The sequence below is a fragment of the Pseudomonas fluorescens HK44 genome (assembly GCF_000217955.3).
Lineage (GTDB): Bacteria > Pseudomonadota > Gammaproteobacteria > Pseudomonadales > Pseudomonadaceae > Aquipseudomonas > Aquipseudomonas fluorescens_AQ.
This window is the reverse complement of sequence record NZ_AFOY02000019.1, coordinates 1-230,686: the sequence shown is the minus strand read 5'-3', so window position 1 is coordinate 230,686 and position 230,686 is coordinate 1. Positions and strand designations below refer to the sequence as shown.

General features: G+C 58.9%; 207 protein-coding genes and 6 pseudogenes (1 of these 213 cut by a window edge). 100 read left to right on the top strand and 113 right to left on the bottom strand.

The genetic code is table 11. From position 1 onward, the window contains the following. Nucleotides 1-492, bottom strand: partial view of an AlgP family protein gene (locus HK44_RS23550; protein ID WP_019694217.1) — the 5' portion only. 477 nt of this gene lie to the left of the window's left edge; 492 of the gene's 969 nt are visible here — the first part of the coding sequence; it begins with the start codon at nucleotides 490-492; its stop codon lies beyond the left edge, outside the window. A gap of 192 nt (nucleotides 493-684) precedes the next feature. On the opposite strand from HK44_RS23550, the gene HK44_RS23545 reads away from it, so the two are divergent. Continuing rightward, the gene (locus HK44_RS23545) at nucleotides 685-1,350 is read left to right on the top strand and encodes an FKBP-type peptidyl-prolyl cis-trans isomerase (RefSeq protein ID WP_019694218.1); all 666 of its coding nucleotides are present in this window, start codon (nucleotides 685-687) and stop codon (nucleotides 1,348-1,350) included. A 69-nt stretch (nucleotides 1,351-1,419) separates the two neighbouring features. Here the strand turns inward: HK44_RS23545 and HK44_RS23540 are convergent, their stop codons facing one another. The 8 genes and pseudogenes from HK44_RS23540 to HK44_RS30700 all read right to left on the bottom strand — a co-directional run. Continuing rightward, a complete protein-coding gene (locus HK44_RS23540; RefSeq protein WP_019694219.1) occupies nucleotides 1,420-1,878 on the bottom strand; it encodes an Rsd/AlgQ family anti-sigma factor in 459 nt (152 codons plus the stop codon). 175 nt (nucleotides 1,879-2,053) lie between these two features. Further along, nucleotides 2,054-2,605 (bottom strand): disulfide bond formation protein B, encoded by a 552-nt coding sequence (locus HK44_RS23535; RefSeq protein WP_019694221.1) that lies wholly within the window; start codon nucleotides 2,603-2,605, stop codon nucleotides 2,054-2,056. Between the two features lie 230 nt (nucleotides 2,606-2,835). Then, entirely contained in the window at nucleotides 2,836-4,074 is a 1,239-nt protein-coding gene (locus tag HK44_RS23530; protein WP_019694222.1) for a heme biosynthesis protein HemY, read from the bottom strand. Further along, entirely contained in the window at nucleotides 4,071-5,195 is a 1,125-nt protein-coding gene (locus HK44_RS23525) for a uroporphyrinogen-III C-methyltransferase (RefSeq protein ID WP_019694223.1), read from the bottom strand. The genes HK44_RS23530 and HK44_RS23525 overlap by 4 nt, the downstream gene beginning before the upstream one ends. Nucleotides 5,196-5,211: 16 nt before the next feature. Continuing rightward, nucleotides 5,212-5,976 (bottom strand): uroporphyrinogen-III synthase, encoded by a 765-nt coding sequence (locus HK44_RS23520; RefSeq protein ID WP_019694224.1) that lies wholly within the window; start codon nucleotides 5,974-5,976, stop codon nucleotides 5,212-5,214. Further along, nucleotides 5,973-6,914 carry a hydroxymethylbilane synthase gene (gene hemC / locus HK44_RS23515; RefSeq protein WP_019694225.1) on the bottom strand — a complete coding sequence of 314 codons (942 nt, stop codon included), beginning with the start codon at nucleotides 6,912-6,914 and terminating at the stop codon, nucleotides 5,973-5,975. The genes HK44_RS23520 and hemC overlap by 4 nt, the downstream gene beginning before the upstream one ends. Nucleotides 6,915-7,052: 138 nt before the next feature. Continuing rightward, nucleotides 7,053-7,796, bottom strand: coding sequence for a LytR/AlgR family response regulator transcription factor (locus HK44_RS23510; RefSeq protein WP_019694226.1), 744 nt, complete (start codon nucleotides 7,794-7,796; stop codon nucleotides 7,053-7,055). Further along, nucleotides 7,793-8,041: pseudogene (locus tag HK44_RS30700) on the bottom strand (sensor histidine kinase); the annotation flags it as partial. The gene HK44_RS23510 and the pseudogene HK44_RS30700, both read right to left, overlap by 4 nt. Before the next feature lie 255 nt (nucleotides 8,042-8,296). Here HK44_RS30700 and argH point away from each other — a divergent pair. Next, the gene (argH, locus tag HK44_RS23505) at nucleotides 8,297-9,691 is read left to right on the top strand and encodes an argininosuccinate lyase (RefSeq protein ID WP_019694227.1); all 1,395 of its coding nucleotides are present in this window, start codon (nucleotides 8,297-8,299) and stop codon (nucleotides 9,689-9,691) included. 112 nt (nucleotides 9,692-9,803) lie between these two features. Here argH and HK44_RS23500 read toward each other — a convergent pair whose 3' ends face one another. Next, nucleotides 9,804-10,463 (bottom strand): glutathione S-transferase family protein, encoded by a 660-nt coding sequence (locus HK44_RS23500; protein WP_019694228.1) that lies wholly within the window; start codon nucleotides 10,461-10,463, stop codon nucleotides 9,804-9,806. Nucleotides 10,464-10,589: 126 nt separating this feature from the next. On the opposite strand from HK44_RS23500, the gene HK44_RS23495 reads away from it, so the two are divergent. From HK44_RS23495 to HK44_RS23485, 3 genes are all read left to right on the top strand, one after another. Continuing rightward, complete coding sequence (locus HK44_RS23495) at nucleotides 10,590-10,874, top strand: hypothetical protein (protein WP_019694229.1); 285 nt, start codon at nucleotides 10,590-10,592, stop codon at nucleotides 10,872-10,874. Nucleotides 10,875-11,161: 287 nt separating this feature from the next. Further along, nucleotides 11,162-11,407, top strand: coding sequence for a TIGR02647 family protein (locus HK44_RS23490; RefSeq protein WP_019694230.1), 246 nt, complete (start codon nucleotides 11,162-11,164; stop codon nucleotides 11,405-11,407). Between the two features lie 184 nt (nucleotides 11,408-11,591). Next, complete coding sequence (locus HK44_RS23485; protein WP_019694231.1) at nucleotides 11,592-14,441, top strand: class I adenylate cyclase; 2,850 nt, start codon at nucleotides 11,592-11,594, stop codon at nucleotides 14,439-14,441. 6 nt (nucleotides 14,442-14,447) lie between these two features. Here the strand turns inward: HK44_RS23485 and rnk are convergent, their stop codons facing one another. From rnk to cyaY, 3 genes are all read right to left on the bottom strand, one after another. Continuing rightward, entirely contained in the window at nucleotides 14,448-14,858 is a 411-nt protein-coding gene (gene rnk / locus HK44_RS23480; protein WP_019694232.1) for a nucleoside diphosphate kinase regulator, read from the bottom strand. A 294-nt stretch (nucleotides 14,859-15,152) separates the two neighbouring features. Then, a complete protein-coding gene (locus tag HK44_RS23475; RefSeq protein ID WP_024265146.1) occupies nucleotides 15,153-15,371 on the bottom strand; it encodes a DUF1289 domain-containing protein in 219 nt (72 codons plus the stop codon). 4 nt (nucleotides 15,372-15,375) lie between these two features. Further along, on the bottom strand, nucleotides 15,376-15,708 hold the full coding sequence (gene cyaY / locus HK44_RS23470) for an iron donor protein CyaY (protein ID WP_019694235.1): 333 nt from the start codon (nucleotides 15,706-15,708) through the stop codon (nucleotides 15,376-15,378). A 238-nt stretch (nucleotides 15,709-15,946) separates the two neighbouring features. Between cyaY and lptM the strand changes: the two genes are divergently transcribed. The 6 genes from lptM to HK44_RS23440 are packed head-to-tail and all read left to right on the top strand — an operon-like array spanning nucleotide 15,947 to nucleotide 20,554. Beyond that, on the top strand, nucleotides 15,947-16,120 hold the full coding sequence (gene lptM / locus HK44_RS23465; RefSeq protein WP_019694236.1) for an LPS translocon maturation chaperone LptM: 174 nt from the start codon (nucleotides 15,947-15,949) through the stop codon (nucleotides 16,118-16,120). A 9-nt stretch (nucleotides 16,121-16,129) separates the two neighbouring features. Next, nucleotides 16,130-17,377 carry a diaminopimelate decarboxylase gene (gene lysA / locus HK44_RS23460; protein ID WP_019694237.1) on the top strand — a complete coding sequence of 416 codons (1,248 nt, stop codon included), beginning with the start codon at nucleotides 16,130-16,132 and terminating at the stop codon, nucleotides 17,375-17,377. Nucleotides 17,378-17,381: 4 nt separating this feature from the next. After that, on the top strand, nucleotides 17,382-18,212 hold the full coding sequence (gene dapF / locus HK44_RS23455; protein ID WP_019694238.1) for a diaminopimelate epimerase: 831 nt from the start codon (nucleotides 17,382-17,384) through the stop codon (nucleotides 18,210-18,212). A 13-nt stretch (nucleotides 18,213-18,225) separates the two neighbouring features. After that, nucleotides 18,226-18,951 (top strand): DUF484 family protein, encoded by a 726-nt coding sequence (locus tag HK44_RS23450; RefSeq protein WP_019694239.1) that lies wholly within the window; start codon nucleotides 18,226-18,228, stop codon nucleotides 18,949-18,951. Between the two features lie 2 nt (nucleotides 18,952-18,953). Continuing rightward, nucleotides 18,954-19,853, top strand: coding sequence for a tyrosine recombinase XerC (xerC, locus tag HK44_RS23445; protein ID WP_019694240.1), 900 nt, complete (start codon nucleotides 18,954-18,956; stop codon nucleotides 19,851-19,853). Next, entirely contained in the window at nucleotides 19,850-20,554 is a 705-nt protein-coding gene (locus tag HK44_RS23440) for an HAD family hydrolase (protein ID WP_019694241.1), read from the top strand. The genes xerC and HK44_RS23440 overlap by 4 nt, the downstream gene beginning before the upstream one ends. A gap of 178 nt (nucleotides 20,555-20,732) precedes the next feature. Here the strand turns inward: HK44_RS23440 and sutA are convergent, their stop codons facing one another. The 4 genes from sutA to glnK all read right to left on the bottom strand — a co-directional run bounded on the left by sutA (nucleotide 20,733) and on the right by glnK (nucleotide 23,510). Beyond that, on the bottom strand, nucleotides 20,733-21,059 hold the full coding sequence (gene sutA, locus HK44_RS23435) for a transcriptional regulator SutA (protein ID WP_019694242.1): 327 nt from the start codon (nucleotides 21,057-21,059) through the stop codon (nucleotides 20,733-20,735). Between the two features lie 102 nt (nucleotides 21,060-21,161). Beyond that, nucleotides 21,162-21,587, bottom strand: coding sequence for a secondary thiamine-phosphate synthase enzyme YjbQ (locus tag HK44_RS23430; RefSeq protein WP_019694243.1), 426 nt, complete (start codon nucleotides 21,585-21,587; stop codon nucleotides 21,162-21,164). 213 nt (nucleotides 21,588-21,800) lie between these two features. Continuing rightward, a complete protein-coding gene (locus HK44_RS23425) occupies nucleotides 21,801-23,138 on the bottom strand; it encodes an ammonium transporter (RefSeq protein ID WP_019694244.1) in 1,338 nt (445 codons plus the stop codon). Between the two features lie 33 nt (nucleotides 23,139-23,171). Further along, nucleotides 23,172-23,510, bottom strand: coding sequence for a P-II family nitrogen regulator (gene glnK, locus HK44_RS23420; RefSeq protein WP_002555808.1), 339 nt, complete (start codon nucleotides 23,508-23,510; stop codon nucleotides 23,172-23,174). A 413-nt stretch (nucleotides 23,511-23,923) separates the two neighbouring features. On the opposite strand from glnK, the gene HK44_RS23415 reads away from it, so the two are divergent. Next, nucleotides 23,924-24,184, top strand: a complete 261-nt coding sequence (locus HK44_RS23415) for an accessory factor UbiK family protein (protein ID WP_019694245.1) — start codon at nucleotides 23,924-23,926, stop codon at nucleotides 24,182-24,184. A 383-nt stretch (nucleotides 24,185-24,567) separates the two neighbouring features. After that, nucleotides 24,568-25,094 (top strand): annotated as a pseudogene (locus tag HK44_RS23410) (BRO-N domain-containing protein). Here HK44_RS23410 and HK44_RS23405 read toward each other — a convergent pair. Next, a complete protein-coding gene (locus HK44_RS23405) occupies nucleotides 25,091-25,369 on the bottom strand; it encodes a HigA family addiction module antitoxin (protein ID WP_019694246.1) in 279 nt (92 codons plus the stop codon). The pseudogene HK44_RS23410 and the gene HK44_RS23405 overlap by 4 nt on opposite strands. A gap of 193 nt (nucleotides 25,370-25,562) precedes the next feature. Here HK44_RS23405 and HK44_RS23400 point away from each other — a divergent pair, with 193 nt between their 5' ends. The 3 genes from HK44_RS23400 to HK44_RS23390 all read left to right on the top strand — a co-directional run bounded on the left by HK44_RS23400 (nucleotide 25,563) and on the right by HK44_RS23390 (nucleotide 27,955). Beyond that, nucleotides 25,563-26,099 (top strand): hypothetical protein, encoded by a 537-nt coding sequence (locus HK44_RS23400; protein ID WP_019694247.1) that lies wholly within the window; start codon nucleotides 25,563-25,565, stop codon nucleotides 26,097-26,099. A gap of 34 nt (nucleotides 26,100-26,133) precedes the next feature. Continuing rightward, nucleotides 26,134-26,304 carry a hypothetical protein gene (locus tag HK44_RS23395; protein ID WP_019694248.1) on the top strand — a complete coding sequence of 57 codons (171 nt, stop codon included), beginning with the start codon at nucleotides 26,134-26,136 and terminating at the stop codon, nucleotides 26,302-26,304. A gap of 157 nt (nucleotides 26,305-26,461) precedes the next feature. Then, nucleotides 26,462-27,955 (top strand): YifB family Mg chelatase-like AAA ATPase, encoded by a 1,494-nt coding sequence (locus HK44_RS23390; RefSeq protein WP_024265144.1) that lies wholly within the window; start codon nucleotides 26,462-26,464, stop codon nucleotides 27,953-27,955. A gap of 6 nt (nucleotides 27,956-27,961) precedes the next feature. On the opposite strand, the gene HK44_RS23385 is transcribed toward HK44_RS23390, so the two are convergent. Then, nucleotides 27,962-29,176: an aldose 1-epimerase family protein gene (locus HK44_RS23385; protein WP_019694250.1), complete on the bottom strand. Its 1,215-nt coding sequence runs from the start codon at nucleotides 29,174-29,176 to the stop codon at nucleotides 27,962-27,964. 138 nt (nucleotides 29,177-29,314) lie between these two features. Beyond that, nucleotides 29,315-30,235 carry a LysR substrate-binding domain-containing protein gene (locus tag HK44_RS23380; RefSeq protein WP_019694251.1) on the bottom strand — a complete coding sequence of 307 codons (921 nt, stop codon included), beginning with the start codon at nucleotides 30,233-30,235 and terminating at the stop codon, nucleotides 29,315-29,317. 158 nt (nucleotides 30,236-30,393) lie between these two features. On the opposite strand from HK44_RS23380, the gene HK44_RS23375 reads away from it, so the two are divergent. Next, nucleotides 30,394-31,791, top strand: coding sequence for a NorM family multidrug efflux MATE transporter (locus HK44_RS23375; RefSeq protein ID WP_024265143.1), 1,398 nt, complete (start codon nucleotides 30,394-30,396; stop codon nucleotides 31,789-31,791). A gap of 134 nt (nucleotides 31,792-31,925) precedes the next feature. On the opposite strand, the gene HK44_RS23370 is transcribed toward HK44_RS23375, so the two are convergent. After that, nucleotides 31,926-33,599 (bottom strand): putative bifunctional diguanylate cyclase/phosphodiesterase, encoded by a 1,674-nt coding sequence (locus tag HK44_RS23370; protein ID WP_019694253.1) that lies wholly within the window; start codon nucleotides 33,597-33,599, stop codon nucleotides 31,926-31,928. 181 nt (nucleotides 33,600-33,780) lie between these two features. Between HK44_RS23370 and rep the strand changes: the two genes are divergently transcribed. Together rep and HK44_RS23360 are read left to right on the top strand one after the other, a co-directional pair. Beyond that, nucleotides 33,781-35,790: a DNA helicase Rep gene (gene rep / locus HK44_RS23365; protein WP_019694254.1), complete on the top strand. Its 2,010-nt coding sequence runs from the start codon at nucleotides 33,781-33,783 to the stop codon at nucleotides 35,788-35,790. A 57-nt stretch (nucleotides 35,791-35,847) separates the two neighbouring features. Next, the gene (locus HK44_RS23360; RefSeq protein ID WP_019694255.1) at nucleotides 35,848-36,420 is read left to right on the top strand and encodes a xanthine phosphoribosyltransferase; all 573 of its coding nucleotides are present in this window, start codon (nucleotides 35,848-35,850) and stop codon (nucleotides 36,418-36,420) included. Between the two features lie 127 nt (nucleotides 36,421-36,547). Here HK44_RS23360 and HK44_RS23355 read toward each other — a convergent pair whose 3' ends face one another. The 6 genes from HK44_RS23355 to dadA form a co-directional block, all read right to left on the bottom strand. Continuing rightward, nucleotides 36,548-38,470: an acetyl-CoA hydrolase/transferase C-terminal domain-containing protein gene (locus HK44_RS23355; protein ID WP_019694256.1), complete on the bottom strand. Its 1,923-nt coding sequence runs from the start codon at nucleotides 38,468-38,470 to the stop codon at nucleotides 36,548-36,550. A 134-nt stretch (nucleotides 38,471-38,604) separates the two neighbouring features. Beyond that, a complete protein-coding gene (locus HK44_RS23350) occupies nucleotides 38,605-39,021 on the bottom strand; it encodes a c-type cytochrome (protein WP_019694257.1) in 417 nt (138 codons plus the stop codon). Between the two features lie 183 nt (nucleotides 39,022-39,204). Beyond that, nucleotides 39,205-39,753: a cupin domain-containing protein gene (locus tag HK44_RS23345; RefSeq protein ID WP_019694258.1), complete on the bottom strand. Its 549-nt coding sequence runs from the start codon at nucleotides 39,751-39,753 to the stop codon at nucleotides 39,205-39,207. Nucleotides 39,754-39,880: 127 nt separating this feature from the next. Next, the gene (gene alr / locus HK44_RS23340) at nucleotides 39,881-40,954 is read right to left on the bottom strand and encodes an alanine racemase (RefSeq protein WP_019694259.1); all 1,074 of its coding nucleotides are present in this window, start codon (nucleotides 40,952-40,954) and stop codon (nucleotides 39,881-39,883) included. A gap of 102 nt (nucleotides 40,955-41,056) precedes the next feature. Beyond that, a complete protein-coding gene (locus HK44_RS23335) occupies nucleotides 41,057-41,410 on the bottom strand; it encodes a RidA family protein (protein WP_019694260.1) in 354 nt (117 codons plus the stop codon). Continuing rightward, nucleotides 41,382-42,686, bottom strand: coding sequence for a D-amino acid dehydrogenase (gene dadA, locus HK44_RS23330; RefSeq protein WP_019694261.1), 1,305 nt, complete (start codon nucleotides 42,684-42,686; stop codon nucleotides 41,382-41,384). Before dadA ends, HK44_RS23335 begins: the two co-directional genes overlap by 29 nt. A 156-nt stretch (nucleotides 42,687-42,842) precedes the next feature. On the opposite strand from dadA, the gene HK44_RS23325 reads away from it, so the two are divergent. After that, nucleotides 42,843-43,331: an Lrp/AsnC ligand binding domain-containing protein gene (locus HK44_RS23325; protein ID WP_003206849.1), complete on the top strand. Its 489-nt coding sequence runs from the start codon at nucleotides 42,843-42,845 to the stop codon at nucleotides 43,329-43,331. Between the two features lie 163 nt (nucleotides 43,332-43,494). Here the strand turns inward: HK44_RS23325 and HK44_RS23320 are convergent, their stop codons facing one another. Beyond that, nucleotides 43,495-43,848 (bottom strand): YkgJ family cysteine cluster protein, encoded by a 354-nt coding sequence (locus HK44_RS23320; protein WP_019694262.1) that lies wholly within the window; start codon nucleotides 43,846-43,848, stop codon nucleotides 43,495-43,497. A 149-nt stretch (nucleotides 43,849-43,997) separates the two neighbouring features. On the opposite strand from HK44_RS23320, the gene HK44_RS23315 reads away from it, so the two are divergent. Continuing rightward, nucleotides 43,998-45,311 (top strand): NAD(P)/FAD-dependent oxidoreductase, encoded by a 1,314-nt coding sequence (locus HK44_RS23315; protein ID WP_019694263.1) that lies wholly within the window; start codon nucleotides 43,998-44,000, stop codon nucleotides 45,309-45,311. 135 nt (nucleotides 45,312-45,446) lie between these two features. Here HK44_RS23315 and HK44_RS23310 read toward each other — a convergent pair whose 3' ends face one another. After that, nucleotides 45,447-45,692: a DUF1127 domain-containing protein gene (locus HK44_RS23310; RefSeq protein WP_019694264.1), complete on the bottom strand. Its 246-nt coding sequence runs from the start codon at nucleotides 45,690-45,692 to the stop codon at nucleotides 45,447-45,449. A 178-nt stretch (nucleotides 45,693-45,870) separates the two neighbouring features. Here HK44_RS23310 and HK44_RS23305 point away from each other — a divergent pair, with 178 nt between their 5' ends. After that, nucleotides 45,871-47,301 (top strand): PLP-dependent aminotransferase family protein, encoded by a 1,431-nt coding sequence (locus HK44_RS23305; protein WP_019694265.1) that lies wholly within the window; start codon nucleotides 45,871-45,873, stop codon nucleotides 47,299-47,301. An 87-nt stretch (nucleotides 47,302-47,388) separates the two neighbouring features. After that, entirely contained in the window at nucleotides 47,389-48,954 is a 1,566-nt protein-coding gene (locus HK44_RS23300) for a phospholipase D family protein (protein WP_019694266.1), read from the top strand. Between the two features lie 72 nt (nucleotides 48,955-49,026). Here the strand turns inward: HK44_RS23300 and HK44_RS23295 are convergent, their stop codons facing one another. Then, on the bottom strand, nucleotides 49,027-50,169 hold the full coding sequence (locus tag HK44_RS23295; protein WP_019694267.1) for an MFS transporter: 1,143 nt from the start codon (nucleotides 50,167-50,169) through the stop codon (nucleotides 49,027-49,029). A gap of 185 nt (nucleotides 50,170-50,354) precedes the next feature. Beyond that, nucleotides 50,355-51,848, bottom strand: a complete 1,494-nt coding sequence (locus HK44_RS23290; protein ID WP_019694268.1) for an aldehyde dehydrogenase — start codon at nucleotides 51,846-51,848, stop codon at nucleotides 50,355-50,357. Nucleotides 51,849-52,075: 227 nt separating this feature from the next. Here HK44_RS23290 and HK44_RS23285 point away from each other — a divergent pair, with 227 nt between their 5' ends. After that, nucleotides 52,076-52,438: a cupin domain-containing protein gene (locus HK44_RS23285; RefSeq protein WP_019694269.1), complete on the top strand. Its 363-nt coding sequence runs from the start codon at nucleotides 52,076-52,078 to the stop codon at nucleotides 52,436-52,438. A 75-nt stretch (nucleotides 52,439-52,513) separates the two neighbouring features. Here HK44_RS23285 and rpmG read toward each other — a convergent pair whose 3' ends face one another. Then, nucleotides 52,514-52,669, bottom strand: coding sequence for a 50S ribosomal protein L33 (gene rpmG / locus HK44_RS23280; protein ID WP_007894709.1), 156 nt, complete (start codon nucleotides 52,667-52,669; stop codon nucleotides 52,514-52,516). An 11-nt stretch (nucleotides 52,670-52,680) separates the two neighbouring features. Next, nucleotides 52,681-52,914 (bottom strand): 50S ribosomal protein L28, encoded by a 234-nt coding sequence (rpmB, locus tag HK44_RS23275; protein WP_007894701.1) that lies wholly within the window; start codon nucleotides 52,912-52,914, stop codon nucleotides 52,681-52,683. A 447-nt stretch (nucleotides 52,915-53,361) separates the two neighbouring features. Between rpmB and HK44_RS23270 the strand changes: the two genes are divergently transcribed. Next, a complete protein-coding gene (locus tag HK44_RS23270; RefSeq protein ID WP_019694270.1) occupies nucleotides 53,362-54,948 on the top strand; it encodes an ABC transporter substrate-binding protein in 1,587 nt (528 codons plus the stop codon). 48 nt (nucleotides 54,949-54,996) lie between these two features. Here the strand turns inward: HK44_RS23270 and radC are convergent, their stop codons facing one another. Further along, nucleotides 54,997-55,671: a RadC family protein gene (gene radC, locus HK44_RS23265; protein WP_019694271.1), complete on the bottom strand. Its 675-nt coding sequence runs from the start codon at nucleotides 55,669-55,671 to the stop codon at nucleotides 54,997-54,999. Nucleotides 55,672-55,804: 133 nt separating this feature from the next. Between radC and coaBC the strand changes: the two genes are divergently transcribed. The 4 genes and pseudogenes from coaBC to argB all read left to right on the top strand — a co-directional run bounded on the left by coaBC (nucleotide 55,805) and on the right by argB (nucleotide 60,115). After that, entirely contained in the window at nucleotides 55,805-57,013 is a 1,209-nt protein-coding gene (coaBC, locus tag HK44_RS23260) for a bifunctional phosphopantothenoylcysteine decarboxylase/phosphopantothenate--cysteine ligase CoaBC (RefSeq protein WP_019694272.1), read from the top strand. 5 nt (nucleotides 57,014-57,018) lie between these two features. Next, complete coding sequence (dut, locus tag HK44_RS23255) at nucleotides 57,019-57,474, top strand: dUTP diphosphatase (protein WP_019694273.1); 456 nt, start codon at nucleotides 57,019-57,021, stop codon at nucleotides 57,472-57,474. 292 nt (nucleotides 57,475-57,766) lie between these two features. After that, nucleotides 57,767-59,170 (top strand): annotated as a pseudogene (locus HK44_RS23250) (phosphomannomutase/phosphoglucomutase); the annotation flags it as partial. Nucleotides 59,171-59,209: 39 nt separating this feature from the next. Further along, complete coding sequence (gene argB, locus HK44_RS23245; RefSeq protein ID WP_019694275.1) at nucleotides 59,210-60,115, top strand: acetylglutamate kinase; 906 nt, start codon at nucleotides 59,210-59,212, stop codon at nucleotides 60,113-60,115. 203 nt (nucleotides 60,116-60,318) lie between these two features. On the opposite strand, the gene pyrE is transcribed toward argB, so the two are convergent. Continuing rightward, the gene (gene pyrE, locus HK44_RS23240) at nucleotides 60,319-60,963 is read right to left on the bottom strand and encodes an orotate phosphoribosyltransferase (protein WP_008030591.1); all 645 of its coding nucleotides are present in this window, start codon (nucleotides 60,961-60,963) and stop codon (nucleotides 60,319-60,321) included. Between the two features lie 81 nt (nucleotides 60,964-61,044). On the opposite strand from pyrE, the gene HK44_RS23235 reads away from it, so the two are divergent. Then, a complete protein-coding gene (locus tag HK44_RS23235; protein WP_003176915.1) occupies nucleotides 61,045-61,824 on the top strand; it encodes an exodeoxyribonuclease III in 780 nt (259 codons plus the stop codon). A gap of 175 nt (nucleotides 61,825-61,999) precedes the next feature. Here HK44_RS23235 and HK44_RS23230 read toward each other — a convergent pair whose 3' ends face one another. Together HK44_RS23230 and rph are read right to left on the bottom strand one after the other, a co-directional pair. Beyond that, nucleotides 62,000-62,368 (bottom strand): DUF4870 domain-containing protein, encoded by a 369-nt coding sequence (locus HK44_RS23230; RefSeq protein WP_019694276.1) that lies wholly within the window; start codon nucleotides 62,366-62,368, stop codon nucleotides 62,000-62,002. Nucleotides 62,369-62,411: 43 nt separating this feature from the next. Next, the gene (rph, locus tag HK44_RS23225; protein WP_019694277.1) at nucleotides 62,412-63,134 is read right to left on the bottom strand and encodes a ribonuclease PH; all 723 of its coding nucleotides are present in this window, start codon (nucleotides 63,132-63,134) and stop codon (nucleotides 62,412-62,414) included. A 270-nt stretch (nucleotides 63,135-63,404) separates the two neighbouring features. Between rph and HK44_RS23220 the strand changes: the two genes are divergently transcribed. The 6 genes from HK44_RS23220 (at nucleotide 63,405) to HK44_RS23195 (ending at nucleotide 68,709) form a co-directional block, all read left to right on the top strand. Then, nucleotides 63,405-64,268 (top strand): YicC/YloC family endoribonuclease, encoded by an 864-nt coding sequence (locus HK44_RS23220; protein WP_019694278.1) that lies wholly within the window; start codon nucleotides 63,405-63,407, stop codon nucleotides 64,266-64,268. A 12-nt stretch (nucleotides 64,269-64,280) separates the two neighbouring features. Continuing rightward, complete coding sequence (gene gmk / locus HK44_RS23215) at nucleotides 64,281-64,901, top strand: guanylate kinase (protein WP_019694279.1); 621 nt, start codon at nucleotides 64,281-64,283, stop codon at nucleotides 64,899-64,901. Nucleotides 64,902-65,069: 168 nt separating this feature from the next. Continuing rightward, nucleotides 65,070-65,333, top strand: a complete 264-nt coding sequence (rpoZ, locus tag HK44_RS23210; RefSeq protein ID WP_003177259.1) for a DNA-directed RNA polymerase subunit omega — start codon at nucleotides 65,070-65,072, stop codon at nucleotides 65,331-65,333. A 57-nt stretch (nucleotides 65,334-65,390) separates the two neighbouring features. Continuing rightward, nucleotides 65,391-67,496 (top strand): bifunctional GTP diphosphokinase/guanosine-3',5'-bis pyrophosphate 3'-pyrophosphohydrolase, encoded by a 2,106-nt coding sequence (gene spoT / locus HK44_RS23205; RefSeq protein ID WP_019694280.1) that lies wholly within the window; start codon nucleotides 65,391-65,393, stop codon nucleotides 67,494-67,496. A 36-nt stretch (nucleotides 67,497-67,532) separates the two neighbouring features. Beyond that, nucleotides 67,533-67,913, top strand: a complete 381-nt coding sequence (locus tag HK44_RS23200) for a RidA family protein (RefSeq protein ID WP_003229509.1) — start codon at nucleotides 67,533-67,535, stop codon at nucleotides 67,911-67,913. Between the two features lie 55 nt (nucleotides 67,914-67,968). Next, on the top strand, nucleotides 67,969-68,709 hold the full coding sequence (locus HK44_RS23195; RefSeq protein WP_019694281.1) for a hypothetical protein: 741 nt from the start codon (nucleotides 67,969-67,971) through the stop codon (nucleotides 68,707-68,709). An 87-nt stretch (nucleotides 68,710-68,796) separates the two neighbouring features. On the opposite strand, the gene HK44_RS23190 is transcribed toward HK44_RS23195, so the two are convergent. Continuing rightward, on the bottom strand, nucleotides 68,797-69,654 hold the full coding sequence (locus HK44_RS23190; protein WP_019694282.1) for an SDR family oxidoreductase: 858 nt from the start codon (nucleotides 69,652-69,654) through the stop codon (nucleotides 68,797-68,799). Nucleotides 69,655-69,841: 187 nt separating this feature from the next. Between HK44_RS23190 and exbB the strand changes: the two genes are divergently transcribed. The 8 genes from exbB (at nucleotide 69,842) to HK44_RS23150 (ending at nucleotide 77,928) form a co-directional block, all read left to right on the top strand. Further along, nucleotides 69,842-70,810, top strand: a complete 969-nt coding sequence (gene exbB, locus HK44_RS23185; RefSeq protein WP_019694283.1) for a tonB-system energizer ExbB — start codon at nucleotides 69,842-69,844, stop codon at nucleotides 70,808-70,810. A gap of 6 nt (nucleotides 70,811-70,816) precedes the next feature. Continuing rightward, nucleotides 70,817-71,245: a TonB system transport protein ExbD gene (exbD, locus tag HK44_RS23180; protein ID WP_019694284.1), complete on the top strand. Its 429-nt coding sequence runs from the start codon at nucleotides 70,817-70,819 to the stop codon at nucleotides 71,243-71,245. Next, on the top strand, nucleotides 71,242-71,991 hold the full coding sequence (locus HK44_RS23175) for an energy transducer TonB family protein (RefSeq protein WP_019694285.1): 750 nt from the start codon (nucleotides 71,242-71,244) through the stop codon (nucleotides 71,989-71,991). The genes exbD and HK44_RS23175 overlap by 4 nt, the downstream gene beginning before the upstream one ends. 299 nt (nucleotides 71,992-72,290) lie before the next feature. Beyond that, complete coding sequence (locus HK44_RS23170) at nucleotides 72,291-73,214, top strand: hydrogen peroxide-inducible genes activator (RefSeq protein ID WP_019694286.1); 924 nt, start codon at nucleotides 72,291-72,293, stop codon at nucleotides 73,212-73,214. A gap of 9 nt (nucleotides 73,215-73,223) precedes the next feature. Beyond that, entirely contained in the window at nucleotides 73,224-75,299 is a 2,076-nt protein-coding gene (gene recG, locus HK44_RS23165) for an ATP-dependent DNA helicase RecG (RefSeq protein ID WP_019694287.1), read from the top strand. Nucleotides 75,300-75,377: 78 nt separating this feature from the next. Beyond that, a complete protein-coding gene (locus HK44_RS23160; protein ID WP_019694288.1) occupies nucleotides 75,378-76,778 on the top strand; it encodes an aminoacyl-tRNA deacylase and HDOD domain-containing protein in 1,401 nt (466 codons plus the stop codon). Nucleotides 76,779-76,909: 131 nt separating this feature from the next. Continuing rightward, a complete protein-coding gene (locus HK44_RS23155) occupies nucleotides 76,910-77,167 on the top strand; it encodes a hypothetical protein (protein ID WP_019694289.1) in 258 nt (85 codons plus the stop codon). Further along, on the top strand, nucleotides 77,164-77,928 hold the full coding sequence (locus HK44_RS23150) for a Fic/DOC family protein (RefSeq protein WP_019694290.1): 765 nt from the start codon (nucleotides 77,164-77,166) through the stop codon (nucleotides 77,926-77,928). Before HK44_RS23155 ends, HK44_RS23150 begins: the two co-directional genes overlap by 4 nt. Before the next feature lie 45 nt (nucleotides 77,929-77,973). On the opposite strand, the gene HK44_RS23145 is transcribed toward HK44_RS23150, so the two are convergent. Continuing rightward, a complete protein-coding gene (locus HK44_RS23145; protein WP_019694291.1) occupies nucleotides 77,974-78,357 on the bottom strand; it encodes an SCP2 sterol-binding domain-containing protein in 384 nt (127 codons plus the stop codon). A 555-nt stretch (nucleotides 78,358-78,912) separates the two neighbouring features. Here HK44_RS23145 and HK44_RS23140 point away from each other — a divergent pair. Next, complete coding sequence (locus tag HK44_RS23140) at nucleotides 78,913-79,302, top strand: DUF6124 family protein (RefSeq protein WP_019694293.1); 390 nt, start codon at nucleotides 78,913-78,915, stop codon at nucleotides 79,300-79,302. A gap of 73 nt (nucleotides 79,303-79,375) precedes the next feature. On the opposite strand, the gene HK44_RS23135 is transcribed toward HK44_RS23140, so the two are convergent. The 3 genes and pseudogenes from HK44_RS23135 to HK44_RS29940 all read right to left on the bottom strand — a co-directional run. Next, the gene (locus HK44_RS23135; RefSeq protein WP_019694294.1) at nucleotides 79,376-79,666 is read right to left on the bottom strand and encodes a hypothetical protein; all 291 of its coding nucleotides are present in this window, start codon (nucleotides 79,664-79,666) and stop codon (nucleotides 79,376-79,378) included. Between the two features lie 109 nt (nucleotides 79,667-79,775). Next, nucleotides 79,776-80,246, bottom strand: a pseudogene (locus HK44_RS23130) (protein kinase domain-containing protein); the annotation flags it as partial. Beyond that, nucleotides 80,215-80,337, bottom strand: a pseudogene (locus tag HK44_RS29940) (hypothetical protein); the annotation flags it as partial. The pseudogenes HK44_RS29940 and HK44_RS23130, both read right to left, overlap by 32 nt. A gap of 8 nt (nucleotides 80,338-80,345) precedes the next feature. Between HK44_RS29940 and HK44_RS23125 the strand changes: the two are divergent. Genes HK44_RS23125 through HK44_RS23115 form a run of 3 tightly spaced genes read left to right on the top strand, consistent with a single transcriptional unit; the run spans nucleotide 80,346 to nucleotide 83,472 of the window. After that, entirely contained in the window at nucleotides 80,346-82,313 is a 1,968-nt protein-coding gene (locus HK44_RS23125) for a T6SS phospholipase effector Tle1-like catalytic domain-containing protein (protein ID WP_019694296.1), read from the top strand. After that, nucleotides 82,306-82,977, top strand: a complete 672-nt coding sequence (locus tag HK44_RS23120; RefSeq protein WP_019694297.1) for a DUF2931 family protein — start codon at nucleotides 82,306-82,308, stop codon at nucleotides 82,975-82,977. The genes HK44_RS23125 and HK44_RS23120 overlap by 8 nt, the downstream gene beginning before the upstream one ends. A 60-nt stretch (nucleotides 82,978-83,037) precedes the next feature. Then, entirely contained in the window at nucleotides 83,038-83,472 is a 435-nt protein-coding gene (locus HK44_RS23115) for a DUF2388 domain-containing protein (RefSeq protein WP_019694298.1), read from the top strand. Between the two features lie 229 nt (nucleotides 83,473-83,701). Here HK44_RS23115 and HK44_RS23110 read toward each other — a convergent pair whose 3' ends face one another. The 3 genes from HK44_RS23110 to HK44_RS23100 form a co-directional block, all read right to left on the bottom strand. Continuing rightward, the gene (locus HK44_RS23110; protein WP_003213368.1) at nucleotides 83,702-83,977 is read right to left on the bottom strand and encodes an HU family DNA-binding protein; all 276 of its coding nucleotides are present in this window, start codon (nucleotides 83,975-83,977) and stop codon (nucleotides 83,702-83,704) included. Between the two features lie 189 nt (nucleotides 83,978-84,166). After that, nucleotides 84,167-85,315 carry an NAD(P)/FAD-dependent oxidoreductase gene (locus tag HK44_RS23105; protein ID WP_019694299.1) on the bottom strand — a complete coding sequence of 383 codons (1,149 nt, stop codon included), beginning with the start codon at nucleotides 85,313-85,315 and terminating at the stop codon, nucleotides 84,167-84,169. Between the two features lie 34 nt (nucleotides 85,316-85,349). Beyond that, nucleotides 85,350-85,520 carry a rubredoxin gene (locus HK44_RS23100; protein ID WP_019694300.1) on the bottom strand — a complete coding sequence of 57 codons (171 nt, stop codon included), beginning with the start codon at nucleotides 85,518-85,520 and terminating at the stop codon, nucleotides 85,350-85,352. Nucleotides 85,521-85,721: 201 nt separating this feature from the next. On the opposite strand from HK44_RS23100, the gene HK44_RS23095 reads away from it, so the two are divergent. Together HK44_RS23095 and ubiA are read left to right on the top strand one after the other, a co-directional pair. Next, entirely contained in the window at nucleotides 85,722-86,285 is a 564-nt protein-coding gene (locus HK44_RS23095; protein ID WP_019694301.1) for a chorismate--pyruvate lyase family protein, read from the top strand. Continuing rightward, a complete protein-coding gene (gene ubiA, locus HK44_RS23090; RefSeq protein WP_019694302.1) occupies nucleotides 86,285-87,175 on the top strand; it encodes a 4-hydroxybenzoate octaprenyltransferase in 891 nt (296 codons plus the stop codon). Before HK44_RS23095 ends, ubiA begins: the two co-directional genes overlap by 1 nt. A gap of 83 nt (nucleotides 87,176-87,258) precedes the next feature. Here the strand turns inward: ubiA and HK44_RS23085 are convergent, their stop codons facing one another. Further along, entirely contained in the window at nucleotides 87,259-87,642 is a 384-nt protein-coding gene (locus HK44_RS23085; RefSeq protein ID WP_019694303.1) for a COG4315 family predicted lipoprotein, read from the bottom strand. A gap of 151 nt (nucleotides 87,643-87,793) precedes the next feature. Here HK44_RS23085 and phoB point away from each other — a divergent pair, with 151 nt between their 5' ends. The 3 genes from phoB (at nucleotide 87,794) to HK44_RS23070 (ending at nucleotide 91,316) form a co-directional block, all read left to right on the top strand. Then, nucleotides 87,794-88,483, top strand: a complete 690-nt coding sequence (phoB, locus tag HK44_RS23080) for a phosphate regulon transcriptional regulator PhoB (RefSeq protein ID WP_003177195.1) — start codon at nucleotides 87,794-87,796, stop codon at nucleotides 88,481-88,483. An 81-nt stretch (nucleotides 88,484-88,564) separates the two neighbouring features. Next, a complete protein-coding gene (phoR, locus tag HK44_RS23075; protein WP_242031593.1) occupies nucleotides 88,565-89,851 on the top strand; it encodes a phosphate regulon sensor histidine kinase PhoR in 1,287 nt (428 codons plus the stop codon). 124 nt (nucleotides 89,852-89,975) lie between these two features. Beyond that, nucleotides 89,976-91,316, top strand: a complete 1,341-nt coding sequence (locus HK44_RS23070; RefSeq protein WP_019694305.1) for a hemolysin family protein — start codon at nucleotides 89,976-89,978, stop codon at nucleotides 91,314-91,316. 173 nt (nucleotides 91,317-91,489) lie between these two features. On the opposite strand, the gene HK44_RS23065 is transcribed toward HK44_RS23070, so the two are convergent. The 8 genes from HK44_RS23065 to HK44_RS23030 all read right to left on the bottom strand — a co-directional run bounded on the left by HK44_RS23065 (nucleotide 91,490) and on the right by HK44_RS23030 (nucleotide 102,250). Beyond that, on the bottom strand, nucleotides 91,490-92,386 hold the full coding sequence (locus HK44_RS23065) for a M23 family metallopeptidase (protein ID WP_019694306.1): 897 nt from the start codon (nucleotides 92,384-92,386) through the stop codon (nucleotides 91,490-91,492). A 206-nt stretch (nucleotides 92,387-92,592) separates the two neighbouring features. Continuing rightward, nucleotides 92,593-93,507, bottom strand: a complete 915-nt coding sequence (locus tag HK44_RS23060) for a response regulator (RefSeq protein ID WP_024265141.1) — start codon at nucleotides 93,505-93,507, stop codon at nucleotides 92,593-92,595. Between the two features lie 164 nt (nucleotides 93,508-93,671). Beyond that, entirely contained in the window at nucleotides 93,672-94,433 is a 762-nt protein-coding gene (gene phoU / locus HK44_RS23055; RefSeq protein WP_019694308.1) for a phosphate signaling complex protein PhoU, read from the bottom strand. Nucleotides 94,434-94,507: 74 nt separating this feature from the next. Beyond that, on the bottom strand, nucleotides 94,508-95,341 hold the full coding sequence (gene pstB, locus HK44_RS23050) for a phosphate ABC transporter ATP-binding protein PstB (protein WP_019694309.1): 834 nt from the start codon (nucleotides 95,339-95,341) through the stop codon (nucleotides 94,508-94,510). A 130-nt stretch (nucleotides 95,342-95,471) separates the two neighbouring features. Next, entirely contained in the window at nucleotides 95,472-97,142 is a 1,671-nt protein-coding gene (gene pstA / locus HK44_RS23045) for a phosphate ABC transporter permease PstA (RefSeq protein WP_019694310.1), read from the bottom strand. Between the two features lie 15 nt (nucleotides 97,143-97,157). Further along, nucleotides 97,158-99,440 (bottom strand): ABC transporter permease subunit, encoded by a 2,283-nt coding sequence (locus tag HK44_RS23040; protein ID WP_019694311.1) that lies wholly within the window; start codon nucleotides 99,438-99,440, stop codon nucleotides 97,158-97,160. 264 nt (nucleotides 99,441-99,704) lie between these two features. After that, nucleotides 99,705-100,709, bottom strand: coding sequence for a phosphate ABC transporter substrate-binding protein PstS (locus HK44_RS23035; protein ID WP_019694312.1), 1,005 nt, complete (start codon nucleotides 100,707-100,709; stop codon nucleotides 99,705-99,707). 242 nt (nucleotides 100,710-100,951) lie between these two features. After that, the gene (locus HK44_RS23030) at nucleotides 100,952-102,250 is read right to left on the bottom strand and encodes an MFS transporter (RefSeq protein ID WP_019694313.1); all 1,299 of its coding nucleotides are present in this window, start codon (nucleotides 102,248-102,250) and stop codon (nucleotides 100,952-100,954) included. A 365-nt stretch (nucleotides 102,251-102,615) separates the two neighbouring features. On the opposite strand from HK44_RS23030, the gene HK44_RS23025 reads away from it, so the two are divergent. Continuing rightward, the gene (locus HK44_RS23025; RefSeq protein WP_019694314.1) at nucleotides 102,616-103,020 is read left to right on the top strand and encodes an acyl-CoA thioesterase; all 405 of its coding nucleotides are present in this window, start codon (nucleotides 102,616-102,618) and stop codon (nucleotides 103,018-103,020) included. A 73-nt stretch (nucleotides 103,021-103,093) separates the two neighbouring features. Continuing rightward, nucleotides 103,094-103,993 carry a D-hexose-6-phosphate mutarotase gene (locus HK44_RS23020; RefSeq protein ID WP_024265140.1) on the top strand — a complete coding sequence of 300 codons (900 nt, stop codon included), beginning with the start codon at nucleotides 103,094-103,096 and terminating at the stop codon, nucleotides 103,991-103,993. A 173-nt stretch (nucleotides 103,994-104,166) separates the two neighbouring features. Here HK44_RS23020 and HK44_RS23015 read toward each other — a convergent pair whose 3' ends face one another. The 4 genes from HK44_RS23015 to purE form a co-directional block, all read right to left on the bottom strand. Next, on the bottom strand, nucleotides 104,167-104,703 hold the full coding sequence (locus tag HK44_RS23015; RefSeq protein WP_019694316.1) for a DUF3299 domain-containing protein: 537 nt from the start codon (nucleotides 104,701-104,703) through the stop codon (nucleotides 104,167-104,169). 87 nt (nucleotides 104,704-104,790) lie between these two features. Further along, nucleotides 104,791-105,039 (bottom strand): GlsB/YeaQ/YmgE family stress response membrane protein, encoded by a 249-nt coding sequence (locus HK44_RS23010; RefSeq protein WP_019694317.1) that lies wholly within the window; start codon nucleotides 105,037-105,039, stop codon nucleotides 104,791-104,793. A gap of 111 nt (nucleotides 105,040-105,150) precedes the next feature. Next, nucleotides 105,151-106,233, bottom strand: coding sequence for a 5-(carboxyamino)imidazole ribonucleotide synthase (locus HK44_RS23005; protein WP_019694318.1), 1,083 nt, complete (start codon nucleotides 106,231-106,233; stop codon nucleotides 105,151-105,153). 11 nt (nucleotides 106,234-106,244) lie between these two features. Continuing rightward, nucleotides 106,245-106,736, bottom strand: a complete 492-nt coding sequence (gene purE / locus HK44_RS23000; RefSeq protein ID WP_019694319.1) for a 5-(carboxyamino)imidazole ribonucleotide mutase — start codon at nucleotides 106,734-106,736, stop codon at nucleotides 106,245-106,247. Nucleotides 106,737-107,215: 479 nt separating this feature from the next. Between purE and HK44_RS22995 the strand changes: the two genes are divergently transcribed. Both HK44_RS22995 and HK44_RS22990 read left to right on the top strand, forming a co-directional pair. Next, entirely contained in the window at nucleotides 107,216-107,923 is a 708-nt protein-coding gene (locus HK44_RS22995) for a reprolysin-like metallopeptidase (protein WP_019694320.1), read from the top strand. 385 nt (nucleotides 107,924-108,308) lie between these two features. Next, nucleotides 108,309-108,983, top strand: coding sequence for a hypothetical protein (locus tag HK44_RS22990; protein WP_019694321.1), 675 nt, complete (start codon nucleotides 108,309-108,311; stop codon nucleotides 108,981-108,983). 42 nt (nucleotides 108,984-109,025) lie between these two features. Here the strand turns inward: HK44_RS22990 and HK44_RS22985 are convergent, their stop codons facing one another. Then, nucleotides 109,026-109,934 carry a LysR substrate-binding domain-containing protein gene (locus HK44_RS22985; protein ID WP_019694322.1) on the bottom strand — a complete coding sequence of 303 codons (909 nt, stop codon included), beginning with the start codon at nucleotides 109,932-109,934 and terminating at the stop codon, nucleotides 109,026-109,028. 180 nt (nucleotides 109,935-110,114) lie between these two features. Between HK44_RS22985 and HK44_RS22980 the strand changes: the two genes are divergently transcribed. The 6 genes from HK44_RS22980 (at nucleotide 110,115) to HK44_RS22955 (ending at nucleotide 118,122) form a co-directional block, all read left to right on the top strand. Continuing rightward, nucleotides 110,115-111,539 carry an aspartate ammonia-lyase gene (locus HK44_RS22980; RefSeq protein WP_019694323.1) on the top strand — a complete coding sequence of 475 codons (1,425 nt, stop codon included), beginning with the start codon at nucleotides 110,115-110,117 and terminating at the stop codon, nucleotides 111,537-111,539. A gap of 493 nt (nucleotides 111,540-112,032) precedes the next feature. Next, nucleotides 112,033-113,484 (top strand): alanine/glycine:cation symporter family protein, encoded by a 1,452-nt coding sequence (locus HK44_RS22975; RefSeq protein ID WP_019694324.1) that lies wholly within the window; start codon nucleotides 112,033-112,035, stop codon nucleotides 113,482-113,484. A 103-nt stretch (nucleotides 113,485-113,587) separates the two neighbouring features. After that, nucleotides 113,588-114,592, top strand: a complete 1,005-nt coding sequence (locus tag HK44_RS22970) for an asparaginase (protein WP_019694325.1) — start codon at nucleotides 113,588-113,590, stop codon at nucleotides 114,590-114,592. Nucleotides 114,593-114,693: 101 nt separating this feature from the next. Next, complete coding sequence (locus tag HK44_RS22965) at nucleotides 114,694-115,686, top strand: AraC family transcriptional regulator (RefSeq protein WP_019694326.1); 993 nt, start codon at nucleotides 114,694-114,696, stop codon at nucleotides 115,684-115,686. Between the two features lie 276 nt (nucleotides 115,687-115,962). Further along, nucleotides 115,963-116,994 carry a histone deacetylase family protein gene (locus HK44_RS22960; RefSeq protein ID WP_019694327.1) on the top strand — a complete coding sequence of 344 codons (1,032 nt, stop codon included), beginning with the start codon at nucleotides 115,963-115,965 and terminating at the stop codon, nucleotides 116,992-116,994. A 3-nt stretch (nucleotides 116,995-116,997) separates the two neighbouring features. After that, nucleotides 116,998-118,122: a polyamine ABC transporter substrate-binding protein gene (locus HK44_RS22955; protein WP_033865629.1), complete on the top strand. Its 1,125-nt coding sequence runs from the start codon at nucleotides 116,998-117,000 to the stop codon at nucleotides 118,120-118,122. Between the two features lie 81 nt (nucleotides 118,123-118,203). Here HK44_RS22955 and HK44_RS22950 read toward each other — a convergent pair whose 3' ends face one another. Then, a complete protein-coding gene (locus HK44_RS22950; protein ID WP_019694329.1) occupies nucleotides 118,204-119,748 on the bottom strand; it encodes a PLP-dependent aminotransferase family protein in 1,545 nt (514 codons plus the stop codon). A gap of 104 nt (nucleotides 119,749-119,852) precedes the next feature. Here HK44_RS22950 and HK44_RS22945 point away from each other — a divergent pair, with 104 nt between their 5' ends. The 3 genes from HK44_RS22945 to HK44_RS22935 are packed head-to-tail and all read left to right on the top strand — an operon-like array spanning nucleotide 119,853 to nucleotide 121,620. Then, nucleotides 119,853-120,482, top strand: coding sequence for an FMN-binding negative transcriptional regulator (locus HK44_RS22945; protein WP_019694330.1), 630 nt, complete (start codon nucleotides 119,853-119,855; stop codon nucleotides 120,480-120,482). Nucleotides 120,483-120,484: 2 nt separating this feature from the next. Next, nucleotides 120,485-120,931 (top strand): GNAT family N-acetyltransferase, encoded by a 447-nt coding sequence (locus tag HK44_RS22940; RefSeq protein WP_019694331.1) that lies wholly within the window; start codon nucleotides 120,485-120,487, stop codon nucleotides 120,929-120,931. 17 nt (nucleotides 120,932-120,948) lie between these two features. Then, the gene (locus HK44_RS22935; protein ID WP_019694332.1) at nucleotides 120,949-121,620 is read left to right on the top strand and encodes a GNAT family N-acetyltransferase; all 672 of its coding nucleotides are present in this window, start codon (nucleotides 120,949-120,951) and stop codon (nucleotides 121,618-121,620) included. Between the two features lie 112 nt (nucleotides 121,621-121,732). Here HK44_RS22935 and oadA read toward each other — a convergent pair whose 3' ends face one another. Together oadA and HK44_RS22925 are read right to left on the bottom strand one after the other, a co-directional pair. Continuing rightward, nucleotides 121,733-123,541 carry a sodium-extruding oxaloacetate decarboxylase subunit alpha gene (oadA, locus tag HK44_RS22930; RefSeq protein ID WP_019694333.1) on the bottom strand — a complete coding sequence of 603 codons (1,809 nt, stop codon included), beginning with the start codon at nucleotides 123,539-123,541 and terminating at the stop codon, nucleotides 121,733-121,735. An 11-nt stretch (nucleotides 123,542-123,552) separates the two neighbouring features. Then, nucleotides 123,553-124,968: an acetyl-CoA carboxylase biotin carboxylase subunit gene (locus HK44_RS22925; RefSeq protein WP_019694334.1), complete on the bottom strand. Its 1,416-nt coding sequence runs from the start codon at nucleotides 124,966-124,968 to the stop codon at nucleotides 123,553-123,555. Between the two features lie 189 nt (nucleotides 124,969-125,157). On the opposite strand from HK44_RS22925, the gene HK44_RS22920 reads away from it, so the two are divergent. Beyond that, nucleotides 125,158-126,120, top strand: coding sequence for a LysR family transcriptional regulator (locus tag HK44_RS22920; RefSeq protein WP_019694335.1), 963 nt, complete (start codon nucleotides 125,158-125,160; stop codon nucleotides 126,118-126,120). Here HK44_RS22920 and HK44_RS22915 read toward each other — a convergent pair. The 3 genes from HK44_RS22915 to HK44_RS22905 form a co-directional block, all read right to left on the bottom strand. After that, nucleotides 126,062-126,271 carry a PA3496 family putative envelope integrity protein gene (locus HK44_RS22915; protein WP_019694336.1) on the bottom strand — a complete coding sequence of 70 codons (210 nt, stop codon included), beginning with the start codon at nucleotides 126,269-126,271 and terminating at the stop codon, nucleotides 126,062-126,064. The genes HK44_RS22920 and HK44_RS22915 overlap by 59 nt on opposite strands. Nucleotides 126,272-126,507: 236 nt before the next feature. Next, nucleotides 126,508-127,374 (bottom strand): transcriptional regulator HexR, encoded by an 867-nt coding sequence (gene hexR / locus HK44_RS22910; RefSeq protein ID WP_007954250.1) that lies wholly within the window; start codon nucleotides 127,372-127,374, stop codon nucleotides 126,508-126,510. Nucleotides 127,375-127,512: 138 nt separating this feature from the next. Further along, on the bottom strand, nucleotides 127,513-130,383 hold the full coding sequence (locus HK44_RS22905; protein WP_024265139.1) for a putative bifunctional diguanylate cyclase/phosphodiesterase: 2,871 nt from the start codon (nucleotides 130,381-130,383) through the stop codon (nucleotides 127,513-127,515). A 261-nt stretch (nucleotides 130,384-130,644) separates the two neighbouring features. Between HK44_RS22905 and uvrD the strand changes: the two genes are divergently transcribed. The 4 genes from uvrD to HK44_RS22885 all read left to right on the top strand — a co-directional run bounded on the left by uvrD (nucleotide 130,645) and on the right by HK44_RS22885 (nucleotide 135,037). After that, nucleotides 130,645-132,828, top strand: coding sequence for a DNA helicase II (uvrD, locus tag HK44_RS22900; protein WP_019694337.1), 2,184 nt, complete (start codon nucleotides 130,645-130,647; stop codon nucleotides 132,826-132,828). Between the two features lie 173 nt (nucleotides 132,829-133,001). Next, nucleotides 133,002-133,442, top strand: a complete 441-nt coding sequence (locus HK44_RS22895) for an EamA family transporter (protein WP_019694338.1) — start codon at nucleotides 133,002-133,004, stop codon at nucleotides 133,440-133,442. A gap of 178 nt (nucleotides 133,443-133,620) precedes the next feature. Further along, nucleotides 133,621-134,493, top strand: a complete 873-nt coding sequence (locus HK44_RS22890; RefSeq protein WP_019694339.1) for a Tim44 domain-containing protein — start codon at nucleotides 133,621-133,623, stop codon at nucleotides 134,491-134,493. A gap of 136 nt (nucleotides 134,494-134,629) precedes the next feature. Beyond that, nucleotides 134,630-135,037: an SMI1/KNR4 family protein gene (locus tag HK44_RS22885; protein ID WP_019694340.1), complete on the top strand. Its 408-nt coding sequence runs from the start codon at nucleotides 134,630-134,632 to the stop codon at nucleotides 135,035-135,037. 21 nt (nucleotides 135,038-135,058) lie between these two features. On the opposite strand, the gene HK44_RS22880 is transcribed toward HK44_RS22885, so the two are convergent. Further along, nucleotides 135,059-136,822 carry a cation:proton antiporter gene (locus tag HK44_RS22880; RefSeq protein ID WP_019694341.1) on the bottom strand — a complete coding sequence of 588 codons (1,764 nt, stop codon included), beginning with the start codon at nucleotides 136,820-136,822 and terminating at the stop codon, nucleotides 135,059-135,061. A gap of 259 nt (nucleotides 136,823-137,081) precedes the next feature. Between HK44_RS22880 and HK44_RS22875 the strand changes: the two genes are divergently transcribed. Continuing rightward, nucleotides 137,082-137,564 (top strand): acyl-CoA thioesterase, encoded by a 483-nt coding sequence (locus tag HK44_RS22875; RefSeq protein ID WP_019694342.1) that lies wholly within the window; start codon nucleotides 137,082-137,084, stop codon nucleotides 137,562-137,564. A 99-nt stretch (nucleotides 137,565-137,663) separates the two neighbouring features. On the opposite strand, the gene pdxY is transcribed toward HK44_RS22875, so the two are convergent. Beyond that, entirely contained in the window at nucleotides 137,664-138,536 is an 873-nt protein-coding gene (gene pdxY / locus HK44_RS22870) for a pyridoxal kinase PdxY (RefSeq protein ID WP_019694343.1), read from the bottom strand. Between the two features lie 115 nt (nucleotides 138,537-138,651). On the opposite strand from pdxY, the gene HK44_RS22865 reads away from it, so the two are divergent. After that, complete coding sequence (locus HK44_RS22865) at nucleotides 138,652-139,050, top strand: DUF3301 domain-containing protein (protein ID WP_019694344.1); 399 nt, start codon at nucleotides 138,652-138,654, stop codon at nucleotides 139,048-139,050. Between the two features lie 13 nt (nucleotides 139,051-139,063). Here the strand turns inward: HK44_RS22865 and HK44_RS22860 are convergent, their stop codons facing one another. Continuing rightward, the gene (locus HK44_RS22860) at nucleotides 139,064-140,035 is read right to left on the bottom strand and encodes a CobW family GTP-binding protein (protein WP_019694345.1); all 972 of its coding nucleotides are present in this window, start codon (nucleotides 140,033-140,035) and stop codon (nucleotides 139,064-139,066) included. 27 nt (nucleotides 140,036-140,062) lie between these two features. Here HK44_RS22860 and HK44_RS22855 point away from each other — a divergent pair, with 27 nt between their 5' ends. Then, nucleotides 140,063-140,419 (top strand): hypothetical protein, encoded by a 357-nt coding sequence (locus HK44_RS22855; RefSeq protein ID WP_019694346.1) that lies wholly within the window; start codon nucleotides 140,063-140,065, stop codon nucleotides 140,417-140,419. Between the two features lie 134 nt (nucleotides 140,420-140,553). Here HK44_RS22855 and zigA read toward each other — a convergent pair whose 3' ends face one another. Then, a complete protein-coding gene (gene zigA / locus HK44_RS22845) occupies nucleotides 140,554-141,762 on the bottom strand; it encodes a zinc metallochaperone GTPase ZigA (protein ID WP_019694348.1) in 1,209 nt (402 codons plus the stop codon). Between the two features lie 137 nt (nucleotides 141,763-141,899). Here zigA and HK44_RS22840 point away from each other — a divergent pair, with 137 nt between their 5' ends. Beyond that, on the top strand, nucleotides 141,900-142,277 hold the full coding sequence (locus HK44_RS22840) for a hypothetical protein (RefSeq protein WP_019694349.1): 378 nt from the start codon (nucleotides 141,900-141,902) through the stop codon (nucleotides 142,275-142,277). Here the strand turns inward: HK44_RS22840 and HK44_RS22835 are convergent. Further along, nucleotides 142,274-143,485: an N-acetylmuramoyl-L-alanine amidase gene (locus HK44_RS22835; protein WP_019694350.1), complete on the bottom strand. Its 1,212-nt coding sequence runs from the start codon at nucleotides 143,483-143,485 to the stop codon at nucleotides 142,274-142,276. The two genes, HK44_RS22840 and HK44_RS22835, sit on opposite strands and share 4 nt — an antisense overlap. Before the next feature lie 86 nt (nucleotides 143,486-143,571). Between HK44_RS22835 and folE2 the strand changes: the two genes are divergently transcribed. From folE2 to HK44_RS22820, 3 genes and pseudogenes are all read left to right on the top strand, one after another. Further along, nucleotides 143,572-144,468 carry a GTP cyclohydrolase FolE2 gene (folE2, locus tag HK44_RS22830; protein ID WP_019694351.1) on the top strand — a complete coding sequence of 299 codons (897 nt, stop codon included), beginning with the start codon at nucleotides 143,572-143,574 and terminating at the stop codon, nucleotides 144,466-144,468. Continuing rightward, nucleotides 144,465-144,901, top strand: a pseudogene (locus tag HK44_RS22825) (ATP-binding cassette domain-containing protein). The gene folE2 and the pseudogene HK44_RS22825 overlap by 4 nt, the downstream one beginning before the upstream one ends. A gap of 25 nt (nucleotides 144,902-144,926) precedes the next feature. Continuing rightward, the gene (locus HK44_RS22820) at nucleotides 144,927-145,229 is read left to right on the top strand and encodes a carbonate dehydratase (protein ID WP_019694352.1); all 303 of its coding nucleotides are present in this window, start codon (nucleotides 144,927-144,929) and stop codon (nucleotides 145,227-145,229) included. Nucleotides 145,230-145,323: 94 nt separating this feature from the next. Here HK44_RS22820 and HK44_RS22815 read toward each other — a convergent pair whose 3' ends face one another. Then, nucleotides 145,324-145,845 (bottom strand): DUF3617 domain-containing protein, encoded by a 522-nt coding sequence (locus HK44_RS22815; protein ID WP_019694353.1) that lies wholly within the window; start codon nucleotides 145,843-145,845, stop codon nucleotides 145,324-145,326. Between the two features lie 131 nt (nucleotides 145,846-145,976). Here HK44_RS22815 and cls point away from each other — a divergent pair, with 131 nt between their 5' ends. Continuing rightward, on the top strand, nucleotides 145,977-147,416 hold the full coding sequence (gene cls / locus HK44_RS22810) for a cardiolipin synthase (RefSeq protein ID WP_019694354.1): 1,440 nt from the start codon (nucleotides 145,977-145,979) through the stop codon (nucleotides 147,414-147,416). Here the strand turns inward: cls and cfaB are convergent. The 6 genes from cfaB to HK44_RS22780 all read right to left on the bottom strand — a co-directional run bounded on the left by cfaB (nucleotide 147,413) and on the right by HK44_RS22780 (nucleotide 155,566). Then, complete coding sequence (gene cfaB / locus HK44_RS22805; protein ID WP_019694355.1) at nucleotides 147,413-148,600, bottom strand: C17 cyclopropane fatty acid synthase CfaB; 1,188 nt, start codon at nucleotides 148,598-148,600, stop codon at nucleotides 147,413-147,415. The two genes, cls and cfaB, sit on opposite strands and share 4 nt — an antisense overlap. Nucleotides 148,601-148,927: 327 nt before the next feature. Next, nucleotides 148,928-150,838: a cation-translocating P-type ATPase gene (locus HK44_RS22800; protein ID WP_019694356.1), complete on the bottom strand. Its 1,911-nt coding sequence runs from the start codon at nucleotides 150,836-150,838 to the stop codon at nucleotides 148,928-148,930. After that, nucleotides 150,835-151,896 (bottom strand): protease modulator HflK, encoded by a 1,062-nt coding sequence (gene hflK / locus HK44_RS22795; protein ID WP_019694357.1) that lies wholly within the window; start codon nucleotides 151,894-151,896, stop codon nucleotides 150,835-150,837. The genes HK44_RS22800 and hflK (HK44_RS22795) overlap by 4 nt, the downstream gene beginning before the upstream one ends. Then, a complete protein-coding gene (gene hflC, locus HK44_RS22790; RefSeq protein WP_019694358.1) occupies nucleotides 151,893-152,942 on the bottom strand; it encodes a protease modulator HflC in 1,050 nt (349 codons plus the stop codon). Before hflC ends, hflK (HK44_RS22795) begins: the two co-directional genes overlap by 4 nt. Beyond that, complete coding sequence (gene hflK, locus HK44_RS22785) at nucleotides 152,939-154,912, bottom strand: protease modulator HflK (protein WP_019694359.1); 1,974 nt, start codon at nucleotides 154,910-154,912, stop codon at nucleotides 152,939-152,941. The genes hflC and hflK (HK44_RS22785) overlap by 4 nt, the downstream gene beginning before the upstream one ends. Nucleotides 154,913-155,092: 180 nt before the next feature. Continuing rightward, complete coding sequence (locus HK44_RS22780) at nucleotides 155,093-155,566, bottom strand: Lrp/AsnC family transcriptional regulator (protein ID WP_019694360.1); 474 nt, start codon at nucleotides 155,564-155,566, stop codon at nucleotides 155,093-155,095. Between the two features lie 144 nt (nucleotides 155,567-155,710). Between HK44_RS22780 and HK44_RS22775 the strand changes: the two genes are divergently transcribed. Next, nucleotides 155,711-156,340: a LysE family translocator gene (locus tag HK44_RS22775; protein ID WP_019694361.1), complete on the top strand. Its 630-nt coding sequence runs from the start codon at nucleotides 155,711-155,713 to the stop codon at nucleotides 156,338-156,340. On the opposite strand, the gene HK44_RS22770 is transcribed toward HK44_RS22775, so the two are convergent. The 7 genes from HK44_RS22770 to HK44_RS22740 all read right to left on the bottom strand — a co-directional run bounded on the left by HK44_RS22770 (nucleotide 156,337) and on the right by HK44_RS22740 (nucleotide 165,675). Further along, the gene (locus HK44_RS22770) at nucleotides 156,337-158,484 is read right to left on the bottom strand and encodes a hypothetical protein (RefSeq protein WP_019694362.1); all 2,148 of its coding nucleotides are present in this window, start codon (nucleotides 158,482-158,484) and stop codon (nucleotides 156,337-156,339) included. The two genes, HK44_RS22775 and HK44_RS22770, sit on opposite strands and share 4 nt — an antisense overlap. Next, nucleotides 158,471-159,670: a DUF3142 domain-containing protein gene (locus HK44_RS22765; protein WP_019694363.1), complete on the bottom strand. Its 1,200-nt coding sequence runs from the start codon at nucleotides 159,668-159,670 to the stop codon at nucleotides 158,471-158,473. The genes HK44_RS22770 and HK44_RS22765 overlap by 14 nt, the downstream gene beginning before the upstream one ends. 116 nt (nucleotides 159,671-159,786) lie before the next feature. Beyond that, nucleotides 159,787-160,995 (bottom strand): acyltransferase family protein, encoded by a 1,209-nt coding sequence (locus tag HK44_RS22760; protein ID WP_019694364.1) that lies wholly within the window; start codon nucleotides 160,993-160,995, stop codon nucleotides 159,787-159,789. A 93-nt stretch (nucleotides 160,996-161,088) separates the two neighbouring features. Next, nucleotides 161,089-161,880 carry a class I SAM-dependent methyltransferase gene (locus tag HK44_RS22755; RefSeq protein ID WP_431357348.1) on the bottom strand — a complete coding sequence of 264 codons (792 nt, stop codon included), beginning with the start codon at nucleotides 161,878-161,880 and terminating at the stop codon, nucleotides 161,089-161,091. A gap of 41 nt (nucleotides 161,881-161,921) precedes the next feature. Next, entirely contained in the window at nucleotides 161,922-162,815 is an 894-nt protein-coding gene (locus HK44_RS22750) for a class I SAM-dependent methyltransferase (protein ID WP_019694366.1), read from the bottom strand. Beyond that, complete coding sequence (locus HK44_RS22745) at nucleotides 162,812-164,116, bottom strand: glycosyltransferase (RefSeq protein ID WP_019694367.1); 1,305 nt, start codon at nucleotides 164,114-164,116, stop codon at nucleotides 162,812-162,814. The genes HK44_RS22750 and HK44_RS22745 overlap by 4 nt, the downstream gene beginning before the upstream one ends. Beyond that, nucleotides 164,110-165,675: a glycosyltransferase gene (locus tag HK44_RS22740; protein WP_024265136.1), complete on the bottom strand. Its 1,566-nt coding sequence runs from the start codon at nucleotides 165,673-165,675 to the stop codon at nucleotides 164,110-164,112. Before HK44_RS22740 ends, HK44_RS22745 begins: the two co-directional genes overlap by 7 nt. A gap of 429 nt (nucleotides 165,676-166,104) precedes the next feature. On the opposite strand from HK44_RS22740, the gene HK44_RS22735 reads away from it, so the two are divergent. Genes HK44_RS22735 through HK44_RS22700 form a run of 8 tightly spaced genes read left to right on the top strand, consistent with a single transcriptional unit; the run spans nucleotide 166,105 to nucleotide 175,093 of the window. After that, a complete protein-coding gene (locus HK44_RS22735; protein WP_019694369.1) occupies nucleotides 166,105-167,019 on the top strand; it encodes a GDP-mannose 4,6-dehydratase in 915 nt (304 codons plus the stop codon). Next, nucleotides 167,016-167,987: a GDP-mannose 4,6-dehydratase gene (gmd, locus tag HK44_RS22730; protein ID WP_019694370.1), complete on the top strand. Its 972-nt coding sequence runs from the start codon at nucleotides 167,016-167,018 to the stop codon at nucleotides 167,985-167,987. The genes HK44_RS22735 and gmd overlap by 4 nt, the downstream gene beginning before the upstream one ends. Nucleotides 167,988-167,990: 3 nt before the next feature. After that, on the top strand, nucleotides 167,991-169,433 hold the full coding sequence (locus HK44_RS22725) for a mannose-1-phosphate guanylyltransferase/mannose-6-phosphate isomerase (protein ID WP_019694371.1): 1,443 nt from the start codon (nucleotides 167,991-167,993) through the stop codon (nucleotides 169,431-169,433). Beyond that, complete coding sequence (locus HK44_RS22720) at nucleotides 169,434-170,231, top strand: ABC transporter permease (RefSeq protein WP_019694372.1); 798 nt, start codon at nucleotides 169,434-169,436, stop codon at nucleotides 170,229-170,231. Then, complete coding sequence (locus tag HK44_RS22715; RefSeq protein ID WP_019694373.1) at nucleotides 170,231-171,484, top strand: ABC transporter ATP-binding protein; 1,254 nt, start codon at nucleotides 170,231-170,233, stop codon at nucleotides 171,482-171,484. The genes HK44_RS22720 and HK44_RS22715 overlap by 1 nt, the downstream gene beginning before the upstream one ends. After that, a complete protein-coding gene (locus HK44_RS22710; protein WP_019694374.1) occupies nucleotides 171,481-172,848 on the top strand; it encodes a glycosyltransferase family 4 protein in 1,368 nt (455 codons plus the stop codon). The genes HK44_RS22715 and HK44_RS22710 overlap by 4 nt, the downstream gene beginning before the upstream one ends. Beyond that, a complete protein-coding gene (locus tag HK44_RS22705; RefSeq protein WP_019694375.1) occupies nucleotides 172,832-173,962 on the top strand; it encodes a glycosyltransferase family 4 protein in 1,131 nt (376 codons plus the stop codon). The genes HK44_RS22710 and HK44_RS22705 overlap by 17 nt, the downstream gene beginning before the upstream one ends. After that, on the top strand, nucleotides 173,963-175,093 hold the full coding sequence (locus tag HK44_RS22700) for a glycosyltransferase family 4 protein (protein WP_019694376.1): 1,131 nt from the start codon (nucleotides 173,963-173,965) through the stop codon (nucleotides 175,091-175,093). Between the two features lie 12 nt (nucleotides 175,094-175,105). Here HK44_RS22700 and HK44_RS22695 read toward each other — a convergent pair whose 3' ends face one another. From HK44_RS22695 to HK44_RS22675, 5 genes are all read right to left on the bottom strand, one after another. After that, on the bottom strand, nucleotides 175,106-177,136 hold the full coding sequence (locus HK44_RS22695) for a pyridoxamine 5'-phosphate oxidase family protein (RefSeq protein ID WP_019694377.1): 2,031 nt from the start codon (nucleotides 177,134-177,136) through the stop codon (nucleotides 175,106-175,108). Nucleotides 177,137-177,200: 64 nt separating this feature from the next. After that, nucleotides 177,201-177,824: a glutathione S-transferase family protein gene (locus HK44_RS22690; protein ID WP_019694378.1), complete on the bottom strand. Its 624-nt coding sequence runs from the start codon at nucleotides 177,822-177,824 to the stop codon at nucleotides 177,201-177,203. A gap of 130 nt (nucleotides 177,825-177,954) precedes the next feature. Then, complete coding sequence (locus HK44_RS22685) at nucleotides 177,955-178,857, bottom strand: LysR family transcriptional regulator (RefSeq protein ID WP_019694379.1); 903 nt, start codon at nucleotides 178,855-178,857, stop codon at nucleotides 177,955-177,957. Nucleotides 178,858-178,900: 43 nt separating this feature from the next. After that, a complete protein-coding gene (locus HK44_RS22680) occupies nucleotides 178,901-180,223 on the bottom strand; it encodes an ABC transporter ATP-binding protein (RefSeq protein ID WP_019694380.1) in 1,323 nt (440 codons plus the stop codon). Nucleotides 180,224-180,237: 14 nt separating this feature from the next. After that, nucleotides 180,238-181,980, bottom strand: coding sequence for an ABC transporter permease (locus HK44_RS22675; protein WP_019694381.1), 1,743 nt, complete (start codon nucleotides 181,978-181,980; stop codon nucleotides 180,238-180,240). Nucleotides 181,981-182,762: 782 nt separating this feature from the next. Between HK44_RS22675 and HK44_RS22670 the strand changes: the two genes are divergently transcribed. Next, nucleotides 182,763-182,948 (top strand): ribbon-helix-helix protein, CopG family, encoded by a 186-nt coding sequence (locus tag HK44_RS22670; RefSeq protein WP_019694382.1) that lies wholly within the window; start codon nucleotides 182,763-182,765, stop codon nucleotides 182,946-182,948. Between the two features lie 64 nt (nucleotides 182,949-183,012). Here the strand turns inward: HK44_RS22670 and HK44_RS22665 are convergent, their stop codons facing one another. Continuing rightward, nucleotides 183,013-184,671: a SulP family inorganic anion transporter gene (locus HK44_RS22665; RefSeq protein WP_019694383.1), complete on the bottom strand. Its 1,659-nt coding sequence runs from the start codon at nucleotides 184,669-184,671 to the stop codon at nucleotides 183,013-183,015. Nucleotides 184,672-184,832: 161 nt separating this feature from the next. Between HK44_RS22665 and HK44_RS22660 the strand changes: the two genes are divergently transcribed. Further along, nucleotides 184,833-185,063 (top strand): hypothetical protein, encoded by a 231-nt coding sequence (locus HK44_RS22660; protein ID WP_024265134.1) that lies wholly within the window; start codon nucleotides 184,833-184,835, stop codon nucleotides 185,061-185,063. Nucleotides 185,064-185,239: 176 nt separating this feature from the next. Here the strand turns inward: HK44_RS22660 and map are convergent, their stop codons facing one another. From map to rpmH, 23 genes are all read right to left on the bottom strand, one after another. After that, complete coding sequence (gene map / locus HK44_RS22655) at nucleotides 185,240-186,031, bottom strand: type I methionyl aminopeptidase (protein ID WP_019694385.1); 792 nt, start codon at nucleotides 186,029-186,031, stop codon at nucleotides 185,240-185,242. Nucleotides 186,032-186,556: 525 nt separating this feature from the next. After that, entirely contained in the window at nucleotides 186,557-186,787 is a 231-nt protein-coding gene (locus HK44_RS22650) for a hypothetical protein (protein ID WP_019694386.1), read from the bottom strand. 310 nt (nucleotides 186,788-187,097) lie between these two features. Further along, complete coding sequence (gene glmS / locus HK44_RS22645) at nucleotides 187,098-188,930, bottom strand: glutamine--fructose-6-phosphate transaminase (isomerizing) (RefSeq protein ID WP_019694387.1); 1,833 nt, start codon at nucleotides 188,928-188,930, stop codon at nucleotides 187,098-187,100. 1 nt (nucleotide 188,931) lies between these two features. Further along, nucleotides 188,932-189,708, bottom strand: coding sequence for a DeoR/GlpR family DNA-binding transcription regulator (locus HK44_RS22640; RefSeq protein WP_019694388.1), 777 nt, complete (start codon nucleotides 189,706-189,708; stop codon nucleotides 188,932-188,934). A 204-nt stretch (nucleotides 189,709-189,912) separates the two neighbouring features. Then, nucleotides 189,913-191,280: a bifunctional UDP-N-acetylglucosamine diphosphorylase/glucosamine-1-phosphate N-acetyltransferase GlmU gene (glmU, locus tag HK44_RS22635; protein ID WP_019694389.1), complete on the bottom strand. Its 1,368-nt coding sequence runs from the start codon at nucleotides 191,278-191,280 to the stop codon at nucleotides 189,913-189,915. A 117-nt stretch (nucleotides 191,281-191,397) separates the two neighbouring features. Then, complete coding sequence (locus HK44_RS22630; RefSeq protein ID WP_019694390.1) at nucleotides 191,398-191,823, bottom strand: F0F1 ATP synthase subunit epsilon; 426 nt, start codon at nucleotides 191,821-191,823, stop codon at nucleotides 191,398-191,400. A gap of 45 nt (nucleotides 191,824-191,868) precedes the next feature. Next, nucleotides 191,869-193,248, bottom strand: coding sequence for a F0F1 ATP synthase subunit beta (gene atpD, locus HK44_RS22625; RefSeq protein ID WP_019694391.1), 1,380 nt, complete (start codon nucleotides 193,246-193,248; stop codon nucleotides 191,869-191,871). A gap of 27 nt (nucleotides 193,249-193,275) precedes the next feature. Beyond that, nucleotides 193,276-194,136, bottom strand: a complete 861-nt coding sequence (atpG, locus tag HK44_RS22620) for a F0F1 ATP synthase subunit gamma (RefSeq protein WP_019694392.1) — start codon at nucleotides 194,134-194,136, stop codon at nucleotides 193,276-193,278. 50 nt (nucleotides 194,137-194,186) lie between these two features. Further along, entirely contained in the window at nucleotides 194,187-195,731 is a 1,545-nt protein-coding gene (atpA, locus tag HK44_RS22615) for a F0F1 ATP synthase subunit alpha (protein WP_019694393.1), read from the bottom strand. Nucleotides 195,732-195,752: 21 nt separating this feature from the next. Then, complete coding sequence (locus HK44_RS22610) at nucleotides 195,753-196,289, bottom strand: F0F1 ATP synthase subunit delta (protein ID WP_007903030.1); 537 nt, start codon at nucleotides 196,287-196,289, stop codon at nucleotides 195,753-195,755. Between the two features lie 12 nt (nucleotides 196,290-196,301). Next, on the bottom strand, nucleotides 196,302-196,772 hold the full coding sequence (locus HK44_RS22605) for a F0F1 ATP synthase subunit B (RefSeq protein WP_019694394.1): 471 nt from the start codon (nucleotides 196,770-196,772) through the stop codon (nucleotides 196,302-196,304). Nucleotides 196,773-196,830: 58 nt separating this feature from the next. Beyond that, a complete protein-coding gene (atpE, locus tag HK44_RS22600) occupies nucleotides 196,831-197,088 on the bottom strand; it encodes a F0F1 ATP synthase subunit C (protein ID WP_019694395.1) in 258 nt (85 codons plus the stop codon). Between the two features lie 133 nt (nucleotides 197,089-197,221). Beyond that, nucleotides 197,222-198,091 (bottom strand): F0F1 ATP synthase subunit A, encoded by an 870-nt coding sequence (gene atpB, locus HK44_RS22595; protein WP_019694396.1) that lies wholly within the window; start codon nucleotides 198,089-198,091, stop codon nucleotides 197,222-197,224. A gap of 16 nt (nucleotides 198,092-198,107) precedes the next feature. Beyond that, a complete protein-coding gene (locus HK44_RS22590) occupies nucleotides 198,108-198,515 on the bottom strand; it encodes a F0F1 ATP synthase subunit I (protein WP_019694397.1) in 408 nt (135 codons plus the stop codon). 148 nt (nucleotides 198,516-198,663) lie between these two features. After that, nucleotides 198,664-199,536, bottom strand: a complete 873-nt coding sequence (locus tag HK44_RS22585) for a ParB/RepB/Spo0J family partition protein (protein ID WP_019694398.1) — start codon at nucleotides 199,534-199,536, stop codon at nucleotides 198,664-198,666. Between the two features lie 9 nt (nucleotides 199,537-199,545). Next, nucleotides 199,546-200,343, bottom strand: coding sequence for a ParA family protein (locus tag HK44_RS22580; RefSeq protein ID WP_019694399.1), 798 nt, complete (start codon nucleotides 200,341-200,343; stop codon nucleotides 199,546-199,548). 18 nt (nucleotides 200,344-200,361) lie between these two features. After that, the gene (gene rsmG, locus HK44_RS22575) at nucleotides 200,362-200,997 is read right to left on the bottom strand and encodes a 16S rRNA (guanine(527)-N(7))-methyltransferase RsmG (RefSeq protein WP_187682504.1); all 636 of its coding nucleotides are present in this window, start codon (nucleotides 200,995-200,997) and stop codon (nucleotides 200,362-200,364) included. Nucleotides 200,998-201,002: 5 nt separating this feature from the next. Continuing rightward, nucleotides 201,003-202,895, bottom strand: a complete 1,893-nt coding sequence (mnmG, locus tag HK44_RS22570) for a tRNA uridine-5-carboxymethylaminomethyl(34) synthesis enzyme MnmG (protein ID WP_019694401.1) — start codon at nucleotides 202,893-202,895, stop codon at nucleotides 201,003-201,005. Nucleotides 202,896-203,499: 604 nt separating this feature from the next. Next, entirely contained in the window at nucleotides 203,500-204,870 is a 1,371-nt protein-coding gene (mnmE, locus tag HK44_RS22565; RefSeq protein ID WP_019694402.1) for a tRNA uridine-5-carboxymethylaminomethyl(34) synthesis GTPase MnmE, read from the bottom strand. Nucleotides 204,871-204,949: 79 nt separating this feature from the next. Next, complete coding sequence (gene yidC / locus HK44_RS22560) at nucleotides 204,950-206,632, bottom strand: membrane protein insertase YidC (RefSeq protein WP_019694403.1); 1,683 nt, start codon at nucleotides 206,630-206,632, stop codon at nucleotides 204,950-204,952. A gap of 2 nt (nucleotides 206,633-206,634) precedes the next feature. Continuing rightward, nucleotides 206,635-206,880: a membrane protein insertion efficiency factor YidD gene (gene yidD / locus HK44_RS22555; RefSeq protein WP_074872215.1), complete on the bottom strand. Its 246-nt coding sequence runs from the start codon at nucleotides 206,878-206,880 to the stop codon at nucleotides 206,635-206,637. Then, on the bottom strand, nucleotides 206,873-207,274 hold the full coding sequence (rnpA, locus tag HK44_RS22550) for a ribonuclease P protein component (protein WP_031319651.1): 402 nt from the start codon (nucleotides 207,272-207,274) through the stop codon (nucleotides 206,873-206,875). The genes yidD and rnpA overlap by 8 nt, the downstream gene beginning before the upstream one ends. 16 nt (nucleotides 207,275-207,290) lie before the next feature. Continuing rightward, nucleotides 207,291-207,425, bottom strand: a complete 135-nt coding sequence (rpmH, locus tag HK44_RS22545; RefSeq protein ID WP_003213577.1) for a 50S ribosomal protein L34 — start codon at nucleotides 207,423-207,425, stop codon at nucleotides 207,291-207,293. A 565-nt stretch (nucleotides 207,426-207,990) separates the two neighbouring features. Here rpmH and dnaA point away from each other — a divergent pair. The 10 genes from dnaA to istA all read left to right on the top strand — a co-directional run bounded on the left by dnaA (nucleotide 207,991) and on the right by istA (nucleotide 230,639). After that, on the top strand, nucleotides 207,991-209,508 hold the full coding sequence (gene dnaA / locus HK44_RS22540; protein WP_019694405.1) for a chromosomal replication initiator protein DnaA: 1,518 nt from the start codon (nucleotides 207,991-207,993) through the stop codon (nucleotides 209,506-209,508). A gap of 39 nt (nucleotides 209,509-209,547) precedes the next feature. Next, the gene (gene dnaN, locus HK44_RS22535) at nucleotides 209,548-210,651 is read left to right on the top strand and encodes a DNA polymerase III subunit beta (protein ID WP_019694406.1); all 1,104 of its coding nucleotides are present in this window, start codon (nucleotides 209,548-209,550) and stop codon (nucleotides 210,649-210,651) included. Nucleotides 210,652-210,671: 20 nt separating this feature from the next. Then, a complete protein-coding gene (gene recF / locus HK44_RS22530; RefSeq protein ID WP_019694407.1) occupies nucleotides 210,672-211,775 on the top strand; it encodes a DNA replication/repair protein RecF in 1,104 nt (367 codons plus the stop codon). 4 nt (nucleotides 211,776-211,779) lie between these two features. Continuing rightward, nucleotides 211,780-214,197: a DNA topoisomerase (ATP-hydrolyzing) subunit B gene (gene gyrB, locus HK44_RS22525; RefSeq protein ID WP_019694408.1), complete on the top strand. Its 2,418-nt coding sequence runs from the start codon at nucleotides 211,780-211,782 to the stop codon at nucleotides 214,195-214,197. A 403-nt stretch (nucleotides 214,198-214,600) separates the two neighbouring features. After that, on the top strand, nucleotides 214,601-217,762 hold the full coding sequence (drmD, locus tag HK44_RS22520; RefSeq protein ID WP_019694409.1) for a DISARM system SNF2-like helicase DrmD: 3,162 nt from the start codon (nucleotides 214,601-214,603) through the stop codon (nucleotides 217,760-217,762). Beyond that, nucleotides 217,759-221,880: an Eco57I restriction-modification methylase domain-containing protein gene (locus HK44_RS22515; RefSeq protein WP_019694410.1), complete on the top strand. Its 4,122-nt coding sequence runs from the start codon at nucleotides 217,759-217,761 to the stop codon at nucleotides 221,878-221,880. The genes drmD and HK44_RS22515 overlap by 4 nt, the downstream gene beginning before the upstream one ends. Nucleotides 221,881-222,020: 140 nt before the next feature. Beyond that, complete coding sequence (locus HK44_RS22510; protein WP_019694411.1) at nucleotides 222,021-224,018, top strand: DUF262 domain-containing protein; 1,998 nt, start codon at nucleotides 222,021-222,023, stop codon at nucleotides 224,016-224,018. Beyond that, the gene (gene drmA / locus HK44_RS22505) at nucleotides 224,015-227,533 is read left to right on the top strand and encodes a DISARM system helicase DrmA (RefSeq protein WP_019694412.1); all 3,519 of its coding nucleotides are present in this window, start codon (nucleotides 224,015-224,017) and stop codon (nucleotides 227,531-227,533) included. The genes HK44_RS22510 and drmA overlap by 4 nt, the downstream gene beginning before the upstream one ends. 10 nt (nucleotides 227,534-227,543) lie before the next feature. Continuing rightward, nucleotides 227,544-229,028 carry a DrmB family protein gene (drmB, locus tag HK44_RS22500; protein WP_024265131.1) on the top strand — a complete coding sequence of 495 codons (1,485 nt, stop codon included), beginning with the start codon at nucleotides 227,544-227,546 and terminating at the stop codon, nucleotides 229,026-229,028. Nucleotides 229,029-229,214: 186 nt separating this feature from the next. Then, nucleotides 229,215-230,639, top strand: coding sequence for an IS21 family transposase (gene istA, locus HK44_RS22495; RefSeq protein ID WP_347250233.1), 1,425 nt, complete (start codon nucleotides 229,215-229,217; stop codon nucleotides 230,637-230,639). The last annotated feature ends 47 nt before the right edge of the window (nucleotides 230,640-230,686 follow it).

Genomic DNA, 230,686 nt, shown 5'->3' with positions numbered 1-230,686 from the left:
AGCTTTCGCTGGAGCCTTGGCCGGTGCCTTGGCAGCTACCGGTTTGGCAGCTGGTTTTTTCGTGGTGCCAGCAGCGACGGCTGGCTTGGCCGAACGCAGGGTCAGCGTTTTGCCAACAGCCTCTTTCACGCGACCAATACCCTGGGCCAGTTTCAGGCTTTCCTGGGCATCGCGCTTGAGCTGCAGAATGTAGCCGCGCGTCTCGGACTGACGCTCTTTGAGCGCATCGAGCAGGTCTTCAAGTTCTTTTACCGCATCTTTGGCCTTGGCTTGTGCCTTGGCTTTGCCGGCCGCCGCAGCGTCCTGCAATTTGGTGCGAGATTTGTGCAGTTTTTCCTGCGCTTTTCCGCGCTGCTTTTCCAGTTTGGCGAGCAGTTTTTCAGCATCAGCCAAGGCTTGGGAACAAGCGTTTTCCAAATGCTCGAGCAAGCTGCCCGAAAGCTGATGGAGTAAGTGCAACGGAGTATTTACAGGCTTCTTATTGGCCGACATGGTTTACCTCCTGGCTGACGTGACTGCGGCTCATACTAGACCTCTGCTGCTACCGCCGCTAGGGCATGTTGACAGTATCGATTGCCGGGCGTTGCACCGATTTGAAAATGTTCTGCACGCACTTAAAAGCAGTTCACCGGTCACGGCATTCTGACTGGCATAATCCTCTGCATCTCAGGCTGGAGAGTGCCCATGTCGCGTTACCTTTTTTTACCCTTGTGCGTGTTTTTTTCAATGGCTCAAGCCGCAGAAAAAGCCACGGAAACTGACGCCCATGATCTCGCCTACAGCCTCGGTGCCAGCTTGGGTGAACGTCTGCGCCTGGAAGCTCCCGATCTGCAAATCCAGGCACTGGTGGAGGGTTTGCAACAAGCCTATCAAGGCAAGCCACTGGCGCTGAAAGATCAGCAAATCGAGCAGATACTGGCCGAGCACGAAGCGCAAATGGCCGAGCAGCCCGCCGTACCGCAAAGCGAAGTTGCCCTGGACAAGGAGCAACGTTTCCTGACGGCCGAGAAGGCAAAACCCGGGGTTCGCGAACTGGCGGATGGCATCCTGCTGACCGAACTGGTCGCGGGCAACGGTGCCAAGGCCGGGCCTAATGGCAAGGTGCAGGTTCGCTACATTGGCAAGCTGCCCGACGGCACAGTGTTCGATCAGAACAGCCAGGCGCAATGGTTCAGTCTCGACAGCGTGATCAGTGGCTGGCGCAGTGCGTTGCAACAGATGCCGGTGGGTGCGAAATGGCGCCTGGTGATTCCATCCGCGCAAGCCTACGGGGCCGATGGCGCGGGGGACCTGATTGCACCGTTCACGCCTCTGGTGTTTGAAATCGAACTGCTCGGCGCGACCGGCTGAGCAATCGCTCAAACGAAAAACGGTGCGCAGTGCGCACCGTTTCAGGGATCGTTTACATCAAGGAGTAGCTCAGGCTTGCTCTGGAGTTTCTTCCTTGTGGGCCGTGTGCAGTACTTCGATCAGGCAATCTTCCAGTTCGAAGCGCTCGTGCAACAGACCTCCGAGCTCCTTGAATTTCTCTGCAACGCACTTGCCTTCATCGCAGAGATCATTGAAAGCCAGCAGCTTCTCGGTGATCACGTCGATGCGCGGGTAAATGGTTTCAGCCAATTCAAGCCCGCGTGCGTCACCGAACGCCTTGGCTTCGCCCGTCAGCTGTTCGTAGATTTCGAAGTGGCCGGCAGAGACGTAGTCGACCAGGACACCACAGAACTCCTGCAACGGCTTGCGGTTTTCGCCCAGAGCTTCAGGCTTGGCGCCGAGAGCATCATAGGCTCGAACCAGTTCGTGACGCTCCTGCAACCAACGATCGATCAGCAGATGCACTCCACCCCAGCGTTCCTGAGCATTCTGACAACTTTCGAGCATGGTGATCTCTCTTCCCTTATGGGTAATGCTGCTCGCACTCGCCGCTGATCTTGAAGATCAAGAGTTGGCCAGGCAGAGCACCATCGAGCAACAATTCCAATGATACGTGCGGGCCAGATTATGCCCGCACGCCAACAGCTTCAAGGTACGCAGGAGATAAAGTTCATACAAGTGTTTAATCATCCACCCTGCCCCGGTGCGACGACACGCCGCTGACCGGTCGCTGATCGGTGTACCAGACCAGCCGCACGATCTGATAAGCCCCGAGAACCGTCACTCCGACAAAAAACAACAGACTCCATTCGGGAATACTCAGGTCGAGCAGCGTCCAGGAAATTTCCGTGCAACCAGCCGCTCTGCTGAATACCTGTTTCACAACACACTGCCAGGGCATGTTGGTGAACAGAACTTCCAGGTCCGAAGAGCACCCCGACACGTATTGAACCGGATCGCTTTGCAATACCACCTGACGCCACGCCGCCACCATTCCTGCCAGGCTGCTGAACAGGCCGAGCAGCCAATAGAATAAACAGGCCAGGCGCTTGGGCCCGTGCAGCGCGGCAATCAGGCAGACAGTCGTGAACAGGGCCAGAAAAAGCCGCTGCACCAGGCACAGCCCGCATGGCTTGAGCCCGACTGAGAATTCCAGATAGTACGAGGCGCCCAAGGCCAGGGCACCCGCGATGAAAGCCATGAAAAACAAGGAGCGTGTGCTGGCCAAAGACATGGCTTATCCGTAACAGAAGAGACAGGCGTTTACGGTAGAGGAAAGCCCTCTGGCCTTTCAAGGCAAGGCAGTGCGGAGACTTCGTCAAAGGTGTAGGGAATTCCCGACAGAATGGACAGGACCAAATGTAGTCCATTGTAAGACGCTGCCTACAACTGGTGTGCCAAGGCGAGATTTCGCGATTTTCAAACGACCGGATCGTCTGCGGGGCGACCCGGCCATTCGGCACCTTATGCGCGCGCAGGCACCGGCAGTGGCGCGGCCAGCAGGCGCTTGTCCAGCAGGCCGAGGCCCTCCTGGAAGAGCTGATTGCTGCGCTCGGTATCACCCAACTGAGCCAGCAGACGGGCGAGTTCGGCACACGCCTCAGGGTTGCGCTGAACCCGCAGACTGCTTTCCAGATAGTCCCGCGCCTTGCCCCACAGGCTGCTTTGCAAACACAACCGTCCCAGGGTCAGCAGCAAGCTTGGGTCCCCAGGATGGTCCTTCAACCAACCCTCGGCCGTGTGCAGTTGCCGCGCCGGGTCGCTGCCTCGCAGCAAGCCATATAGCCGCGCCAGATGGCTGTCATATTTACGCTTGAGCGCCCCGCGCAAAACCTCTTCCGCCTCGACCTCAGCCCCCAATTGTCGCAACTGATCGGCATAGGCAAGCACCAACTGCGGTTCTTGGCGCTGAGCGGACGTCAGCTGTTGCCAGGCGCGATCGAGTGCCTGCAATCCGACCGTGCCGTCTTCCTCCCGGTGAGCTGCCAAGGTGAGGTTTTCACCCCAGGCACGACGCTCCAGTTCCGCCAGCTCGCTGGCCGGCAGCGCCTTGTCCTTGCGCAATTGCGGTAACAGGCGAATAACCGCTGACCAGTCGCCGCGCTGCTGATGCAAACGTTGCAACTGACGCAAGACCTGAACGCTGTGCGGATGACGCTCGTGCATGGCCTGAAGGGTTGTCAGCGCACCGTCGGTATCGCCACGATCGGTCTGCAACTGCGCGTGGCTCAAGGCAATCGCCAACTCGGCCTGAGGCTGGCGTTCCAGCGCACGCTCCAGCAAGCTGTCGCTTTCGTCATAGTGCCCCTGCTCATTCGCCGCTCGTGCAGCCCCCAGGTAGTAGAGCAGCGGCTGGCGTTCGGCTTCAGCGGCGCGATACAAGTGACGCTGAGCGCTGGCCCAACGCCCCTCAGCCAGATCCAGCTGACCGTGCTCGATTGCCACTTGTACGCGACGACTGCGGTTGCGATTCGACCATGGATTGACCACTCCGCTGGAAGTGGCCACCAACTCGATCAGCATCTTGATGCCCCACAGCACCAGCCAGATCACTGCCACCAGTGCAAGGGTCGCCCACAGGCTCGATTCGTAGCGGAAGGTCTTGTAGGCGATCAGCACGTAACCCGAGTGCTGGGCGATGGCCAGCCCCAACCCACCGGCAGCGGCGATGAGCAAAAACATAATCACATAAAGTCGCTTCATGGGCCGGTCACCGGCGTAGTGCCCGCGGCAGGCTTCACCGAGCCTTCGGCACTGACGTTACGCCGCTCCAGGTAGGCCTGCACCGTGCTCAGAGTGGTTGCCAGGTCAGGCGTAATGACCGTTACCGGTTGCTTGCTCAACTCGGCAACCTGTCCGAGCATCACTTTGCTTTGCGGGTTGTCCTGATTGAAGCTGCCCTTGAGCACATCCCGCGCTTCGGCCAGCGCCTGGGTATACACCGGCGCCTGGCCGTTGAGCGCAGCCCATTGCGCTTGCTCAAGCGCCAGGCTCAGCGCCAGACGGACCTGAGTCAGGCTTTGCCCGGCGAGCAATGGACGAATGTTTTTATCGGCGTTGAAGTCGATGCGAATGTAGCGCGAAATCTGATCCCACCATTGCGCCCAGCGACTGGCACCATCGCCATCGGAGGTCAGGGCCGACAGCGAATCGCGCTCATGAAACTCCGGGGCGAGTTCGCTGAGTTCAGCCACCTGATCACGCAAGGCACCCAGTTGCAGGAACAACCCGGTGCGATCCGGTTGCTCGGTACTGCGCAGCGCAGCAAGACTTTTCGCAATCTGCTCGCGGGCGGCGAAAGAGCCCGGATCATTCTGCTCGCGAAGGATTTCATCCGCACCTTGCACCAGTGCCTGAGCGCTGCTGATGTCCTGCAAGGCAGACAGGCGCAAGCTGGCCAGACGCAGCAGGTGCTCGGCCTCGGCCAAACGCCAATCCTTGCGGCTGGCGCCCAGAACCGTTTCCAGACGCTGATTCAAGCGCTGCTGGTCGCCCTGCAACTGGATCACCAGGCGTCGCCGGTCTTCCAGTTCATCGGCAGGCGGTAATTGCTCAAGACGGGTCGTCAGGCGCTGCTCATTGAGCTTGAGGCTTTGCGCCTGATCGTTCAGGGCCTGCAATTGCCCCAGCTGTTGCTGAGTGTTGGCTTGCAGGCTACGCACCTGCCAGACCCCCCAACCGCCAGCGGCAACCCCCGCGGCGCCCAGCAACATCGCCAGGATCACCAACCCGTTGCCACGGCGCGGCTCAGGGCTCTTTACAGATTCAACCGACGCATCGAGCGTTGGCTGGACGTCATCTTTAGGCAAGGCTGTTTCGCTCACGTATCCATCCTTTGCATTAGAGAACGGGCCGGGTTTCCCGCAACGCCGTTAGCAAAGCCGTGGCACTGGCGCCACGACAATCCACAACTGTTTGGGCGCCTGCTGCCAGCGCCATCTCGGCTACCCGAGGGCTTGGAACAAACAAAGGCAACCGCGCCAACTCAGGCCAAGCCCTGCCCGCCAACTGGCGCAGGTGCTCAAATCCCTGCCCACTGCTGACCACTACGCCGTTCAAGCGTTCAGCTTGAATCCGCTCAGGCAATGCCCCCTCGGCATACCGCGGCAAGCCGCGACGGTACAACTCCAGATAATCGACACTAGCACCTTGCTCGCGCAAACGCTCTGCGAGCAGTTCACGTCCACCCTCGCCGCGCATGATCAACACGCGAGCATCGGGCCGGGCGATAGCCTCGCGCAACGGAGTCAGTTCAAGCAATGCTTCGCTGTCATCGCCCGCCACTGGGAAGCTGACGTCCAACCCATGATCCTGGAGGATCTGCGCAGTCGCCGCACCCACGCTGAACCATTTCAAGCACAGTGATTGCGGCCAGTACCGTTCGACCAGATCCACACCGATTCGGGCGGCCGGCTTGCTGACCACGATGACCGCGCAATAGCGATCCATACCTTGAATCACCTTGCGCATTGTCTCAGAGACAGGAGTCGGCTCTATCTCCAAAAGCGGCAAGCTGCTGCTGAAAATCCCCTTTTCGGCAAGAATATCGGTCAGCATCGCCGAATCATCCGCGGGACGCGTCAACAGCAGGCGCCACCCCGTCACTCGTGACCTGCCTCGCCATAGACCGACTTCAAAATGTCGTTGGCGCCCTGGCCAAGAAGGTCTTCGGCAACTTGCACACCCAAGGCTGCGGCTTCGCTGCGTGGTGCACGAGCCTCGGCACGGAGGAGCAGCCCCCCCTTCGGATCGCCCACCAGACCGCGCAGCCAGATCTGCTCGCCTTCGAGCACTGCATAGCAAGCGATCGGCACCTGACAGCCGCCGTTCAAATGCTTGTTCAGCGCACGTTCGGCAGTGACCCGCGTGGCGGTGTCCTGGTGATGCAGAGGGGCAAGCAGGGCATGAATGTCATTGTCGGCGCTACGGCATTCGATACCGACTGCACCCTGGCCACCTGCTGGAAGACTGTCATCGACACTGATCGATGAGCTGATGCGATCTTCAAAACCCAGGCGAATCAAACCGGCTGCCGCGAGGATGATTGCGTCGTACTCACCGGCATCGAGCTTGGCCAGCCGAGTGTTGACGTTGCCGCGCAGAAAGCGGATTTGCAGGTCCGGGCGACGGGTCAGCAGTTGTGCCTGGCGACGCAGGCTGGAGGTGCCGACCACGCTGCCCTGAGGCAACTCGTCGAGGCTTGCATAGGTGTTGGAAACAAAGGCGTCACGCGGGTCTTCGCGTTCGCAGATGCAAAACAGACCGAGGCCTTCGGGGAAGTCCATCGGCACGTCTTTCATCGAATGCACGGCAATGTCGGCTTCGTTTTCGAGCAGCGCGGTTTCCAGCTCTTTGACGAACAGGCCCTTGCCGCCGATTTTCGACAGCGGCGAATCGAGCAGCTTGTCGCCGCGACTGACCATAGGCACCAGCGTCACGACCAGACCCGGGTGGGCTTGTTCCAGACGAGCTTTGACGTATTCGGCCTGCCACAAGGCCAAGGCGCTTTTGCGGGTAGCGATGCGTATTTCGCGAGGGGACATGGATCAATCCGTACTGAATAGATACAGCGGATAATAACAGCTCAGGCAAATCCGCTTTGACTTGTATCAGAAACAGCGCAGCCTCCCTGGCCTCACCTGTCCGGTAAAGGAGAGTGAAATCCGTGCGCGAACGGCGGGCTAAAGCTGTTGCATCATCTTGCGCACACCCGCGACATGACGTCGGCTGACAATCAGCGCATCGCCGTTGAGGCCTTTGAGAAACAGCTGGAAATGCCCGAGTGGCGTGCGCTGCAGCCGTTCGATACGCTCTCGGGCTACCAGTGCATTGCGGTGAATACGTACGAACCGGTCGCCAAATTCGTCTTCGAGGGCTTTCAACGGCTCGTCCAGCAGAACCTCGCCACTTTCATGGCGCAAGGTCACGTATTTGTGGTCGGCGATGAAATAGACCACTTGAGCCAACGGGATCAACTCGATGCCTTTGCGGGTTCGCGCACTGATATGGCTGCGTGGGCCACTGCCGCTTTCTGCCGCCGGCCGAGTCAGCGCCGCGAGTTGGACGCGGTTGGGGCGCTCGGCTTTTTTCAGGGCCTCGAGCAACTGCTCCGAACGCACCGGCTTGACCAGGTAGCCCACCGCGCCTTGCAGGGCGTCCACGGCGAATTCATCCTGGGCCGTACAAAACACCACCGCCGGTGGCGTCTCGCGTTCGCACAACCTTGCAGCGACTTGCAAACCGTCGAGGCCAGGCATGCGGATGTCGAGCAGCACGATATCGGGCTTCAGGCTGTCGATCAGGGTCAATGCCTCATCGCCATTGGTGGCGCTGGGCTCCAGGACACTGTAACCCTCGAGTTCGCCGACCATACGGCTCAGGCGCTCGCGGGCTTGGGGTTCGTCATCAACGATCAGGACATTCATATTGCGCTGGATTCCTGCGTGAGTCTCGCACAAGGATAGCGTAGACAGGTGAAGTGACGTCCGTCACCGCGATCCACGCTAAGACTAGCGCGAGCGCCAAAAAGTGCCGTACGTCGGGTTGCAATATTTATCGGTGCCTGCGCAGTTCCATTCGAAGCCAGCCGCGACGTGGCGTCACCGTAGGGATTGTTGCTACACAATATGAACACCCCCCTCTTCTCTTAATAGTCGGCTTCGACACTGACGTTGCACACTGCGATGAGGCTCGGCACATGATCGACAATTGCGCTGACCCTCACGTCCAACTGTAGACGTTTGCCGCGACGACAGTGCCCATTTGACAAATATCGTTGCGTAAACGCGGCAGCGACTCAATTGAGTATGGTCGGTCATATAAGAAAAAAACGTAGCGACCAGTGTCACCGACAGGATTGGCAACCCTGTTATTATCCACCGCAGGTTTTAACGCCAATTTCCTTCAGCCGATCACGAGCGAATTCATGAGCACTGACAAGACCAATCAGTCCTGGGGCGGCCGCTTCAGTGAACCCGTCGACGCCTTCGTCGCCCGCTTCACCGCCTCCGTCACTTTCGACCAGCGCCTCTATCGTCACGACATCATGGGCTCCGTCGCCCACGCCACCATGCTGGCCAAGGTCGGCGTGCTGACCGATGCCGAGCGCGACAGCATCATCGACGGCCTGAAGACCATCCAGGGCGAAATCGAGGCCGGCACCTTCGACTGGCGCATCGACCTCGAAGACGTGCACATGAACATCGAGGCGCGCCTGACCGACCGCATCGGCGTCACCGGCAAGAAGCTGCACACCGGCCGCAGCCGTAACGACCAGGTGGCAACCGATATCCGCCTGTGGCTGCGTGACGAGATCGACCTGATCCTGGGCGAAATCACCCGCCTGCAAAAAGGTCTGCTGGAACAGGCAGAGCGCGAATCCGGCACCATCATGCCCGGTTTCACTCACCTGCAAACCGCACAACCCGTGACATTCGGTCATCACATGCTGGCCTGGTTCGAAATGCTCAGCCGCGACTACGAGCGCCTGGTCGATTGCCGCAAGCGCACCAACCGCATGCCGCTCGGCAGCGCCGCACTGGCCGGCACCACCTACCCGATCGACCGCGAGCTGACTGCCCAACTGCTGGGTTTCGACGCTGTTGGCGGCAACTCGCTGGACAACGTTTCGGATCGCGACTTCGCCATCGAGTTCTGCTCGGCGGCGAGCATCGCGATGATGCACCTGTCGCGCTTCTCCGAAGAGCTGGTGCTGTGGACCAGCGCGCAATTCCAGTTCATCGATCTGCCTGATCGTTTCTGCACCGGCAGCTCGATCATGCCGCAAAAGAAAAACCCCGACGTCCCGGAACTGGTACGCGGTAAAAGCGGCCGGGTGTTTGGCGCGCTAATGGGCCTGCTGACGTTGATGAAAGGCCAGCCATTGGCCTACAACAAGGACAATCAGGAAGACAAGGAGCCGCTGTTCGACGCCGCCGACACCTTACGCGACTCGCTACGGGCCTTTGCCGACATGATCCCGGCGATCAAGCCAAAGCACGCCATCATGCGTGAAGCGGCGCTGCGCGGATTCTCCACGGCTACCGACCTGGCTGACTACCTGGTGCGCCGCGGCCTACCGTTCCGTGACTGCCACGAAATCGTCGGTCACGCCGTGAAGTACGGCGTGGAAAGCGGCAAGGATCTGGCAGAGATGAGCCTGGAAGAACTGCGCAAGTTCAGCGACCAGATCGAACAGGATGTGTTTGCCGTTCTGACCCTGGAAGGCTCGGTGAATGCCCGTAACCACATCGGCGGTACAGCGCCGGCGCAGGTGAAAGCCGCCGTGGTTCGCGGCCAGGCGTTGCTCGCCAGCCGCTAAGCAAGCAAAAGCATCGCGAGCAGGCTCGCTCCCACACTGGATCGTGTTGAACACGCCAAACCCTGTGGGAGCGAGCCTGCTCACGATGGCTGACTTCAGATCACTACAAGACTTACTTCCTGGAAGCGATCATCGCCAAAAACCCTGGCATCGCCGCTTCCTTGTCTGCCGCAATGCGTTTGGCATGCGGTGTCTGCTCCAATTGCTCAAGCAATGCCTTGGCGGCTGGCAACTCGGCCAGCAAATCCAGATCGAAGAGCTTTTTGCCGACAGCGCAGGCGATGCTGACGCTGTACAGGAAGTACAGATCCGCCACGCTCAAGGTCGCGCCCGCCACATACGGCGCAAACTTGCCGTGACGTCCCAGCGCCGCAAATCCCAGCAGCAGCTCGGTCTTGGCTTTTTCCTTGATCGCTTCCGGCACCGTCATGCCGAAAAAGGCCTCAGGGAAACAGGCGCGAGCCGGCAGTTCGATGTACAGCTCGATTTCCTTGGCCAGCGCCAGAACCTGGGCCCGCTCGAACGGTGTTTTGGGCAGCAGCGCTGGCCCCGATTGTGTGTCTTCGAGGTACTGAAGAATCACGCTGGTCTCGTTGACGAACCCTTGTTCGACACCCAACACCGGAACCTTGCCGCGCGGACTGATAGCCAGCGCCTCAGGGCTTTGACCGGCGTAAAACGCTACTTCCTCAAAGGGCAGGCCCTTCTCCAGCAACGCATGTTTGACCATGTTGTAGTAGTTGCTGACGGAAAATCCATAAAGCTTGAGCATCACATAGCCTCCAGGCCGTGCAGGGGGGTTGGCAGCCACTGTTATAGAACGTCGGGGCAGCTCTCGCCAGCAGCATCACACGGCTGAATGCAGGTAAACTGGCGACCTTTCCTTTTGGAGCCTGCCATGAGCGAGCCTAGCGATATCGACAACGACGAAGAAGAATTCGCCGAAACCACCCTGATCGAAGCCATCGAAAACCAGATCGAAAGCGACAACCCACCAGCAGCCAAGGCGACGTTCAACAAACTGACTCTGGTCGGTTACGAGCGTGAAGAAATCCTGCAATTGATGGCCCACGTTCTGGCCGTTGAAATTGACGCACTCCTCGAAGAAGACCGCGCGTTCAATACCGAGTGGTATGAAGCCGCGTTGCGCGCACTGCCAGAGTTGCCGCCAGAAAAGAACTAAACCCCTATCGCGCGGGCACGGCTCTCATTGTGGCGAGGGAGCTTGCTCCCGCTCGATTGCGCAGCAATCGCAAAACCGCTGGATACGGTGCAACTGGCAAAATGTGGTTGCAGGGTTTAGGGCCGCTTCGCTGCCCAACGGGAGCAAGCTCCCTCGCCACGGGTACTGCGCCTGCAAGCTCGTTCAACTGCCTGCAACGAAAAGCTCTAAGCCAACACTGGACATGCCGCCCGAGTGCGTTCACCTTAGGGGCGCTGTCGTCTATTCCTAGAAAGTCTGGAGTCCTTATGTCGCTTACCCCTGAGCTGGTTGCCGAACTGGAAATCCTTGCACTCTTCAACCTGGACAGTTCCCAGGAGGGTTTGAAAATCCATCAGACCGCTGCCCCGAAAGCCATTGCCGCCGCACAACGCCTGTTCGACAAAGAGTTGATCACCCAGCCCGATGGCGGTTATCTGACCAGCCTGGGCCGTGACGCTGCACAGAATATTCAGACCGTTCTGACCATTTTGTCTGTCCAAGAAACCGCATAATCGCTGCCGTATCGCCCACGGGAACCCCTGCTATGGGATTTCCGCGGGCAGACTGTCGCCAACCGATAGAAATTTGACGCCAGAAACAAAAATTCAGCTTAAAAGTCCTGAGCATCAGGCTGTAAACTGCCCGTCGCCCTGAGACCTTCCCACGTTCGAGCACTGCGAGCCGGTTTGAGCTGACATGACCCGCACCCATGAAATCCGCCCTGATCTGGACGAAGGAATCGATCGCAAGGTTCTCAGCCAGTTGCGTGCGCGCTTTCTGAAGCTCAATGACGGCCGGCTGGCCCGTGCCATGGAAGGGTTGTCACCCCGCCAGCAAGGGGTTTTGACCCTGCTGCCGCTGTTCTTCCACGTCAATCACCCGTTGTTGCCAGGTTACGTCTCGGGCAGCACACCAGCCGGGCTGTCGAATTTCGAACCTGACGCCACGGCGCTCGCCGAAGCGCAACGCCTGACCCGCTCCTTTTCCTACAAGCCCCGACACGGCAATCCGCCGCGGCCGATTCAGGGTTTGTTCCTGATGGGCAGCCTCGGCACGCTCGCCCAGACCGATCAAAGCGATATGGACGTATGGGTTTGCCATGCCCCGGACCTGAGCGAAAGCGAACTCGCCGAACTGCGTAAAAAGTGCCAATTACTTGAAACCTGGGCCGCCAGCCAGGGCGCCGAGGCGCATTTCTTTCTAATCGACCCGCAACGTTTCGTCCGCGGCGAACGCGACACTCAATTGAGCTCCGACGACTGTGGCACCACCCAGCATTACTTGCTGCTCGATGAGTTCTATCGCACCGCCATCTGGCTCGCGGGGCGCACGCCGATCTGGTGGCTGGTGCCGGTGTACGAAGAGGCCGGCTACGACCAGTACACCCATACATTGCTGTCCAAACGCTTTATCCGCGCCGACGAAACCCTCGATCTCGGCCACCTGGCGCAGATTCCGCCTGGCGAATTCATCGGGGCCGGGCTCTGGCAGTTGTTCAAAGGTATCGAGTCACCCTACAAATCGGTGCTCAAACTACTGCTGACCGAGGTCTACGCCAGCGAACACCCGAACGTAAAATGCCTGAGCCTGCGTTTCAAGCAAGCCGTGTTCGCCAACCGCCTCGATCTGGATGAGCTCGACCCATACATCGTGGTCTACCGGCGCATTGAGGAATACCTCACGGCCCGAGGTGAGCCGGAACGGTTGGAGCTGGTCCGACGCGCCTTGTACCTCAAGGTCAATCGCAAGCTGACCGGCAACAGCGGCCAGCGCAGCAAAAGCTGGCAGCGCCTGCTGCTCGAGCGGCTGGCTGAAGAATGGGGCTGGGATCAGCGGCAATTGGCAATGCTCGACAGCCGCAGCCAATGGAAGGTCCGTCAGGTCAGCGCCGAACGCCGGGCCCTGGTGAATGAACTCAACTACAGCTACCGCTTCCTGACCCAGTTCGCCCGCACCGAACAGAGCGTCAGCCTGATCAACAAGCGCGACCTCAATGTACTGGGACGCAGGCTGTATGCCGCCTTCGAACGCAAGGCCGACAAGGTCGAGTTCATCAACCCCGGGATCGCGCCAGACCTGGCCGAAGACACACTGACCCTGGTCCAGTCAGTGAACAAGAAAGAACCCGGACAGACCCACTGGGGTTTGTACAACGGCAACCTGGGTGCGCAGGAATGGGAACATTTCGCGCCGATCAAGTGCAGCCGCGAACTGCTGGAACTCCTGACCTGGTGCCACCGCAACGGCGTGATCGACAGCAGCACCCGCCTGGCCTTACACCCCGGCAGCAGCGACCTGAGCGAGTTCGAGCTGTTCAATCTGCTGGGCAGCCTGCAACAGACTATCGCGCTGCCCCTGACCAGCGTCAGCGAAGAACAACTGCTGCACGCCAGCGTGCCGAGCGAGGTGCTGATTCTGGTGAACGTGGGCGTCGACCCGCTCAAGCACCACCGCGACCTGAACATCCTGATGACCACCGAGCGCACTGACTCGCTGAGCTACGCCGGGGTGCGCGAGAATCTGGTGCTGACCCTCGATCAGGTCACGCTCAACAGCTGGAACGAAGTGCTGGTCAGCCGCTACGACGGTGCCCATGCCCTGCTCGATTGCCTGCGCGATTACCTCAACAACCTGCCGCGCGGCCCCCGGCAACCCCGATTGCGTGTGCGCTGCTTCTGCCATAACCGTGCGCAGTTCATCGCCCAGCGTGTCGAAGAAGTCCTCGACACCGCGCAGAACCTGCTGCTCAGCAAACTCAATCATCGCTACCTGATCCAGGTCCAGCAGCATTACCACGTACTGGAACTGGTGCCCGGCCAGGTCAATCATGTCGCGCTGGCCAGCCTGCCGGCACTGCTCGATTACCTGAACCAGGACCTGACCCGTTACAGCCCGCTGCAACTGGACCCGATGGCGCTGGCGGATCACGACCTGGCGCTGATCCTGCCGATGGGCCAGCCCGACTGCATTCAGGTGTTTTACCGCATCAACGATGCCCACGCCGAGTTGTACGTGCTGGATGAATTCAATGCCCTGTGGCAACAGCCCCAGCCGTATCACGACGAGCAAAGCCTGCTGGTACCACTGCAACGTTTCCTGCAATCGATCCTGTATCGCCGTGACGCGCTGTTGCCGATGGACGCTGCCCAACCGGTGACGGTGCTGGAAACCCTGTACTACCAACTGCAGCCATCGGGCACCAGCCGGGCCCGCCGGGTCGAGCCGCGACCGGCGGCGCAGACACCGGTGAACAAGCCGTTCTACGACGTCCAGGCAATCGTCGGCAAAGCCGTACCGGGGCAAGGCCAGGTCACCTTGTATTGCAATCAGCGAGAGTTTTCCGAGCTGGAACATGGCGACCAGCTATTTGCCATGGTCGCTCAGGAGATCGTCGGGCAGCGTCGCGAGGCGCAACACTATCGCTGCTACATCACCGACCTGGACCTGTCCGGTCTGCTCGGTGATGGTCAGAGTTCCAGCAATCTTTATCTGCGCTACAAGGCAGACCTGGAGCGCGCATTGAACAAGGCGCTCGAACAGGCCTGAGGCGTCTTAGAACTTGCAGTCACCGCCATTCTTTGGCTGCGACTCAACCTCAAGCAGGGTCAGCTTCAAGGTCTTGCCACCCGGTGCCGGCCAGTCGATGTGCTGACCAACCTTCAAACCGAGCAATGCGCTGCCTACCGGCGCGAGAATGGAAATCCGGCCTTCGTCGGCATTGGCGTCCTGTGGGTAAACCAGGGTCAGGTGATAGTCCTTACCGCTGCTTTCTTCACGGCAATGCACACGCGAGTTCATGGTCACGACATCGGCAGGCACTTCATCGTGACCGACCAGCGTATCGGCGCGATCCAGTTCGGTTTGCAGCGCGATAACACCTGGCAGCGAGTCATCCAGGCTGCCGATCAAACGCTCCAGACGTTGCACGTCCAGACGGGTAAGGATGATGGAAGGTGCGGTCATGATTAAGGCAGACTCCTTTTTTCTGCACGACAAAAGCAAAACCCCGCCAGAAATAGGCGGGGTTTTCACGGGCCTCGATGAGTTGAGGCGTATCCGGACACTATCACAGCTCAAAAAATATACAAGCCAGCCATAGACAGGGTACTTCAGACTTGCCGGGGAACCTTGTGGCGAGGGAGCTTGCTCCCGCTGGGGTACGAAGCGGCCCCAAAAAGCTTTACGACTGCTTCGCAGCCGAACGGGGGCAAGCCCCCTCGCCACAATTTGTTGTCAAACCTGAGTCTTGTGTTGTTGTCAGACCTGAGCTTTGCGCTGAGCCGCCTGGGCGCAAATCACCCGGCGTCGATCATCGTCCGCCGAGCGCCATTCGCGGATATCTTCGACGTGGCGAAAACAGCCCAGGCAGACTTTCTGCTCGTCCAGCCGACAAACACTGGTGCACGGCGACGGCACCGCCGCGCTGACGTTGCTGTACAGCGGCTTTGGCGGGCGGGTGGGCGCTGCCTCGCTCACCGGATCACAGCCCTTCGAAATCAAGCTTGGCGCCGGCCTGCTCGCCAACAATGCGCTCAAGCATCTCGCCGAGCTGCTCTTCGCTCTTGTCACACATCCAGCGCTCGCTTTCTTCGTCATAGTCGAAGTGGAAGCCGCCGGAGACTGCCGCCAGCCACAACTGACGCAGCGGTTCCTGGCGACTGAAGATCAACTGACTGCCGCTTTCGAACTTGACGGTGAGCACACCGGCCGAGCTTTCCAGGTCAACATCCAGGCCACTCTCATCGAAAATATCCTCCAGCGTTTGCTGGGTGGCATCGACCAGATCGTGGAAACGGGCTTCAGTCAAACTCATTGCGGGAACCTCAAAAAGTGTCTACTCACGCTCAAGCGCCGCAAGATACGGCCGAGCCCCAGCGATTGCAAAGGATACCGACCAAGCATCCGACAAGAGTAGAAAATATCTGTACGCCTTGCGCCGCTTGATCGCTTGCCCGGGCAAAGGCCCGCCGGACGGGTGGTCCGTCGCATAGGCAAGCTGCCGGGTGGCCGGTATACTCCGGCGCAATTAACGCATTTTCAAGGATTTCGCCATGAAGCGCCTGATCTCTTCCCTTGCTGCGCTCGTCGCGGTTGCCTGCCTTGTCACTGCCTGTGGTCAAAAAGGTCCGCTGTATCTGCCCGATGACAGCAAATCCCCTGAAGAACAGGCGAAGTCGTCGCAGTCCAAAGCACACCAGCACAGCACCAGTACCAGCACTTACTAAGGGAACATCATGGACGCTTTTAACTACCGTGACGGTGAGCTGTTCGCGGAAGGTGTTGCCCTGTCCGCCATCGCCGAACGCTTTGGCACACCGACTTACGTCTACTCCCGCGCGCACATCGAAGCCCAGTACCTGGCGTACGCCGATGCGCTGGCCGGTACGCCGCACCTGGTCTGCTTTGCGGTCAAGGCCAACTCCAACCTGGGTGTACTGAATGTCCTGGCGCGTTTGGGCGCCGGTTTCGACATCGTCTCCCGTGGTGAACTGGAACGTGTTCTGGCCGCTGGTGGCCAGCCCGACAAGATCGTTTTCTCGGGCGTCGGCAAGACCCGTGAAGACATGCGTCGCGCCCTGGAAGTCGGCGTGCACTGCTTCAACGTGGAATCCACCGACGAGCTCGAACGCCTGCAAGTCGTCGCGGCCGAACTCGGTGTTCGCGCGCCGATCTCGCTGCGGGTCAACCCCGACGTCGATGCCGGCACCCACCCGTACATTTCTACCGGTCTCAAAGAAAACAAGTTCGGCATCGCCATTGCCGACGCCGAAGACGTGTACGTCCGTGCTGCCCAACTGCCTAACCTGGAAGTGGTCGGTGTCGATTGCCACATCGGTTCGCAACTGACCACCCTGCCGCCCTTCATCGATGCCCTCGACCGCCTGCTGGCGCTGATCGATCGCCTGAGCGATTGCGGAATCTACCTGCGCCACATCGACCTCGGCGGTGGATTGGGCGTGCGTTATCGCGATGAAGAGCCGCCATTGGCTGCCGACTACATCAAAGCCGTACGCGAGCGCATTGATGGTCGCGACCTGGCGCTGGTGTTCGAGCCGGGCCGCTTCATCGTCGCCAACGCCGGCGTGCTGCTGACTGAGGTCGAGTACCTCAAGCACACCGAACACAAAGACTTCGCCATCGTCGACGCGGCCATGAACGACCTGATCCGCCCTGCGCTGTATCAGGCCTGGATGGACGTCACGGCCGTGCGCCCGCGCGCAACTCCGGCACGCGCCTACGACATCGTCGGGCCAATCTGCGAAACCGGCGACTTCCTCGCCAAGGACCGTCAGTTGGCACTCGAAGAAGGCGACTTGCTGGCCGTGCATTCGGCCGGTGCGTACGGGTTTGTCATGAGCTCCAACTACAACACTCGCGGCCGCGCCGCTGAAGTGCTGGTGGACGGTGATCAGGCAATTGAAGTGCGTCGCCGCGAGACGGTAGCCGAGTTGTTTGCTGGCGAAAGCCTGCTGCCGGAGTAAACCCATGCTGCTGCGTTTTACCAAGATGCATGGCCTGGGCAACGATTTCATGGTCCTCGACCTGGTCAGCCAGCACGCGCACATTCTGCCTAAACATGCCAAGCAATGGGGCGACCGGCACACCGGTGTCGGTTTCGACCAGTTGCTGATCGTCGAAGCGCCGAGCAACCCGGACGTGGATTTCCGTTACCGGATCTTCAACGCCGACGGTTCCGAGGTCGAGCAATGCGGTAATGGTGCGCGCTGCTTCGCACGCTTCGTTCTGGACAAGCGCCTGACCGCCAAGCGGCAGATTCGCGTTGAGACCAAAAGCGGCATTATCGAACTGGATATCCGCAACGACGGCCAGATCAGCGTCAACATGGGCGCACCGCGCCTGGTGCCGGCAGAGATTCCGTTTCAGGCGTCCACTCAGGCCTTGAGTTATCAGGTCGAGGTTGACGGCCAGACCGTCGAACTGGCCGCGGTCTCCATGGGCAACCCCCACGCCGTAGTGCGGGTCAGTGACATCAACAACGCGCCGGTGCATGAGCTGGGACCGAAAATCGAAAACCACCCGCGCTTCCCGGCGCGGGTCAATGTCGGTTTTCTCCAGGTCATCGACCGGAGCCGTGCGCAGTTGCGCGTCTGGGAGCGTGGCACCGGGGAAACCCAGGCCTGCGGGACCGGGGCCTGCGCTGCCGCAGTGGCCGCGATCAGCCAGGGGTGGATGGATTCGCCACTATTGATCGACCTGCCTGGCGGGCGCTTGTCCATTGAATGGGCAGGTCCTGGCCATCCGGTGATGATGACCGGCCCGGCAGTACGCGTATACGAAGGACAAGTGCGTCTTTGAGTGAGCGAAATACATGACTGATCAGCCTCAGGTTCCAGCCCCACAGCCCGACGAATCCCCTTCCGAAAGCCTGGAGGCGGCGGCGATTGCCGCGTACCTGGAGGCTCATCCGGATTTCTTCGTCGAGCACGAAGAACTGCTCCCGGCGCTGCGCATTCCGCACCAGCGCGGCGACACCATCTCGTTGGTCGAACGCCAGATGAAAATTCTGCGCGAACGCAACATCGAGATGCGCCATCGCCTCTCGCAACTGATGGACGTCGCCCGCGACAACGACCGGCTGTTCGACAAAACCCGCCGACTGACGCTCGCCTTGATGGACGCCAGCAGCCTGGACGACGTGGTCATCAGCGTCGAAGACAGCCTGCGCCAGGATTTCCAGGTGCCCTTTGTCAGCCTGATCCTGTTCAGCGACGAGCCCTTGCCGGTCGGCCGCTGGGTGACCAGTGCCGACGCGCAAAAGGCCATCGGCGGCTTGTTGTCGGAAGGCAAAAGCGTCAGCGGCAGCCTGCGCGAACACGAGCTGGACTTCCTGTTTGGTGAAGAACAGCGCAAGCAGATCGGTTCCACGGCGCTGGTCACCATCAGCCATCAAGGCCTGCACGGTGTCCTCGCCATTGCCAGTCGTGATCCGCAGCATTACAAAAGCTCGGTGGGCACGTTGTTCCTCAGCTACATCGCTGAAGTCATGGGCCGCGTATTGCCTCGGGTCAACACTTCGCTACGCTCGGTACGCTGACCATGGAACGACAACTGGACGCCTACTGCGAGCACCTGCGCAGTGAGCGTCAGGTGTCGCCTCACACGCTGGAAGCCTATCGGCGCGACCTGAACAAGGTCCTGGCACACTGCAAAAAAAACGATATCGGCAGCTGGACCGCGCTGGACATCCAACGCCTGCGCAGCCTGATCGCCCGCCTGCACTCGCAAGGACAATCCTCGCGCAGCCTGGCGCGGCTGCTGTCGGCGGTACGCGGGCTCTATCACTACCTGAACCGCGAAGACCTCTGCGACCACGACCCGGCCAACGGCCTGGCGCCCCCCAAGGGCGAGCGCCGCCTGCCGAAAACCCTCGACACCGACCGTGCGCTGCAACTGCTTGACGGCGCTGTGGAAGACGACTTCATGGCTCGCCGCGACCAGGCGATTCTTGAGCTGTTTTACTCGTCCGGTTTACGCCTGTCGGAGCTGACCGGACTCAACCTTGAACAGCTGGACCTGGCGGACGGCCTGGTGCAAGTACTCGGCAAGGGCAGCAAGACCCGGGTGCTGCCTGTTGGCAAGAAGGCCCGCGAAGCCCTCGAATTGTGGTTGCCGCTGCGCGCCATGGCGAACCCGGTGGACGATGCGGTATTCGTCAACCAGAAAGGCCGACGCCTCGGCTCACGGGCCGTTCAGGCGCGGGTCAAAGCCGTCGGCGAGCGCGAACTGGGGCAAAACCTGCACCCGCACATGTTGCGACACTCCTTCGCCAGCCACTTGCTGGAGTCCTCGCAAGACTTGCGCGCGGTGCAGGAATTGCTCGGCCACGCAGACATCAAAACCACGCAGATCTACACCCACCTGGACTTCCAGCACCTGGCCACGGTCTACGACAGCGCCCATCCACGGGCCAAACGCATCAAAGGCGATGAGCAATGACAATCCAACTGATCACCTTCGACCTCGACGACACCCTGTGGGACACCGCCCCGGTGATCGTCAGCGCTGAAGCAGTGCTGCGCCAGTGGCTGGCCGAGCACACGCCGAACCTCGGCGCCCTGCCGGTCGATCATTTGTGGGCGATTCGTGAACGGGTATTGAGCCACGAACCAAGCCTCAAGCACCGCATCAGTGCCCTGCGCCGCCGGGTACTGTTTCACGCACTGGAAGAAGCCGGTTACGCCCATGAGCAGGCCAGCGAGTTGGCCGATCAGGGCTTCGAAGTGTTTTTGCATGCACGGCATCAGCTGGAAATCTTCCCCGAGGTGCAACCGACGCTGGAAATTCTGGCCAATCACTACGCCTTGGGCGTGGTCACCAACGGCAACGCGGATGTGCGCCGGCTAGGGCTGGCGGACTACTTCAAGTTCATCTTGTGCGCAGAGGATATCGGCATCGCCAAACCCGATGCCCGACTGTTCCACGAAGCCTTGAAACGCGGCGATGTAACGGCAAAGGCCGCAGTGCATATCGGCGATCATCCGGGCGATGACATTGCCGGCGCTCAGCAGGCGGGGTTGCGGGCGATCTGGTTCAACCCGGCCGGTAAAGCCTGGGAAGCCGACAAGGCGCCCGATGCCGAGATTCGCAGTTTGACCGAGTTGCCGGCGTTGTTGGCGCGGTGGAATTCAGCTTCGTAGCGTCCTCAAGATTGTCATCGCGGGCAAGCCTTGCTCCTACGGGATTGTCGTCACCTGCTCGAACGACGCAAGTCTGTAGGAGCAAGGCTTGCCCGCGATGCTTTTCGGCCTCTTTTGTTTCACCCATGAAAAAGCCCGCAGCGACGGCGGGCTTTTTCAGCAAGCACGTAGCAGGCGCTTAGATAGGCCGGCTGCCGTACTTGTTATCAGGCTTCTTTGGCGGATCCGCCACCACATTGGCCTCGACTTCCTGAACCTTGCCGCCTTTAGCAAGGAACTCTTCCATCGCGCGCGCCAGAGCATCACGCTCTTTGTTCTTGGCCTCGACACTCGGCAGCTCGTCTACCGACACCGCAGCCTTGGCCTTGCCTTTGGCGGTCGGGACCGGCGTGTCATCACCGCCATCGTCGTCAGCAACGTCTTCCGCCGCTGCTTCCAGGCCTTCTTCGGTCTCGTCTTCGTCGCCTACTTCGAGGTCGTCGTTTTCCAGATCATCGTCGCTCATGTTCTACCTCATGACTTGCGAAAAGCAGATTAGTTATAGCCCAGCTTTGTCGTCTGTCGACGACCGCTGGAAAAAAATCAACATCCACTGGTAACCAGCGGCTTATGCCTCTTCACCGTGCACGGTGGCGAGGACTTTGCGAGCACCGCCATGATCGCGGTGCTCACCCAGATAGACACCTTGCCAGCTACCTAACGCCAATCGGCCTGCCCTTATCGGCAGACTCAACTGACAGCCTAGCAAACTGGCCTTGAAGTGCGCCGGGAGGTCGTCCAGGCCTTCGTCGTTATGCTCATAGCCAGCTGTTCCTTGTGGGATCAGCCGATTGAAAAACCGTTCGAAGTCGCGACGTACCGCCGGATCGGCGTTCTCGTTGATGGTCAACGACGCCGAGGTGTGCTGCAGCCACAAATGCAACAGACCGACCCGACATGCCTGGAGTTCAGGCAGGCCGGCGAGTAACTCGTCCGTTACCAGATGAAAGCCCCGGGGCCGTGCCCGCAGGGTTATCAGAGTCTGTTGCCACATACAGTTCTCCGCACGTTCGGGGCGCATTCTAGCGCGCTCTGGGAAAAAACAAAGGCCCTAATATTCCTTCAATCATGTAAGCCATTGGCCGCAGAAAAACGCCCGTCACAAACACCAGTAAACGTGTACGAAAAAACCTTTCAGCCGTACTTTCAGAGACAAAATCCAGACAAAAAAATGCCCGGCAAGCCGGGCAAATTTTTATGCGCTTGCTTACATGTTGTAGCCGCGCTCGTTGTGAAGTGCCAGATCGATACCCACCGACTCTTCTTCCTCGGTAATGCGCAGTCCCATGACAGCGTCGAGCACCTTGAGGATGACGAACGTAGCGATCGCGGTGTAGATCACCGTGAAACCCACGCCTTTGCACTGAATCCAGACTTGTGCCGCGATGTCGGTCACAGTGCCGAAGCCACCCAGCGACGGAGCCGCGAATACACCCGTGAGGATCGCGCCGAGGATACCGCCGATACCGTGCACGCCGAAGGCGTCGAGGGAGTCGTCGTAACCCATTTTGCGTTTCAGGGTCGTGGCGCAGAAGAAGCACACCACACCCGCTGCCAGACCGATGATCATCGAGCCCATCGGGCCAACGGTGCCCGCAGCCGGAGTGATCGCAACCAGACCGGCAACCACGCCCGAAGCGATACCCAGTGCGCTAGGTTTGCCGTGGGTCAGCCACTCGGCGAACATCCAGCCCAAAGCCGCTGCGGCAGTCGCGATCTGAGTCACCAGCATGGCCATACCGGCAGTGCCGTTGGCGGCTGCGGCAGAACCTGCGTTGAAACCGAACCAGCCAACCCACAACATCGCGGCGCCCATCAGGGTGTAACCGAGGTTGTGCGGAGCCATCGGAGTGGTCGGGAAGCCTTTGCGCTTGCCCAGTACCAGGCACGCCACCAGACCAGCGACACCGGCGTTGATGTGGACCACGGTGCCGCCCGCGAAGTCGAGCACGCCCCAGTCGCCCAACAGCGAACCCGGACCGCTCCAGACCATGTGCGCGATCGGCGCGTAAACCACGGTGAACCAGATGCCCATGAACACCAGCATCGCGGAGAATTTCATCCGCTCGGCGAAGGCACCGACGATCAGCGCCGGGGTGATGATGGCGAAGGTCATCTGATAGGTGACAAACACCGCCTCGGGAAACAGCGCCGTAGGCCCGGTAATACTGGCGGGCGTGATGCCGGCAAGGAACGCCTTGGCGAAGCTGCCGACAAAGGAATTGAGGTTGACGACGTTGACTTCCATACCCGTCGTGTCAAACGCCATGCTGTAGCCATAAAGGAACCACAGGATGGTGACCAGGCCGGTAATGGCGAAGCACTGCATCATCAACGAAAGAACGTTTTTGGAACGAACCATGCCGCCGTAGAACAGCGCAAGGCCTGGAATGGTCATAAACAGCACGAGGGCAGTAGAGGTCAACATCCAGGCGGTATCGCCGGAATTGAGGACTGGAGGAGCCACCGGATCTGCCGCCATGGCCAGGCCGGGCATTACGATGGACAACAGGGCTCCTAGCCCTGCGAATTTACGCAGAGTCATTTTGTTTTCTCCTGGGGCGTTGGGTTTGGTGGCTTAGATTGCGTCGGTATCGGTTTCGCCCGTACGGATGCGAATAGCCTGTTCCAGATTGACCACGAAGATCTTGCCGTCACCAATCTTGCCGGTGTTGGCCGCCTTGGTTATCGCCTCGATAACCCGGTCCAGATCCTTGTCGTCAATGGCGACATCGATCTTCACCTTGGGCAGGAAATCGACCACGTATTCCGCGCCGCGATACAGCTCGGTGTGACCCTTCTGCCGACCGAAGCCTTTGACCTCAGTGACGGTAATGCCCTGCACGCCGATCTCGGACAACGACTCGCGTACGTCGTCCAGTTTGAACGGCTTGATGATGGCAGTGACTAGCTTCATGAAAACTCTCTCCCGAATTGGTGGACTTGCCCCAGGAAAACAAACCCGACTCAAGTCTAAGCGCAGTGCCTGGCTTTGTAACGCATCGTCGGCCCTACTCTCCGACTGACCCCAGTTAACCGCTCCTGACGAAACTCCCCGCTCCGCCTGCCGCACTGCATTCGTCACAGCGACTGCATCAGTGCATGGGTCACAAGGGACTAAGCAGAAAGCTTGCCATCTCGTGAAAAACCACTGATTTCAATCCCTTGGCCGCTGCTGCGGGCGCCAATGCCCAATCGCCACCACCAATACGCACAACAACGGTGCGACAACGCCCGGCAATATGCGCGAAAAGCGTGCGTCTGTGCGCGCGCCATTGACTATAGACACTGCGTGATACACTGCCCGCCATTGTTTCCAGGACATTTCTCATGCTCGCACCCAAAGACTTCCTTGATGCCCTGAGCGGCACCGCCTCCCGCCTGTTCAGCGGCGAAACCCCGCTGCCAAAAAGCGAACTCGAAAGCCAGTTCAAAGCCCTGCTGCAAAGCGGCTTCAGCAAACTGGACCTGGTGAGCCGGGAAGAATTCGACAGCCAGATGGTCGTCCTGGCACGCACCCGGGCACGCCTTGAGAGCCTTGAGGCAAAAGTCGCCGAGCTTGAAGCAAAGCTGAATCCACCGGCTGAATGACCCCACAAATCCCCTGTGGGAGCGAGCTTGCTCGCGATTAGGGTCGGCACGACCCTCCCGCTATTTCTGGATTCAGCTCTACTTCCAGGCTGAGTCCTCCAAAAACACCACTGCTTTCCGATTGCGCCCCAAGCCCCGGTTCCTAAGCTCACCCCAGCTGAATATTCAGCACTGGGTTTGGCGACCTGGAAAGCTTAAGGTGCACGACGACCATCCGATGGTGGACTCTTTTTGTCCGTCGACTCGAGTCATGGCGGCTGTGCGTGGGAGACCTTCGGGTCTGCCGGATTCCTTTTGCTCCGGTTCGCCAACCCGCGTATAGCTGCCACCTAATCGTTTGGCGACGATTACTGGCAGCCCCTTAAGCAAAAGGAGCTGCATCGATAAATAGCAATGACGCCTACCTGATCCCCCACGTCTTCACCCGCCACAAACTCCACCTCCACGCCCTGCTACTGGAAAACCAGCCTTGGTTCAGCGCCCGCGACCTGGGTCGGTTACTTCGACTTTTCCTCGACGAACGCGCGCTACGCAAACTCGATCCTGATCAATACCAAACTGTGACAATGCACATCCACGGCTGCATCGAACATACGCTGCTGATCAGCGAATCCGGCGTCTATGCGCTGCTGGTTTATCACTACTGCCCGAATACCGGAGCCTGCGCGAATGGCTGACCCACGACGTGGTCCCAGCCCTCAGAGATGCCCAACAACCCGCCACCACCGAACGGCCGATACTGAGCCTGCTGAACTGGCCGGAAATGTCGCTGAGCTTGCTGCACTGGAACAACCAGCCGTGGATCCGGTTGCAAGATGTTCCACACATGTTGCCGGAGGGGGAGCGACCACGACGTACAGTCAATGCCCCGTGGTGGAAGCGGGCTTCACGGGTGCTTCAGTCGCTTTAATGACCAAAGGCGCAACCACGCTCAACTTCGGCCTTACGCAGATCGTAAGTCGATTGCAGGCTCAACCAGAACTCGGGCGTGGTTTCCAGGCAGATGGAAAGCTTCTTTGCACGGCCAGGACTGACACCCATGATCTGCATCACGAGGCCAGTTATTACACCCACAGACTCATTCAACCTGCTAGCCAAACCCGCTGCCGAAATGCCCACCAGCTCGAGAAACTCCTCGCTGAGGATTTCGCCGGGGTGCACGGGGCGCATTCCAATACTTTTCATTTCAGCTCCTGAGCTTTCGATCAGCGCTGATCATAAGCAGCACCCTCGATCAAGCAAGAGCGTCCGAGCTCTTTCACCGAAGTCCTTCATCTATCTAGGCCAGGCCCTACAAAAACCAGATCCCGTGCCTGATTTATAAGCTCCACTCCAGTCCATTACGCTTCTTCGCTTCGATCCCGACAGAACACTAGTAATGAGACGAAAAGGAAAAGGCACCGAGCTCCGTAACCAGACGTTCAAGTCCGATGCTCGAAAGCTTGCATATAAGACCTTGTCGAATGACAAGGACGCTCAGGCCGCAGGAATCAACGCGTCAGCGTTGAAGTTTGACCCGATCACCCTGGAGTCGATCGATGCATATCATCTGTGGGGAGAAACAGTCCTGTACCCATGGGATAACATCCCAGACTGGAAGCGCAAAGATGCCAAAGGCCTGGATCTGGCTATTTGGTATGAAGGAGAGCTATGCGGATTGTGCTATGCGACTCCAAGAAAAAGCACCATCTGCATAAAGATTGTCCTATTGCAGGGGCGAACAAGCGATACACACCCTCTTCGCGGATGGGTCGCCCCGATGGCACTACTTGTTACAGAGTTTTACGCGCGGATGCTGGGGTGCTGTGAGATCGAAGTACAAGAGCCTGCCCCCGGCGTCATTCCTTATTATCAAAAACTTGGATTCGATTTTGACAAAACCAACCGTCTTGTCTTTTCACTGGACGGTCAATAAGATCAATCAAAGCATCGAGACACATGAGGTGTCTATGAAACACAAAAAACAAAAGGCCAAGCCATTAATGGTTGCCGAATATCATGCCGAGGCACTCCGCTTAGCTGGCAACGTTTCTGCCAGTCAGCGCCACTTTCTGAAAGTAGCAGCAGCTCATGGCAAAGAGCTGGAGCCTACTGGCCTGCTTGCAGGTATACGAGCCTGAATCCTCCGTCCATAGATTTTTCGTTCTCGCACTCTATACGCCGACACCCGCAACATCCTGCGAAGGTTTCGCTCCTCAGCCGCCGCGCTAAACCACTACGCCGCAACTACCCTTCAAAAACCGCAGGAAGCGGTTCTCGCAAGCTCAAGGAATGATCATGTCTCTGGCCATCGTCCACAGCCGCGCCCAAGTCGGCGTGGAAGCGCCCGCCGTCACCGTAGAAGTCCATCTGGCCAACGGCTTGCCGTCGCTGACGATGGTGGGTTTGCCGGAGGCCGCGGTGAAGGAAAGCAAGGACCGGGTGCGCAGTGCGATCATCAATTCCGGGCTGCAATTTCCGGCGCGGCGTATCACCTTGAATCTTGCCCCGGCCGATTTACCGAAGGACGGCGGGCGATTCGATCTGGCGATCGCTCTGGGGATTCTGGCTGCCAGTGTGCAGGTGCCGACTTTGACGCTGGACGACGTCGAGTGTCTCGGTGAGTTGGCGCTGTCTGGCGCGGTGCGGGCGGTTCGTGGTGTGTTGCCGGCGGCACTCGCGGCGCGCAAGGCCGGACGATCGTTGATGGTGCCACGGGCGAATGCCGAGGAAGCGTGCCTGGCGTCAGGACTGAAGGTTATTGCGGTGGATCATCTGCTGGAGGCGGTCGCGCACTTCAATGGCCACACACCTGTAGATCCGTATGTGTCCAATGGTTTGCTCTACGCCAGCAAACCCTACCCTGATTTAAATGAGGTACAGGGCCAGATTGCGGCCAAGCGTGCATTACTGATTGCTGCTGCGGGGGCTCACAACCTGCTGTTCAGCGGGCCACCGGGGACGGGGAAAACACTGCTGGCGAGTCGATTGCCCGGGCTGCTGCCACCACTGGCCGAGAGTGAAGCGCTGGAAGTCGCGGCGATTCAATCGGTCACCAGTTGTGTGCCGTTGAGCCATTGGCCGCAACGACCGTTCCGTCAGCCACACCATTCGGCATCCGGCCCGGCGCTGGTGGGCGGGGGCTCGAAACCACAACCCGGTGAAATCACCCTCGCCCACCACGGCGTCCTGTTCCTCGATGAGCTGCCGGAGTTTGATCGCAAGGTGCTGGAGGTGCTGAGAGAACCGCTGGAATCAGGATGCATCGTGATTTCCCGAGCCCGTGACCGCGTGCGTTTCCCCGCGCGCTTTCAACTGGTGGCCGCCATGAACCCGTGCCCCTGTGGATATCTTGGCGAGCCGAGCGGCCGCTGTTGCTGCTCACCGGACCAGATCCAGCGTTATCGGAATAAGCTGTCGGGACCACTGCTGGACCGAATTGATCTGCACCTGACGGTTGCTCGCGAGGCCACCGCGTTGAATCCAGCGCTAAAACCCGGCGATGACACCGTAACCGCCGCCGCCCTGGTCGCACAAGCAAGGGAGCGACAATACAAACGCCAAGGCTGTGCCAATGCTTTCCTCGATTTACCCGGCCTGCGCCGACACTGCACGCTGTCCACAACCGACGAACACTGGCTGGAAACCGCGTGCGAGCGATTGACCCTGTCGCTGCGGGCGGCCCATCGGCTGCTCAAGGTGGCGCGCACCCTGGCGGACCTTGAGCAAGTCGATGGCATCACCCGCGAGCATCTGGCTGAAGCGCTGCAGTATCGACCGAGCGCAAACTAGTCGGGGTTATTCCTTGGTGAGATCCACCAACGGCGTTTGCCGCACCTCAGTCTCCCGCGCCCCCTGAATTTCACTCACGCGCTTCAACGCTTTATCCACAGCCGCTTTATCCGCCAGCAAGCTGTAGCTGATCTGGAACTGTTTCTGCTCCTTGGCCGCAATCGTCGGCACCAGGTTCAGTGGCCGCTGATACCGGCGGTTATAGGAAAAACTCGTCCCCGGCTCCAGCCCCGTGACATAGCCCTGGCCTTGGGTATCGGTGTTTTTCCACAGGGAAAACACCGGCAATTGCTTGGTATTGAAGCCAACCGACACCCCGAGGCTGCCCGCCTTGTTGTGCAGCACCGTCAGCGTGTCGCCCTTGGCATCGGCATACGGCACGACGTTGTAAACCGTCTCGTCGTAGTCCTTGGTCGGCGCGCGGTAGGTTTGCCAGTCGGGCAAATCCCCCTTGGCCTTGTCGTTGAACGGTGACACCTGTTTCACCGGCGCCGCGAAGCGAGCGCCCTGCTCCAGGAACGGGGTGCTGAAGTTGCTGTGGTAGAGCGCCTGGTATTCCTTTGGATAGTCGCCGTTGTTGGTCAGGGTGTCGTTGAGGGCGAAGCGCACACTGCCAGGTTCGGTGACCAGTTCGGTCATCACCGAGAAGTCGACTTTCTTGAACGCCTGCTCTTTCAGCTCGCCGCGCAGGCTGATGGCGTAGGGCGGCTTTTCATCGATGTGCAGCGTGACTTTGCTGGCTGGAATGTTCGCGGCGCGGCCGTGCAGGGTCAGCAGTTCGCCGCTGTCCATGCCGGGGTGGCCAACCCATTCATAGCCGCAGCGGGCGACCAGTTCATTGAAGCCTTCGAGCCAGCCCAGTCCGCCACGCCCGTTGAGTTCGATAAAGGACGGATTGACCACGTCCTTGACCGGCGAATCCCAGCCCATGCGCACATGACCTACCGACGCCTGCAGGACGTTCATCCCGCGGGTCGGCACCACCGAGAGTTTCATCGTGCCGTTATCAATGTCGACGATGCTGACGCCCTCTTGCCGACCGCCGTGCAGAGTGCGCAGGGTCACGGAGAACGGTTTGTCGGTTTTCACACCGAGCTGCTGGCTGGTGATTTGCTGGTTCTGGGCAGCCTTGTCAGTGTCGAGCAGCACGTAATCCCAGGCCATGACCTGGGAGGCAGCGGTCATCGCGCCGAGGGTGACGAGCAGTTTGAGCGGGGTCATGAGAGGAGCCTTTCTTGGAGTTGTGCAATTTTTATAGCGCTGATGAAACGATTCAGCAAGCTTAAAAACAGCATATTCACTGCAAGACATCACTCGACCGTCAGCTAACCAGGTCGCCGTAGGGGCGGTTACATCGATTCAGTCGAGGCGCTCGACATCCGGCAACTCCATGGCCTGGACCTCGCCTTGAAGGAAGTCGCTGAGGCGGCGCAAACGTTCACCGCCGGGGCGGGTTTTCGGCCAGACCAGGTAATAATTCAGGCCGCTGGCAACGGCGGTCGGCCACGGCAAGCTCAGCCGTCCCTGAGCCACATCTTCGGCCACCATCAGCAAGTCGCCCATCGATACTCCATAACCCCGGGCAGCAGCGATCATCCCCAACTCCAGCGTGTCGAACACCTGCCCGCCCTTGAGCGACACCTGCTCGGACAGGCCCATGCGCTCCAGCCAGCTGCGCCAGTCACGACGATCGGGAGTCGGGTGAAGCAATTCGGTGCCGACCAGCCGCTCGACATCCCACGGCTGATCATTCAACAGATTCGGTGAGCCGACCGGGATCAGCAGTTCGGGGAACAGATAACTGGCTTCCCAGTCTGGCGGAAAATGCCCGTTGCTCAGCAACACCGCGCAATCGAACGGTTCATGATTGAAGTCCACCGAGTCGACGTCCATCCAGGCGCTGGTCAGTTGCACCTCGTTGCCAGGCTGCAAATGCCGGAAGCGGCTGAGTCGCGCCAGCAGCCAGCGCATGGTCAGGGTTGAAGGGGCTTTCATGCGCAAGACGTCATCTTCGGCGCGCAAGGTATTGCAGGCCCGTTCCAGCGCGCCAAAACCTTCACGCACGCCCGGCAGCAGCAAACGCGCGGCCTCGGTCAGTTGCAGATTGCGTCCGCTGCGCTGAAACAGCCGACAGGCAAAATGCTCCTCCAGCGTACGCACATGGCGACTGACGGCGCTTTGGGTAATCGACAGCTCTTCTGCTGCACGGGTAAACGAACTGTGCCGCGCCGCGGCCTCGAAAGCGCGAAGGGCATACAACGGAGGAAGACGACGAGACATCAGGAAAGCTCCTATAGCGCGACCCCGAAACCTTATCAGAAACTCTCCAGCATGAGTTTTAGTCATACGAGCAATCGTTTTTATCCCTTTGTGCAAACGCTTGCGAGCGCCGAGAATCAACCCTTCCCGATTTGTCAGACTAAATGAGCGTGATGATCATGCGGCATCCAGCACGTACCGAACTCTGGGCCATCCTGCGGCTGGCGGGGCCGTTGATCGCCTCGCAGTTGGCGCACATGCTGATGATCCTCACCGATACCTTGATGATGGCCCGGCTCAGCCCGGAGGCCTTGGCCGGTGGTGGCCTGGGCGCGGCAACCTATTCGTTCGTGTCGATTTTCTGCATCGGCGTGATCGCGGCGGTCGGCACGCTGGTGGCGATCCGGCAGGGCGCCGGCGACATCGAGGGCGCCACGCGGCTGACCCAGGCCGGGCTTTGGCTGGCGTGGTTGATGGCGCTGGTGGCGGGTCTGCTGCTGTGGAACCTCAAACCGGTGCTGCTGCTGTTCGGCCAGACTGAGAGCAACGTGCACGCGGCCGGCCAATTCCTGTTGATTCTGCCGTTTGCCCTGCCCGGCTACCTGAGTTTCATGGCCTTGCGCGGTTTTACCAGCGCCATCGGCCGGACGACGCCGGTGATGGTCATCAGCCTCGCCGGGACCGTGGCCAACTTTCTGCTCAACTATGCGCTGATCACCGGCATGTTCGGCCTGCCGAAAATGGGCTTGATGGGAATTGGTCTGGTCACCGCCATCGTCGCCAACTGCATGGCGCTGGGCCTGGCCTGGCATATTCGCCGGCACCCGGCTTACGACGCATACCCACTGCGCAAAGGCCTGTCACGGCCCAATCGCCAGTACCTGCGCGAGCTGTGGCGTCTGGGCCTGCCGATTGGCGGTACCTACGCCGTGGAGGTCGGCCTGTTTGCGTTTGCCGCGTTGTGCATGGGCACCATGGGCAGTACGCAATTGGCGGCGCATCAGATCGCCCTGCAAATCGTCTCGGTGGCGTTCATGATTCCGGCGGGGCTGTCGTATGCGATCACCATGCGCATCGGCCAGCACTACGGCGCCGGGCAATTGCTCGATGCGCGCTTGGCCGGGCGGGTCGGGATTGCCTTTGGTGGCGCGGCGATGCTCGGGTTTGCCATGGTCTTCTGGCTGCTGCCAAACCAACTGGTGGGGTTGTTCCTGGACCATCACGACCCGGCGTTTCGCGAAGTGATCAACCTTGCGGTGAGTCTGTTGATGGTGGCGGCCTGGTTCGAGCTTTTCGACGGCACGCAAACCATTGCCATGGGCTGTATTCGCGGCCTGAAGGACGCCAATACTACTTTCCTGGTCGGCCTCGCCTGCTATTGGCTGATCGGCGCACCGGCTGCGTGGTGGATGGCTTTCCACCTCCACTGGGGGCCGACCGGCGTCTGGTGGGGGCTGGCGCTGGGCCTGGCCTGCTCGGCCGTGAGCCTGACGCTGGCGTTCGAATGGAAGATGAAGCGGATGATCCGGCGTGAACCGTCGTCACAGCCGGGTTTCGAGATTCCCCAGACAGAATGAACTCCCTGTGGGAGCAGCCGGTCGACGCTCGACTGCTCGCGATGAGGCCATGCAGGCAACATTGATGTCGGCTGATACTCCGCTATCGCGAGCAGGCTCGCTCCCACAAGGGTTCGTGCCAGATGACAGATCGGTTAACTCACGACTTCCAGTATCGCCTGTTGGCTGGAACCGAAGGCCAGATACTCAACCAGCTCGGTCAACGGCAACGGCTTGCTGATCAGGTAACCCTGCACCTGATCACAACCAAAACCGCGCAGCAGCTCAAGCTGTTCAGGAGTTTCAACGCCCTCGGCGACCACTTCCAGATTGAGGTTGTGAGCCAGGTTGATCATCGCGTGGACCAGTTTGCGATTTTCCTCACGCGTCTCCATGCCACCGACAAAGCTTTTGTCGATCTTCAGCAAGGCAATCGGCAGGCTGTTGAGGTGCACGAACGACGAGAAACCGGTGCCGAAGTCGTCCAGGGAGAAACGCACGCCCAGACGCCCCAAAGCATCCATGGTCTGTTTGACCAGATCACTGCGGCGCATCACGGCGGTTTCTGTCAGTTCGAATTCCAGCCACTGCGCTTCGACGCCGCGCTCGGCAATCAGCCGACTCAACGTCGACAGCAGCTGACTGTCCTGAAACTGCCGGAACGACAGGTTGACCGCCATGTGCAACGGCGGCAAACCGCGTTCACGTAACACCTGCATGTCGCGCAAGGCACGGGAAATCACCCAGTACCCCAGCGGCACGATCAAACCGCTCTGCTCCGCCAGCGGCACGAACTCGCTCGGCGGCAGCAGCCCGCGCTCGCCATGGCGCCAGCGCACCAGAGCCTCGAGGCCGACAATTTGCCCGTCGTCGAGGTTCAGCCGCGGCTGGTAATGCAGTTCCAGCTCATCGCGGCGCAAGGCCCGGCGCAGTTCGCTTTCAAGATCGGCAAGGCTGCGCGCATTGCGGTTGATGCGTTCATTGAAGATATGAAAGGTGCAGCCTTGGGTGCTTTTGGCCTGTTGCATGGCGATATGCGCGTGCCACATCAGCGGGTCGGCACCCGCCTGCGCTCGTGCGTGGGCGATGCCCAGGCTGCAACCGATCAACAGGCTTTCACCGTCAACCCAGTAAGGTTCGGCCATGACTTCGGTGATGCGCTCGGCCATCCACTCGGCGCGTTGTGGCGCGCGGCGGGTATCGATGAGCAAGGCGAATTCGTCGCTGCCCAGACGCGCCAGTTGATCACCGGCCTCAAGTTGGCTCTTGAGCCGCGAGACCACTTGCAGGATCAGCCGGTCACCGGCCTGGTGGCCGAGGGCGTCGTTGGCGTGTCGGAAGTTGTCGAGGTCGAGGTGCCCCAGCGCCAGGCCACGGCCGTCATTCTCCGCCAAACGCGCCGCCAGCAGGGTCTGAAACCCCTGGCGGTTGGCAATCCCGGTCAGCGGGTCCTGCTCAGCGAGACGCTGCAGGGTGTTTTCGAGCACGCCACGCTCACGCACATGGCGCAGGCAGCGGCGCAATGTATCCACATCCAGCACATCGCGAACCAGCCAGTCGCTGACGCCGTCCGGTGGGGTGGACGGTTCATGTTCGAGCAACAGCACCGTCGGCAGGCTGCAACGGCCCGGCTCCGGTTGAAGCGCCGGAATGGTCAACAGGACTGCATTGCGGTTGTCAGCAAATAGACTGCTCACCGACTCCCAGGTCGGTGCACTGATCAGTACAGCCGAGCTCCCCATAGGAGCCAGACACTCGCGTAACAACGCTGTCCACGCTGGCTCTTCAGCCAGTAGCAGCAAACGCAAGGGTTCGACAGGCGTAGACAAGCTAGCTCCCTAGACTCTGCAAAAGATGTTGGCGGCGGGCATTTCAGCACGCATCCTGCGGGAAAGTAACAAAACCGGCAAATTTAGATAGCGTGGTACGTCACAAGTCGGAGAGAGGCGGCAGAATCTGTGCATCCTGTTAAAATGCCCGCCCTTTTCGCAAACGACTCCTTTTTCCGTCATGTCCCGACTCAATCCCCGGCAGCAAGAAGCCGTGAGCTACGTCGGCGGCCCTCTTTTGGTGCTCGCCGGTGCTGGCTCCGGCAAGACCAGTGTCATTACCCGTAAAATCGCCCACCTGATCCAGAGCTGTGGCATTCGCGCCCAGTACATCGTCGCCATGACCTTTACCAACAAGGCCGCGCGCGAGATGAAGGAGCGGGTCGGCAGCTTGCTCAAGGGGGGTGAAGGACGCGGTCTGACGGTGTGCACGTTCCACAACCTTGGGCTGAACATCATCCGCAAGGAGCATGTGCGGCTGGGCTACAAACCCGGTTTCTCGATTTTCGACGAGACCGACGTCAAAGCCCTGATGACCGACATTATGCAAAAGGAATACTCGGGCGACGATGGCGTCGACGAGATCAAGAACATGATCGGCGCCTGGAAGAACGATCTGATCCTGCCGCCCGAAGCCCTGGAAAACGCCCGCAACCCCAAGGAGCAGACCGCCGCCATCGTCTATACCCACTACCAGCGCACGCTCAAGGCGTTCAACGCAGTGGACTTCGACGACCTGATCCTGCTGCCTGTGAAGCTGTTCCAGGAACACGCCGACATTCTCGAAAAGTGGCAGAACAAAGTCCGCTACCTGCTGGTGGACGAATACCAGGACACCAACGCCAGCCAGTACCTGCTGGTGAAATTGCTGATCGGCACGCGCAACCAGTTCACCGTGGTCGGCGACGATGACCAGTCGATCTACGCCTGGCGCGGTGCGCGCCCGGAAAACCTGATGCTGCTCAAGGACGACTACCCGTCCTTGAAAGTGGTGATGCTGGAGCAAAACTACCGCTCCACCAGCCGTATCCTGCGCTGCGCCAACGTGCTGATCTCGAACAATCCCCACGAGTTTGAAAAACAGCTGTGGAGCGAGATGGGCCACGGCGACGAGATCCGGGTGATCCGCTGCCGCAACGAAGACGCCGAAGCCGAGCGCGTGGCCGTGGAAATCCTCAGCCTGCACCTGCGCACCGACCGCCCGTACAGCGATTTCGCGATCCTCTACCGCGGTAACTATCAGGCCAAGCTGATCGAGCTGAAGCTGCAACACCACCAGGTTCCTTATCGTCTTTCCGGTGGCAACAGTTTCTTCGGACGCCAGGAAGTCAAAGACCTGATGGCCTACTTCCGCCTGATCGTGAACCCGGATGACGACAACGCCTTCCTGCGGGTGATCAACGTCCCACGCCGGGAAATCGGTTCGACCACGCTGGAAAAACTCGGCAACTACGCGACTGAACGCAAGATCTCGATGTATGCCGCGACCGATGAAATCGGCCTGGGTGAGCACCTGGACAACCGCTTCACCGATCGTCTGGCGCGCTTCAAGCGCTTCATGGACCGCGTGCGCGAGCAGTGTGCCGGCGAAGACCCGATCTCCGCCCTGCGCAGCATGGTCATGGACATCGACTACGAGAACTGGCTGCGTACCAACAGTTCCAGTGACAAGGCCGCCGACTACCGCATGGGTAACGTCTGGTTCCTGATCGAGGCGTTGAAAAACACCCTGGAAAAAGACGAAGACGGCGAAATGACCGTCGAAGACGCAATCGGCAAGCTGGTCTTGCGCGACATGCTTGAACGTCAGCAGGAAGAGGAAGACGGCGCCGAAGGCGTGCAGATGATGACCCTGCACGCCTCCAAGGGCCTGGAATTCCCCTACGTGTTCATCATGGGCATGGAAGAGGAAATCCTCCCGCACCGCTCCAGCATTGAAGCCGACACCATCGAAGAAGAGCGGCGTCTGGCCTACGTCGGGATTACCCGCGCACGCCAGACTCTGGCGTTCACCTTTGCCGCCAAGCGCAAACAGTACGGCGAAATCATCGACTGCTCGCCAAGCCGCTTCCTCGATGAACTGCCGCCGGACGACCTGGCGTGGGAAGGCAACGACGACACCCCGACCGAAGTCAAAGCCGTGCGTGGCAATAGTGCATTGGCGGATATACGCGCGATGTTAAAACGCTAGAATCGGCTACTTTTTAATCTACTTTCGGCGCCCGTAGCGCCAACAGAGGAAGCTGCTGTGGAAGCACTGCACAAGAAGATTCGCGAAGAAGGCATCGTGCTTTCCGACCAGGTCCTGAAAGTCGACGCCTTTCTGAACCACCAGATCGACCCGCAATTGATGAAGCTGATCGGCGACGAATTCGCCACGCTGTTCAAGGATTCGGGGATCACCAAGATCGTCACCATCGAAGCGTCGGGCATTGCTCCGGCGATCATGACCGGTCTGAACCTCGGCGTGCCGGTGATCTTCGCCCGCAAGCACCAGTCCCTGACCCTGACCGAAAACCTGCTGTCGGCGACCGTTTACTCGTTCACCAAGCAGACCGAAAGCACCGTGGCCATCTCTCCACGTCATCTGACCAGCAGCGACCGCGTACTGATCATCGACGACTTCCTGGCCAACGGTAAGGCGTCGCAGGCGCTGATCTCGATCATCAAACAGGCCGGCGCCACCGTGGCAGGTTTGGGTATCGTGATCGAGAAGTCGTTCCAGGGCGGCCGCGCCGAACTGGACGCGCAAGGCTACCGCGTCGAATCCCTGGCGCGGGTTAAATCCCTGGCCGGCGGCGTTGTGACCTTTATCGAATAGCCCCACACCGCATATCCCCTGTGGGAGCGAGCCTGCTCGCGATGACGGAGTGTCAGCTGGCATCAATGTTGACTGACAAGGCCCTATCGCGAGCAGGCTCGCTCCCACAATTGTTCTGTGTGAATGGTTACTTCGCGGTAGCCTTCAGGCCTGCCAGCAGCAACCGCTGATACAAGTCCTCCTTCAAGCCCTCAGGCTTCGTCAGCTGCATCCGCTCCAGATGAACCGGGTACTCCGAGGGTTCCGGCGCATCCAGCGCAGCCTTGCCCAGTTCCAGAATCTCGGTGAGTTTGAACTTGCTCTTGAGCCAGTTCAGCGCCCGCAACAAATCCCGCTCTTCGCTGCTGAAATCACTGCCCAACGGATACTCCGGAAACAACCGAGGATGCCGCGCAGCAATCGCCTGCAAGCGCTGCGGGCTGTTGTCGGTGAAACGCGGATCAAGGCAAAAATCCTTCGGCAACTTGCCGGCCTTCTGCGCCTGTTCGATCAAGCCTGGCTGGAAGCGTGAATCGCTGATGTTGAGCAACGCCTCAATTACCTTGGCGTCGGTCTTGCCACGTAAATCGGCGATGCCGTATTCGGTGATCACAATATCGCGCAAGTGCCGTGGAATCGTGCAGTGGCCGTACGTCCAGACGATGTTCGAGCTCACGTCACCGCCCGACTCACGCCAGCTGCGCAGGATCAGAATCGAGCGCGCCCCCTCCAGCGCATGGCCCTGGACGACAAAGTTGTATTGTCCGCCGACACCGCTGAGCACCCGCCCGTCTTCCAATTGATCAGCGACACCGGCGCCGAGCAGGGTCATGGTGAACGCGCTGTTGATGAAACGCGCATCCCGGCGCTGCAAGCGTTTTAGTTCTTCCTGACCGTACAGTTCGTTGATGTAGCTGATGGCGGTCATGTTGAATTCAGCGAGCTTGCTGTCGGGTAAATCCCGCAACCGCTGATAGAAACTGCGCGGCCCGAGGAAAAATCCCCCGTGTATCGAAATGCCGCCCACTTGAGCCGACTCATCCAGGGTGCCGGCATTGGCTTGTTGTTGCAGGGCAACGCTCGGATAAACCTTGCGCCGCACGATCCCGGCATCGGACAACGCCAGCAGACCGTTGACGAACATCTCGCTGCAACCATAAAGCCCCTTGGCAAAAGGCTCCACGCCGCCTTCTCGGCTGATCAACGGTGCCCAGTAATGCGCGTCAAGGTCCGTCAACAGCGCACGGTAGCCGTCGTTATCTGCCTGCCGTGACAGCAACGCGGCGGTCAGCGCATCGCCCATGGCACCGATGCCGATTTGCAGGGTGCCGCCGTCCCGCACCAGGGTACTGGCGTGCAGGCCGATGAAATGATCCTGAACGCCCACCGGCATGTTCGGCGTGGAAAACAGCGTACTGCCCTCCTCCTCGTCGATCAGCAAATCGAACACGTCACGGTCGACTTCCGAGTCCCCCGGCATGTACGGCAGATCCTGGTGAACCTGGCCGAGCAGCAGAATGGTTTCCCCGGCAACGCGGCGTTTGGCGATCATTGGCAACAGGTCGAGGGTGATGTCCGGGTTGCAGCTCAAGCTCAGTCGATCCGGCTGTTGCGGGTCATGCGCCACCAGTTGCGCCACCAGGTTCAACCCGGCGGCGTTGATGTCCCGGGCGGCGTGGCTGTAGTTGCTGCTGACATAGTCCTGCTGCGCCGATGCGCTGTGCAGCAAGCTGCCGGGCTGCAGGAAGAACTGCTCGATGTGAATGTTCGCCGGGAGGCTGTCGCGGTGCAGGTCGGCGAGAAAATCCAGCTCGGGATAGTCGCCAAACACCCGCTCGACGAAGGGCCCCAGAAAGCGCCGCTGCAAGCCGTCGCCCAATGCCGGACGACCCAGGCTCAACGCGGTGTAGACCGTCAGCTGCCGCTCGGGCAACCGGGCGATGCGCTGATACAGCGCGTTGACGAAGCGGTTGGGTTTGCCCAGCCCCAGCGGCAGGCCAAGGTGTATATGCGCTGGCAAACGTGCGAGCACATCATCGACTGCCTGTTCGATTGATACCGACTGCACCATCAGACCCTCCCGACCTGTCCATGAATTGAGGTCGGTTCGAGCTTGCCGCGTCCTGATCGCGATGACCAGTCTCGAGATCAAATCCCAGGTACAAAAAAGCCGCTCGCAAGCGGCTTTTTCGCTGAAGACGGGGCTTATTTCAGGCCGGACATCTTCTGGATGGCGCCTTCAAGGTCTTTCACTTCGCAGTCGCTGCAGGTGCCTTTTGGTGGCATCGCATTGAGACCTGTCAACGCTACTTTCGCCAGGCCAGCAGCAGTGCCGCCTTCTTTGTCGGCGCGTTTTTTCCAGTCTGCAGCATCACCGATTTTCGGTGCGCCCAGCAGACCCGTGCCGTGGCAAGCATTGCAATGTTTGGCAATGATTTCATCGGGAGTTTTCGCTGCACCGCCGCCTACCGAAGCGGCGACTTCCATCCCCTTGCACTCCTGACCTTGTACACAGACCTGGCCGACAGGCTCAAGGCGTTTGGCGATATCGTCAGTGGTCGACGCTTGAGCGCTGACTGCCCAAAGGGCCAATACGGTTGCTGGTGCGGCCAGCATTTTCATAATTAGATTCACGCGTACACCCTCAATGGTGGCTAGTCACGCCCACGGCCACGGTTTCGCAGGCGGGCGCAAGTATAACGGTTAGCCCGCCACACTGAAACAACCCTAAAGTCCAAGGGGTATTAAGTCGTGGCGAAATACAGCATGGGGCGACTCGCAAAACCTTGCCGGACGCCTCTTTTCCTAGAAATTCGCAGGCGTGGCTGCGCTGATTAGTCGCGCAGGCGCATCAAACGGATTTCGAAAACGGTGCGGTTTGGTGCTTTCGAAATAGTAGCTGTCACCGGCCTCGAGCACGAATGTCTCGAGCCCGACCACCAATTCCAGCCGACCCTCGAGCAGAATTCCGGTTTCCTCGCCCTCGTGGGTGAGCATCTCTTCACCGGTATCGGCGCCTGGCGGGTAGATCTCGTTGAGGAACGCGATAGCACGGCTCGGATGAGCCTTGCCGACCAGTTTCATGGTCACGGCGCCATCGGAGATATCGATCAGTTCATTGGCCTTGTAGACGATCTGCGTCGGTTTTTCCTGAAGAATCTCTTCGGAAAAAAACTCGACCATGGACATGGGGATGCCGCCAAGGACCTTCCTCAGCGAACTGATCGAGGGGCTGACGCTGTTTTTCTCGATCATTGAAATGGTGCTATTGGTAACGCCTGCCCGCTTGGCGAGCTCTCGCTGGGATAGACCTTTCAGTTTACGGATCGATTGCAGTCGTTCACCGACGTCCAATGCATTAGCCTCCCAGGATTCAGATTGTGTGGATAGTGAGCGTTATCATGGCGACAGCGTTCAGTATTTACAACACTTGGGTCTGAATCCCGTTCAGCAAAGCGACTTCCGGTCTCGGCAGCCCGCCTCAGCTCCCGGAATAGAGCCGTGGTACGCGACGCAGGTTGCAGAAGATCTGGTAGGGAATGGTCTCGGCAGCCATGGCAACGTCGCTGGCGAGGATGTTTTTACCCCACAATTCGACGGTAGAACCAAGACCGGCCTGCGGCACATCGGTCAAATCGATGCAGAGCATGTCCATCGATACCCGTCCCAGCAGCTGGCTGCGCTGCCCGGCCACCAACACTGGCGTGCCGGTAGGCGCCTGACGCGGATAACCGTCGGCATAGCCCATGGCAACCACGCCGATGCGCATTGGCTTCTGGGTGATGAACTTCGCCCCATAGCCCACCGGCTCACCGGCCGGCAGTTCGCGCACGCTGATGACTTTCGATTCCAGGGTCATCACAGGTTGCAAGCGTGCCGCCACGGGATTGGCTTCTTCAAAAGGTGTCGCGCCATAGAGCATGATGCCGGGGCGAACCCAATCGCTCGGCACCTGCGGCCAGCCCAGCACCGCCGGCGAGTTACACAAGCTGACCTGTGCCGACAAGCCCAGGCGCGCCGCTTCAAACACCGCAACCTGCTCTGCCGCACTACGGCTATGCAGCTCATCGGCACGCGCAAAGTGACTCATCAGCACGATCTTCGAGACCTTGCCGCTGGCCAGCAAACGCTGATACGCCGCCTGATAATCCGCTGGATGCAGGCCGACCCGGTGCATGCCCGAATCAAGTTTGAGCCAGACCGTGATCGGCTTGCTCAACGCGGCTTTCTCGAGCGCTTCGAGCTGCCACAGCGAATGCACCACACACCAGAAATCATGCTCAACGATCAGCGACAGCTCATCGGCTTCAAAAAAGCCTTCGAGCAGCAGGACCGGCGCACGAATACCGGCGGCGCGCAGTTCCAGGGCTTCTTCGATACAGGCCACGGCGAAACCGTCCGCCTCGGCCTCCAGGGCCTGGGCACAGCGCACCGCGCCATGGCCATAGGCATCGGCCTTGATTACTGCGAGGGCGCGCGCCCCCGAGACTTCACGGGCCAGTTGATAGTTATGACGCAGGGCTTGAAGGTCGATCAGGGCACGGGCAGGACGCATGGCGGCAGACTTCTAGGCGGTCATGAGGAAGAAAAAACCGGCGCTGACTGACGGCGTGAACCGCCAACAGCACCGGGAGAGGGATCATTGCTTAAACAGACCCTAAGGCAGAGCAGCCACTACCGACAGCTCAATCAGTATTTCCGGTTCGCACAGCTTGGCTTCAACCGTCGCACGGGCGGGCGCGACGTTCTTTGGCAACCAAGTGTCCCAGACACTGTTCATGCCCTTGAAATGGGCGTCGATGTCTTTCAGGTAAATCGTCACCGACAGCAATCTGGTCTTGTCGGTCCCGGCCAGATCCAGCAAACGCTCGATGTTGGCGAGGGTTTCACGAGTCTGCTGTTCAATCCCGGCATTCATGTCGTCGCCGACTTGCCCGGCCAGATACACGGTACCGTTGTGGACAACGATCTGGCTCATGCGCTCATTGGTGAGCTGGCGCTGGATTGACATGCTTTTCAGACTCCTTTGGGGTGTTGCCATAACGGGAAATATCGAGGCCTTCGGCACTGATCTGCGGCGTTTTCTTCGCCATCAGGTCAGCCAGCAAGCGGCCGGAGCCACACGCCATGGTCCAGCCGAGTGTGCCGTGACCGGTGTTCAGGAACAGGTTCTTGAACGGCGTGGCGCCAACGATCGGCGTGCCGTCCGGCGTGGTCGGACGCAGACCGGTCCAGAAACTCGCCTCGGCCAGGTCACCGCCCTGAGGATAAAGATCGTTGACGATCATCTCCAGCGTTTCACGTCGACGCGGGTTCAGCGACAGGTCAAAACCGGCTATCTCAGCCATGCCACCGACACGAATCCGGGTGTCGAAACGGGTGATCGCAACCTTGTAGGTCTCGTCGAGAATGGTCGACGTCGGGGCCATCGCCGGATTTGTGATCGGCACGGTCAGCGAGTAGCCCTTGAGCGGGTACACCGGGGCCTTGATGCCCAACGGCTTGAGCAACTTCGGCGAGTAGCTGCCGAGCGCCAATACGTAGCGGTCGGCAGTTTCCAGCTTGCCGTCGATCCACACGCCGTTAATCCGGTCACCGGCGTAGTCGAGGCGCTGAATGTCCTGGTCAAAGCGGAACTCCACGCCCAGTTTCACCGCCATTTCGGCCAGGCGCGTGGTGAAGATCTGGCAGTCACCGGTCTGGTCGTTCGGCAGGCGCAGGGCACCGGCGAGGATATCGGTCACGCTGGCCAGCGCCGGTTCGACGCGGGCAATACCGGCGCGGTCGAGCAGTTCAAAGGGCACGCCGGACTCTTTCAGGACGGCGATGTCTTTTGCCGCGCCATCGAGCTGCGCCTGAGTGCGGAACAGTTGAGTGGTCCCCAGCGTGCGGCCTTCGTAGGCAATGCCGGTTTCAGCACGCAGTTCATCGAGGCAGTCGCGGCTGTACTCGGACAGACGGACCATGCGCTCCTTGTTCACCGCATAACGGCTCGCGGTGCAGTTGCGCAACATCTGCGCCATCCACAGGTATTGGTCGATATCGGCGGTGGCCTTGATCGCCAGCGGTGCGTGGCGTTGCAGCAGCCATTTGATGGCTTTGAGCGGCACGCCCGGTGCAGCCCACGGCGAGGCGTAACCCGGCGAGACTTGCCCTGCGTTGGCGAAACTGGTTTCCATGGCAGCAGCCGGTTGACGATCGACGACCACCACTTCAAACCCGGCCCGAGCCAGATAGTAGGCACTGGCGGTACCGATGACGCCGCTACCCAAGACCAGAACGCGCATTTTAATATCCCTCATCGCGGCTTACCGCTGACGTTTGTTGTTCAAATCACAGATGTGCGCAGTGTAAAAAACATTCGCCAGTGCTTTTCACTATATAAGTGCCTATATTTGGCGACAATTCTCGGCAAAATCGCTTTTTACGGAGGCGCATCCCCTATGCGGACCAATACTCAGACCAAGCGCGAGCTGGACAAGATCGACCGCAATATCCTGCGCATCCTTCAGGCGGACGGGCGAATTTCGTTTACCGAGCTAGGGGAAAAAGTCGGGTTGTCGACCACGCCCTGCACTGAGCGGGTGCGACGCCTGGAGCGCGAAGGGATCATCATGGGCTACAACGCCCGGCTCAACCCGCAGCACCTCAAGGGCAGCCTGCTGGTGTTCGTCGAGATCAGCCTCGACTACAAGTCCGGCGATACCTTCGAAGAGTTCCGACGCGCCGTGCTGAAACTGCCGCACGTGCTGGAATGCCACCTGGTGTCAGGGGATTTCGACTATCTGGTGAAGGCGCGGATTTCCGAGATGGCCTCGTACCGCAAACTGCTGGGCGACATCCTGCTCAAATTGCCCCACGTGCGTGAGTCCAAGAGCTATATCGTGATGGAAGAAGTGAAAGAGAGCCTGAACCTGCCGATTCCGGATTGAGGTCAGACCTGAGGAAATGGTTGCCTGGACGGGCGCCATCGCGAGCAGGCTCGCTCCCACAGTAGATTTTCAGTGGGCACTGTTTTGTGTACGGCAGGACCCCATGTGGGAGCGAGCCTGCTCGCGATTGAAGCGACTCGGTCTACCTGAAGCAACGGGGCTTCTAAACGAGGACTTGCCGGGTGCTGGCCATGTATTCATGGATCTGCTTCTCGACCCGAGGGTGGATCAACTCCACCGGGCGGCGGCCATTGGGGCACGGCAGGGTCTTGGTGGTGCCGAACAGCCGACAGATCAACGGCCGCTCTTCATACACCGTGCAACCATCAGGGCCCAGGTGCACACAGTTCAGTTCATCCATCGCGGCGTCCTGCTCGGCCCTGGTCTTACGCGGCAGGCGCGACATTTCTTCTGGCGAAGTGGTCACCGGGCCACAGCAGTCATGGCAGCCGGGCACGCACTCGAATGAGGGGATTTGCTGGCGAAGAGCGCGGATTTTCTGACTGTTGCAGCTCATCGAAGCGAGTACCGGGAAAGTGAACAGAGTGGGATTTTGCCCTAAAAGCCTCGCGCCAGACAGCATTAGCCGACCAGTGTTGCCCATGCCGAAAGGTCCGGCTTATGCTCCGTAAAATTTACTAAACACACGAAACCCGGATGACGCACATGAACGCCCGCGTTCCGCAACCTGCCCCGAACAACCGGCACACGGCGTCTTACTACGCCGCCAGCAGCCTGCCGCAACCCGACTATCCGGAACTCAAAGGTGAACTGCTGGCGGACGTGTGCGTGGTGGGCGGCGGGTTCTCCGGGCTGAACACCGCCATCGAGCTGGCCGAACTCGGCCTCAGCGTGGTGCTGCTCGAAGCGCGCAAGATCGGCTGGGGCGCCAGTGGGCGCAACGGCGGGCAACTGATTCGCGGCGTGGGTCATGGCCTTGATCAGTTTGCCGAGGTGATCGGCACGGACGGCGTCCGTCAGATGAAACTCATGGGCCTGGAAGCGGTGGAAATTGTCCGGCAACGGATCGAGCATTTTCAGATCGCCTGCGACCTGACCTGGGGTTACTGCGACCTGGCCAACAAACCTCGCGACCTTGAAGGTTTCGCCGAAGACGCGGCCGAGCTGCGCAGCCTCGGCTATCGCCATGAGACCCGACTGCTGCAAGCCCATGAAATGCACAGCGTGGTCGGTTCCGACCGCTACGTCGGTGGCCTGATCGACATGGGCTCCGGGCATCTGCACCCGCTGAATCTGGCCTTGGGCGAAGCCGCTGCGGCGCAGCAACTGGGCGTGAAGCTGTTCGAGCAATCGGCCGTGACCCGCATCGACTATGGCAGCGAGGTCAAGGTCCACATCGCGCAAGGCTCGGTCCGTGCCAGGACCCTGGTGTTGGGCTGCAACGCCTACCTCAACGACCTGAACCCCGAACTCAGCGGCAAAGTGCTGCCCGCCGGCAGTTACATCATCGCCACCGAACCCTTGAGCGCAGCGCAGGCCCACGCATTACTACCGCAGAACATGGCGGTCTGCGATCAGCGAGTGGCGTTGGACTACTACCGGCTCTCGGCGGATCGGCGCTTGCTGTTCGGCGGCGCCTGCCACTATTCCGGTCGCGATCCGGCGAACATCGCCGCGTATATGCGCCCGAAGATGCTCGACGTCTTCCCGCAACTGGCCGGGGTGCAGATCGACTATCAATGGGGCGGGATGATCGGCATCGGCGCCAACCGCCTGCCGCAGATCGGTCGGCTCAAGGACCAGCCGAATGTGTATTACGCCCAGGCCTACTCCGGCCATGGGCTGAACGCCACCCACCTGGCGGGCAAGCTGCTGGCCGAAGCCATCAGCGGTCAGCAAGGTGGGGGGTTCGATCTGTTCGCCAAGGTGCCGCACATTACCTTTCCGGGCGGGAAGTATTTGCGTTCGCCGTTGTTGGCGTTGGGGATGTTGTGGCACCGGATGAAAGAGTTGGTCTGAAAGATTCTTTGCGCCCCTACGGACGCCATCGCGGGCAAACCTTGCTCCTACAGGTCCAGCGTTGATCGCATGACGGATACCATCCCTGTAGGAGCAAGGCTTGCCCGCGATTGGGCCGCGAGAGCGCCAAATAGCTCAAAGCCTCCAAAAGGGTTTAAGCCCCTCCTCCCGCACCTGCTCACGACTCAGCCCCACATCGCGCAACTGCTCGGGCGAAAGCTCAAGCAAGGCCTTGCGCGTGTGCAAACGATGCCAGAACAGCCCCCAGCGACCGAGACCGGACGGGGCATTTCGCATCGTTGCCGCGCGCATGCTCTTTTCCTGCCCTGCCTCCAGTTCCTGACTGTGTAACGTCAGCCGCACATCGCTCAAGCCGTTCATTTTGATTGCTCCTGTTTACTTGGGTCACCAGAGATTCCATGATGCGCGGGCCGGTAAACCCGTTACAGATTCAAAGTGGCTGTATTACCTCCATACAGATTTCCCGTTTTAGCGACTGAATCCTGTATTTTTGCCCCATCTGTACTGGTCCCCTGAATCTCTTCACCGAGGCTGCACCATGACCCTTTACGTCAACCTCGCCGAATTGCTCGGCACGCGCATCGAACAGGGCTTCTACCGTCCGGGTGACCGACTGCCTTCGGTGCGGGCATTGAGTGTCGAGCACGGGGTCAGCCTGAGCACGGTGCAGCAGGCCTATCGGGTACTGGAAGACAGTGGGCTGGCAATGCCGAAGCCGAAATCCGGCTATTTCGTTCCGGCCGGGCGCGAGCTACCGGAGTTGCCCGTCGTTGGCCGCCCGGCTCAGCGCCCGGTGGACATTTCCCAGTGGGATCAGGTGCTGGAGCTGATCCGCGCCGTCCCGCGCAAGGACGTCGTGCAGCTCGGGCGCGGCATGCCGGACATCACTACGCCGACCATGAAGCCCCTGTTGCGCGGACTGGCGCGGATCAGCCGGCGGCAGGACATGCCAGGCCTGTATTACGACAACATCTACGGCACCCTCGAACTGCGTGAACAGATTGCCCGCTTGATGCTCGATTCCGGCTGCCAGTTGAGCGCCAACGACCTGGTGATCACCACCGGTTGCCACGAAGCGCTGTCCACCAGCATTCGCGCGATCTGCGAACCGGGCGACATCGTGGCCGTCGACTCACCAAGCTTTCACGGCGCCATGCAGACCCTCAAAGGGCTGGGCATGAAAGCCCTGGAGATTCCCACCGATCCGCTCACCGGGATCAGCCTCGAGGCGCTGGAACTGGCACTGGAACAGTGGCCGATCAAAGCCATACAGTTGACCCCCAACTGCAACAACCCGTTGGGCTACATCATGCCGGAGGCGCGCAAACGGGCGCTGCTGACCTTGGCACAGCGCTTCGATGTGGCAATCATCGAAGACGATGTGTATGGCGAACTGGCCTACACCTACCCGCGTCCCCGCACGATCAAATCCTTCGACGAAGACGGCCGCGTCCTGCTCTGCAGCTCGTTTTCCAAGACCTTGGCGCCGGGGCTGCGCATCGGTTGGGTCGCGCCGGGCCGGTACCTGGAGCGGGCGCTGCACATGAAATACATCAGCACCGGCTCCACCGCCCCACAGCCACAAATTGCGATTGCCGAATTCCTCAAGGGCGGGCACTTCGAACCGCATTTGCGGCGGATGCGCACGCAATACCAGCGAAATCGCGACCTGATGCTCGACTGGGTCAGCCGCTACTTTCCCGCCGGCACCCGCGCCAGCCGTCCGCAAGGCAGCTTCATGCTGTGGGTTGAACTGCCGGAAGGTTTCGACACACTGAAACTGAATCGTGCGCTGATCGACCAAGGCGTACAGATTGCCGTCGGCAGTATTTTTTCCGCCTCGGGCAAGTACCGCAATTGCCTGCGCATGAACTACTCGGCCAAACCGACACCGCTGATTGAAGAGGCGGTGCGCAAGGTCGGCGCGGCAGCGATCAAGCTACTGGCCGAGCATCACCAGGACATATGACGCCATCAACCGACGCTTGAGCATTCACGGAGCCTTGCCAAATGCCGTGCCATACTCCGGATCCTGCCCATTCGCGGAAACTCCGATTTGCGCCCCAGACAAGCCCTGCTTTTTCTGCCGCTCGTCTCGCTACTGAGCGGCTGCACCTCTCTCACCGTACATCACGAGCCGAGCCAGGCGTTGCCAGCGGCGAACTCTGCGTTCGGACGTTCGATCCAGGCACAGGCGGCGGCGTATCAGGGCCGCTCCGGTTTCCGCCTGCTGCCCAACAGCAGTGAAGCCTTCATGGCGCGTGCCGAGCTGATTCGCAATGCGCAAAGCAGCCTCGACTTGCAGTACTACATCGTCCACGACGGTGTCAGCACACGGTTGCTGGTGGCAGAGCTGCTCAAGGCCGCCGACCGCGGTGTGCGCATACGCATTCTGCTCGACGACACCACCAGCGATGGCCTGGACCAGATCATCGCCACCCTGGCTGCGCATCCGCAGATTCAGATTCGCCTGTTCAACCCGCTGCACCTGGGCCGCAGCACCGGACTGACCCGTACCATGGGGCGGCTGTTCAACCTGTCTTTGCAGCATCGGCGCATGCACAACAAGCTGTGGCTGGCGGACAACAGCGCTGCCATTGTCGGTGGCCGTAATCTGGGCGACGAGTACTTCGATGCCGAGCCTGACCTGAATTTCACCGACATCGACATGCTCGGCATCGGCCCGGTGGCCGAGCAGCTCGGGCACAGTTTCGACCAATACTGGAACAGCGCCCTGAGCAAACCGATTGATGAGTTTATCTCGGGCAAACCCACGGCAAAGGATCTGGCCAACACCCGACTGCGACTGCAAGAGTCGCTGGAAGGCAGCCGCCAACAGAACCATGTGCTGTACCAGCAACTGAAGATTTACCAGACCCATCCACACCTGGATGTCTGGCGGCGCGAATTGATCTGGGCCTGGAACCAGGCATTGTGGGACGCACCGAGCAAGGTGCTGGCCAAGGACGAACCGGACCCGCAATTGCTGCTGACCACCCAACTGACGCCCGAGTTACAAGGCGTCAGTAACGAGCTGATCATGATCTCGGCCTATTTCGTCCCAGGCCAGACAGGGCTGGTCTACCTGACGGGACGCGCGGATGCCGGGGTGTCCGTCAGCTTGCTGACCAATTCCCTGGACGCCACCGACGTGCCGGCCGTACACGGTGGTTACGCGCCTTACCGCAAAGCGTTGCTGGAACATGGCGTGAAGTTGTTCGAGTTGCGCCGTCAACCCGGCGAGCACGGTGGCAGTGGTCCGAACCTGTTCCACAACGCCGCCTCCCGTGGTTCCGACTCCAGCCTGCACAGCAAGGCGATGATCTTTGACCGGCAAAAGGCGTTCATCGGCTCGTTCAATTTCGATCCGCGCTCGGTGCTCTGGAACACTGAAGTCGGGGTGCTGGTGGACAGCCCGGAACTCGCCGAACAGGTTCGCGAACTGGCCCTGCGAGGGATGTCACCGGCCTTGAGTTATGAGGCACGACTGGAGAATGGCCAGGTGGTGTGGGCCACTGAAGACAACGGCCAGCCACACACCCTGACCCGAGAGCCGGGAAGCTGGTGGCGACATTTCAATGCCTGGCTCAGCAAATCGGTGGGACTGGAGCGGATGCTCTAAGAACTGCATGATCCTGCGCCATCACACCGTCCGTAGCCGCTGGCGCAGCCTGCGTTCGGCAGCTGCTACACATTACGCGGGCTGCACCGTGCCAAACGCCCCTTGGCGCATCAACAGAATCACCAGCCCAAACGCCCCCGCCGCCATCAGCAACGGCAAGGCATGCCCGCTGATCCATTGACTGCCGGCACCGGCCGCCAGTGGGCCGATCAGGCATCCGATGCCCCACAGTTGCGCGATGTGAGCATTGGCTCGCACCAGCGCATCGTCACGGTAGCGTTCGCCGATCAGAATCAGCGACAAGGTAAACAAGCCGCCGGCACTGGCGCCAAACAACACCCACAACGGCCAGATCAGCAAGGTCTCGATCAACAGCGGAATCGCCAGGCTCGAGAGCATCAGGATGACTGCGCAACCGGCAAACAACGTACGCCGCGACAGTCGATCCGCCAGCGCCCCAATCGGCAGTTGCAGCAACGCATCGCCAACCACTACGGTGCTGACCATCGCCAGGGCGATTTCAGCGCTGAAGCCCTGGCGCAGGCAATACACCGGCAGCAAGGTCAGGATCATCGCCTCGAAGGCTGCAAACAGCGACACCGCCCAGGCAATCGCCGGCAGGCCACGGCAGAAGCTCAGCAAGTCGCTGAACGTCACGCTGCAGGCTTCGCTGCTCGGCGCGCCGCTACGCCCCAACAGCAACAACGGCGACGTCACCAGCAAACCGACACCCACCCAGAAGCCGAAATCATTGTCGGCGCCCAACGCGCCCAGCAGCAACGGACCGGACAGCTGACTCAGGGCATAACTGCTGCCATACAGCGCCACCAGTCGCCCGCGCCATTGCTCGACCACCAACTGGTTGATCCAGCTCTCGCCTAGGATGAACACGAGGGTCAGGATCACCCCGATCATCAGCCGCAACACGAGCCATATCGGGTAGCTCGGCAACAGCGCCAGCAAGCCGATCGAAAACGCCCCCGCCCACAGGCACAGGCGCATCAGATTGGCTGTGCCGAAACGTGCCGCCAGATGGCTTGAAACCTTGGCCCCCAGCAGCACGCCAATCGCCGGCATCGCCGCCATTACGCCGATTGCAAACGAGCCGTAACCCCAGCTTTCCAGACGCAACGACACCAGCGGCATGCTGACACCCAGGGCCAGGCCGACGCTCAGGACAGAGGCCAATACGGCGAAATAAGTCGCCCAACGCATGTTCCACGCTCCTGTGGATATTTTTATGTACAGCGCAAAGCACTGTGGGAGCGAGCCTGCTCGCGATGACGGCGCAACATTCAACATTGACGTCGACTGTCATACCGCTATCGCGAGCAGGCTCGCTCCCACAGGGGATCAGCGTCGTTCAGGGAGCCTGATTCAAAACAGGCTCCCTGAATGGTTTACAGCTTGATCCAGGTCGCCTTCAGCTCGGTGTACTTGTCGAACGCATGCAGCGACTTGTCACGGCCGTTGCCCGACTGTTTGAAACCACCAAACGGTGCGGTCATGTCGCCGCCATCGTACTGGTTGACCCACACGCTACCGGCACGCAGGGCCTTGGCGGTCAGGTGACCCTTGGAAATATCCGAGGTCCAGACGGCAGCAGCCAGGCCATACGGCGTGTCGTTGGCGATCCGGATCGCTTCATCGACGCTGTCGAAGGTGATGACCGACAGCACCGGGCCAAAGATCTCTTCCTGAGCGATTTTCATGGCGTTGCTCACGCCATCGAAAATCGTCGGTTCAACGTAGGTGCCACCGGTTTCCTGAAGGATCCGCTTACCGCCTGCCACCAGCTTGGCGCCGTCGGTGTGACCGGATTCGATGTAGGACAGCACGGTGTTCATCTGTTGGGTGTCGACCAGTGCGCCGACGTTGGTGGCCGGATCCAGCGGGTTGCCGGGCTTCCAGGCTTTCAGGGCCTCGATCACCAGCGGCAGGAATTTATCCTTGATCGAACGCTCGACCAACAGACGCGAACCGGCGGTGCAGACCTCGCCCTGGTTGAACGCGATGGCACTGGCAGCGGACTCGGCCGCCGCTTGCAGGTCCGGCGCATCGGCAAACACGATGTTCGGGCTCTTGCCACCGGCTTCCAGCCAGACGCGCTTCATATTCGATTCGCCAGAATAAATCATCAGTTGCTTGGCGATCTTGGTCGAACCGGTGAACACCAGCGTGTCGACGTCCATGTGCAAGGCCAACGCCTTGCCGACCGTGTGGCCGTAGCCCGGCAGCACGTTCAGTACGCCTTTCGGGATACCGGCTTCAACGGCCAGCGCTGCGAGGCGGATAGCGGTCAGCGGGGATTTTTCGGATGGCTTGAGGATCACCGAGTTACCGGTGGACAGCGCGGGACCGAGTTTCCAGCACGCCATCATCAGCGGGAAGTTCCACGGCACGATGGCACCCACCACACCCACCGGCTCCCGAGTCACCAGACCCAGTTGGTCATGCGGGGTGGCGGCCACTTCGTCGTAGATCTTGTCGATGGCCTCACCGCTCCAGCTCAGCGCTTGCGCCGCGCCCGGAACGTCGATGTACAGGGAGTCGCTGATCGGCTTGCCCATGTCCAGGGTCTCAAGCAGCGCCAGCTCTTCGGCGTGCTGTTTGAGCAGGCCGGCGAAACGAATCATGGTGGCCTTGCGCTTGGCCGGTGCCAGACGCGACCAGACGCCCGAGTTGAACGTGCTGCGGGCGTTTTCTACGGCGCGCTGGGCGTCGGCGGCATCACAGCTGGCGATCTTGCCCAGCAGACGGCCATCGACAGGGCTGATGCAGTCGAAGGTCTCGCCGGAGACAGCTGCGGTGTATTCGCCATTGATGTAGGCACGGCCTTCGATCTTCAGGTCGCGGGCGCGTTGTTCCCAGTCGGCACGAGTCAGGGTAGTCATACGAGAGTCCTCCTCTTATTGAATACGAGCGCCACGCGATCTACGCAGGCACCTACAGGAATTCTGCCCGGCCAGTCTTCAATTCGGCCCAAGGCAACTGCCACCCTAAACCAGCGGCCCCTCATGTTTCAATATATTTGACATAAAGCCGGTAAACGGCCTTGCGATGTTCATTTTAATAAACATAGACTTTGATTTTCAGGCCGCAATCACGGGGGATTACAGGAATGAGCATCCACAACATCGTCGACTTCAGCCAGGCCACCACACCCGCCGAGCGCTACCGCCCGGACGCCGCAAAAGTCCTCAAGGGTGACCCCGAGCAAGCCGTCTACAACCACTACAGCAGCCCGTGTGGTCAGCTGAACGCGGGCGTGTGGGAAGGTGAAGTCGGGCAATGGACGGTGAACTTCACCGAGCACGAATACTGCGAAATCGTGCAGGGGGTTTCCGTGCTGCGCGACCACGACGGCAATGCCAAGACCCTGCGGGCAGGCGATCGGTTTGTCATTCCGGCCGGTTTCCGCGGCACCTGGGAAGTGCTGGAACCGTGCCGCAAGATCTACGTGGCGTTTGAACAGAAGGCCTGAGGCTTTTCTGACAACCACAACAAAAAAGGCCCGTATCTTGCGATACGGGCCTTTTTCTTAAGAGGGAAAAATCAATTACTTGATTTTGCCTTCTTTGTAGATCACGTGCTTGCGAACAACCGGATCAAATTTCTTGATCTCGATTTTGTCCGGAGTAGTGCGCTTGTTCTTGTCGGTAGTGTAGAAGTGGCCAGTACCGGCGCTCGAAATCAAACGAATCAATTCACGCATGATTAGCTCCCTTAGATCTTGCCAGCTTTGCGGATTTCGGCCAGCACGACAGTAATGCCACGCTTGTCGATGATACGCATGCCTTTGGCAGATACGCGCAGACGCACGAAACGTTTCTCTTCTTCAACCCAGAAGCGGTGATGCTGCAGGTTCGGCAGGAAACGACGACGGGTTTTGTTGTTTGCGTGGGAAATGTTATTCCCAGTCACCGGACCCTTACCGGTAACTTGACAGACTCTCGACATGCCTCAGCCCTCTAAAACCACATGCCCAACCCGGCATGGGTTGGCCGCTTAATCTCTCAGTCATTTGGCGCCAGGCGCCGCGTTTCTTTAGGGGTCTTACCGGCTACACCTACAAACGAAGGAACCGGGCCCCTAGAAAAGAGCGCTGCTTTATACCAGAAAGACTAGAGAGCAACAACAATCGGTGTGCATTGAATTAACAAAACACCTATTTTTCGGGCTCCGAGCGCCTTGGACAAAGGCTGTCGTCGATGGCGACCGCTCGTCGCAGAGAATCGGCCAACAGGTCAATCCAGGGTTTTCCTCGGGCAGCACTCACCGAAAACAATCGCACATAGTCCCCTTAAAATGAAAAAGGGGATAGTCATTTGTAAAAGAGCCCACTAGGGTAAGCCTTTTCCAGACTGCACTCGCAGATGGGCCTTCGATCTGCACAGGAATCCACACATGCGCCTCGCTGCCCTACCGTTGTTGCTCGCCCCACTCTTGCTGAGCCCATTGGCCCAGGCTGCCGCTTTGAGCGTCTGCACCGAGGCCAGCCCGGAAGGGTTCGATGTCGTTCAATACAACTCGCTGACTACCACCAACGCCTCGGCCGACGTGCTGATGAACCGTCTGGTTGATTTCGATACCGCCAGCGGTAAAGTCGTCCCCAGCCTGGCCGACAGCTGGGAAGTGTCGACCGACGGTCTGACTTACATTTTCAAGCTGCACCCGCAGGTGAAATTCCACCACACCGAGTACTTCACCCCTACCCGCGACCTGAATGCCGAAGACGTGAAGTTCAGCTTCGAGCGCATGCTCGACCCGGCCCACCCTTGGCACAAAGTCGCCCAAAGTGGCTTCCCTCACGCTCAATCGATGCAATTGCCTGCGCTGATCAAGAAAATCGACGCGCTGGACCCGCTAACCGTACGCTTTACCCTGGACCACCCCGACTCGACCTTCCTTGTCACCCTGAGCATGGGGTTTGCCTCGATCTACTCGGCCGAGTATGCCGACCAGTTGCTCAAAGCCGGCACGCCCGAGAAGCTCAACAGTCAGCCAATCGGCAGTGGCCCGTTCATCTTCGGGCGCTTCCAGAAAGATGCGTCGATTCGCTACAAGGCCAACCGCGACTACTTTGCCGGCAAACCGGCAGTGGACAGCCTGGTGTTCGCCATCACTCCGGACGCCAACGTGCGCTTGCAAAAACTGCGGCGCAACGAGTGCCAGATCGCCCTGTCGCCCAAACCGCTGGATGTGCAGGCCGCCGCCCAGGACCCGACCCTGAAGATCGAGAGCACGCCGGCGTTCATGACCGCGTTCGTGGCCATCAACAGCCAGCACCCGCCACTGGACAAGCCCGAAGTCCGCCAGGCGATCAACCTCGCCTTCGACAAGGCCAGCTACCTCAAGGCCGTTTTCGAAGACACCGCGCAGGCTGCCAACGGTCCGTACCCGCCCAACACTTGGAGCTACGCCAAAGACCTGCCGGGCTATCCGAAAGACATCGCCAAGGCGCGCGCACTGCTGGCCAAGGTCGGGCTCAAGGAGGGTTTTAAAACCACGATCTGGACCCGGCCTTCCGGCAGCCTGCTCAACCCGAACCCAAGTCTTGGCGCCCAGCTGTTGCAGGCGGACCTGGCCGAAGTCGGGATTCAGGCGGAAATCCGGGTGATTGAATGGGGCGAGCTGATTCGCCGCGCCAAGGCCGGCGAACACGACCTGCTGTTCATGGGCTGGTCCGGCGACAACGGTGACCCGGATAACTTCCTCACGCCACAGTTCTCCTGCGCGGCGGTCCAGTCCGGGACCAACTTCGCCCGCTACTGCGACCCGGGCCTGGACAAAGTCATCAGCGCCGGCAAGACCACGACCGAACAAGGCGTGCGCAGCAAGCTTTACGAACAGGCCCAGGCGCAGATCCAGCAACAGGCGCTGTGGCTGCCACTGGCGCACCCGACCGCCTACGCGCTGACGCGCAAGGATGTTCAGGGCTACCAGGTCAGCCCGTTCGGCCGCCAGGACTATTCCAAAGTCAGTCTCAAGTAATAGCGTCACCGCAAAACCACATAGTTTTACTTGGCTTCGCTACCCCGCTCACATCCACCCATACTCGGCCATCGACAGCGGATCGCCATCGCCGACGATGAAATGGTCGAGTACCCGCACATCGACCAGGTCCAGCGCCTCTTGCAGGCGCCTGGTCAGCGCTCGATCCGCCTGACTCGGCTCGGCACTCCCTGACGGATGGTTGTGGCACAGGATCAACGCCGCGGCGTTGTGCGCCAGTGCACGCTTGACCACCTGACGCGGGTAGACGCTGGCACTGTCGATCGAACCGCGAAACAGTATCTCGAACGCCAGCACCCGATGCCGGGAGTCCAGAAACAGGCAGCCAAACACCTCATGCGGCTCATGGCGCAACATCGCCTTCAGGTAATTGCGCACCTCGATCGGGCTCTTGAGCACCGAGTCGCGACGCAAGCGTTCCGCCAAATGCCGCCGTGCCATCTCCAGTACTGCCTGCAATTGGGCGAACTTTGCCGGCCCCAGTCCAAGCTGACTGCCGAACGTCTGCTGATCGGCCTCCAGCAACGTGCGCAGGCTGCCGAATTGATGCAACAGGTGTCGCGCCAGATCGACCGCGCTTTTACCGGTCACCCCGGTGCGTAGAAAGATGGCCAGCAACTCGGCGTCCGAAAGGCTCGCCGAACCCTGCTCCAGAAGCTTCTCCCGCGGGCGCTCTGCCGCCGGCCAATCGCGAATGCTCATAGCACCTCCATGTGTGTGGGCGCCGCTGTTCCGTTGCGGTCGCTGTGATATCGTAGTCCATCTTTTTTGCGGGCGATTTCACCCTGGGGAGGGGTTTCGCCACGTAGTCATCAATGAATTGAAAGGCAGGCCTATGCAGCGGCTGTATCGGAAACGCATCGTTCTCGGCGTCGGCGGCGGCATTGCCGCCTACAAGAGTGCCGAGCTGGTTCGCCGACTCATCGACCAGGGCGCCGAAGTGCGCGTGGTCATGACCCGTGGCGGCAGCGAGTTCATCACCCCGCTGACCATGCAGGCACTCTCCGGGCACCCGGTCCACCTGGACCTGCTGGACCCGGCGGCCGAAGCTGCGATGGGCCACATCGAGCTGGCCAAATGGGCCGACCTGGTGCTGATCGCGCCGGCCACCGCCGACCTGATCGCGCGCCTGGCCCAAGGCATCGCCAATGACCTGCTGACCACCCTGGTACTGGCCACCGACGCCACCGTCGCGCTGGCCCCGGCGATGAACCAGGCCATGTGGCGCGACCCGGCTACCCAGGCCAACACCCAATTGCTTGAAAGCCGTGGCTTCAAGGTCTTCGGCCCGGCGTCCGGCAGCCAGGCCTGCGGCGACGTCGGCATGGGCCGCATGCTCGAGGCCGACGATCTGGTGCAGTGCGCCGCCGATTGCTTCCAGCGTCAGGCACTGACCGGCAAGCACGTGCTGATCACGGCCGGTCCGACCCAGGAAAACATCGACCCGGTGCGCTACATCACCAACCACAGCTCAGGGAAAATGGGCTTTGCCCTGGCCGAAGCCGCGGTTGAAGCCGGCGCCCGGGTAACCTTGATCACCGGCCCCGTGCACCTGCCGACCCCGGATCGCGTCACCCGGATCGACGTGGTCAGCGCCCGCGACATGCTCGCCGCCTGTGAAGCCGCGATCCCTTGCGACCTGTTCATCGCCTCTGCTGCGGTCGCGGACTATCGCCCGGAAGTCGTCGCCCCACAAAAACTCAAGAAAGACCCTACGAACGGCGACGGCTTGTTGCTACAAATGGTCCGCAACCCAGACATTCTGGCGACCATTGCCACACGCCCCGACCGTCCGTTCAGTGTTGGCTTCGCCGCCGAAACCGAACACCTGCTCGACTACGCTGCACGCAAGCTGAAAGACAAAAACCTCGACCTGATCGTCGCCAACGACGTGGCCAACCCGAGCATTGGCTTCAACAGCGAGGAAAACGCTTGCAGCGTGATCGACCGGGAGTTGCACGCAACGCTCTTCGCCCAGACCAGCAAGGGCAAAATCGCCCGCCAGCTGATCACTTTTATCGCCGAACGTCTGAACCAGGTTTAACTCGCATGCACGCTTTACAAGCCAAGATCCTCGACCCACGCATTGGCCGCGAATTCCCGCTGCCACAGTACGCCACGCCAGGCTCCGCCGGCCTCGACCTGCGGGCGATGCTGGAACAGGACACCGTCATCAAGTCGGGTGAAACCCTGCTGATCCCGACCGGCCTGTCGGTGTACATCGGCGACCCGGGCCTCGCTGCACTGATCCTGCCGCGCTCGGGCCTGGGCCATAAGCACGGCATCGTGCTGGGCAACCTGGTCGGGCTGATCGACTCCGATTACCAGGGCCCGCTAATGGTCTCCTGCTGGAACCGCGGCCAGACCGACTTCAACATCGTGGTGGGTGAGCGTCTTGCGCAACTGGTGCTGGTGCCGGTGGTTCAGGCGCACTTCGAGATGGTGGAAGAGTTCGTCGAGACCCAGCGCGGTACCGGTGGCTTCGGTCATTCCGGCAGCCACTGATACAACAAAGCCCCATGTGGCGAGGGAGCTTGCTCCCGCCGGGCTGCATAGCAGACCCCAAAATTTCGTGGGCGCTACGCACCCAAGCGGGAGCAAGCTCCCTCGCCACAATGTTTATGCAGCCTCACTTGCAAGGTTCACCGCGAAAATCAAGGCATGAGCCGGCTTTCATGAGTGTCATGGCCCTTTCGCACCACGAACTCTCTGTGGAAAACGCCGTCATATCCTTCAGTTTGAGCCTGTCGACACGTTGTTCGCAGGCAGGTTCCGCCACTTTCGAAATGGAGCATTCCCACAGATGAGCACCGCAGCCCGAGTCGCACCCACGTTCCCCGACAGCATTTTTCGCGCCTATGACATTCGTGGCGTCGTCCCGGAAACCCTGACCGCTGAAACCGCTTATTGGATCGGTCGCGCCATCGGCTCCGAAACGCTGGCCATGGATGAGCCGAACATCTCCGTCGGCCGTGACGGTCGCCTGTCTGGCCCGGAATTGGTCGAGCAATTGATTCAGGGCCTGCACGACAGCGGCTGCCACGTCAGCGACGTCGGCCTGGTGCCAACCCCGGCGCTCTATTACGCAGCCAACGTGCTGGCCGGCAAGTCTGGCGTAATGCTCACCGGCAGCCACAACCCGTCGAACTACAACGGCTTCAAAATCGTCATCGCTGGCGACACCCTGGCCAACGAACAGATCCAGGCCCTGCACGAACGCCTTAAAACCAACAACCTGAGCAGCGGCAAGGGCAGCATCACCAAAGTCGAGATCCTTGATCGCTACACCACCGAAATCGTCCAGGACATCAAACTCGCCCGGCGCCTGAAAGTGGTGGTCGACTGCGGCAACGGTGCCGCCGGTGTTATCGCACCTCAACTGATCGAAGCACTGAACTGCGAAGTCATCCCGTTGTTCTGCGAGGTCGACGGCAACTTCCCGAACCACCACCCGGACCCGGGCAAACCCGAGAACCTGATGGACCTGATCGCCAAGGTCAAGGAAACCAAGGCCGACCTGGGCCTGGCTTTCGACGGTGACGGCGACCGCGTCGGCGTGGTGACCAATACCGGCGACATCGTGTTCCCGGACCGCCTGCTGATGCTGTTCGCCAAGGATGTGGTGGCACGCAACCCGGACGCCGAGATCATCTTCGACGTCAAATGCACCCGCCGCCTGACCCCGCTGATCAAGGAATATGGCGGTCGCCCGCTGATGTGGAAAACCGGTCATTCATTGATCAAGAAGAAGATGAAACAAACCGGCGCCCTGCTCGCAGGCGAAATGAGCGGGCATATCTTCTTCAAAGAGCGCTGGTTCGGTTTCGACGACGGTATTTACAGCGCCGCGCGGCTGCTGGAGATCCTCAGCAAGGAAAAATCCAGCGCGCAGGCGCTGTTCGAGACCTTCCCGAACGATATTTCTACGCCAGAAATCAATATCCATGTGACCGAAGAGAGCAAATTCAGCATCATTGATGCACTGCACGACGCCCGTTGGGGCATCGGTGCCGAATTGACCACCATCGACGGTGTGCGAGTCGACTACGCCAAAGGCTGGGGCCTGGTTCGCGCGTCCAACACCACACCGGTGCTGGTCCTGCGTTTCGAGGCCGATAACGACGCCGAACTGCAGCGCATCAAGGACGTGTTCCACACCCAACTGAAACGTGTTGCACCTGACCTCCAACTACCATTTTGATTTTTTGAAGCGCCTTTTATTGAAGTGCCGGAGCCCCGAATGACCATCGAACGCGAAGCCGCCGCCAACACCGCCAAGGTCCTGTCCGAAGCGTTGCCTTATATTCGCCGCTATGTCGGCAAGACCCTGGTGATCAAATACGGCGGCAACGCGATGGAAAGCGAGGAGCTGAAAACCGGCTTTGCCCGCGACATCGTGCTGATGAAGGCCGTGGGCATCAACCCGGTGGTGGTTCACGGTGGCGGCCCGCAAATCGGCGACCTGCTCAAGCGCCTGTCGATCGAGAGCCACTTCATCGACGGCATGCGCGTCACTGATGCGCAGACCATGGACGTAGTGGAAATGGTCCTCGGCGGCCAGGTGAACAAAGACATCGTCAACCTGATCAACCGCCACGGCGGCAGCGCCATCGGCCTGACCGGCAAAGACGCCGAGCTGATTCGTGCGAAGAAGCTCACCGTCACCCGTCAGACACCGGAGATGACCCAGCCGGAAATCATCGACATCGGCCAGGTGGGCGAAGTGGTCGGGATCAACACCGACCTGCTGAACCTGCTGGTCAAGGGCGATTTCATCCCGGTGATCGCGCCCATCGGTGTCGGCGCCAACGGCGAGTCGTACAACATCAACGCCGATCTGGTTGCCGGCAAAGTCGCTGAAGCGCTGAAAGCCGAAAAGCTGATGCTGCTGACCAACATCGCCGGCCTGATGGACAAAACGGGCAAGGTCCTGACCGGCCTGAGCACCCAGCAGGTCGACGAACTGATCGCCGACGGCACCATCTACGGCGGCATGCTGCCGAAGATCCGTTGTGCGCTGGAAGCCGTACAGGGCGGCGTCGGCAGCTCGCTGATCATCGATGGCCGGGTGCCGAACGCGATTCTGCTGGAAATCTTCACCGACACCGGCGTGGGCACCCTGATCAGCAACCGCAAGCGTCCGTAAGCAACACACATAAAAAGACCCCGCTCAGCCTGACTGAGCGGGGTCTTTTTTTGCCCGCGATCTTTGTGGCACCCCACCTTTAGTGGCGAGGGAGCTTGCTCCCGCTTGAGTGCGCAGCACTCACAAAAATCCTTGGGTCTGCTACGCAGCCCAGCGGGAGCAAGCTCCCTCGCCACACAAGCTCGCCCCCATAAGGGTTGTGGTCAGACGCCGAACTGCGCGCGGTAGGCTTCTACCGCCGGCAAATGCTGCTTGAGCTGCGGATCGTCGGCGAGGAATTCCAGCACCTGATTCAGCGAAACGATGCTGATCACCGGAATACCGAAGTCGCGCTCCACTTCCTGAATTGCCGACAGTTCGCCGTTACCGCGCTCCTGACGGTTCAGCGCGATCAGCACGCCGGCGGCCTTGGCACCGTCCTGGGAAGCAATGATCTGCATCACTTCACGGATTGCGGTACCGGCGGTGATCACGTCATCGATGATCAGCACGTCGCCGGTCAGCGGCGCGCCGACCAGGCTGCCGCCTTCGCCGTGAGCCTTGGCTTCCTTGCGGTTGAAGCACCATGGCAGATCGCGGTCATGGTGCTCAGCCAGGGCCACGGCGGTGGTCGCCGCCAAAGGAATGCCTTTGTACGCAGGGCCAAACAGCACGTCGAACGCAATGCCGCTCTCGACGATGGCTGCCGCGTAGAAACGACCCAGTTGCGCCAGCGCAGAACCCGAGTTGAAAAGGCCTGCATTGAAGAAGTAAGGACTGGTACGCCCGGACTTCAGGGTGAACTCACCGAAGCGCAAAACGCCGCGATCGATGGCAAAACGAATGAAGTCGCGCTGATACGCTTGCATGAAAAAACCCCAAATACCACGGATTTAGCTAATTAGGTAGACGCCGTGTATCATACACGCACGCGATTTTTGGGGCCATTTATGCGGATCATCAGTGTGAACGTCAATGGTATTCAGGCTGCAGTCGAGCGTGGTTTGCTCAGTTGGCTGCAGGCACAGAATGCCGACGTCATCTGCCTGCAGGACACCCGCGCCTCCGCCTTTGAACTGGACGATCCAGCCTTCCAACTGGATGGCTACTTCCTTTATGCCTGCGATGCCGAAGTCCCCGCCCAAGGTGGCGTGGCTTTGTACTCGCGGTTGCAACCGAAGGCTGTCATCAGCGGTCTCGGCTTCGAGACAGCCGACCGCTACGGGCGCTACCTGCAAGCCGATTTCGACAAGGTCAGCATCGCGACCTTACTGCTCCCTTCGGGGCAGAACGGCGATGAAGACTTGAACCAGAAGTTCAAGCTAATGGACGATTTCGCCCGTTATCTGGATAAACAGCGACGCAAACGTCGCGAGTACATTTATTGTGGCTCGCTGTACGTGGCGCAACAGAAGCTGGATATCAAGAACTGGCGCGACAGCCAGCAATCCCCGGGCTTCCTGGCGCCAGAGCGCGCCTGGATGGACGAGATTGTCGGCAACATGGGGTATGTCGATGCCCTGCGCGAAGTCAGTCGCGAAGGCGATCAGTACAGCTGGTGGCCAGACAACGAACAGGCCGAGATGCTCAACCTGGGCTGGCGTTTCGACTACCAGCTGCTGACCCCGGGCCTGCGCCGTTTTGTACGCAGCGCTCGCTTGCCACGTCAGCCGCGGTTCTCGCAACACGCGCCGTTGATCGTGGACTACGACTGGACGCTGACGATCTAAGCGTTTTTTCACAGCTGCAAAAAAGCCGACAGAGATGTCGGCTTTTTTATGGGCGCTGATTATTCAATGTGGGAGCGAGCCTGCTCGCGATGACGGTAGACCAGATACCGATGCGATGACTGTCAGACCGCTATCGCGAGCAGGCGCGCTCCCACAAAGGAATCCTCATCGATCATTATTTGATCAACCGCCAGGTGAAGGGGTAGCGATACAGCTGCCCTTCATTGGCTTTTACCCCGGCGATGATTGTCAGCACCAGCGCACCGATGGCCACCAGGCCAAACAGGAAGAAGCCGATCACCACCACCATCAACAGCAGGCAGATGGCCGAAGCAATGGCCACGCTGATCTGAAAGTTCAGCGCTTCCTTGCCCTGATCGTCGATGAACGGGTCCATCTCGCGCTTCAGTTGCCAGAGGATCAGCGGCCCGATCAGCGAACCGAACGGCACCCAAATCCCCAGCAAGGCCGAGAGATGGCAGAACATGGCCCACTGACGAACCTCACGGCTCGGCACTGGCAGCGGAAGTTGCTCATCACTCATGACGCTCTCCTTGCTGGACATCGGAACCAGGGCATTGGGGCAATCAGTCAGCCAATGCAGCTTTTTGCAGATCGAAAATGTCGTTCATGCCTTTTTTCGCCAGCTCCAGCATCGCGTTCAGTTCTTCAGGCTGGAACGGCGCGCCTTCAGCGGTGCCCTGCACTTCAATGAAACCACCGGTGCTGGTCATCACCACGTTCAGGTCGGTCTCGGCAGCCGAGTCTTCCAGGTAGTCCAGATCCAGCACTGGCTCGCCCTGGTACATGCCCACCGACACGGCAGCAATCATCTGCTTGAGCGGGTCACCGCCTTTCAGGCCACCGCGTTTCTTGATCACTTTCAAGGCGTCGACCAGCGCAACCATGGCGCCGGTGATCGAGGCAGTACGCGTACCGCCGTCGGCCTGGATCACGTCGCAGTCGACGTACAGGGTCACGTCGCCCAGCTTGGACATGTCCAGCGCAGCGCGCAGGGAACGACCGATCAGACGCTGGATCTCCAGCGTACGGCCGCCTTGCTTGCCTCGGCTCGCTTCACGCTGGTTACGCTCGCCAGTGGCGCGCGGCAGCATGCCGTATTCGGCGGTCAGCCAGCCTTGGCCCTGCCCCTTGAGGAAGCGCGGCACACCGTTTTCGACGCTGACGGTGCAGATCACCTTGGTATCACCGAACTCGACCAGTACAGATCCCTCGGCGTGTTTGGTGTAGTTGCGGGTAATGCGGATCGAGCGGAGCTGATCGGCAGCGCGACCACTTGGACGTTTCATAGAGGAACACCTGTACGGAGGACGGAAATCTGCCGAGCATTATAGGGCGACCGGGCGCGCCTGGGCACTTCTAAAAAAACCGGGCGACGAGCGAGGGCTCTGAACCGCGCCTTGCGACGACCTGCTGCGCTTTGTCACACGCGCCATTTGGGAGCATCCGCCGCACTGCGCTACAATCCTGCGCCTTTGCAGCCTGTGGGCTTTAATTCATCTAACCAGGTCCGTTGAGCCCGCAGGGTTCGGCGCCGGCCTGAATCGCGAGGTACCTCCATGGTGCACAGCATGACCGCCTTCGCCCGCGTCGAAAAAGCCGGCAGCCAGGGCACCCTGAGCTGGGAGCTGCGTTCGGTCAACAGCCGCTACCTGGAACCGCACCTGCGCCTGCCAGAGTCCTTTCGCGACCTCGAAGGCAACGTGCGCGAAGCACTGCGTCAGGGCCTGTCGCGCGGCAAGCTCGAGTGCACCCTGCGCTTCACCGAAGAAACCGCCGGCAAACCGCTGCAAGTCGACCGCGAACGCGCCGCGCAACTGGTCGCCGCCGCCGAGACCGTCGCCAGCCTGATCAACAACCCTTCAGCCCTCAACCCGCTGGAAGTGCTGGCCTGGCCTGGCGTTCTGGTCGCTGACGCAAGCGACCCGCAAGCGCTCAACGCCGAGGCGCTGACCCTGTTCAATGAAGGCCTCAAGGAGCTCAAGGCTGGCCGCGAGCGCGAAGGTGCGGAGCTGGCCCGACTGATCAACGAACGCCTGACATCCATTGAAGAAGACGTGGTGACCCTGCGCGAACTGGTTCCGCAGATGCTCGCCACCCAGCGTCAGAAGGTGCTCGACCGCTTTGCCGACATGAAGGCCGAGCTCGACCCGCAGCGCCTGGAACAGGAAATGGTCATGCTCGCGCAAAAAAGCGACGTCGCCGAAGAACTGGACCGCCTGAGCACCCACATCATTGAAGTTCGCCGCGTGCTCAAGTCCGGCGGCGCTGCCGGTCGGCGCCTCGACTTCCTGATGCAGGAGCTCAACCGCGAAGCCAATACACTGGGCTCCAAAGCCTTCGACCCGCGCAGCACCCAGGCTGCGGTCAACCTCAAAGTGTTGATCGAGCAGATGCGCGAACAAGTGCAGAACATTGAGTAAGGCTACCCCGACATGACCCACAGCACTGGCACCCTGTACATCATTTCCGCCCCGTCCGGCGCTGGCAAAACCAGCCTGGTCAAGGACCTGATCAACGATCTTCCACAGATCCGCCTTTCGATCTCGCACACCACCCGCGCCATGCGCCAGGGCGAAGTGGACGGGGTGAACTACCACTTTGTCGACCGTACCCAGTTCGTGAAGATGATCGAGCACGGCGACTTCCTGGAGCGCGCCGAAGTGTTCGGCAACCTCTATGGCACTTCGCAAAGCCACCTGCAGCAGACCCTGGATGAAGGCCACGACCTGATCCTGGAAATCGACTGGCAAGGCGCCGAGCAGGTGCGCAAGTTGATGCCGCATGCGCGCTCGATCTTCATTCTGCCGCCCTCCCAGGAGGCCTTGCGCCAACGCCTGCACGGCCGCGGCCAGGACAGCCACGAGATCATTGAAGGCCGGATGCGTGAAGCGGTCAGCGAGATGAGCCACTACGTCGACTACGACTACCTGATCATCAACGATGATTTCAACCAGGCGCTGGAGGACCTGAAAGCGATTTTTCGCGCCAATCAGCTGCATCAGAAACGTCAGCAACAGCGTTTCGGTAAATTGCTTGCCGAATTGCTGGGCTGAATCAGCTCTTCCCAAAACCGCTGCAAGGGCTTTACATTGGTACTTGCAGCGCGCTGAAGGGCTTGGTTAAAAAATCAGCGCTTCCCTAATCGCTGGTGATTTTTTAAACTGTTGAGTCCGCTCGCCCAACCGGGCAGCGCGCATATTGCATTCGCTCCGAGGAATACCATGGCCCGCGTAACCGTTGAAGACTGCCTAGAACACGTGGAAAACCGCTTTGAGCTGGTCATGCTCTCTACCAAGCGTGCCCGTCAACTGGCCACCGGCGGCAAAGAGCCCCTGGTCCAGTGGGAAAACGACAAACCTACCGTTGTGGCCCTGCGTGAAATCGCTGAAGGCCTGATGAGCTACGAGTTCATCGCCAATGCTGAAATCGTCGAAGACGAACCGCTGTTCGCAGCGTTCGAGGACGAGTCCAACGAGGCCGTCTAAGTCCATGCCTGGTCGACGTAGCACGGCGCGGGGTCACAGCCATCGGCAGGAGTCATCATGCCGAGCATAGACGCCCTCGCCGAACGCTTATCGACCTACCTCGGCACCGACCAGGTCAACCTGGTCCGCCGAGCGTACTTCTACGCCGAACAAGCCCACGACGGCCAGCGCCGCCGCAGCGGCGAGGCGTACGTCACGCACCCGTTAGCGGTCGCGAACATTCTTGCCGACATGCACATGGACCATCAGAGTTTGATGGCCGCAATGCTGCATGACGTGATCGAAGACACCGGCATTGCCAAGGAAGCGCTCTCTGCGCAGTTTGGCGAAACCGTGGCCGAACTGGTCGACGGGGTCAGCAAACTGACCCAGATGAACTTCGAGACCAAAGCCGAAGCCCAAGCCGAAAACTTCCAGAAAATGGCCATGGCCATGGCGCGCGACATTCGCGTGATCCTGGTCAAACTGGCCGACCGCCTGCACAACATGCGCACGCTGGAAGTCCTGTCCGGTGAAAAACGCCGGCGGATCGCCAAGGAAACCCTGGAAATCTATGCGCCCATTGCCAACCGGCTGGGTATGCACGCCATCCGCGTAGAATTCGAAGACCTGGGCTTCAAGGCCATGCACCCGATGCGTTCCGCGCGGATCTACCAGGCGGTCAAACGCGCCCGGGGCAACCGCAAGGAAATCGTCAACAAGATCGAAGAATCCCTCAGCCACTGCCTGGCCATCGACGGCATTCAGGGCGAGGTCAGCGGTCGCCAGAAACACCTCTACGGCATCTACACGAAAATGCGCGGCAAGCGCCGGGCCTTCAACGAGATCATGGACGTCTACGCGTTCCGCATCATCGTCGACAAGGTCGATACCTGCTACCGCGTGTTGGGTGCTGTGCATAATTTGTACAAACCGTTGCCGGGTCGCTTCAAGGATTACATCGCGATTCCCAAGGCCAACGGCTATCAGTCGCTGCACACCACGCTCTTCGGCATGCACGGCGTACCGATCGAAATCCAGATCCGCACCCGTGAAATGGAAGAGATGGCCAACAACGGCATCGCTGCCCATTGGCTGTACAAATCCAGCGGCGACGAGCAGCCAAAAGGCACTCACGCCCGCGCCCGCCAGTGGGTCAAGGGCGTGCTGGAAATGCAGCAACGCGCCGGCAACTCGCTGGAATTCATTGAAAGCGTGAAGATCGACCTGTTCCCGGACGAGGTCTACGTGTTCACGCCAAAAGGCCGGATCATGGAGCTGCCAAAAGGCTCCACGGCGGTCGACTTCGCTTATGCGGTGCACACCGACGTCGGCAACAGCTGCATCGCGTGCCGGATCAACCGTCGCCTGGCACCGCTGTCCGAACCGCTGCAAAGCGGCTCGACGGTCGAGATCGTCAGCGCTCCGGGCGCACGGCCGAACCCGGCCTGGCTCAACTTCGTGGTCACCGGCAAGGCCCGCACGCATATTCGTCACGCGCTGAAACTGCAGCGCCGCTCCGAGTCCATCAGCCTCGGCGAACGCCTGCTGAACAAGGTGCTCAACGGCTTCGACAGCTCGCTGGAAAAAGTCCCGGCCGAGCGCATCAAGGCGATGCTCAACGAATACCGCCTCGAACTGATCGAAGACCTGCTCGAAGACATCGGCCTGGGCAATCGCATGGCCTACGTCGTCGCCCGCCGCCTGCTCGGCGAAGGCGAACAGCTGCCAAGCCCGGAAGGTCCGCTGGCGATTCGCGGCACCGAAGGCCTGGTGCTCAGTTACGCCAAGTGCTGCACGCCGATCCCGGGCGACCCGATTGTCGGCCACCTGTCCGCCGGCAAAGGCATGGTCGTGCACCTGGACAACTGCCGCAACATCAGCGAAATCCGCCACAACCCGGAAAAATGCATCCAGCTCTCGTGGGCCAAGGATGTCACCGGCGAATTCAATGTCGAACTGCGCGTCGAGCTGGAACACCAGCGCGGCCTGATTGCCCTGCTGGCCAGCAGCGTCAACGCTGCCGACGGCAACATCGAAAAAATCAGCATGGACGAACGCGACGGTCGTATCAGCGTGGTCCAACTGGTGGTCAGCGTGCACGACCGTGTACACCTGGCCCGCGTGATCAAGAAACTGCGCGCCTTGACCGGGGTGATTCGCATCACCCGCATGCGTGCCTAGCTCGTCCATACAGCCCCCCATTACAAGGAGTCATACATGACCAAGACTGTAATCACCAGCGACAAGGCCCCGGCCGCCATCGGTACTTACTCCCAGGCGATCAAGGCTGGCAACACCGTCTACATGTCCGGCCAGATCCCGCTCGATCCAAAAACCATGGAACTGGTCGAAGGCTTCGAAGCCCAGACCGTCCAGGTGTTCGAGAACCTCAAAGCCGTGGCTGAAGCCGCTGGCGGTTCGTTCAAGGACATCGTCAAACTGAACATCTTCCTCACCGACCTGAGCCACTTTGCCAAGGTCAACGAGATCATGGGCAAATACTTCGACCAGCCTTACCCGGCGCGCGCCGCCATCGGCGTGGCCGCCCTGCCAAAGGGTTCGCAGGTTGAAATGGATGCCATCCTGGTCATCGAGTAATACGCACGGCGCAACCCCTCGGGTTGCGCCGACTTCGTTCTGTAAGGATCTCCTCATGCGCAAAGCGCTAGCTCTCTCGTTGCTCGCGGTGTTTCTCGGTGGCTGTGCCAGCAACCCTGCCGACCGCGACATCAGTGGCACCTGGATCAACCAGTCGGCAATCGATGCTGCGGCCAAGGGCGGCCCGCTGCGCGAAGCACTGCAAGCCTATGGCCCGAACCTGGAGTGGGACGTCAACACCAGGGCCGGCCAGGCGCGATACACAAACGGTTTCGAGAACGTCGAAGGCAAAATGCTCGGCGGGAAATCCGATGCCTGGAAAGTCGAGTTTTATGGCAGCGCTGCCACCGAATTGAAGCGCGACGGCAAACACCTGCAGCAAGTGGCCAACGACAACGAGCCCGAGCAACTGTTTGACCGCGCCAAAGACCTCGCCCCCGAAGGCGCGCCGATCGGCGCCAGCTTCGAGCGTGCGCTGTACTCAGCCTACCTGGGCGGTAGCTGGAAGATCGTCAACGGCCCTGGCGAAGGCAGCACCGTACAGTTCCAGGCCGATGGCGCCGTTCAAGGCCTGCCCGGTGCTGACCGTTACGCGCTGTGCCTGGCGGGCGACTGCGCTTCCATGAGCGGTGGCCACGACACGGTCTGGCTGCAACTGAGCGGCCAGGGCAACCCGTGGATCTTCACCCGCAATGGCAAACAGATGGAGATCTTCCAGGCAGTCAATGGCGCACAGGCGGACGAAGTACCTTCGTTCTCCCCTGGCAATCGCCAATGGACACTGGAAAAACAGTGATCCTGCTCTAGGGTCACCAAAGAACCAATGTGGGAAGAGACGAACGTCGCCCGGCTCTTCCCACAGTTGTTTTGGGGCGCTTGAAAGTCAGCTGCGGCCTTCAAGAATCGCCGCATACCCTTCGCGAAAACTCGGATAGCGCAGTGTCCAGCCCAACGCTTTAGCGCGGGCGTTGCTGCAACGCTTGCTGCCCGTACGGCGCACGCTGGCATCCTCTGACCATTCGGTTACCCCAAGGTACTCGCGCAACCAGCCCACCACGTCCGCCAACGGCGCGGGCGCGTCGTCGACGCCGATATAGCAGTCATCCAGTACGGCACCCTGGTGGTCCGCCTTGAGCAAGAAGGCCAGCAAGCCTGCGGCGTCATGGGCATGAATCCGATTGGCATACAGCGGCGGGTCGATGGCCACGCGATACCCCCCGCGCACCTGCGTCAACAGCCGCTCGCGGCCCGGACCGTAAATCCCGGTCAAGCGCACAACACTGGCAGGGATGCCGCTGTTTAAAGCAACCTGCTCAGCTTCCAGCATCACTCGCCCGGAATAGCTATCCGCTTGAGTCGGCGAAGTTTCATCGACCCATTCCCCATTCTGCTGCCCATAAACACTACTGCTGGAAACGAACAGCAGGTGCTTGGGCGCCTGACCGTAGTCGTTCAGCCATTCCAGCACATGCTGCAAGCCCTGGACATAAGCGGCGCGGTAACCGGCTTCATCGTGATCGGTGGCAGCCGCGCAATACACCAGGTAATCCACCGCACCGACGGGCCAGGTTGCCGGGCACTCTTCATTGAACAAGTCGCCGGCAACGCCAATAACGCCCTCGGGCAAGCGTGAGATGTCACGCCGCAGGCCATGAACCTCCCACCCCGAGGCCAATAGTTGAGTGGCCAGACGGCCGCCGACATCGCCACAACCGGCAATTAAAACAGAAGGCGCGGACATCAAAAATCTCCCATCAGAAAGGTACAGGCTAGCCTTGGCATTGGACGCGCGGCTAGCAATCAAAGAAAAAGAGACTCTATTACTTTTGTTAACAAGAATTACTTGCAATAATGCCAGCCACTTTTGTTCTCGGCCCACGAGGCCTGGAAGGACATTAAACCCTCTTTTTCTCTCAGGTCCGGCCAGCATGACACGTAATTCACTCTCCGCTTCGCCAACCACGCTTGCTCGTCCCTCTCGCGCCCTGAGCGCGGTCGCCGCGCTGCTGTTCAGCCTGCTGCTGACCCCGACCGCTGCCTTCGCCGTCGAGCCGACCGCGCCAGTCGCCGCCGCTCACGCTGATCACGCCGCCCCGGTCGTGCCCCCCCTCGCCTCCGACCCGGCACTGGCCACCGAAGACCCTGGCGCTGACGCTCCCGAAGTTCCCGAAGCCGACAATTCCTTGGGCATGGCCCATGACCTGTCGCCGTGGGGCATGTACCAGAACGCCGACATCATCGTGAAAATCGTGATGATCGGCCTGGCCATCGCCTCGATCATCACCTGGACTATCTGGATCGCCAAGGGCCTTGAGTTGTTGGGTGCCAAGCGTCGTCTGCGCGGTGAAATCGCCAGCCTGAAAAAAGCCACCACCCTTAAAGACGCCAGCGTCAGCGCGGCAAAGGAAGGCACCCTTGCCAACCTGCTGGTCCACGACGCGCTGGAAGAAATGCGCCTGTCGGCCAACAGCCGCGAAAAAGAAGGCATCAAGGAACGCGTCAGCTTCCGCCTCGAGCGTCTGGTGGCTGCCTGCGGCCGCAACATGAGCAGCGGCACCGGCGTGCTGGCCACCATCGGCTCCACCGCGCCGTTCGTTGGTCTGTTCGGCACCGTGTGGGGCATCATGAACAGCTTCATCGGCATCGCGAAAACCCAGACCACCAACCTCGCCGTCGTCGCCCCCGGCATCGCCGAAGCCCTGCTGGCCACTGCGCTGGGCCTGGTGGCCGCGATTCCGGCGGTGGTCATCTACAACGTCTTCGCCCGCTCCATCGCCGGTTACAAGGCCCAGGTGTCCGACGCTTCGGCGCAAGTCCTGCTGCTGGTCAGCCGCGACCTCGACCACCTGCCGGCCGAGCGCACCACCTCGCAACCGCACATGGTCAAAGTAGGGTAATCCGCCATGGGCTTGCATTTAAAGGAAGGCGCGGACGACGATCTCGCCGAGAACCACGAAATCAACGTCACGCCGTTCATCGACGTGATGCTGGTGCTGCTGATCATCTTCATGGTGGCCGCGCCGCTGGCCACCGTGGACATCAAGGTTGACCTCCCCGCCTCGACCGCCAAACCGGCACCACGACCAGAGAAACCGGTGTTCCTCAGCGTCAAGGCCGACCAGCGCCTGTACCTGGGCGAAGACGAAGTCAACGCCGAAACCCTCGGCGCGACCCTCGATACGCGAACCCATGGCAAGAAGGATACAACCATCTTCTTCCAGGCCGACAAAGGCGTGGACTACGGCGACCTGATGCACGTGATGGATGCCCTGCGAGCCGCCGGCTACCTGAAAGTCGGCCTGGTCGGACTTGAGACGGCAGCCAAGCAATGATCACGACGCGCCAAAAGCTGACGCGTTACGGCGCTAGCCTGGCCGTGGTGCTGGGCGTCCATGCGGTCGCGATTGTGCTCGCGCTCAACTGGAAGTCCTCACCGCCGGTCGAGCTGCCACCGATGGCCATGATGGTCGAGTTGGCGCCGCTTCCGGCACCACCGCCACCCGCACCGCCCAAGGTCGTGACGCCACCGCAACCACCGGCCCCGGTCGAAGAACTGCCGTTGCCGAAACTCGCGGAAGCACCAAAACCGACGATCTCGGTGCCCAAGCCAGTCAAACCCAAGCCCAAGCCTCAACCGCCCAAGCCGGTGGAGAAAAAGCCCGAGCCGCCGAAGGAGAAACCGGCCGAGGAAAAACCCAGCGACGCGCCGCCGACCAACGCTGCGACGGAGAAATCCGCGCCACCCGCCCCAGGCCCAACGCCAGCGCAGACTGCGGCCAAGGAAAGTTGGCAAGGCACACTGCTGGCGCACCTGGCCAAGTACAAGAAGTACCCGCCGGCTGCCCAATCGCGTGGCAAAGAAGGTTTGAACCGCCTGCGCTTCGTGGTCGACGCTGAAGGCAACGTGCTGTCCTACGAGCTGGTCGGTCGTTCCGGCAATGCCGATCTGGACCGGGCCACCCTGGAAATGATCCGCCGCGCCCAGCCACTGCCCAAGCCACCGGCCGACATGCTGAGCAACGGCTCGATCGAAATTGTTGCGCCGTTTGTGTACTCCCTGGAAAAACGCCGACACTAAAGGCCGGACACAAAACCCGTGGCGAGGGAGCTTGCTCCCGCTCGGCTGCGAAGCAGTCATAAATCAGCCAGCGCGATATTGCTGGTGAACCGCGATTGCCGATTTTGGGGCCGCTTCGCGACCCAGCGGGAGCAAGCTCCCTCGCCACGGGTACAACACGCAGGCACCGAAAGGTGCCTTTTGCATATTCGCCAGCGCCAAACAGGCATTGCCCAGTGTCGCGCGCAGCTCTCAGTCTGATAACGTGCGTCTATCGATTGCAGCCGGTATGCTTGGCCGCATCATCATGGACGCCCGCTATGACCCTCACCGAATTACGCTACATCGTTACCCTCGCCCAAGAGCAGCACTTCGGCCACGCGGCCGAGCGCTGCCACGTCAGCCAGCCGACCCTGTCGGTGGGCGTGAAAAAACTTGAAGACGAACTCGGTGTGCTGATTTTCGAGCGCAGCAAAAGCGCGGTGCGCCTGACCCCGGTCGGCGAAGGTATCGTCGCCCAGGCCCAGAAAGTCCTTGAACAAGCCCAAGGCATTCGTGAACTGGCCCAGGCCGGCAAAAACCAACTGACCGCCCCGCTGAAAGTCGGTGCGATCTACACTGTTGGCCCCTACCTGTTCCCGCATTTGATTCCACAACTGCACCGGGTCGCCCCGCAGATGCCGTTGTACATCGAAGAAAACTTCACCCACGTGCTGCGTGACAAACTGCGCAACGGCGAGCTGGATGCGATCATCATCGCCCTGCCGTTCAACGACGCCGACGTGCTGACCCTGCAACTCTACGACGAACCGTTCTACGTCCTGATGCCAGCCCAGCACCCGTGGACCGAAAAAGAATCCATCGACGCCAGCCTGCTCAACGACAAGAGCCTGCTGCTGCTCGGCGAAGGTCACTGCTTCCGCGACCAAGTGCTCGAAGCCTGCCCGACCCTGGCCAAGGGCAACGACGGCGCCAAGCACACCACCGTCGAATCCAGCTCGCTGGAAACCATTCGACACATGGTCGCCTCCGGCCTGGGCATCTCGATCCTGCCGCTCTCCGCTGTCGACAGTCACCACTACGCGCCGGGCGTGCTCGAAGTGCGTCCACTGGCGCCGCCAGTGCCGTTCCGCACCGTGGCCATTGCCTGGCGCGCCAGCTTCCCGCGGCCCAAAGCAATTGAAATCCTCGCTGACTCGATCCGCCTGTGCTCGGTGGCCAAGGCGCCAGCGGTTGCGGGTTAAACGTTAGCAATGGCTGAGCTGTCGCAAGTCTCGGTCACGGCACTCAAGGGTGTCGGCGAAGCCATGGCCGAAAAACTCGCCAAGGTCGGCCTGGAAAACCTCCAGGACGTACTGTTCCACCTGCCGCTGCGCTACCAGGATCGCACCCGCGTGGTGCCGATCGGCCATTTGCGGCCGGGTCAGGACGCGGTGATCGAAGGCACCGTCAGCGGCGCCGACGTGGTCATGGGCCGGCGCCGCAGCCTGGTCGTGCGCCTGCAGGACGGCACCGGCGGGCTGAGCCTGCGCTTCTACCATTTCAGCAACGCGCAAAAGGAAGGCCTGAAACGCGGCACCCGCGTGCGTTGCTACGGCGAGGCCCGGCCCGGTGCATCGGGGCTGGAAATCTACCACCCGGAATACCGCGCCATCACCGGTGACGAACCGCCGCCGGTGGATGAAACCCTGACGCCGGTCTACCCGCTCACCGAAGGCCTGACCCAACAGCGGCTGCGCCAACTGTGCATGCAAACCCTGACCTTGCTCGGCCCCAGCAGCTTGCCTGACTGGCTGCCGCAAGAACTGGCGCGGGACTACCAGCTGGCGCCGCTGGCCGACGCGATCCGCTACCTGCATCACCCGCCTGCCGATGCCGATGTCGACGAACTCGCGCTCGGTCATCACTGGGCACAGCACCGTCTGGCCTTCGAAGAACTGCTGACCCATCAGCTGTCACAGCAACGCCTGCGCGAAAGCATGCGCGCGCTGCGGGCGCCGGCCATGCCCAAAGCCACCAGGCTGCCAGCCCAATACCTGGCCAACCTCGGCTTCCCGCCGACCGGCGCGCAGCAACGGGTGGGCAATGAAATCGCCTACGACATGAGCCAGCACGAGCCGATGCTGCGGCTGATTCAGGGCGACGTCGGCGCCGGTAAAACCGTGGTTGCCGCGCTCGCGGCCTTGCAAGCGCTGGAGGCCGGTTATCAAGTCGCGCTGATGGCGCCGACCGAAATCCTCGCCGAACAACACTTCATCACCTTCAAACGCTGGCTCGAACCGCTGGGCCTGGAAGTCGCCTGGCTGGCCGGCAAGCTCAAGGGCAAGAACCGCGTCGCCGCACTGGAACAAATCGCCAGCGGCACGCCGATGGTGGTCGGTACCCACGCCTTGTTCCAGGACGAAGTGCAGTTCAAGAACCTCGCGCTGGTGATCATCGACGAACAGCACCGCTTCGGCGTCCAGCAGCGCTTGGCGCTGCGACAGAAAGGCGTTGGCGGGCGGATGTGCCCGCACCAGTTGATCATGACCGCCACGCCGATTCCGCGCACCCTGGCCATGAGCGCCTACGCCGACCTCGACACCTCGATCCTCGACGAACTGCCGCCCGGCCGAACCCCGGTGAACACCGTGCTGATCACCGACACGCGCCGGGTTGAAGTCATCGAGCGGGTGCGCGCCGCGTGCGCCGAAGGGCGTCAGGCGTACTGGGTATGCACGCTGATCGAGGAGTCGGAAGAGCTCACCTGCCAGGCCGCCGAAACCACCTATGAAGACCTCACCGCCGCCCTCGGCGAACTGCGCGTGGGGTTGATTCACGGGCGCATGAAGCCGGCGGAAAAAGCCGAAGTCATGGCTCATTTCAAGGCGGGTGCGTTGCAGTTGTTGGTGGCGACCACGGTGATCGAAGTCGGCGTCGACGTACCCAACGCCAGCCTGATGATCATCGAAAACCCGGAACGCCTCGGCCTGGCGCAACTGCACCAGTTACGCGGTCGCGTGGGCCGGGGCAGCGCCGCCAGTCACTGCGTGCTGCTCTACCATCCGCCGCTGTCGCAGATCGGTCGTCAACGCCTGGGCATCATGCGTGAAACCAACGACGGCTTCGTGATCGCCGAAAAAGACCTCGAACTGCGCGGCCCCGGCGAGATGCTCGGCACCCGCCAGACCGGCCTGCTGCAATTCAAGGTCGCCGACCTGATGCGCGACGCCGACCTGTTGCCGGCGGTGCGCGATGCGGCTCAGGCGCTGCTGGAACGTTGGCCGCAGCACGTCAGCCCGTTGCTCGACCGCTGGCTACGCCATGGGCAGCAATACGGCCAAGTGTGAGCAGCGTCTCAGTTTCTGGGCGATGGTTTTAAACAAGCTGGTTATACTCCTGCAATTGTTTGAAAACGGACACGCACCATGACCGAAGTTGCCCTCGCACCCGAAGCCCCGCACGCCCCGTCTGTTATCCGGCTGCTGCTCGGCAAACTGGGCATCAGCTACGCCGAAGTGCTCGATCACCCGGGCCTCAACCCCGCCCGCAAGGTGCAAGCGGTGCTGCTCGACGACGCTGTCGGCGCGCTCATGGTGCTGTTCCCGCAGAGCCAGTTGCTGGACCTCAACCGCCTCGCCGAACTCACCGGCCGCCGGCTCACCGCCGTGCCGACCGAACGCCTGGAGCGCATGCTCGGCAAACACAACCTGAGCCTTCTGCCCGGCCTCCCGGCGCTCACCAGCTCGCCATGCCTGTACGAAGAAAGCCTGCTGCGCGAACCGCAGTTGCTGATCAACTCAGGTGAACCGGGCGTGCTGCTGGAAATCACCCGCGAAGACTTCAAAAGCATGCTGACCAAGGCCAGCGCCGCGAACTTCGGCGAAGCCCTGAGCCGCATCCGCCCGAACCTCGACCGCCCCGACGATGACCGCGAGGAAATCACCCAAGCGGTGCAGGCCTTCACGGCGCGCCGCATTCAGCAACGCCTGGAAGCGACCATCGAGATTCCACCGCTGGCCGAAACCGCACAAAAAATCATCAAGCTGCGGGTCGACCCCAACGCCACCATCGACGACATCACCGGCGTCGTCGAAACCGACCCGGCGCTGGCCGCGCAAGTGGTGAGCTGGGCGGCGTCGCCGTACTACGCCTCACCCGGCAAGATTCGTTCAGTGGAAGACGCGATCGTCCGCGTGCTGGGCTTTGATCTGGTGATCAACCTGGCGCTGGGCCTGGCCTTGGGCAAAACCCTGAGCCTGCCCAAGGACCACCCGCAACACACCACGCCGTACTGGCACCAATCGATCTACACCGCCGCCGTCATCGACGGCCTGACCCGCGCGATGCCGCGCGCCCAGCGCCCGGAAGCCGGCCTGACCTACCTCGCCGGCCTGCTGCACAACTTCGGCTACTTGCTGCTGGCCCACGTCTTCCCGCCGCACTTCTCGCTGATCTGCCGGCACCTGGAGGTCAACCCGCACCTGTGCCACAGCTTTGTCGAGCAACACCTGCTGGGCATCAGCCGTGAACAGATCGGCGCGTGGCTGATGCGCTACTGGGACATGCCGGATGAGCTGGCCACCGCGCTGCGCTTCCAGCACGACCCGAGCTACGACGGCGACTACGCCGAATACCCGAACCTCGTCTGCCTGGCCGTGCGCCTGCTGCGCAGCCGTGGCATCGGCTCCGGCCCCGACGAAGAAATCCCCAACGCCCTGCTCGAGCGCCTCAGCCTGACGCGCGACAAAGCCGAAGACGTCGTCAGCAAAGTCCTCGAAGCTGAAGTGCTGCTGCGCGAACTCGCCTCACAGTTCACCCAGCCCTAAAAGCATTCGCGAGCAAGCCCGCTTGTATGTTTAGACTTGAAGGGCTCTTTCCATCGATCTCGGCCTATGCGCCCACGAAGACAAAAAACAAGCGCCCTGCTATGATTTGACGGCAAATAGAGGGCTTTCCGATGACCCAAACAGCCGCTGTCAGTGTTGCAAGTCAAGTCCGCGAGCTTGCAAAAGATCACAAGGTCACTGCTGAACGTGACGGCATGAGTCGTATGGCCGTGACCATTACTCGTTTGGCTGGCGACGTCGTCGAGTTGGATGGCGTCGAACAGTTGCTCGTCAATCTCAAGAAAAAAGGCGTTCTGAGCAAGTCTGAGACCCTGACGCTCCAGGGACGCTACCTTCAGGAGAGGCGTTCCCAGAAACGTAGCGCATGACTTTTGATCCGTTCGGCGATTTCGAAACGGCTGGCTACCTTCAAAATTCCCTACAGCTGAAAGATCCCACTGAAGTAAAAGAGTCAGAGCATTTTTCGTTCGAATTGAGTATCGAAGAGGCTCTTGCCTATTTGTCCAAGAAGAGGCCCATCGATTACAAGACAGTACTCAGAGTTCACGAGATCCTGTTCTCCGGCTTCTATCCTTGGGCAGGGAAAGACCGGAATGAGCTCGTACCTCACCTGGCAGTCTTCAAAGGCTCACACGACGACCCCAGAAGCACCGTCTTCGAGCATCCGAACTCCATCAAGATGTCTGTCGACTATGCGCTTGAGCTGGCAGCAGACAAAAAGCATTTCAGAAACCACCCAGGCGGGGTCATGGGCCAGCTGGCTTTCGCACACCCATTCCTGGACGGCAACGGGCGCACGATTTTATTAGTCTTCATGGAACTCTCCTATCGGGCCAAGTTCGCCATCGACTGGTCAAGGACAAGCAAGGACGACTACCTACGGGCACTCAGCGACGAGATCCGAGAGCCTCGCGAACTGCATCTCGATAACTACCTGAATCCGTTCATAGTCGACATATCCAGCCGTGACGAGTGGCCAGTGACCATCAGTGGCATCAGGGGCCTGGATGGCCTGGACAAGGAAGGCATCACCTACGCGAGCCTGGACAACCCAGAAGTCCAGCAGATCTACAAGACATACAGGGCACAGCCACTCGACACCCAGGAGCCTCCTGAATCGGATGACTGAAGAGGCAAACTTGTTCGCGGAGAATCTCCGCCTACCTGAAAGGCCTCACGCCTTAGGCTTGGCCTTCCTCGGCTTCAAATACTTGGTCAGCCCCTGGAACCACATCACCAGCGCCGGGTTGCCCTTGATCTGAATCGACTTGTCCTGAATCCCGGTCATGAACGCCAACTGCTTGTTCTTCGCCTGCATCGTGGCAAAGCCGTAAGCCGCGTCTTTAAAGGCAATCGCAAACGCCGGCGACCCATACACCCCGGCCTTACTGGTAATGCGCTGATCCTTCACCACAAAGTGCCGCGCCACCTTGCCGTCCAGCGTCTGCAACTGGAACACCAGTTCTTTATCACCCAACTGCTGCTGAAACGCCGGATTGGTCCGACTGGCCTTGCGCATCAGCAAGCCCATCATCCACAGAAGAAAACGAAATTTCATGCTCAAGCCCCACAGGAAAAAATGAACGCTGGCGCAGTGTAGCGGCTTAAACCAAGAACGCCACCGGTGCGCAGCGTTAGAAGAAGATGAAGCGCTTTTTAAGCACGATGACCACCAAGTCACACTTTTCAAAGACCACCACATCCCCCCGTAGCAGCTGCCGAAGGCGGCGTTCGGTCTGGGCCGCATCCGGACGCAGCGGTCGTAAAACCAGACAACCCAATCTCGGCTCTATCCCGGCCCTATTGGCCTCGGACATTTCCTTCAAGTTGTAGCGGTGTTCGGTAACTATCCCGGCCTGTGAGTCAGGGCTAGTCTCACCCTGTCACCAAAAAACGGTGACACGGACGTGCAAGTCCGGTCTAGGTGCACAATCGTAGATGGCTATTCATCGAGCGTTTTTTTATGCTCGCGAATCGTTATGGCGGCTGTGCGTCGGAGACCTTCGGGTCTGCCGGGTTCCTGGACCGGTCTTGCACACCTACGCACAGCTGCCACCTCTTTCGAAGCGCAAGCGAAACGGTGTCAGCTCCTTAGTTCCAGGGAGATACACCAATGTTCAAACAATCACCAAATCCGCCTGAAGACCCAGCAACTTCCCCCTACGAATCCCTCGATTCGAAAAAACTCCACGACGCCGCCGAACGCGCTCTTGACCACCATCTGGGCAAACCCCAGCACAAGATCCACTTGGCCGATGCCCGCAAAGGCCAACTCTTCATCGTCGCCCCAGACGTCGACACCGACAGCCTCCTGGCCAACGCCTCCGAAGACATCGCCTCCATCAAAGCCATCGCTGGCGACCTCGCCTTCGAAATCGAAGGCTCCCGCCGCAACGTCGCCCTGGCCATCTACCGTATGGCCGAAGGCGCACAACTGCTGATCGACCGCGCCATGGACAACCTCGATTCACCGAATCCGGTGGAGTATCGGGTTAAAACGTAGCGCTGAGTCCTGAATTGGAAAAGGGGACAAATTGTCCCCTTTTCCTGAGGCCACGAAATCACGTCAGCAAACACTACACACCAGCGCCCTTTGCCACACACTGCGCATAACCCTTCGCAAACGCAGCGTCAAAGCTCAACGCCAACGGCTCCTCAAGCTCCGCCGAGGTATTGCGCAGTACGTGCGTGGTCACGTTGTACTCGACCCAACCAATGGTCCCCGTGCCATCGGTGTCGTAGTACAACTGAGCCCGAACCCGCTCGGTGAGATAGCCGTAACAACCGCCGTCAGCCGCAGACGCTATCGGCACAAACAACAGAATCCCCGCCACCGTTGCCATAACAAACCTGATAAAGATGCCCATCCACATCATCCTTGTTCAACGCCCGAGCGCCTGAAACCCAAAGTCGACAACGATCAGGAGTCCTCGACCTGTTAGAAGGGTTGAACATTGCTTGCTCCCTGTTCGGTAGTCATCCGTTGCGCCGATGCAGCCAGGAGGAAGTGGCGCTCAAGGCGCCACGCAGTTGTGCAGCGGTGATGGTGCGTGCCGTCGCATCGAAAGCCAGCGCCGTGCGCAGCGCCGGCCAGCAGTGTTTCGGTAGATTTTTCGGTGCATGCAGCTCGCGTTCGAGGTCCCCGTCGCGGGCCTCGGTCGACGGCAAGCGGCGGAACGGGTGTTTGCCGCCCGCCAGTTCATAGATCACGCAGGCCACTGCGAAGAGGTCGGCGCTGGTGGTCAGCGGCGCGCCTTCCAGCAGTTCCGGCGCGGCATAGCCCGGCGTCCAGGCGTTGAAACGGCTGCGGCTCAGATGTGGCAGGCCGGGCAATACGCCCTCCTCGGCCTGACCGAGACCGAAGTCGAACAAGCGCACGCCCTCCTCGCTGAGCATCACGTTGCTCGGTTTCAAATCACCGTGCAGCACGCCGCGACCGTGGGCATACCACTTCGAGATCGAGGTGGCACAGCCTGCGATAAATCTCTTCCTTGCGTTCTCGCACTGCGTGGTTCTGCGGCAACAACTCACAGCAGCTACAACGAGTTGTCGATCGAAGACCGCGCCGGGCAGGAGCTGATCTACCTGCGGGCCCAGCGCGACTTGGAGCAGAAGATCGAAAACGACAGCCGGCTGGAAGTGGGTAACGAGCGCCAGGAAACCATCAAGGGGAACAGCATTACGGTGCTGGGGGCTGAAGAGCACTGCACTGTCATGGCGGATCGCAAGGTTCAGGTTAACGCCAACGACTATCTGCATGTCGCGGGCGACAGCCACACAAGAGTCAATGAAACGCAGGTGATCGAAGCCGGCGAGCAGGTGCACATCAAGGCCGGTACGCACCTTGTGATAGAGGCGGGTGAGAGCCTTTCGGTGAAGGTCGGCGGTCAGCACATCGTGATCAACGCCGACGGTATTTTCAGCAGCACCGCGATTGAGGACGGCGGTTCTCCGGTGTCGGCTATGGCCGCACATGCATTACTGCCGGGGGCAACGGTGGGTTTGTTGGCATCCGTCGCGCCCGCGCTACCTGAAGACGAAGCGTCAGGCGAACTGGAAGAAGAGGAGGAAGAAGTCGAGCTGGAGGGGATTACCTTGCGGATCGGCGTGTTCTTCGATGGCACCGGCAACAACCGGTCCAACAGTGAAATGGTTGCCGGGTGCCATGCACGGGATGTGGGTTTGGAGGCGCTGGCGGGGGACATTCGGCAGTTTTGTCAGGCCCATGGGTATGACGGCAAGGGGGGAGCGCCGGATAACAGTTATGGGAACGACAGCAGTAATGTGGCGAAGCTGTATGAGTTGTACAAGGATGGCAGTGAAATTCAAATTGCTGCTGAAGAAACCATAGGGTTCATCCGCGTTTATCTGGATGGCATCGGTACTAGTAGTGGTGAACAGGATTCAACTTTTTCACAGATGACCGGTTTGGGCGCGCAGGGTGTATTGGCGCGAGTTGGGCAGAGCCCAATGCAGATTCTCAGAAACATTGAACAGTTCGAACTATCGAACCCTGACCGAAAAGTTGAGCACATTGAATTCGACATCTTCGGTTTCAGTCGGGGCGCCGCTGCCGCTCGGCATTTCGCCAACGAAGTATTGAAAGGGGAACAGAGCCTATTGGCCACGCTGCTCCCGGCCAATTCACCACTGTTCGTCGAGGAGTTTGCCTGGCGTGCCAGGACCGACGTATCCATCAACTTCATCGGCATCTTCGACACCGTGGCCGCCGTCGCGAGCGTTTCCAGTGGCGGCATCAGCGTCCACGATGCCAACAATCCCGGGGTCAACCTGTACCTGGCGCCGGACATGGCCAAAAAAGTCGTGCACCTGGTGGCGCGGGACGAGCGCCGCCACAACTTCTCGCTCAACAGTGCAGGTGCTGCCGATATCGTGTTGCCGGGCGTTCATTCTGATCTTGGCGGCGGTTATTTGCCTCGCGCGGCTGAGCGGATTCTGCTCAGCAAGCCATTCCGTAGCACCGAGGATGCTCACGTGTCCCCGATGAAATCCATTGCCTATCGCTGGACCCAAACCGAACTGCATCGCCTTCAGGATCAGCTCAACCTTCATGACCTGCCATTGCAGGTGCAAACCTGGGTGCTGAAGTTTGAACGCACCGTCAAAGGTGACAAGGAAAAGTGGCAGCATGTGTATGCGGCGGTCAGTAGCCAGCGAGAAGTGCGTAATGAACTGGCCCTGATTTACTTGCGCATCATGCGTGAGTTGGGGGCTAGGCACGATGTCCCGCTCAGGGTGATTGACGATGAAGATCAAAAATATGCGTTATCTGTAGAACTGCAACCGATCGCTCAAAAACTGATGGCTTACGCACTGGGTGAGACCCGCCGCGTGGGTTTGAGCCTGGACGAAGAGGCTCTGCTCGTTGGGCGCTATATCCATCTCTCCGCGCACTGGAACGCCGTCAAAGGCTTCAACAACAGCGATCTGGACATCGTGTTCATCAATCGGCCCGCCGAAAATCATAAGCGGGCGGTACATCCCAATGTTTAAGAAAAGCGTTGTGCTGTTGATGGCCGTTTTTTTGGGCGGGTGCGCATTCGGAAAAAGTCGAGCACTCCCTTATGAAACCTGGGATCTCAATTTCTTTGGGCGACCCTACATGGAGGTTTGGATTGAAACGGCGGATGTCGTTGATATCAATGGACACGTGTTCCGCGGCGCAGGTAGCGGAGGAGTGTCTACGGGTTATCCCCGCGCGCTCAGCAAAGGGATACCTGAGAAGTTTCTCGGTAAACCCAAAGGGTGGCCTGAGCATCCGACGGGCAGTGGCCGACGCGTGACCGGAGCGGACCTACCCCATTTGGTCTACGTGCGCTGGCAGTCGCTGGCTGAGCCGCAAACTTATGAGGCGTTCATCAAGATCCCTGAATCGGTTAGAACAGCCATGCTCAAAAGCGAAGAAGCTTATTGCGGCGCGGTTGGTAAATGGAAAACCGATTACCGAAACATTCTGATTATTGGCTTGGCACCTAGCGGTATCGCCAAAGTGTATTTGGGTGGCCCTTGCCTGAAGTCGGCCGAAGTCACCCGCGTACAAGGCACGATCAATCCCGAAGGCCCTTACGGCGGCACCTCCAACGGAAAACATCGACCCCTTTCAGAAGAATCCCAAGCCTACATCGACCAGTTCGGCATTCCCTATGGCTCCTGGTGACCGATGAACTATCACCAGAAACCACGACCGATCAAACTCCCCATGAGGAATTCAATCCCAATGGCTGATAATCATGCCCCACCCGATGACTACAAATGCCCGCCCGTCAAACTGCACAGTCAGGCGCTTGCCTTCGGGTGCTATTGGGTTGCCATATTCACGCTCGTAGCTAGCGCCTCTGTTCGGGCTGAAGGGTGCATCGGTCTTGGCTGCCTGGAAAAGGCTGGCCCCCTTGAATACTCAATGCTGACTGGATTCGGGTTGATCTTTACAACGGCCTGGCCGTTTATTTCGACCTCAGATGCCACTAAAGATGGCCCCTCGAAACACTACACCCAAGCGGTGAAGGACGATGCTGCAGCTTATCTCGCTACCGACGGCGATATCGATGGACCCATGCTTGAATCCGCATGGCGCACGTACTTGGAGCAGCACTCTTATCTTCAGCTAAGCAAGAAAGAGTTTGCCCACATGGTACTAGCTACCTATGGATGAACAACCAAGCTCCTGGCAATTGAAAAGGGTCATCGCATGATCGTTATTGAAGAGTTTTCTGCGCACATGTGAACATCTCCACAAATACACAGCCGATGATCATCTGTAATAAATTTTAGCAACCCAATATATCTAACACTTAATGTATGTATAAAAAATGGGCACCCAACCTGGTTGGCGTGCCCATTTTCAATACGAATCTCCCCGCAATTCAGGGAGTTCGTAGCATTTATGGATTGACGCTGTCTTTCAACGATTTGCCAGGCTTGAACGCAACGGTGTTGCTGGCCTTGATTTTCACTGGCTCACCGGTTTGCGGGTTCTTGCCGGTGCGAGCACCACGGTGACGTTGCAGGAAAGTACCGAAGCCCACCAGGGTGACGCTGTCTTTACGGTGCAGGGCGCCGGTGATTTCTTCGAGAACGGCGTTGAGGACGCGGTTAGCCTGCTCTTTGGTGAGGTCAGCCTTTTCAGCGATGGCTGCGGCGAGTTCTGGTTTACGCATGAGTGAAGCCTCTTTGACGGTTTTTTGTTGTTATGTCCGTGCTGTTCTTCCGGAACAGCGCCCAAGGCGCCGCAGGCTCTACTCTGCGGCAGACAGGAGTGAGGATGGCACGCGCTTACGAGCGACGCCAGTCTCGGGGCGACCTTTGTAGGGGCGAAAGCGCGGTGATTCCGACAGAACGCCCAGTATTTACGCCAGAAGCGCCGGAAGTTCCTTGTTTAGAGCGAGTTTCTCCATCACCGCCGCCCCGGTGAGGGCGTAACCCAGCAGTTTTCCGCTGGCATCACGGCACAGCGCCTTGATGTCGGCGCCCTGCCCTTCGACGGTCCAGACACCCTCAAAACCCCGTGGCGGCGGGGAAACCACCAATGGGCAGACCGGTGTTTTCACGGTAATCGGCATCGCACCATAGCTGACCGCCGTCGGGTTGCCGGCCAGGGTCTGAGCCAGCGCACGCGCACAGCTCATCAGGGGCATCACGTACAGCAAGTTCAGTCCATCGACCTCGGCGCAATCGCCCAAGGCGTAGATATTGGCGTGAGAAGTCTTCAGATGGCGGTCAACGACCACACCGCGATTGATCTGCAAACCGGCAGCGGCCGCCAGATCGATGCGTGGGCGCAGGCCAATGGCTGAAACCACGACGTCGCAGGGGATCACCTGGCCATCGGACAAATGCCCTTCGAGCCCGTCATCGGTACGCTGCAAGCTATTGAGTACCGGACCGAGGTGGAACTGCGCGCCCAGGCTTTCCAGCCCGGCCTGCACGGCTGCGGCTGCCGCCGGGTGAAGCAGCGTCGGCATGACTTGTTCGCACGGCGCGACCAGTTGCACGTCGTAACCACCGAGGATCAGGTCGTTGGCGAACTCACAACCGATCAGGCCAGCACCGAGCAGCAACACTCGACGCTTACCGGCAGCCGCCGCCCGAAAGCGCGCGTAGTCTTCGAGGTCGTTGATCGGGAAGATCGCTTCGGGCGCATCGCCCTGCACCGGCACGCGCACGGTTTCCGCGCCCCAGGCGAGGATCAGGTCGCGATAGGCCACGGCTTCTTCGCCGATCCACAGGCGTTTGTGGCCGGGGTCGATGCCGCTGATGCGCGTGTGGGTCCGCACTTCAGCTTTCAGCTGTTCGGCCATGGCGCCGGGCTCGGCCATGCTCAGGCCATCGGCGTCCTTGTTCTTGCCGAAACCGGTAGAGAGCATCGGTTTGGAGTAAGAGCGTCCGTCATCTGCGGTAATCAACAGCAGCGGTGTTTCGCCATCGAGTTTGCGAAACTCCCGGGCCAGGTTGTAGCCAGCCAGCCCAGTGCCGACGATCACGACAGGTGCGTTCATTCCTTACTCCTCTTCAATTCATGAAAATCTGTGATCAGGCAGCGATTTCGATCATCTCGAAATCCATTTTGCCGACGCCACAGTCCGGACACAGCCAGTCTTCCGGTACGTCCTGCCACAAGGTCCCGGCCGCGATACCGTCATCCGGCCAGCCGTCGGCTTCGTTGTAGATCAGCCCACAGACCACGCATTGCCACTTCTTCATTGCTTGTTTCCTCAGGTTCTCAGGCTTTTGCTGGCGCGAACGGTCGCCCGATAAAGGTCTGCCGTCCGGCTCAAGGCGTTTTGTACTGATCAGGCGGGTTAGATGCAAGCCTGTTCACGGCCATTACCCCGTCTGATCAGTCAATATCACCAACCGACATGGTAAGCTCGCCGCCTCATTTGCTGCCAATACTGACTCACTGTGCCGCACTCAAAACCCCTCGCCCCTGCTCTGTTCTGGCTGCCACAAAGCCAGCTGTCCCCGCTTCCCGACGCGCAAACCCTCGACTGGCTGTTCGATGAGGGCTCGCTCACCCGCCGCCTGACCCGTTTGTCGGATGACAGCTTCAGCGTGACGCCGTTGCTCGAAGGCTGGCAGCCTTTGCGCGCCGATGAATGCGCCGCGCTAGCGTTGCCCGAAGGCAGTGAAGGCTGGGTTCGTGAGGTGTATTTGCGCGGTCATGGCGAAGCCTGGGTGTTTGCCCGTAGTGTGGCGGCACGCAGTTCGTTGCAGGACGGCGGGTTGAATATGGATGAGTTGGGCAGCCGCTCCCTGGGCGAGTTGCTGTTTTGCGATCAGGCGTTCCAGCGCCGCGCCATTGAGGTTTGTCACTATCCTGTCGAGTGGTTGCCCAGCGAATCTCAGGCGCCGCAACTGTGGGGCCGGCGCTCGCGTTTCGACCGGGGGGACTTGAGCGTGCTGGTCGCGGAAATATTCCTGCCAGCCCTGTGGCGCGCTGCCCGCGCGAATACGGAGAACTGCTGATGTACCAAAGCCTGCTCAAATCATTGAATCGCGTGAACCCGCGAGCCTGGGACTTCATCCAGTTGACCCGCATGGACAAGCCCATCGGCATTTACCTGCTGCTGTGGCCAACGTTGTGGGCGCTGTGGATTGCCGGCAAAGGTTCGCCGTCACTGGCCAATATCGCGATTTTCGTCCTTGGCGTGGTGCTGACCCGCGCGGGTGGCTGCGTGATCAATGACTGGGCGGACCGCAAGGTCGACGGTCACGTGAAACGGACCGAACAGCGGCCCTTGGTCAGCGGCAAGATCAGCTCCAAAGAAGCGCTGGTGTTTTTCGCATTGCTGATGGGCGTGAGCTTCCTGCTGGTGCTGTGCACCAACGCAGCCACGGTCTGGCTGTCGTTCGGTGGTCTGGCGCTGGCCGCCACTTACCCGTTCATGAAGCGCTACACCTATTACCCGCAAGTGGTACTGGGCGCGGCGTTCTCCTGGGGCATGCCGATGGCGTTCACCGCCGAAACCGGTGAACTGCCGGCCATCGCCTGGTTGCTGTGGATTGCCAACCTGCTGTGGACAGTGGGCTATGACACCTATTACGCCATGACCGACCGCGACGACGATTTGAAGATTGGCGTGAAATCCACGGCGATTCTGTTTGGCGATGCCGATCGGGTGATCATTCTCACCCTGCAAGGGCTGGCTCTGGGGTGCCTGCTGCTGGCCGGATCGAAATTCGAGCTGGGCGGCTGGTTTCACCTCGGGCTGCTGGCAGCGGCCGCGTGCTTTGCCTGGGAGTTCTGGTACACCCGCGACAGGGACCGACTCAAGTGTTTCCGGGCCTTCCTGCATAACCATTGGGCCGGGTTGGCGATTTTCATCGGGATCGTGCTGGATTACGCGTTGCGTTGACCGGTTTGAAAGATCGCAGCCTCCGGCAGCTCCTGCGGGGCGATGCGTGCAGGAGTTGCCGAAGGCTGCGATCTTTTACCAGGTTACATAGACTTGGCGACGTGCCAGGCACCATCCATCAGCCCTTCACCGGTCTTGTCACCGGCCTTCTTGTCCTTCACAAAGGTGTACAGCGGCTTGCCGTAGTAAGCCCATTGCATCTTGCCGTCGTCACGTTTGATCACTGTCCAGTCGCCCTTGGACTTGTCCATGGCGGTAGCCGCCAGCGGAGGCCAGTTGGCAGCGCATGCGTCATTGCACATGGACTTGCCAGCAGCATCCTTGGCAAAGGTATACAAGGTCATGCCTTTGCTATCGACCAGCATGCCACCCTTCTCCATCGCTGGATCAGCGGCGAAGGCCATTGCCGGTAATGCCAGGGCAGCAGCCAACATCAGGGCTTTAAACGATTGAGCGTAGTGCGTCATGGAAACCTTCCTTTGTGGTTGTCAGGATTCGAACTTAGAGCGTAGTTCAGGATTGCGCTGCTTGCCGCACGGCTAAAATACTGTCACACGACTGCAATAATTCCGTTATCTAATGCGGCGCAAGACAGTTAAATGACAAGAGGATTAAGGCATGGTTGGCAGGAGCATTCTGATCGTCGACGACGAAGCGCCCATTCGCGAAATGATCGCCGTTGCGTTGGAAATGGCCGGCTATGACTGCATGGAGGCCGAAAACTCCCAGCAGGCCCACGCCATTATTGTCGACCGTAAACCGGACCTGATCCTGCTCGACTGGATGCTGCCCGGCACTTCAGGCATCGAGCTGGCCCGACGCCTCAAGCGCGATGAACTGACCGGGGACATCCCGATCATCATGCTCACCGCCAAGGGCGAAGAGGACAACAAGATCCAGGGCCTGGAGGTTGGCGCCGATGACTACATCACCAAGCCGTTTTCGCCACGCGAGCTGGTTGCGCGCCTGAAAGCCGTGCTGCGTCGTGCCGGCCCTACCGACGGCGAAGCGCCGATCGAAGTCGGCGGCCTGCTGCTGGACCCGATCAGCCACCGCGTGACCATCGACGGCAAACCCGCCGAGATGGGCCCGACCGAATACCGCTTGCTGCAGTTTTTCATGACCCATCAGGAACGCGCCTACACCCGCGGGCAATTGCTCGATCAGGTCTGGGGCGGCAATGTGTATGTCGAAGAGCGCACCGTCGACGTGCACATCCGTCGTTTGCGCAAAGCACTCGGCGATGCCTACGAGAATCTGGTACAAACCGTGCGTGGCACCGGCTACCGGTTTTCTACCAAGGCCTGAGCCGGCCCTTACGTGCTCGACACGCTGACAAGGACGCAAGTTTAAGTGAACCAAAACTGGCATGGCACACTGATCCGCCACATGCTGTTACTGGTCACCGGCTGTCTGGTGATCGGCCTGATTACGGGCTACTACGGCTGGAGCCTGGCCGCTGGCCTGGGCATTTACCTGGCCTGGACCCTCAAGCAATTGCTGCGCCTGCACGAGTGGCTGCGCCTGCAAAAGCCTGACGAACCACCACCCGATGGCTACGGCCTGTGGGGTGAAGTGTTCGATAGCATCTATCATCTGCAACGCCGCGATCAGCGCGTGCGCGGACGCCTGCAAGCGGTGATCGACCGGGTTCAGGAGTCCACCGCAGCGTTGAAAGACGCGGTGATCATGCTCGACAGCGACGGCAACCTGGAATGGTGGAACCGCGCCGCCGAAACCCTGCTGGGCCTCAAGACCCCGCAAGACAGCGGTCAGCCGGTGACCAACCTGGTGCGTCATCCGCGCTTCAAGGAATACTTCGAGCAGGACAACTACGCCGAGCCGCTGGAAATCCCTTCGCCGACCAACGACCGGATGCGGATTCAGTTGTACATCACCCGTTACGGCAACAACGAACACCTGATGCTGGTGCGCGACGTCACCCGCATTCATCAGCTTGAACAAATGCGCAAAGACTTCATCGCCAACGTCTCCCACGAACTGCGCACGCCGTTGACGGTGATCTGCGGCTATCTGGAAACCTTGCTCGATAACGTTGAAGAAGTGAATCCGCGCTGGAGCCGTGCGTTGCAGCAAATGCAGCAACAGGGCGGACGCATGCAGACGTTGCTCAATGACTTGCTGCTGTTGGCCAAGCTCGAGGCCACCGATTACCCGTCGGACAACCAGCCGGTGCCGATCGACAGCCTGCTGCAATCGATCAAGAGTGACGCGCAGGCGCTGTCCGGGCAGCGCAACCAGCACATCACCCTGGAAGCCGATCCGTCGATTATGCTCAAGGGCAGTGAAGCCGAGTTGCGCAGTGCGTTCTCGAACCTGGTGTTCAACGCCGTCAAATACACCCCGGACGGTGGCAACATCCGCATCCGCTGGTGGGGTGACGAACAAGGCGCACACCTGAGCGTGCAGGACTCGGGGATCGGCATCGACAATAAACACCTGCCGCGCCTGACCGAGCGCTTCTACCGCGTCGACTCCAGCCGCAACTCCAATACCGGCGGCACCGGGCTGGGCCTGGCCATCGTCAAACACGTTTTGCTACGTCATCGTGCGCGAATGGAGATCAGCAGCGTGCTCGGCCACGGCAGCACGTTCACCTGCCATTTCGCGCCGACACAGGTCACAAAATCGCGGGTCAACTCGCTGACCGACTAGCAGCCGCGACGACTAACCTCTAGGCAATCGCCCTGTCAGCCGCTACATTGGCTGACTTGGGCCTGCCTTTCAGGCTCGGCAATCCCCTTTCTTTTCGAATATACGGAACCCGCAAAACTCCATCATGGACCCTTCCCCTGGCTTGACCCTCGTTTCACTCTTCGCCGATTTCGGCATGATTCTTTTTGCACTGATCCTGGTTTTGCTCAACGGCTTCTTCGTTGCGGCGGAATTTGCCATGGTCAAATTGCGCTCGACCCGGGTCGAGGCCATCGCTGATAAACACGGCTGGCGCGGGCATATCCTGCGCACCGTACACAGCAAGCTCGACGCTTACCTGTCGGCCTGCCAGTTGGGTATCACCCTCGCCTCCCTGGGCCTTGGCTGGGTCGGTGAGCCGGCGTTCGCGCACATTCTCGAGCCGTTGCTGGACGCGGTCGGCGTCAACTCGCCGGAAGTGGTCAAAGGCGTGTCGTTCTTTACCGCCTTCTTCATCATTTCCTACCTGCACATCGTGGTCGGCGAACTGGCCCCCAAATCCTGGGCCATCCGCAAGCCCGAGTTGCTGTCGCTGTGGACGGCGGTGCCGCTGTACCTGTTCTACTGGGCGATGTACCCGGCCATTTACCTGCTTAACGCCAGCGCCAACACGATCCTGCGGATCGCCGGCCAAGGTGAACCTGGCCCTCATCACGAACACCATTACAGCCGTGAAGAACTGAAACTGATCCTGCACTCCAGCCGCGGCCAGGACCCAAGCGACCAAGGCATGCGCGTACTCGCCTCGGCGGTGGAAATGGGCGAACTGGAAGTGGTCGACTGGGCCAACTCCCGGGAAGACCTGGTGACGCTGGAGTTCAACGCCCCCCTCAAGGAAATCCTCGCGCTGTTCCGTCGTCACAAATTCAGCCGTTATCCGGTGTACGACAGCGAACGCCAGGAGTTCGTCGGCCTGCTGCACATCAAGGATCTGCTGCTGGAACTGGCGGCGCTGGACCACATTCCCGAGTCGTTCAACCTGGCCGAGCTGACCCGCCCGCTGGAACGCGTATCGCGGCATATGCCGTTGTCGCAACTGCTGGAGCAGTTCCGCAAGGGCGGCTCGCACTTCGCCGTGGTTGAAGAGGCCGACGGCAACATCATCGGCTACCTGACCATGGAAGACGTGCTGGAGGTGCTGGTCGGCGACATCCAGGACGAACACCGCAAGGCCGAACGCGGGATCCTCGCCTACCAGCCGGGCAAATTGCTGGTACGCGGCGACACACCGCTGTTCAAGGTCGAACGCCTGCTGGGTATCGATCTGGACCACGTCGAAGCCGAAACCCTCGCCGGGCTGGTCTACGAAACCCTGAAACGGGTGCCGGAAGAGGAAGAAGTACTGGAAGTCGAAGGTTTGCGGATCATCATCAAAAAGATGAAAGGCCCGAAGATCATTTTGGCCAAGGTGTTGATGCTCGATTGAACCCTGCGCGAGCCCGCTGTTGTGGCGAGGGAGCTTGCTCCCGCTGGGTCGCGTAGCGGCCCCAAACCCTGCAATCGCACTCGTCCTGACACACCGAGTTGATCTGTTTGGGGACGGCTTCGCCGTCCAACGGGGGCAAGCCCCCTCGCCACAATTGATCGCAGTGACCTGGATTATTGTTTGCCGAGCGCAAAGTTCGGCAAGCTGCCCACCGGTTGATTGAACTGGTACGGAATCGACACCAGCCCCAACCCGCTATTGCGCTGCACCACGAAGTGCAGGTGCGGCCCGCTGCTGTTGCCGGTATTGCCCGATAACCCCAACGCACTGCCGACTGCCACCCGCTGACCTTCGCGCACACACACCGAGCCGCGCTTAAGGTGCAGGTACACGCCCATCGTCCCGTCATCGTGCAACACCCGCACGAAATTGCCCGACGGGTCAGTGCCGCGTCCGCTCTGGTTGTTTTCGGTCTTCACCACCACCCCGCCGCGCGCCGCGATGATCGGTGTGCCTTCAGGCATGGCGATGTCCATGGCATAACGGTTCTTGACCCCAAAATGGCTGTACCGGCCATTGGCGCCTTGCGTCAGGTGGAACGGTCCGCCACGCCACGGCAGCGGATATCGATAGGCCTGCGTGGTATCTGTGGGGTTGCCCAGCGAATAGTTGAACGTCGGGGTATAGGCCAGCGGCTTGCCGGGCGTAATCGCCGTGAGCAGCGCCAGACGCATAGTGCTGCGCGCCGGCAGCACTCGGCGGATCGGCTGTGCCGGCGCACCGCTGACATTCTTCAGCCCGGTGAAACTCAGCTCGACCTCTACCGGCGCATACAAATCGTTGCGCACAAACACACTGTGCGTGTCCCTCTGCTTCTTGATATCCAGAAGTACCTGGCGTTCAAGGTGCTCGTCCATGCGGTCGCGGAACACAAAGATCCGTGCACCATGGGAGGGGCGGTCACTGTAGGAGACCACACCTGTCACGCTGGTGGATTTGTAAATAGTGATGGCCACAGCCGAGGTGGAGGCCATGAACAGACCACAGAAAAACAGCAATCGCGCGAACATGGGCAAGGTTCTGTCGAGGAAGACCTGAAATCAGCCTAGCAGCCAGAATCGACCTGTGTAGTCGGCAGATGTTTCAAATGATCGGTTCAGGAGATCTGCGGTGAATTCGATGACCCCATCGCGAGCAGGCTCGCTCCCACACTGGAATGCGGCTCCCTGTGGAAGCGAGCCTGCTCGCGATGGCGATCTAATCGGCGCTGCTGCGCTTACGCGCCCGGTACGAAATGCTTCTGCGCCGTACCGCGGGCAATCAGGCGGGAGATGTAATCGAGTTTTTGTGCGTCCTGGTCGACAAAACGGAAGGTCAGTTGCAGCCAGTCGCTGTCAGGCTTCGGCTCGTGGGCCACGATGGCGTGCAGGTAGCCGTTCAGGCGGGCGACTTCGGCGTTGTCGCCTTGCTCCAGGTCAAGCACGGCGCCGTCGAGTACTTGTGGCAGGGTGTCGGTGCGTTTAACCACCAACAAGGCTTCCTTGATGCTCAACGCCTTGATCACGCATGGCTGAGTACCACTAGGCAGACGCAGTTGACCTTGACCACGACCACCTGCCGGGGCTGGGGACGCTGCTGGCGCCTTGACCGGTGGGCTGTTGAGCAGACCGCGCGCGGGGGCTGCCGCGGCAGTCGGGGTGGCTGCGGGGGCGACGACAGCCGCCTTGCCGCCCGTGAGCGCGCCGAGGGAGTCGTTGCCGAATGCCGAATTCATCTTGGTGGGCGCGCCGTTCATCAAGGTGTCGAGTTTGCCGACCTTGTTCAGCGCCTGCTTGACCTTGGTCAGCAGCTGCTCGTTGGTGAACGGCTTGCTGACATAGCCGGAAACGCCGGCCTGGATCGCCTGAACCACGTTTTCCTTGTCGCCACGGCTGGTGACCATGATAAACGGCATGGCCTTGAGTGTGTCCTGTTCGCGGCACCAGGTCAGCAATTCGAGGCCAGACATTTCCGGCATTTCCCAGTCGCACAGGACCAGGTCGAATGCTTCGCGCGCCAGCATGGCCTGCGCTTTTTTACCGTTGACCGCGTCTTCGATTCGCATGCCCGGGAAGTAGTTGCGCAGGCACTTCTTCATCAGGTCACGAATGAACGAAGCGTCATCGACCACCAACACACTGACCTTACTCATCAACCACCCCTTAAAAAATCCCGGCAATCATAACGCTTTGCTAATGGCACTTTGCCAAAACCCTTCAGTCACGCCGGGACTTTTTTCGTTCGCGGGTGCTATGAATTGCAAAACCGCAAACAAAAACGCCCGACCACAAGGCCGGGCGTTTTACTTGGGCAATCTTACTTATCGTCAGCGTTGCCCGGAACATTAGCGCTTTCGGCACTTGTGCCTTCAACTTCTTCCTTCATGCGCTTGAGGCCCAGGTGACGGACATCGGTACCGCGCACCAGGTAAATCACCAGCTCGGAAATATTGCGGGCGTGGTCGCCAATCCGCTCCAGCGAACGCAGCACCCAAATAATGCTCAAGACCCGCGTGATCGAACGCGGATCTTCCATCATGTAGGTCGCCAGTTCGCGCAGGGCGGTCTTGTATTCACGGTCGATGACCTTGTCGTACTGGGCCACCGACAGCGCCAGCTCGGCGTCGAAGCGAGCGAAGGCATCCAGTGCGTCGCGAACCATGTTGCGCACCTGGTCGCCGATGTGCCGAACTTCGACGTAACCGCGCGGGGCCTCGCCTTCTTCGCACAGCTGGATGGCACGGCGGGCGATTTTGGTCGCTTCATCGCCGATGCGTTCCAGGTCGATGACCGACTTGGAGATGCTGATGATCAAACGCAAGTCGGACGCGGCCGGCTGGCGACGGGCCAGAATGCGCAGGCATTCTTCGTCGATGTTGCGTTCCATCTGGTTGATCTGGTCGTCGATCTCGCGCACTTGCTGGGCCAGGCCCGAGTCCGCTTCGATCAGTGCAGTGACCGCATCATTGACCTGCTTTTCGACCAGCCCGCCCATGGCCAGGAGGTGGCTGCGCACTTCCTCGAGCTCAGCGTTGAACTGCTGGGAGATGTGGTGGGTAAGGCCTTCTTTGCTAATCATGTTGGCGTCCTTGGAGCGTCCGGTAAGGTGCGGTCTACCGCAGCGATGGTTAAGCGAGCAACGCTAGCGGCATCCTAGCCGTAACGACCGGTGATGTAGTCTTCGGTCTGCTTCTTCGCCGGATTGGTGAACAGGGTATCGGTGTCGCCGAATTCCACCAGTTTGCCCATGTACATGAACGCCGTGTAGTCGGAAACCCGCGCGGCCTGTTGCATGTTGTGGGTCACGATGACGATGGTGAACTTGGATTTCAGTTCGTAGATCAGCTCTTCGACTTTCAGCGTCGAAATCGGGTCGAGTGCCGAGCACGGTTCGTCGAGCAGCAGCACTTCCGGCTCCACCGCGATGGTACGAGCGATCACCAGACGTTGCTGCTGACCACCGGACAAACCCAGTGCCGATTCGTGCAGACGGTCTTTCACTTCATCCCAGAGTGCCGCGCCTTTCAACGCCCATTCGACGGCTTCGTCGAGTACGCGCTTTTTGTTGATGCCCTGAATACGCAGGCCGTAGACCACGTTTTCATAGATGGTTTTCGGGAACGGGTTCGGCTTCTGGAACACCATGCCGACACGACGACGCAGTTCGGCCACGTCTTCGCCCTTGCGGTAGATGTTGTTGCCGTAGAGGTTGATCTCACCTTCGACACGGCAGCCATCGACCAGATCGTTCATCCGGTTGAAGGTGCGCAGCAGCGTTGACTTGCCGCAGCCGGACGGGCCGATGAACGCGGTCACGCGCTGCTTGGGAATGTTCATGCTGACGTCGTACAGCGCTTGCTTGTCGCCGTAGAACAGGCTCAGGCTCGGCACTTCGATGGCCACGGTTTCCTGTGCCAGGTTCAGGCTCTGTTTGTCGCGACCCAGGGCCGACATGTTGATGCCGTGGGTATGTGTTTCGTGCTGCATGGGAAACTCCCTGTGCTAACAAATTCGGTTCGGTTTTTGTGGGAGCGAGCCTGCTCGCGATTCGGGCAACGCGGTTTAAGTCTGAAACCACAGAGATGCCATCGCGAGCAGGCTCGCTCCCACATAAAAATCAGCTGTCCAGCGCTTTGTATTTCTCGCGCAGGTGGTTACGGATCCACACTGCCGACAGGTTGAGCGTGGCGATCACCAGTACCAGCAACAGCGCCGTGGCGTACACCAGCGGCCGTGCGGCTTCGACGTTCGGGCTCTGGAAGCCGACGTCATAAATATGGAAGCCCAAGTGCATGATTTTCTGGTCAAGGTGCAGGTACGGGTAGTTGCCGTCCACCGGTAGCGACGGCGCCAGTTTCACCACACCCACCAGCATCAGCGGCGCCACTTCACCGGCGGCGCGAGCCACGGCGAGGATCATCCCGGTCATCATCGCCGGGCTGGCCATTGGCAGCACGATCTTCCACAAGGTTTCAGCCTTGGTCGCGCCGAGGGCCAACGAGCCTTCACGCACGGTGCGAGGAATCCGCGCCAGACCTTCTTCAGTGGCCACGATCACCACCGGCACCGCCAGCAGCGCCAGGGTCAGCGAGGCCCAGAGCAGGCCCGGCGTACCGAACGTCGGCGCCGGCAAGGCTTCAGGGAAGAACAAACGGTCAACCGAGCCGCCGAGTACGTAAACGAAGAAGCCCAGACCGAACACGCCGTAAACGATCGCCGGAACGCCCGCCAGGTTGTTCACCGCAATGCGGATCAACCGGGTCATCGGCCCCTGGCGTGCATATTCACGCAGGTAGACCGCTGCCAGCACGCCGAACGGGGTGACGATCATCGCCATGATCAGGGTCATCATCACGGTGCCGAAGATCGCCGGGAAGATCCCGCCTTCGGTGTTGGCTTCACGTGGGTCGTCGCTGAGGAACTCCCAGACCTTGTTGAAGTAGAAACCCAGCTTGGTCAGGTAACTCATGGCGTTCGGCTGGTAGGCATGAACCACTTTGCCGATACCGATTTCGACTTCTTTGCCGTTGGCATCGCGAGCGGTCAGGCTGTCGCGGTTGAACTGCGTGTGCAGATCGCTCAGGCGTGCCTCGACGTCTTTATAACGAGCGTTCAGCTCAGCGCGTTCAGTGTCCATGTCGGCTTGCGCGGTCGGATCGAGCTTGCCTTCAAGCTCCAGCTTGCGGCCATGCAGACGAATCCGTTCAAGGCCTGCGTTGATTGCGCCGATGTCGGTTTTTTCGAGGCTTTTGATTTGTGCCGCGAGCTTGTTGACGCGGTCCACCCGCGCTTGCAGCTCCGGCCAGGCCGCTTCGCCTTCAGCGATGACCTTGCCGTCCTGTTTGACGTTGAGCAGGTAGCCGTAGAAGTTACCCCACTCGCGGCGCTCGATGGTCATCAGTTCACGCGGCGTGCTCTGGTCGGTCAGCCACTCGCCGACGATCCAGGTGAAGTCATTGCCGTTGATGTCACGGTTACCGACCTTGATCAGCTCGCGGGTCATGAATTCCGGACCTTGGTCCGGCACTGGCAAACCCGCGGTTTTCAGACGCTCACGCGGCACTTCTTCCTTCTGTACCACTTCGCCGATGACGACATGGTTGGCCTGGCCCGGCACGTTGTAACTGGCGTGCATCAGGTCGGCCGGCCAGAAGTGGCCCAGACCGCGCACGGCAATCACCGCCAGCAAACCAATGGTCATGATGACCGCGATGGACACCGCGCCACCGCTGATCCAGACGCCAGGGGCGCCGCTCTTGAACCATCCTTTCAGGGAGTTCTGTTTCACAGACTTCTACCTTTCTTAAAGCGACGAGTATTTCTTGCGCAGACGCTGACGGATCAGCTCCGCGAGGGTGTTCATGATGAAGGTGAACAACAGCAGCACCAGCGCCGACAGGAACAACACGCGGTAGTGGCTGCCGCCGACTTCCGATTCGGGCATTTCCACCGCCACGTTGGCGGCCAGGGTGCGCAGACCTTCGAACAGGTTCATTTCCATGACCGGGGTGTTGCCGGTGGCCATCAACACGATCATGGTTTCCCCGACCGCACGACCCATGCCGATCATCAGTGCCGAGAAAATGCCCGGGCTGGCGGTCAGGATCACCACGCGGGTCATGGTCTGCCATGGCGTGGCGCCGAGGGCCAGGGAGCCCAGTGTCAGGCCGCGCGGCACGCTGAACACGGCGTCTTCGGCGATCGAGTAGATGTTCGGGATTACCGCAAAACCCATGGCCAGACCGACGACCAGAGCGTTGCGCTGGTCGTAGGTGATGCCCAGGTCGTGGGAGATCCACATGCGCATGTCACCGCCGAAGAACCAGGTTTCCATGTACGGGCTCATGTACAGCGACAACCAGCCCACAAACAGAATCACCGGGATCAGGATCGCGCTTTCCCAGCCGTCCGGCACTTTCAGGCGCACGGATTCGGGCAGGCGACTGAAGATGAAACCGGCTACCAGAATGCCGATCGGCAAGAGCATCAACAGGCTGAAGATGCCCGGCAAGTGCCCTTCCACATACGGTGCGAGGAACAGGCCGGCGAAGAAGCCGAGGATCACCGTCGGCATCGCTTCCATCAATTCGATGACCGGCTTGACCTTGCGGCGCATGCCCGGCGCCATGAAGTACGCGGTGTAGATCGCCGCAGCGACCGCCAGCGGTGCCGCCAGCAGCATCGCGTAGAACGCGGCTTTCAGCGTACCGAAGGTCAGTGGCGAAAGGCTCATCTTGGGTTCGAAGTCGGTGTTGGCCGCGGTCGATTGCCAGACGTATTTAGGCTCGTCGTAGTTTTCGTACCAGACCTTGCTCCACAGCGCGCTCCACGAAACTTCCGGGTGCGGGTTGTCGAGCAGCAGCGGTTGCAGCTTGCCGCCCTGCTCCACAATGATGCGGTTGGCACGCGGCGACAGGCCGAAGAGGCCCGCGCCATCCACCACCTGGTTCACCAGCAAGGTGCGGTGGGCAGTGCTGTGGAACACCCCGAGCTTGCCGGCAGTGTCGAGGGCGACGAAGCCTTTGCGACGCTCTTCGGCGGTGATTTCAACGATCGGCGTGGTGCCCATCTGGAAGGTGCGGATCTGTTTCAGTCGTTGCTCGCCATCGGTATCGCGAGCCATGAACCACTGGGCCAGACCACCCTTGGAGTCGCCGATGATCAGCGAGATACCGCCCACCAGTTGAGTACTGGCGGTCACTTGCGCTTCGCCGTCATCCAGCAGTTTGTAGCGACCGTTGAGGCTCTTGTCGCTCAGGCTGAAGACATCGGCCTGGGCACGGCCGTTGACCACGTACAGCCACTGCTGACGCGGGTCGACGAAGATGTTCTTCACCGGCTCGGTCATTTGCGGCAGTTCAATGCGCTTCTGCTCGTTGGTGACCTCACCGGTCATCATGTTTTCTTCGCTGCTCAGCGACAGCACGTGCAATTGCGAACCGGTAGAGCCGGCGAGCAGCAGGGTCGAATCGGTCGCATTGAGGCTGACGTGCTCCAGGGCACCGCCCTGCTCGTTCAGTGCGATTGGCGTTTCACCGTACGGGAATTCGATGGCCGGCGAGATGGTTTTCTTGCCTTCCGGGTAACTGACTTTATAGGTGTGACGGAACACCAGCGCCTGACCGTTGGACAAGCCCACGACGACCAGCGGATGGCCGGGCTGGTCTTTACCAATGGAGGTTACGCTGGTACCGGCCGGGATCGGCAGGTCGATACGGCGTAGCTCAGCACCACTGTCGACGTCGAAAAACAGCGCCTGGCCCTTGTCGGAAACCCGCATGGCGACCTGGTTCTGTTCTTCGAGGGAGATCATCAGCGGTTTGCCGGCGTCTTGCATCCAGGCCGGGGTGATCGCGTCTTTGGCGGTCAGGTCGGCACCCTGAAACAGTGGCGCAACGACGTAGCCAAGGAAGAAGAAGATCAGCGTGATCGCGCCGAGTACGGCGAGGCCGCCGACGAGGACGTACCAGCGGGTCAGGCGGTCTTTGAGCGCGCGGATGCGGCGCTTGCGTTGGAGCTCAGGCGTATTGAAGTCAATTCGCTTGGGGGGATTGGTAGTCATGGTGGAATTGGCCAGATCATTCATGCGCACACCCTAGCGATCCTGTATGACAGAAAGATGACAATGCAGTGACGCAACAAATCCGCCGCCCGTGTGAACTGGCAGCGGACTGGAAAATTGGGAGGTAGGCTTGCAAGCGGCGTTGTCACCGCAGCAAGCCTCAACCTTTGTAGGAGCTAAGCTTGCTCGCGATTGCGGTTTGTCGGTCACATCTTTGTTGAATGTGCCGACGCCATCGCGGGCAAGCCTTGCTCCTACGGGTCCGGGGCGAACCCCGGACCTACGGTGTTACTTTTTTGCGACTTCAGCGCCGCCTTCTTGCAGACCCAGGTCAGCCAGTGCCTTGGCGGCAACTTTGGCTGGCAGTGGGATGTAACCGTCTTTCACGACAACTTCCTGGCCCTGTTTGGACAGAACCAGTTTCACGAACTCGGCTTCCAGCGGGGCCAGAGGCTTGTTCGGGGCTTTGTTGACGTAAACGTAGAGGAAACGCGACAGCGGGTATTTGCCGTTCAGGGCGTTTTCTTCGCTGTCTGCGATGAAGTCAGTGCTGCCTTTCTTGGCCAGAGCCACAGTCTTCACGCTGGCAGTTTTGTAGCCGATGCCCGAGTAACCGATACCGTTCAGCGAAGAGCTGATCGATTGCACGACCGAAGCCGAGCCTGGTTGTTCGTTGACGTTTGGTTTGTAGTCGCCTTTGCACAGGGCTTCTTCTTTGAAGTAGCCATACGTGCCGGATACCGAGTTACGGCCGAACAGTTGAACCGGCTTGTTGGCCAGGTCGCCTTTCACGCCCAGGTCGCCCCAGGTTTTGACTTCTTCTTTAGCGCCGCACAGACGAGTCGAGGAGAAGATCGCGTCGACCTGTTCCATGGTCAGGTGCTGGATCGGGTTGTCCTTGTGCACGAACACGGCCAGGGCATCCACTGCAACCGGGATAGCGGTTGGCTTGTAGCCGTACTTCTGCTCGAAGGCGGCCAGTTCGGTGTCCTTCATCTTGCGGCTCATCGGGCCCAGGTTAGAGGTGCCTTCAGTCAACGCAGGTGGCGCGGTGGCGGAGCCAGCGGCCTGAATCTGGATGTTTACGTTCGGGTATTCTTTTTTGTAGTTCTCAGCCCACAGGGTCATGAGGTTGGCCAGGGTATCGGAGCCGACGCTGGACAGGTTGCCCGAAACACCAGTGGCTTTCGTATAAGCCGGGATGGCCGGGTCTACACCAGCGGCTACCGCGTTGGCAGTTGCAACGCCAGCAGCGACAAACGTCATTGCCGCCATCAAACGCTTCAGTTTCATGCCTTACTCCTAGCAAATAGGGTGTGTTAAGTCGGGGCCAAGTATCGGCAGGCCGTGTGAACACTCTATGACCTGAATATGACAATTAGATGAAAGGCCAGCATTTGGCGTTTTGAAGGAATACCGCGTCATCGTTCATCGCGAGCAGGCTCGCTCCCACAGGGGGGCTGCGCTAAACACAGAACCAATGTACAAGCGAGCCTGCTCGCGATGAGGCCAGTGCAGTCGATGAAGAAGTCGGCTTAGCGGTTGCTCTTCCAGAGATAACCCCCCACCAGAATCCCGATACTGCAGATGATTGCCACGTAGTAGGCAGGCCCCATCGGGCTTTCCTTGAGCAGCAGGGTCACGACCATCGGGGTCAGGCCGCCGAAGATCGCGTAGGCCAGGTTGTAGGAAAACGACAGGCCGCTGAAGCGCACCACGGCCGGGAACGCCTTGACCATCACGAATGGCACCGCGCCGATGGTGCCGACGAACAGGCCGGTCAGCGCGTACAGCGGGAATAGCCAGTCGGGGTGATTGAACAGGCTGTGGTAGAAGGTCCAGGACGTCGCCAGCAGCGCTGCACTGCCAAACACGAACACCCGGCCAGCGCCGAAGCGATCCGCCAGCGCGCCGCAGATCACACAACCCAGGCTCAGGCACACGATGGCCACGCTATTGGCTTGTAGCGCAGTCGTGGCCGAGAAGTGATAAATGGTTTGCAGCACGGTCGGGGTCATCAAAATGACCACAATGACCCCGGCCGACAGCAGCCAGGTCAGCAGCATCGAGATGGCGATGGCGCCGCGATGGTCACGCAGTACCGCACGCAGCGGCACTTCTTCTGCCAGCGCCTTGCGCAGTTGCAGCTCGGCGAACACCGGCGTTTCGTGCAGCCAACGGCGCAGGTAGACCGAGAACAGGCCAAACACGCCACCGAGCAGGAACGGGATCCGCCAGGCGTAATCAGTCACTTGTTCGGAGGAGTAGATGCTGTTGATTGCGGTGGCGACCAGCGAGCCGAGCAGGATGCCGGCGGTCAGGCCGCACGTCAGCGTGCCGCAGGCGTAGCCAATATGCCGCTGCGGCACGTGTTCTGAAACGAATACCCAGGCCCCCGGCACTTCACCGCCAATCGCCGCGCCCTGGATCACCCGCATCAACAGCAACAGGATCGGCGCCCACATGCCGATCTGCGCGTATGTCGGCAGCAAGCCCATGATCAGTGTCGGTACGGCCATCATGAAAATGCTCAGGGTGAACATTTTCTTGCGCCCCAGCAGGTCGCCGAAGTGCGCCATGACGATGCCGCCCAGTGGCCGCGCCAGGTAACCGGCGGCAAAGATGCCGAAGGTCTGCATCAACCGCAGCCACTCGGGCATATCCGCCGGGAAGAACAACTTGCCGACGACCGTGGCGAAGAACACGAAGATGATGAAATCGTAAAACTCCAGCGCGCCGCCCAAGGCGGACAGCGACAGTGTCTTGTAGTCGTTGCCGGTCAAGGGGCGCGCAGGTTGCGCAGGTGTCGCTATGCTCGATGGCGCGGTGGTCATGGCAGGGCTTCTCTTATAGTCGGATACGCAACCCCAACAACGCTGGCAGGGGCTTGGGCAAGTTCGGCACGATAGCAAATTGTTCGAAAAAGCACAGGAAAGCGGGTATTTGGCAGTCAAAATGAGAACCCCATGGTCGTCTCGGAGTCTACCGACCGATATACTCGCAACCATGCAATACCTTGTAAGGGGTTGCTGTGCGAAAACGTCGTTGGCATTTGTCAGCCGCTTTCGCAGAGTTTCCCTTTAGCACGCCTTATGGAAAACGTGACGAACGTAGTATGTTCGGGGCTGAATCGTTTTTCCCAAGACGGCTATTCACCCGCTACATATTCCAAGAGTCACGGGTCAGAGGCACCCCCGGCATGATAGAGCTCGAACAAGAAGATCCTATTCCGCAAGGCGATCTGGCCCTGCAAATCACCGCGCTTCCCCGCGAAACCAACGGCTTTGGCGATATTTTCGGCGGCTGGCTGGTGTCTCAGATGGATTTGGCCGGTACGGCGATGGCCAGCAAGGTCGCGGGCGGACGCGTCGCCACCGTGGCGATCGATCGCATGGCCTTCCTGGTGCCGGTTGCCGTGGGCGCGCAGCTGTCCTTCTATACTCAGGCAACGGAAATCGGTCGTAGCTCGATCAAGATGATGGTCGAGGTCTGGAGTGACGATCCGCTGTCCAGCGAATGGCGTAAAGTCACCGAGGCGGTGTTTGTGTTCGTCGCCATCGATGGCAGCGGCCGCACCCGCTCGGTTCCGCCCAGAGCTCGTTAAACCGGGCGAGCGTTAAACCCGGCGGCCGTTTTACGGTCCATTGACGTCATTGATCCTGAACGAGATGTGCAACATGCCGACTCCCAACGTTGAAGCCGTGAAACTGGATGAACTGAACTGCTGGCGCATTCGCCACGGTCAGGCCGAATTGCTGGTGGCCCAGCAAGGTGCGCACATCCTCAGCTATCAACTGGCCGGGCAACCGCCGCTGATCTGGCTCAATGATGAGGCGGTGTTCAAAACCGGCAAGAGCATCCGTGCAGGCGTTCCCGTGTGCTGGCCGTGGTTTGGCAATCTGGACCGTAACCCGCCGAGCGTTCAGGCGATGCGCATCAGCGATCAACCCGCTACCGCCCATGGGCTGGTGCGGGCGATGGACTGGGAGCTGGGCGCGATTGAAGCCGAAGGCGAAAGCCTGAAGGTCGAGTTCGTCCTGCCCTACCTCGAAGGTGGCTTGCCGGGTTGGCCGTATACGGTGGATCTGAAACTGAGCATTCGCCTGGATGAGCAGCTGCATATCAACCTGACCAGCCAAAACCAGGGCAGTACCCCCGTCACCATCAGCCAGGCGTTGCACAGCTACTTCGCAGTCAGCGACGTACGCAACGTGCACGTTGAAGGCCTGGACGGGCTGAGCTACATCGAAACCCTGGATAACTGGAAAACCGTCACTCAAACCGGCGACCTGCGTTTTGCCGGGGAGACCGACCGGATCTACCTGAATACACCGGCACAATTGAGTATCGTCGATCCTGCCTGGGAACGGCGTATCGAGCTGACCGGCAGCGGCTCGCGCTCGGCGGTGATCTGGAATCCGTGGATCGCGCGGGCAGCGCAATTCAGTGACATGGCCGACGACGGCTGGCAGCGCATGCTGTGCATCGAAACGGCGAATGTGATGGATGACGTCGTGACCCTGGCACCGGGGGCGAGTCATACGCTGGGTGTGAGCATCGCCAGCAAACCTCTATAAGCAACACTACGATCAACTGTGGCGAGGGAGCTTGCTCCCGCTCGGCCGCGAAGCGGTCGTAAAACCAGGCAATGGGTTCTGCCTGTCAGAACTCGATTGCTGGTGTTGGGACTGCTGCGCAGTCCAGCGGGAGCAAGCTCCCTCGCCACAGGTCTTGTGCAGAACTCCAGACCTTACAGATCCGACTCTTTGACCGCCCGCACTTTCGCCGCATCCAGCGCATACGCCGCATCGGCCAGGTCGTTGTTGACCTTCTCGATCTTCAGCGTGCCGGTAACCCACAGCGGTGTGTAGATATCGTCCAGCTTCAAGCCCTTCGGATAGCGCACCAGCACCAACTGGTTAGGCGGTGGTGGCGGCACGTGGATGCAGGCGCCTGGGTACGGCACCAGGAAGAACAGCGTGCTGCGACCCTTGGCGTCGGTTTCCAGCGGCACGGGATACCCGCCGATGCGGATGTTCTTGTCGTTCATCGACGCCACGGTTTTGGTCGAATACATCACCGCCGGCAAGCCCTTGCTCTGCTTCAAGCCACCTTTGTCGGTAAAGGTGCCGTTGGCTTCGGGCGAGTTGTGGTCGATTTCAGGCATGGCCTCGAGGGCTTTCTGATCCGACTTGGGCATCAGTTCGAGCCAGTCGGTTTCCGGCAGTTCGCCGGCATGAGCCAGGCCAGTGCCCAGCAATAGGAGAGTCAGCAGAAGACGGCGCATGAATGTGCTCGGCAAAGGGGAGTCAGTAAGTCGTCGAGCATTCTAGCCCCCTCCGCCCGTGCGGCAGAGAGGGCTTTGTCGCTTGAGTCAGGTGTTTTTCTTGATCAGACCGTAGATCACCAACAGGATGATCGCACCCACCAGTGCACCGATGAAGCCTGCACCTTGGCCAGCCTGATAGATACCCAGCGCCTGGCCGCCGTACGTGGCCGCCAGCGAACCGCCGATGCCGAGCACAATGGTCATGATCCAGCCCATGCTGTCGTCACCTGGCTTCAGGAAACGAGCCAGCAGGCCAACAATCAATCCGATGAAGATGGTTCCAATAATGTGCATGGCGTTTCCCTCTGAATGAACTGGACTGGATATGCCAAAGCCTAGTCAGACTTTGGCATCCTGCCATCAGAGAACGGCGGCGACCGAAGGTTCCGTCGTTGCCAGATGAAACTATTCGGCGATCAGTGCTTCGACCTTGAGGATCTGCTGCGCAAGCGTCTCCCTGTCGGCGCAACGCAGGTTGGCGTGACCGACCTTGCGGCCGACCTTGAACGCCTTGCCGTAGTGGTGCAAATGGCAATCGGCGATGGCGATGACCTTCTCGACCGGCGGGACAACGCCGATGAAGTTGAGCATCGCGCTCTCGCCGACCTTGGCGGTCGAACCCAACGGCAGGCCGGCAACAGCGCGCAGGTGGTTTTCGAACTGGCTGCACTCGGCACCTTCGGTGGTCCAGTGCCCGGAATTGTGTACGCGCGGGGCAATTTCATTGGCCTTGAGGCCACCGTCGACTTCAAAGAACTCGAACGCCATCACGCCGACGTAATCCAGCTGCTTGAGCACACGGCTGGAGTAATCCTCGGCCAGGGCTTGCAACGGGTGGTCGGTGCTGGCCACGGACAACTTGAGAATGCCGCTGTCGTGGGTGTTGTGGACCAGCGGATAGAACTTCGTTTCGCCATCGCGAGCGCGCACGGCAATCAGCGAAACTTCACCGGTGAACGGCACGAAGCCTTCCAGCAAACAGGCCACGCTACCCAGCTCGGCGAAGGTACCAATCACATCAGCCGGCGTACGCAGGACTTTCTGGCCCTTGCCGTCGTAACCCAGGGTGCGGGTTTTCAGCACGGCGGGCAGGCCGATGGTGGCTACCGCTGCCTCCAGGTCGGCTTGCGAGTGGATATCGGCGAAGGCCGGAGTCGGAATGCCCAGGTCCTTGAACAGGCTCTTTTCGAACCAGCGATCGCGGGCGATGCGCAGCGCTTCGGCACTCGGGTAAACCGGAACGAATTGCGACAGGAAGGCCACGGTTTCCGCCGGGACGCTTTCGAACTCGAAGGTCACCAGATCCACTTCATCGGCCAACTGACGCAGGTGATCCTGATCGCCGTAATCGGCCCGCAGGTGTTCACCCAGCGCGGCTGCACAGGCATCCGGCGCGGGGTCCAGAAAAGCGAAGTTCATTCCCAGCGGCGTACCTGCCAGGGCCAACATGCGACCCAACTGGCCGCCACCGATTACACCGATCTTCATCGTCAACAACCTCAGGCGATGCGTGGGTCTGGATTGTCCAGGACGCTGTCTGTCTGCTCAGCACGGAAGGTTTTCAGCACCGCGTGGAATTGCGGATGCTTGGCGCCCAGGATACTCGCCGAGAGCAGGGCTGCGTTGATCGCGCCGGCCTTGCCGATGGCCAGGGTAGCGACCGGGATGCCCGCAGGCATCTGCACGATCGACAGCAGCGAATCGACACCCGAGAGCATCGACGACTGGACCGGCACGCCCAGCACCGGCAGGTGGGTCTTGGCCGCACACATGCCAGGCAAGTGGGCCGCGCCGCCGGCACCGGCGATAATCACCTCGATGCCACGGGCCTCGGCCTCTTCGGCGTACTGGAACAGCAGGTCCGGGGTGCGGTGGGCAGAGACCACTTTAACCTCATAAGGGATGCCGAGCTTTTCCAGCATATCGGCGGTGTGGCTAAGGGTGGACCAATCGGACTTGGAGCCCATGATCACGCCAACCAGTGCGCTCATCGTCGTGCCTCTTCTCTCTGGGCGCCCTCAGGCGCGTCAAAAAACAACAAGCCACGCAATATGCGTGGCTTGATTGTACGAATTATGGCCAGTCAAACCGGCCGAAGGCCGCGCAGTATACCTCAATGAAGCAGATAAACAGCCCCTTGGCCGACCATCTGTCATAGATCACTAAAAGCCCGGATTACTGACTCGAAAGTCAACCAATAAAGCGCTTAGCCGTGGCAGTCGCGCTGGCCTCTATAGCGCAAAAACCTATAACTATTTTGTGCTCCGAGTTCTTACACCAACAACACTTCAGACACATCAAAGAACAACTTGAAACTTGCCACGCTACGCGGCCAAACTTAACTTACAACCTCAAATAGAAATACCACACAACCTATACACCCCGCATCACCACAACCGTAAACATCGTTGACCCACAGATAAACAACAACCAACCCCTCTCCTGCGGGAAGTACATAAAGGACTATGACGTGAACAAAGGCAAAGCAAGTCAGATCATTGATCATCTGAAAGATGACACAATTGAAGATAATGAGGTGGCGCAAAATGATGCACTGACGCCAGTGCGACACAAACGTTCGCTGGTAAATGATGGGCCACCTGACCGCCCCAAAAAGCCCATTCTTTTACTCGTTTTTATCCACGACGATCTTGATGATCACGATAAAGGCAAGCTCTACGATAACTACTTTTCTTGGCTGGAGACCGAACTTGAAGACATCTCCGGCCGCGCGGTTACGGTTATTTTCAACTCTCAATCCACAACTCCGAAAATGACCAATTACAACTACAGAAATGAAAACGCTGCAGAGGCCCTTCGCGGGTGGGAAAATAAGGTTAAAGAATTGAAATCGAAAGCGGATACAACATTCCCTTTCAATCCTAATCTGGACAAATTTCTGTTACTCACTCGTAGCAAGATGAACAGCAGCGTCGCGGGAATCGCTTTTAATAGAGGTCAGAGCGCAATGGCTACGATCGATTCCTACCTGACGCCTGCTCACGAAATAGGTCATATGTTCGGCGCCACCCATGAAGATTCGGATATCGTCTACAACGGCTGGTGGCATGACACGATTATGAAATATGACCTCAACTCTCCGGTTCGAGGTAATTACTACCATTTCAGCGAAAAGAACCGCGACAATATTCGCAACTATCTCAGTCAATTCGACTGACCTCCGCAAAATAATTTATCCCTGGGTGAGAGGCATTGACTTGTATTTCACCCATCTCAGCAGCAAGACCAGCAGCACCCTCCTTCAGCTTGCGACAGGACGAGCGGTGACCACCTCGAATCCTGCCCTCTTCTGCGGGCAGAAACGACAGGTCACCCGCTGATATAAATCAAGAAGCGTTGGTTATTCACTCGAAGGTCAAACACGTACCGCCTTCCCCAACGGTTCAATAAAAATAACAGTGTCGGAGAAGTAACATTCGAACACTCATGCTCGATATAAAAATAGCACTCAGCAATGCCAAACCTACTTCAGCATCGCTAACCAAAACCTGACATTGCCCTCTTAAAATTTACCGAGAGCGATACCCCTACGAGACAAAGCCATGTACGCATCATTAAAACCAATCATTACTTTTATCCTCGCACTCATGATTAACTTGAGCGCACACGCTGTCGATACTCCAGACAAACTTAACGATGACCCTGCGAATCCCATCCGGCTTTTTGCGATCTTCCACGATGATGTGCCGGCGGCGAAACGAAGCTCGACCTACGCTGATCATATTCGCCCTTTCACCGCTGAATTCGAGAACATTACCGGTCGAAAAATTCAGGTTATTTTTGATCGAAACAGACCTCCTTACACCAACTTCAACTATAAATCCAAAGACCAAAGTAACATGCTTGAAGATTGGAAGAAGCTGGCGTGGGAGTATAAAAAACTACGGCATGACCGCAATGAATTCCCCGTATCAAGCAATGACCGAATACTGTTGATCACCAACGACTTCATTAATGGTGGTCCGGTATTTGGCGGTATTGGTGGTATCGCAAGTGAACCCGGAACGGCGGCTATTGCTTCGCTCGACATCAAACAGGCGATCGGGCATGAACTGGGACATACGTTCAATGCCGTCCATGAAGAAGGCGAAGTGTTTTATAACGGCTGGTGGTGCGAAACGTTCATGTTCGAACCCTTACCCCTTCGATCGAACTGTTTCGTCTTTAGCGAAGGCAACAGAAAACGCATAAAGGACTATGTCGATAGCCGATATTGAAACTTGCCATAGGCGCGAGATGACTCTCGCGCCTATGGCACCTTATGCGCTCGCTGCAGCGCCACCCTCAAGTTTGCGCCACAACAACCGCACATTCGCCTTGCGCACCAGTGCGCAGCGGTACAGGCGAATCTCCAGTGGCACGTGCCATTGCGCGCCGCCACAGACCACCAGCTCACCGCGCGCCAGTTCGGCACGCACGCTGAGCTGCGGCACCCAGGCGATGCCCAGCCCTTCCAGCGCCATGCTTTTCAGGCTGTCGGCCATGGCGGTTTCATAAATGGTGGTGAAACGCAGCGCGCGCTGGCGCAGCAGCATGTTCACCGAACGCCCGAGAAAAGCCCCGGCGCTGTAGGCCAGCAGCGGCACGCTGGCCTCGCCTTCGAGGTCAAACAGCGGTTTGCCGTCGGCATCGGCCGCACAGACCGGGAGCATTTCGGTATCGCCCAGGTGCAGTGACGGGAAAATCTCCGGGTCCATTTGCATGGCCGCATCCGGGTCATAAAACGCCAGCATCAGATCGCAACCGCCTTCGCGCAACGCGTGCACGGCGTCGCCCACGTTGGTCGCCACGAGCCGCGTGGCGATGTTCAGGCCTTCGTTGCGCAGCTGTGCGATCCAGCGCGGAAAGAAACCCAGGGCCAGGGAGTGAGCGGCAGCGACTTGCATCACTTCGCCCTGCCCGCCTTCGAGGTGATGCAAATGCCGCAGCACTTCGCCGAGCTGTTCGACCACCGTACGCGCCGTGACCAGAAACAGCTGCCCCGCCGCCGTCAGTTCGATCGGTGTTCGCGAGCGATTGACCAGAGTCAGCCCCAATGCGGCTTCCAGGCTGCGGATCCGCCGACTGAATGCCGGCTGAGTCACAAAGCGCCGTTCGGCGGCCTGCGAAAAGCTGCGGGTGGCGGCCAGGGCACTAAAGTCCTCCAGCCATTTGCTTTCCAGATTCATCACGTCCTCCCGGACACGCACCAATTTAGGTCACACGTTCGCCGTACACACGGCGTCACACGGGCATTATGCCGAATATGCATAGGGCAGTGCTTAACAGCATTGGCCCAAAATTTCCCACAAGCCTAGCATTCGCAGCGTTCCGGCACAGACCGGGTCCATATCGAGATGATTTCTATCATGTCCTCCGCTGCATCTTTCCGCACCGAAAAAGACCTGCTTGGCGTACTCGAAGTACCGGCTCAAGCGTATTACGGCATCCAGACCCTGCGAGCGGTGAACAACTTCCGTCTCTCCGGCGTTCCGATTTCGCATTACCCGAAGCTGGTTGTGGGTCTGGCAATGGTCAAGCAGGCTGCTGCTGACGCCAACCGCGAGCTGGGTCACCTGAGCGACGCCAAGCACGCTGCCATCAGCGAAGCCTGTGCCCGCCTGATCCGCGGCGATTTCCACGAAGAGTTCGTGGTGGACATGATTCAAGGTGGCGCTGGCACTTCAACCAACATGAATGCCAACGAAGTCATCGCCAACATCGCGCTGGAGGCCATGGGCCACAGCAAGGGCGAATACCAATACCTGCACCCGAACAACGACGTGAACATGGCGCAGTCGACCAACGATGCCTACCCGACGGCCATCCGCCTGGGTCTGCTGTTGGGTCACGACGCCCTGCTCGCCAGCCTCGACAGCCTGATCCAGTCGTTCGCGGCCAAAGGTGAAGAATTCAGCCACGTTCTGAAGATGGGTCGTACCCAGCTGCAAGACGCCGTGCCGATGACCCTTGGCCAGGAATTCCGCGCCTTCGCCACCACCCTGAGCGAAGACCTGGCACGCCTGAAGACACTGGCACCGGAACTGCTGACCGAAGTGAACCTGGGGGGCACCGCGATTGGTACCGGCATCAACGCCGACCCGCGCTACCAGCACCTGGCCGTTGAGCGTCTGGCACTGATCAGCGGTCAACCGCTGGTACCGGCCGCCGACCTGATCGAAGCCACTTCCGACATGGGCGCCTTCGTGCTGTTCTCCGGCATGCTCAAGCGCACCGCGGTCAAGCTGTCGAAGATCTGCAACGACTTGCGTCTGCTGTCCAGCGGCCCACGCACCGGCATCAACGAAATCAACCTGCCAGCGCGTCAGCCAGGCAGCTCGATCATGCCAGGCAAGGTCAACCCGGTTATTCCGGAAGCCGTTAACCAGGTGGCCTTCCAGATCATCGGTAACGACCTGGCACTGACCATCGCCGCCGAAGGCGGCCAGCTGCAACTGAACGTGATGGAGCCATTGATCGCCTTCAAGATCTTCGACTCGATCCGCCTGCTGCAACGCGCCATGGACATGCTGCGCGAGCACTGCATCGTCGGCATCACCGCCAACGAAGCCCGCTGCCGCGAACTGGTCGAGCACTCGATCGGTCTGGTCACCGCGCTGAACCCGTACATCGGCTATGAAAACGCCACCCGCATCGCCCGTATCGCTCTTGAAAGCGGCCGCGGCGTGCTGGAACTGGTGCGCGAAGAAGGCTTGCTCGACGACGCCATGCTCGCCGACATCCTGCGCCCGGAAAACATGATTGCTCCGCGTCTGGTACCACTGAAAGCCTAACGCTGTCGTTACTGCTCACCAGGTCGAGGGACTAGACACCTCTCACCTTTTGAGGGCCTGGAGATCATTCTCCAGGCCCTTTTTTTTAACTCTTTGGCAACAAAGCAGAACCTGTGGGAGCGAGCCTGCTCGCGATGAACGATAACGCGGTTGGCTCTGATGGACCGCAGCGTGTCTGGCATCGCGAGGCAGGCTCGCTCCCCCATGAGCCTGACTCGAAAAGGTCAGGTGTTTTCAAGGCGTCGTTTCATCGTACGCACCACAACCGTGCAGACGGCGCCGCCACTGATAGGTATAGTGCGCGCCCCTTTCGCGTGAGGCGGTCGTCGGGTAACGAGGCCCAAACCCATGCGAAACCCGAACTAATAACAAACCCGCGATATGGAACCGGGACGAACCTCGCCCCACCCGTTGTGCTGCGCGCAGACTGGTGTAACGCGATGTGTCGGACCGCCCAGCATTTGCCTACACAAAAAACAGCGAGGAATACTCCATGCTCGAAGTCATTAACGACTTCCTCTCAGGGAAAGTACTGATCGTGCTCATTGTCGGGCTCGGTAGCTACTTCACGATCCGCTCGCGTTTCGTTCAGCTGCGTCACTTTTTCCACATGTTCTCGGTCTTCCGCGACAGCCTGCGCAGCAGCGCCGGTCAACTCAGCTCCTTCCAGGCACTGATGCTCAGCCTCGCCGGCCGCGTCGGCGCAGGTAACATTGCCGGTGTCGGCATCGCTGTGACCCTTGGCGGCCCAGGCGCGGTGTTCTGGATGTGGGTAACCGCACTGGTCGGCATGTCCAGCAGCTTCTTCGAATGCTCCCTCGGCCAGCTCTACAAGCGCTGCGACTCCGAAGGCCAGTTCCGTGGCGGCCCGTCCTATTACATCCAGCACGGCCTGCAGAAGCGCTGGTTGGGGATGATCATGGCATTCCTGCTGCTGGTCACCTTCGGCTTCGCCTTCAACGGCCTGCAAGCCCATGCCGTGACTCACTCGCTGAACAATGCCTTTGGCCTCGACACCACCTACACCGGTCTCGGTCTGGCCGTGTTGCTGGGCCTGGTGTTCGTCGGCGGGATCAAGCGCATCGCCGCAATCGCTGACCTGCTGGTGCCGGTCAAGACACTGGTCTACATCGCCGTGACCCTCTACGTGATCGTGCTGCAATTCGATCACGTGCCGGGCATGCTGATGACCATCGTCAAAAGTGCCTTTGGTCTGGACCAGGCCTTCGGCGGCCTGATCGGCAGCGCCATCATCATGGGCGTGAAGCGTGGCGTGTTCGCCAACGAAGCGGGCCTGGGCAGTGCACCGAACGTGGCCGCTGTGGCCTCGGTCGAGCACCCGGTCGCACAAGGCGTGGTTCAGGCGTTCAGCGTATTCCTCGACACTTTCGTGATCTGCACCTGCACCGCATTGCTGATTCTGCTGTCGGGTTTCTACACCCCAGGCTTCGAAGGTGACGGCATTGCCCTGACCCAGAACTCCCTGGCGGCGGTCGTCGGCGATTGGGGCCGGATGTTCATCAGCGTCGCGCTGGCGTTGTTCGTATTCACCTCGATCCTCTACAACTACTACCTGGGCGAAAGCAACCTGCGCTTCCTGATCGGTGACAACCGTAAAGCGCTGATGGGCTATCGCGCATTGGTCCTGGTGCTGATCTTCTGGGGTGCTATCGAGAACCTCAGCACGGTGTTCGCATTTGCCGACATCACCATGACCATGCTGGCATTCGTCAACCTGATCGCGCTGTTCCTGCTGTTCAAGGTCGGCATGCGCATCCTGCGTGACTACGATGACCAGCGTGCTGCAGGCATCAAGACGCCAGTGTTCGATTCGAGCAAATTCCCGGACCTGGACCTGGACCTCAACGCCTGGCCAGCCAACCCGCCAGCCGCCGCTCCAAAGGCCGAAGCCGAGCCGCAAGGCGTACCTGCAGCGCAACGCTGATGGGTAAACGACGGGCGCATCCCCTGCGCCCGTCAGCTAAAGTGAACTACATGTGGGAGCGAGCCTGCTCGCTCCCACAGTCATCTCTTGCGGAGACCACCTGATGATTTCCAATTCCTACCCTGCTGCGCAGCACGTCATGGTGCTCTACACCGGTGGCACCATTGGCATGCAAGCCAGCGCCAACGGCCTGGCCCCGGCGTCCGGTTTCGAAGCCCGGATGCGCGACTACCTGCATAGCCAGCCTGACCTGGTGGTGCCGAACTGGCGCTTCCGAGAAATGACCCCGCTGATCGACAGCGCCAACATGACCCCGGCCTACTGGCAGCGCCTGCGCGACGCGGTCATCGAAGCGGTCGACGTCGACGGCTGCGACAGCGTGCTGATCCTGCACGGCACCGACACCCTGGCCTACAGCGCCGCCGCCATGAGTTTTCAATTGCTTGGCCTGAATGCACGAGTGCTGTTCACTGGTTCCATGCTGCCGGCCGGCGTGCCTGACAGCGATGCCTGGGAAAACCTCAGCGGTGCGCTGGTCGCCCTCGGCCAAGGCCTGGCACCGGGCGTGCAGTTGTACTTCCACGGCGAGCTGCTGGACCCGACCCATTGCGCAAAAATTCGCAGCTTCGGCCGGCACCCGTTTGCTCGTCTGCAACGCCAGGGCGGTGGAGCCAAGGCAGTTCCGATTCCTTCGCAACTGAATTACCGCCAACCCAAGCAACTGGCCAAGGTTGGCGTGCTGCCACTGTTCCCCGGCATCGGCGCCGAGCAACTCGACGGTGTACTCAACAGCGGTATTCAGGGGCTGGTGCTGGAATGCTTTGGCAGCGGCACCGGGCCCAGTGACAACCCCGAGTTTCTCGCCAGCCTTGCGCGGGCGTGGGATCAGGGGATCGTGGTGGTCGCGATCACCCAGTGCCATGAAGGCGGGGTTGAGCTGGACGTCTACGAAGCAGGCAGCCGTCTGCGAGGCGTAGGCGTATTGTCCGGCGGCGGCATGACCCGTGAAGCGGCGTTTGGCAAATTGCATGCGTTGCTGGGGGCAGATCTGGATACGGCAGAGGTTCGGCGGTTGGTAGAACTCGACCTTTGCGGCGAACTTAGCTGACACCACACAAAACCTGTGGGAGCGAGCCTGCTCGCTCCCACAGGTTTGTGGCTCGGCACACAACTTGCTCCTTTCCAGCCACCCAAAGGCCGGAATCGCCCATGCTCCACTCCCACCTTACGACCCTCAACGCCGTTTCCCTGGTGCTCAACGCCTTCAAGGCCGACGGGCTTTCAAGTGAGGCGCTGCTGGCCGGCAGCGGCATCAGCGCCGCTGATCTGAGCCGTGCCGACACGCGAATCACCACCAACCAGGAAATGCAGGTCTGCGCCAACGCGGTCGCGCTCAAGCGTGACATCGGCCTGGAACTGGGCCGGCGGATGCACGTTTCGTCCTACGGCATACTCGGTTATGCCCTGCTCACCAGTGACACCTTCGGTGACGCCTTGCGCCTGGCGCTGCGCTATCCGGCGCTGTTGGGAACACTTTTCGAGCTAAGCCTTGAGGAGGATGGCGACCGCATCTGGTTCGCCGCCGCCGATTACCGGGAACATCCGGCGCTGGCGGTGTTCAACGCCGAGTTTTGCCTGGTCTCGCTGAAAGTCATCTGCGACGACCTGCTCGGTCATCCACTGCCGCTGCTGGGTGCCCGTTTCGAACATTCGGCACCGGATTATCAAGCCAGCTACGCGACGCACTTTGATTGCCCCCTGCGCTTCGACGGCACCGATAACGCTTTCGCCTTCGACAAACACTGGCTAGACCAGCCCTTGCCGCTGGCCGACAGCATCACCCATCAGGCCATGGCCGAACGCTGCCGCAAACAGAACACCGAATTCACTGGACGCCAGGCGTGGCTAGGGCGGATCCGCCAACTGCTCGCCGCCCAACTCGACGCCGCGCCAGGCCTTGAAGGCCTGGCCGAACAGATGAACTGCTCGGCGCGGACTCTGCGTCGGCACCTGAAGGATTTGGGGTGCAGCTATCAGGAATTGCTCGACGAACTGCGCTTTGAGCGCGCCAAGCAGATGCTGTACGAAGATCAGCTGCCGATCTACCGCATCGCCGAGGCTTTAGGCTTCAGTGAAACAGCAAGCTTCCGCCATGCGTTTGTACGCTGGAGCGGCGTGGCGCCGAGCCAGTTCAGGCCTTGACGCTCTCCTGTGGCGAGGGAGCTTGCTCCCGCCGGCCGGTCCGCGCTCGGGCACAGCAGTCGTAAAACCGGCAACCGTTATTTAAATGGAGAACGCAGTGTTCCGTTCGGGTCTGCTGCGCAGACCAGCGGGAGCAAGCTCCCTCGCCACAAAGGGGCGAATTTCGGTCATAGGTTTTGGCCATATCTATCCCCTTTTGGCCTTTCCTGCCGTTCTCTGAAACGCCGCACGCCGCAAGACTGTGTTCAACCGAATCAGCCTGCGGAGAACAAGAAAATGCTGACGATCTACTCGGACGATCACCACCTGCACCACGGACGCTGCGAATTGATGGACGGGCAACTGATGCCCTGCTTCGAAATGCCCTCGCGGGCCGACCACGTTCTGGCACGCGTTCAAACCCGCAGCCTGGGGCCGGTGGAAGCGCCGCAGGATTTTGGTCTGGGGCCGATCCAGCGCATCCACAGCGACGACTATCTGACCTTCTTCAAAGGCGCCTGGCAGCGCTGGACCGAGTTCGAACGCGACGGTGATTTGCTGCCATACACCTGGCCGGCGCGTACCCTGCGCACGGTCATCCCGAAAAGCCTGCATGGCCAACTCGGCTATTACAGCTTCGACGGCGGCGCACCGATCACCGCCGGCACCTGGCAAGCAGCGTATAGCGCGGCGCAAGTCGCGCTGACCGCCCAAGCTGCGATTCAACGCGGTGCCCGCAGTGCGTTTGCCCTGTGCCGGCCACCGGGACATCACGCTGCCAGCGACTTGATGGGCGGTTATTGCTACCTCAACAACGCCGCCATCGCCGCCCAGGCATTCCTCGATCAAGGCCACCAGAAAGTCGCGATCCTCGACGTCGACTACCACCACGGCAACGGCACCCAATCAATTTTCTATCAGCGCAGCGATGTGCTGTTCGCCTCGATCCACGGTCACCCGGAAGCTGAATTTCCATTCTTCCTCGGTTACGAAGACGAGCGCGGCGAAGGTGCGGGTGAGGGTTTCAACTTCAACTACCCGCTGCCTGCAGGTTCCGGCTGGGACAGTTGGAGCGCGGCGCTGGAGCAGGCCTGTAAAGAGATCGAACGTTACGGCGCCGATATCGTGGTCGTGTCTCTTGGCGTCGATACCTTCAAGGACGACCCGATCTCCCAGTTCAAGCTCGACAGCCCGGATTACCTGGCGATGGGCGAACGCATCGGCGCCCTCGGCAAGCCGACCCTGTTCGTGATGGAAGGCGGCTACGCGGTAGAAGAAATCGGCATCAATGCCGTGAACGTTCTCGAAGGTTTCAAAAGCGCCCAATGAGGAATTAGAACAACGAACCGACTCAAGCGTTTTATCGCACCGACACTCTTCACCACTGTGCTGTGCGCCACAGTCCTCAGCACTGCTGTGCAGGCTGAAGAGCGCACCTTGCGGGTCTACAACTGGTTCGACTACATCACCCCCAAAGCCCTGGAAGACTTCAAGGCCGAGAACACCAAGGTCAAACTGGTCTACGACATTTTCGACACCAACGAAGCGCTGGAAGCCAAACTGCTCACCGGCAACTCCGGTTACGACGTGGTGGTGCCGTCCAACGTGTTCCTCGCCAAACAGATCGAAGCCGGCGTGTTCCAGCCGCTGGACCGCAGCAAACTGCCGAACTGGAACCACCTTGATCCCAAGCTGATGAAGCTGATCGAAGCCAACGACCCGGGCAACAAATTCGCCGTGCCGTACATGTACGGCACCATCCTGATCGGCTTCAACCCGGACAAGGTCAAAGCCGCGCTGGGCGCCAACGCCCCGGTGGACAGCTGGGATCTGATCTTCAAGGAAGAGAACATCAGTAAACTCAAGCAGTGCGGTGTGGCCCTGCTCGACTCGCCGTCGGAGATTCTGCCGTTGGCCCTGCAGCACCTGGGCCTGGACCCGAACAGCAAAAAGCCGGATGACTACGTCAAGGCTGAAGCGTTGCTGATGAAGATTCGCCCGTACATCACCTACTTCCACTCGTCCAAGTACATGGCCGACATTGCCAACGGTGATATCTGCGTCGCCGTCGGTTACTCCGGCAGCTTCTCTCAGGCCGCCAACCGTGCCAAAGAAGCCAAGAACGGCGTGATCGTCGACATGCGTCTGCCGAAGGAAGGCGCGCCGATCTGGTTCGACATGCTCGCGATCCCGAAAGGGGCGAAAGACCCGGAAGATGCCTACACCTTCATGAACTACCTGTTGCAACCGAAAGTCATCGCGCCGGTCAGCGACTTTGTCGGCTATCCGAACCCGAACAAGGACGCCACGGAAATGGTCGACCCGGCGATCCGCACCAACCCGAACCTGTACCCGACCGAAGCGGCCATGAGCACGCTCTACACCCTGCAACCGCTGCCGCGCGATGCGGAACGGGCGCGGACCCGGGCCTGGACCAAGATCAAGTCCGGCACCTGAAACACTGACGCCGCTGAAACCGAAGACCCGTACGTGTGCGGGTCTTTTTGTGACGGAGACTCAGCCCTTCAGGCATCAACGTCACCAGACCTTTTTCAACCGCCCGAGCGCTGCGCTGATCGCCGCCTCGGGCACCGCCGCGAAACCCAAGACCAACCCGGCACGCTGATCCGACGGAGTGCATGAGTCCGGCAGCCAGTAATTGCTCAGGCCATTGATCTCGACGTCGACGCTGGCAGCTTTTTCGATCAATTCGCGCTCGCGGGCCTGAGTGTCGACTGCCACCGTCAAGTGCAGCCCTGCCGCGACACTTGGCAGGCTGCCAACCCCTGGGATATCCACAGGCCAACCGGCCAACAGCGTGTTGCGACGACTCAAGGCCGCGCGCCGCATACGGCGAATATGCCGCTGAAAATGCCCGGCAGCCATGAACTCGGCCATCACCGCCTGAGTGCTCACCTCGGAATGGCGCACATCCACCGCACGACGCTGGGAAAACGCATCTACCAGCCCCATCGGCAACACCAGATAGCCCAGGCGCAACGCCGGAAACGCGACTTTGCCGAAGGTGCCGACGTAAAGCACCCGCCCCTGTCGATCCAGCGCCGCCAAGGGCGCCAACGGGGCGCCGCTGTAGCGATACTCGCCGTCGTAGTCGTCCTCGATGATCCAGCCGTCAGTGCGCTCAGCCCAGGCGAGCAACTCCAGACGCCGCGCCAGGCTCATGATCACCCCGGTCGGGTACTGATGAGACGGCGTGACATAGGCCAATCGGCAGTCGCTCAACTCAGCCAGTTCGGCACAATTGATGCCGTCGTTGTCCACCGAGACCCCATGCAACCGCGCCCCGGCCACGGCGAAGGCATGCCCGGCCGCGCGATAGCCGGGGTTTTCCACCGCTACCCCATCGCCGGGCTCCACCAGTAGCTGTGCACAAAGGCTAATCCCCTGCTGTGCGCCACTGGTGATCACAATTTGCTCAGCACTGCACTGCATGCCGCGCGAACTGCGCAGATAAGCCGCGATCAATCCGCGCAAGCGCTCGTCACCTTCGGGCGCGCCGTAACACAGTTGCTGTAAATCCGGCTTACGCCAGAAAGCCGCATTCAGCTTGGCCCAGACCTCAAACGGGAACAGGTCAAAGGCCGGTACACCCACCCGAAAAGCCCTCGGCGGGCCACTTGGCGGCCTGGGCAAATGGTGCTTCTCGACCCGCTCCAGAGCACCACTGTGGATAACTTTACTGGATGTAACCACAGGTAAATCCAGCCAATTTGTGGATAAGCCTGTGGACAAGCCTGTTGGTAACCCTGTGGATACTTTTGTGGATAGTTTTTTCGCCGGCAATGCAGTGTCCGGCAATTGCGCCACGTACGTGCCGTCCCCCACCCGCCCTTCGATGAAACCTTCGGCGTAGAGTTGGTCGTAGGCACGGACCACGCTATTGCGCGAAATCGATAACGCCGCAGCCAGATCGCGGCTGGCAGGCAAGCGCGTGCCACTCACCAGCCGACCGTCGAGCACACGCAGGCGTAATGCTTGATAGAGCTGGCGACTCAAGCCCTGACGGCGATCAAGCTCGATACCCGCCGGATTGAACGACAGGGACAGTGGCGGGTTGTTCATGGCAATGGAACCCTGTTAATGGACCTACGAAATTTGCTGTTAATGGCTCTTACAACAGACCAATAGCCTGCCTAGGATACAAGCATTCGCCAAGGAAAATATCCATGTATACCCCCAGCGCATTTGCCATCGAAGACCTTCCCGCCCTGCATCAGCAGATCCTCGACACACGCCTGGCCATCCTCGTCACTCACGGCGAGCAAGGCTTGCAGGCCAGCCATGTGCCGCTGCTGCTCAGCCCCGAACAAGGCCCGAATGGCACCCTTTACGGCCACTTGGCCCGGGCCAATCCACAGTGGCAGGCGTTGGAGGCCGGGGCCGAGGCGTTGGTGATTTTTGCCGGGGCCGATGCTTACGTCAGCCCGTCGTTTTACCCCAGCAAAGCTGAACACGGTAAAGTCGTGCCAACCTGGAACTACGTGGCGGTGCATGCCTATGGCAGCGCCGAGGTGTTCAGCGATGCTCATCACCTGCGCAATCTGGTCAGCGCCCTGACCGATCGCCATGAGCGCGACCGCGCCAAGCCGTGGAAAGTCGACGATGCGCCGGCCCATTACATCGATGGCATGCTCAAGGCCATTGTCGGCTTCGCCCTGCCGATCCAGCGCCTGGAAGGCAAGCGCAAGCTCAGCCAGAACCGCAGTACCGCAGACATCGCCGGCGTGCGCGAAGGGTTGAGCGCCAGCGCCAACCCGCACGACCAGGCCCTCGCCCATTTGATGCCAAAGGAATGATCATGAGTCAGATCGAGATTCGCCGTGTCACCGCCGACGACCACGCCGCCTGGCTGCCGTTGTGGCAAGCCTACCTGCGCTTCTACAACACCGAGTTGCCAGAGGCCGTCAGCCACAGCACCTGGCAACGGTTCCTTGACCCGAGCGAGCCGACTCACGCCGCCCTCGCCTGGGCTGACGGCAAAGCGGTGGGCATGGTGCATTTCATCTATCACCGCTCGAACTGGAGCATCGAAAACGCCTGCTACCTGCAAGATTTGCTGGTGACACCCGAAACCCACGGCACCGGTGTCGGCCGCAAGCTGATCGAATTCGTCTACGCAACGGCCAAGGCCGACGGTTGCTGCAAGGTTCATTGGCTGACCCACGAAACCAACGCCACCGCGATCCAGCTCTACGAGCGCATCGCCGAACGCCCGGGTTTCATCCAGTTTCGCAAAGGCCTTTAAGGTTCAAGGAGAGCAACATGTCGACTTCACTCGCGGACTGGAAAGGTGTCCCGGCGCCAACGGTTCAACTGATCGAAGGACGCTTCATTCGCCTGGAAAAACTCGACCCGGCACGCCACGCCGACGGCTTGTTCAAAACCCTGCAAGGCCCGGGCGCCGACCCGAAACTTTGGGATTACTTGCCTTACGGCCCATTCCCGGAACGCAGCGTCTTCAACGATTGGCTGAATAACCACGCCGCCAACAGCGACCCGTATTTCTTCAGCGTGATCGACCGCGCCACCGGTGAAGTGCAAGGCCTTCTCAGCCTGATGTCGATCGTCCCGGCCCAGGGCCGCATCGAAATCGGCCACGTCACCTTCGGCGCAGCAATGCAGCGCTCACCGAAAAGCACCGAAGCGGTGTACCTGCTGGCCAAGGAATCGTTCGCCCTCGGCTACCGTCGCCTGGAGTGGAAGTGCAACAACGGCAACGCTCGCTCCAAATACGCCGCCGAACGCCTGGGCTTCAGCTTCGAAGGCGTGTTCCGCCAGCACATGGTGGTCAAGGGCCAGAACCGCGACACCGCGTGGTATTCGATTCTGGATTCGGAATGGCCGGCGATTGGGGCAGGGTTTGAGAAGTGGCTGTCGGATGAGAACCAGACAGCGTCCGGGCAGGTGAAAACCCTGGTGGAGTGCCGCGCCTGATTACAGTGATGGGTCAGTGGCGGATGGGCTACTAACGCCCACAAATCCGGGGCGAAAAAAAGGGGAGCACATGCCCCCCCGAGGTAAAAGCGTTGCAGTCGAGGCTGTTAAATCAGCCTTCGATCTCGATCAGGATTTCGCCCGGATTGACTCGGTCGCCCTTGACCACATGGATGGCGGTGACTTTGCCTGCGATGGCCGATTGCACTTCGGTTTCCATCTTCATCGCTTCGGTGATCAGCACTGCCTGGCCGGCTTTCACGGTGTCGCCTTCCTTGACCAGCACATCAACGATGTTGCCCGGCATGGTGGTGCTGATGTGGCCCGGCTCACTGGCTTGCTTGCGCTTGCTGCTGCCGCCGCTGACGAATTCGTTGAGTGGTTCGAACACCACTTCTTCCGGCATGCCGTCGATGGACAGGTAGAAGTGACGCTTGCCTTCGGACTTGACGCCCACTCCGGTGATGTCGACGCGGTAGGTTTCACCGTGAACGTCGATGACGAACTCGGTCGGCACACCTTCGCCGCCCGCCGAGGTCACGCCGCCAGCTTCCGGAATCGGCAACAACACTTCCGGAGTCAGGGTGCCGGCTTCGCGTTCTTCGAGGAACTTGCGGCCGATGTCCGGGAACATCGCATAGGTCAATACGTCTTCTTCAGACTTGGCCAACGCACCGATTTCGCCGCGCAGCCTGGTCATTTCCGGCTTGATCAAATCCGCCGGACGGACATCGATGACTTCTTCGCTGCCGATCGCCTGACGGCGCAGCTGCTCGTTAACAACACCCGGTGCCTTGCCGTAGCCGCCTTGCAGGTAGAGCTTCACTTCGTTGGTGATGGTCTTGTAGCGCTCACCGGCCAACACGTTGAAGAACGCCTGAGTACCGACGATCTGCGACGTCGGGGTCACCAGCGGTGGGAAGCCGAGGTCTTCGCGAACCCGTGGGATTTCGGCCAACACTTCACTCATGCGGTTCAGCGCGCCCTGCTCTTTCAACTGGTTGGCCAGGTTGGAAATCATCCCGCCTGGCACCTGATTGACCTGCACGCGGGTGTCGACGGCGGTGAATTCGCTTTCGAACTGATGGTACTTCTTGCGCACGGCGTAGAAGTACAGACCGATTTCCTGCAGCAGCTCCAGACTCAGGCCGGTGTCGAACTCACTGCCTTTAAGGGCGGCGACCATCGACTCGGTGCCCGGGTGACTGGTGCCCCAGGCGAAACTGGAGATCGCGGTGTCGATATTGTCGGCACCATTTTCGATGCCCTTGAGTTGGCACATCGCGGCCAGGCCGGCGGTATCGTGAGAGTGGATGAACACGGGCAGCGACTGCTCGCTTTTCAGTGCTTTGACCAACTCGCCAGTGGCGTACGGGGTCAGCAGACCGGCCATGTCCTTGATCGCCACGGAGTCGCAACCCATGGATTCCATTTGCTTGGCTTGCGCCACGAACGCCTCGATGGTGTGCACCGGGCTGGTGGTGTAGGCGATGGTGCCCTGGGCGTGTTTGCCGGCGGCTTTCACCGCTTCGATGGCCACCCGCAGGTTACGCACGTCGTTCATCGCATCGAAGATGCGGAACACGTCGATGCCGTTCACGGCCGCCTTGGCGACAAAGGCTTTGACCACGTCGTCGCTATAGTGCCGGTAGCCCAACAGGTTCTGGCCACGCAGGAGCATTTGCAGACGAGTGTTAGGCAGCGCCGCACGCAGTTTGCGCAAACGCTCCCACGGATCTTCTTTCAGGAAACGTACGCAGGCATCGAAGGTCGCGCCGCCCCAGACTTCCAGCGACCAGTAGCCGACTTTGTCGAGCTTGTCGCAGATCGGCAGCATGTCGTCGGTGCGCATGCGGGTCGCAAGCAGCGATTGGTGGGCGTCGCGCAGGATTGTGTCGGTTACGTGGATTTTCTTAGTCATTGGAATATTCCTCACAGGCCTGCGTGGGCGGCGATGGCGGCGGCGATGGCCAGGGCCAGCTCTTCGGGTTTGCGCTTGATCGAGTAGTTGGTCAGCTCAGGGTGGCTTTCAACGAAGCTGGTGTTGAACTGACCGCTACGGAATTCCGGGTTACGCAGGATTTCCTGGTAGTAGGCGGCAGTGGTCTTGACCCCTTGCAGACGCATGTCGTCGAGGGCACGCAAGCCGCGGTCCATTGCCTCTTCCCAGGTCAACGCCCAGACCACCAGTTTCAGGCACATGGAATCGTAGAACGGTGGAATGGTGTAACCGGTGTAGATCGCCGTGTCGGTACGTACGCCGGGACCGCCGGGTGCGTAGTAACGGGTGATCTTGCCGAAGCTCGGCAGGAAGTTGTTTTTCGGGTCTTCGGCGTTGATCCGGAATTGCAGCGCAAAACCGCGGTGCTGGATGTCTTCCTGCTTCACTGACAGCGGCAGGCCGGAGGCAATGCGGATCTGCTCACGGACGATGTCGATACCGGTGATTTCTTCGGTGATGGTGTGTTCCACCTGCACGCGGGTGTTCATCTCCATGAAGTACACCTCGCCCTCGGCGAGCAGGAACTCCACGGTGCCGGCGTTCTCGTAACCCACCGCCTTGGCCGCACGCACCGACAGGTCGCCGATGTAGGCGCGCTGCTCTGGCGTCAGTTGCGGGCTCGGGGCGATCTCGATCAGCTTCTGGTTACGACGCTGGATCGAGCAATCACGCTCGAACAGGTGCACCACGTTGCCGAAGCTGTCGCCGAGGATCTGCGCTTCGATGTGCTTGGGATTGACGATGCATTTTTCGAGGAAGACTTCCGCCGAACCAAAGGCCTTGGTCGCTTCGGAAATCACCCGAGGGAAAGCTTGTTCGAGTTCATCGCGGCTGTTGCAGCGACGAATCCCGCGACCGCCACCACCGGAGGTGGCCTTGAGCATCACCGGGTAACCGATGCGATCGCCTTCGGCCAGGGCTTCGGCGATGTCGGCGACGTTGCCTTCAGTGCCCGGTGTGACCGGCACGCCAGCCTTGATCATGCTGCGGCGGGCTTCGGTCTTGTCGCCCATGCGGCGAATGACTTCTGCCGACGGGCCAATGAATTTGATACCGCGCTCGGCGCAGATATCGGCCAGCTCGGCGTTTTCCGAAAGAAAGCCATAACCTGGGTGCAACGCGTCGCAACCGGTTTCCACCGCGAGGTTCACCAGCTTGCGCGGGTTCAGGTAGCCGGCCAGTGGCTCGGCACCAATGCTGTGGGCTTCATCGGCGCGTTTGACATGCAACGCATGGCGATCGGCGTCGGAATAGATCGCGACCGAACGAATGCCCATCTCGGCGCAGGCACGTACGATTCGTACGGCAATCTCACCACGGTTGGCAATCAGGATCTTTTTTATCACTTGGAGGTTTCCTTGAGCCGGTTGCTACCCACGACCTTGGACTGGGTCGGCGCGTGACTAAATGTTTCAAGCCAGTCGCGTAGTCACACTAGCCCGCTCAAGGGATTAACAAAAATCAATAATTATTGGGTCAGGCATAAGCAAAGACTTATAGTTGAACGACCAGCCTGCGACCAGAGTCCCTAGAAAATGCGTAAGTCTTTGATGCGTATGACATTACGCCAACTTCAGATCTTCAATGAAGTCTGCGATTTGCGTTCCTACAGCCGTGCAGCCGACGAAATGTCGCTCACACAACCGGCCGTCAGCCTACAGATTCGTCAGCTTGAAGAGCTGATTGGTCAGCCTTTGTTCGATTACGTCGGCAAAAAGCTCTACATGACCGAAGCGGCTGAAGCGTTACAGCGCGCCAGTCGGGATATTTTCGGGCGCCTGGAAAACCTCGATATGCAGCTCTCGGACATGCAGGGCTCGTTGCAAGGCCAGCTGAAACTGGCAGTGGAATCCAGCGCCAAGTACTTCGTACCGCACTTGTTTGCCGCCTTCAAGCGCCAGCACCCGGAAGTGAACCTGCAACTGACGGTGGTCAACCGTGGACAGGTCATCCGACGCCTGTCCGATAACCGCGACGACCTGGTGATCATGTCCATGGTGCCGCAGGACATGGGCCTGGAGTTCTTGCCGTTCCTCAACAACCCGATTGTCGCCGTGGCGCCACCGGATCATCCGCTGTGCCACATGGGGCCCCTGCGTTTGCAGGATCTTGAGCCCTACACATTGCTGCTGCGCGAACCCGGCTCCGGGACTCGACTGGCGTGCGAGGAGTATTTCAAAGAGAAACGCGTGCACTTCAACCAGACTCAGGAAGTCTCGTCGGCCGAAGCCCAGCGCGAATGCGTGGTGGCGGGTCTGGGCCTGGCCTTGTTGACGCGCCACGCCCTGAACCTGGAGTTGGCGACCGGCGGGCTCAAAGAGCTGCCGGTCGAAGAGCTGCCGTTGTACCGCAGCTGGTGCCTGGTGCAGGCCAAAGCCAAACGCCTGTCACCGGTAGCGCATGCGTTCCTGGGGTTTGTCCGCAGTGAACGGGTGCAGATCAGCGCGCTGGTTGAGCGTTTCGACGCGAAACTGCCGGTGTTGCCTGCCAGTAGTTGAGCTCCAGATCCGGGTATTCACCGATCTCGGCCAGAAGCTGGCGGTGCTCGCAGCGATCTTCAATCGCGCGGCGAAACGCCATGCGACGCTGGTCTTCTTGCTGACGGCGGGTTTTGACTGCGCTGTTGCGTTCTTCGTAGTGCTGGGCCATTTCGAGTCTCCCAAGGCGAGTACGGGAGTTTCAAGATAGGCGCGGGGGATGACGGTTTGGCGGCGCGGGGATGACAGACAGATGAAAATTTGTTCTGCCTCTGTGGCGAGGGAGCTTGCTCGCGCTGGGTCGCGAAGCGGCCCCAAAGCTTTTACGACTGCTGCGCCCGAACGCGGACCGGTCGGCGGGAGCAAGCTCCCTCGCCACAGCAAGCCCATCACTACACTATCCGCAATTCAATCGTCGAGGGCTTTGACCGACTTGGGCGACAGACGCAGGCTGCGAAGGCTGCGCTTGACGCTCTTGAGGTGGTTGACCAGGCTCGGCCCGCGCGCCATGGCCACGCCCATGGCCAGCACGTCGATCACCACCAGGTGCGCGATACGCGAGGTCAGCGGCGTGTAGATTTCGGTGTCTTCGTGCACATCAATCGCCAGGTTGACGGTCGACAGCTCGGCCAACGGGGTCTGGCTTGGGCACAACGTGATCAGCGAAGCACCGCTTTCACGCACCAGGTTGGCGGTGATCAACAGATCCTTGGAACGGCCGGACTGGGAAATGCAGATCGCCACGTCCGTCGGCTTCAGCGTGACCGCCGACATCGCCTGCATGTGCGGGTCGGAATAGGCTGCTGCGGTCAGCAGCAAACGGAAAAACTTGTGCTGGGCATCCGCTGCAACGGCGCCGGACGCACCAAAGCCATAGAACTCGACGCGCTGAGCCTGGGACATGAGGGTCACAGCCCTCTGCAACTCCAACGGATCAAGCTTCTCGCGAACTTCCATCAGGGTGTGCAGGGTGGTGTCGAAAATTTTCAGGCTGTAGTCGGCGACGGAATCGTCTTCGTGAATCGCGAACTGCCCGAAACTCGCTCCTGCTGCCAGGCTTTGCGCCAGTTTCAGCTTCAAGTCCTGAAAGCCGGAACAACCGATGGCCCGGCAGAAGCGCACGATGGTCGGTTCGCTGATGCCGACACTGTGGGCAAGATCGGCCATGGAACTGTGCATCACAGCCGCAGGATCAAGCAGCACATGATCGGCGACCTTGAGCTCCGACTTGCGTAACAGATGGCGTGACTGGGCGATGTGCTGCAACAGGTTCAAAGGGCAGGACTCATTGTTATTGGCTGACGCCGGGGATGTAGCAATCTTGTAGTTATACTACAAGAATTCGCTTTTTGCCTGTTCAATGCGTAACTCGATGCCCTTGTTTTGGCCGGGCAGGCCCCATGTAGCAGCAGGCTACGCAAATGGGTTGTCGGCACGCAGCAGTTCAGCCACGGCAAATGCCTCCACCGGACGGCTGATCAGGTAACCCTGGACTTCGTCGCATAACTCGGCCTTGAGGAACTCAAGCTGCTCCGGACGCTCGACGCCTTCAGCCACCACCTTGAGCGACAGACCATGCGCCATGGCAATAATTGCCCGGGTGATCGCCGCGTCTTCACTTCCCTCACCCAACCCACGGATAAACGCCTGATCGATCTTCACGTAGTCCACAGGAATGCGCTTGAGGTAGCTCAGCGACGAATACCCCGTGCCAAAGTCGTCGATCGCCAGTTTCACGCCGAGATCACGCAACTGCTGGAAGGTCGCGATGATGTGTTCGACGCTGTCCAGCAATTGGCTTTCCGTCAGTTCCAGTTCGAGGTAGTGCGGCGCCAGACCGGTTTCTTCAAGCACCTGGCGCACCAGGCTGACCAGCTTGCCCTGACGCAGCTGGTGGACCGACAGATTGACCGAAACCCGAATCGGCTCCAGCCCCTGACGCTGCCACTCACACGCTTGCCAGCAGGCCTGGCGTAGCACGAATTCGCCAATGGCCCCGATCAACCCGACCTCCTCTGCCAACCCGATAAAATCCCCCGGCGGCACCCGCCCCATGGTCGGGTGATCCCAGCGCACCAGCGCTTCAGCGGCGTTCAGCCGGCCAGTCGCGAGACAGAGTTTCGGTTGGTAAAACACCTTCAACTGCTTTTCTTCGATGGCCTTGCGCAGTTGGTTCTCCAGCTGCAAGCGCTCAAGGGTGCTGGCCTGCAGGCTGTCGGTGTAGAACTGGAAATTGTTCCCGCCCAGATGCTTGGCATGTTGCATGGCCATGTTTGACTGGCTGACCAGCGCGGAAATTTCCCGTGCGTTGTCCGGCAACATGCTGATGCCCATCGACGCACTGACCACCAGCTCATGACCCTCAACGGTCAGCGGCAAACGCAGCTTGGTCGACAATCGCGTGGCGACCCGCGCCAGGCTCGACAGGTTGCCATACGCATCGAACAGCACCGCGAACTCGTCGCCGGACAAGCGCGCAATGGTGTCCGCCTCCGGCAGCGCATTGACCAGACGCCGAGCCATTTTCTGCAGCATCTGATCGGCGACTTCATGGCCGAGGCTGTCGTTGAGCAATTTGAAGCGGTCCAGGTTGATGTGCAGCAGCGCCAGACTCCGGCCGCCCTGGCGCACCCGTTGATGGGCTTCATGCAGGCGTTCGCGGAACAATGAGCGATTGGCCAGCCCGGTCAGTTCGTCGTAGTGGGTCAGGTAGCGCATGCGCTCTTCGGATTCGCGCCGGGCTGACAGATCGGCGAAAAAGCCCACGATATGACTGACATTTCCCCGAGAATCGCGCACCACATTCAGTTGCAGCCATTGCGGATAGAGCTCACCGTTTTTGCGCGCTTCCACCAACTCGCCCTGCCAACTGCCCTGCTGTTCCAATGCCTGATGGATCACCGAGTAGTGCCGCCGCGCGTCGCGACTGCACGGCAACTCGACGACGTTGCGCCCCAACAAATCTTCAATCTGATACCCGGTGACCCGGCTGAACGCCTGATTGACCGCAATCAAGGCGTAATTCGGGTCGAAAATCACAATACCTTCGCTAGCGGCTTCAAATACCGTCGCGGCCAGTTGCCGCTGCTCTTCAAGCCCTTTGCTGACGCTGATGTCGCGCCGGGTGCCAACCATCCGGACCACCCGCCCATTGGCCCCCCGCTCCACTGCCCGACCGCGGTCTTCGATCCAGACCCAGTGGCCATCGCCGTGGCGCACGCGGTATTCGATTTGATAATCCTCGGTGCGGCCCTTCAAATGCTCGACCAGCGCCCGCCGCAGCGGCGGCAAGTCCTGCGGGTGCAGTCGCGGCCTCAAGTGACTGAGCATCGCCGTGACGAATTCCGGCTCAATGCCGAACAACTCCTTGAGTTGGGTGTGATGCACCTCATCGGTTTGCAGGTTCCAGTCCCAGAGCCCCAGTTCACTGGCCTTCAACGCCAGCGCCAGCCGCGCTTCGCTCTTGCTCAGGGCCTGGTTGGCAGCGTCCAGTTCGCGGCTACGCTGGGCCACCCTGCTTTCGAGACCAACCTGAGCCTCACGCAGCTCTTCTTCGGCGTGGCGACGCTGTTCGATTTCCCGCGCCAATTCCTGATTAAGCTGCTCGCTGCGACTTTGCGCCTGCTGCAAGTGCTCGATCAGTGCCTGATTCTGGAAACGCCGCATCAACCCATGCTGGATCAGCCGGTTGACCTGCCATGCGACCACACTCAGAGAACCCAACAGAATCAGCCCGAGCCAACCCCAGCCCTGCTGCTGTTCATCGCCGCCCCAGAACAAATAACCGATCGCCGGTAACAGACACGGCAAGGTGAACGACAGGAAGGCTGGCAGGCTCACCGCATAGGCGACACTGGCCGAGAGAGTCGCCGCGCCAATCAGGCCGAATACCCAGGCTTGTTGCAGGAAGCTGTCGGTGGGCACCAGGGCAATACCGGCACCGGCCAGCGTCAGGCCGGTCATGGCCGAACCCAGCAGAAACATTCGGCGCCAGACTGGCTGCGCCTGACGGCTGGGCATCGCCGAGTCGAAGGCTGCGACCTGAATCACCCGCAACGCCACCAGCGACAGTAACCAGATCAGCCAGATGCTCACCAGGAAGTAGCGCTGCGGGCTCCAGAGCAACCCGGCGCAGACCAGACCATTGATCAACATGAACAGCGTGGGCAGCAACGAGCCCTGATACAGCAGACGCGTGCGCTCGACCGCCATCTCCATGGCGTACTGTTTGCGGATAACCCGCGGTTCCACAGAAGGGCCCGACAGGCTGGGGCTGAGGGTCATAGGCAATATTCTTATTCTTATAAGGGTGAGCGTGATGAGCCCGAAACGTCGACGGAGCATACACAAGCAATGGCCCGGACCAAACTGTTCCAGGTCATAAAACCGATAAAACAAATGGCCCGTTGCCAGCGCTCAAAACCACAGAAGCGCGGCCCATCAAGGCTTGCAACGAATGACTGACCGGTCGTCCCCAGCGCTTCTTTCATCGGTTAATGCAAAGCTCGGTTTGCCCGGTGTGGCGCAGCGCCCTAGAATGCCCGGATGCGCGATGATCTCTCCCTTCTGCTGAACTCCCTCAACGATGCCCAACGTCAGGCCGTAGCTGCCTCCGTGGGTCGTCAGTTGGTCCTGGCCGGTGCTGGTTCCGGTAAAACCCGTGTGCTGGTGCACCGTATCGCCTGGTTGATCCAGGTCGAGAACGCCTCGCCACACTCGATCCTGTCGGTGACTTTCACCAACAAGGCCGCTGCCGAGATGCGCCATCGCATCGAGCAGCTGATGGGTATCAACCCGGCCGGCATGTGGGTCGGCACCTTCCACGGCCTGGCGCACCGCTTGCTGCGGGCGCACTGGCAGGAAGCCGGCCTGAGCCAGACCTTCCAGATCCTCGACAGCGATGACCAGCAACGTCTGGTCAAGCGGGTGATCCGTGAGCTGGGCCTCGACGAGCAACGCTGGCCGGCGCGTCAGGCCCAGTGGTTCATCAACGGGCAGAAAGACGAAGGCCTGCGCCCGCAACATATTCAAGCCAGCGGCGATCTGTTCCTGGCCACCATGCGCAGCATCTATGAAGCCTATGAGGCCGCGTGCCTGCGCGCTGGCGTCATCGACTTCTCCGAACTGCTGCTGCGCGCCCTCGACCTGTGGCGCGACCATCCGGGTCTTCTGGCGCATTATCAGAAGCGTTTCCGTCATGTGCTGGTGGACGAATTCCAGGACACCAACGCAGTGCAGTACGCCTGGTTGCGTCTGCTGGCCAAGGGCGGCGACAGCCTGATGGTGGTTGGCGACGACGATCAGTCGATCTACGGCTGGCGCGGCGCGAAAATCGAGAACATTCACCAGTATTCGGCCGACTTCCCGGACGCGGAAGTCATTCGACTGGAACAGAACTACCGCTCCACCGCCGGGATCCTCAAGGCCGCCAACGCCTTGATCGCCAACAACACCGGGCGTCTGGGCAAAGAGCTGTGGACCGACGGCGGCGAAGGCGAAGCGATCAACCTATACGCCGCGTTCAACGAACATGACGAAGCACGCTACGTGGTGGAAACCATCGAAAGTGCGCTGAAAACCGGCATGGCGCGCAGCGATATCGCGATTTTGTACCGCTCCAACGCCCAATCGCGGGTTTTGGAAGAAGCTTTACTGCGTGAACGCATTCCGTACCGTATCTATGGTGGCCAACGCTTCTTCGAACGGGCTGAAATCAAGAACGCCATGGCCTACCTGCGGTTGCTCGAAGGTCGTGGCAACGATGCGGCGCTGGAGCGGGTGATCAACGTTCCGGCCCGTGGCATCGGCGAAAAAACCGTTGAAGCGATCCGCGACCACGCTCGTCACAGCGATGTGTCGATGTGGGAAGCCATGCGTCAGCTGGTGGCCAATAAAGGCCTCACCGGTCGCGCAGCCGGCGCCTTGGGTGCGTTCATCGAGCTGATCGAGCACCTGGCGACCACAACCGCCGAAATGCCGCTGCACCTGATGACCCAGACTGTCATCGAGCAGTCCGGCCTGATTGCCTATCACCAAGCGGAGAAAGGCGAAAAAGGCCAGGCGCGGGTAGAAAACCTTGAAGAACTGGTCAGCGCGGCGCGCAACTTCGAAAGTGCCGAGGAAGACGAAGACCTGACGCCGCTGGCCGCGTTCCTCGGCCATGCCTCGCTGGAAGCCGGCGATACTCAGGCCGACGAGCATGAAGACAGCATTCAGCTGATGACCTTGCACAGCGCCAAAGGCCTGGAATTCCCTTACGTGTTCCTGGTGGGCATGGAAGAAGGCCTGTTCCCGCACAAAATGAGCCTGGAAGAGCCCGGCCGCCTTGAAGAGGAACGCCGTCTGGCCTACGTCGGCATTACCCGGGCCATGCAAAACCTGGTGATGACCTACGCCGAAACCCGACGCCTGTACGGCAGCGAAACCTACAACAAGGTTTCACGCTTCGTACGCGAAGTCCCTAAAGGCCTGATTCAGGAAGTGCGACTGTCCAACAGCGTCAGCCGTCCGTTCGGTGGTGGCCAGAAGCAAAATTCGAGCAGCCTGTTCGCCGGCACGGAAATCCCGGAAACCGCGTTCAGCCTCGGTCAGCAAGTGCAGCACGCGATCTTCGGCGAAGGGGTGATCCTCAACTTCGAAGGCGCCGGCGCGCAAGCCCGGGTGCAAGTGAACTTCAGCGAAGGCAGCAAGTGGCTGATGCTCGGCTACGCCAAGCTCGAAGCCATCTAACGGCTATCTGTCTGATAGCTTTCTGTGGGAGCGAGCCTGCTCGCGATGAACGATGACGCGGTGCTCCGATACTCCGCGGTGCCGCCATCGCGAGCAGGCTCGCTCCCACAGAATCTAGCGCTGCATCCAACTGCAGGCTCCCACGGATTGATCTGATAGAAGGCATCATAAACATGGGCTCGGGCTTTTTTTCTTCCTGGACATTCTGGGCCCTGTTATCGGCGGCTTTCGCTGCGCTGACGGCGATTTTCGCCAAAGTCGGCATCGAAAACGTCAATTCCGACTTCGCCACGCTGCTGCGCACAATCGTGGTATTGGTCAGCCTGGCCTTGATTTTGTACGCAACGGGCCAATATCAGTCATTAGGATCAATATCCGCCAAGAGCTACCTGTTCCTGCTGCTGTCCGGCCTGGCAACCGGTGCCTCGTGGATTTGCTACTTCCGTGCGCTGAAACTCGGGCCAGCCTCGCTGGTAGCACCCGTCGACAAACTCAGTGTGGTGCTGGTGGCCGTGCTGGGCGCAGTGTTGCTGGGTGAGCGGCTCGACCTGCGCCAATGGGGTGGAATCGGTCTGATCACGGCAGGCGTGGTGATGTTGGCATTGCGACGTTAAGCAACGTTCCTGCTCAACCAATCCACTTGTCCTACAGACAAAGATACATACGCCTACTTGTACCGACGGAGCTGAACGCAGCCTGTCAGGCAAAAGCCCGTAACACTCTGCCGCTAGCCAGTGTCACTTCACCTGTGCAACATGGCGCGCGTGCCATCCACAAATGGGAATTCCCTTTATGAAACGTTTTCTTAGCATCGCCCTGGCGCTGTGCATCGGCCTGACGATGAGCCTCGACGCCAACGCCAAGCGCTTCGGTGGCGGCAAAAGCGTAGGCGCTGCGCCTACCCACCAGACCAGCCAAATGGCGCCGTCCTCGCCAGGCATGGGGTCTGCTGCCGCGACCGCCGGTGCTGCGGGTGCCGCAGGCGCTGCCGCCAAAGCTGGCGGTGCTTCGCGCTGGCTCGGCCCTCTGGCCGGTATCGCTGCCGGCGGCCTGCTGGCCTCCATGTTCATGGGCGGCGGCTTCCATGGCATGCAGATTTTCGACATCCTGATCATGGCCGTCATCGGGTTCGTGATCTTCCGCTTCATCGCCGCTCGTCGCCGCAAGCAACAGGAGCATATGGCCCCTGCGGGCGCGCCAATGCAGCGCGAAGTGTACGAACAGAAGCCGGCCATGGGTTCGATCTTCGGCGGTTCGGCGGCCCCTGCTGCCGCTCGTCCGGTGATCAACGCTCCGGCCTGGTTCAACGAAGAGCGCTTCGTTGAAGCCGCACGCAACCACTTCCAGTCCCTGCAACAGCACTGGGACGCCAACGAAATGGACAAGATCGCCGAGTTCGTGACCCCGCAAATGCTGGAGTTCCTCAAGCGTGAACGTGCCGATCTGGGTGACGGCTTCCAGTCCACCTATATCGACAACCTCCACGTTCAGCTGGACGGCGTGGATGATCGCGCAGACAAGACCATCGCCACTCTGACCTTCACGGGCGTGTCGAAAAACTCGCGTTTCGACCAAGGCGAAGTGTTCAGCGAAAGCTGGAACATGGAACGTCCGCAAGGCGAAAACCAGCCTTGGCTGGTGGCCGGTATCCGTCAGAACGGTTAATTCCGCCCTCGTTTCGCATGCTGTAATGAAAACCCCGGACTCGTCCGGGGTTTTCTATTTCGCAGTTGCATCTATAGCGAGCTACTGTATAAACCGCCCCAACTAAACCGCGCCATTGAGCAAGAGGATCCCGGACGTGGAAGAAATCATCGAACAACTGCGAGAAGCCAACGAACCGGTACCGGTGCCCTTGGAGCTGCCTGACGAAGACCTGCTGGTGGAAATCGAAGAACAACTGTTCATCGATATCCCGTTCGTCTTCAGAGAATTCCTGCTGACTGTCAGCGACGTCGTTTACGGCAGCCTGGAGCCAGTGACTGTCACCGACCCGCAATCGCACACCTACCTGCCGGACGTTGCCGCCAACGCCTGGGATGCCGGTGTTGATCGCAGCATGATTCCGATCTGCCAGGACGGTGACAACTACTACCTGGTCGAAGAGGACGGCACCGTGGTGCTGTGGCTGGCCGAAGAAGAGCTGTTGGCCGAAGAAACCTGGGAATCGGTGTGGCACTGGGCGCGGGACGTCTGGCTGGAAAGCTGATCTGCCTGACGCTCCGCGGGGTCAATGCCCGGACGAGTCCTTGTGATTGTCCAGGGTTTCCAGCAGGGCGATCTGCATCCGCGTGTGCACGCGGATGAACCAGCGCCAGAGCAGGGCCGCCACTGCGGCGGTCACGACGGCAATCAGCACCAGCAACTTGTTGGTCGGCAAGATACTGGCCGACAAGGCTGCCAGCAGCAGGAAAATCACCAGCAGCGAGAGAATCGGGATCACTTCGGCGATCACCCGACGCACTCGCTGCGTGTGGCGGCCGGCCATTTCCGATTTCACGCCCATTTCCGCCAGCAGCATCGAGAGCGCCTTCAGCTTGCGATAAGCGGCAATCAGGAACGGCAGCGACAGCAGCAATGCCCCGCCCCAGATCAGCGCCTTCTGCCAGCTCGGATCATTGATCCAGACATGCAGATAGCTGGAAATCCGCTCGGCAAAAAAACTCCCCGAAAAGAAGATTGCCACCACCAGCGCCAGATTGACCCCGACCTGCAACAGAATCCGCCGAATCATCGACGCCAGCAGCGCACCCTCGCCCTGCGGTTGAATGCTGCGCAGCCACTCCCCATACATCCCCAACACGCGGCCAAAACGCTGCGGGATAACCGCAGCCAGCTTCAGTGAAAGCGGATCGGCGGCACGGATCAGGTACGGCGTCAGCAAAGTGGTGATGGCCGAAACAGCGACCGCCACCGGATAAAGGAAATCGCTGGTGACCTGCAAGGTCATGCCCAGCGCCGCGATGATGAAAGAGAATTCGCCAATCTGCGACAGGCCCATGCCGACGCGCAGTGAGTTGCGGCCGTCATTGCCGGCGATAAACGCTCCAAGGCCACAAGAGAGCATCTTGCCAAGCACCACAGCGACGGTGATCACTGCAATCGGCCAGGCATACTGAAGAAGAATCTGCGGATCGATCATCAGGCCAATGGCGACAAAAAATATGGCGCTGAACATGTCGCGAACCGGCTCGATCAGGCGTTCAACTTTCATCAGTTGCCGAGATTCAGCCATGATCGCACCGATCAGAAACGCCCCGAGCACCATGCTGTATCCAAGCTTGACCACCAGCAGGCAAAAGCCAAAACACAGGCCAAGCACGGTTATCAGCAGCATTTCGTTGCTGTCGAACTTAGCCACATAAGCCAACAAGCGCGGCACCAGCAGGATGCCGATCACCAGTGCAACGATCATGAACAGCGAGAGTTTGCCGACCGTGGAAAACACCTCGCCAGAGCTCACGGTACCGCTGACGGCGATACTCGAAAGCAAGGCAATGATGCCGATGCCGAGGATGTCTTCGACGATCAACACACCAAAGATCAGTTGGGCAAAGCGCTGGTTCTTCATCTTCAGGTCATTGAGGGCCTTGACGATGATGGTGGTCGAGGAAATCGCCAGGATCGCGCCGAGGAACAGCGAATCCATGGTGCCCCAGTCAAACCAACGGCCGATTTCGTAGCCGATCCAGATCATCAGCACGATTTCCAGGAACGCCGCGATAAACGCCGTGGCACCGACCTTGAACAGCTTGCGCAGGCTGAACTCCAGGCCCAGGCAGAACATCAGGAAAATCACTCCGAGTTCGGCAAGGGTCTTGATGGTTTGCTCGTCGTGGATCAACCCGAATGGCGGGGTGTGCGGGCCAATGATGAAACCGGCAACGATGTAGCCCAGGACGACCGGCTGTTTGAGCCGATGAAAAACAATGGTCACCACACCCGCAACCAGCATGATCACTGCCAGATCCTGAATAAAACTGATGGCATGCATGGCGAGGGCTCCTTGGCGGCTGAGTGTGCTGACGTCGTTGGGCGGTTACCAGATCGGATGAAAGGGCCCTTGAGGTGGGCTTTTGAAGGGTAACACCGCGACTTCGGGCGCAAAGGCGGTGCAATATATAGAAACAGATCGATTCGGGCGTGACGGCCATCATCGGCGTGGCGTCCCGTTAACGGTGGTTTTGAAAAACCAGCCAGGCACCCACAGAGGTGCTCCCGTAATCCCAGCCCTGAACCGTGAGTAGTGTGCTATGGAACCCGGAAACGCCCAGCTGTCGATGACGGTATTGATGACCCCCGACATGGCCAACTTCTCTGGCAATGTCCACGGCGGCACCCTGCTCAAATACCTCGACGAAGTCGCCTATGCCTGCGCCAGCCGTTATGCCGGGCGCTACGTGGTAACCCTGTCGGTGGATCAGGTGATCTTTCGCGAACCGATCCATGTCGGTGAGCTGGTGACCTTTCTGGCCTCGGTCAACTACACCGGCAATACCTCGATGGAGGTCGGCATCAAGGTGGTGACCGAGAACATCCGCGAGCGCTCGGTGCGTCACACCAATAGCTGCTTCTTCACCATGGTCGCGGTCGACGATCAGCGTAAGCCGGCGGCTGTCCCACCGTTGCAACCGCAGAACAGCGAAGATAAACGCCGATACGCCCAAGCCAAACAGCGTCGGCAGATTCGTCAGGAACTGGATCAGCGTTATCGCGAAATCAAGGCTGACGCCTGACACCGCGCAGATCGCAGCCTTCGGCAACTCCTACGCCGATCGGATTGTTTCCGAGTCCTGGAATTGGCGCAGGCTGCAATCTTTTCCGCCGCGACGACGTTACAAACTGATCGCCGTCGCCTCGAACTTCACCCGAGGATGGGCAATACGGTCCTGGGCACGCACCAGTTCCAGCTCATAGCTTGCGCTGGCCTGGGTTTCCAGCAGCACCTCATGCACTGCGGACGCCGCAAACTCAAAGGCCGCGACCAGGCTGTCACCCAACAACACCCGCGCCAGGAACAGGCCCGACGTCAGGTCGCCCACGCCCACCGGCTGACGTGGAAACGCCAGCAATGGACGACGCAGATGCCAACTGCCTTCGGCCGTCACCAGCAACATCTCGAAGCTGTCCGGCAACTTGCCAGGATAGTCCAGATGCTTGACCAGCACCGCCTTCGGGCCACGCGCCAGCAGCGCACGAGCCATCGCCAGGCAATCGAACAATGACTGCGGCTTGCGACCGGAGAAACTGTCCAGTTCCAACTGATTGGGGCACATGAAATCCGCCACCGCCGCCGCTTCATCCAGCAGGAAGTCGCTGACTTCAGCCGGTACGATGCAGCCTTTCTCCACATGCCCCATCACCGGGTCGCACAGGTACAAGGCGCCGGGATTGATCGCCTTGATTCGTGCCACGCCGCTGAGGATCGCCCGCCCTTGAGCGGCACTGCCCAGATAACCGGACAGTACGGCGTCGCAGTTGCCCAGCTCGCCAATCGCCGCAATCCCTTCCACCAGCTCGGGAATCTGCTGCGGCGCCAGCACTTCACCGGCCCACTGGCCGTATTGAGTGTGGTTGGAGAACTGCACGGTGTTAAGCGGCCAGACGTTCACCCCGACCCGCTGCATCGGGAAAACCGCGGCGCTGTTGCCGGCGTGACCGAAAACCACGTGGGACTGGATGGCGAGCAGATGGGGAGTACGTTTCATGCGGGATATCCGTAAACCGATTGAAATTCGAGCCGCGCAGTATGCGACTAATCGCGGCCTGTACGACAGACCAGAGACACAGTTAAGCTGATACTAATTCGTTGGAGCTCTGTTCATGCTGACCCTTGGAAATATCTTTGTGCTGATGCTGCTGGCGACCGGTGCAGCCTGGCTGTGGCACAACCATGGCTTGCGCGAGCGGGCTCTGGAACGGGTCAAGCGGCATTGCGCCAAACTCGACATCGAATTGCTCGACGGCAATGTGGCGTTGAAAAAAATCGGCTTCGTGAAGGACGCCAACGGGCGGCGACGTCTGGCCCGTGTGTATAACTTTGAGTTCACCGTGACTGGCGAAACACGTCACATGGGCACCATCACCCAATTTGGTGCCCACAGTGCGCAGATCGAATTGGCCCCCTACCCGATGCCGCTCGACGAGAAACCTGTGCTGCCCAGCGCCGAGGTGATCGAGCTGAGTCAATGGCGCCAGGACCACAACAAGCTGCGTCACTGAGCCCTGAACCGCGTTAAATCAGGTTCACCCGGCAACTCGCAAGTTTCCTCTGCAGTGATTCGGCATCCTGCGGCTTGTCGAAAATCAGCTCGATGCGCGAGTCCTGACGCCATTCACTGGGTTGCCAGCGCAGCGCAGCGTTATCCAGCGAGTTGGCCGACACCCAACCCTCGGCGCTGTGGAGAATCAGCTTGGCCCGTCGCCAGTCCAGAGCCGCCAGGCAAGCCTGGACCCGAGAAAGTTCGAACGACTGACTCGGGTGCCAACGCCAACCAATGCTCCAGCCACCTTCCTGCTGCTGACTCAGGCAAATCGGCTGCGTCGGATCAGTCCAGACTGCCGGCATCTGTGCCAGACCTTTAGGCACGTTGAAGTTATCCACACCCTCGACCGCCCGACTGCGCACGCCCGGCAAATCACTCAATGCCAGAGCGCCCTGCTGCGTCCAATACAGCGGGCATTCCGGCAACTGCGCGGTGATGCGCTGGCGATCTTCATCGTTCAGGTGCTCGGCCTTGTTCAACAGCAACAGACCCGCGCTCGGTAGCGCTTGCTGTTGCGCCTCTGGCAGTGGTTTTCCGTCGGCCAGTGCTTGAGCGTCGAGCACCAGAACGCTTGGCTGAATCGCCAGCACGCCCTGCCACGGCGCTTCGCTTAATTGCTTGAGCAGTTGCGCCGGGTGTCCCAGCCCCGAGGGTTCGATAAACAAGCGGTCCGGCCGTGATTTGCGCAGCAACCGCCCGAGGCCAATCTGAAACGGCGCGCCATTCACGCAACACAAACAGCCGCCAGCCACTTCTCCCAGTGCGATACCATCGGCGCCCGTGGTCAGCAGCGCAGCGTCGAGACCGATCTGACCAAATTCGTTGATCAGCACCGCCCAGCGCTCGTTCGCCGGCCGCTGCGTCAGCAGATGCTTGATCAGGCTGGTCTTGCCGGCGCCTAACGGTCCGGCGATAACGTGAGTAGGAATGTTCTGCAACATGTTCGGCGGTTTCTTGGGAGGAAAAGAATGCGACTGATCGGCTTGTCGTTGCTGTTAGCCTTCGCTTCGGGCGAGGCGTTGGCCCAGGCCTGCGTGGTTCACAGCCAGGCAGAGCGGCTCGACGTCAAAGTCTGTCAGCAAAACCGCAACATCCCGGAAAAAATGTTCCATGACGGCTTCTGCCAGCCAAATCTCGCGGGGCAGAAGGTCGACGTCGCATTCCTCGATCAATGCCCCAGCGGTGCCTTCGGTGTGTGCAGCAACGCTCAAGTCGCCAATATGCCTTACCGGCAGGATATTCACTATTACGGCGTAGCCACAGACGCGGCGTACCTCAAGCCGTATTGCGAAAGCCAAAGCCAGGGCGCTTGGCTCACGCCTTGATTCAACCGAGCCAGTCGAGGGTCAGGATCAGTCGACGCTCATCCGGTGCGGGTTGCGGCTCGGCCTCGGCTCTGACCAGATTCTTACGATTCATGGCGTCCTCTCTGAGCCACGTTTCAGACTCGGTGCCAACATCAGGCCGCCTCCTCTTCGAGCCATGGACCAAACGGGTCTGCCATCAGGCGCCAACCTTCGACGCCGAGGGACATTTCGCCATCGTTGAGCAAGCAGTTATCGAGGTGTGCGGTGAGTTGGGTAAAGTCGATATTCTGGCCGATGAACACCAGTTCCTGACGGCAATCACCGGTGGCGGCGGTCCAGTTTTCCATGATCGCTGCAGTGCTTTCCTGATCCTGTGGCCACTGTGCTTTCGGCACAAAGCGCCACCAGCGACCGGCAAATCCATGACGCATCAAACCACCGGCCTGGGACCAACTACCGGCGTCCTGGTGCTTGCTGGCCAACCAGAAAAAGCCCTTGGAGCGCAGCAGTTTTCCATTCACCCACGGTCGACTGATGAAGCTGAAAAAGCGCTGCGGATGAAACGGTCGACGTGCCCGATACGCCATTGAAGCAATGCCGTACTCGGTGGTTTCCGCCACATGTTCGCCGCGCAATTCCTGCAGCCAGCCCGGCGCCTGAGAGGCTTTTTCAAAGTCGAAGCGGCCAGTGTTGAGGATTTGTTTCAGCGGCACTTGGCCCATGACCATCGGGATAATGTGCGCCTGGATGTTGAGCCGTTTGAGGATCGCAATCAACTCTTCGCGCTCGGCGCTGCTGATCAGATCGATCTTGCTGATCAGCAACACGTCGGCGAATTCGATCTGCTCGATCAACAAGTCCGTGATCGAACGCTCGTCTTCTTCACCAAGGGTTTCACCCCGCGATGCGAGGCTTTCGGCGGCCTGATAATCGAGCAGAAAGTTCATCCCGTCGACCACGGTGACCATGGTGTCGAGCCGCGCGATATCGGCCAGGCTTTGACCTTCCTCGTCGCGAAAGGTGAACGTTTCCGCCACAGGGAGAGGTTCGGAAATACCGGTGGACTCGATCAGCAGGTAATCAAAGCGACCGTCCCTGGCCAGTTTGCTGACCTCTTCCAGCAGGTCTTCGCGTAGGGTGCAGCAAATGCAGCCGTTGCTCATCTCAACGAGTTTTTCTTCGGCGCGGTTCAAGGTGACATCGCGCTGAACTTCGCTGCCGTCGATGTTGATTTCACTCATGTCATTGACGATCACTGCGACCCGCAGATTCTCGCGGTTGCGCAGTACGTAGTTGAGCAGCGTGCTTTTGCCGGCGCCGAGAAAGCCGGACAGCACGGTAACGGGGAGACGATTGGGCATCAGGTGTTCCTCATCAGGAGTGGCCGGTCAGGTGATTTTTTAATGTTATAGTATAACAACGTAAGAGCACCAATCCCCTCTTGCTCCCAACGACGAAGGGCGCAATGCTTGAGCCTATTCGCACCTCGAGAAAACCCATGCACAACGCCTTGAAATGCACGCTGTTAAGCCTTTCGCTGTTGGTCGCGGCAGACGCCTGCGCGCAGGCATCGAGCTTGGCGAAGTGCACGCACAGCGCCAATCTGCTGGCCTGCGTGGACCCCGACGGCAACGCTTACAGTGTCGCCACGGCGGGCAGTACGACCTACATGCGCGGATTTGAAGTGAGCGGTAAACGCTATTGGGCGCAGACCAGTAGCCGTTATGGCCAACTGACGTTCTTCACCGGCTTGGCGTCGGATGGCGAAGCCTGGGTCGGTTACAGCCGCCGCGTTGGCTGGACCACCCTCAATCGGTTTTCCAGCTCTGGCGGCTCCAGCGGAAAGTTCACCTGTAGCCGACTGACGGGCTGCTAGACCCGCGATTTTTGCTGCGACTGCTGCCAGGCCATGTAGCTGTTCAGCGGCGGATTCTTCTGAAAATAGCGCTGCAAACCTTCAAAAAGACCGTCGGCTACCGCTTTTTGATGCCGCGCCGTCACCAGCCTCTGACTGTCGCGGGCGTTGGAAATGAAGCCGGTTTCGACCAGGATCGACGGCACATCCGGTGACTTCAACACTGCAAATCCAGCCTGTTCCACGCGCTTCTGATGCAACGTGGTAATGCCCGCCAGGCTGCCAAGTACCGTGCTGCCAAGCTGCAAACTGGCGGCGATGGTGGCGTTCATCGACATGTCGAGAATTACCCCGGCGAGCATCGGATCCTTGTCCTTCAAGTTGAGCAGACTGGTCGCCCCCAGCAAGTCCGCGCCGTTTTCCCGTTGCGCCATGAAGCGCGCCGTGGCGGAGGTCGCGCCCCCTTCGGACAATGCGTAAACCGAAGCGCCAGACGCCGTGAGCCGTGGCGCCGCGTCTGCGTGCACCGAGATGAACATATCGGCTTTGTGCGTACGGGCGATCTCCACACGCTTGCGCAGCGGCACGAAGAAGTCGTCGTTGCGCACCAATTTCACATCGAAACCTTTCTCGCGCTTTAAACGCGTGGCCAGCAATTGTGCGATGGACAGCACCACGTCTTTCTCGCGCTCGCCTTTGGCGCCAATTGCACCGGGGTCCTTGCCGCCATGGCCAGGGTCGACCACGACAATGATGTCGCGCTTGGGGTGAGCCTTGTCAGCCGGTGTTTCACGCTGGACCAAAGGTGCCGCGGCAGCGATCTGCACGGGTACGGTGTTGAGCAGGTCGAGCACCAGACGATGGCCCTGCCCGTCCTGCGGTGGCAGTTGAAAACTGTTGAGCCGCACCGGACCGATAAGGTCGAGCACGACCCGCGTATCGCCGTGCCCGAAGTGCCCTGAACGGATCGAACGAATCACCGTGTTGGTGAGCGCTAACTGACTGAAGTCACCGCTGAGCTGCGCGCCGCTCAAGTCGATGATCAGTCGCTCGGGCGCGCTCAACGAGAAGGTTTTGTACTGCACCGGCCCGCTCAGATCGAGTACCAGGCGAAGCTTGTCATCCGTACGCCAGAGCCGTGCATTGCGGATCTGCGTCGCCGACACGCCGAAGGGTAAAACCAGCGTAGCGCTGGCCAATAACAGGTTGAGCAATTGTCGCCTGTGCATCGTGAGAGACCGCTCGAGAAAAAGACATCGTCGACTTTATAGTTATAATATAACATGGCAAACTATTTCCAACGATGGACCTGCTCATGAATGCGCTGACTCTGCCGGATATCGCCGCGCAGGCCTCACGCCAAGCCTTGCCACTCGAATGGGTGGGCATGTGCGGCATTGCTCTTCCTGTTGTATTCGACGGCCAGCGATTGAGCGCGAAAGCCGATGCGGGCGTCAGTCTCGATGATGGCGAAGCGCGTGGCATTCATATGTCGCGGCTGTATCTGGCGCTGGAAAAGCTTGAGCAGGAAAGCCTCACACCGGCGTTATTGCGGCAAGTTCTGCAACGTTTCCTCGACAGCCACCAGGGTTTATCCAATGCCGCTTACCTGCGCATTCACGCTGATTTACTGCTCAAACGCCCAGCCTTAATCAGCCCTTTGGCCGGCTGGAAAAGCTATCCGATCAGCATCGAAGCGCGTTTGGAAAACACAGTGTTCCACGTGGAACTTAAAATTGATGTTCCTTATTCGTCCACGTGCCCCTGTTCAGCCGCACTTTCGAGACAACTTATTCAGCAGCAATTCATCGATGACTTTGCCAACAAGCCGTTGCAGCACGCCGACGTTTTGACTTGGCTTGGATCATCAAAAGGCATCGTCGCGACGCCCCATAGTCAACGCAGCAGTGCGCAATTGCGGCTAAGACTGGATGACTATCTGGACGATCTGCCCTTGATCGCGGCGATCAATGACACCGAAGCCGCGCTCGGCACCGCCGTTCAAACCGCAGTCAAGCGTGCCGACGAACAAGCCTTCGCTCTCGCGAATGGTCAGAACCTGATGTTCTGCGAAGACGCTGCACGACGTTTGAATCTGGCGTTGAAACGCTCTCCCGGCATCAAGGCATTTCAATTGCGCGTGGTTCACGCTGAAAGTCTGCACGCCCATGATGCGGTCGCCGAAAGTCGTTGGAACTGGGAGGCCGCATGATTCGCTGCCAAGGATTACGCTGGGGTGCTCCTGGCCAACCACTGACTCCCGCCCTCGATTTAAATTTTCCCAGCGACAGCCTGACGGCAATCATCAACGCCAATGGCTCGGGCAAAAGCAGCTTGTTGAAAGTCATCGCCGGACTGCAAAAACCGCTGACTGGCAAAGTTGCTCTCGACGTTTCAACCCGGGGTAATTTGTCTTTTATGCCCAACAACAGCACCTCGACCGACAGTTCCCCATCAGCCTGCAAGCGTTGGAAACACATCCACACCTCGCGCACAACGAGGGCCGAACGCTGGTCGTGGTGTGTCATGACCTGGCTGCGGTTCGCCAGCACATTGCTCAAGCATTGCTGATCAAAAATATGGGCTGCGTCCTGGCACCGAGCCATGAACTGATCCTCCAGCAACCATTCACGCAGGTGGCGTAATGCTCGTCGCAGCGAAGAGCACACCATGATCCGCATGAATCCGTCCGGCGATTTGCCGCGGATTGCCGAGTCTGCCTACGTCGATAAAACCGCGATTATCTGCGGCAAGGTTGTGATTGGCGAGAATGTGTTCGTCGGTCCCTATGCGGTGATCCGCGCCGATGAAGTCGACGATTCGGGCAAGCTGGAACCCATCACCATCGGCGCCAAGACCGACTTGTCCCAGTTCCCGTCGATCAGCGTCAGCGCCTCGGAGTTTTCCGAGGACGTGGCGCGAACCAACGTCGATCTGGTGCGCGACTACAAAGCGCTGCAGAACGAGTTTTGAGCACGAACAACAGGATCCGCCGCGGATGAGTGTTGAAGCAGGATTGAAGCGCAGGCTATTGCTGGCAAGAGCAGGGCCTTGCCAGCAAAAGAGATCAGGCGCGAGGTTTGACCGTCCCGCAATCCTGTCCCAGCCACACGGCGCGTGTATCCATGCTGCCCTTTTGCTGAATGCCAGTGGCGTTGAACGTGCCGTTGACCGTGGTGTTGAATTCGCGGTCGCTAAGGAATGTAGCAACCCCGGCGCCCTGGGCTTTCGGGCAGCTGAAGCGGAACTTCCATTGGTTCCCGCTGCGATCGGTGACCTGCTGCGTACAACCCGATTGTGGGTCCTGTAGTGGAATGGTATCGGATTGAACCTGCGCCTGGGTCAGGCACACACGAATCCCTTTACCGCCCATGGTGATGCCTTGTTTCTCCAGCGCGGCCTTTTGTGCCGGCGTCATCTGGCTGCCCAACTGGCTAAGGATCAACTGCAGATCCGGCAGGTTCTGGTCATCGACCTTCATGTTGCTTGAGGTCAATTCCCACAAACCCGGTTGCAGCATCTGCGCCTGAGCGGCCACAGGAAGCGATAAGCCAACAGCCATGGCCAAACCCAGCAAACGTACGTTCATCAAGTAACTCCTAGACAATAGTGGCCGTTAGACGCCGCCAATCTACTTCGGTTGCATGTCTAATTAAATAGCGACATTCATCGTGGAACATGGTCTGTTAAGCATTGAATTGTCAGGAGCACGGTTGCCCCATGGATTTTTTTGGACCCCATCTTTTCGCGTATCTGATCGCGCTCATCCACTCACTGGGCACGATAGCCGCCATACACGCCGTATTGACCGTCAGGACCGCTCAAGGCTCGATTGCCTGGGCCTTGTCACTGGTCTTCATACCTTACCTGACGCTTATCCCTTATCTGGTCTTCGGTCGCAGCACCTTCGACGCTTATATCAAGGGGCGTCGACAGGCCAACGAAGAAATGCACAAGGCCATCGCCGACCTGAACTGGCGTCCGTGGATCGAGGAAGCGCTGACCGCACGCGCCTCTAAGGCCTACGCCTCGTTGCGGGCGATGCCGAAGCTGGGACGGATGCCGTGCCTGGCAAACAATCGGGTGCGCCTGTTGATCAACGGCCAGGCAACCTTTGATGCGATTTTCGAAGCGATCCGCGCCGCCCGCGAAGCCGTGTTGATTCAGTTTTTCATCGTCCATGACGACCAGCTCGGCCGATGCCTGCAAACACTGCTAATGGAAAAATCCGCGGAAGGCGTCGCCATTTACCTGCTCTATGATCGCATCGGCAGCCACTCCCTGCCTCACAGCTATGTTCAACCCTTGCGCGATGCCGGGGTGCAGGTCGAAGCGTTTGCCACACGCAGTGGCTGGCTCAATCGGTTCCAGGTGAACTTCCGTAACCACCGCAAGATTGTCGTGGTCGACGGTGTGCAGGGCTTTGTCGGCGGGCATAACGTCGGCGACGAATACATGGGCAAGAAACCACCGCTGGCACCCTGGCGCGATACGCACATTGCCGTCAACGGCCCCGTGGTTGCGTGCATGCAGGAGTCGTTCGCGGAAGACTGGTTCTGGGCCTCCCGCAAACTGCCACCGCTGATACTGCCTCAGAGCTACCCCGATGACGGCGTGCTCTGCCAACTGCTGGCCAGCGGCCCGGCGGACCCTTACGAAACCTGCTCGCTGTTTTTCGTTGAAGCCATCCACTCCGCGACCGAGCGCGTGTGGATCACCAGCCCGTATTTCATTCCCGATGAAGCGGTGTTTGCCGCGTTACGCCTGGCGGTGCTGCGTGGTGTCGACGTGCGGCTTCTGCTGCCATCGCGACCGGATCACCGGATCGTCTATGCCGCCTCCAGCCTGTACGCCTTCGAAGCCGTACGCGCCGGGGTTCGGGTGTTCCGTTACCAACCGGGCTTCTTGCATCAGAAGGTCGTGCTGATCGACAGCGAGATCACTGCCATCGGCAGTGCGAATCTGGACAACCGTTCGTTCAGGCTCAACTTCGAAGTCATGCTACTGACCGTCGATAGCGAATTCGCCAATGAAGTGGAACACATGCTCAACGACGACTTTGCTCAGGCCCACGAAATCGCCAAAGGCGAAAGCCGGAAGACCCACCGCCTGCAACAGCTTGGCATGCGGGTCGCCCGGCTGATCTCGCCGATCCTTTAAGGGTTGTAGATGTCGTCACGCGTCCACGGGAGCTCATGGCTGCCGTCGGCGTGGGTCTTGACCGCGAGGATCTGGTGCAAGTTGATCCAGCCCCGCGCGAACGCATAGGCGCAGCCTGCCAGGTACAGTCGCCAGATCCGCAACGCCTGCTCAGGCACCTCTTTGGACGCAGCTTCAAGGTTGTCCTCGAGCCGCTCGCTCCAGTGGTCCAGCGTGCGGGCGTAATGCAGACGCAGGCTTTCGACGTCGACGATCTCCAGCCCCGCTTCACTGATCTCGGCCGAAATCATCGACAGGTGCGGTAATTCACCGTTAGGGAATACGTAGCGCTCGATGAAATCACCCGCACCGCGTCCGACCGGCCGGCCATCCGTGTGCTTGGCGGTAATGCCGTGGTTCATCACCAGGCCGCCTTCACGCACCGCACCGAACAATGTCTTGCAGTACTGGGCCAGGTTGGCGTGGCCGACGTGTTCGAACATGCCGACACTCACGACCTTATCGAACCGTCCATCCTGGGGCAGATCGCGGTAATCGAGCAGTTGTAACTCAACCTGATCCTGCAAACCTTCAGCGATCACTCGTTCCCGGGCCAGCGCCAACTGCTCTTTGCTCAGGGTGATGCCAAATACTTTCACCCCGAACTCCCGCGCTGCATAACGCGCCAACCCTCCCCAGCCGCAACCGACATCCAGCAGGTACTCGCCGGGTTGTAGCCGTAGTTTGCGACACAGGTGGCGGAATTTTGCTTGTTGGGCCTGTTCCAGGGTTTCGCTGCCGGTTTCGAAGTAAGCGCAGGAATACGCCATGTCACTGTCGAGCCAGAGCTGATAAAAAGCATTCGAGAGGTCGTAGTGATAGGAGATCGCCGCTGCATCGGTGGCTTTGTCATGGACAGAGCGCACCGGCTGCTTGCCGTCAGCATCATCCAGCAACGCTTGGCTCCACTCATCACATATCCGGATAACGTCGCTGATCTGCCCTTCAAGTTCGAGTTTGCCCTCAACGAAAGCGGCGCCCAGCAGGTCGAGGCTTGGGCGGGTGAATTGAGACACCATTTGTGGGTCCTTGACCACAATCGTGACGCTGGGCGCAGGGCCCAGATTAAATTCATGGCCGTCCCAGAGTCGCAAGCGAAGCGGCAATTGCAGATTCTGTAAGGCCGGTGGCAGTTGCGCGAGCATGAATAGTCCCCCTTGTTTCAGACGTCTGATTTGAGGGTAGACCATTGTGGAAAATTAGCTGGCTATCGATTTAATAGCCTTTTCCTATGAGTCACGACGGGGCAACAAGCTGTCGTAAACCCACTGTTTCAGCCACGTGACGGCCTGAAGAGGTGCGCCCTCTCAACAGTTGACTGTCAATTGTGCGCGCAGTTCGACAACGCTTCAGCCTCCATTGGTCATGTCGTTCAGTTAAGAGATTCAGAACACGACGTATGACCCGTACGTAGCAGCTGGCGAAGCCTGCTGCTACGAGTCGCGTTACGAACTGACCGGCATTAAGGCCCCTCAACCCTCTTCTTTCAACTTCAGCAGCGGCTCCTGGAACCGCAACAAACGCCCGGCATTGCCCAACACCAGCAACGTGCTCAGGTTATGCAGGACCGCCGCAATCATCGCCCCTGCCGCTCCCAGCCAGCCAAACGCGGCGAACGCGACGATCGCCAGCGTCCAGCCCAGACCAATGATCACATTGACCTGCAAGGTCTGCCGGCACTGGCGGCTCAAGCGTACGCAGGTGCCGAGTCGACGCAGATCGCTACCGATCAACACGATGTCGGCCGAGGCCAGGGCGATGTCTGCGCCGCCCGCGCCCATGGCCACTCCGACCACACCAGCCTTGAGCGCCAACGAATCGTTGATGCCATCGCCGACCACCATCGGCCGGAAACCATTGTCGATTTCAGTCAGGACGCGATTGAGTTTGTCTTCCGGCAAGGCTTGCGCCTCGACATCGCTGATACCAACCTCATGGGCCAGGCTGTGGGCGACGCTTTGTCGATCACCGGTCAACAACAACTGCCGGCCAAGGCCCAGTTCGCGCAGTTCTCTCATGGCAAAACGCGCTTCCGGTTTGACGCTGTCCGCCAGCAGCAACCACGCGAGGAAGCGCCCATCCAATGCCAGACCGGCAATCGGCCCGTCATGCTCCGGCACCGTCGAGGTGGCGATGCCCAACTGCGCAAACAACTCGGGTCGACCCAGCGCCGCTTCACCCTGCTCGGTCATCGCCACCACGCCCAGGCCCTGACGTTCACGGATGTCCGACAGCAGCAGGAAATGCTCTTGAGCGACTAACCCGGCCAATGCCCGACTGACCGGGTGGCTGCTGGCCGAGCCGAGGCTGGCGGCCAGCTTCAGCAGCGTGCTGCGGTCCTCGACCGGGCTGTCGATCGACTGCAAACGCAACGTGCCGAACGTCAGGGTGCCGGTCTTGTCGACCACCAGCGACGTCAGGTCCGCCAACTCTTCGAGGAACGCCGAGCTGCGAATCAGAATGCCGTGGCGCGCCGCCACCGCGATCCCGGCAATCGCCGTGGCCGGAGCCGACAGCACCAACGCACACGGGCACGCGGCAACCAATACCGCGAGCATCGCTTGCGCATCATTGGTGACGAACCAGGTCACCGCGGCCAACAGCAACACCAACACCATGTAACTGCCGGCATAGCGTTCCAGCAAACGGGTGATCGGTGGCTTGGAGCGCTCGGCACTTTGCATCAGCGCAATGACTTTGCCGAGGGTCGATTCGTTACCGGTGCGAGTCACTTCCAACCGCAACAAACCATCGAGGTTGATCGCCCCGCCGAACACTTGCGTGCCGACGCTGGCCTCAAGCGGCACCGACTCACCGGTAATCGGTGCGGTGTCCAGGCTCGCTTGGCCGGACAACACCCGCCCATCGGCCGGCACTCGATCGCCTGCGCGCACTTCCACTATGTCTCCGGCCTTCAACGCAGCATTGTCGATTTCGATAATCGAGCCATCGGCCTGAACCTTGCGCGCATGGCTGCGCGTCAGACGCCCCAGCGCGTGGATCGCTTCCTGAGAGCCAATCACGCTGCGCTCTTCCAGTACGTGACCGAAGATCATGATGATCGGCAACAAGGCCGCGGTCAGCAGATCGCCCGTCGCCCAGGCGCCCATCATCGCCAGAGCAATCAGTTGATCGGTGATCCCGTGCAGACTCGGGTAACGCAGGCTGTACCAAGCCGAACGCATGACCGGAACGGCCACCAGCAACGACGCCAGCCCGAGCAATAACTGGCTGACACCGGTTTGCTCCGGCGACAACCAGCGCCAGACCAGCCCCAGGCCGAGCAAGCCCAGAGCGAGCATCGCCAGGGTCAACTGACGTGCGGCGCTGCGTTGTTCAGCCGTGCTCAACATGCTTGGCGCGGCGGCAGTTTGAGTTGTCATTGTTCGGCTCCCTGAATGATCAGGCGGGAATCGTCTTTAGGGTTGACCGTGGTAACCGAGCCGGCCTGACCGAGAATTTTCGGCATACGCTCGCGATAGATCCGCAGGAGCATTTCCGGGTCGCTGCCCTTCTGTTGCGCCTGCGCCAGGCTGAGCACCGTGGCGGTGTCAGCCGACGCTTTGGCCAGGCGCTCGCTGGCTTGAGCGTGAGCCACTTGCAGTGTGCGGTCAGCTTGTTGGGTCGCGGTCTGAGTGAGTTTTTCGGCTTCAGTACGTGCGTTCGCCACGGCTTTATCCGCCTGCTGACTGGCGGTCAGTACCGCGTTGAAAGCATTGACCGCAGGTTCGGGTAGACTCGATTGCACGTCGACCCGGGCAACTTCGATCCCCAGTCCCTGCCCCGTCGCGGCCAGCTCGGCCAAGCGTTGATTGATCCCTTGCACCAGATCACCGCGCAGACGCTCGCGACGTTCGGCGGCCTGATTGTTGTCGGTACCGATCAACTCCGGCCGAGCGACCAGAATAGTGTCCAGGTCTCGTGCAGCCGTCAGCGCCACCGCACTGCGAGTCACCAAACGGTCCAGCGCCGGCAGCACATGTTCACCCTGCAGGACGAAGGCATAAGGCTCGGTCACTTTGTAAAACACCCGAACATCCAGTTGCACCACGCCCGAATCGCCAGTGAGCAAATACCCCGAGCCGGCCAGCGCATCGCTCAACGGCGTCGCGAAACTCGCCACCCGCTCACCTTGCAGCGCAGCATCGGAGCGCAGCAAATTTTCCACCCGCCGCTCAATCACCCGATCCGCCGCCGGCAACAAGATCACCTGCTCGAACGGACGCGGCCACGCCAACAGCAAACCGGCGTTCTGAATGCGATCCAGTGCGCCAAAGTGCAACACCACGGCGCGATTCTGCGGATCAATCTGCCGCACATTGGAGAAAGCCCAGGCCAACGCCGCCAACACCGTGACGGCATAGAGCGCGAGAAATGCCAGACGCCCCGCCTGAATCCACGGGCTGTCGAGTTCATTTGTTCCACGTGGAACCACACTCATGGCTGCGACCCAGACTTGTTATCCAGCGTCGGCGGTCCATCAACCAACACTCGGAATGGCGCAGCATCGGTACGCAGAATCAACTTTGTGCCCGGTTTTACCATCGTGTCCAAGGTGTCCAGCGAGCGCAGCAAGTTGTACAACTGCGGCGACCCCGCGTAAGCCTTGCCGTAGATTTGCGCGGCTTCAACCCGCGATTGGGCCTCGATATCCGCGGCCTTCACCGTGGCGTCGGCCTGGACGATCCGCGCATCGCGCTCGGCAGCTGAACGGATTTGCGCCGCCTCGCGCTTGCCGATGGCCGTGCGTTCAGTGGCGATGGTTTCACGCTCGGCGCGCATACGATCGACGGTGGCGGTCAGGGTCACTGACGGCAGTGTCAGCCGTTCGATACCCACTTGCAGCACACGCACGCCGTAAGTGGTCAGCAGTTGCTGATCGATCTGCTTGCGCAGTTGCGCCTCGAAATCAGCGATATGCACTTGGTTGGCGTCGGTGTTCACCAGGTTGGCCAGGTCGAAGCTGCTGGCGGTGGTTTCCAGCGCGGAGCCGACAAACGTACGAATCTGCCGCGCTGCTTCGTCCGGCTGGTTCTGCACCGCTCGCATGAAGCGCTGCACATTGTCCGGATCACCCTGCACCTGCCACGCGACATAGGCCTGAACGATGATCCGCAAACCATCGCGTGTGCCCACGTCCTGCAAGCCGCTGGAGGTGGTGCGCAGTCGCAGGTCTACCGGGATCGCCGCTTCGAACGGTGTCGGCCAGCGCCAGCCGAGGCCAGGCTCCAGCAGTACCCGCGAAGGATTTCCGAAACGGGTAATCACCGTCGCCTCGCCCGAACGCACTTGCACCAGGCTCGCCGCTGCAATGGCAAACAGCACCAGCAGCGCTGCCCAGCCCATCCGCCGCCACGGGAACGGACCCGCCTCTTGCGGGTCGCCATGGTGATGATGGTGGTGGCCGTGATGATGCCCGCCATGGCCATGGTCGTGGCCGGCGTGGTCGTGATGATCATGCGGCTCGTGGGAATGCGACGGGCTCAATTGGCGGCTCCTGACTGAACGGGTTGACGTGACGGCGAAGTGTCAGTCGGTAAGGTGGCGGGTAACGTGTAGCTGCGTAAGTCGATGGTCGGTGTATTGTTGCCGCCAAGACGATGGTCGAGGACCAGTACTTTAGCGTTGGCTAATCCTTGGCTCAGTTGTGCGAAATATTGCTCCAGCACAAAGGCCCGACCGGCAACGGCGTAGGCTTTGCGCTCGGCAGCGAAACGCAGGTCGGCGGCCTCGGCCGTAGCGTTGACTTCGCGGGCCGTGGCCAGCGCCTGGTCATGGGCGACACTGGCCTGCAATTGCGCCTGATTGGTCTGCTCGGCAGCCGCGCCACGCTCGCGGGAGATCAATGCTTGCGCGCCGATCTGCGCCGCTTGCACGCCGTGATAGGCGTTGGCAGCTCCGGCCGGAGGGTGAATGGCTTCGACGACCGTGGCGAGGATTTCCACGCCGCTGTCGAGTTTCTGCAAATCAGCCTGCACTGCACGACCAATGTCTTCGGCGAGCCCGACCCGATCGGCTCCAAGCAAACCGTCGAGGGTCCGTGAGGCAAAATCGTGCACCAGAATCCGGCTGGCGGTGCTGCGAATCAGCGTCGGTACATCGGCGCTGTTGTAGGTTGCCGCCAACGCAGCCTGATCGCTCAAACCAATGCGGTAGACAAAACGCACATCCATGTTGACGATCTGGAAGCTCTGTTTATCGTTGCTGCTACTGGCAATCACCTGGGACTTGTCATTCACGTGGCTGGCGTCCCACAAGCGGTTGGCAATGGCCGGCGCGGGCCCTTCCGCAGGATCGGCCACCGTCACCGCTGGCGCGTCACCGACGCTGGTCGCCAATTCGTGAACCACACCATTTTCAACACTCAGGACCCGCCCCAACGGCCAAGGCAAACCAGCGTGCAAACCCGGGCCAAACACCTGCACCGGCCTGCCAAAGCGCTCGTAGATCCCCCGCCCTTGCAGCGGTATTTCGTGGATCCCGGTGAGCAGCCAACCTACGAACAGCACCACGGTCAGCACAGGCAAGAAGGCCCGACGCATGTAAGTGAAAGCCCAGATCTGCCGCAGGTCGATGCCAAAGCGGTTATGCAATTCGTGCTGCAACACCAACAAAGGTTGTGGCGGCCAGCGCAACATGTCCGCGACAAAACTGCGCGCAAGCAACGTCGGTTCGAGCAGATCGCGACGCGGACTGAACAACGACAACACCGCACGCAACAACAACTCCGCGGCGACCAGCCCCGGCAGTAGACCGATCAACACCGCCAGGCGCACCGGCCAAACGGCAGTTTCGCTGCTGAACAACAGGCAGAATGCGCCGGTCACCAGACAGATGATCGCCACGCGAGTGAGCTGCGCCAACTGCCCGGCCTCGGGCCATTCAGCGGGATTTTCCTGAGTCAGTTGACGCTCGCACACCAGCAAACCGAACGCCAGCAGCAACGAGATCGCCGCCCCAACGCTGGCCGAAAGGCCCAGCGCAGCGGCGGGTAATGTCAGGTTCCAGTATTGTTCGAGGCTGAACATCGCCAGCAATGACCAACCGGCCAGCCACAACGTCGGCGCGCCGATCTGCGCCAGCAACCTGATCCAGCGCTCACCCGCTCGCGCCAACAGTCGCTCATACCAGCCGAGCGCCTCGGTGGGTCCGGTCTGTTGCGCAGCCAGCACAACCACCGGTTCAACCAGCGCCCGCGACCGCCATTGGGTGATCCACCAGGCCGATTGCAGACCGGCCACCACCACGATCAACGCCGAGGACTGACTGACCAATAGTGGCGGCCAGAGCGATTGCGGTGCAAACAGCCCGATAAAAAACGCCAACAACAATCCTGCTGCTGCGAGACACGCCAGGCCGATGCCCACCCGCTTCAACCGACGTCCGTGAAACACCGCCTGCTGAAAACGCGGCAGTCCTTCCACGTTCGCCCCCTCAGCCTCCAGATCGACTTGCATACCACCTCAGTACTTGCTGTTACGTGAACCAGGCCTGTGGATAAGTCGTCAGGCCGTTGCATTTTTTGCAAATCGTTATGATATAACGATGGTAGTGATTTTTTGGCTCCCCGCCCATCGCCCAACCGGCACAAATGATGAAGCAGAAAGATAAAAGCGTAGCCGGGTTGCGCAAGGGCATCAGCTCGGTAAATGCCCCAGCGGTAATGGCCCTGGGGTTTTCACCGTGTGAATCGCAAAGTTGCTGCGAATATCACTCACACCCGGCAACTTGAGCAGGCTGCCGGTCAGGAAGCGCTCATAACCGCGCAAATCCGGCACCACCACCTGCAGCAGAAAATCCGATTCGCCTGACACCAGAAATGCCGAAATCACCTCGGGCAATGCCGTTACCGCCAGACGAAACGCTTTGGCCTCTTCATCGTTGTGGCGCTCGACCTTGACCCCGACAAACACGGTCAGCCCCAGCCCCACTTCGTCGCGATCCAGGTTGGCTTGATACCCGCGAATCACCCCGGCCTCTTCCAGCATCCGCACCCGGCGCAGACACGGCGAAGCGGACAGGCCGATCTCGTCCGCCAGTTGCACGTTACTCAGGCGACCGTCGCGTTGCAGCGCGGCAAGGATTCTGCGGTCGTAGGCGTCCAGTTTCATGGTTTGGCAGTTCCCGACTGTTTTTATTCATTGATTGGCAGAAGCTGCCAAGTCTAGCTGTTTCCAGGCGCGACTACGCAACCACCTGCCCTGCCCTTCGGCCCTAGACTTTGATCACCGAATCGCTAACGAATGGGGTGCAGCATGGCAGAGCTCTGGATGTTCTTTTTGGCCTTGGCAGTGGTTTACCTGTTGCCCGGCCCGGACATGATTCTTCTGCTGCAAACCGGTGCGAGGCAGGGCAAAGCCGCCGCGCTGGCCACCGCTATTGGCCTGGCGATTGCCCGGGGTTGCCACGTTGCGCTGGCAGCACTGGGCCTGGCGACGCTGTTCAAGGCTGCACCCTGGACCTTTGAAGTGGTGCGCCTGGCCGGCGCGGCCTACCTGCTATGGCTGGGGATTCAATGCTTGCGCTCAAACCTGCTGCCGAACCTGAATGCCAACGGCACAGTCGCTGCGAAGCTGGCGTGGCGCGAGGCGATCCAGCGCGGCTTGCTAACCAACCTGCTCAACCCCAAGGCGCTGCTGTTCTGCTCGGTGCTGTTGCCGCAGTTCATCGACCCGCAGGCAGGGCCGGTGCTAACGCAGTTCGCGACCCTTGGCGTGTTGCTGGTGGTGGCCGGTTTGCTGTTCGACAGCGGTTACGCGCTGATCGGCGCCTGGCTCGGTCGCTGGTTTGCGCGCAGCCCCTCGGCGCAGCGCGTGCAGCAATGGCTGTTTGGCAGTCTGCTGATCGGTTTTGCACTGCGCCTGACGTTCGTTCAGCAGGCTTAACGATGGGCCTTGCGCTTGTGGCGATTGATCAGCCATAGGGCCAATGCCGTGAACACCACCACAGAACCCATCTGCAGCCACTTTTTATAGGGGCGCAAGGTTGAACGCACGGGCTCCAATACCTGAGTCACGTAACGTTTATCGGCGTTCTGAAAGTCGGGATAAGGGCATCGTTGCCCGAAGTTTATCGCCCAATCCACATAAGGCCCTTCTTTGACGTAACGTTGATAGAAGGCCTTTTCCTCCTCAACGCTGGTGCCAAAACCCGCCGCTGCGCACAGGACCGCCGCGAACGCCATACTGCTGTGGGGCAGCAGGTCCGCCGCCTTGCTAGCCAGGCCTGTAGCAACGTAACGGTAGTGGAAACGTTCGTCCGGCTTGGCTGCGCTGGCCTGTTGGCGTTGCACCTCACCTTGGGAGATCAGCGGCCCGACTTTTAGCTCGGTACGCTCAAGGCTGTAGTTACCGTCAAACGTGGCGTAATCCGGAGCCATTTCATAACCAAGAAGCTCCATACCCCAATGACGAGCAGCCATGCCTGCATTGAAATAAGCCGCTGCACGACGAGTGGGCCACCACGCTGATTCCGCCTCCTGGCGCAGCTCTGCGTAATGTTTGGCCTTGGCCTGCAACTCAGGATTATCAAAGTACGCCGGCGCTTCGTCGTAGCGCTCCTCACGCAGCAATCGACGCCCGAGCAAATCGCGCAAACGTGCCGCGATCGGTACCGGCACATAACGCTCGCGCTCCTGCTGGGTCAATGGCGCGGGCGCTGGCACCTGGCGGTCGACAAACTGCTTGAGTTCATCGACCGTCAGCACCCGCTCCGCGACAACAGCCGCGTCCTCCCAATAGAGATCCTGGCTGCGATACAACTGCTCAAAGGCTTGCAGGTAATCACCGCGCTCCAGCGCCAGCAGCGCACTTTCACCGTCGACCCGGCAGCCGGGTTTGAGCGTTTCGTAGTCGCCGCTGGGCGCCCTGCGATCGCCCCAGTTTTCATCCTGCGGGAAGGCTTTGGCTGCCTTGGCATAGGCGCTGGCAGCCGCCGCCTTGTCACCCTCACGCAACGCCATTTTGGCTCGCAGCCACCAGGCCAGGCCGCCGTCACCGGCATGTTCGAGCAAGGCTTTGGTGGTGGCGTAATCACCGATCTGATAATTCAGCGCCGCCAGGCGATCAGCGTTATCCAGGCTGCCAACGGTGCTCTGGACCAGCGACTTGATCATTTTTTGTTCAGTGGGCGGTTGTTCACCGTACGACCAGCCGACATGACTGATCAACGCCGCCGTGACCAATTGCTGCACCGCTTTGCCTTTGAGCACCTCGTTGAGCTGCGCCTCCGGCATCTCGCCCAGCTCATTCATCAACTGCTTGAGCGAGCTGTAACCGACTTGCGAACCTTGCAGGCTCTGGGTCGCGTAAAGCTCGACGGCGGTGTTCCAGTCGCCGGCCAGACGCACCAGCCGCGCTTCTTCGCCGAGGCTGGCAATGCCCAATTCCTGAGGATCGCTGAAGCCCTCGATACTCAACTGACGAGCCTGCACAAAGGCCTGACGAGCCTGTTGCAGACTCTCGCGGCGCCCAGCTTCATCAAGGTCATTGGCTTCCTGGCTGATCGCGAACAAGGCCCGCCCCAGCGAGTAAGCCGCCCAGGTGCTGCGCAACGCCCGCTGGTCGGCCGGCAGTGCCAGCACTTTGCGGAAATACTCTGCCGCCACGGCATGTTCGCCAGCATTGAAGGCCACGGCGCCGGCGGTGTACAGGCTGAGTTCAGGCGGCAGGCTCGCACCCTCGGCTTGCACCTGTTGTGCATTCTGAAGCGTTCGCAGCTGCGCCACCTGCGCACGTTGGGCGTCGCTCAAACCCTTCTGTTCAGCGGTGTTTCGCGCCTGCACATAAAGATCATTGTCAGCGCCGTAAACGTAGTCGACCGTCATCATCTCGGCAGGCTTCAAACCGGCGATGGCTTTGCCGAGGCGGTTCACTTCGAACCGGAAGCTGCCTTCCGGCAATTCACCCAGGGTCTGTACCCGGTCGCCAAGCAAGCGCAGCGGAAAATCAGGCCCGCAAGCCATCGCGCCGCCCAGCGGCAGACAGAGACTTAAAGCGAGCAATTGACGCGGCCAGTTACGGATAGACATGTGAGCGTCCTTGATCAATTTTTGTGCAGCGCGCCCAACCCAGGGGGCGTTCGGCATCCGCCAGTAAACGTCCGTCTTGAAGGCGGGTAAAGCTGAGCTGTCCGGATGTTTGTTTCACGGCATAACCGTTGAGCGCATCAACCGCATCGCATTCAGACACCGCCAGCGTCACGCGCTCGGGCAGACTACCGTCGAGGTTGCCGCGATTACTCACAGTAATGTCGTACAGGCCGTCATGGCTGGAAAGGTTCAGGTCGAGCTGACTGGCCAACCGATCACCCCGCGCCACCGCGCGTAACGTTACCAGGCTCCACGCGCGTCGGTCGCCCTTGAGCGGCAGACGAAACCAGATCAACCCGGCCAGATGGGGCGGTGGCTCGGCGCGCAATTGGCTGACCAGTTTCGATAGCTGTTGCGGATCGGCCAGCAGCTCACGGCGCTGCCCAACGCGCGCTAAAGGCACCTCGCTTTCGACTATCGGCGCCCCGCCGTCCCCCGGCAGCAATGCGATACCGTAGGCTGGCAGCGCCAGGTAGAAGGGTTTTGCAGTGATCCGGCTCCAGCGCCCGGCCCATTGTTTCGCCCGCGCCGGATCAAACAATCCCTGTTCGGGATTGCTCACTGCATGCACCTGCAACACGCTGCTGTCGACCACCGCCAGCAACCCCGGCAGTTCGGGACTGTCGAGCCAGGCCGGCAGCGCTGTGATGCTCAGTTTCAACGTGGCCGGCAACACGTTGCGCAACCCGGCGAGAAACTCGCGGTAGGCCGGCAGGCGCGCCGTGCCGGCATCGTGGTCAATCTCGACGCCGGCCAGCATCAGGCCCTGAGCCTGCCAATCAGCCACTACGCGCTGGATCTGCGTCGTGGCTTCGATTTGATCCTGCGACTTGAGCTGGCCATCGAGTCGAATCACCGCAATCAGTGGGCGACCATCGTTGTTCAACAACACCGGATTGATCCGCGCACGATGCCAGCCAGTCTGTGGATAAGTCTGCAAGGCGAGCACCCGCAACGTCGAAAAGTCCCCGCGCGATTGCGCCAGGGCCTCGTCATGGGCTTCGGTCCATTGCCGCTGCCAAACGTAAAGTTGTTGATCGAGCGGCGGCGAGTCCTGCTGCTGGCAACCGACAAGCAGCGTAGCGGCTAGTACCAGCGTGCAACGGACTAAGAATATCGCAGACATAAAGGAGTGGAACCTGTGGGAGCGGCGGTCCGGCGATCCCACATGGATTGCGCTGAACTGACTGGTATTAGCCACTCAGGACCGTTTTTTCGTTACACGCTGATGTCGAGCCGACCTTACTCTTTCACCGCGCCAGGGAGGATGTCAGGTGTTGACGGGCGAGACGGTTGGGGGGCGGACTCAGTTTCCAGGTGTGCCAGTTTGCGCCGGGCTATTTCCGCACCCCGGCGGCGCAAGGGCGTTTCGATGAAGCGGTAGTTCAACTCAGCGCATACCAGCATGATTGCCACCGCTGTCAGTAGCAGTTCGGTGGTGAAACCCTGAGCCAGCGCAAGTCCTTGTTCCGTGGCAACCCGCGACCATATTTCAGTGCTCAGGTGATAGGCAAACACATGAATCACGTACAGTGCGTACGAGCGCGAGCCCAGCCACTCCAGCACAAGAGAGAGTGGCGAAGGGCTGAACACATAGCCTTTCTGGTAGCTGGCCAGCCAAACGAGAATGACCGACACGATCGCGACCAGGCCGTAGGCAATCGGTGTCGAACTCAATTGCGCGCCCGTGGCGCCGAGCATATAAAACAAGAACAGAGTCACACCCAGACGCTTGAGCAGGCTACTGCGCAGGACGATCGGTTCCATCTGTTTGTAGAGGTCGGTGCGGGTGAACATGCACAGTAAAATGCCCCACATCATGGCGTCCAGGCGGAATGAAAACAGCATGGCCGCAGGGGCAGGGGCGAACATGTTGCGATCAAGACCGAACTGCGCAGCAATCAGCAGCAGCAACACGATGACTCGCCAGCGCTGCGAGGTAACCAACAATAGGAACAGGGGGAAAATGAAATAAAACTGCTCTTCCAGTGCCAGACTCCAGTAAACGGAATTGGGACCCAGCAACACACCATACTGATTCGCCAGGTTGCCGCTGAAGGTGGCAACTGCAGTGAAACTGCGAACGTTGTTGAACCAGGTATCAAACGCGTTGGATTGGTTATAGAAAATCGAAAAGAACAGCGGAATCAGCACCCAGAGCCAAGCTGTAGGCAGCAGTCGGTACGCACGCCGCAGCCAGAAGGTAAAGGTCGCAAGACCGTAGCTACCCTGCTGCCGGTGTTTGTCGAAGTAGTCCAGGTAACTCTTGCTAACAATGTAGCCTGAGATGCAGAAAAATAAATCCACCCCCGATCCCATGGCATACAGATTGAACACTTTGGAAAAAAAGTCTTTGTAGAACGGCAGCAGCATCGACAGGTGCGCGAAGATGGTCAGGCCAATCGCCATGCCGCGCAGGTATTCGATTTCCAGGTTTTTCTTGCTACTCATCGAACGCTCTACATTCATTATTGGTTTTTATCTGCGGCCGCCAGTCAGCTTGATTGACTGGCATTTGGCATTCAGGCGCCTTGCTGCTCAGCGCTAGGCAGACAGCGGCTTGCGGGCAATGATCACCTGACTTTTTGCCACCGCCGCATCCAGCGCCTGCTTGAGCTGCGGACCACGTGGGGAGTCCAGGATCAGCCGCCACATTTCAGCCCAGTGATTGAGCAGTGGATGATCGGCATTGTAGAGATCGACCTTAGTCTCCCAGAACAGCAGCATCCACATTGACCAGTAGAAGCCGAACTGGCTGTGACTGATCACTTCCAGGCCGGCATCACCCACCATCTGCTTGAACTGCTCTTCGCCGATGACCCGGATGTGATTGGGCTTCTGGAAATATTGCTCGGAGGCAATGTCCTTCTGCAGGTGTTCAGAGCTGGGGTGGGGAACACTGAGCAAGTACAAGGCGCCTGGCTTGCCAACCCGCACCAGTTCCGCGAGAAACTGCGCCGGATCGTCCACGTGTTCGATCACTTCGGTGGACACAATGCGCGTGGCAATGGCGTCAGGCAATGGCAGCGGGTTGCAGTCCGTGACATAGCATTCGATGTCACGCGCCGGGGTGTCCTTGAGGCGCTCGCCGGTGGCGGCAATCTTCACGGCGTCGATGTCGGCGACAATGATTTTCGCCCCGCTCATCGCACAATAATGCACGTTGCCGCCATCCCCACAACCGACGTCCAACACCGTGTCCTCAGGGGAAATATCGAACCCGGTAAACAGCTCGTGGGTTTGCTGATTGAACCAGCCACTGAGCATGGCATCTTCCAGGCCCAGCAGGTAGGAGTTGACCTTGGGCGGGGTGGGTGCCGCAACTTCTGCCTGCATCGGAGCGGTTTTTTTGCCCGCCGTAAGTTTTTTCAGAAGGCTCAGCATGAGGTGGCTCCAGTGTGGGGGTCGCTGCTTGTGTAGGGTTTACGGGCAATAATCACTTGGCTTTTGGGCATGAATCCATCCAGCAACTGTTTGATCGCCAGCCCGTCGGGTTGTGTCAGCAAGTCCTGCCAGGTACGTGCCCAACTCTCCATCAACGGCGAGTACGGCGGCGTGATCCGGTCACGCACCGCCCCGCCCAGGTCACGCCCGCTCGCACGTTCGCTGGCCCAGAAAAAGATCATGCCCATGACCCAGAAAAAGCCTGTGGCCTGACGATGCTCGATCACCAGCCCAGCGTCTTCAACCAACGCGGCAAAGCGCTCCGGGGTAAAGATCTGTACATGGTTGGGTGACTGGAAATAGCTGGCCGGTGCGATGCCCTGCTGCAAATGCTCACCCACCGGCGCCGGCACACTCAGCAGGTACAACGCCCCGGGGCGTCCCATGCGCACCAGTTCGGCCATAAACGGCTCGGGCTGATCGATGTGCTCAAGCACTTCCATGCACACGACCTTGCTGGCGCAGCCATCGGCCAGGGGCAGTGGCAAGCTGTTGCTCACCAGCCCCAGGCTCGGCTTGTCCGACTGGGCTTGCACCTGTCGGGCGAGGTCGCGGACCTTGTCGTGTTCGCTGTCGGTGAAGATCACCGACGCGCCCTGACGTACTGCAAACAACGTCGCCACACCTTCACCGCAACCGACGTCCAGCAAGGTGTCGTCCGCCGTGATGGCGAAGCCCTTGAGCAACTCACCGCTGTCACCCAGAAACCAGCCGTCGAGCACGGCGTCGTGCAGACCCACATCCCTGGGCGAAACCGGGCTCGGCACAATCGGTAACGGTTCGGATTTCACCGCAGGAAACAGGCGTTTCATCAATGCGCGGATCATGCCTTGGGGGTTTCCACGGCAGACACCGCACGGGCCTTGAACAGCCGAGCAAAAAAACCTTCAAGGCGTTGTTCAGCGGTTGCCTGGCTGCAGAAGGTTTCGAGACTGGCCACCGCATGGGCGGACATCTGCGCGTAACGCCCGGGATTGTCTTTGGCAACCTCATAGCTAGCCCGATAAGCCCTGCACAACGACGCCCAATTGGTGACGTAACGCAGGGTGCGGAAGGCCCTTCGCGGGTCGTGAGGCCAGGCGGTCAGCTCATCAGTAGTATCGATCAGGAAAGCGTTGTCGACGTCCAGGTAATCGATCATCGCCGTGGTGCGTGGCGCCACTGCCGGTTTGCCGCAGGACATGAACTCCATCAACGGCAGACACTGGCCTTCACCGTAGGATGTGTTCACCACATAACTGGTAGCCTGAACCAGACGCTCGTAGTCCGCATCCGCGAGGTAGCCGTAAATCAGTACGATGCGGCAGCGATAAGACTGGTTTTTGTACAAGTGGTGAAGAATGTCGGTCAGCGCTTCTTCGGCATCATGGTGGGTGAGTTTGAGCACCAGCGTCGCGTCTTCCACCTCGCGGAAGGTCACGCAGAAGGCACTGAGCATGTCTTCCCAGTTCTTGCGCCCGTCACTTGGGTTGAACACCGAGGTGTAGATCACTCCGTCGAGGACTAAATCGTGCTCGCGAGCCGGCGCCTGGAAATCGATCCCCTCGCCGATACGCAAATGCGCAGGACCAAAGGCACGCAGGTCCAGATGCCGACTGTCCGCCAGCAATCCCCTGATCGTCAATCGCACCTGACGGGCCAGCGACTGGCGCTGTAACTGTGCACCCCGCGAGGCAAAACGGTCCCACACCGGCGCGGGTACTGCCACGATCGGATAATCGGCGCCCATCGCCTCGCGCACTGCATTGACGGTGTAGCTGGAATGGGTGATCGCCGCGCCTGACGCCCGCAATACGCTACGCCAGTCATTGCGTGGTTCACCGGCAAATGGCTCGTTGGGAATGGTACTGAACTCCCACGCGAACACCGCCAGGGTCGGACAGGCAAAATCGACCTGCGTGCGATGAGGCGGCGAGAACGACAGGAACACACAGTCTTCCCCACGGGACAGGCAATCGAGGTACAGGGCATCGACTTCGGTCTGCGGGTCGCGGACTTCCACCACCGTCCCCAATCGCTCCAGCACCGGCCGGTATTCCTTGAGCACGAAGTAATAGCTGTACTCCGAGCGCCCAAGGTTCTGGGCGATGGTGTGCTGGTTGGTTTCCGAATGAATGATGATCAGCATGAGGCGTTATCCGTGACAGCCGTTGCCTGCAAGGTCAGCGGTGCCAGCCCGAAAAAATCCGACAGGCGTTGTTGCACCGGGGCGAAAGCGCAGTAGCCGTGCATGCGCTCGATGGCGGCGCGAGACATACGCTGATAATCCTGCGGTTGCTCCTTGGCCATTCGATAGCTGTTTTCGTATGCCGTTTTCAACGAGCCCCAGTCCGGCCGATAACGCAGGGTTCGGTAGATGATGCGACTGTCCTGAGGCCAGATGGTCAGCTCTTCGCTGGACTCGACCACGAACGCCACGCGCTCGTCGATGTAATCCTCCATCGCCGTGTGGTCGGGGGCGATCACCGGTTTGCCACTGGCCATGAACTCCATCAGTGGCAGGCACAGACCCTCGCAGCGTGAAGCGTTGACATAATAGCTGGCGGCTTCGTAGAGCCGGGCGTATTGCGGATCGTCCAGATAACCGTGCATCACCACCACCCGACAGGCGAACGGCGACAGCTGCGCCAACAAGGTCATCAGTTCGGTGTAGTAGGACGACAGATCATTGTGGGTAATCTTCAGCACCAGCGTGGCGTCCTCGGTTTCGCGGAAGGCCCAGCAGAACGCCGAAATCAGTCGATGCCAGTTCTTGCGACCATCCCGGGGGTTGAACACGCTGACGTAGATCACGCCGTCCACCTCGGTTTCGACTTGGGCGGTGGTGTCGGGAAGATCCATCGGGGCAGGCTCAGGCGCCACAACCGACTGCGGGCCGGCGATGGCCGGCAGGAGGTTGGCCAATCGCTCATGGGCTGCGTCCGACAAAAGATCGCGAATCCCCTCCCAGTACCACTGCCTCAGGAAGTGCGTGCGAGGGACCGGCACCGGTTGCGCCTTGCCCAGATCCAGCGCCCACAGGCGCAGGTAATGGCGAGCAATGACCAAGCGGCGCTTTAGCGTCAGCGGTGGCGGCCGTAAGGCCTCCAGTTCCGCCAGTTGCTCGGCGGTCAGCGGCACAGGAATCAGCGCATCGGCAGACAGCTCGAGCGTGCGGCTATCGAAGATGCAGCCCTTGATGTCGAGGGTCGAGCCCGAGTTGACCGGCCTGCTGGTGTGGCGGCTACGAATGGCCGAGAAGTTTTCCCATATTGGTGTCGGCAAGACCAACACCGGGAAGTCTTCGCCCATGGCCCGACGAATCGCCCGGGCGGTGTGACTGGAGAGCGTGATCACCCGCCCCTGGCGCGCGAGCATTTGCGTCCAGTCCTGTCGCGGATCGTTGTCCCACTGCTCATCGGGAATCGAGTCGAACTCCCAGGCCACTACACAGGTCGTCGGGCACTCAAGGTCGTTCGGGGTTTTCTGCGGCGGCGTGAAGGACAGGAACAGGCTGTCCTCACCGGCGGCACGCAATTGTCGATAGAGGGGATCGACCTCGGCGGTGGAAGACACCACATGCACCCGCCCAAGGCTTTCGAGCACCGGGCGATAAGCCTTGAGCACGAAGTAATAGCTGTATTCGGGCCGACCGAGGCTCTGGCTGATGGAGCTGTCATCGACGTCCGAGTAGAGAATGAAATTCATGGCATCCCACGATGAAACCACCGTCTCGGCAGCCTCACTCTATGACGGCAAAGCTACGGACCGGGTTGGCATTTGCCGGCCCTCGTCCATCGTCTTCTTGCCCGTCTGCGTTCTTGTTTTAGTGGTCAGTTTCGCGGAGTTTCAGAACAACCCTGCCGAACCCTGGACGATCGTGACGAGGGGCATTCTAAACACATCCGTTGAGCATTCGTGAACCGCCCCACAAGAATAAATCAGGCTACGCTGACGAGAACTGACCGGTCACGGTGGGACCTGTTGAAATTGCCGAGCAATTGGCACAGATTGGCTGCCAAACAACTACAACAACGACTTCGCATATCAGAAATTTCCGAGAAAGCAGCCCGTGCTTTCCGGTTTACCCAGCAAAGACTGGGCTTGCCGAAGTTTGTTCATTGAGGGGGCCGCTGTTTGAAGAAGCGTCTGTTCGTTACGGGTCTCAGTGGATTCGTAGGACATCACATCCAATCCCGTCTGAACACCTCTGACTCGGGATGGGAATTATCGCCCGTCCCATCCCGTTATGATCTTTGCGAACCCAAGAGCCTCAATGGCCTGTGGCCGCAAATGCCTGATGCCGTGATTCACCTGGCCGGGCAAACCTTTGTCCCCGAAGCCTTTCGTGACCCGGCGAAGACTTTTCAGGTCAACTTGCTGGGTACCCTGAACCTGCTGCAAGCCCTCAAGGCCCGAGGCTTCAACGGCACCTTCCTGTATGTCAGCTCCGGCGATGTCTACGGCCAGGTCAGCGAAAGCGCCTTGCCGATCGACGAGCACCAGCCGCCCTGCCCTCGCAATCCCTATGCCGTGAGCAAACTCTCGGCGGAAATGCTGTGCCTGCAATGGGGCATGACCGAAGGCTGGCCGGTATTGGTCGCGCGCCCCTTTAACCACATCGGTGCCGGGCAGCTGGACAGCTTTGTCATCGCCAGCGCCGCCCGGCAAATTTGCCGGATCAAGCACGGCCTGCAAGCGCCTGAACTGGAGGTGGGTGACATTGACGTGACGCGCGATTTTCTCGATGTCAGCGATGTCGTCTCCGCCTACCTGGCATTACTTGAACGCGGTGCGCCCGGGCAGGTCTACAACATCTGCTCCGGAGTCGAGCAGAGCATCCGCGCCCTGATCAAGCAACTGGCTGATCTGGCCCAGGTCGATATGCAACTGATTCAAGACCCTGCGCGCCTTCGCCGCGCGGAACAGCGTCGCGTCTGTGGCAGCCATGCCAAGCTGCACCAGACCACAGGATGGGCGCCTGAACTTACAACACAACAATCCCTGCGGGCGATCCTGTCCGACTGGGAGTCACGGGTACGACAAGAATGACAAAAAGTGCATTGATCACAGGGGTTACCGGACAAGACGGCGCCTACCTCGCCAAGCTGCTGCTCGACAAGGGCTATAAAGTCCATGGCCTGGTGGCGCGGCGCAGCAGCGACTCGCGCTGGCGTCTGCGCGAAATGGGCGTCGAAGGTGACATCGTCTACCTGGATGGCGACATGGCAGACGCCTGCTCGGTGCAGCGCGCGGTGATCAAGTCGGCTCCCGATGAAGTCTATAACCTGGCAGCGCAAAGCTTTGTCGCCGCGTCCTGGGACCAACCTGTGACCACCGGGATCGTCGACGGGTTAGGCGTGACCCATCTGCTCGAAGCGATCCGTCAATTCAGCCCGCACACCCGTTTCTACCAGGCCTCGACCAGCGAAATGTTTGGTCTGATCCAGGCCGAGCGGCAGGACGAAAACACCCCGTTCTATCCGCGCAGCCCCTACGGTGTGGCCAAGCTCTACGGCCACTGGATCACCGTGAACTATCGCGAAAGCTTCAACCTGCATGCCAGCAGCGGCATCTTGTTCAACCATGAATCACCGCTGCGCGGAATCGAATTCGTGACCCGCAAAGTCACCGACGCCGCCGCCCGTATCAAACAGGGCAAGCAACAGGAATTGCGCCTGGGCAACATCGACGCCAAGCGTGACTGGGGCTTTGCCGGCGACTACGTCGAAGCCATGTGGCTGATGCTGCAACAGGACAAGGCCGATGACTTCGTGGTCGCCACCGGTGTGACCACTACGGTGCGCGAGATGTGCCAGATCGCCTTCGAGCATGTCGGCCTCAATTACCGTGACTTCGTGAAGATCGACCCGGCGTTTTTCCGTCCGGCCGAAGTCGACGTGCTGCTGGGCAATCCGGCCAAGGCGCAACGGTTGTTGGGCTGGAAACCAAAAACAGATTTGCAGACCCTGATCCGCATGATGATGGATGCGGACATGAAGCGCGTCGCCAAGGAGTAGGCCATGCTGATTCCCGTGATTCTTTCAGGGGGGGCCGGAACCCGGCTGTGGCCGGTTTCGCGTGAAGGTCATCCCAAGCCGTTCATGACCTTGCCCGATGGCCAGACGCTGCTGGGCAAGACCTATCAGCGCGCAGCCAGGCTACTCGGCACACACGGCGATATCGTCACGGTGACCAACCGTGACTACTACTTTCAAAGCAAGGATCACTATCAGGACGCCCATTTGGGCCATCACCGCGGCCACTTCGTGCTGGAACCGGTAAGCCGCAACACCGCGCCGGCCATCGCCGCCGCCGCCCTGTCGCTGCAGGCGTTGCACGGCAACGAAGCGATTCTGGTGGTGATGCCGGCTGACCACCTGATCCAGAACGAAGAGGCTTTCAAGACCGCCGTCAGGCATGCCGTGAAACTGGCCGAGGCCGGGTATCTGGTGACCTTCGGTGTGATCCCGACGGCGCCGGAGACCGGTTTCGGTTACATCGAACGTGGTGAACCACTGGACGAGCAAGGCGCGGCCAAGGTCGCACGCTTCGTCGAAAAGCCCGACCTGAAAACCGCCACGCATTACCTGGAAAGCGGCAACTTCCTGTGGAATTCGGGCATGTTCTGCTTCTCGGTCGGCACCTTGCTGGCGGAGTTGCAGCTTCACGCCCCGCAACTGCTGGAACAAGCCGACGCGTGCCTGGCGGCCAGCGCCACGGTCGAGACCGGCGGCTGCCTGCAACAGGAATTGTCGGCAACCCATTTCGCCGAGATGACCGATATCTCTATCGACTATGCCTTGATGGAGCGCTCCGACAAGGTGGTGGTGGTACCCGCCGGTTTCGATTGGAGCGACATCGGTTCATGGGGCGCCGTCAGTGCCCTGGTTGCGGCTGATGCGCAGAACAACCGCGCCAGCGGCGACGCGCTGTTCATCGACAGTCACAACAACTTCGTCCAAAGCGATGGCCGCATGGTCGCGACGGTAGGCGTGGATAACCTGATCATCATCGACACCGCCGACGCCGTGCTCGTAGCCCACGCCGATCGCGCTCAAGACGTGCGCAAGGTGGTCAAACAGCTCAAAGAGAAAGAGCACGAAAGCTATCGCCTGCACCGCACCGTCAGCCGGCCATGGGGCACCTACACCGTGCTGGAGGAAGGTCCGCGCTTCAAGATCAAACGCATCGTGGTCAAACCCGGCGCCAAGCTGTCGCTGCAAATGCACCATCACCGCAACGAACACTGGGTGGTGGTCGAAGGCATGGCCAAGGTCACCAACAACGGTTCGGGGTCACATCTGGTGGCCAAAAACGAGTCCACCTTCATTGCCGCCGGGCACAAGCATCGTCTGGAAAACCCGGGGGTGATCGATCTGGTGATCATTGAAGTGCAAAGCGGTGAGTATCTGGGAGAGGACGATATCGTCCGCTTCGAAGATCAATACGGCAGGACGGTCTGAATGTTGTTGAATTTGTATCGCTCGCTGTGGAGCTACCGGGGGTTCATCCTCGGTAGCGTCAAGCGAGAGTTCCAGTCGCGCTATCGCAACTCGTTGTTCGGTGCCCTGTGGACCGTGCTCAACCCGCTTTCGATGATCGTCGTCTACACCGTGATCTTTTCCCACATCATGCGCGCCCGCTTGCCGGGCGTGGATGACGGCATGGCCTACAGTGTCTACCTCTGCGCCGGATTACTGACCTGGGGACTATTTTCGGAGATCACCTTGCGCAGCCAGAACATGTTTCTGGAAAACGCCAATCTGCTGAAGAAAATCAGCTTCCCGAAAATCTGTTTGCCGGTGATCGTACTGTTCAATGCCGGCATCAACTTCGCGATCATCATCGGACTGTTCCTGGGCTTTCTGCTGATCACCGGGCGCCTGCCAGGCATGGCCTTGCTGGCGCTGCTGCCGCTGTTGGCCTTGCAGATGATCTTTTGCACCGGGCTGGGGATGATTCTTGGCGTGCTGAATGTATTCTTTCGTGATGTCGGGCAGTTCTTCGGCATCTGCCTGCAATTCTGGTTCTGGCTAACGCCGATCGTGTATCCGATCAGTATCCTGCCCGAGTGGGTCCAGCGCCTGCTGCAACTCAATCCCCTGACCGACCTGATCGCCAGTTACCAGAACCTGTTCCTCTATGGCCAATGGCCGGTCTGGAGCTCCCTGCTGCCGATCCTGGTACTCGGTGTGCTGTTCTGCGTGATCGGGCTGCGACTGTTTCGCCAGCGGGTCGGCGAAATGGTGGATGAACTCTGATGGGACACATACGCGTTACGGGCCTGGGCAAGGCTTACAAGCAGTACCCCACCCGCTGGAGCCGACTGGCCGAATGGCTGATCCCGTTCTCACCGATCCGCCATCGCCAGCACTGGGTGCTGCAAGGTGTCGAATTCGAGATTGCCCCCGGAGAAGCGGTGGGCATCGTCGGGGTTAACGGCGCCGGCAAAAGCACCTTGCTGAAGATGATCACCGGGACCACCCAGCCAACCTGTGGACAGATTCAACTCGAAGGCCGGGTGGCCGCGCTACTGGAACTGGGCATGGGCTTTCATGCGGACTTCACCGGTCGGCAGAACGCGGTCATGGCCGGGCAACTGCTGGGCATGCCGATCGAAGAGATCGAAGCCCTGATGCCCGAAATCGAACGCTTCGCGGAAATCGGCGAAGCCATCGATCACCCCGTACGCACCTATTCAAGCGGTATGCAGATGCGTCTGGCCTTCAGCGTGGCTACCGCCCGGCGCCCGGACATCCTGATCGTCGATGAAGCCCTGTCGGTGGGCGACGCCTACTTCCAGCACAAGAGCTTCGACCGTATCCGCAGCTTTCGCAAAGCCGGCACCACGCTGCTGATCGTGTCCCACGACCGTTCGGCCATCCAGTCGATCTGTGATTCGGCGATCCTCCTGGAAAACGGTCGCATGGCCATGCATGGCACGCCCGAAGCCGTCATGGATTACTACAACGCCTTGCTCGCCGAACGGGAAGGCCAGACCGTGCGTCAGGAAATGCTCGCCGGCGGGCAAGTGCAAACCGTTTCCGGCACCGGCGAAGCCGCAATCCTCAGCGTGCGCTTGCTGGATGAGCGCGAACGCGCCATCGACGCCGCCGAAGTCGGTCAGCCGGTGGTACTGGAGGTGCAGGTCGAAGTCCGCCAGGACATCGAACGGCTGGTGCTGGGCTTCATGATCAAGGATCGCCTGGGCCAGGCCATGTACGGGATCAACACCCATCGCCAGGATCAGGCGCTGACCGACCTGCAGGCCTCTGAGCGGGTCATCTATCGCTTTGCCTTCGTCATGGGCCTTGGCAAGGGCAACTATTCCGTGGCCCTGAGCCTGTCTCGGCTGGACTCGCACCTGGACCGAAATTTCGAATGGCGCGACTACGGTCTGGTGTTCCACGTCATCAACAACCGGCATGAAGACTTCGTCGGCTGCTCGTGGCTGGGCGCGAAAACCACCATCACCCGCACAACCGCACAGAGTGTTTCGGAGATCGCGTCATGACTCGCCTGCTGGTGGAATGCACCCATGTGTTCCAACACCCCAAGGTCAATTCGGGCATTCAGCGGGTGGTGCGCAACGTCATCAATCAACTGTCGGAAAACGTCGACGGCGCAGAATGCATTCCCGTCGTGATGCTCAAGGGCAAGCTCTACCGAGTGCTGAAACTGGGCCCTTTGAACACTCCGCTTTTCGAGGGGTTGATGGCATTCGGCGGACGCCTGGAGCGCCTGGCGCATCGCTACTGCCAACTGCACCAACGTCTCGACAAACATTGCACTTCGCGATGGACCCGGCGAGCGTTGTATGTGGCTTACCGCCTCACGGCACTGGCAGTATTCAGCGTTCTGTTGCGCCTGATTGATCAGGTCAACCAGTATCAACTGCCCAAGCGTTGCTCGCCGCTGCAGCATCAACCGGGGGATCAACTGGTGCTGTTGGACTCGTCCTGGCATACCGATTTTTTCCCATTTGCCGAACAACTCAAACGCGAAGGCGTGGGCATCGTTTCGGTGGTCTATGACCTGATTCCCCTGACTCACCCGCAGTTCTACGACACACGGCTGGTGCAGATTTTCAACCAGTGGTTCGACTGGATCAGCCAAACCGCCGACGGTTACGTGGCGATTTCCTCCACGGTACGCGATCAGGTGCGTGAAGAATTGCACCGCCGGGTCGGACCGGCGAAAGCCGAGACATTGTGGTTCGACTATTTCCACCTCGGCTCCGAACTGGACCTGAGCGAAGCCACCGCCGCCGTGGAGCCGCGCCTGGCCCGGTTGTTCACAACGCCGGAACCGGTATTCCTGATGGTCAGCACCATCGAGCCGCGAAAGAACCACGACTATCTGCTCGACGCCTTCGAGCTTGCCTGGACAGCGGGCTCCAAAGCACGACTGTGCATTGCCGGCAGAGTCGGCTGGAAGTGCGATGCCCTGCTCGACCGCGTGCGAAAGCATCCGGAGCTGAACCAACGGTTGTTCATGTTTAACGACCTGAGCGACACCAGTCTCGAACATGCCTACTCCCACGCCAGTGCACTGGTATTTCCGTCCTACGTCGAAGGCTTCGGCCTGCCACTGGTTGAAGCGATGCAGCGCGGTTTGCCGGCGATGGGCAGCGACATTCCGGTGTTCCGCGAGATTGGCGGTGAATTCATGGCCTATTTCGATCTCGCAGCCCCGCAAAGCCTGGCCGATCTGATCAGCCACATGGAAAACACCGGGACCTTCCCGGCCGCGCGCAAGGTGAGCGAATGGCGCTGGCTCGGCTGGCGCGAGGCCAGTGCGCAATTGGTCGAGCGTGTCCTGCGCAACCTGAAGAAGACCCCGGTAGCCGTTGAGAGGCGACATGCAGATTGCCCTTAATGCACGAATTCTGCAGGCACCCCGAACCGGTATCGGCCACTATCTGGCCGAACTGGTCAGCGCCCTGACCCATGAGCCGGACCTGGAACTGTCATTGTTCCACGGCTGGGGCTGGAGTTCGTCGCTGCCGGCGGCAGCAATGCCCGGCTACTCACGGCTGACACCGTTGCTGCGGCAGATCCCCGGCGCCTATCAGGCACGTCGCTGGCTGGAGCAACGACGCTTCGACCGAGGACGCCCGGCGGCCATCGACCTCTACCACGAGCCGAGTCTGTGGCCCTTGGCATTCAAGGGCCCGACCATCATCACCCTGCACGACCTGACCCATTTGCATTACCCGTCGACCCAACCAGCGGCGCGGTTACGGGAGATTGAGCGTCGACTGGGCCAAGGCGTACGACAGGCACGTCTGATCCTGACCGACTCACAGTTTGTCGCCGACGAGGCTCAGCGTTATTTCGGCCTCGGGCCTGAGCGTTTCGTAGTTGCGCCACTAGGGGCCGCAGCGCGTTTTCATCCACGCTCGAACGAGTCCTTGCGCCAAGCGCTGCACCCTCACGGCGTGCAGCCGCAGGGGTACTTTCTGTGTGTCGGTACTCTGGAACCGCGCAAGAACCTGTCGCTGGCATTGCGTGCTCACGCGCAGTTGCCTGAAGCACTGCGTCAGCACTTTCCTTTACTGGTGGTCGGGATGGCCGGGTGGAAAGGTGAGCAACTCGCTGATGAATTACACACGGCGCTGGCAAGCGGTCATGTCCGCCTGCTGGGGTACCTGCCGGATGAACAGGTCGCAGAACTGTTGGCCGGCGCCCGAGCGCTGATTTTTCCGTCAATTTATGAAGGCTTTGGCCTTCCGGTTCTGGAAGCCATGGCCAGCGGTACTCCGGTGATAGTGACCCGACGCTCGGCCATGCCGGAGGTCGCGGGCACCGCGGGCAATTATATTGAGCCAGACGATTTGCACGGATTGTGCGAGGCCATGAGCCGTCTGGCCGACGATCAAGCGCATTGGCAGGCATGCCGAGAAGCAGGGTTGCAACAAGCGAAGCTTTTTTCCTGGGGGCGTTGCGCAGCGATTACAGCGTGCGCCTACCACCAGGCTCTGGGAGGTTGAATGCGCGTACTCCACTTTTTCAAAACATATCTGCCAGATTCAGTCGGCGGTATCGAACAAGTGATCTTTCAATTGTGTGAGAGTGGCGCCCGGCACGGCATCGAAAGCCAGGTTCTGACATTAAGCGCCAATCCGAGCCCGGCAGTCATCCAACTGGGGCAGCATGAGGTTCATCGGGCCAAACTCGATGTGCAGTTCGCTTCCACCGGTTTCTCCTACAGTGTGTTCAAGCAGTTTCGCGAAATGGCAACTGAGGCCGATGTAATCAATTACCACTTTCCGTGGCCATTCATGGACCTGGTGCATTTTTTCAGCGGCATGAACAAACCCTGCGTAGTGACGTATCACTCCGACATTATTCGTCAGAAACACCTGCTCAAACTCTACCAGCCGCTGATGAACCGTTTCCTCACCAGCGCCGACCGGATTGTCGCGGCATCACCGAACTATCTACACACCAGCGACGTTCTTCAGCGTTTTCCGGAAAAAACCCGGGTCATTCCCTATGGCCTGGACAAGTCCGGCTATCCAAAACCCGACACCGAACGCATGGCCCGTTGGCGCGAGCGCCTGGGTGAGCGATTTTTCCTGTTTGTAGGCGTCATGCGCTATTACAAAGGCCTGCACATCCTGCTTGATGCGCTCAAAGACGTCGATTATCCGGTAGTGATCGTCGGTGCCGGGCCTCTGGAAAATGAACTGCACGCCCAGGCCGCAACGCTCGGTCTTCGCAATCTGCATTTCCTCGGGCGTCTGGACGACGAAGACAAAGTCGCGCTGCTGCAATTGAGCTACGCGATTGTCTTTCCATCACACCTGCGCTCCGAAGCGTTTGGTATCTCGCTGCTCGAAGGGGCGATGTACGGCAAACCAATGATCTCCAGCGAAATCGGCACCGGCACCAGTTACATTAATATTCACGGAGAAACCGGGCTGGTGGTGCCTCCGAGTCATCCACAGGCGTTTCGCGAAGCCATGCGCACGCTGTGGGAGAACCCCGTCCAGGCAGCAGAAATGGGCGTGAAGGCTGAAGCGCGTTACCGGCAGCTGTTTACCGCTGACGAAATGGGTCGTAAATGGACCGAGTTGTATCAGGAGCTGCTGGCAGAGAAATCGCTGTCTTATGCGTAGCTCCCACACTGATTACAGATCAAGCACCAGCGGTTGCTGGCCCTGAGCCGGAACCGCACAGCAAATCAGCACTTCCCCCGCACCGGGTAACTCCGCCGGGGGCTGTGGATAATTCACCTGACCGCTGATCAAACGGGTCTTGCAGGTGCCGCAGGAACCGCCGCGACAGCTGAACTCTGGCCGCAAACCCCGACTTTCCGCCAACTCCAGCAAGCTGCCGCCCTCCGGCTGCCAGCGTGCATCGATGGCCGAACGCTGAAACTCTACTGCGACCGAGGTGGTGGCCGCTTGCGGCTGCTCAATGACTACCACCTCCGGATCCGGTTGCCGACGCAGCGTCGAAGGACCAAAGGTTTCGGCGTGAATCCGCTCATCGCGGATGTCCAGACCACGTAAATCGTCGTACAACCCTTGAGTGAAACTGCTCGGACCACACAGGACAAAATCCAGCTGATCGTAGTCTTCCACCAACAGGATGGTTTTAAGCAGTGCGAGGTCGATGCGCCCGGTCAGGTCAAAATCCTCGCCTTCCAGGGCTTCGCGTTCCGGCTGGCTGAGCAGACGTAATACCCGCACCGCGTCATCCGCGCCCTCCAGCAAGCACTCAAGCTCAGCGCGAAATGGCTGATCAGCCAGGCTACGCGAACTCTGGATCAACCAGGTCGGGCGGGTACGCCGTGTGCGCTGGCCCTGGTAAACCACTTCACGGAGCATCGACAACAAAGGCGTGATACCGACGCCGGCCGCCAACAGCACCAGCGGCCGGCGTTCATTGGCGGCCAGCGTGAAATGCCCTTGCGGTGCGCGGGCTTCAATCAGGTCACCGACCCGAATGTGTTCGTGCAAATGTGACGACACCAACCCTTCACGTTTCACGCTGATGCGGAAAAACTCATCGGACGGAGCACTCGACAGACTGTAAGTGCGGATATGCACCTGGCCATCAATCGTGAAACGCACCGGTAAGTGCTGCCCGGCCTGGAACAGCGGTAACCCTGCGCCGTCAGCCGGCTCCAGATAGATCGAGCGAATGCTCCGACTTTCCCGCTCGATCCGGGACACCTGCAATGGCCGCCAACGATCGCCCAATGCCGCTGCCTGCAACCTGGCGGCAGCCTGCTCCCAGGTACCGGTCATCAAACTGGTGGGCGAAACCCCATCGAAGCGCCAGCGCAATGCCAACGCTGCCGGCCGTCGCACGATATGCTGCACGTGCAGCTTCCACAGCCGTTCGGCGCCTTGGAAGGCTTCTACTTGTGGGCCATCGAGGATGATTTCCGTGCGCCCGCTGACCTGCAACAGATCGCCCGTAGTGAAATCGATAAACAGCAACCCGGCCCGCGGATTGAGCAGCAGGTTGCCCAAGGTATTGAAGTGCAGATTGCCGGCGAAATCCGGGATGGTCAGACAGTCGCCCTCGACCTGAACGAAACCCGTCTGGCCGCCACGGTGGGAAACGTCCACAGCCCTTGAGTTATCCACATCCACATAACTGGCGACAAAGAAGGTGTCAGCCCGCCGAATCATCGCCGTGGCGGCGTCATCCAGCGCATTCAGACGCTGTGCGATACGGGTCGACGGATCGGCCAGCGGCACCGATTCGAACTGCCGCAATTGAATGTACTGCGGGCAATTACCGAAAGACTGCTCGACCGAGACGCTCAGGCCTTGCGCCCCAATCGTGACGATCCGGCCGTTGATCCGGTTGCGCCGCCTTGTGTGCAACTCGATCCCCAGCAAACCAATCGCCGCCCCGGCCTGTAATTGCGCCGGGTCATCTGACGAAGGCAGGCTGTCGAGTTGCAACTGAGCAGGTTCAGGGGAATGGGCGAAACCCGGCTGGCCTTCGAGGATGCTCGCCCAAGGGTTACCGTCGGCGTCCACGGCACCGAACACCATAAACGGCAGCTGCCGATAGAACTGCCGATGCTGATCCGGCATTTGCTTGCGGATCACCTTGCGCCCGTGCGCTTCCATACGCTCGGCAACCCCTGCATGAGCCTGCAACTGTTTCTCGCCGGCATGCCAAGGTGAAAGCTCCATCACGGTTCTCCCCTGCGCACCCGGCGCAGTGTGAACGACCCGACATCGCCGGGTCGTAAGCGCTTCAGGCCGTTTGCAAACCGGCCACGGTGCGTGGCATGCCGACAAAACCGGGCAAGGCCTCGATCCGCGCCAGCCAGGCCCGCACATGGGCATAGTCAGCCAGCGACACGTTGCCTTCCGGCGCATGGGCGATGTAGCTGTAGGCGGCAACATCGGCAATGGTCGGTTCATCACCCGCAAGATAGGTCGATTTGCTCAGTTCCTGATCAATCACCTTGAGCAGATTGTGGGAGCGAGCAATCACCTCTTCGGCGTTGTAAGGTGCACCGAACACCGTGATAAGCCGAGCAGTCGCCGGGCCAAAGGCAATCGGCCCGGCCGCCACCGATAACCAGCGCTGAACCCTGGCCGCACCGACCGGGTCGGCAGGCAGCCAGCGGCCCTTGCCGTATTTCTGCGCCAGGTACACCAGAATTGCGTTGGAGTCCGCCAGCACCACACCCTGGTCATCGATCACCGGGACCTGACCAAAGGCATTGAGTGCAAGAAAGTCCGGCTGTTTGTGTGCACCTTTCGCCAGATCGACAAAGATCAGTTCGGTTGGCAGCTCAAGCAACGACAGCATCAGCTCCACACGGTGAGCGTGGCCGGAACGTGGGAAGTTGTAGAGTTTGATGGCGTGCATAGTCGACTCCGCGGCTGGATTGCGCCGTTCAGGAGAGAACGGCGCTAAGTGGCGCTATCTTCCACCTGCCATCCAAACAGCAGAATAACCAGAAAACACAATCGATCATTTCACCCAATGCAATAACACCTCAGGCGCGCAATGCCGGATGTTCACGCAATGCCTTCACCGCATAATCCACGAAACTGCGTACCCGCACCGGCGCCTTGCGCCCGCCCTGGTACACCACATGGATGGGCAACGGCGGCAGTTCGAAGTCTTGCAGGACGATTTCCAGCTCACCGCTGGCGACCTTGCTGGCCACCTGATAGGAAAGAACCCGGGTCAATCCGAGCCCCAGAGCGGCGGCCGTGATTGCCGCCTGATTTGCCGTGACCACCAGACGCGGTTCGGGGCGAATGCTCAACACCTCACCGGCCTCGGTAAAGGGCCAGTTTCGCTGTTGCCCAATGGACGAGGTGGCAACAATCCGCGCTCGGCCCAGATCATTGGGATGCACAGGCCGGCCATGACGCCTCAGATAATCGGGAGACCCGCAGATAACCCGCCGCACCTCGCCCACCTGAATGGCGTGCTGGCTGCTGTCGGGCAGCTCACCGATGCGCACGGCGACGTCGATACCTTCTTCGACCATGCTCACCACCCGGTCGACCAGCAACGCGTTGATACTGATATCGGGAAATTGCTCAAGGTAGCCAACCATCACCGGTGTGACGAACAACTCACCGAACAACACTGGCGCGGTGATCGTCAGCTGCCCACGCGGTTGCGCGTGACTGCCGGCAGCTGACGCCTCGGCTTCCTGAATGTCCGCCAGAATGCGTCGACAGTCTTCCAGATAACGCTGACCGGCCTCGCTCAAATGCAGACTGCGCGTGGTCCGTGTCAGCAGTTGAGTGCCAATACGCGCCTCCAGCGCCGCCACCGCCCGTGTCACACTGGCCGCCGACAACCCCAGACGCCGTGCCGCCGCAGAAAAACCCTGCTCTTGCGCGACGGCGACGAATACCTGCATTTCCTGGAGTCTGTCCATGAGCTACCTGTTGCATCGTCGTGTCCGACCTTGAATAAGCCGGTTACAGACTGCCTTCGACATCCTCCAGACTGAAAGTCTCGGTGTTGTCGTCATAAGAGAATATTTCAGCGTACCGGCCCCAACTGATCACGTTCTCCAGCGTTTCTTCTACCGCGGCGTCACTCAGCGAGTCTCCCAGCTCCTGCTCGAAACGCACACGCGGCGCCCAGTGACCGCGTCGTTCCTGCAACACCTGGCGAATACGGGCGGCCAAGGGCACATACCTGAGCAGATGGTCAGCAAAAATGGTTTTGCGTTCCTGAGTGCCGTACTCATCAAACAGCTTGCCCGCGTCGGTCAGCTTGATGTCGGCGCCCTTGAGCTCGGCAAACCCCAGATGCTCGAGCATCTCCGCCACCGGAAACAGGTCATCGACCTCCAGCAACAGACGCTCGGCGACATTGGAGAGGCTGTCCTGCCCATAATAAGGCTCGGCCGCCAGTGCAGAAATAAGACCCGCCATCAGGTTGGTCGACACGTCAGGCAACGGGCTGCCCAATTGCAGTTCGGCCTTGCCGGTTTTGGCGTCGGCACTGCGCCGGTTGGTCATCAATGCATAGATGTCATCGACCATTTTGCGAAAGGCCGGGTCCAGACGGTTGCGCGGGTGAGCGAACGGCACCTTGATTTGTGCCACGACCCGGCCAGGGTTCGACGACAACACCAACACGCGGTCGCACATCAACACCGCCTCTTCGATGTTGTGGGTCACGATCAGGATCGACTTGATCGGCAACTGACCGCCGCTCCACAGGTCCAGCAAGTCGGTTCTCAGGGTTTCTGCCGTCAGTACATCCAGCGCCGAGAAAGGCTCATCCATCAACAGCAGGGTCGGATTGACCACCAGCGCCCGGGCAAAGCCTACGCGCTGGCGCATGCCGCCCGACAGTTCTCGAGGGTAGGCGTTTTCGAAACCGTCGAGGCCGATCAGGTCGATCGCTGCCAGTGCACGCTTGCGCGCAGCCTTGGGTTCGACCTGCAACGCCTGAAGACCGGCTTCGACGTTTTCCAGAACCGTCAGCCAGGGAAACAGGGCAAAAGTCTGAAAGACCATGGCCACGCCTTCGGCTGGTCCGGTCAACAACGAGCCGTTATAGCGAACCTCGCCTGAGGAGGGCAGGATCAGACCGGCAATGATTCGTAGCAGCGTCGACTTGCCGGAGCCGGAGCGACCCAGCATGCCGACGATTTCACCCTCGCGCAGGGTCAGATCGACATCGCTGAGTACCTGTAACTCGTCCTTGCCCTTGCCGAAGCCTCGACAGACGTTCTTGAGTGCATAAATTTCGGAGTACGCGCCTGTTTTTTCAGTCTGGCTATTCATCAAATCGACACCTGTTAATTCAGACGGAGTTTGTTTTCAGCGATCGCGTACAACGGCCGCCACAGCACGCGGTTGAACGCCACGACAAAGAACGACATCACCACCACGCCCAAAGTGATTTTCGGAAAGTCGCCAGCCGCAGTGGTCTGAGCGATGTAGGCCCCCAAACCGTGAGCGACCACCTTGTCCTGCCCCCAGGAAACGAATTCGGACACGATACTGGCGTTCCACGCCCCGCCCGAGGCGGTAATCGCACCGGTCACGTAATAAGGAAAGATGCCGGGCAGCATGACCTTGCGCCACCACTGCCAGCCGCTAATGCGGAAATTGGTCGCAGCCTCGCGGAAGTCGTTGGGAAAGGCGCTGGCACCAGCGATCACGTTGAACAGGATGTACCACTGCGTGCCCAGCACGATCAGCGGGCTTAACCAGATGTCCGGGTTCAACTGATAACGCAGAATCACGATGACAAATACCGGAAACAACAGGTTCGCCGGGAACGCCGCGAGGAACTGGGCCAGCGGCTGGATTTTCTCCGCCAGATGCGGACGCAAGCCGATCATCACGCCCAGCGGGACCCAGATCAACGAGGCCACCAGTATCAACAGAGCGACCCGCAACAGGGTGATGGTGCCCAGACCGATCACATGCCAGAGCTCGCCCAGCGTCACCTCGCTACCGACATAAATCACGATGTGATACAGCGCGTACAGGGTCATTAGCGCAATCGCCCCGCCCCAGACCCAATCGATAGCCCTTGAAACCGTCGGGCTGGGCGGAACAGCCGACGCGTTGGAGCGTGGCAGGCTCAGGCGCATGTTGGTGATACGCACAATGGCCCTGAGAAAAGGCCGCAACAGGCGCTGAACGACGCGGGTGCGCTGGATCAGATTCAGCACCCACGACTCAGGACTCCCGGCCTGGGAAGCGGTGTCTTCCATGCGGAATTTGTCGGCCCAGGCCACCAGCGGCCGGAACAGGAATTGGTCGTAAATCAGGATGACCGCAATCATCGCCAGAATGACGTAACCCACGGCGTGCATGTCGCGTTGTTCGATGGCCGTCGCCAGATAGGAACCGACGCCCGGCAAGGTGATGGTCTTGTCACCCACGGTGATCGCTTCAGAGGCCACCACGAAGAACCAGCCTCCGGACATGCTCATCATCATGTTCCAGACCAGGCCCGGAATGGCGAACGGCACATCGAGTTTCCAGAATTTTTGCCAGCCGGAAAGCTGCAGGTTGCTGGACACCTCCTCCAGATCCCGAGGCACCGTACGCAGCGACTGATAGAAGCTGAACGTCATGTTCCAGGCCTGGCTGGTGAAAATGGCAAAGATCGCCGCGCACTCCGCGCCCAGTACACGTCCTGGAAACAACAGCAGGAAAAATGTCACGGTAAACGAGATATAACCCAGCACCGGCACCGATTGCAGAATGTCCAGTACTGGCACCAGCAGTTTCTCTGCGCGACGGCTCTTGGCCGCCAACGTCCCGTAAACCAGAGTGAAAATCAGCGCCGCCACCATGGCCGCTAGCATGCGCAACGTGGTGCGGATCGCATATTCGGGCAAGTCGGCCGGGTCCAGCGAAATGACCTGCGTCTGCAACGTCGAGATCGGGGCCCAGGTATCGTGTGCGCCAATCGAGAAAAACAGCAGGAAGCCAATCACCAACGGCATGGCGATCAGGTCCCAGCGATTGGGAAGCAACCGTTGTGCCGTGGCCGGTATGTAATGACGCAATACCCTATTCATGTTCAGCGATTCCAGTAGCGTTCTGGTGGTGATCGTTGACCACCCATCAACAGTTTCTAGAGCGATTGAGCACAGTACAGTTCAACAAGCAGTTGACGCACAGCCAAGTAAACTCTAGCGGGGTAATAAAACGACGGAGGGAGGCCACACAAACGAACGCTACGGGGATGCAGAAATGGTTCAGTGGCTCAGAACACCAAGGTGCCTGAACACATCGTTTACCCTCTGTACCTCACTCGGCATCTCAATGGGCGGCCCGCCGAGAATGGGCAGGATCCATGGCTGGAGTCTCCTGAACGGGAGTGAAAAGGACATTTGGACGGGAAAAGCACGACGTCATCCAGCCAGCAGATTTTGCCAACGGCACGCGTAATCGAAATCGACGCCGACACGCTCCATTTCCGGGGCGGATTGTACGTTTCAAATTGTTACAGAAACATAAACTTGACGTATTTTTTACGCATTTGTGAATGCTCACCATCTCTTTGGCGGGATCAGTGCCAAACCGGGAGAGCCAGATACGAATATCCCCAAGGTTAAGAGTCTTTTGCCAGGGTCTGTTGACGCTTGCAAGGTTCAGTCAAAAGCAATCCAGGCTGAGTGGTGATTGCCCAAAAACGTTGCCACTCCCCCTGCAATGAGTATCATTTCTGGCTGGAGCGTCTCTCCACTTATTGAGCACAGTTGATCCTACGAGCCGTTACGAACCTAAACGATGACAAACAAAGCCTCGGCCATTAGAATTTGATTATCATCGAACGCCTTAGGGTACTGGCAACTCCATGGAAAATAAGACTGCACGACTGACTGTGCTCATTGATCCCGTCAAGAAAAAAGCCCTTGAGGAGCTCTGTGCATCTCAGGACCTGACGCCTTCACAGGTCGTCCGTCAGCTTATTCGAGACTACCTGGAGACACATGGCGTGTCCTACGCGACCAAAAGCAAAATAGCGGCCAATGGTAAGTAGTTCACTCGCCATCGGGCCGGCACGTCGGGAGCCCGTTCATCGCTCTGCCTACTAAAGCTCCAGCTCAGCCGAGGCGTGGCGCCTTGTCGATCTCGAAACCGCCCAATGCGCCACTGAAGTCGGCATGATAATGCTCTGAACCAAGCGCCTGGAGTATTCCCGCTCTATCCAGCTTGCCCAGGACTTTGTCGTTGGCTTCGCACAGTTTTACGACAATGCTGCGCTTGCGTAAGTGCTCAATGACTTCAAGCAGCGTTTGTAAGCCCGTTATGTCCATGAACGGCACTCGCTTTAGACGAATAATCAGTGTCCCCGGATCGGTGTGCGTTTGGGCCAGAACGCGCTCAAAGGTTTCTGCTGCGCCAAAGAAAAGCGGCCCTTCAATGGTGTACACCAAAACGCCAGGCGGCAGACGAACGTGCCCATTGATCCGTAACTCAACCTCAAGCTCTTTTTCGACCATTTGCTGCACTTCGACAGAAGATGCCATCCGACGCATGAATTGCAGCATCGCAAGAATGACACCAATGTTCACTGCGATCGCTAAATCGCTGAAAACGGTCAGGCTGAAGGTGATGAGAAGTATCGCGACGTCGGCTTTCGGGGCGCGCTTGACCATGCGCTGGAAATGTTTCAATTCACTCATGTTGTAGGCGACCACAAACAGGATCGCTGCCAACGCACACAGCGGAATATCCGAAGCCAACGGCGCCAGGAATAAAATCAGCAATATCAATGTGAGCGCATGTACAAAACCCGCGATGGGACTGTTGCCTCCATTGCGGATGTTGGTAGCGGTTCGAGCAATTGCACCTGTCGCGGCAAAGCCACCGAACAAAGGGGTGACCAGGTTAGCGATGCCTTGGCCGATTAACTCCTGATTGGAGTCATGCTTGGTACCGGCCATACCGTCGGCGACAACAGCAGACAGTAATGACTCGATAGCGCCCAACATTGCGATGGCGAATGCCGGGCCAATCAATTCAATCACTTGAGGCAGTGTTATTGCGGGAAGGCCGACCGCAGGCAATCCTTGAGGAATCCCCCCGAAAGCACTCCCGATGGTTGCAACGCCGGCGAACTGAAAATATGACTGCAGTGCCGTTACAACGACCATAGCGATCAAGGGGCCGGGAACACGTCTTATGCCAGGTATTTTGGGGGCGGTGATCACCAGCACCAGACTCGAGAGTGCTAACAGTGTCGTGGGTACATGAAAGCTGGGGAGAGCCTGAACCAGGTGCCAGAGTCGCTCATGGAAATGCTCACCGCTGATTTTCGGCAAACCGAAGAAATCTTTCCACTGCCCGACCCAAATGATCACACCAATGCCGGCGGTGAATCCGACGATCACCGGGTCGGGGATGAACTTGATGATGGCCCCAAGTTTGGTGATACCGAGCAATAACAAAATCGCCCCCGCCATTATCGTCGCGATCTGCAAGCCATCAACGCCGTATTTGGCGGTCACTCCGGACAAAATGACGACGAATGCCCCTGTCGGGCCTGCGATCTGAAGACGGCTCCCTCCAAAGAGAGAAACCAGGAGACCGCTAATGATGGCTGTGTAAATTCCTTGCTCGGGCTTGACGCCTGAGGCGATGGCAAACGCCATGGCCAAGGGCAGCGCCACGACGCCGACGATGACTCCAGAGACGATATTTCGAAGCCAGTGTTCAGGCCGCAACAGGCCTGCTTTCCAGGCTTCTCGTATCGCAATCATGACTAGCCCTCTCTGGTTTCATGTGCATAATATTCACATGAAGTGATAATAGTAAAGTCATTGAAATACCCTTGGCACAGCATCTGCGACGCTGAAAAACCAGTGCTGAATGATCCAGAATCATGTTCGTGGACAACATGAGTCCACCCTCGGAGATCCACATGAAACGCGAAGACGTCAAAACCAAACACGGTGAAGGCATGCACTTCGACACGCATGTGATAGCCAACCCGGCCAACACGCACGAGTGGATCATCCTTTTCAAAAAAGAGGCGGGAAGCAGTTACTTTCTGGTCAATGACAATGAAGAAGTCGAGTCATTTGGACACCTGGATGACCTGATCCATGAGCTTCGGGAGATTGGCATCAAGTCTGCTGAAATTCATTTCTGATTGTCCCTCCCCTGGAGGGTGATCAGACAGTGGAGGTACGATTGCAGGACACTCAGGTTCTTGCACATCACCTGGCAAGTGATCAAGCAACTTGCACAACGGCATTTAGCACAACCGATGAAAGTGGCGCCGGGACCGATCCGGTACCCCGGTGTGCAAGGGAAAGAGCATCTGACTTAGAGAATCTCCATGTACTCTTCGGTACCGTCAGGCCAAGGCGTCAAAACCTCGAAACCGTCGTCAGTCACCAGGACCATATGCTCCCATTGCGCCGAGAGTGAAAGGTCCTTGGTGACCACCGTCCAGCCGTCACCCAGCGTCCTTACATGATGCTTTCCGGCGTTCAGCATCGGCTCGATGGTGAAGATCATGCCCGGTTTCAGTTTCAGACCTTCACCCGGGTTCCCGTAGTGAAGTACCTGAGGCTCATCGTGGTAAACCATCCCAATGCCGTGACCGCAGTATTCCCGCACAACGCTGTAGCCCTCACGGTGTGCCACCGTTTGAATGGCATGCCCGACATCACCTAGTGTGGCGCCGGGACCAACGGCATAAATGCCGGCACGCATCGCCTCGTAGGTGGTATCCACTAGCCGGCGAGCTTCAGGGCTTGGCTCACCTACAAAGTACATACGGCTTGTATCACCGAACCAACCATCCTTAAGGACCGCGATGTCGATATTGATAATATCGCCATCCCTGAGCTTTTTATCCGACGGAACTCCGTGACACACCACATGGTTGACGGAGGTGCACACTGTCTTTGGGAAACCGTGGTAACCAACGTTGGCGGGGATCGCCTTCTGCACATTGACAATGTAGTCATGGCACAGCCGATCGAGTTCGTTGGTGGAAACGCCTGGTTTCACATGAGGCGCAATCATGCTCAACACCTCAGCCGCCAGTTTTCCCGCCGCACGTGACAGGACGATCTCTCCCGGTTTTTTAGTTAAAACTTTCGCCCTCATTACATGACTCCGAATACTGAATGAACAGATGCTCTTTAATTGAACTCAACAAGAGTAGACAGGGCGATAGGGTCAACGCCACGGCCGGTTCCACACTGATAGGGTCAGGGTCCCTATACGGAAACAGCTCCGACGGCATTCCGATGTGCAGCCAACACTCGATGTGAATGCTAATGGAACGGCGCAGTGAACTACGGGTGATACACAATCCTCGTACATGTCATCCGATATGCTTTCAACATAGTCACTCTACTGTTTATTTAAATACAGGCCGTGAATGACATCAGAATAAATGCGCAAAAATAATCATTTCCAGCGATCCCGATTGTAAGCGGCCGGCAATGCCCGAGGGTATACATGCGGTGCTTCAATGCGTTCTTTAAGCTTGGCCGCATAGTCTCGGGCACCTTGCTCATTACGAAACTGAATTCGCCGGGTACCGACACACACAGACCATAGTTTTTCACTCTGACTAGACAGATGCTCGATCCTGACAGGCATGATGACACTCCAAGGAAAAAGAATTCAAAAGTGAATTTCAGCCACCTTGATACCGACATCCCGAAGTTCATGAATTAAATCATCCAGATGTCGAAATGATTCGATTTCTTCGTTGTCATTGACCAGGAAGAAGCTTCTTCCAGCATTCTTCTTGAAGAAGACAATCCACTCGCGGGTATTAGCCGGGTTGGCAATCAAATGGGTGTCAAACTGAATGCCTTCTTCTTGTCTGGTTTTTACGTCCTCACGTTTCATGCGGGTCTCCGAACGTTCACGTATTTCTGTTCTCGTGCATGATTTTGCTTCCCGACAACGAATCAGGAGGTATCGCTGATGCCTGAGGCAGCGCCAGCCGATTGTCTTTGCATTATCACTACATGATAATATTATGCACATATACCCCCTCGGAGACTAGCCATGAGGCGCTAATGCTGACTGAGGGTCAGAGGATCATCATCAGACAAATGGTGCCTGCCAGAAACAGAAAAGCCCCTGAAAACAGGGGCTTAGCCGTTGTGTCAAAATCTGTTGTCAACAGCCACCAAGGCCGGGTCACCGCGATGACTTACTCCACAGTCACCGACTTCGCCAGGTTACGCGGCTGGTCAACGTCAGTGCCTTTAAGCACGGCGACGTAGTACGAGAGCAGTTGCAGCGGAATGGTGTAGAGGATCGGCGACAGGATGTCGTGGATGTGCGGCATGTTGACCACATGCGTGCCTTCGCCATTGCTCATCCCGGCTTTTTCGTCAGCAAACACAATCAACTGGCCGCCACGGGCACGAACTTCCTGCAGGTTGGATTTGAGCTTCTCCAACAACTCGTTGTTCGGTGCCACCGTGACCACCGGCATGTCGTCGTCAACCAGCGCCAGCGGGCCGTGCTTGAGTTCGCCGGCCGGGTAGGCTTCAGCGTGGATGTAGGAGATTTCCTTGAGCTTGAGCGAGCCTTCCATCGCCACCGGGTACTGTGCACCACGACCGAGGAACAGCGTGTGGTGCTTGTCGGCGAACAGTTCGGCAACTTTTTCGACGGTGCTGTCCATGGCCAGCGCTTCGCCCAGACGAGCCGGCAAGCGACGCAGCTCTTCCACCAACTCGGCTTCCACGTCTTTGGACAAGGTGCCGCGCACCTGACCCAGAGACAGGGTCAGCAGTAGCAGCCCCACCAACTGAGTGGTGAACGCTTTGGTCGATGCCACACCGATTTCGCGACCGGCCTGGGTCAGCAGCGTCAGGTCGGATTCACGCACCAGCGAGCTGATACCAACGTTGCAGATCGCCAGGCTGGCGAGGAAACCCAGCTCTTTGGCATTGCGCAGTGCGGCCAGGGTGTCGGCGGTTTCGCCCGACTGGGAGATCGTGACGAACAGCGAATCGGGCTGCACAACCACTTTGCGATAGCGGAATTCGCTGGCGACTTCGACCTGGCACGGGATCCCGGCCAGTTCCTCCAGCCAGTAACGCGCCACCATACCGGCGTGATAGCTGGTGCCGCAGGCAACGATCTGCACATTGCGGACCTTGGCGAACAGCTCGGCGGCTTGTGGACCGAACGCTTGGACCAACACCTGATTCGGGCCAAGGCGGCCTTCCAGGGTACGTTGCACGACCGACGGTTGCTCGTGGATTTCCTTGAGCATGTAGTGACGGAACTCGCCCTTCTCGGCGGATTCGGTGTTATCGCGGTACTGCACCGCTTCACGCTCGACAACGTTGCCGTCGATATCCCAGATCTGCACGCTGTCACGGCGGATCTCAGCGATGTCGCCTTCTTCCAGGTACGTGAAACGGTCTGTGACCTGACGCAGTGCCAGTTGGTCGGACGCGAGGAAGTTTTCGCCCAGACCCAGGCCGATCACCAGCGGGCTGCCACTGCGAGCTGCGATCAGACGATCCGGTTGTTGCGCGCTGATAACGGCCAGGCCGTAAGCGCCGTGCAGCTCCTTGACGGTGGCCTTGAGGGCGACGGTCAGGTCGGGGAGTTCTTTGAGTTTGTGGTTCAGCAGGTGGGCAATGACTTCGGTATCGGTGTCCGAGGTGAACACGTAACCCAGTGCCTTGAGCTGCTCACGCAGGGCTTCATGGTTTTCGATGATGCCGTTGTGCACCACCGCCAGATCACCGGAGAAATGCGGGTGAGCGTTACGTTCGCATGGCGCACCGTGAGTGGCCCAACGGGTGTGGGCGATGCCAAGACGGCCAACCAGCGGTTCTTGTGCCAGAGCCTGTTCCAGTTCGCTGACCTTGCCCGGGCGACGCATGCGCTCGAGTTTTTCACCGTTGGTGTAAACCGCCACACCGGCGCTGTCGTAGCCGCGGTATTCGAGGCGCTTCAGACCTTCGAGCAAAATGGCGGTGATATTACGTTCCGCGACTGCACCGACAATTCCACACATGCTATCTCTCCTGGCTGACTGCCGCGCATATCACATTAATGCCGCGGGCCTGAATCTGGTCGCGAGCCTCTTGCGGCAGGCGATCATCGGTAATAAGGGTATGGACGCTGCTCCATGGCAGCTCCAGGTTTGGAATTTTGCGGCCGATCTTGTCGGATTCGACCATCACGATCACTTCACGGGCCACATCGGCCATCACTCGGCTTAGACCGAGCAATTCGTTAAAGGTCGTGGTACCTCGTACCAGATCAATGCCATCGGCACCGATGAACAACTGATCAAAATCGTAAGAGCGAAGGACCTGCTCGGCGACCTGCCCCTGGAATGACTCGGAATGCGGGTCCCAGGTTCCACCGGTCATCAACAGCACCGGTTCATGCTCAAGTTCGCTCAACGCATTGGCGACGTACAACGAATTGGTCATGACGACCAGGCCCGGCTGTTGGCCAAGTTGTGGAATCATTGCCGCCGTGGTGCTGCCACTGTCGATAATGATCCGCGCATGTTCACGAATACGCGCCACCGCTGCATGGGCAATGGCCTGCTTGTACTGCGAAACGAGTTGACTCGGGTCACTGACCAACTCTTGCGGCATGGTGATTGCGCCGCCGTAACGGCGTAACAACAAGCCATTGCTTTCAAGTGCCGCCAAATCTTTGCGAATTGTAACTTCAGAGGTTTCAAAACGCTTGGCCAATTCATCCACACTGACTTCACCCTGCTCAGTGAGCAAGGCAAGGATATTGTGGCGCCGCTGGGGTGTATTGCGCTTTGACATGGCTTAAAAGTTTCGATTCGAAAGATAACGAAAGCAATCAAAACCTATCAGCGAAACCTAGTCAAGCTGATGCATCAAAAAAATGTCTGTGGATAACCCATAAAAAGATCGCAACCTGCGGCAGCTCCTACGGGTGGTGTAGACGAGATCACCATAGGAGCTGCCGCAGGCTGCGATCTTTCGATCTGATGATCTGTGGATAACTCAGCTCTTCTGGGATTTCACCGGACGCTTCCAGCCATCGATATTCTTCTGCCGAGCTCGACCAACGGCCAACTGGGACTTATCCACAGTCGAGGTAATCGTCGAACCCGCCGCAGTGGTCGCGCCGTCCAGGATATCCACAGGCGCTACCAACGAGTTGTTGGAGCCAATGAATACATCTTCACCCAGAACTGTCTTCCACTTGTTGACGCCATCATAGTTGCAGGTGATGGTGCCGGCGCCAATGTTGGTCCGCGCACCGACTTCGGCATCGCCCAGATAGGTCAAGTGGCCGGCCTTGGCGCCTTCACCCAGATGGGCATTCTTCAGTTCGACAAAGTTACCCACATGGGCGCGGGCTTCCAGCACAGTACCCGGACGCAGGCGCGCGAATGGGCCGGCATCGCTGCCCTCGCCCAATACCGCGCCTTCGATGTGGCTGTTGGCCTTGATTACCACACCCTTGCGCAGGGTGCTGTCCTTGATCACGCAGTTCGGGCCAATGACCACGTCGTCTTCGATGATCACACGGCCTTCGAGGATCACGTTGATGTCGATCAGCACATCACGGCCGACGGTCACTTCACCGCGCACATCAAAACGCGCCGGATCGCGCAACGTCACGCCCTGGGCCATCAGACGGCGGCCTTCGCGCAACTGATAGTGACGCTCAAGCTCTGCGAGCTGTATGCGGTCGTTGGCGCCCTGCACTTCCATCGCGTCGTGAGGTTGCTCGGTGTCCACCACCAGACCGTCGTTGACTGCCATGGCAATCACGTCGGTCAGGTAGTACTCGCCTTGGGCATTGTTGTTCGAAAGCCGGCTCATCCAGTCGCCCAGATGACTGGCCGGTACCGCAAGAATGCCGGTGTTGCCTTCAGTAATCGTACGCTCGGCTTCGCTGGCATCTTTGTGTTCGACGATAGCGGTTACCCGACCATCGGCATTGCGTACGATACGGCCATAACCCGTCGGGTCATCGAGCTCGACGGTCAATAGCCCCATCTGCAGCGGCGCCACAAGCTTGAGCAGGCGTTGCAGGGTCGGGACTTCAATCAGCGGCACGTCACCGTAAAGAATCAACACGGTATCGGCGGTGATGAACGGTACAGCCTGGGCCACTGCGTGACCTGTGCCGAGTTGTTTGTCCTGCAACACGAAGTTCAAGTCATCTGCCGCCAGACGCTCGCGTACCGCGTCGGCACCATGGCCGATCACCACGTGAATGCGTTGTGGATCAAGTTGGCGGGCGCTGTGGATAACGTGGCCAAGCATGGAGTTCCCCGCCACCGGGTGAAGCACCTTCGGCAGAGCGGAACGCATGCGAGTGCCTTGACCCGCAGCGAGAATAACGATTTCTAGAGACATGACTGGCTACCAATCCTGGGAGGTCAGCGGCTGCGACCAAGAGGTAATTTGCAGAAAAAGAAAAAGGGTAGCCGAGGCTACCCTTTTTAATCAATCACACAACAAGCGGGAGGCTTATCAGCCGCCGAACTTCTTGCGGATCTGCTGGACGGTGCGCAGCTGAGCTGTCGCCTCGGCCAGACGAGCGGCAGCGGAACCGTAGTCGAACTCGGCTCCTCTTTCATGCAAGGCCTTCTCAGCAGCCTGAACGGCTAGCTGAGCGGAGGCTTCGTCCAGGTCGGCAGCACGTTGCACAGTGTCGGCAAGCACCTTGACCATGTTCGGCTGAACCTCGAGGAAACCACCGGAGATGTAAAACACCTCGGTTTCCCCGCCCTGCTTGATCAAGCGGATCGGACCTGGTTTCAGATTAGTGATCAGCGGAGCGTGACCCAGAGCGATACCAAGATCACCCAGATCACCGTGCGCAATCACCATCTCGACCAGACCAGAGAAGATTTCCCCTTCCGCACTGACGATGTCGCAATGGACTGTCATAGCCATCTGATTGCCTCAACCTAAATTAGCGCCCGTCGCCGGGCGCCTGGATTACAGTTTCTTGGCTTTCTCGATCGCTTCTTCGATGCCGCCGACCATGTAGAACGCTTGTTCTGGCAGGTGGTCGTAGTCACCGTTGAGGATGCCTTTGAAGCCAGCAATGGTGTCTTTCAGGGAAACGTATTTACCCGATGCACCGGTGAAGACTTCAGCCACGAAGAACGGCTGCGACAAGAAACGCTGGATCTTACGAGCGCGGGATACCAACTGCTTGTCGGTTTCCGACAGCTCGTCCATACCCAGGATCGCAATGATGTCCTTCAGTTCTTTGTAACGCTGCAGAACATACTGAACGCCGCGAGCGGTGTCGTAGTGGTCCTGACCGATCACGTTCGGGTCCAGCTGACGCGAAGTCGAGTCCAGTGGATCTACCGCTGGGTAGATACCCAGGGAAGCGATGTCACGGGACAGAACGACGGTGGCGTCCAAGTGGGCGAAGGTGGTCGCTGGCGACGGGTCAGTCAAGTCATCCGCGGGTACGTATACCGCTTGGATCGAGGTGATCGAGCCGTTTTTGGTGGAAGTGATGCGCTCTTGCAGAGTGCCCATCTCTTCAGCCAGGGTCGGCTGGTAACCTACTGCAGAAGGCATACGGCCCAGCAGTGCGGATACTTCAGTACCGGCCAGGGTGTAACGATAGATGTTGTCGACGAACAGCAGAACGTCGTTACCTTCGTCACGGAACTTCTCGGCCATGGTCAGGCCAGTCAGTGCTACGCGCAGACGGTTTCCCGGCGGCTCGTTCATCTGACCGTAAACCAGTGCCACTTTGTCCAGAACGTTGGAGTCCTTCATCTCGTGGTAGAAGTCGTTACCCTCACGAGTACGCTCACCCACACCGGCGAACACGGAATAACCGCTGTGCTCGATGGCGATGTTACGGATCAGTTCCATCATGTTTACGGTTTTGCCTACACCGGCACCACCGAACAGACCGACTTTACCACCCTTGGCGAACGGGCAAACCAGGTCGATAACCTTGATGCCGGTTTCCAGCAGGTCGTTGCCGCCAGCTTGTTCAGCGAAGGACGGCGCAGGACGGTGAATGCCCCAGCGTTCTTCGGTGTCAATCGGGCCAGCTTCGTCGATCGGGTTACCCAGTACGTCCATGATCCGGCCCAGGGTCGCTTTACCGACCGGTACGGAGATGGCTGCGCCGGAGTCCTTGACTTCCAGACCACGCTTCAAGCCCTCGGTGGAGCCCATCGCAATGGTACGAACCACGCCGTCGCCCAGCTGCTGCTGAACTTCAAGCGTAGTTCCGGCCGCGCTTTGTACTTCCAGCGCGTTGTAGATGCTCGGTACGCTGTCGCGTGGAAATTCCACGTCGATAACGGCGCCGATGATTTGAACGATACGTCCGCTACTCATAGCTGGATCCTCTGAATATTTGAACCGTTAAACCGCGGCAGCGCCGCCGACGATTTCCGAGATCTCTTGGGTGATCGCAGCCTGACGCGCCTTGTTGTAGATCAGCTGCAAATCGCTGATCAAGTCACCGGCGTTGTCGGTAGCGTTCTTCATTGCGATCATCCGCGCCGCTTGTTCAGCTGCGTTGTTCTCGACCACCGCCTGGTAGACCTGCGACTCCACGTAGCGGACCATCAAGCCGTCAAGCAGCTCCTTGGCATCCGGTTCGTAGAGATAGTCCCAGTGGTGCTTGAGTTCTTGATCCGGGGTCGCCACCAGTGGAATCAACTGCTCCACGGTAGGCTGTTGCGTCATGGTGTTGATGAACTTGTTGGACACCACGCACAGGCGGTCAATACGGCCGTCCAGGTAGGCATCCAGCATCACCTTGACGCTGCCGATCAGATCATTGATCGACGGCTCTTCACCCAGGTGGCTGATAGCTGCAACGACGTTACCGCCGAAGTTGCGGAAGAAAGCCGCACCTTTGCTACCAATCACGCACAGATCGATCTCGACGCCTTGTTCGCGGTTTACCGCCATGTCCTTGACCAAAGCCTTGAACAGGTTGGTGTTCAAGCCACCACACAGACCACGGTCACTGCTCACGACGACATAACCAACGCGCTTGATAGCACGGTCGATCATGAACGGGTGGCGATATTCCGGGTTAGCGTTGGCCAGATGACCAATAACCTGGCGGATGCGCTCCGCGTAAGGACGGCTAGCCGACATGCGCATTTGTGCCTTGCGCATTTTGCTGACCGCCACTTTTTCCATGGCGCTGGTAATTTTTTGCGTGCTTTTGATGCTCGCAATCTTACTGCGAATCTCTTTTGCGCCTGCCATGTAACACCTATCAGGTTAGCAAGCGGGAGCCTCTCGGCCCCCGCTGCGGCTTACCAGGTTTGGGTGGCCTTGAACTTCTCGATACCGGCTTTCAGGCCAGCGTCGATTTCGTCATTGAAGTCACCCTTCACGTTGATCTTCGCCATCAATTCGGCGTGATCGCGGTTGAAGTAAGCAATCATGGCCTGCTCGAAGCTACCGATTTTTGGAATCTCGATGTCTACCAGGAAGCCACGTTCAGCGGCATACAGGGACAACGACATGTCGGCAATGGACATCGGCGCATATTGCTTCTGCTTCATCAGCTCGGTAACGCGCTGACCGTGCTCAAGCTGCTTGCGAGTGGCTTCGTCCAGGTCAGAAGCGAACTGGGCGAATGCAGCCAGTTCACGGTACTGAGCCAGAGCGGTACGGATACCACCGGAAAGCTTCTTGATGATCTTGGTCTGAGCGGCACCACCCACACGGGATACCGAAACACCGGCGTTCACTGCAGGACGGATCCCGGAGTTGAACATGGCCGATTCCAGGAAGATCTGACCGTCGGTGATGGAAATCACGTTGGTCGGAACGAACGCGGAAACGTCGCCAGCCTGGGTTTCAATGATTGGCAGAGCGGTCAGGGAACCGGTCTTGCCAGTCACGGCACCGTTGGTGAACTTCTCTACGTACTCTTCCGAAACGCGGGATGCGCGCTCCAGCAGACGGGAGTGGAGATAGAACACGTCGCCTGGGTAGGCTTCACGGCCTGGTGGACGGCGCAGCAGCAGGGAAATCTGGCGGTAAGCCACTGCTTGCTTGGACAGATCGTCATAAACGATCAGCGCGTCTTCACCGCGGTCGCGGAAATATTCGCCCATGGTGCAACCGGAGTACGGTGCCAGGAATTGCAGTGCAGCCGATTCCGAAGCACTGGCAGCTACGACGATGGTGTTAGCCAAGGCGCCGTTTTCTTCCAGCTTGCGAACCACGTTGGCGATAGTCGATTGTTTCTGACCGATAGCAACGTAGACGCAGAAGATGCCGCTGTTTTTCTGGTTGATGATCGCGTCGATCGCCAGAGCGGTTTTACCGATCTGACGGTCACCGATGATCAGCTCACGCTGGCCACGGCCGACAGGGATCATGGCGTCAACAGCCTTGTAGCCAGTCTGTACAGGCTGGTCTACCGACTTACGCCAGATCACGCCTGGAGCAACTTTCTCGACCGCATCGGTCTCGGTGTTGTTCAGCGGACCTTTGCCGTCAACTGGGTTACCCAGTGCATCGACTACGCGACCCAGCAGTTCCTTACCTACCGGAACTTCGAGGATGCGGCCAGTGCACTTGGCGCTCATGCCTTCAGCCAGAGTCTGGTAAGAGCCCAATACAACAGCACCTACAGAGTCTTGCTCCAGGTTGAGGGCCATACCGTAGACGCCGCCCGGAAACTCGATCATCTCGCCGTACATAACGTCGGCCAGACCGTGAATCCGCACGATGCCGTCAGATACGCTGACGACAGTGCCTTCGTTACGGGCTTGGGAGGTCACATCGAGCTTTTCGATGCGGCCCTTGATAATTTCACTTATTTCGGAAGGATTGAGTTGCTGCATTGCTCTGCTGCCCCTTCAAACTCAAGATTTCAATGCTTCGGCAAGGTTCGCGAGTTTGCCGCGAACCGAGCCATCGATAACCAGGTCGCCGGCGCGGATGACAATGCCCCCGATCAGGGATTTGTCTTCCTCGACTTGCAGGCGCACTTCCCGGTTGAGTCGTGCACTGAGAACCTTGGCGAGTTTGTCTTGCTGTTCTTGGTTCAATGCGAAAGCACTGGTCACTTCAACGTCTACCGACTTCTCTTGTTCGGCCTTGTACAGGTCGAACAGAGCGGATATCTCCGGCAAAAGCGGGAGACGGTCGTTTTCGGCAACGACGTTGATGAAGTTCTGTGCCTTGGCATCAAACTTGTCGCCGCACACGTCAATAAACGTGGCGGCCTTGTTTGCGCTCGTCAGTCGCGGGGCCTTGAGCACGCGCTGCATGGTGTCGTCTTGCGACACTGCTGCAGCCAGGCCGAGCATGGCTGACCAAGAGGCCAGTTGCTGGTGGGCCTGGGCGTGCTCGAAGGCTGCCTTAGCGTAAGGTCGGGCCAACGTGGTCAGTTCTGCCATGATCGCCCTCGCTTAAATTTCAGCAGCCAGTTTGTTTACCAGCTCCGCGTGCGCGTTTTGATCGATTGTGGCACCCAGGATCTTCTCGGCGCCGCCAACGGCCAGGGCACCCAGTTGGGCACGCAGCGCGTCTTTGACACTGTTCAGTTCCTGCTCGATCTCGGCCTGAGCCTGCACCTTCACACGTTCAGCGTCGACACGGGCTTTATCAACAGCCTCTTCGACGATCTGATTACCGCGTTTCTTGGCTTGCTCAATGATTTCGGCTGCTTGAGCTTTAGCTTCGCGCAGTTGTTGACCCGCTTTATCTTGGGCCAATTCCAGGTCGCGAGCTGCTCGGGCGGCAGCGTCCAGTCCATCCGCGATCTTCTTCTGACGTTCGTGCAAAGCCGCGATGACCGGAGGCCACACGAACTTCATGCAAAACAGTACAAAAATGAAGAACGCAACGGACTGGCCAATCAGGGTTGCATTAATGTTCACGCCAACACCTCGCTCGTTCGTTGTCCATCAGACTTGCTCAACTCGAAAATCCGAGTGATTAGTGAGCGAGTTGACCAACGAAAGGGTTCGCGAAGGTGAAGAACAGAGCGATACCAACGCCGATCATGGTTACGGCGTCGAGCAGACCGGCAACGATGAACATTTTGACTTGCAGCATTGGAACCATTTCTGGCTGACGCGCCGCGCCTTCCAGGAACTTGCCGCCCAACAGGCCGAAACCAATTGCGGTACCCAGTGCGCCCAGGCCGATCAACAGTGCAACAGCGATAGCGGTTAGACCAACTACAGTTTCCATCTTTCCTCCCGACTTTTACGTCGTATGGTTTAGGTTTTTTAGATTTTAAAGCGGTAAAACAAATCGTTTCATAGCCCTGTTCGGGCACCCTCTCGTTTGACCGAGAGGGACATCAGACTAGTCGAGACTGGTCTTAATGGTTCTCTTCGTGCGCCATCGACAGGTAGATGATGGTCAGAATCATGAAGATGAACGCTTGCAGGGTGATGATCAGGATGTGGAATACAGCCCACGCCCATTGCAGCACAATGCCCAGGCCGCCAAGCCAGAGCAGGCCGCTGCCGAACATCACGGCGATCAGGATAAACACCAGTTCGCCAGCGTACATGTTGCCGAACAGACGCAGTGCCAGCGAAATCGGCTTGGCAATCAGCGTCACGAACTCCAGCAGGAAGTTCACCGGAATCAGCAGGGCTTGAAGGAAAATATTCTTGCTGCCGAACGGGTGCAGGGTCAGTTCGCCGATGAAGCCGCCGAGGCCCTTGATCTTGATGCTGTAGAAAATGATCAGCGCGAACACCGAGAAGGCCATGGCCAGCGTTGCGTTCGGGTCGGTGGTCGATACGGCACGGAACGGGATCTCGTGGTTGCCGGAAATGGCCGCGGCCAGTTGCGGGATCCAGTCGACCGGTACCAGGTCGATGGCGTTCATCATGAACACCCAGACGAAAACCGTCAGCGCCAGTGGAGCAACTACCGGGCTACGCCCGTGGAAGCTGTCCTTCACCGCGCTATCGACGAATTCAACCATCACTTCAACGAAGTTCTGCAAAGCACCCGGTACACCGGAAGTCGCCTTCTTCGCCGCCATGCGGAAAAGAAGAACGAAGATCAGACCCAACGCAACAGACCAGCCGAGGGTATCGACGTGGAATGCCCAGAAGCCCATTGCCTTGGCTTCTGCTGCGGTGTGGGCAAAGCCCCAGCCGCCGGTAGGTAACTGACCGAAGGTCAGGTTCTGCAAGTGGTGCTGGATATAGCCCGAAGCGGTTTCTGCTGCCATGGTTGCCTCAAACGCCCTAAGGTCTCGAAAGTCTTGTTTTCATAAGCAGGGGTGCGAACCAGCTGACCAGTTGGGTCAGCACGAAGACGCCGAATACCGCTAGCGGCGCCAATGGCTTCACACCTGCAAACGTCAATGCAAAGAGCACTGCCGTCAAAATCAGTTTGCCCGCCTCGCCGGCATAAAAAGACCGGACGATGGCTTGAGCTGCTCGGGCGCCGGAAAACCGAAATGCCCTGTGAGCGAAATAAACATTGGGCAGCAAGGCTATCAGGCCTCCGCAGAGTCCTGAGTATCCGGCTACGACTCCATGCCAGTACCAGAGCGCCAAAGCGGCCAATACCAAAACGACAAATTGAGCCAGTAACACCGGAAATACCGCCAGGCGATGGAACGGCAAGCGGTTTGGCGCGCGGCTTTCCATCGTTATTGCTCCCCAATGATCGGCTGCCAGAACTCAATAACCTGGCATAATTTGTGCCGACAAAATGCGCGCAGAGTATAGGGGCGGTTCAGCCCCTATTCAACTGTCAGGTAGTGATTTCGAACTCCGCGCTACATGAGGAAATGTTTCAGCGGATATGTGCGAGGACGCCTTGAAGCTCATCGAGGGAGTTGTAACCAATCACCAACTGCCCTTTGCCCTTCTTCCCGTGGCGAATCTGCACCGCAGAGCCTAGGCGCTCTGCCAGGCGCTGTTCGAGACGAGCGATATCCGGGTCAGGTTTTGAGGGTTCGACAGGCGCAGGTTTACCACTCAACCACTGGCGAACCAGCGCCTCAGTCTGGCGCACGGTGAGGCCGCGTGCGACAACATGTCGCGCCCCCTCAACCTGTTGATTTTCCGGCAAACCGAGCAAAGCACGGGCATGACCCATTTCCAGGTCACCGTGGGACAGCATGGTCTTGATGACTTCCGGCAATGCAATCAGGCGCAACAAGTTGGCCACGGTCACGCGGGACTTGCCCACCGCCTCGGCGACTTGCTGCTGAGTCAGCTGGAATTCCTGCTGCAAACGCTGCAGGGCAACCGCTTCCTCGATCGGATTGAGGTCTTCGCGCTGGATGTTCTCGATCAGCGCCATGGCGATTGCGGTTTCATCCGGCACATCGCGCACCATCGCCGGAATGGTTTCCTGGCCAGCCTGCTGGCTTGCGCGCCAGCGGCGTTCGCCGGCGATGATTTCAAAGCGGCCAGCACCGATCGGGCGAACCACGATCGGCTGCATCACGCCTTGAGCCTTGATCGACTGCGCCAGTTCTTCCAACGCCTGAGGGTCCATGTCCCGACGCGGCTGGTACTTGCCGCGCTGGATCAGGTCCAGCGGCAGGTGTTGCAGCTCACGCTGATCGGCCTGCACCGCTTGTTCTTCGAGCAAGCTGACAGTCGGACCACTCAGCAGTGCATCCAGTCCACGTCCGAGACCTCGTTTCTTGACGGCCATGGGGATTCCTTAAGTTGCCTGAGCAGCGGCAATGCGTGAATTTTTGCGTTGACGACGAACCATCTCGCCCGCCAGGGCCAGATAGGCCAGTGCGCCACGGGATTGTTTGTCATAGGCCAACGCCGGCATGCCATAACTTGGCGCTTCGGCCAGACGGATGTTGCGCGGTATCACGGTGTCGTACAGTTGCTCGCCGAAGTGTTCCTTGAGCTGCGCCGACACATCGTTCATCAGGCTCAGGCGCGGGTCATACATGGTCCGCAGCAGGCCTTCGATTTTCAGGTTCGGGTTCAGCAGTTCAGCGATGCGCTTGATGTTATCCACAAGGTCGCTCAACCCTTCGAGTGCGAAATACTCGCACTGCATGGGGATAATCACCCCGTCGGAGGCAACCAGAGCATTGAGCGTGAGCATCGACAGCGACGGTGGGCAGTCGATCAAAATGTAATCGTAGTTCTCACGGATCGGCGCCAAAGCGCTGCGCAGACGGCTTTCCTTCATCTGCATTTCCAGCAGAACGACTTCAGCCGCGGTCAAATCGCGGTTGGCCGGCAACAACTGGTAACCACCGTGTTCGGAGAAGTGCATGGCCTGGGCCAGATCGCATTCGCCAATCAACAGGTCGTAGACCGAGTTTTCCAGACCGTGTTTATCCACACCGCTACCCATGGTGGCGTTGCCCTGTGGATCAAGATCGATCAACAACACCCGACGCTTGGTCGCGACCAGGGATGCTGCGAGGTTGATGCAGGTGGTGGTCTTGCCCACACCACCCTTTTGGTTCGCTATCGCGAATACCTTAGCCATTCTTGCTTGTGTTCCCAATCATGCCGTGCGGCGCAGTATCAGCAGATGGCGTTGGCCTTGGCAACCGGGTACGGCCAGGGCGTGTTCGCTATCGAGGTGGAAGTCTGCCGGCAATGCTACCAGCTCATCGGCGGGATGAACGCCCTTCATTGCCAGCCAACGCGTATCGCTATCGCCCAAGTGGCGAGTCCAGTTGCTGAAGTTCTCCATGCTGCTGAATGCCCGGGAAATGATCCCGTTGAACGGCAGTTCAGGCGTGAAGGCTTCGACGCGACTGTGGATAACTTGCAGGTTATCCAGTTTGAGTTCGAGTTTGACCTGAGTCAGGAAGCGGGTTTTCTTGCCGTTGCTGTCCAGGCAGGTCACTTGCGAATCGGGAAACAGGATCGCCAGTGGAATACCCGGCATGCCGCCGCCGCTGCCAACATCCAGCCAGCGGCCGTTTTCGATGAAGGACATCACGCTCAGGCTGTCGAGCAAGTGCCGTGAAACCATTTCGTCCGGATCACGCACGGCCGTGAGGTTGTAGGCCTTGTTCCATTTGATCAACAGGGCCAGATAACCCAGCAGCTGCGCGTGCTGGGTTTCTGTCAGGTTGACACCAAGCTGGCGAGCACCTGTGGATAACTCTTCGGCGTGTTGCGAGGTGACCATCGAACTCAAGCGCTTTGCTCCAACTGACGGCCCGCGCCGCGTTTTTTCAAATGAATCATCAACAGCGAAATCGCTGCCGGGGTCACGCCCGGAATCCGCGAAGCCTGGCCCAGGGTTTCTGGACGGGTCGCGCCGAGCTTGCTCTGGATCTCTTTGGAGAGACCGGAGATGTTCGTGTAATCGATATCCACAGGCAATTTGGTGTCTTCACTGGCCCGCAGGCGAGCAATTTCATCTTGCTGGCGGTCGATGTAACCGGCGTATTTGGTCTTGATTTCGACCTGCTCGGCGACCTGTGAGTCTTCTGCACCGGCGCCTGTCACCGAGATCAGACCAGCGTAGTCGATTTCCGGACGGGTCAGCAGGTTCAGCAAGTTGTATTCGTGGGTCAGCGGCGTGCCGAACTTTTCGGCGATCGCATCGCCCTGTTCCGTACCGGGGCGAACCCAGGTGCTTTTCAGGCGCTGCTCTTCCAGTTCGATGCTTTCGCGTTTTTTGCAGAAAGCCGCCCAGCGCACGTCGTCCACCAGACCCAGTTCGCGACCTTTTTCGGTCAAGCGCAGGTCGGCGTTGTCTTCGCGCAGGATCAAACGGTATTCGGCGCGGGACGTGAACATCCGATACGGTTCCTGGGTACCCAAGGTAATCAGGTCGTCGACCAATACACCGATGTACGCTTCGTCGCGACGCGGGCACCAGCTGTCTTTGCCCTGGGCACGCAATGCTGCGTTGGCCCCGGCCAGCAAACCTTGGGCACCGGCCTCTTCGTAACCGGTAGTGCCGTTGATTTGTCCGGCGAAGAACAGGCCGCCGATGACTTTGGTTTCCAGGCTGTATTTCAGGTCACGCGGATCGAAGTAGTCGTACTCAATGGCGTAGCCCGGACGAACGATATGGGCATTTTCCATGCCGCGAATCGACTGCACGATCTGCAATTGCACGTCGAATGGCAAGGATGTGGATATCCCGTTCGGGTACAGCTCGTGGGTGGTCAAACCTTCCGGCTCGATGAAGACCTGATGGCTTTCCTTGTCGGCAAAGCGGTGAATCTTGTCTTCGATCGATGGGCAATAACGCGGGCCGATACCTTCGATCACCCCGGAGTACATCGGCGAACGGTCAAGGTTCGAGGCGATGATCTCGTGAGTACGGGCGTTGGTGTGGGTAATCCAGCAACTGACCTGCGCGGGGTGTTGTTCTTTGGACCCCAGGAACGACATCACCGGAATCGGTGTATCGCCAGGTTGCTCGGTCATGACCGAGAAATCCACAGAACGGCCATCGATACGCGGTGGCGTACCGGTTTTCAGGCGACCCACGCGCAAAGGCAGTTCACGCAGACGATGTGCCAGGGCGATCGAAGGAGGATCGCCGGCACGACCGCCGGAATAGTTCTGCATACCGATGTGGATAAGTCCGCCGAGGAAGGTGCCGGTGGTCAACACCACGGAATCTGCGAAGAACCGCAGGCCCATTTGGGTGACAACACCACGCACTTGTTCCTGTTCGACGATCAGGTCGTCGGCTGCCTGTTGAAATATCCACAGGTTCGGCTGGTTCTCGAGAATCTCGCGCACAGCGGCCTTGTACAGAACGCGGTCGGCCTGGGCGCGAGTAGCGCGCACGGCTGGGCCTTTGCGGCTGTTCAAGACGCGAAACTGAATACCACCTTTATCCGTAGCCATGGCCATCGCGCCGCCAAGGGCATCGATTTCCTTGACCAGATGGCTTTTACCGATCCCGCCAATCGCGGGGTTGCAGCTCATTGCTCCGAGGGTTTCCACGTTATGCGTCAGCAACAGGGTTTTTGCCCCCATACGTGCTGATGCAAGTGCTGCCTCGGTACCGGCATGACCGCCGCCGATGACGATCACTTCAAAACGGGAAGGGAAATCCACCACGCACCTCGTGCCTGCTTCAGTTGGGTAATCAGGAATAGTTTGAGCTCAGGTTTTCGGACCTGGTCGACAAGTATAGGGACTTCGCCCTTCCTAAAGAACCCTTTGCACAAAATTTAACCAGCTGTGGAGAAGTCGGGGTAATAGAAATTAAAAAGAGAGAAATTTATTAAATCTTTGTTTTTATGTTTATTTCTACTGGGCTACCTTTCTGTGGATAGATTTATGCAGACCTTTGTTTTCAATGTGTACAGAGATTCAAAACCCTGTGGTCATGTGCCAAGGAGGCCCTTGGATAACCGGTGTAAGCCTGTGGATGAATGAGGTGGTTATCCACAAAGGTGGTTTTCCTCAGTTTTTAGGCCCTGTTATCAACTGTGCTCAGTGGCAGTTATTCACAGGGCTTAATCCACAGAAAAGCGCTGAATGGGGCAAATTTCGCCCACAGGGAAACCACCGAAACGGTCGATGCCGCTCGGCAATGCGAAAAATTTGGGAGTTACACGGACTTGTGGGAGCTGGCTTGCCGGCGATTTAAGCAACACGGTGTGTCAGACACGCCGCCTCGCGAGCAAGCTCGGCTCCTACGGAGGGAGAGGTGAAGCTATTTACCGATACAGAAGCTGGAAAAGATCCTTCCCAGCAGGTCGTCGGAGCTGAATTCGCCGGTAATTTCACCCAACGACTGCTGCGCCTGACGCAAATCTTCAGCCAGCAGTTCTCCGGCACCGGCCAAGGTCAGCTGCGCGCGACCATGTTCGAGTGAGGCACTGGCATGCCGTAGAGCCTCCAGATGACGCCGGCGGGCGCTGAAGCTGCTTTCCGAGGTCTGCTCATAGCCCATGCAGGCCTTGAGATGATCGCGCAGCAGCTCCAGGCCTTCACCTGCCGACCTGGCGCTCAGGCTGATGGTCACATGGCCATCTTCACTGACTTCCAGCGCTATTGCTTCACCTGTCAGGTCTGCCTTGTTGCGGATCAAGGTCACTTTTGCGGGATCCGGGCGCTGCTCGAGGAATTCAGGCCACAAGGCAAAAGGATCAAGAGCCTCAGGCGCGGTGGCATCGACCACCAGCAACACCCGATCCGCCTCGCTGATGGCCTTCAATGCCCGTTCCACACCGATTTTCTCGACCTGGTCTTCGGTGTCGCGCAAGCCTGCGGTGTCGACCACATGCAGCGGCATACCGTCGATGTGGATATGTTCGCGCAGGATGTCCCTGGTCGTGCCGGCAATCTCGGTCACAATCGCCGCTTCTCGGCCGGCCAATGCGTTGAGCAGACTGGATTTGCCGGCATTCGGACGACCGGCAATCACCACGGTCATGCCGTCACGCAGCAATGCGCCCTGCCCGGCTTCACGCAACACGGTGGATAACTCATCGCGCACCGCGTCGAGCATCTTCAGCACGTGGCCATCGGCAAGGAAGTCGATTTCTTCTTCGGGGAAGTCGATTGCCGCCTCAACGTAGATCCGCAATGCAATCAATTGCTCGGTGAGGTTATGCACACGTTGCGAAAACGCGCCCTGCAACGAACGCAAAGCGTTGCGGGCGGCCTGTGCAGAACTCGCTTCGATCAAGTCGGCGATGGCTTCGGCCTGGGCCAGATCGAGTTTGTCGTTGAGGAAGGCGCGTTCGCTGAATTCACCCGGCCTGGCCAGACGGCAACCCAATTGCAGGCAGCGCTGCAGCAACATATCCAGAACTATCGGACCGCCGTGGCCCTGGAGTTCCAGCACATCTTCGCCGGTGAATGAATTCGGCCCGGGGAAATACAGGGCGATGCCTTCGTCCAGCACCTCTTCGTGTTCACTGAGAAACGGGCCGTAATGGGCAAACCGTGGTTTCAGTTCGCGACCGCTGATGGCTTTCGCCGCAACACTCGCCAGCGGTCCGGAAATACGGACGATACCGACACCACCACGGCCTTGAGCGGTGGCGACAGCGGCGATGGTTTCACGAGGAGCGCTCATGATTCGATATCCAGATAAAAATGACGGATAGCAAAACGCCCCACTAGGGGGCGTTTTGAGTGGTTATCCACAGAGTAAGTTATGCAGCCGCTTTTTTGGTAGCTGCTTCAATCTTACGTGTGATGTACCACTGTTGGGTGATGGACAGGCAGTTGTTCACAACCCAGTACAGCACCAGACCTGCCGGGAACCACAGGAAGAAGAAGGTGAAGATGATAGGCATCAGCTTCATCACCTTGGCCTGCATCGGATCCGGAGGCGTCGGGTTCAGCTGCTGCTGGATAAACATGGTTGCGCCCATGATGATCGGCAGAATGAAGAACGGATCCTTGATCGACAGGTCGGTAATCCACAGCATGAACGGAGCCTGGCGCATTTCCACGCTTTCCAGGAGTACCCAGTACAGCGAAAGGAAAACCGGCATCTGCACGAGGATTGGCAAGCAACCACCCAGCGGATTGATCTTCTCTTTCTTGTACAGCTCCATCATGGATTGCGACATTTTCTGCCGGTCGTCGCCATGTTGCTCTTTCAGCGCAGCCAGTTTCGGCGCCACTGCACGCATGCGCGCCATGGATTTGTAGCTGGCGGCCGACAACGGGAAGAAGATCCCCTTGATCAGCATGGTCAGGAAGATGATCGACCAGCCCCAGTTACCGACGATCGCATGGATGTGTTGCAGCAGCCAGAAGATTGGCTGGGCGATGAACCACAGAATGCCGTAGTCGACCGTCAGTTCCAGACCTGGGGATAACTCTTTCAGTATCGCCTGGCTTTTCGGACCTGCGTACAACGTAGCGCTGGTTTCAGCCTTGGCACCTGGCGCGACGGACAATACCGGGCCAGTGAAACCGATGATGTAGTTGCCTTGGCTGTCTTTGCGAGTCTGCACCACATTGCTGTCGTTCTTGGCTGGAATCCAGGCGGTCACGAAGTAGTGTTGCAGCCAGGCGACCCAGCCACCGTTAACGGTGTCTTTCAACGACGCCTTGTCGATATCTTTCATCGACACTTTTTTGTACGGCTCTGCACTTGTCCACAGGGCAGCGCCCAGGTAAGTCGCAGTACCGGTAGCGGTTGTGGAAGAAGGATCGGCACTTGCATCGCGCTTGAGCTGGGCAAACAGGTTGCCCGTCCAGGCTTTATCGCTGGTGTTGTCGATCAGATAGGTGACTTTCAGATCGTACAGACCGCGAGTAAAGCTGAAGCGCTTGATGTAATTGACGCCAGCGTCGCTGAATTTCAGGTCAACGTTGAGCTGGTTCTGGCCATCAGCCAGTTGATAAGTCTTCTGTTCGGTCGAGTAAACCGGACGACCGGTAGGGCGAGCATCCGGACCGTTGGTACCGGTCAGGCCGCTTTGGGCCAGGTAAGTACGTTCGCCACCGTTATCAAACAGCTGGAACGGAATTTCCGGATGGTCCTGACGACGTGGATACAGCGGCAGCATCAGCTGGGCGATATCACCACCTTGAGGATCGATAGCCAGTTCGAGCACATCCGTTTTGACGTGGATGAGGTCTTTATTGGTGACCACCGGCGTTGCGGCAGGGGCACTGATATCGGGATTCGCGCTGGGTACATCGGCACTCGCGGCAGCATTGTTACCAAGTGGCGTATCCGGAATAGCCGGGGCAGCCTGATTGGAAGCAACATTCTGAGTCGGCAGGGCAGCCTGACCATAGTCCTGGTTCCATTTCAGAACCATAACGTAGGACACGATTGCCAGGGCGACGATCAGGATCGTGCGTTTAATATCCATGATTACTCGGCCATCGAAGAAGAACGGGAGGTAGGGATAGATGGAACCGGGTCATATCCACCGGGATTCCACGGATGACAGCGACCTAAACGACGAAAGGCCAGCCAGCCACCGCGCAGAAGGCCATGATTTTCTATGGCTTCATACGCGTAGCAGGAACAACTGGGGTAGAAACGACAGTGGCTGGCCATCAAAGGACTAATGGCATAGCGATAAAACTGGATCGGAACGAGCGCCAGTTTACGCATCAGTGCTGTCTACCCCTACAGTTTCGGTTTTGACTGCTGGTACCGGCGTGCTGCGTGCCAGACGTTTCCAGAGTTTGCCGAAATGCTGAATCAATTCGGGGTTTTCTACATCGCCCAAACCTTTGCGCGCGACGATAACGATGTCCCAACCAACCAGAGAATCCTGGTGGAGGCGAAACGATTCGCGCATCAGACGTTTGAGGCGATTGCGCTCAACGGAGAGCTTCACACTCTTTTTCCCGATAACCAGCCCTAGACGGGGGTGATCGAGATCGTTGGTGCGTGCAAGGAGCAGGAGATTTTTCCCCGGAACCTTGCCGGTAGGGGAGTCAAAGACTGCCTTGAAATGCCGGGGGGTAAGCAAACGCTTTTCCCGACTGAAGTCCTGACTCACCTCCAGTACCGGATTATCAAACTGCCAGACGCGCACGACCTTTGGCGCGACGACGCGACAGGACGGCACGGCCGTTCTTGGTAGCCATGCGAGCACGGAAACCGTGGGTACGAGCGCGTTTGATAGTGCTTGGTTGGAAAGTACGTTTCATGTCGTGTTACCTGGTTCGTCCACAACGGGCCGGAATGGCCCCCGTTTTAAGAGACCGGGGATTCTAGAGAAAGCAAGCCTCTAGGTCAATTTCCAACCAAGGTTTCCTTTAAATGGATATCCGCAGGGTTCGTCCTTGAAAGGTGGACAGCTAGATATAAAAATAAAGAAGGGAATTATTTAAAGCTTTTCTGTAAAGCTTATAAAAGCTAGACCCGCCATCATCTGTGGATAACTGCCTTCAGCCCTTCTATTACGTGCTGTACAGAGAATGACAACTACAGTGGAAAACGGTGTTCAGCCTGTGCTCCGCTGTCGGATAAGCTGTGCGTGGAATGGGTGGTTATCCACAGGCAGGTTATCCACCGGGTTTGCCCCCAACTTGTACAACGAGCTTAAGTGGGCTTATCCACAGAGCTTATGCACAGACCATTGGTCGTCTTTTTTGCGTATAACGCGTTGATTCTTCGACACCCGTGAGCAACCTACGTGTGGATAAGTCGGCGTCTGGTCGCTACAATGGCCGCTTGTTTTTGCCGCACCGGCTTTCAACTTAGGGGATATCCGTGTCAGTGGAACTTTGGCAGCAGTGCGTGGAGCTTTTGCGCGATGAGCTGCCTGCCCAACAATTCAACACTTGGATCCGTCCACTACAGGTCGAAGCCGAAGGCGACGAGTTGCGTGTCTACGCACCGAATCGTTTTGTTCTCGACTGGGTCAATGAAAAGTACCTGAGCCGCGTGCTCGAGCTGCTGGATGAGCATGGCAATGGCATGGCGCCAGCGCTTTCCTTATTAATAGGCAGCAAACGCAGTTCAGCACCTCGTGCTGCGCCGAATGCACCGTTGGCAGCAGCGGCGTCTCAAGCGCAGGCAGCGGCTGCACCAGCACCCGTCAGCGCACCTGCACCTGCCGCGTCGACCAAGCGTGCAACGCAAAAAAACGCCGAGATCAACGAAGAACCGTCCCGCGACAGCTTCGACCCAATGGCCGGCGCCAGCTCGCAACAGGCACCCGTACGTGCAGAACAACGCACCGTGCAGGTCGAAGGCGCGCTCAAGCACACCAGTTACCTGAACCGCACCTTTACTTTCGAAAACTTTGTCGAAGGTAAGTCCAACCAACTGGCCCGCGCGGCAGCCTGGCAGGTCGCGGACAATCCCAAGCACGGTTACAACCCGCTGTTCCTGTATGGCGGCGTTGGCTTGGGTAAAACCCACTTGATGCACGCCGTGGGTAACCACCTATTAAAGAAGAACCCGAATGCCAAGGTCGTGTACCTGCATTCCGAGCGCTTCGTGGCCGACATGGTCAAGGCTTTGCAATTGAACGCGATCAACGAGTTCAAGCGCTTCTACCGTTCGGTCGATGCGCTGCTTATCGATGACATTCAATTCTTCGCCCGCAAGGAACGTTCCCAGGAAGAATTCTTCCACACGTTCAACGCCCTGCTTGAAGGTGGCCAACAGGTCATCCTCACCAGTGACCGTTATCCGAAAGAAATCGAAGGCCTTGAAGAGCGCTTGAAGTCGCGCTTCGGCTGGGGCCTGACGGTCGCCGTCGAGCCGCCGGAACTGGAAACCCGCGTCGCTATTCTGATGAAGAAGGCCGACCAGGCTAAAGTTGACCTGCCGCACGATGCTGCGTTTTTCATCGCCCAGCGTATTCGTTCCAACGTCCGTGAACTCGAAGGCGCGCTCAAACGCGTGATCGCCCATTCGCACTTCATGGGGCGCGATATCACTATCGAGTTGATTCGTGAATCCCTGAAGGACCTGCTGGCGCTCCAGGACAAGCTGGTCTCTGTGGATAACATTCAGCGCACGGTCGCCGAGTACTACAAGATCAAGATTTCGGATTTGCTGTCCAAGCGCCGTTCGCGTTCGGTCGCACGTCCACGGCAAGTGGCCATGGCGCTATCCAAGGAACTGACCAACCACAGCTTGCCGGAAATCGGCGACGTGTTTGGCGGTCGCGACCACACTACGGTTTTGCACGCATGCCGCAAGATCAACGAACTTAAGGAATCCGACGCGGACATCCGCGAGGACTACAAGAACCTGCTGCGTACACTGACCACTTGATGAACACCAGCGCAGCTTATTAAGGCAAGGGACTAGACCATGCATTTCACCATTCAACGCGAAGCCCTGTTGAAACCCCTGCAACTGGTCGCAGGCGTCGTCGAGCGCCGACAGACCTTGCCGGTGCTTTCCAACGTGCTACTGGTTGTCGAAGGCCAGCAATTGTCGCTGACCGGTACCGACCTGGAAGTCGAGCTGGTCGGTCGTGTGCAACTCGAAGAGCCGGCCGAGCCGGGCGAAATCACTGTCCCGGCGCGTAAGCTGATGGACATCTGCAAGAGCCTGCCGAACGACGCGCTGATCGACATCAAGGTCGATGAGCAGAAGCTCGTCGTGAAAGCCGGCCGTAGCCGCTTCACCCTGTCGACGTTGCCAGCCAACGATTTCCCGACGGTGGAAGAAGGCCCGGGCTCGCTGACCTGCAGCCTTGAGCAGAGCAAGCTGCGTCGTTTGATCGAACGCACCAGCTTCGCGATGGCTCAGCAGGACGTTCGCTACTACCTCAACGGCATGTTGCTGGAAGTCTCGGCTGGCATCATTCGTGCCGTGGCCACCGACGGTCACCGTCTGGCCATGTGCTCGATGCAGGCTGATATCGGTCAACCGGACCGTCATCAGGTGATCGTTCCACGTAAAGGTATTCTGGAACTGGCGCGTTTGCTGACCGAGCCGGACGGCAATGTCAGCATCGTTCTGGGTCAGCACCATATTCGCGCTACCACCGGCGAGTTCACCTTTACCTCGAAACTGGTCGACGGCAAATTCCCTGACTACGAGCGCGTTCTGCCAAAAGGCGGCGACAAAGTGGTACTCGGCGATCGTCAGGCACTGCGCGAGGCATTTAGCCGTACCGCGATTCTGTCCAACGAGAAGTACCGCGGCATTCGTCTGCAATTGGCCAACGGTCAGCTGAAGATCCAGGCGAACAACCCGGAACAGGAAGAGGCGGAAGAAGAAGTTGGCGTTGAGTACAACGGTGGCTCGCTGGAAATCGGTTTCAACGTGAGCTATCTGCTCGACGTTCTGGGCGTGATGACCACTGAGCAAGTGCGCTTGATCCTGTCTGACTCCAACAGCAGTGCGCTGGTGCAAGAGTCCGACAACGACGACTCGGCTTACGTTGTCATGCCGATGCGCCTGTAAACATGTTCAGCAGACGCTAGATGTCCCTCAGTCGTGTCTCGGTCACCGCGGTGCGCAATTTGCACCCGGTGACCTTCTCCCCCTCCCCCCGCATCAACATCCTGTACGGCGCCAACGGCAGCGGCAAAACCAGTGTTCTGGAAGCCATCCATCTGCTGGGGCTCGCCCGTTCGTTTCGCAGTACCCGTCTTTTACCGGTCATCCAGTACGAGCAGTTAGCGTGCACGGTGTTTGGCCAGGTCGAATTGGCCGAGGGTGGGCACAGCGCATTGGGGATATCCCGGGACCGCCAAGGGGAGTTTCAGATTCGCATCGACGGGCAGAACGCCCGCAGTGCTGCGCAGTTGGCAGAAATCCTGCCGCTGCAATTGATCAACCCCGACAGCTTCCGCCTGTTGGAAGGCGCACCGAAAATTCGCCGACAGTTTCTGGATTGGGGTGTGTTCCACGTGGAACCACGTTTCATGTCCACTTGGCAGCGCCTGCAGAAGGCCCTGCGCCAGAGAAACTCTTGGCTGCGGCATGGTACACTTGACGCCGTTTCGCAAGCGGTTTGGGACAGAGAATTGTGCCAGGCCAGCGCTGAAATTGATGAATACCGCCGCGCTTATATCAAAGCCTTGAAACCAGTCTTTGAACAGACCTTGAGCGAACTCGTCGAACTCGAGGGCTTAACGCTTAGCTATTACCGGGGTTGGGACAAAGAGCGAGAGCTGAGTGCAGTGCTCGCCGCGTCCGTTCACCGGGATCAGCAAATGGGGCATACCCAGGCCGGACCACAACGCGCTGATTTGCGTCTTAGATTGGGCGCACACAATGCCGCGGACATCTTGTCTCGTGGTCAGCAGAAGTTGGTGGTCTGCGCATTGCGGATTGCCCAAGGGCATTTGGTCAGCCAGGCCCGGCGCGGCCAATGTATTTATCTGGTGGATGATTTGCCATCCGAGCTGGATGAGCAGCACCGCCGCGCGCTTTGCCGTTTGCTGGAAGACTTACGCTGCCAGGTTTTTATCACCTGTGTAGATCACGAATTATTGAGGGAAGGCTGGCAGACGGAAACGCCAGTCGCCCTGTTCCACGTGGAACAGGGCCGTATCACCCAGACCCACGACCATCGGGAGTGAAGGCATGAGCGAAGAAAATACGTACGACTCAACGAGCATTAAAGTGCTGAAAGGCCTGGATGCCGTACGCAAACGTCCCGGTATGTACATTGGTGACACCGACGATGGCAGCGGTCTGCACCACATGGTGTTCGAGGTGGTCGATAACTCGATCGACGAAGCATTGGCCGGTCATTGCGACGACATCAGTATCATCATCCACCCGGACGAATCCATCACCGTGCGCGACAACGGTCGTGGCATTCCGGTAGACGTGCATAAAGAAGAAGGCGTCTCGGCAGCCGAGGTCATCATGACCGTGCTGCACGCCGGCGGTAAATTCGATGACAACTCCTATAAAGTATCCGGCGGTCTGCACGGTGTAGGTGTGTCGGTTGTAAACGCCCTGTCCGAAGAACTGATCCTGACCGTTCGCCGTAGCGGCAAGATCTGGGAACAGACTTACGTCCACGGTGTTCCGCAAGAGCCGATGAAAATCGTTGGTGAGAGCGGGTCCACCGGTACGCAGATCCACTTCAAGCCTTCGGCTGAAACCTTCAAGAACATCCACTTCAGCTGGGACATTCTGGCCAAGCGGATTCGTGAGCTGTCCTTCCTCAACTCCGGTGTCGGCATCGTCCTCAAGGATGAGCGCAGCGGCAAGGAAGAGCTGTTCAAGTACGAAGGCGGTCTGCGTGCGTTCGTTGAATACCTGAACACCAACAAGACTCCGGTCAACCAGGTGTTCCACTTCAACGTCCAGCGTGAAGACGGCATCGGCGTGGAAATCGCCCTGCAATGGAACGACAGCTTCAACGAGAATCTGTTGTGCTTCACCAACAACATTCCTCAGCGCGATGGCGGCACTCACCTGGTGGGGTTCCGCTCGGCACTGACGCGTAACCTGAACACCTACATCGAAGCGGAGGGTCTGGCGAAGAAACACAAAGTCGCCACCACCGGTGACGATGCCCGTGAGGGCCTGACCGCGATCATTTCGGTCAAGGTGCCGGATCCGAAGTTCAGCTCACAGACCAAAGACAAGCTGGTTTCTTCCGAAGTGAAGACCGCGGTCGAACAGGAAATGGGCAAGTATTTCTCCGACTTCCTGCTGGAAAACCCGAACGAAGCCAAGCTGGTTGTCGGCAAGATGATCGACGCGGCCCGTGCTCGTGAAGCGGCGCGTAAAGCCCGCGAGATGACCCGTCGTAAAGGCGCGCTGGATATCGCCGGTTTGCCGGGCAAACTGGCTGACTGCCAGGAAAAAGACCCTGCCCTCTCCGAACTGTACCTCGTGGAAGGTGACTCTGCTGGCGGCTCCGCCAAGCAGGGACGCAACCGCAAGACCCAGGCGATTCTGCCCCTCAAGGGCAAGATCCTGAACGTCGAGAAGGCACGTTTCGACAAGATGATCTCTTCGCAAGAAGTAGGCACCTTGATCACCGCGCTGGGCTGCGGCATCGGCCGCGACGAGTACAACATCGACAAGCTGCGTTATCACAACATCATCATCATGACCGATGCTGACGTCGACGGTTCGCACATCCGCACCCTGCTGCTGACCTTCTTCTTCCGTCAGCTGCCGGAGCTGATCGAGCGTGGCTACATCTACATCGCTCAACCGCCGTTGTACAAAGTGAAGAAAGGCAAGCAAGAGCAATACATCAAAGACGACGACGCCATGGAAGAGTACATGACGCAGTCGGCCCTGGAAGATGCGAGCCTGCACTTGAACGAGGAAGCACCGGGTATCTCCGGAGAAGCCCTCGAGCGTCTGGTGAATGACTTCCGTCTGGTGATGAAGACCCTCAAGCGTCTGTCGCGCCTGTACCCGCAGGAACTGACCGAGCACTTCATCTACCTGCCAGCGGTGAGCATGGACCAACTGTCCGATCACGCAGCGATGCAGAACTGGTTGGCCCAGTACGAAGTTCGCCTGCGCACCGTCGAGAAATCCGGCCTGGTCTACAAAGCCAGCCTGCGTGAAGACCGTGAACGTAACGTCTGGCTGCCAGAGGTCGAACTGATCTCCCACGGCCTGTCGAACTACGTCACCTTCAACCGCGACTTCTTCGGTAGCAATGACTATAAGACCGTCGTTTCGCTGGGCGCTCAGCTGAGCACCTTGCTGGACGAAGGCGCTTACATTCAGCGCGGCGAGCGCAAGAAAGCCGTCACCGAGTTCAAGGAAGCCCTTGAATGGTTGATGGCCGAAAGCACCAAGCGTCACACCATCCAGCGATACAAAGGTCTGGGTGAGATGAACCCGGATCAGCTGTGGGAAACCACCATGGATCCAGGCTCGCGCCGGATGCTCAAAGTGACCATCGAAGACGCCATTGGCGCGGACCAGATCTTCAACACCCTGATGGGTGATGCGGTCGAACCACGCCGTGACTTCATCGAAAGCAACGCCTTGGCAGTCTCTAACCTGGACTTCTGATCCGTTGTAGGCGGGCAAAGTTGTTCGCCATATCAGTCAAAGTTAAGTGGTTCGGCTAAGGTTAATCGCCCACTGCCCTCATGACAAAACCCCGGTTGACTGAAAGGTCTGCCGGGGTTTTGTCCTTGAAGGGAGGGAGTATTTTCGGGTCTCAAATGGTTACGGCTTGTACAATCTAGCCAATTGCTCTTTTGATCTGTCCGAGAAGTTGTTATGGCTGTCATTTTTGGCTATCTAGGGGCCTTCTGAACTAATTAGTCCATGGCTGACTAGCTTCATCTCGTGACACTGGAGACCTGCTTTTATTCCGAGCGATTCCAGTAGGGCCTCACCAAACTGAAATTTGACGCATTTCATCGGTTTTACATCAGCGAATGCTCCCCGTTGCTTAAGGAAGGCTTGTATGAGCACCACTCCCGAGGTTGGACAGCTTGTCGTAGTACGCAAGCGCCCGTTTGTAGTCACTGAGGTGATCCCCGCTGCCCCTGGCTTTTCCGGACAGCAAAACCAGAAGTGCAACTTGGTTAAGCTGTCCTCTGTCGAAGACGACGGCCTTGGGGAGGAGCTTCAGGTCTTCTGGGAACTAGAGCCAGGCACAGCAGTGTTTGAAAAGTCTAAGCTTCCTGATCCTGTCAGTTTTGACCACCCCAAACGGCTTGAGGCATTTCTTGATGCGGTGCGCTGGGGAGCGGTTTCTCAGGCGGATGACAAGGCACTTCAATCGCCGTTCCGCAGCGGCATCGAGATTGACGAGTACCAGTTGGATCCGGTGGTACGAGCGCTGTCGATGCCACGGGTCAACCTGCTGATTGCAGATGACGTTGGTTTGGGTAAAACCATCGAGGCAGGTCTGGTCGTACAGGAGATGATCCTGCGTCATCGCGTGCGATCCGTGCTGATCGTATGCCCCTCCTCCCTGCAAGTTCAGTGGAAGGAAGAAATGCGCGACAAGTTCGGCCTTGAGTTTCGCATCATCGATAGCGAGGCCATCAGCCAGCTTCGGCGAAAACGCGGGATCCATGTGAATCCCTGGACGCACTTCCCTCGACTGATTACATCCGTCGATTTCCTCAAGCGCGAGCGGCAGCTGCGGAGTTTTCGGGAAACCCTACCTGCCGGTGATCAACCGGCATTCCCGCGGGCATATGATCTGATGATTGTGGACGAAGCCCACAACGTAGCTCCATCTGGCCGTGGAAAGTATGCGACCGACTCGATGCGCACTATGGCAATTCGCTCTCTCGCACCGCATTTCGAACACAAACTATTCCTTTCAGCTACGCCCCACAACGGCTACCGAGAGAGCTTTGCTGCCCTGCTGGAGCTTCTAGACAACCAGCGCTTCGCACGAGCTGTGACCCCTGACCGGGCTCAGCTCGAAGCAGTGATGATTCGCCGTATGAAGTCCGAGCTAAAGCTACGCTGGGACGGCAGCCGACGTTTTGCCGAGCGTATGGTGAGGCACTTGGAGGTGACATACACCGCGGAGGAGCGTCATGCCCACCTAGCCCTGAAACGGTATTCTGAGTTGCGACTGAAAAGTGCGATATCGGACGGCCAACGAATGGCCGCAGAATTCGTGCTCAAGCTGCTCAAGAAACGTCTGTTCTCTTCTCCCGCTGCATTCGGCATCACCCTTGAAAAGCATATGGAGACTGTCGGTGCCAACAAGGCAACCTATAGCGCGATAAAAGATATCGACGACTACTCGGATGATTACGCGGACGATGAGGAGTACGAGGTTGTAACCTTCGAGGTCGTGAGCTCCGCCAGCCAAACGCTTTCGCCGCTTGAGGCAGAGGAACAGGGTCTGCTAAATCAGCTTCGCGACTATGCCAATAAGGTCTCCCGTCGCCCGGACTGCAAGGCTCAGAGGCTGATCGACTGGCTGAACGCCACCCTACGAACGAATGGCAGTTGGAATGAAGAACGAGTAATCATCTTCACCGAATATCGCGCCACCCAGAAGTGGCTGTTCGATTTGCTGGCGCGCGAAGGGTTGGCCAGCGAGGGGCGACTGGAAATGATCTACGGCGGCATGCCCAATGAGCAGCGAGAGACAATTAAGGCAGCGTTCCAAGCCCACCCGAAAGAAGCAGCGGTACGTATTTTGTTGGCAACCGATGCGGCTTCAGAAGGTTTGAACCTGCAAAACCATTGCTCGCGGCTGATCCACTTCGAAATTCCGTGGAACCCCAACCGTATGGAGCAACGCAATGGTCGTGTTGATCGCCATGGGCAGAAGGCCAATGAGGTAAGTATTTATCATTTTGTTGGCCGCGGTTTCGACAGCGTGAGTCCATCAGACAAGGTCGGTGAGTTAGAGGCAGACCTTGAGTTCCTGATGCGCGCGGCGCTCAAGGTAGAGACCATCCGAGAGGATCTGGGCAAGGTGGGCCCGGTAATCGCCAGCCAGGTTGAGGAAGCAATGCTGGGGCGGCGAAGTCGCCTGGATACCAGCCGTGCCGAGCAGGAAGCAGAACCCGTTCGACAGATGCTCAAATTCGAACGCAAACTGCGCGAGCAACTGGAAAAACTGGCCGCTCAACTGCACGAGACGCAACACGAGCTGAATCTCACCCCTGAGCACATTGAGAACGTAGTCCGTGTCGGTCTGGAGCTGGCCGAACAGCCTGCACTTATTCCATTTGAGGTCGAAGGTATCTGGCCGGATCCGCTGGGAGTGCGCAAAAGCAGTCCAGCCTTTCAGCTACCAGCGCTTTATGGCAGCTGGGAACAGTGTGCCGATGGTTTACGGCACCCACACACCGATAAAGTGCGCCCCATCGTCTTCGATCCAGCGCTCGCTCATGGGCGCGACGACGTTGTTCTGGCTCACTTGAATCATCGTCTGGTGCAGATGTGCTTGCGTTTGCTGCGAGCAGAAATCTGGTCGTTGGGTAGCACCACCAAGCATTTGTCTCGCGTGTCAGCCTGCGTGGTAGATGACTCAGATCTAACGCATCCGACGGTGATTGCCCACGGTCGTATTGTGGTTCTCGGTGGAGACAACCATCGCCTACATGAGGAAATCATCATCTCTGGTGGCGCGCTGATCGAAGGGCGTTTCACCCGTCTCAATGTCGGGGAAACCAAAGCAGCATTTGCCACGGCGACTGACTACCCCGTACCTCCAGTCATCGAAACCCGCTTCCAGTCGCTCTGGGAGAAAAACAAGGACTCGTTGCGTAGCGCTCTTGATGCCCGAATGGCGGAGAGAACCAAGAATCTTGAAAAAATCCTCGACGAACTCGCCGAGAAAGAAGTGAACAAGCTAAAGGCCGTGATGACTGAACTGCAGCGCAGTATCCAGGCAGAGTTGGATCGGAAAGATGGTGTCCAGCTCATACTTGACTTGGGTGGCGATGAACCTGGCAAGCAGCAACGCGAGCGTGATCTGTCTGCTCTGCGCCGTCGCCTAACTGAGATTCCCGATGAAATCGCTCTCGAGTCCGAGCATATTCGCTCGCGTTTCGCCAACCCCAGTGCCCGATTGTTCCCTGTAGCGGTGACCTGGCTTATCCCTCGTAGGGCTGTATTGGAAATTACAGGAGGTAAACTGTGAGCGTTTCCCGTCACCATGCCGACTGGCTGAATCTGGTCGAACATTCTGGCCCCTTCTTTTCTCTGCCTGTTCTTTCCAGGGTCTTTTCCAACGGTCTTGATCCACGGGATACCTCGCAGGCCAAGCGACTGCGTGAAGCCTACGAGCTCTGGCAAGACAACCCGGCAGCTCCCGGAAAGCAACATGCCTGGGTCATGCATGTGCTCACCGAGCTCCTGGGCTACCCGGAGAAGCTGATTGCCGAGAGTCAGGCTATTCCCGCAGGTCTTGAAGCGCGTATGGCGGAAATGGGTGAAACCCTTCGTCCAGATATTGCTTTGCTGACCCCTATTGGGCGTGAAGGTGCGGGGCAAGCTCAAATGCTGATCAGCTTCTACCCACCGGAGCAGCAGCTAGATAAGCCCGTAGTTGGGAAGCATTGGAAAGCCACTCCTGCAACTCGAATGATGGAGTTGCTTCATGGCGCGGGCATGCCATTAGGGTTAGCGACCAACGGGGAGCAGTGGATGCTGGTATATGCGCCACGCGGCGAAACCACTGGCTATGCCTCCTGGTACGCCTCCCTATGGCTGGATGAACCCATCACGCTACGTGCTTTCCACTCCTTGCTCGGAACCCATCGCTTCTTTGGCGTTGCGGATGCAAACACTCCGCTGGGCATGCTCAAGGAGAGCGCTAACGACCAGCAGGAAGTGACCGATCAGCTCGGTTACCAGGTACGCGAGGCGGTCGAGGTACTCGTACAGTCCTTTGATGCGCTGGACAAGGAAAGTGGACGGAAGCTGTTGCATGGTGTTGCGGAGTCCGCTCTCTACAATGCCGCCCTTACCGTGATGATGCGTTTGGTTTTCCTGTTCTCGGCGGAAGAACGGGGTATGTTGCAGCTAGGCAAGCCTCTCTACGACGACAACTATGCTGTTTCGACCCTGCAAGAGCTGTTGCAGGAGGTGGCCGACCGTTACGGTGAGGAAGTGCTTGAGCGTCGCACTGATGCCTGGGCACGGCTACTGGCCAGTTTCCGTTCCTTGCATGGAGGCGTGCACCATCAGGACTTGTCGATGCCGTCCTATGGTGGTTCGTTGTTTGATCCAGATCGCTACCCATTCCTAGAGGGGCGAGCAGCTGGCACAAGCTGGAAGAGCTCGGTGGCAGAGCCTCTGGCTATTAACAATCGAGTAGTTCTACATCTGCTCAACGCCTTGCAACGCTTGCGGGTGAAGGGTGCTGCCGCGGGTGGCATGGCGGAAACTCGGCGCGTGTCCTTCCGCGCCCTGGGCGTTGAGCAAATAGGACATGTCTACGAAGGTTTGCTTGATCACACCGCTATTTCCGCCAAAGAGCCGGTACTGGGGTTAAAGGGCACCAGTAAGAAGGAGCCGGAAGTAGCTCTCACGACTCTGGAGGGCTTGTTGGCTCAAGGGGAAAACAAGCTAATTGCTTTCCTTAAGGAAGAAACCGGTCGCTCTCCCGCCGCACTGAAGAAGCTGCTGACGGGCAACTCGCTGCTGGATGAGCACAAGCTATTGGTCGCTTGTGGGCAAGACCAAGATCTACTTGGACGAGTACGTCCTTTTGCCTGCTTGGTTCGCGAGGATTCTTTCGAGCGCCCGCTGGTTGTTCTACCGAGAAGCTTCTATGTTACTGCTAGCACGACCCGCCGCAGTACAGGCACCCACTACACCCCACCCTCTCTTACAGAGCCTATTGTGCGCCATACTCTGGAACCGTTGGTTTATCAGGGGCCACCCGAAGGCTTGCCGCGGGAACAGTGGAAGCTTAAATCTCCCAAGGAAATCCTCGAACTCAAGGTCTGCGATATGGCCATGGGCTCCGGGGCCTTTCTTGTGCAGGTCTGCCGCTACCTAGCTGAGCGTTTGGTTGAAGCTTGGGAAAGCGAAGAGCGTGAGCATCCAGATGAAGTGTTGATCACCCCCGAAGGAGGGTTCTTTAAGGGCAAAGGCAATGAGCGGCTGATTCCAGGCGATCCTGGAGAGCGTTTGGCGATTGCCCGCCGAGTGGTTGCTGACCGCTGTTTGTATGGGGTGGACATAAACCCTATGGCTGTGGAAATGGCCAAGCTGTCACTGTGGCTGATCACCATGGATCCGAAGCGTCCCTTTAGCTTCCTGGATCATGCTTTCAAGTGTGGTGATTCGTTGATGGGTATCACCTCCACTGATGAGCTCGATTGGTTCTACATTGACTCGCACAGTGGCCAGCAACGCTTAGGAGGCTGTGCCGGGCTAGTTTCTGAACTGGCAGCGTTACGCTTACAGCTAGAGGCTTTGCCTAGCGAAACCCCGATAGATATTGAGCATAAGTCTGCCTTGCTTAAAGAGGCACATGCGCGTGCCTGGCAACTACATATCTTGGCCGACATATTGGGGGCAGCACGTCTGTATCATCCCAAGGCTAAAGCGCGTAAGGCATATCTGGAAACAGCTGCCCTGTCCGATATCGGATCCTTAGAAGCTGAAGCTCAGCAGCTACTTGCTCATCATCGCCCCATGCATTGGGCTCTGGAGTTTCCTGAAGTCATCGGTCTAGGTGGATTTCATGCTTTCGTGGGCAATCCGCCGTTTGTGGGTGGAAAGAAAATCTCCGGAGCACTAGGTACCGACTACCGTGAGTTTCTAGTCGACTGCGTTGCTAACGGAGCAAAAGGCAATGCCGATCTCTGCTCCTATTTTTTTCTGCAAGCCGGTCAACTTTTACGACGGGACGGCGTGGCCGGGCTACTGGCTACCAATACCATCGCCCAAGGCGATACCCGCGAAGTAGGTTTGGATCAATTGCTGGCAGATGGTTTCACTATTCCCCGCGCTGTGCCCTCAGCAACCTGGCCTGGTGTAGCAGCGCTCGAAGTTGCTCACGTTTGGCTACGTAAAGGCGACTGGAAAGGGGATTATATTCTCGACGACGCAACGGCACCTGGCATCACCGCCTTACTCACCGCGCCGGGCCGGGTTACCGGTAATCCATTTCGGCTGAAAACCCACGAAAATACATCGTTCCAAGGTTCAATTGTTCTCGGGATGGGCTTCGTGCTTTCGCAAGATGAAGCCATCGCACTGATCGAACGAAACCCGAAAAACCGCGACTGCCTGTTTACCTATCTCAACGGCGACGATCTAAATTCCCGTCCAGACCAGTCACCTAGTCGTTGGGTAATCAACTTCCACGATTGGCCGCTTAATCGGTTGGGTACAGGGCAGTGGCTTGCTGCGAGCGAAAAGCAGCAAAAGGAGTGGCTGCGTAGCGGCATCGTTCCGGGGGATTACCCCGGTTCAGTTGCGGCAGATTACCCGGAGCTGCTAGCTATTGTGGAGGAGAGGGTAAAACCAGAGCGCACACGGAAAAACGAAAAGGATGATTATCAGCTTCGTTATCCACTGTATCTGAAGTGGTGGATATACGCAGACAAACGTCCAGAGCTTTACGCCACTATTGCCAAGATGGGGCGTTATCTCGTACACCCGCTTACCAGTAAACACCACAATCTTGTTTTCTATAAACCAGGCCAGGTTGCAAGCCACATGACAGTTGTGCTGGCAATTGACTCGTGGGCGGATTATGCAGTCATTCAATCCGAACTGCATTGGAAGTGGGCGTTAGCGTATGGAAACAAGCTTGAAAATCGACCCCAATACACACCAACTGACTGCTTCGAGACTTTCCCTTTCCCACTTGCTCAAGACGGACTTGGATCCATTGGTGAGCGTTACTATGCCCATCGACAGTCCATCATGCAGTTTAGTGAGGAGGGGCTCACGCAAACCTACAACCGGTTCCATAACCCGGCTGAGACCAGCTCTGACGTTATAGAACTGCGTCGCCTGCATGTCGAAATGGATCAGGCAGTTATCGCAGCCTACGGCTGGCAAGACCTCAATCTAGGCCATTGTTTCCACGAAACCAAACAAGGTATTCGCTACACCATCTCCGAAGACGCTCGCCGCGAAATTCTTGATCGCCTACTGGAGTTGAACCATCAGCGCTACGCTGAAGAAGTGGCCGCTGGGTTGCATGAAAAGAAGAGAGTCAAGGTAGCTAGCTCTGGCAAACAAGGTCGCAAGCCTTCCCAGGTAGAAAACACTCAGGCGGATTTATTCTCCTAGCCGTGGGATACCTAGAAAGTGAGTATCAATGCTTTGCTGGATGTCGGCTAAGTTGAGCACGTTGGCGAGCGGTGTAGCGCTCAGGTCAGGATCAGGTAATAAGATTGGCATCAGGCCGGTTGAATCGTTAGGAATCAGTCATGGCAGACGGTAGTAATCCCAGCAGCACTATTCAGAAGTTGATCACTCCGCATGATCAGTACATCCGCGCAGTGTTCAGCACACAGCGCTCGTACTTCATCGATATCTATCAACGTGAGTACAAATGGACAGAGCAGCAGGTCAAGACCCTGCTCAACGACCTTGAGGTGCGTTTTGAACTAGGAAACCGCGGTCGCACGGCACCCAAGGAAATCCAGCAGGATGTGCTGGAGCATTTTGAACCGTATTTTCTCAATACCTACCTCACCCACAGCTCATCGGCGGCGACCAGCATTGTTGATGGTCAGCAGCGTCTGACCACACTGCTGCTGATCCTAATCAGCCTCTACCGCACCCTGCAAAAGGTTGAGGATTGTGCTGAGTCGCAAGGCAAGACCTTTAAGGCTAGCGCACTCAAGCCGCTGATCTTCGAAGAAGATGATTTTGGCGATGCGACGCGATTTAAGATCTACAACCCTAACCGCGAAGCACAACTCAGAGCTTTGGTGGAGGGTGCGGACTATGCGCCGGTTGATGAAACCCAGAAGCGTCTTAAGGAAAACTTTGCCACTATCAGCACCTACTTCGAGGGCTTTTTCTGTAGCTCGAACTACCCCAGTGGCTACGATCTGGTCAAGCTGACCTATTATATTTCCTATTTGTTGGATCGGGTCACCATCGTTGAGATCCGCATTGAGCGGCAGGACAATGTGGCGATGATCTTCGAGGTAGTTAACGACCGCGGCTTGGGGCTCAAGCCCTACGAGATCCTCAAGGGCAAGCTGATCGGCAATCTACCTGCTAAGGAGAAGGAGGAGTCCAACAAAATTTGGGTGGCACTCCAAGATCTTTACTACCAGACCGAATTGCGCCACACGTCGGAAAGCAGCATCGATCTGGATGATTTCTTCCGCATCTATTTCCGCTCCAAATTCGCCAGGAGCGCAGACGACTACAAGGCTTTCGAGAGCGACTACCACTACGAAATTTACCGTCGCCCTGAGCTACGGGCTCACTTCGGAGACTTCAGCGATCACCAGATACTGTTCGAGCGGATAAAGAACGAGGTGAAGTTCTTTGCCAAGCTGTACCAAGAACTGCGAGCGGACTACAGCGCACTGCGACCACATCTCTTTTATAACAAGCTGATCGAGCAGAACCAACAGTACCTGCTGATTATGTCGGCTGTCCGCTTTGACGATCCGCAGCGGGAAGAGAAAATCTGTACTATTTCAGCGAAATTCGATCAGCTGCACGTAATTCTGCGTGTATTGGGTCTTTATGAAAGTAATGCCTTCCAGCGCTTGATCTACACGCTGAACGAAAGCCTACGCAACAGGCCGCTTGATGAGTGCCGGCAGGTTTTCGATGACCTAGTGATCAAATACCTGAAAGAAGAAGAGCGTCTGGATCGCGAATTCTCCGGCACGGTAGCGGACATTTTCACTTTTGAACGATTCAAGGGCGCTCGTAACAGTTGGACTAACTTCAGCAAGTACCTACTGATGCGCGTTGATCGCTGGCTGGGCGATTTACTAGACAAACCGAGCTACTGCAAAGGGCCTTTCAGCGAGATCGAGGAACGGTTCAACCGGAGTAACCGCCGTCGTTATGGTATGCATCTTGAACACATATATGCCTATAACGATGCCAACCGAGGTTTGTTTACCGACCCTGAGACCGGCGTTTTCGACGAGTCCGGCTTTGAGCAGACACGTAACCATTTGGGCATGGTGCTGCTGCTCAAGGATCTGCAAAACATAAGCAGCAGTAACGACCTTTATAGCGACAAGATCAGCGATTACGCGATGAGTGATCTGATTTGGAACCAGCTGTTGGTGGGTCATTTGCCCAACGTGGACATCAAAGTACTGCCTACGGCGCTTCAGGTTGACGCAATTAGTGCGGACGAAGTGGGTGCGTTTCCGAAAGACCAGGTTGAACAGCGGCAACGGCTGTTTTTTGAGGCCTTGAAAGCAATTTGGGAGCAAGTATGAGTACATCTGTCACTCCAGCGGTGCAACCTGTGCTGGCCAGCAAGAAGCCTTGTGAAATTCGCGATGAGCTGATGCAGATGGTCATCAGCGATTTGATGGGCCCTGCTGGAGGTTCAGATGAAGAGCTGAGCCGATTTGAAGATCATGCCTACCAGCGCTACTTAGTGGGCATGCTGGCTCCGAAGGATAGCCAGGTTGCCAATAGCGAGCTGGATGAGCTGGCGGCCACAGATGGCAATGATGGTGAAGAAGGGGGATCAGACTCTGGAGTGCCGGCAGGCAGTACGTATTTTCCGTCTTCAATGGGTTTGAGCTTTGTGGTTGCGGCTGATGCTGAGGCTATTGCCATTGAGGCTGAATGGGGCCAGTACCTACGGATAAAGAGTGACACCCAGGAAAACAACGATGGCAAACCGGCGAATGTCTGGAAACGAAAACCGGTAATTACCGAGCCACTTTTGCTGGCATTGACCAATGGGGTCATCCATCCGCAGGAACTGCATCCCGAACACCCCCTGGTACAGCTGCAAGGGCGTATGCGCCTGACCAGTGATGGCTGGGTAGTTACTCTGTTCATGGTCAACTTGCAACCCGAGCGCACTCGTCGAGGTGAACCTAAGGACGAGGTATGGGTGTTTCAGCCGAAACTCAAGGTTCGCAGTGTCGATCACAGTCCTGTCTTTGTGCAACGTAAGGGCAGAAAGACGGATCTCTCCAAGATGGATCCGTTGACCCGCGAAGAAACTGAAACGCTGGAAATGCTATATCGGCATCAGCGCGAGTTTGCTGTCGGGCACGGGATTTCCGTACATGCAACTTTGCCCGAATCTCTGGCTGAACGTGCAACCCAAGTTGAGACGGAGTGGGTACCCGTATTTGAAGTTGCACAGCAAACGCCTCGTTCTGAGGCTGATGATGAAAATCTGGCTGGCCTGACCATGGACATGAAGGCGCTGGCCAATCTACCAAAAGAAGGGCTTATCGCCTCGTTGCGACATATCGAGACGGCATACCGCGTGTGGATCAAGATTGAGCAGACAAAGCTGACGCTGCCAAGCGAAATGCTGGGAGAGCACTCATCTGCCGCCAATCTTGCCATTCAGCGCTGTACCCGTGCCCTCCAGAGGATTAAGGCTGGTATTGACCTGATCGAACATAACCCGCTGGCGGAAGAGGCATTCCGCTTCGCAAACCGAGCGATGTGGCAGCAGCGTATTCACTCCATTTTCTCGCGCAAGGTGCGTAAGAAGGACATGCAGGCAAGTGATGATATTGCCTCGCTGGATATTGACAAAAACCGTAGTTGGCGTCTATTTCAGATGGCGTTTATTCTACTGAACCTCCCTAGCCTTACGGATCTGCATCATGCTGATCGCAGTCACGAGACCGATGCGGTAGCCGACTTGCTTTGGTTCGCTACAGGTGGTGGTAAGACTGAAGCGTATCTGGGCTTGACGGCATTCATCTTGGCGCTTCGCCGGCTGCAAGGCGAGATTGAGGGGCGTAGCGGAGAGCACGGTGTTGCGGTGCTGATGCGCTACACGTTGCGCTTGCTGACTCTTCAACAGTTTCAGCGTGCAACCGCACTGATCTGCGCCTGCGAAATTATTCGGCGCGAGGATGTCGCCAAATGGGGCGAAACACCATTTCGCCTTGGTTTATGGGTGGGTAGTCAAACTACGCCCAATACCTTGGCCAAAGCCGCTAGCTCTCTTCGTGAAAAAAATCTTGGAGGTCGCCCTTCCGGTGGCGGGACGCCTCATCAAATACAGTCATGTCCGTGGTGTGGCAGTGAAATCAGAGAGCACCATCTCCGCGTATACGAGGCGCCTAGTGATATTGGGCGATGCGTGACTTACTGCGGCGATAGCGAAGGAAATTGTACTTTTACTGAGCGTCAGTCGCCTAAGGAGGGACTACCAGTCATGGTAGTGGACGAAGAAATCTATCGTCGCCCTCCATCCTTGTTGATTGCGACGGTGGACAAGTTTGCTCAAATGCCATGGCGTGGTGAGACCCAAATGCTGTTTGGCAAAGTGAATGAAGTTTGTCCGCGTCACGGCTTCCTGTCCTCTGATGTTACTGATGGGCAGTCTCATCCGGCGCGCAATGGACTGCCCTCAGCGAAAAACCAGCCGCATAACTACCTTCGTCCACCAGATTTGATCATCCAGGATGAATTGCACCTTATCAGCGGCCCTTTAGGGTCGATGGTTGGATTGTATGAGGCTGCTGTGGACGAACTCTGTACTTGGGAAGTCGATGGCAAAAGGGTTCGCCCTAAGGTAGTGGCCTCCACTGCAACGATCCGGAGAGCTCCTGATCAAGTGCAAAAGCTATTCGTCCGCAAGCTGGAGGTCTTCCCTCCACAAGGAACCAGCATTCGCGATAGCTTCTTTGCACTCCACCGTGAGGTCAGCCCTGAATATCCGGGGCGTCGTTATCTTGGAGTCAGTGCTTTTGGACGCCGCTACCCAGTGGCAATGATTCGTAGCTACGTTGCCCACATGGCAGCTGCCCAGAAGCTGCATGAGAAATATGGAAACTTAGTTGATCCATGGATGACCCTAGCTGGGTACTTCAACTCCATCCGTGAGTTGGCGGGCACTCGCAGGTTGGTCGAGGACGACATCAAAGCTCGTCTACGTGACGCAGACCAACGTGGATTGGCAAAACGCCGCGTGAGGGCTATCGAAGAGCTAACCTCAAGAAAGTCTGGCACTGATATTCCTCGAATTCTTGAGCGGCTTGAAGCCACCTTTGACCCCGTACTGGAAGCCCAGCGTGCAGCAGAGCGTAAATCCGGGCAAAGGCCAACATCCTCTGTTCCCTACGATGTAATTCTGGCGACCAACATGATTTCCGTTGGTGTGGATATCGAGCGGCTTGGGTTAATGCTGGTCGCTGGCCAACCCAAAAACACCTCGGAATACATTCAGGCCACAAGTCGCGTTGGTCGCTCCGCAGCTGATGGCCCTGGACTGGTATGTACCGTATTCAACTGGGCGCGTCCACGTGACCTTTCTCATTACGAACGGTTTGAGCACTACCACGAGACCTTCTACAAGCATGTTGAAGCGCTTTCAGTTACGCCCTTCTCCGCCCGTGCGCTCGACCGCGGCCTAACGGGTGTTTTGGTCGCGTTGGTTCGTTTGGGTGAAGAGAAACTGAATGGAAATCTCAAGGCCGGTACGCTGGAAGACACTGAAAAACTCATGGCGCAGGCTTTTCAGCTACTTGCAGCGCGCGGAGTGAATGCAACTGACGATGCAGAGGTTGGCACGCTTATTCGCGAGATGTTGGAAAAACGGCGAGATGAGTGGCTGAAGCGTGTTCATAACCAGAAAGACCACCAGTTGGCCTATAAAGCGGAAGGTGGCTCCACCGTCGGTTTGCTGGAGCAGCCTTCAGAAAATGACTGGGCGATGTTTACCTGCTTGAGCTCACTGCGTGACGTCGAGGGTACAGTGAACTTGGTATTGGATCAGCGCGCTAACGGTCTGCACACGGATTAAGGATTACCCGATGAACGAACTTGGCTCTCTACGCCCAAGCCAGCTGATTTTTACCTTCGGGGTAGGATCGCTAGTGGATCTGCCCAAGATGTCTGCTCTAGTAATGGGGCTGGACGATTGGGATACCCGTTATTGCAAAGAAATCGAAGAGGATCGTCTGGTTGCGGCCATCCAGAAGCGCCTCGGCCCGCAGCTTAACAAGCTGTATATGCCTCCAATCAAGCTGGATAGCATGGATAACGATGTTGCTGCTCCTGCTATCGGTGTTCCAGTTGCACCATTTCCGCGTTGGATGCGCTGTTCGCTCTGCGACACACTGGCCACCGTGGACTCTGGTGTGTTCAAGCTACTTCAAGATCCATACCGCCCCGATAGGACGGAATATGTTCATCAAGGCTGTCTGAAGTCCAAGGGCAACAGACCTCCCTCCGCATTGTCTGTTCGCTTCTTAGTCGCCTGTAAAGAAGGGCATCTAACAGATTTTCCATGGGTGAACTTTGTTCACAAGGGCAAAGTGCCTTGCAAACCGGCCTCGTTGAGCCTTCGGGAGTACGGGGCGTCAGGCGATGCTTCCGACATCGTTGTGAAATGTGAGTCGTGTCAGTCCGAGCGTCGTATGGCAGATGCTTTCGACGAAGATTTTCATTTCTCTTGCTCCGGTCACCACCCTCATTTACGGCTTGTAGAGCCTTCTTGCACCGAAAAAGCAAAGACCATGCTGCTCGGGGCATCCAACAGCTGGTTCCCTATCGCGCTTTCAGCACTTTCTATTCCGCGGGCAACAGACAAGCTCGGGAAAATGGTTGAAGAGCAATGGAGTGAACTAAAAGACACGGAAGATGAAGACGAGCTTCGCTTGATGCGCAAGAGATCTCAGAAATTCCAGTCTTTGATTCCTTTGTTTAGCGACTTCAGTGATGAAGATATCTGGGGCGCCATTGAGCTGAAGAAGAAAGGTATTGGAAAAGCTGCTGCTCCAGCTGAAGACCTCAAGCTGCCTGAATGGGAGGCCTTTTCACATCCGGAAACGGTCGAGCCCAATAAAGACTTTCGGCTAGTTCGTGTCGATCCACCGAAAGGTTTTGAGCACTACTTTGAAGACACTGTGCGGGTTGAGCGCATCCGTGAAGTCCGTGCTTTGATGGGGTTTACTCGTCTTGAGTCCAACGCTGATTTTGCCGAGGCTACCTCATTAAAGGATCTCCGACTTACCAGGCTGAGCAGAGAATCTCCCCGCTGGCTTCCTTCATCAGAGGTTCGCGGAGAAGGTATTTTCTTGCGTATCCGTGAAGAAGTGCTGCTTGAGTGGCAGAAAAGGGATGAGGTTCAGCAGCTTCAGAATGAGTTTCTTGAATCGCATAAAGCTTGGCGGAAATTGAGAAATCTGGAGCCTGGTGAGGGCTTCCCAGGAATTCGCCTAGTATTACTGCATTCACTGGCCCATGCTTTGATGCGCCAGATCGTACTGGATTGTGGTTACACTGTTTGCCGCTGACCGAAAACTGACCCAGTAAAGGCCTGTTTCTGCCGGACTGAAAACTGACCCAGGTGTTCAACTGCTTCTGCTCACTTTTGCGGCAGGAGAACACAGGGTGATCAGCATGGAAATGTGGGAAAAATCCGGCGGGATGTACTTCCGCGACAAAGCTCTCGCTGCATCAGATAAGCCAAGCGTACCGGGCTGTCGAGAAACACCATCCGAAAATGGTCAGAGGCGCCGAAGCAACTCAGCCCGGCTACCAGCGCGCAGCGCAACCTTCAACAAACTCAGCCCATTCCACGAGACGCTGGAACAGGCGCTGAAGGGCGATTCGTTTCCGGGCAAAAGCACAACCGCAGGAGCGCCAAAGGCACTTTTCGAGCAGATCAAGACGAGGGTTATGACGGCGGCTACAGCCAGCTCACAGCGTTTGTGCGTTCGTGGCGAGGTGAGCAAGGCAAGTCTTTACGCGCTTTTGTACCGCTGACGTTTGCACTCGGAGAGGCCTTCCAGTTTGACTGGAGCGAAGAAGGTCTGCTGATCGGTGGCCTGTTTCGACGCATCCAGGTCTCCCACATGAAGCTGTGCGCCAGTCGCGCATTTTGGTTGGTTGCGTATCCCAGCCAAGGCCACGAGATGTTGTTCGATGCCCATACCCGCTCGTTTGGCGCGTTAGGTGGGGTGCCGCGTCGCGGCATCTACGACAACATGAAAACGGCTGTCGACAAGGTCAACAAAGGCAAAGGTCGCACGGTCAATGCCCGGTTTGCCGTCATGTGTGCCCACTACCTATTCGATCCGGACTTCTGCAACGTGGCCTCTGGCTGGGAAAAAGGCATTGTCGAAAAGAACGTACAGGACAGCCGGCGGCGCATCTGGCTCGATGCTCAAAACTGCATGTTCCACACCTTTGAAGAACTGAATGTCTGGCTCGGCCAACGCTGTCGTGCGCTCTGGAGCGAGCTGGTGCACCCGCAGTACAACGGGCTGACGGTGGCGGACGTCCTGGAGTTGGAACGGGTCGAAATGATGCCAATGCCCACGGCCTTTGATGGCTATGTCGAACGCACCGTGCGGGTCTCCAGCACCTGCCTGATCAGCGTGGCGCGAAATCGCTACTCTGTGCCGTGTGAGCGGGTCGGCCAGTGGGTCAGCAGCCGTCTGTATCCTTCCCGGGTGGTTGTCATCGCCGATGAAACGATGATTGCCAGTCACGAGCGCCTCTTTGATCGAGATCAGGTCAGTTTTGACTGGCAGCATTACATCCCTCTCATCGAACGCAAGCCGGGAGCGCTGCGCAATGGCGCTCCGTTTGCCGATCTGCCGAAGCCGTTGATGCTTCTCAAGCGCGGCCTGAGACGGCACAGCAATGGTGACCGAGTCATGACGCAGGTACTGGCTGCTGTTCCCATCGCCGGGCTCGATGCCGTGTTGGTGGCGGTGGAGTTGGTACTGGAATCAGGCAGCTTGAGCGCCGACCACATCCTGAATGTCCTGGCTCGACTGACATCGACAGCAGTCCCTGCGTCCGCCGAAACCAGCCTTCAACTCAAGATAGCGCCTGTCGCCAATACGGCACGCTACGACCGGCTCCGTACCACCGATGAGGAGACTCGCAATGCGTGATCTTATGGCGGAACTCAAAGAACTGCGTCTGCATGGCATGGCCAGCG

Coding starts and splice junctions, on each gene's coding strand:
- HK44_RS22760 (WP_019694364.1), bottom strand. CDS start 160,995: ATGAGTAGCAAGAAAAACCTGGAAATCGAATACCTGCGCGGCATGGCG.
- exbB (WP_019694283.1), top strand. CDS start 69,842: ATGACACGTAATTCACTCTCCGCTTCGCCAACCACGCTTGCTCGTCCC.
- exbD (WP_019694284.1), top strand. CDS start 70,817: ATGGGCTTGCATTTAAAGGAAGGCGCGGACGACGATCTCGCCGAGAAC.
- drmA (WP_019694412.1), top strand. CDS start 224,015: ATGAGTACATCTGTCACTCCAGCGGTGCAACCTGTGCTGGCCAGCAAG.
- argH (WP_019694227.1), top strand. CDS start 8,297: ATGAGCACTGACAAGACCAATCAGTCCTGGGGCGGCCGCTTCAGTGAA.
- rpmB (WP_007894701.1), bottom strand. CDS start 52,914: ATGTCGAGAGTCTGTCAAGTTACCGGTAAGGGTCCGGTGACTGGGAAT.
- HK44_RS22880 (WP_019694341.1), bottom strand. CDS start 136,822: ATGCATGCCATCAGTTTTATTCAGGATCTGGCAGTGATCATGCTGGTT.
- rph (WP_019694277.1), bottom strand. CDS start 63,134: ATGAAACGTCCAAGTGGTCGCGCTGCCGATCAGCTCCGCTCGATCCGC.
- gmd (WP_019694370.1), top strand. CDS start 167,016: ATGACAAAAAGTGCATTGATCACAGGGGTTACCGGACAAGACGGCGCC.
- drmD (WP_019694409.1), top strand. CDS start 214,601: ATGAGCACCACTCCCGAGGTTGGACAGCTTGTCGTAGTACGCAAGCGC.
- HK44_RS23220 (WP_019694278.1), top strand. CDS start 63,405: ATGGTGCACAGCATGACCGCCTTCGCCCGCGTCGAAAAAGCCGGCAGC.
- HK44_RS23100 (WP_019694300.1), bottom strand. CDS start 85,520: ATGAAGAAGTGGCAATGCGTGGTCTGTGGGCTGATCTACAACGAAGCC.
- HK44_RS23020 (WP_024265140.1), top strand. CDS start 103,094: ATGCCGACTCCCAACGTTGAAGCCGTGAAACTGGATGAACTGAACTGC.
- HK44_RS22700 (WP_019694376.1), top strand. CDS start 173,963: ATGCGCGTACTCCACTTTTTCAAAACATATCTGCCAGATTCAGTCGGC.
- HK44_RS22945 (WP_019694330.1), top strand. CDS start 119,853: ATGTATACCCCCAGCGCATTTGCCATCGAAGACCTTCCCGCCCTGCAT.
- uvrD (WP_019694337.1), top strand. CDS start 130,645: ATGCGCGATGATCTCTCCCTTCTGCTGAACTCCCTCAACGATGCCCAA.
- HK44_RS23035 (WP_019694312.1), bottom strand. CDS start 100,709: ATGAAACTGAAGCGTTTGATGGCGGCAATGACGTTTGTCGCTGCTGGC.
- HK44_RS23390 (WP_024265144.1), top strand. CDS start 26,462: ATGTCTCTGGCCATCGTCCACAGCCGCGCCCAAGTCGGCGTGGAAGCG.
- HK44_RS22755 (WP_431357348.1), bottom strand. CDS start 161,880: ATGCAGGCAGAAGTTGCGGCACCCACCCCGCCCAAGGTCAACTCCTAC.
- HK44_RS23320 (WP_019694262.1), bottom strand. CDS start 43,848: ATGAGCTGCAACAGTCAGAAAATCCGCGCTCTTCGCCAGCAAATCCCC.
- HK44_RS23490 (WP_019694230.1), top strand. CDS start 11,162: ATGTCGCTTACCCCTGAGCTGGTTGCCGAACTGGAAATCCTTGCACTC.
- HK44_RS23155 (WP_019694289.1), top strand. CDS start 76,910: ATGACCCAAACAGCCGCTGTCAGTGTTGCAAGTCAAGTCCGCGAGCTT.
- HK44_RS23350 (WP_019694257.1), bottom strand. CDS start 39,021: ATGAAAATGCTGGCCGCACCAGCAACCGTATTGGCCCTTTGGGCAGTC.
- HK44_RS23540 (WP_019694219.1), bottom strand. CDS start 1,878: ATGCTCGAAAGTTGTCAGAATGCTCAGGAACGCTGGGGTGGAGTGCAT.
- HK44_RS23500 (WP_019694228.1), bottom strand. CDS start 10,463: ATGCTCAAGCTTTATGGATTTTCCGTCAGCAACTACTACAACATGGTC.
- HK44_RS23070 (WP_019694305.1), top strand. CDS start 89,976: ATGGACCCTTCCCCTGGCTTGACCCTCGTTTCACTCTTCGCCGATTTC.
- HK44_RS22750 (WP_019694366.1), bottom strand. CDS start 162,815: ATGATCCGCGCATTGATGAAACGCCTGTTTCCTGCGGTGAAATCCGAA.
- HK44_RS23025 (WP_019694314.1), top strand. CDS start 102,616: ATGATAGAGCTCGAACAAGAAGATCCTATTCCGCAAGGCGATCTGGCC.
- HK44_RS22695 (WP_019694377.1), bottom strand. CDS start 177,136: ATGGAGCTTTCACCTTGGCATGCCGGCGAGAAACAGTTGCAGGCTCAT.
- purE (WP_019694319.1), bottom strand. CDS start 106,736: ATGAGCGCACTGGTTGGCGTGATCATGGGCTCCAAGTCCGATTGGTCC.
- HK44_RS23030 (WP_019694313.1), bottom strand. CDS start 102,250: ATGACCACCGCGCCATCGAGCATAGCGACACCTGCGCAACCTGCGCGC.
- glmU (WP_019694389.1), bottom strand. CDS start 191,280: ATGTCTCTAGAAATCGTTATTCTCGCTGCGGGTCAAGGCACTCGCATG.
- HK44_RS23305 (WP_019694265.1), top strand. CDS start 45,871: ATGACCCTTTACGTCAACCTCGCCGAATTGCTCGGCACGCGCATCGAA.
- mnmE (WP_019694402.1), bottom strand. CDS start 204,870: ATGAGCGCTCCTCGTGAAACCATCGCCGCTGTCGCCACCGCTCAAGGC.
- glnK (WP_002555808.1), bottom strand. CDS start 23,510: ATGAAGCTAGTCACTGCCATCATCAAGCCGTTCAAACTGGACGACGTA.
- HK44_RS22770 (WP_019694362.1), bottom strand. CDS start 158,484: ATGTCTATCCGTAACTGGCCGCGTCAATTGCTCGCTTTAAGTCTCTGT.
- atpA (WP_019694393.1), bottom strand. CDS start 195,731: ATGCAGCAACTCAATCCTTCCGAAATAAGTGAAATTATCAAGGGCCGC.
- HK44_RS23110 (WP_003213368.1), bottom strand. CDS start 83,977: ATGCGTAAACCAGAACTCGCCGCAGCCATCGCTGAAAAGGCTGACCTC.
- atpD (WP_019694391.1), bottom strand. CDS start 193,248: ATGAGTAGCGGACGTATCGTTCAAATCATCGGCGCCGTTATCGACGTG.
- atpG (WP_019694392.1), bottom strand. CDS start 194,136: ATGGCAGGCGCAAAAGAGATTCGCAGTAAGATTGCGAGCATCAAAAGC.
- spoT (WP_019694280.1), top strand. CDS start 65,391: ATGCCGAGCATAGACGCCCTCGCCGAACGCTTATCGACCTACCTCGGC.
- HK44_RS23115 (WP_019694298.1), top strand. CDS start 83,038: ATGGCTGATAATCATGCCCCACCCGATGACTACAAATGCCCGCCCGTC.
- HK44_RS23290 (WP_019694268.1), bottom strand. CDS start 51,848: ATGACTACCCTGACTCGTGCCGACTGGGAACAACGCGCCCGCGACCTG.
- lptM (WP_019694236.1), top strand. CDS start 15,947: ATGAAGCGCCTGATCTCTTCCCTTGCTGCGCTCGTCGCGGTTGCCTGC.
- rpmH (WP_003213577.1), bottom strand. CDS start 207,425: ATGAAACGTACTTTCCAACCAAGCACTATCAAACGCGCTCGTACCCAC.
- HK44_RS23010 (WP_019694317.1), bottom strand. CDS start 105,039: ATGCACATTATTGGAACCATCTTCATCGGATTGATTGTTGGCCTGCTG.
- HK44_RS22985 (WP_019694322.1), bottom strand. CDS start 109,934: ATGAATCTGGAAAGCAAATGGCTGGAGGACTTTAGTGCCCTGGCCGCC.
- HK44_RS23440 (WP_019694241.1), top strand. CDS start 19,850: ATGACAATCCAACTGATCACCTTCGACCTCGACGACACCCTGTGGGAC.
- HK44_RS23450 (WP_019694239.1), top strand. CDS start 18,226: ATGACTGATCAGCCTCAGGTTCCAGCCCCACAGCCCGACGAATCCCCT.
- gmk (WP_019694279.1), top strand. CDS start 64,281: ATGACCCACAGCACTGGCACCCTGTACATCATTTCCGCCCCGTCCGGC.
- HK44_RS23105 (WP_019694299.1), bottom strand. CDS start 85,315: ATGAACGCACCTGTCGTGATCGTCGGCACTGGGCTGGCTGGCTACAAC.
- HK44_RS22740 (WP_024265136.1), bottom strand. CDS start 165,675: ATGAATTTCATTCTCTACTCGGACGTCGATGACAGCTCCATCAGCCAG.
- yidD (WP_074872215.1), bottom strand. CDS start 206,880: ATGCGTAAACTGGCGCTCGTTCCGATCCAGTTTTATCGCTATGCCATT.
- map (WP_019694385.1), bottom strand. CDS start 186,031: ATGAGGGCGAAAGTTTTAACTAAAAAACCGGGAGAGATCGTCCTGTCA.
- HK44_RS22820 (WP_019694352.1), top strand. CDS start 144,927: ATGATCCGCATGAATCCGTCCGGCGATTTGCCGCGGATTGCCGAGTCT.
- HK44_RS23135 (WP_019694294.1), bottom strand. CDS start 79,666: ATGGGCATCTTTATCAGGTTTGTTATGGCAACGGTGGCGGGGATTCTG.
- HK44_RS22690 (WP_019694378.1), bottom strand. CDS start 177,824: ATGCACGCCATCAAACTCTACAACTTCCCACGTTCCGGCCACGCTCAC.
- HK44_RS22640 (WP_019694388.1), bottom strand. CDS start 189,708: ATGTCAAAGCGCAATACACCCCAGCGGCGCCACAATATCCTTGCCTTG.
- HK44_RS23060 (WP_024265141.1), bottom strand. CDS start 93,507: ATGAGTAAGGTCAGTGTGTTGGTGGTCGATGACGCTTCGTTCATTCGT.
- HK44_RS22835 (WP_019694350.1), bottom strand. CDS start 143,485: ATGCACAGGCGACAATTGCTCAACCTGTTATTGGCCAGCGCTACGCTG.
- HK44_RS23535 (WP_019694221.1), bottom strand. CDS start 2,605: ATGTCTTTGGCCAGCACACGCTCCTTGTTTTTCATGGCTTTCATCGCG.
- pdxY (WP_019694343.1), bottom strand. CDS start 138,536: ATGAAACGTACTCCCCATCTGCTCGCCATCCAGTCCCACGTGGTTTTC.
- HK44_RS23395 (WP_019694248.1), top strand. CDS start 26,134: ATGAAACACAAAAAACAAAAGGCCAAGCCATTAATGGTTGCCGAATAT.
- HK44_RS22685 (WP_019694379.1), bottom strand. CDS start 178,857: ATGGACAGACTCCAGGAAATGCAGGTATTCGTCGCCGTCGCGCAAGAG.
- HK44_RS23040 (WP_019694311.1), bottom strand. CDS start 99,440: ATGAATGATCTGGCCAATTCCACCATGACTACCAATCCCCCCAAGCGA.
- atpB (WP_019694396.1), bottom strand. CDS start 198,091: ATGGCAGCAGAAACCGCTTCGGGCTATATCCAGCACCACTTGCAGAAC.
- HK44_RS23375 (WP_024265143.1), top strand. CDS start 30,394: ATGCGGCATCCAGCACGTACCGAACTCTGGGCCATCCTGCGGCTGGCG.
- HK44_RS23015 (WP_019694316.1), bottom strand. CDS start 104,703: ATGCGCCGTCTTCTGCTGACTCTCCTATTGCTGGGCACTGGCCTGGCT.
- HK44_RS22855 (WP_019694346.1), top strand. CDS start 140,063: ATGCGACTGATCGGCTTGTCGTTGCTGTTAGCCTTCGCTTCGGGCGAG.
- HK44_RS23325 (WP_003206849.1), top strand. CDS start 42,843: ATGCGGACCAATACTCAGACCAAGCGCGAGCTGGACAAGATCGACCGC.
- HK44_RS22650 (WP_019694386.1), bottom strand. CDS start 186,787: ATGAAACGTGAGGACGTAAAAACCAGACAAGAAGAAGGCATTCAGTTT.
- HK44_RS22915 (WP_019694336.1), bottom strand. CDS start 126,271: ATGGCCCAGCACTACGAAGAACGCAACAGCGCAGTCAAAACCCGCCGT.
- HK44_RS23485 (WP_019694231.1), top strand. CDS start 11,592: ATGACCCGCACCCATGAAATCCGCCCTGATCTGGACGAAGGAATCGAT.
- oadA (WP_019694333.1), bottom strand. CDS start 123,541: ATGACTAAGAAAATCCACGTAACCGACACAATCCTGCGCGACGCCCAC.
- lysA (WP_019694237.1), top strand. CDS start 16,130: ATGGACGCTTTTAACTACCGTGACGGTGAGCTGTTCGCGGAAGGTGTT.
- phoR (WP_242031593.1), top strand. CDS start 88,565: ATGCTGTTACTGGTCACCGGCTGTCTGGTGATCGGCCTGATTACGGGC.
- HK44_RS22670 (WP_019694382.1), top strand. CDS start 182,763: ATGGAAAATAAGACTGCACGACTGACTGTGCTCATTGATCCCGTCAAG.
- gyrB (WP_019694408.1), top strand. CDS start 211,780: ATGAGCGAAGAAAATACGTACGACTCAACGAGCATTAAAGTGCTGAAA.
- hemC (WP_019694225.1), bottom strand. CDS start 6,914: ATGTCCCCTCGCGAAATACGCATCGCTACCCGCAAAAGCGCCTTGGCC.
- argB (WP_019694275.1), top strand. CDS start 59,210: ATGACCATCGAACGCGAAGCCGCCGCCAACACCGCCAAGGTCCTGTCC.
- cfaB (WP_019694355.1), bottom strand. CDS start 148,600: ATGCTCGCGCAACTGCCACCGGCCTTACAGAATCTGCAATTGCCGCTT.
- phoU (WP_019694308.1), bottom strand. CDS start 94,433: ATGATTAGCAAAGAAGGCCTTACCCACCACATCTCCCAGCAGTTCAAC.
- HK44_RS23530 (WP_019694222.1), bottom strand. CDS start 4,074: ATGAAGCGACTTTATGTGATTATGTTTTTGCTCATCGCCGCTGCCGGT.
- HK44_RS22665 (WP_019694383.1), bottom strand. CDS start 184,671: ATGATTGCGATACGAGAAGCCTGGAAAGCAGGCCTGTTGCGGCCTGAA.
- HK44_RS23235 (WP_003176915.1), top strand. CDS start 61,045: ATGCGGATCATCAGTGTGAACGTCAATGGTATTCAGGCTGCAGTCGAG.
- HK44_RS23415 (WP_019694245.1), top strand. CDS start 23,924: ATGCTCGCACCCAAAGACTTCCTTGATGCCCTGAGCGGCACCGCCTCC.
- HK44_RS22980 (WP_019694323.1), top strand. CDS start 110,115: ATGTCCTCCGCTGCATCTTTCCGCACCGAAAAAGACCTGCTTGGCGTA.
- HK44_RS23005 (WP_019694318.1), bottom strand. CDS start 106,233: ATGAAGATCGGTGTAATCGGTGGCGGCCAGTTGGGTCGCATGTTGGCC.
- HK44_RS22815 (WP_019694353.1), bottom strand. CDS start 145,845: ATGAACGTACGTTTGCTGGGTTTGGCCATGGCTGTTGGCTTATCGCTT.
- HK44_RS23195 (WP_019694281.1), top strand. CDS start 67,969: ATGCGCAAAGCGCTAGCTCTCTCGTTGCTCGCGGTGTTTCTCGGTGGC.
- HK44_RS23405 (WP_019694246.1), bottom strand. CDS start 25,369: ATGAAAAGTATTGGAATGCGCCCCGTGCACCCCGGCGAAATCCTCAGC.
- HK44_RS23190 (WP_019694282.1), bottom strand. CDS start 69,654: ATGTCCGCGCCTTCTGTTTTAATTGCCGGTTGTGGCGATGTCGGCGGC.
- HK44_RS22675 (WP_019694381.1), bottom strand. CDS start 181,980: ATGAATAGGGTATTGCGTCATTACATACCGGCCACGGCACAACGGTTG.
- folE2 (WP_019694351.1), top strand. CDS start 143,572: ATGAATGCGCTGACTCTGCCGGATATCGCCGCGCAGGCCTCACGCCAA.
- HK44_RS22990 (WP_019694321.1), top strand. CDS start 108,309: ATGTACGCATCATTAAAACCAATCATTACTTTTATCCTCGCACTCATG.
- HK44_RS23200 (WP_003229509.1), top strand. CDS start 67,533: ATGACCAAGACTGTAATCACCAGCGACAAGGCCCCGGCCGCCATCGGT.
- recF (WP_019694407.1), top strand. CDS start 210,672: ATGTCCCTCAGTCGTGTCTCGGTCACCGCGGTGCGCAATTTGCACCCG.
- drmB (WP_024265131.1), top strand. CDS start 227,544: ATGAACGAACTTGGCTCTCTACGCCCAAGCCAGCTGATTTTTACCTTC.
- HK44_RS23295 (WP_019694267.1), bottom strand. CDS start 50,169: ATGCGTTGGGCGACTTATTTCGCCGTATTGGCCTCTGTCCTGAGCGTC.
- phoB (WP_003177195.1), top strand. CDS start 87,794: ATGGTTGGCAGGAGCATTCTGATCGTCGACGACGAAGCGCCCATTCGC.
- yidC (WP_019694403.1), bottom strand. CDS start 206,632: ATGGATATTAAACGCACGATCCTGATCGTCGCCCTGGCAATCGTGTCC.
- HK44_RS23425 (WP_019694244.1), bottom strand. CDS start 23,138: ATGACTCTGCGTAAATTCGCAGGGCTAGGAGCCCTGTTGTCCATCGTA.
- dapF (WP_019694238.1), top strand. CDS start 17,382: ATGCTGCTGCGTTTTACCAAGATGCATGGCCTGGGCAACGATTTCATG.
- HK44_RS22660 (WP_024265134.1), top strand. CDS start 184,833: ATGAAACGCGAAGACGTCAAAACCAAACACGGTGAAGGCATGCACTTC.
- HK44_RS23385 (WP_019694250.1), bottom strand. CDS start 29,176: ATGACCCCGCTCAAACTGCTCGTCACCCTCGGCGCGATGACCGCTGCC.
- HK44_RS22710 (WP_019694374.1), top strand. CDS start 171,481: ATGACTCGCCTGCTGGTGGAATGCACCCATGTGTTCCAACACCCCAAG.
- dut (WP_019694273.1), top strand. CDS start 57,019: ATGCACGCTTTACAAGCCAAGATCCTCGACCCACGCATTGGCCGCGAA.
- HK44_RS22715 (WP_019694373.1), top strand. CDS start 170,231: ATGGGACACATACGCGTTACGGGCCTGGGCAAGGCTTACAAGCAGTAC.
- HK44_RS22775 (WP_019694361.1), top strand. CDS start 155,711: ATGGCAGAGCTCTGGATGTTCTTTTTGGCCTTGGCAGTGGTTTACCTG.
- rep (WP_019694254.1), top strand. CDS start 33,781: ATGTCCCGACTCAATCCCCGGCAGCAAGAAGCCGTGAGCTACGTCGGC.
- ubiA (WP_019694302.1), top strand. CDS start 86,285: ATGTACCAAAGCCTGCTCAAATCATTGAATCGCGTGAACCCGCGAGCC.
- HK44_RS22585 (WP_019694398.1), bottom strand. CDS start 199,536: ATGGCCGTCAAGAAACGAGGTCTCGGACGTGGACTGGATGCACTGCTG.
- HK44_RS22630 (WP_019694390.1), bottom strand. CDS start 191,823: ATGGCTATGACAGTCCATTGCGACATCGTCAGTGCGGAAGGGGAAATC.
- cls (WP_019694354.1), top strand. CDS start 145,977: ATGGATTTTTTTGGACCCCATCTTTTCGCGTATCTGATCGCGCTCATC.
- rpmG (WP_007894709.1), bottom strand. CDS start 52,669: ATGCGTGAATTGATTCGTTTGATTTCGAGCGCCGGTACTGGCCACTTC.
- alr (WP_019694259.1), bottom strand. CDS start 40,954: ATGCGTCCTGCCCGTGCCCTGATCGACCTTCAAGCCCTGCGTCATAAC.
- zigA (WP_019694348.1), bottom strand. CDS start 141,762: ATGCCCAATCGTCTCCCCGTTACCGTGCTGTCCGGCTTTCTCGGCGCC.
- HK44_RS23430 (WP_019694243.1), bottom strand. CDS start 21,587: ATGTGGCAACAGACTCTGATAACCCTGCGGGCACGGCCCCGGGGCTTT.
- rsmG (WP_187682504.1), bottom strand. CDS start 200,997: ATGGTCACCTCGCAACACGCCGAAGAGTTATCCACAGGTGCTCGCCAG.
- HK44_RS22860 (WP_019694345.1), bottom strand. CDS start 140,035: ATGTTGCAGAACATTCCTACTCACGTTATCGCCGGACCGTTAGGCGCC.
- recG (WP_019694287.1), top strand. CDS start 73,224: ATGGCTGAGCTGTCGCAAGTCTCGGTCACGGCACTCAAGGGTGTCGGC.
- HK44_RS22725 (WP_019694371.1), top strand. CDS start 167,991: ATGCTGATTCCCGTGATTCTTTCAGGGGGGGCCGGAACCCGGCTGTGG.
- HK44_RS22840 (WP_019694349.1), top strand. CDS start 141,900: ATGCACAACGCCTTGAAATGCACGCTGTTAAGCCTTTCGCTGTTGGTC.
- HK44_RS23160 (WP_019694288.1), top strand. CDS start 75,378: ATGACCGAAGTTGCCCTCGCACCCGAAGCCCCGCACGCCCCGTCTGTT.
- HK44_RS22800 (WP_019694356.1), bottom strand. CDS start 150,838: ATGACAACTCAAACTGCCGCCGCGCCAAGCATGTTGAGCACGGCTGAA.
- atpE (WP_019694395.1), bottom strand. CDS start 197,088: ATGGAAACTGTAGTTGGTCTAACCGCTATCGCTGTTGCACTGTTGATC.
- HK44_RS23545 (WP_019694218.1), top strand. CDS start 685: ATGTCGCGTTACCTTTTTTTACCCTTGTGCGTGTTTTTTTCAATGGCT.
- HK44_RS23065 (WP_019694306.1), bottom strand. CDS start 92,386: ATGTTCGCGCGATTGCTGTTTTTCTGTGGTCTGTTCATGGCCTCCACC.
- HK44_RS22970 (WP_019694325.1), top strand. CDS start 113,588: ATGATTTCCAATTCCTACCCTGCTGCGCAGCACGTCATGGTGCTCTAC.
- HK44_RS22920 (WP_019694335.1), top strand. CDS start 125,158: ATGCGTAAGTCTTTGATGCGTATGACATTACGCCAACTTCAGATCTTC.
- pstB (WP_019694309.1), bottom strand. CDS start 95,341: ATGCAGCACGAAACACATACCCACGGCATCAACATGTCGGCCCTGGGT.
- sutA (WP_019694242.1), bottom strand. CDS start 21,059: ATGAGCGACGATGATCTGGAAAACGACGACCTCGAAGTAGGCGACGAA.
- coaBC (WP_019694272.1), top strand. CDS start 55,805: ATGCAGCGGCTGTATCGGAAACGCATCGTTCTCGGCGTCGGCGGCGGC.
- hflK (WP_019694357.1), bottom strand. CDS start 151,896: ATGAGTGTGGTTCCACGTGGAACAAATGAACTCGACAGCCCGTGGATT.
- HK44_RS22950 (WP_019694329.1), bottom strand. CDS start 119,748: ATGAACAACCCGCCACTGTCCCTGTCGTTCAATCCGGCGGGTATCGAG.
- hflK (WP_019694359.1), bottom strand. CDS start 154,912: ATGCAAGTCGATCTGGAGGCTGAGGGGGCGAACGTGGAAGGACTGCCG.
- HK44_RS23285 (WP_019694269.1), top strand. CDS start 52,076: ATGAGCATCCACAACATCGTCGACTTCAGCCAGGCCACCACACCCGCC.
- HK44_RS23510 (WP_019694226.1), bottom strand. CDS start 7,796: ATGAATGTCCTGATCGTTGATGACGAACCCCAAGCCCGCGAGCGCCTG.
- HK44_RS22580 (WP_019694399.1), bottom strand. CDS start 200,343: ATGGCTAAGGTATTCGCGATAGCGAACCAAAAGGGTGGTGTGGGCAAG.
- radC (WP_019694271.1), bottom strand. CDS start 55,671: ATGAGCATTCGCGATTGGCCGGCGGCAGAGCGCCCGCGGGAGAAGCTT.
- HK44_RS22875 (WP_019694342.1), top strand. CDS start 137,082: ATGGAACCCGGAAACGCCCAGCTGTCGATGACGGTATTGATGACCCCC.
- HK44_RS22905 (WP_024265139.1), bottom strand. CDS start 130,383: ATGACCCTCAGCCCCAGCCTGTCGGGCCCTTCTGTGGAACCGCGGGTT.
- HK44_RS23400 (WP_019694247.1), top strand. CDS start 25,563: ATGAGACGAAAAGGAAAAGGCACCGAGCTCCGTAACCAGACGTTCAAG.
- HK44_RS23230 (WP_019694276.1), bottom strand. CDS start 62,368: ATGAGTGATGAGCAACTTCCGCTGCCAGTGCCGAGCCGTGAGGTTCGT.
- HK44_RS22720 (WP_019694372.1), top strand. CDS start 169,434: ATGTTGTTGAATTTGTATCGCTCGCTGTGGAGCTACCGGGGGTTCATC.
- HK44_RS22865 (WP_019694344.1), top strand. CDS start 138,652: ATGCTGACCCTTGGAAATATCTTTGTGCTGATGCTGCTGGCGACCGGT.
- HK44_RS23310 (WP_019694264.1), bottom strand. CDS start 45,692: ATGAACGGCTTGAGCGATGTGCGGCTGACGTTACACAGTCAGGAACTG.
- cyaY (WP_019694235.1), bottom strand. CDS start 15,708: ATGAGTTTGACTGAAGCCCGTTTCCACGATCTGGTCGATGCCACCCAG.
- HK44_RS22960 (WP_019694327.1), top strand. CDS start 115,963: ATGCTGACGATCTACTCGGACGATCACCACCTGCACCACGGACGCTGC.
- HK44_RS22765 (WP_019694363.1), bottom strand. CDS start 159,670: ATGTCTGCGATATTCTTAGTCCGTTGCACGCTGGTACTAGCCGCTACG.
- HK44_RS22610 (WP_007903030.1), bottom strand. CDS start 196,289: ATGGCAGAACTGACCACGTTGGCCCGACCTTACGCTAAGGCAGCCTTC.
- HK44_RS23120 (WP_019694297.1), top strand. CDS start 82,306: ATGTTTAAGAAAAGCGTTGTGCTGTTGATGGCCGTTTTTTTGGGCGGG.
- HK44_RS22895 (WP_019694338.1), top strand. CDS start 133,002: ATGGGCTCGGGCTTTTTTTCTTCCTGGACATTCTGGGCCCTGTTATCG.
- HK44_RS22510 (WP_019694411.1), top strand. CDS start 222,021: ATGGCAGACGGTAGTAATCCCAGCAGCACTATTCAGAAGTTGATCACT.
- HK44_RS22935 (WP_019694332.1), top strand. CDS start 120,949: ATGTCGACTTCACTCGCGGACTGGAAAGGTGTCCCGGCGCCAACGGTT.
- HK44_RS22975 (WP_019694324.1), top strand. CDS start 112,033: ATGCTCGAAGTCATTAACGACTTCCTCTCAGGGAAAGTACTGATCGTG.
- HK44_RS23355 (WP_019694256.1), bottom strand. CDS start 38,470: ATGGTGCAGTCGGTATCAATCGAACAGGCAGTCGATGATGTGCTCGCA.
- HK44_RS23170 (WP_019694286.1), top strand. CDS start 72,291: ATGACCCTCACCGAATTACGCTACATCGTTACCCTCGCCCAAGAGCAG.
- HK44_RS22705 (WP_019694375.1), top strand. CDS start 172,832: ATGCAGATTGCCCTTAATGCACGAATTCTGCAGGCACCCCGAACCGGT.
- HK44_RS23495 (WP_019694229.1), top strand. CDS start 10,590: ATGAGCGAGCCTAGCGATATCGACAACGACGAAGAAGAATTCGCCGAA.
- rpoZ (WP_003177259.1), top strand. CDS start 65,070: ATGGCCCGCGTAACCGTTGAAGACTGCCTAGAACACGTGGAAAACCGC.
- HK44_RS22745 (WP_019694367.1), bottom strand. CDS start 164,116: ATGCTGATCATCATTCATTCGGAAACCAACCAGCACACCATCGCCCAG.
- HK44_RS23175 (WP_019694285.1), top strand. CDS start 71,242: ATGATCACGACGCGCCAAAAGCTGACGCGTTACGGCGCTAGCCTGGCC.
- HK44_RS22680 (WP_019694380.1), bottom strand. CDS start 180,223: ATGAATAGCCAGACTGAAAAAACAGGCGCGTACTCCGAAATTTATGCA.
- glmS (WP_019694387.1), bottom strand. CDS start 188,930: ATGTGTGGAATTGTCGGTGCAGTCGCGGAACGTAATATCACCGCCATT.
- rnk (WP_019694232.1), bottom strand. CDS start 14,858: ATGACCGCACCTTCCATCATCCTTACCCGTCTGGACGTGCAACGTCTG.
- HK44_RS23150 (WP_019694290.1), top strand. CDS start 77,164: ATGACTTTTGATCCGTTCGGCGATTTCGAAACGGCTGGCTACCTTCAA.
- HK44_RS23085 (WP_019694303.1), bottom strand. CDS start 87,642: ATGACGCACTACGCTCAATCGTTTAAAGCCCTGATGTTGGCTGCTGCC.
- dnaN (WP_019694406.1), top strand. CDS start 209,548: ATGCATTTCACCATTCAACGCGAAGCCCTGTTGAAACCCCTGCAACTG.
- HK44_RS22890 (WP_019694339.1), top strand. CDS start 133,621: ATGAAACGTTTTCTTAGCATCGCCCTGGCGCTGTGCATCGGCCTGACG.
- HK44_RS22940 (WP_019694331.1), top strand. CDS start 120,485: ATGAGTCAGATCGAGATTCGCCGTGTCACCGCCGACGACCACGCCGCC.
- HK44_RS23145 (WP_019694291.1), bottom strand. CDS start 78,357: ATGAAATTTCGTTTTCTTCTGTGGATGATGGGCTTGCTGATGCGCAAG.
- HK44_RS23270 (WP_019694270.1), top strand. CDS start 53,362: ATGCGCCTCGCTGCCCTACCGTTGTTGCTCGCCCCACTCTTGCTGAGC.
- HK44_RS23140 (WP_019694293.1), top strand. CDS start 78,913: ATGTTCAAACAATCACCAAATCCGCCTGAAGACCCAGCAACTTCCCCC.
- HK44_RS23315 (WP_019694263.1), top strand. CDS start 43,998: ATGAACGCCCGCGTTCCGCAACCTGCCCCGAACAACCGGCACACGGCG.
- xerC (WP_019694240.1), top strand. CDS start 18,954: ATGGAACGACAACTGGACGCCTACTGCGAGCACCTGCGCAGTGAGCGT.
- HK44_RS23380 (WP_019694251.1), bottom strand. CDS start 30,235: ATGTCTCGTCGTCTTCCTCCGTTGTATGCCCTTCGCGCTTTCGAGGCC.
- HK44_RS22590 (WP_019694397.1), bottom strand. CDS start 198,515: ATGGAAAGCCGCGCGCCAAACCGCTTGCCGTTCCATCGCCTGGCGGTA.
- dadA (WP_019694261.1), bottom strand. CDS start 42,686: ATGCGCGTTCTGGTCTTGGGTAGCGGCGTCATCGGTACCGCCAGTGCC.
- pyrE (WP_008030591.1), bottom strand. CDS start 60,963: ATGCAAGCGTATCAGCGCGACTTCATTCGTTTTGCCATCGATCGCGGC.
- HK44_RS22780 (WP_019694360.1), bottom strand. CDS start 155,566: ATGAAACTGGACGCCTACGACCGCAGAATCCTTGCCGCGCTGCAACGC.
- HK44_RS22965 (WP_019694326.1), top strand. CDS start 114,694: ATGCTCCACTCCCACCTTACGACCCTCAACGCCGTTTCCCTGGTGCTC.
- HK44_RS23335 (WP_019694260.1), bottom strand. CDS start 41,410: ATGTCAATCCAGCGCCAGCTCACCAATGAGCGCATGAGCCAGATCGTT.